Origin of the sequence: Lichenihabitans psoromatis, assembly GCF_004323635.1 — a bacterium.
Lineage (GTDB): Bacteria > Pseudomonadota > Alphaproteobacteria > Rhizobiales > Beijerinckiaceae > Lichenihabitans > Lichenihabitans psoromatis.
In genome coordinates, this window is sequence record NZ_CP036515.1 from 4,162,333 (window position 1) to 4,393,018 (window position 230,686).

Annotated in this window: 217 protein-coding genes, 1 tRNA gene, 1 pseudogene and 1 riboswitch (1 of these 220 cut by a window edge); of the genes and pseudogenes, 127 read left to right on the top strand and 92 right to left on the bottom strand. The window is 62.9% G+C overall.

Features of this window, described 5'->3' with window-relative positions:
- Window positions 1-214: 214 nt before the first annotated feature.
- Complete coding sequence (locus EY713_RS19475; protein WP_131118332.1) at window positions 215-3,928, top strand: glycoside hydrolase family 99-like domain-containing protein; 3,714 nt, start codon at window positions 215-217, stop codon at window positions 3,926-3,928.
- A gap of 31 nt (window positions 3,929-3,959) precedes the next feature.
- On the opposite strand, the gene EY713_RS19480 is transcribed toward EY713_RS19475, so the two are convergent.
- The 7 genes from EY713_RS19480 to EY713_RS19510 all read right to left on the bottom strand — a co-directional run bounded on the left by EY713_RS19480 (window position 3,960) and on the right by EY713_RS19510 (window position 9,102).
- A complete protein-coding gene (locus EY713_RS19480) occupies window positions 3,960-4,574 on the bottom strand; it encodes a ParB-like protein (protein ID WP_131118334.1) in 615 nt (204 codons plus the stop codon).
- 144 nt (window positions 4,575-4,718) lie between these two features.
- A complete protein-coding gene (locus EY713_RS19485) occupies window positions 4,719-5,045 on the bottom strand; it encodes an NIPSNAP family protein (RefSeq protein ID WP_131118336.1) in 327 nt (108 codons plus the stop codon).
- Window positions 5,046-5,166: 121 nt separating this feature from the next.
- Window positions 5,167-5,421: a hypothetical protein gene (locus EY713_RS19490; protein ID WP_131118338.1), complete on the bottom strand. Its 255-nt coding sequence runs from the start codon at window positions 5,419-5,421 to the stop codon at window positions 5,167-5,169.
- Between the two features lie 159 nt (window positions 5,422-5,580).
- Window positions 5,581-5,826, bottom strand: coding sequence for a hypothetical protein (locus EY713_RS19495; RefSeq protein WP_131118340.1), 246 nt, complete (start codon window positions 5,824-5,826; stop codon window positions 5,581-5,583).
- Window positions 5,827-5,837: 11 nt separating this feature from the next.
- The gene (locus EY713_RS19500) at window positions 5,838-6,809 is read right to left on the bottom strand and encodes an SDR family NAD(P)-dependent oxidoreductase (protein ID WP_131118342.1); all 972 of its coding nucleotides are present in this window, start codon (window positions 6,807-6,809) and stop codon (window positions 5,838-5,840) included.
- 193 nt (window positions 6,810-7,002) lie between these two features.
- Complete coding sequence (locus EY713_RS19505) at window positions 7,003-7,965, bottom strand: alginate O-acetyltransferase AlgX-related protein (protein WP_131118344.1); 963 nt, start codon at window positions 7,963-7,965, stop codon at window positions 7,003-7,005.
- 51 nt (window positions 7,966-8,016) lie between these two features.
- Window positions 8,017-9,102: a hypothetical protein gene (locus EY713_RS19510; RefSeq protein WP_131118346.1), complete on the bottom strand. Its 1,086-nt coding sequence runs from the start codon at window positions 9,100-9,102 to the stop codon at window positions 8,017-8,019.
- A 182-nt stretch (window positions 9,103-9,284) separates the two neighbouring features.
- On the opposite strand from EY713_RS19510, the gene proB reads away from it, so the two are divergent.
- From proB to EY713_RS19525, 3 genes are all read left to right on the top strand, one after another.
- Window positions 9,285-10,406 carry a glutamate 5-kinase gene (proB, locus tag EY713_RS19515; protein WP_131118348.1) on the top strand — a complete coding sequence of 374 codons (1,122 nt, stop codon included), beginning with the start codon at window positions 9,285-9,287 and terminating at the stop codon, window positions 10,404-10,406.
- 707 nt (window positions 10,407-11,113) lie between these two features.
- Window positions 11,114-12,244 (top strand): type III PLP-dependent enzyme, encoded by a 1,131-nt coding sequence (locus EY713_RS19520; protein ID WP_131118350.1) that lies wholly within the window; start codon window positions 11,114-11,116, stop codon window positions 12,242-12,244.
- A 145-nt stretch (window positions 12,245-12,389) separates the two neighbouring features.
- A complete protein-coding gene (locus EY713_RS19525) occupies window positions 12,390-12,998 on the top strand; it encodes a GNAT family N-acetyltransferase (RefSeq protein WP_131118352.1) in 609 nt (202 codons plus the stop codon).
- A gap of 30 nt (window positions 12,999-13,028) precedes the next feature.
- Here the strand turns inward: EY713_RS19525 and EY713_RS19530 are convergent, their stop codons facing one another.
- The 3 genes from EY713_RS19530 to EY713_RS19540 all read right to left on the bottom strand — a co-directional run bounded on the left by EY713_RS19530 (window position 13,029) and on the right by EY713_RS19540 (window position 16,594).
- Window positions 13,029-13,730 (bottom strand): nucleoside deaminase, encoded by a 702-nt coding sequence (locus EY713_RS19530; RefSeq protein WP_131118354.1) that lies wholly within the window; start codon window positions 13,728-13,730, stop codon window positions 13,029-13,031.
- Window positions 13,731-13,905: 175 nt separating this feature from the next.
- Entirely contained in the window at window positions 13,906-16,128 is a 2,223-nt protein-coding gene (locus tag EY713_RS19535; RefSeq protein ID WP_131118356.1) for a xanthine dehydrogenase family protein molybdopterin-binding subunit, read from the bottom strand.
- Window positions 16,129-16,138: 10 nt separating this feature from the next.
- Complete coding sequence (locus EY713_RS19540; RefSeq protein ID WP_131118358.1) at window positions 16,139-16,594, bottom strand: (2Fe-2S)-binding protein; 456 nt, start codon at window positions 16,592-16,594, stop codon at window positions 16,139-16,141.
- 403 nt (window positions 16,595-16,997) lie between these two features.
- Here EY713_RS19540 and EY713_RS19545 point away from each other — a divergent pair, with 403 nt between their 5' ends.
- A complete protein-coding gene (locus EY713_RS19545) occupies window positions 16,998-18,431 on the top strand; it encodes a homospermidine synthase (RefSeq protein WP_131118360.1) in 1,434 nt (477 codons plus the stop codon).
- A gap of 8 nt (window positions 18,432-18,439) precedes the next feature.
- Window positions 18,440-18,504, top strand: a riboswitch (Fluoride riboswitch).
- Window positions 18,505-18,563: 59 nt separating this feature from the next.
- Complete coding sequence (crcB, locus tag EY713_RS19550) at window positions 18,564-18,995, top strand: fluoride efflux transporter CrcB (RefSeq protein WP_131118362.1); 432 nt, start codon at window positions 18,564-18,566, stop codon at window positions 18,993-18,995.
- Between the two features lie 4 nt (window positions 18,996-18,999).
- Here crcB and EY713_RS19555 read toward each other — a convergent pair whose 3' ends face one another.
- Window positions 19,000-19,512, bottom strand: coding sequence for a DUF2937 family protein (locus tag EY713_RS19555; protein WP_131118364.1), 513 nt, complete (start codon window positions 19,510-19,512; stop codon window positions 19,000-19,002).
- A 49-nt stretch (window positions 19,513-19,561) separates the two neighbouring features.
- Entirely contained in the window at window positions 19,562-20,602 is a 1,041-nt protein-coding gene (locus EY713_RS19560; RefSeq protein ID WP_342635961.1) for an aldo/keto reductase, read from the bottom strand.
- 201 nt (window positions 20,603-20,803) lie between these two features.
- Between EY713_RS19560 and tkt the strand changes: the two genes are divergently transcribed.
- The 8 genes from tkt to pgl are packed head-to-tail and all read left to right on the top strand — an operon-like array spanning window position 20,804 to window position 29,900.
- Window positions 20,804-22,888, top strand: coding sequence for a transketolase (gene tkt, locus EY713_RS19565; protein ID WP_131118366.1), 2,085 nt, complete (start codon window positions 20,804-20,806; stop codon window positions 22,886-22,888).
- 34 nt (window positions 22,889-22,922) lie between these two features.
- Window positions 22,923-24,089 carry a transaldolase gene (gene tal, locus EY713_RS19570; protein ID WP_131118368.1) on the top strand — a complete coding sequence of 389 codons (1,167 nt, stop codon included), beginning with the start codon at window positions 22,923-22,925 and terminating at the stop codon, window positions 24,087-24,089.
- Window positions 24,090-24,133: 44 nt separating this feature from the next.
- A complete protein-coding gene (gene gnd / locus EY713_RS19575; RefSeq protein WP_131118370.1) occupies window positions 24,134-25,156 on the top strand; it encodes a phosphogluconate dehydrogenase (NAD(+)-dependent, decarboxylating) in 1,023 nt (340 codons plus the stop codon).
- Entirely contained in the window at window positions 25,156-26,763 is a 1,608-nt protein-coding gene (gene zwf, locus EY713_RS19580; protein ID WP_131118372.1) for a glucose-6-phosphate dehydrogenase, read from the top strand. The genes gnd and zwf overlap by 1 nt, the downstream gene beginning before the upstream one ends.
- Window positions 26,760-27,632, top strand: coding sequence for a Cof-type HAD-IIB family hydrolase (locus EY713_RS19585; protein ID WP_245572797.1), 873 nt, complete (start codon window positions 26,760-26,762; stop codon window positions 27,630-27,632). The genes zwf and EY713_RS19585 overlap by 4 nt, the downstream gene beginning before the upstream one ends.
- Window positions 27,629-28,474, top strand: a complete 846-nt coding sequence (locus tag EY713_RS19590; protein WP_165491198.1) for a Cof-type HAD-IIB family hydrolase — start codon at window positions 27,629-27,631, stop codon at window positions 28,472-28,474. Before EY713_RS19585 ends, EY713_RS19590 begins: the two co-directional genes overlap by 4 nt.
- Before the next feature lie 5 nt (window positions 28,475-28,479).
- Window positions 28,480-29,142, top strand: a complete 663-nt coding sequence (gene rpe, locus EY713_RS19595; protein ID WP_131118374.1) for a ribulose-phosphate 3-epimerase — start codon at window positions 28,480-28,482, stop codon at window positions 29,140-29,142.
- A gap of 23 nt (window positions 29,143-29,165) precedes the next feature.
- Window positions 29,166-29,900: a 6-phosphogluconolactonase gene (pgl, locus tag EY713_RS19600; protein ID WP_131118376.1), complete on the top strand. Its 735-nt coding sequence runs from the start codon at window positions 29,166-29,168 to the stop codon at window positions 29,898-29,900.
- 27 nt (window positions 29,901-29,927) lie between these two features.
- Here the strand turns inward: pgl and EY713_RS19605 are convergent, their stop codons facing one another.
- Window positions 29,928-30,671 carry an ROK family protein gene (locus tag EY713_RS19605; RefSeq protein ID WP_131118378.1) on the bottom strand — a complete coding sequence of 248 codons (744 nt, stop codon included), beginning with the start codon at window positions 30,669-30,671 and terminating at the stop codon, window positions 29,928-29,930.
- A 232-nt stretch (window positions 30,672-30,903) separates the two neighbouring features.
- Between EY713_RS19605 and EY713_RS23395 the strand changes: the two genes are divergently transcribed.
- Window positions 30,904-32,010, top strand: a complete 1,107-nt coding sequence (locus EY713_RS23395) for an energy transducer TonB (protein ID WP_131118380.1) — start codon at window positions 30,904-30,906, stop codon at window positions 32,008-32,010.
- An 18-nt stretch (window positions 32,011-32,028) separates the two neighbouring features.
- Here EY713_RS23395 and EY713_RS19615 read toward each other — a convergent pair whose 3' ends face one another.
- Together EY713_RS19615 and hutG are read right to left on the bottom strand one after the other, a co-directional pair.
- Window positions 32,029-34,944: an EAL domain-containing protein gene (locus EY713_RS19615; protein ID WP_131118382.1), complete on the bottom strand. Its 2,916-nt coding sequence runs from the start codon at window positions 34,942-34,944 to the stop codon at window positions 32,029-32,031.
- Window positions 34,945-35,049: 105 nt separating this feature from the next.
- Window positions 35,050-35,886, bottom strand: coding sequence for an N-formylglutamate deformylase (gene hutG, locus EY713_RS19620; protein ID WP_131119976.1), 837 nt, complete (start codon window positions 35,884-35,886; stop codon window positions 35,050-35,052).
- 205 nt (window positions 35,887-36,091) lie between these two features.
- Here hutG and EY713_RS19625 point away from each other — a divergent pair, with 205 nt between their 5' ends.
- The 5 genes from EY713_RS19625 to metW all read left to right on the top strand — a co-directional run bounded on the left by EY713_RS19625 (window position 36,092) and on the right by metW (window position 41,199).
- Window positions 36,092-38,137 (top strand): FUSC family protein, encoded by a 2,046-nt coding sequence (locus tag EY713_RS19625; protein WP_131118384.1) that lies wholly within the window; start codon window positions 36,092-36,094, stop codon window positions 38,135-38,137.
- Between the two features lie 24 nt (window positions 38,138-38,161).
- A complete protein-coding gene (locus tag EY713_RS19630) occupies window positions 38,162-38,380 on the top strand; it encodes a DUF1656 domain-containing protein (RefSeq protein ID WP_131118386.1) in 219 nt (72 codons plus the stop codon).
- On the top strand, window positions 38,373-39,302 hold the full coding sequence (locus EY713_RS19635; RefSeq protein WP_245572798.1) for an efflux RND transporter periplasmic adaptor subunit: 930 nt from the start codon (window positions 38,373-38,375) through the stop codon (window positions 39,300-39,302). Before EY713_RS19630 ends, EY713_RS19635 begins: the two co-directional genes overlap by 8 nt.
- 92 nt (window positions 39,303-39,394) lie before the next feature.
- Window positions 39,395-40,561 (top strand): homoserine O-acetyltransferase MetX, encoded by a 1,167-nt coding sequence (metX, locus tag EY713_RS19640; protein WP_131119981.1) that lies wholly within the window; start codon window positions 39,395-39,397, stop codon window positions 40,559-40,561.
- Entirely contained in the window at window positions 40,558-41,199 is a 642-nt protein-coding gene (gene metW, locus EY713_RS19645; RefSeq protein ID WP_425374324.1) for a methionine biosynthesis protein MetW, read from the top strand. The genes metX and metW overlap by 4 nt, the downstream gene beginning before the upstream one ends.
- Window positions 41,200-41,230: 31 nt before the next feature.
- On the opposite strand, the gene EY713_RS19650 is transcribed toward metW, so the two are convergent.
- On the bottom strand, window positions 41,231-41,857 hold the full coding sequence (locus EY713_RS19650; RefSeq protein ID WP_165491199.1) for a DUF4142 domain-containing protein: 627 nt from the start codon (window positions 41,855-41,857) through the stop codon (window positions 41,231-41,233).
- Window positions 41,858-42,132: 275 nt separating this feature from the next.
- Here EY713_RS19650 and EY713_RS19655 point away from each other — a divergent pair, with 275 nt between their 5' ends.
- Together EY713_RS19655 and EY713_RS19660 are read left to right on the top strand one after the other, a co-directional pair.
- Window positions 42,133-42,819 (top strand): LolA family protein, encoded by a 687-nt coding sequence (locus tag EY713_RS19655; RefSeq protein ID WP_131118392.1) that lies wholly within the window; start codon window positions 42,133-42,135, stop codon window positions 42,817-42,819.
- Window positions 42,820-42,941: 122 nt separating this feature from the next.
- Complete coding sequence (locus tag EY713_RS19660) at window positions 42,942-44,348, top strand: FAD-binding oxidoreductase (RefSeq protein ID WP_131118394.1); 1,407 nt, start codon at window positions 42,942-42,944, stop codon at window positions 44,346-44,348.
- Here the strand turns inward: EY713_RS19660 and EY713_RS19665 are convergent.
- The 3 genes from EY713_RS19665 to EY713_RS19675 are packed head-to-tail and all read right to left on the bottom strand — an operon-like array spanning window position 44,323 to window position 45,622.
- The gene (locus EY713_RS19665; RefSeq protein ID WP_131118396.1) at window positions 44,323-44,955 is read right to left on the bottom strand and encodes a hypothetical protein; all 633 of its coding nucleotides are present in this window, start codon (window positions 44,953-44,955) and stop codon (window positions 44,323-44,325) included. The two genes, EY713_RS19660 and EY713_RS19665, sit on opposite strands and share 26 nt — an antisense overlap.
- The gene (locus tag EY713_RS19670) at window positions 44,952-45,386 is read right to left on the bottom strand and encodes a hypothetical protein (protein WP_131118398.1); all 435 of its coding nucleotides are present in this window, start codon (window positions 45,384-45,386) and stop codon (window positions 44,952-44,954) included. The genes EY713_RS19665 and EY713_RS19670 overlap by 4 nt, the downstream gene beginning before the upstream one ends.
- On the bottom strand, window positions 45,383-45,622 hold the full coding sequence (locus tag EY713_RS19675) for a GcrA family cell cycle regulator (protein WP_131118400.1): 240 nt from the start codon (window positions 45,620-45,622) through the stop codon (window positions 45,383-45,385). The genes EY713_RS19670 and EY713_RS19675 overlap by 4 nt, the downstream gene beginning before the upstream one ends.
- A 135-nt stretch (window positions 45,623-45,757) precedes the next feature.
- On the opposite strand from EY713_RS19675, the gene EY713_RS19680 reads away from it, so the two are divergent.
- Window positions 45,758-46,330, top strand: coding sequence for a helix-turn-helix domain-containing protein (locus tag EY713_RS19680; protein WP_131118402.1), 573 nt, complete (start codon window positions 45,758-45,760; stop codon window positions 46,328-46,330).
- Window positions 46,331-46,334: 4 nt separating this feature from the next.
- On the opposite strand, the gene EY713_RS19685 is transcribed toward EY713_RS19680, so the two are convergent.
- On the bottom strand, window positions 46,335-47,042 hold the full coding sequence (locus EY713_RS19685) for an acid phosphatase (RefSeq protein WP_131118404.1): 708 nt from the start codon (window positions 47,040-47,042) through the stop codon (window positions 46,335-46,337).
- 157 nt (window positions 47,043-47,199) lie between these two features.
- Between EY713_RS19685 and EY713_RS19690 the strand changes: the two genes are divergently transcribed.
- The gene (locus tag EY713_RS19690) at window positions 47,200-48,021 is read left to right on the top strand and encodes a WecB/TagA/CpsF family glycosyltransferase (RefSeq protein ID WP_245572799.1); all 822 of its coding nucleotides are present in this window, start codon (window positions 47,200-47,202) and stop codon (window positions 48,019-48,021) included.
- Window positions 48,022-48,028: 7 nt separating this feature from the next.
- On the opposite strand, the gene EY713_RS19695 is transcribed toward EY713_RS19690, so the two are convergent.
- The gene (locus EY713_RS19695; RefSeq protein ID WP_165491200.1) at window positions 48,029-48,871 is read right to left on the bottom strand and encodes an SDR family NAD(P)-dependent oxidoreductase; all 843 of its coding nucleotides are present in this window, start codon (window positions 48,869-48,871) and stop codon (window positions 48,029-48,031) included.
- Between the two features lie 200 nt (window positions 48,872-49,071).
- Here EY713_RS19695 and folD point away from each other — a divergent pair, with 200 nt between their 5' ends.
- Both folD and EY713_RS19705 read left to right on the top strand, forming a co-directional pair.
- Window positions 49,072-49,956: a bifunctional methylenetetrahydrofolate dehydrogenase/methenyltetrahydrofolate cyclohydrolase FolD gene (folD, locus tag EY713_RS19700; RefSeq protein WP_131118409.1), complete on the top strand. Its 885-nt coding sequence runs from the start codon at window positions 49,072-49,074 to the stop codon at window positions 49,954-49,956.
- 155 nt (window positions 49,957-50,111) lie between these two features.
- The gene (locus EY713_RS19705; protein WP_227401030.1) at window positions 50,112-50,420 is read left to right on the top strand and encodes a hypothetical protein; all 309 of its coding nucleotides are present in this window, start codon (window positions 50,112-50,114) and stop codon (window positions 50,418-50,420) included.
- Between the two features lie 22 nt (window positions 50,421-50,442).
- On the opposite strand, the gene EY713_RS19710 is transcribed toward EY713_RS19705, so the two are convergent.
- The 4 genes from EY713_RS19710 to EY713_RS19725 form a co-directional block, all read right to left on the bottom strand.
- Window positions 50,443-51,189, bottom strand: a complete 747-nt coding sequence (locus tag EY713_RS19710; protein ID WP_131118411.1) for an SDR family oxidoreductase — start codon at window positions 51,187-51,189, stop codon at window positions 50,443-50,445.
- A 40-nt stretch (window positions 51,190-51,229) separates the two neighbouring features.
- A complete protein-coding gene (gene purU / locus EY713_RS19715; RefSeq protein WP_131118413.1) occupies window positions 51,230-52,084 on the bottom strand; it encodes a formyltetrahydrofolate deformylase in 855 nt (284 codons plus the stop codon).
- A gap of 135 nt (window positions 52,085-52,219) precedes the next feature.
- Window positions 52,220-53,059, bottom strand: a complete 840-nt coding sequence (locus tag EY713_RS19720) for a creatininase family protein (RefSeq protein WP_131118415.1) — start codon at window positions 53,057-53,059, stop codon at window positions 52,220-52,222.
- A 51-nt stretch (window positions 53,060-53,110) separates the two neighbouring features.
- Complete coding sequence (locus tag EY713_RS19725; protein ID WP_131118416.1) at window positions 53,111-53,494, bottom strand: RidA family protein; 384 nt, start codon at window positions 53,492-53,494, stop codon at window positions 53,111-53,113.
- Between the two features lie 193 nt (window positions 53,495-53,687).
- Between EY713_RS19725 and EY713_RS19730 the strand changes: the two genes are divergently transcribed.
- From EY713_RS19730 to hemH, 10 genes are all read left to right on the top strand, one after another.
- Complete coding sequence (locus EY713_RS19730; RefSeq protein WP_131118419.1) at window positions 53,688-54,695, top strand: ABC transporter substrate-binding protein; 1,008 nt, start codon at window positions 53,688-53,690, stop codon at window positions 54,693-54,695.
- A 24-nt stretch (window positions 54,696-54,719) separates the two neighbouring features.
- On the top strand, window positions 54,720-55,508 hold the full coding sequence (locus tag EY713_RS19735) for an ABC transporter ATP-binding protein (RefSeq protein WP_131118421.1): 789 nt from the start codon (window positions 54,720-54,722) through the stop codon (window positions 55,506-55,508).
- Window positions 55,509-55,513: 5 nt separating this feature from the next.
- A complete protein-coding gene (locus EY713_RS19740; RefSeq protein ID WP_425374374.1) occupies window positions 55,514-56,362 on the top strand; it encodes an ABC transporter permease in 849 nt (282 codons plus the stop codon).
- Window positions 56,363-56,364: 2 nt separating this feature from the next.
- The gene (locus tag EY713_RS19745) at window positions 56,365-57,717 is read left to right on the top strand and encodes a cytosine deaminase (protein ID WP_131118422.1); all 1,353 of its coding nucleotides are present in this window, start codon (window positions 56,365-56,367) and stop codon (window positions 57,715-57,717) included.
- Window positions 57,714-59,153, top strand: coding sequence for an FAD-binding oxidoreductase (locus EY713_RS19750; RefSeq protein ID WP_131118425.1), 1,440 nt, complete (start codon window positions 57,714-57,716; stop codon window positions 59,151-59,153). The genes EY713_RS19745 and EY713_RS19750 overlap by 4 nt, the downstream gene beginning before the upstream one ends.
- Window positions 59,150-59,737, top strand: a complete 588-nt coding sequence (locus EY713_RS19755; RefSeq protein ID WP_131118427.1) for an NAD(P)H-dependent oxidoreductase — start codon at window positions 59,150-59,152, stop codon at window positions 59,735-59,737. The genes EY713_RS19750 and EY713_RS19755 overlap by 4 nt, the downstream gene beginning before the upstream one ends.
- A 93-nt stretch (window positions 59,738-59,830) precedes the next feature.
- Window positions 59,831-60,646 (top strand): bifunctional hydroxymethylpyrimidine kinase/phosphomethylpyrimidine kinase, encoded by an 816-nt coding sequence (gene thiD / locus EY713_RS19760; protein WP_131118429.1) that lies wholly within the window; start codon window positions 59,831-59,833, stop codon window positions 60,644-60,646.
- Window positions 60,643-60,924, top strand: coding sequence for a metallophosphoesterase family protein (locus tag EY713_RS23250; protein ID WP_245572801.1), 282 nt, complete (start codon window positions 60,643-60,645; stop codon window positions 60,922-60,924). The genes thiD and EY713_RS23250 overlap by 4 nt, the downstream gene beginning before the upstream one ends.
- A 42-nt stretch (window positions 60,925-60,966) precedes the next feature.
- On the top strand, window positions 60,967-61,416 hold the full coding sequence (locus EY713_RS23255; protein WP_245572802.1) for a metallophosphoesterase family protein: 450 nt from the start codon (window positions 60,967-60,969) through the stop codon (window positions 61,414-61,416).
- Window positions 61,417-61,430: 14 nt separating this feature from the next.
- Window positions 61,431-62,564 (top strand): ferrochelatase, encoded by a 1,134-nt coding sequence (gene hemH / locus EY713_RS19770; protein ID WP_131118431.1) that lies wholly within the window; start codon window positions 61,431-61,433, stop codon window positions 62,562-62,564.
- Between the two features lie 9 nt (window positions 62,565-62,573).
- Here the strand turns inward: hemH and mtgA are convergent, their stop codons facing one another.
- Window positions 62,574-63,260, bottom strand: coding sequence for a monofunctional biosynthetic peptidoglycan transglycosylase (gene mtgA / locus EY713_RS19775; protein WP_245572803.1), 687 nt, complete (start codon window positions 63,258-63,260; stop codon window positions 62,574-62,576).
- A gap of 82 nt (window positions 63,261-63,342) precedes the next feature.
- On the bottom strand, window positions 63,343-64,545 hold the full coding sequence (locus tag EY713_RS19780) for a glycine C-acetyltransferase (RefSeq protein WP_131118435.1): 1,203 nt from the start codon (window positions 64,543-64,545) through the stop codon (window positions 63,343-63,345).
- Between the two features lie 238 nt (window positions 64,546-64,783).
- On the opposite strand from EY713_RS19780, the gene rsfS reads away from it, so the two are divergent.
- Together rsfS and rlmH are read left to right on the top strand one after the other, a co-directional pair.
- Window positions 64,784-65,239, top strand: a complete 456-nt coding sequence (rsfS, locus tag EY713_RS19785; RefSeq protein ID WP_342635963.1) for a ribosome silencing factor — start codon at window positions 64,784-64,786, stop codon at window positions 65,237-65,239.
- A gap of 37 nt (window positions 65,240-65,276) precedes the next feature.
- Window positions 65,277-65,759 carry a 23S rRNA (pseudouridine(1915)-N(3))-methyltransferase RlmH gene (gene rlmH, locus EY713_RS19790; RefSeq protein ID WP_131118439.1) on the top strand — a complete coding sequence of 161 codons (483 nt, stop codon included), beginning with the start codon at window positions 65,277-65,279 and terminating at the stop codon, window positions 65,757-65,759.
- 86 nt (window positions 65,760-65,845) lie between these two features.
- Here rlmH and EY713_RS19795 read toward each other — a convergent pair whose 3' ends face one another.
- The 6 genes from EY713_RS19795 to EY713_RS19820 form a co-directional block, all read right to left on the bottom strand.
- Entirely contained in the window at window positions 65,846-66,412 is a 567-nt protein-coding gene (locus EY713_RS19795; RefSeq protein WP_245572804.1) for a flavin reductase family protein, read from the bottom strand.
- Window positions 66,413-66,478: 66 nt separating this feature from the next.
- Complete coding sequence (locus EY713_RS19800; RefSeq protein WP_165491201.1) at window positions 66,479-67,456, bottom strand: LysR substrate-binding domain-containing protein; 978 nt, start codon at window positions 67,454-67,456, stop codon at window positions 66,479-66,481.
- A gap of 306 nt (window positions 67,457-67,762) precedes the next feature.
- The gene (locus EY713_RS19805) at window positions 67,763-68,200 is read right to left on the bottom strand and encodes a DUF1284 domain-containing protein (RefSeq protein ID WP_131118444.1); all 438 of its coding nucleotides are present in this window, start codon (window positions 68,198-68,200) and stop codon (window positions 67,763-67,765) included.
- A complete protein-coding gene (locus EY713_RS19810; RefSeq protein ID WP_131118446.1) occupies window positions 68,200-68,769 on the bottom strand; it encodes a biotin transporter BioY in 570 nt (189 codons plus the stop codon). Before EY713_RS19810 ends, EY713_RS19805 begins: the two co-directional genes overlap by 1 nt.
- Window positions 68,770-69,126: 357 nt before the next feature.
- Window positions 69,127-69,405, bottom strand: a complete 279-nt coding sequence (locus EY713_RS19815; RefSeq protein WP_245504155.1) for a hypothetical protein — start codon at window positions 69,403-69,405, stop codon at window positions 69,127-69,129.
- Between the two features lie 84 nt (window positions 69,406-69,489).
- Window positions 69,490-69,684, bottom strand: a complete 195-nt coding sequence (locus EY713_RS19820; RefSeq protein ID WP_131118450.1) for a hypothetical protein — start codon at window positions 69,682-69,684, stop codon at window positions 69,490-69,492.
- A gap of 182 nt (window positions 69,685-69,866) precedes the next feature.
- Here EY713_RS19820 and EY713_RS19825 point away from each other — a divergent pair, with 182 nt between their 5' ends.
- From EY713_RS19825 to EY713_RS19840, 5 genes are all read left to right on the top strand, one after another.
- Window positions 69,867-70,670 (top strand): MetQ/NlpA family ABC transporter substrate-binding protein, encoded by an 804-nt coding sequence (locus EY713_RS19825; protein ID WP_131118452.1) that lies wholly within the window; start codon window positions 69,867-69,869, stop codon window positions 70,668-70,670.
- A gap of 35 nt (window positions 70,671-70,705) precedes the next feature.
- Entirely contained in the window at window positions 70,706-71,800 is a 1,095-nt protein-coding gene (locus EY713_RS19830) for a methionine ABC transporter ATP-binding protein (RefSeq protein WP_131119991.1), read from the top strand.
- A complete protein-coding gene (locus EY713_RS19835) occupies window positions 71,781-72,434 on the top strand; it encodes a methionine ABC transporter permease (protein WP_131118454.1) in 654 nt (217 codons plus the stop codon). The genes EY713_RS19830 and EY713_RS19835 overlap by 20 nt, the downstream gene beginning before the upstream one ends.
- A 115-nt stretch (window positions 72,435-72,549) precedes the next feature.
- Window positions 72,550-72,708 carry a hypothetical protein gene (locus tag EY713_RS22885; RefSeq protein ID WP_165491202.1) on the top strand — a complete coding sequence of 53 codons (159 nt, stop codon included), beginning with the start codon at window positions 72,550-72,552 and terminating at the stop codon, window positions 72,706-72,708.
- Between the two features lie 77 nt (window positions 72,709-72,785).
- Window positions 72,786-73,001, top strand: coding sequence for an alkylphosphonate utilization protein (locus EY713_RS19840; RefSeq protein ID WP_131118456.1), 216 nt, complete (start codon window positions 72,786-72,788; stop codon window positions 72,999-73,001).
- Between the two features lie 88 nt (window positions 73,002-73,089).
- Here the strand turns inward: EY713_RS19840 and EY713_RS19845 are convergent, their stop codons facing one another.
- Window positions 73,090-73,356 (bottom strand): hypothetical protein, encoded by a 267-nt coding sequence (locus tag EY713_RS19845; RefSeq protein WP_131118458.1) that lies wholly within the window; start codon window positions 73,354-73,356, stop codon window positions 73,090-73,092.
- Between the two features lie 145 nt (window positions 73,357-73,501).
- Window positions 73,502-73,978, bottom strand: a complete 477-nt coding sequence (locus EY713_RS19850) for a monooxygenase family protein (RefSeq protein WP_131118466.1) — start codon at window positions 73,976-73,978, stop codon at window positions 73,502-73,504.
- Window positions 73,979-74,038: 60 nt separating this feature from the next.
- On the opposite strand from EY713_RS19850, the gene EY713_RS19855 reads away from it, so the two are divergent.
- A complete protein-coding gene (locus tag EY713_RS19855) occupies window positions 74,039-74,590 on the top strand; it encodes a TetR/AcrR family transcriptional regulator (protein ID WP_131118468.1) in 552 nt (183 codons plus the stop codon).
- 119 nt (window positions 74,591-74,709) lie between these two features.
- Complete coding sequence (locus EY713_RS19860) at window positions 74,710-75,204, top strand: DUF4142 domain-containing protein (protein WP_131118470.1); 495 nt, start codon at window positions 74,710-74,712, stop codon at window positions 75,202-75,204.
- On the opposite strand, the gene EY713_RS23440 is transcribed toward EY713_RS19860, so the two are convergent.
- Window positions 75,173-75,289, bottom strand: coding sequence for an aromatic-ring hydroxylase C-terminal domain-containing protein (locus EY713_RS23440; RefSeq protein ID WP_342634220.1), 117 nt, complete (start codon window positions 75,287-75,289; stop codon window positions 75,173-75,175). The two genes, EY713_RS19860 and EY713_RS23440, sit on opposite strands and share 32 nt — an antisense overlap.
- Before the next feature lie 1,120 nt (window positions 75,290-76,409).
- On the opposite strand from EY713_RS23440, the gene EY713_RS19865 reads away from it, so the two are divergent.
- Window positions 76,410-77,675 (top strand): site-specific integrase, encoded by a 1,266-nt coding sequence (locus EY713_RS19865; RefSeq protein ID WP_131118472.1) that lies wholly within the window; start codon window positions 76,410-76,412, stop codon window positions 77,673-77,675.
- Between the two features lie 134 nt (window positions 77,676-77,809).
- Here EY713_RS19865 and EY713_RS19870 read toward each other — a convergent pair whose 3' ends face one another.
- From EY713_RS19870 to EY713_RS19890, 6 genes are all read right to left on the bottom strand, one after another.
- The gene (locus EY713_RS19870; protein ID WP_165491203.1) at window positions 77,810-78,742 is read right to left on the bottom strand and encodes a restriction endonuclease; all 933 of its coding nucleotides are present in this window, start codon (window positions 78,740-78,742) and stop codon (window positions 77,810-77,812) included.
- A complete protein-coding gene (locus EY713_RS19875; protein WP_131118474.1) occupies window positions 78,739-79,845 on the bottom strand; it encodes a restriction endonuclease subunit S in 1,107 nt (368 codons plus the stop codon). Before EY713_RS19875 ends, EY713_RS19870 begins: the two co-directional genes overlap by 4 nt.
- The gene (locus EY713_RS19880; protein WP_131118476.1) at window positions 79,842-81,467 is read right to left on the bottom strand and encodes an HsdM family class I SAM-dependent methyltransferase; all 1,626 of its coding nucleotides are present in this window, start codon (window positions 81,465-81,467) and stop codon (window positions 79,842-79,844) included. The genes EY713_RS19875 and EY713_RS19880 overlap by 4 nt, the downstream gene beginning before the upstream one ends.
- Window positions 81,468-81,475: 8 nt before the next feature.
- Window positions 81,476-83,704 carry a type I restriction endonuclease subunit R gene (locus EY713_RS19885; protein ID WP_210215286.1) on the bottom strand — a complete coding sequence of 743 codons (2,229 nt, stop codon included), beginning with the start codon at window positions 83,702-83,704 and terminating at the stop codon, window positions 81,476-81,478.
- Window positions 83,705-83,800: 96 nt separating this feature from the next.
- The gene (locus EY713_RS22890) at window positions 83,801-83,971 is read right to left on the bottom strand and encodes a hypothetical protein (RefSeq protein ID WP_165491204.1); all 171 of its coding nucleotides are present in this window, start codon (window positions 83,969-83,971) and stop codon (window positions 83,801-83,803) included.
- A gap of 150 nt (window positions 83,972-84,121) precedes the next feature.
- On the bottom strand, window positions 84,122-84,397 hold the full coding sequence (locus EY713_RS19890; protein WP_131118478.1) for a hypothetical protein: 276 nt from the start codon (window positions 84,395-84,397) through the stop codon (window positions 84,122-84,124).
- A 299-nt stretch (window positions 84,398-84,696) separates the two neighbouring features.
- On the opposite strand from EY713_RS19890, the gene EY713_RS19895 reads away from it, so the two are divergent.
- Complete coding sequence (locus EY713_RS19895) at window positions 84,697-84,921, top strand: hypothetical protein (RefSeq protein ID WP_131118480.1); 225 nt, start codon at window positions 84,697-84,699, stop codon at window positions 84,919-84,921.
- Between the two features lie 494 nt (window positions 84,922-85,415).
- Window positions 85,416-86,372 (top strand): tyrosine-type recombinase/integrase, encoded by a 957-nt coding sequence (locus tag EY713_RS19900; RefSeq protein WP_210215287.1) that lies wholly within the window; start codon window positions 85,416-85,418, stop codon window positions 86,370-86,372.
- A 232-nt stretch (window positions 86,373-86,604) separates the two neighbouring features.
- Here EY713_RS19900 and EY713_RS19905 read toward each other — a convergent pair.
- Window positions 86,605-86,681, bottom strand: a tRNA-Arg gene (locus EY713_RS19905).
- Between the two features lie 189 nt (window positions 86,682-86,870).
- On the opposite strand from EY713_RS19905, the gene EY713_RS19910 reads away from it, so the two are divergent.
- Entirely contained in the window at window positions 86,871-87,116 is a 246-nt protein-coding gene (locus EY713_RS19910; RefSeq protein WP_131118482.1) for a DUF2312 domain-containing protein, read from the top strand.
- Window positions 87,117-87,199: 83 nt separating this feature from the next.
- Here the strand turns inward: EY713_RS19910 and EY713_RS19915 are convergent, their stop codons facing one another.
- From EY713_RS19915 to EY713_RS19935, 5 genes are all read right to left on the bottom strand, one after another.
- Entirely contained in the window at window positions 87,200-89,083 is a 1,884-nt protein-coding gene (locus EY713_RS19915; protein WP_245572806.1) for a peptidoglycan L,D-endopeptidase MepK, read from the bottom strand.
- 235 nt (window positions 89,084-89,318) lie between these two features.
- Complete coding sequence (locus EY713_RS19920; RefSeq protein WP_245572807.1) at window positions 89,319-91,301, bottom strand: L,D-transpeptidase family protein; 1,983 nt, start codon at window positions 91,299-91,301, stop codon at window positions 89,319-89,321.
- 188 nt (window positions 91,302-91,489) lie between these two features.
- Window positions 91,490-92,965 carry a sigma-54-dependent transcriptional regulator gene (locus EY713_RS19925; protein ID WP_131118484.1) on the bottom strand — a complete coding sequence of 492 codons (1,476 nt, stop codon included), beginning with the start codon at window positions 92,963-92,965 and terminating at the stop codon, window positions 91,490-91,492.
- A 132-nt stretch (window positions 92,966-93,097) separates the two neighbouring features.
- On the bottom strand, window positions 93,098-93,586 hold the full coding sequence (locus EY713_RS19930) for a hypothetical protein (RefSeq protein WP_131118486.1): 489 nt from the start codon (window positions 93,584-93,586) through the stop codon (window positions 93,098-93,100).
- A 233-nt stretch (window positions 93,587-93,819) separates the two neighbouring features.
- On the bottom strand, window positions 93,820-97,029 hold the full coding sequence (locus EY713_RS19935; protein ID WP_131118488.1) for an autotransporter family protein: 3,210 nt from the start codon (window positions 97,027-97,029) through the stop codon (window positions 93,820-93,822).
- Window positions 97,030-97,322: 293 nt separating this feature from the next.
- On the opposite strand from EY713_RS19935, the gene EY713_RS19940 reads away from it, so the two are divergent.
- From EY713_RS19940 to EY713_RS19975, 8 genes are all read left to right on the top strand, one after another.
- A complete protein-coding gene (locus EY713_RS19940) occupies window positions 97,323-99,194 on the top strand; it encodes a M3 family oligoendopeptidase (protein ID WP_131118490.1) in 1,872 nt (623 codons plus the stop codon).
- Between the two features lie 109 nt (window positions 99,195-99,303).
- Window positions 99,304-100,677 carry an ABC1 kinase family protein gene (locus EY713_RS19945; protein ID WP_131118492.1) on the top strand — a complete coding sequence of 458 codons (1,374 nt, stop codon included), beginning with the start codon at window positions 99,304-99,306 and terminating at the stop codon, window positions 100,675-100,677.
- A 61-nt stretch (window positions 100,678-100,738) separates the two neighbouring features.
- Entirely contained in the window at window positions 100,739-100,900 is a 162-nt protein-coding gene (locus tag EY713_RS19950; RefSeq protein ID WP_413771115.1) for a histidine kinase, read from the top strand.
- Window positions 100,897-101,892 carry a site-specific tyrosine recombinase XerD gene (locus EY713_RS19955; RefSeq protein ID WP_131118494.1) on the top strand — a complete coding sequence of 332 codons (996 nt, stop codon included), beginning with the start codon at window positions 100,897-100,899 and terminating at the stop codon, window positions 101,890-101,892. Before EY713_RS19950 ends, EY713_RS19955 begins: the two co-directional genes overlap by 4 nt.
- Window positions 101,882-102,487, top strand: coding sequence for a M15 family metallopeptidase (locus EY713_RS19960; protein ID WP_165491205.1), 606 nt, complete (start codon window positions 101,882-101,884; stop codon window positions 102,485-102,487). Before EY713_RS19955 ends, EY713_RS19960 begins: the two co-directional genes overlap by 11 nt.
- An 88-nt stretch (window positions 102,488-102,575) precedes the next feature.
- Window positions 102,576-103,589, top strand: a complete 1,014-nt coding sequence (locus tag EY713_RS19965) for a S1C family serine protease (protein WP_245572808.1) — start codon at window positions 102,576-102,578, stop codon at window positions 103,587-103,589.
- A 118-nt stretch (window positions 103,590-103,707) separates the two neighbouring features.
- Complete coding sequence (locus EY713_RS19970) at window positions 103,708-104,631, top strand: dihydrodipicolinate synthase family protein (RefSeq protein ID WP_131118498.1); 924 nt, start codon at window positions 103,708-103,710, stop codon at window positions 104,629-104,631.
- A gap of 86 nt (window positions 104,632-104,717) precedes the next feature.
- Entirely contained in the window at window positions 104,718-106,325 is a 1,608-nt protein-coding gene (locus EY713_RS19975) for an aldehyde dehydrogenase (NADP(+)) (protein WP_131118500.1), read from the top strand.
- Window positions 106,326-106,376: 51 nt separating this feature from the next.
- Here the strand turns inward: EY713_RS19975 and EY713_RS19980 are convergent, their stop codons facing one another.
- Complete coding sequence (locus EY713_RS19980) at window positions 106,377-106,901, bottom strand: metallophosphoesterase family protein (protein WP_131118502.1); 525 nt, start codon at window positions 106,899-106,901, stop codon at window positions 106,377-106,379.
- Window positions 106,902-107,095: 194 nt separating this feature from the next.
- Here EY713_RS19980 and EY713_RS19985 point away from each other — a divergent pair, with 194 nt between their 5' ends.
- Window positions 107,096-107,773 (top strand): MBL fold metallo-hydrolase, encoded by a 678-nt coding sequence (locus EY713_RS19985; protein WP_131118504.1) that lies wholly within the window; start codon window positions 107,096-107,098, stop codon window positions 107,771-107,773.
- Window positions 107,774-107,828: 55 nt separating this feature from the next.
- Entirely contained in the window at window positions 107,829-108,836 is a 1,008-nt protein-coding gene (locus EY713_RS19990; RefSeq protein ID WP_425374325.1) for a S1C family serine protease, read from the top strand.
- Window positions 108,837-108,848: 12 nt separating this feature from the next.
- Here EY713_RS19990 and EY713_RS19995 read toward each other — a convergent pair whose 3' ends face one another.
- The 8 genes from EY713_RS19995 to EY713_RS20030 all read right to left on the bottom strand — a co-directional run bounded on the left by EY713_RS19995 (window position 108,849) and on the right by EY713_RS20030 (window position 116,747).
- Window positions 108,849-109,184, bottom strand: a complete 336-nt coding sequence (locus EY713_RS19995; protein ID WP_131118508.1) for a hypothetical protein — start codon at window positions 109,182-109,184, stop codon at window positions 108,849-108,851.
- 18 nt (window positions 109,185-109,202) lie between these two features.
- Window positions 109,203-110,519, bottom strand: coding sequence for an ABC transporter ATP-binding protein (locus EY713_RS20000; protein ID WP_131118510.1), 1,317 nt, complete (start codon window positions 110,517-110,519; stop codon window positions 109,203-109,205).
- Window positions 110,520-110,579: 60 nt separating this feature from the next.
- Entirely contained in the window at window positions 110,580-112,313 is a 1,734-nt protein-coding gene (locus EY713_RS20005) for an ABC transporter permease (protein WP_131118512.1), read from the bottom strand.
- 147 nt (window positions 112,314-112,460) lie between these two features.
- Window positions 112,461-113,348, bottom strand: coding sequence for an AprI/Inh family metalloprotease inhibitor (locus EY713_RS20010; RefSeq protein ID WP_131118514.1), 888 nt, complete (start codon window positions 113,346-113,348; stop codon window positions 112,461-112,463).
- 105 nt (window positions 113,349-113,453) lie between these two features.
- Entirely contained in the window at window positions 113,454-114,419 is a 966-nt protein-coding gene (locus EY713_RS20015; protein ID WP_131118516.1) for a 2-hydroxyacid dehydrogenase, read from the bottom strand.
- A gap of 40 nt (window positions 114,420-114,459) precedes the next feature.
- Window positions 114,460-115,491, bottom strand: a complete 1,032-nt coding sequence (locus EY713_RS20020; RefSeq protein ID WP_245573038.1) for a 5-(carboxyamino)imidazole ribonucleotide synthase — start codon at window positions 115,489-115,491, stop codon at window positions 114,460-114,462.
- 56 nt (window positions 115,492-115,547) lie between these two features.
- Window positions 115,548-116,042 carry a 5-(carboxyamino)imidazole ribonucleotide mutase gene (gene purE / locus EY713_RS20025; RefSeq protein WP_131120004.1) on the bottom strand — a complete coding sequence of 165 codons (495 nt, stop codon included), beginning with the start codon at window positions 116,040-116,042 and terminating at the stop codon, window positions 115,548-115,550.
- A gap of 114 nt (window positions 116,043-116,156) precedes the next feature.
- Window positions 116,157-116,747, bottom strand: coding sequence for a TetR/AcrR family transcriptional regulator (locus EY713_RS20030; protein ID WP_131118521.1), 591 nt, complete (start codon window positions 116,745-116,747; stop codon window positions 116,157-116,159).
- A gap of 197 nt (window positions 116,748-116,944) precedes the next feature.
- On the opposite strand from EY713_RS20030, the gene EY713_RS20035 reads away from it, so the two are divergent.
- The 12 genes from EY713_RS20035 to trmB all read left to right on the top strand — a co-directional run bounded on the left by EY713_RS20035 (window position 116,945) and on the right by trmB (window position 128,449).
- Complete coding sequence (locus EY713_RS20035) at window positions 116,945-117,514, top strand: NifU family protein (RefSeq protein ID WP_131118523.1); 570 nt, start codon at window positions 116,945-116,947, stop codon at window positions 117,512-117,514.
- Window positions 117,515-117,533: 19 nt separating this feature from the next.
- The gene (gene tsaB, locus EY713_RS20040; RefSeq protein ID WP_131118525.1) at window positions 117,534-118,256 is read left to right on the top strand and encodes a tRNA (adenosine(37)-N6)-threonylcarbamoyltransferase complex dimerization subunit type 1 TsaB; all 723 of its coding nucleotides are present in this window, start codon (window positions 117,534-117,536) and stop codon (window positions 118,254-118,256) included.
- Window positions 118,257-118,260: 4 nt separating this feature from the next.
- Complete coding sequence (locus tag EY713_RS20045) at window positions 118,261-118,743, top strand: GNAT family N-acetyltransferase (protein WP_131118527.1); 483 nt, start codon at window positions 118,261-118,263, stop codon at window positions 118,741-118,743.
- A 98-nt stretch (window positions 118,744-118,841) separates the two neighbouring features.
- Window positions 118,842-119,735: a lysophospholipid acyltransferase family protein gene (locus EY713_RS20050; protein WP_131118529.1), complete on the top strand. Its 894-nt coding sequence runs from the start codon at window positions 118,842-118,844 to the stop codon at window positions 119,733-119,735.
- 207 nt (window positions 119,736-119,942) lie between these two features.
- The gene (gene miaB, locus EY713_RS20055) at window positions 119,943-121,280 is read left to right on the top strand and encodes a tRNA (N6-isopentenyl adenosine(37)-C2)-methylthiotransferase MiaB (RefSeq protein WP_245573039.1); all 1,338 of its coding nucleotides are present in this window, start codon (window positions 119,943-119,945) and stop codon (window positions 121,278-121,280) included.
- A complete protein-coding gene (locus tag EY713_RS20060) occupies window positions 121,281-122,381 on the top strand; it encodes a PhoH family protein (RefSeq protein WP_131118533.1) in 1,101 nt (366 codons plus the stop codon).
- Complete coding sequence (gene ybeY / locus EY713_RS20065; protein WP_131118535.1) at window positions 122,378-122,878, top strand: rRNA maturation RNase YbeY; 501 nt, start codon at window positions 122,378-122,380, stop codon at window positions 122,876-122,878. The genes EY713_RS20060 and ybeY overlap by 4 nt, the downstream gene beginning before the upstream one ends.
- Window positions 122,875-123,864: a hemolysin family protein gene (locus EY713_RS20070; protein ID WP_131118537.1), complete on the top strand. Its 990-nt coding sequence runs from the start codon at window positions 122,875-122,877 to the stop codon at window positions 123,862-123,864. The genes ybeY and EY713_RS20070 overlap by 4 nt, the downstream gene beginning before the upstream one ends.
- A 261-nt stretch (window positions 123,865-124,125) precedes the next feature.
- Window positions 124,126-125,790, top strand: coding sequence for an apolipoprotein N-acyltransferase (gene lnt, locus EY713_RS20075; protein ID WP_131118539.1), 1,665 nt, complete (start codon window positions 124,126-124,128; stop codon window positions 125,788-125,790).
- A 171-nt stretch (window positions 125,791-125,961) separates the two neighbouring features.
- Window positions 125,962-126,363 (top strand): helix-turn-helix domain-containing protein, encoded by a 402-nt coding sequence (locus tag EY713_RS20080; RefSeq protein ID WP_245573040.1) that lies wholly within the window; start codon window positions 125,962-125,964, stop codon window positions 126,361-126,363.
- Window positions 126,364-126,516: 153 nt separating this feature from the next.
- Entirely contained in the window at window positions 126,517-127,707 is a 1,191-nt protein-coding gene (metK, locus tag EY713_RS20085; protein WP_131118541.1) for a methionine adenosyltransferase, read from the top strand.
- 28 nt (window positions 127,708-127,735) lie between these two features.
- Window positions 127,736-128,449, top strand: coding sequence for a tRNA (guanine(46)-N(7))-methyltransferase TrmB (gene trmB, locus EY713_RS20090; protein ID WP_131118543.1), 714 nt, complete (start codon window positions 127,736-127,738; stop codon window positions 128,447-128,449).
- A 10-nt stretch (window positions 128,450-128,459) separates the two neighbouring features.
- Here trmB and EY713_RS20095 read toward each other — a convergent pair whose 3' ends face one another.
- The 4 genes from EY713_RS20095 to EY713_RS20110 all read right to left on the bottom strand — a co-directional run bounded on the left by EY713_RS20095 (window position 128,460) and on the right by EY713_RS20110 (window position 132,404).
- Entirely contained in the window at window positions 128,460-129,221 is a 762-nt protein-coding gene (locus EY713_RS20095) for a M48 family metallopeptidase (RefSeq protein ID WP_131120009.1), read from the bottom strand.
- A gap of 106 nt (window positions 129,222-129,327) precedes the next feature.
- A complete protein-coding gene (locus tag EY713_RS20100) occupies window positions 129,328-130,599 on the bottom strand; it encodes a polyhydroxyalkanoate depolymerase (protein WP_131118545.1) in 1,272 nt (423 codons plus the stop codon).
- 150 nt (window positions 130,600-130,749) lie between these two features.
- Entirely contained in the window at window positions 130,750-131,583 is an 834-nt protein-coding gene (locus EY713_RS20105; protein ID WP_245573041.1) for an ABC transporter permease, read from the bottom strand.
- A complete protein-coding gene (locus tag EY713_RS20110; RefSeq protein ID WP_131118547.1) occupies window positions 131,583-132,404 on the bottom strand; it encodes an ABC transporter ATP-binding protein in 822 nt (273 codons plus the stop codon). The genes EY713_RS20105 and EY713_RS20110 overlap by 1 nt, the downstream gene beginning before the upstream one ends.
- A gap of 56 nt (window positions 132,405-132,460) precedes the next feature.
- Here EY713_RS20110 and EY713_RS20115 point away from each other — a divergent pair, with 56 nt between their 5' ends.
- Together EY713_RS20115 and EY713_RS20120 are read left to right on the top strand one after the other, a co-directional pair.
- Window positions 132,461-133,840: an ActS/PrrB/RegB family redox-sensitive histidine kinase gene (locus EY713_RS20115; RefSeq protein ID WP_131118549.1), complete on the top strand. Its 1,380-nt coding sequence runs from the start codon at window positions 132,461-132,463 to the stop codon at window positions 133,838-133,840.
- A gap of 119 nt (window positions 133,841-133,959) precedes the next feature.
- A complete protein-coding gene (locus EY713_RS20120) occupies window positions 133,960-134,535 on the top strand; it encodes an ActR/PrrA/RegA family redox response regulator transcription factor (protein ID WP_131118551.1) in 576 nt (191 codons plus the stop codon).
- A gap of 10 nt (window positions 134,536-134,545) precedes the next feature.
- Here EY713_RS20120 and EY713_RS20125 read toward each other — a convergent pair whose 3' ends face one another.
- Window positions 134,546-135,079 carry a gamma carbonic anhydrase family protein gene (locus EY713_RS20125; RefSeq protein ID WP_131118553.1) on the bottom strand — a complete coding sequence of 178 codons (534 nt, stop codon included), beginning with the start codon at window positions 135,077-135,079 and terminating at the stop codon, window positions 134,546-134,548.
- Between the two features lie 128 nt (window positions 135,080-135,207).
- Between EY713_RS20125 and EY713_RS20130 the strand changes: the two genes are divergently transcribed.
- Together EY713_RS20130 and EY713_RS20135 are read left to right on the top strand one after the other, a co-directional pair.
- Complete coding sequence (locus EY713_RS20130) at window positions 135,208-136,215, top strand: glutathione S-transferase family protein (RefSeq protein ID WP_131118555.1); 1,008 nt, start codon at window positions 135,208-135,210, stop codon at window positions 136,213-136,215.
- 21 nt (window positions 136,216-136,236) lie between these two features.
- Window positions 136,237-137,064 carry a universal stress protein gene (locus EY713_RS20135; RefSeq protein ID WP_131118557.1) on the top strand — a complete coding sequence of 276 codons (828 nt, stop codon included), beginning with the start codon at window positions 136,237-136,239 and terminating at the stop codon, window positions 137,062-137,064.
- Window positions 137,065-137,130: 66 nt separating this feature from the next.
- Here the strand turns inward: EY713_RS20135 and secB are convergent, their stop codons facing one another.
- Together secB and EY713_RS20145 are read right to left on the bottom strand one after the other, a co-directional pair.
- Window positions 137,131-137,622 carry a protein-export chaperone SecB gene (gene secB, locus EY713_RS20140; protein WP_131118559.1) on the bottom strand — a complete coding sequence of 164 codons (492 nt, stop codon included), beginning with the start codon at window positions 137,620-137,622 and terminating at the stop codon, window positions 137,131-137,133.
- 98 nt (window positions 137,623-137,720) lie between these two features.
- On the bottom strand, window positions 137,721-138,194 hold the full coding sequence (locus tag EY713_RS20145; protein ID WP_131118561.1) for an FxsA family protein: 474 nt from the start codon (window positions 138,192-138,194) through the stop codon (window positions 137,721-137,723).
- Window positions 138,195-138,403: 209 nt separating this feature from the next.
- On the opposite strand from EY713_RS20145, the gene EY713_RS20150 reads away from it, so the two are divergent.
- From EY713_RS20150 to EY713_RS20160, 3 genes are read left to right on the top strand one after another with little or no spacing between them, the layout of a single operon-like run.
- Window positions 138,404-139,126 carry a Tim44/TimA family putative adaptor protein gene (locus EY713_RS20150; RefSeq protein ID WP_131118563.1) on the top strand — a complete coding sequence of 241 codons (723 nt, stop codon included), beginning with the start codon at window positions 138,404-138,406 and terminating at the stop codon, window positions 139,124-139,126.
- 43 nt (window positions 139,127-139,169) lie between these two features.
- A complete protein-coding gene (mltA, locus tag EY713_RS20155) occupies window positions 139,170-140,312 on the top strand; it encodes a murein transglycosylase A (protein WP_131120013.1) in 1,143 nt (380 codons plus the stop codon).
- Complete coding sequence (locus tag EY713_RS20160; protein ID WP_245504231.1) at window positions 140,309-140,905, top strand: Smr/MutS family protein; 597 nt, start codon at window positions 140,309-140,311, stop codon at window positions 140,903-140,905. Before mltA ends, EY713_RS20160 begins: the two co-directional genes overlap by 4 nt.
- Window positions 140,906-140,915: 10 nt before the next feature.
- Here EY713_RS20160 and EY713_RS20165 read toward each other — a convergent pair whose 3' ends face one another.
- The 4 genes from EY713_RS20165 to EY713_RS20180 all read right to left on the bottom strand — a co-directional run bounded on the left by EY713_RS20165 (window position 140,916) and on the right by EY713_RS20180 (window position 145,915).
- Window positions 140,916-142,088: an MFS transporter gene (locus EY713_RS20165; protein ID WP_131118567.1), complete on the bottom strand. Its 1,173-nt coding sequence runs from the start codon at window positions 142,086-142,088 to the stop codon at window positions 140,916-140,918.
- Window positions 142,085-142,864, bottom strand: a complete 780-nt coding sequence (locus tag EY713_RS20170; RefSeq protein ID WP_131118569.1) for a DeoR/GlpR family DNA-binding transcription regulator — start codon at window positions 142,862-142,864, stop codon at window positions 142,085-142,087. The genes EY713_RS20165 and EY713_RS20170 overlap by 4 nt, the downstream gene beginning before the upstream one ends.
- 190 nt (window positions 142,865-143,054) lie before the next feature.
- Window positions 143,055-144,674 (bottom strand): gamma-glutamyltransferase family protein, encoded by a 1,620-nt coding sequence (locus EY713_RS20175; RefSeq protein WP_131118571.1) that lies wholly within the window; start codon window positions 144,672-144,674, stop codon window positions 143,055-143,057.
- A gap of 65 nt (window positions 144,675-144,739) precedes the next feature.
- The gene (locus EY713_RS20180) at window positions 144,740-145,915 is read right to left on the bottom strand and encodes a DNA topoisomerase IB (protein WP_131118573.1); all 1,176 of its coding nucleotides are present in this window, start codon (window positions 145,913-145,915) and stop codon (window positions 144,740-144,742) included.
- A gap of 163 nt (window positions 145,916-146,078) precedes the next feature.
- On the opposite strand from EY713_RS20180, the gene EY713_RS20185 reads away from it, so the two are divergent.
- From EY713_RS20185 to EY713_RS20210, 6 genes are all read left to right on the top strand, one after another.
- Window positions 146,079-146,315 (top strand): hypothetical protein, encoded by a 237-nt coding sequence (locus tag EY713_RS20185; protein WP_131118575.1) that lies wholly within the window; start codon window positions 146,079-146,081, stop codon window positions 146,313-146,315.
- A 2-nt stretch (window positions 146,316-146,317) separates the two neighbouring features.
- Complete coding sequence (locus EY713_RS20190; RefSeq protein WP_131118577.1) at window positions 146,318-147,904, top strand: OpgD/OpgG family glucan biosynthesis protein; 1,587 nt, start codon at window positions 146,318-146,320, stop codon at window positions 147,902-147,904.
- A 454-nt stretch (window positions 147,905-148,358) separates the two neighbouring features.
- A complete protein-coding gene (locus tag EY713_RS20195; RefSeq protein ID WP_131118579.1) occupies window positions 148,359-149,264 on the top strand; it encodes a hypothetical protein in 906 nt (301 codons plus the stop codon).
- A gap of 219 nt (window positions 149,265-149,483) precedes the next feature.
- On the top strand, window positions 149,484-151,472 hold the full coding sequence (locus EY713_RS20200; RefSeq protein ID WP_131118580.1) for an AI-2E family transporter: 1,989 nt from the start codon (window positions 149,484-149,486) through the stop codon (window positions 151,470-151,472).
- 41 nt (window positions 151,473-151,513) lie between these two features.
- Window positions 151,514-151,957 (top strand): MaoC family dehydratase, encoded by a 444-nt coding sequence (locus tag EY713_RS20205; protein ID WP_425374375.1) that lies wholly within the window; start codon window positions 151,514-151,516, stop codon window positions 151,955-151,957.
- A gap of 2 nt (window positions 151,958-151,959) precedes the next feature.
- Window positions 151,960-152,454, top strand: a complete 495-nt coding sequence (locus tag EY713_RS20210) for a MaoC family dehydratase (RefSeq protein ID WP_131118584.1) — start codon at window positions 151,960-151,962, stop codon at window positions 152,452-152,454.
- Here the strand turns inward: EY713_RS20210 and EY713_RS20215 are convergent.
- Window positions 152,423-152,959: an adenine phosphoribosyltransferase gene (locus EY713_RS20215; protein WP_131118586.1), complete on the bottom strand. Its 537-nt coding sequence runs from the start codon at window positions 152,957-152,959 to the stop codon at window positions 152,423-152,425. The two genes, EY713_RS20210 and EY713_RS20215, sit on opposite strands and share 32 nt — an antisense overlap.
- A 46-nt stretch (window positions 152,960-153,005) precedes the next feature.
- Window positions 153,006-153,887 (bottom strand): S-methyl-5'-thioadenosine phosphorylase, encoded by an 882-nt coding sequence (locus EY713_RS20220; protein ID WP_131118588.1) that lies wholly within the window; start codon window positions 153,885-153,887, stop codon window positions 153,006-153,008.
- Window positions 153,888-154,178: 291 nt separating this feature from the next.
- Between EY713_RS20220 and dnaK the strand changes: the two genes are divergently transcribed.
- From dnaK to EY713_RS20250, 6 genes and pseudogenes are all read left to right on the top strand, one after another.
- On the top strand, window positions 154,179-156,095 hold the full coding sequence (gene dnaK / locus EY713_RS20225; RefSeq protein ID WP_131118590.1) for a molecular chaperone DnaK: 1,917 nt from the start codon (window positions 154,179-154,181) through the stop codon (window positions 156,093-156,095).
- A gap of 255 nt (window positions 156,096-156,350) precedes the next feature.
- The gene (dnaJ, locus tag EY713_RS20230; protein WP_131118592.1) at window positions 156,351-157,481 is read left to right on the top strand and encodes a molecular chaperone DnaJ; all 1,131 of its coding nucleotides are present in this window, start codon (window positions 156,351-156,353) and stop codon (window positions 157,479-157,481) included.
- 86 nt (window positions 157,482-157,567) lie between these two features.
- A pseudogene (locus tag EY713_RS20235) lies at window positions 157,568-158,188 on the top strand (class I SAM-dependent methyltransferase); the annotation flags it as partial.
- A 327-nt stretch (window positions 158,189-158,515) separates the two neighbouring features.
- Window positions 158,516-158,941, top strand: coding sequence for a putative quinol monooxygenase (locus EY713_RS20240; protein WP_131118594.1), 426 nt, complete (start codon window positions 158,516-158,518; stop codon window positions 158,939-158,941).
- Window positions 158,942-158,994: 53 nt separating this feature from the next.
- A complete protein-coding gene (gene pyrF, locus EY713_RS20245; protein ID WP_425374326.1) occupies window positions 158,995-159,708 on the top strand; it encodes an orotidine-5'-phosphate decarboxylase in 714 nt (237 codons plus the stop codon).
- Between the two features lie 44 nt (window positions 159,709-159,752).
- Window positions 159,753-160,409, top strand: a complete 657-nt coding sequence (locus tag EY713_RS20250) for a TetR/AcrR family transcriptional regulator (RefSeq protein WP_131118598.1) — start codon at window positions 159,753-159,755, stop codon at window positions 160,407-160,409.
- On the opposite strand, the gene EY713_RS20255 is transcribed toward EY713_RS20250, so the two are convergent.
- On the bottom strand, window positions 160,388-161,323 hold the full coding sequence (locus EY713_RS20255; RefSeq protein WP_131118600.1) for an AEC family transporter: 936 nt from the start codon (window positions 161,321-161,323) through the stop codon (window positions 160,388-160,390). The two genes, EY713_RS20250 and EY713_RS20255, sit on opposite strands and share 22 nt — an antisense overlap.
- Before the next feature lie 228 nt (window positions 161,324-161,551).
- Here EY713_RS20255 and EY713_RS20260 point away from each other — a divergent pair, with 228 nt between their 5' ends.
- From EY713_RS20260 to EY713_RS20270, 3 genes are all read left to right on the top strand, one after another.
- Entirely contained in the window at window positions 161,552-162,277 is a 726-nt protein-coding gene (locus EY713_RS20260; RefSeq protein ID WP_131118602.1) for a hypothetical protein, read from the top strand.
- Between the two features lie 157 nt (window positions 162,278-162,434).
- Window positions 162,435-162,938: a DUF2852 domain-containing protein gene (locus EY713_RS20265; protein ID WP_131118604.1), complete on the top strand. Its 504-nt coding sequence runs from the start codon at window positions 162,435-162,437 to the stop codon at window positions 162,936-162,938.
- A 141-nt stretch (window positions 162,939-163,079) separates the two neighbouring features.
- Window positions 163,080-164,063 carry an extensin-like domain-containing protein gene (locus EY713_RS20270; RefSeq protein ID WP_210215288.1) on the top strand — a complete coding sequence of 328 codons (984 nt, stop codon included), beginning with the start codon at window positions 163,080-163,082 and terminating at the stop codon, window positions 164,061-164,063.
- A 112-nt stretch (window positions 164,064-164,175) separates the two neighbouring features.
- Here the strand turns inward: EY713_RS20270 and EY713_RS20275 are convergent, their stop codons facing one another.
- Window positions 164,176-165,258: a PA0069 family radical SAM protein gene (locus tag EY713_RS20275; protein ID WP_131118608.1), complete on the bottom strand. Its 1,083-nt coding sequence runs from the start codon at window positions 165,256-165,258 to the stop codon at window positions 164,176-164,178.
- 258 nt (window positions 165,259-165,516) lie between these two features.
- On the opposite strand from EY713_RS20275, the gene EY713_RS20280 reads away from it, so the two are divergent.
- Entirely contained in the window at window positions 165,517-166,053 is a 537-nt protein-coding gene (locus tag EY713_RS20280; protein ID WP_131118610.1) for a hypothetical protein, read from the top strand.
- A 9-nt stretch (window positions 166,054-166,062) separates the two neighbouring features.
- On the opposite strand, the gene moaB is transcribed toward EY713_RS20280, so the two are convergent.
- The 5 genes from moaB to EY713_RS20305 form a co-directional block, all read right to left on the bottom strand.
- Window positions 166,063-166,623 (bottom strand): molybdenum cofactor biosynthesis protein B, encoded by a 561-nt coding sequence (moaB, locus tag EY713_RS20285; RefSeq protein WP_131118612.1) that lies wholly within the window; start codon window positions 166,621-166,623, stop codon window positions 166,063-166,065.
- A gap of 23 nt (window positions 166,624-166,646) precedes the next feature.
- Window positions 166,647-167,600 (bottom strand): KPN_02809 family neutral zinc metallopeptidase, encoded by a 954-nt coding sequence (gene ypfJ / locus EY713_RS20290; protein WP_131118614.1) that lies wholly within the window; start codon window positions 167,598-167,600, stop codon window positions 166,647-166,649.
- A 110-nt stretch (window positions 167,601-167,710) separates the two neighbouring features.
- Window positions 167,711-168,706, bottom strand: a complete 996-nt coding sequence (locus EY713_RS20295; RefSeq protein ID WP_131118616.1) for a magnesium transporter CorA family protein — start codon at window positions 168,704-168,706, stop codon at window positions 167,711-167,713.
- A gap of 102 nt (window positions 168,707-168,808) precedes the next feature.
- Window positions 168,809-170,596 carry a cation:proton antiporter domain-containing protein gene (locus EY713_RS20300; protein ID WP_245572811.1) on the bottom strand — a complete coding sequence of 596 codons (1,788 nt, stop codon included), beginning with the start codon at window positions 170,594-170,596 and terminating at the stop codon, window positions 168,809-168,811.
- Between the two features lie 130 nt (window positions 170,597-170,726).
- Entirely contained in the window at window positions 170,727-171,635 is a 909-nt protein-coding gene (locus EY713_RS20305) for a uracil-DNA glycosylase (protein ID WP_131118620.1), read from the bottom strand.
- An 86-nt stretch (window positions 171,636-171,721) separates the two neighbouring features.
- Here EY713_RS20305 and EY713_RS20310 point away from each other — a divergent pair, with 86 nt between their 5' ends.
- Window positions 171,722-173,416, top strand: a complete 1,695-nt coding sequence (locus EY713_RS20310; RefSeq protein WP_245572812.1) for an electron transfer flavoprotein-ubiquinone oxidoreductase — start codon at window positions 171,722-171,724, stop codon at window positions 173,414-173,416.
- A gap of 251 nt (window positions 173,417-173,667) precedes the next feature.
- On the opposite strand, the gene EY713_RS20315 is transcribed toward EY713_RS20310, so the two are convergent.
- On the bottom strand, window positions 173,668-174,954 hold the full coding sequence (locus EY713_RS20315; protein WP_131118622.1) for an MFS transporter: 1,287 nt from the start codon (window positions 174,952-174,954) through the stop codon (window positions 173,668-173,670).
- A gap of 194 nt (window positions 174,955-175,148) precedes the next feature.
- Between EY713_RS20315 and EY713_RS20320 the strand changes: the two genes are divergently transcribed.
- The 4 genes from EY713_RS20320 to EY713_RS20335 all read left to right on the top strand — a co-directional run bounded on the left by EY713_RS20320 (window position 175,149) and on the right by EY713_RS20335 (window position 183,448).
- Window positions 175,149-176,636, top strand: coding sequence for a carbohydrate porin (locus tag EY713_RS20320; protein WP_131118624.1), 1,488 nt, complete (start codon window positions 175,149-175,151; stop codon window positions 176,634-176,636).
- 137 nt (window positions 176,637-176,773) lie between these two features.
- Complete coding sequence (locus EY713_RS20325) at window positions 176,774-180,052, top strand: transglutaminase family protein (protein WP_131118626.1); 3,279 nt, start codon at window positions 176,774-176,776, stop codon at window positions 180,050-180,052.
- Window positions 180,053-180,059: 7 nt separating this feature from the next.
- Entirely contained in the window at window positions 180,060-182,570 is a 2,511-nt protein-coding gene (locus tag EY713_RS20330) for a circularly permuted type 2 ATP-grasp protein (protein ID WP_131118628.1), read from the top strand.
- On the top strand, window positions 182,567-183,448 hold the full coding sequence (locus EY713_RS20335) for a transglutaminase family protein (protein WP_131118630.1): 882 nt from the start codon (window positions 182,567-182,569) through the stop codon (window positions 183,446-183,448). The genes EY713_RS20330 and EY713_RS20335 overlap by 4 nt, the downstream gene beginning before the upstream one ends.
- Window positions 183,449-183,493: 45 nt before the next feature.
- Here EY713_RS20335 and EY713_RS20340 read toward each other — a convergent pair whose 3' ends face one another.
- Complete coding sequence (locus tag EY713_RS20340; RefSeq protein WP_131118632.1) at window positions 183,494-183,808, bottom strand: hypothetical protein; 315 nt, start codon at window positions 183,806-183,808, stop codon at window positions 183,494-183,496.
- 241 nt (window positions 183,809-184,049) lie between these two features.
- Here EY713_RS20340 and EY713_RS20345 point away from each other — a divergent pair, with 241 nt between their 5' ends.
- The 4 genes from EY713_RS20345 to EY713_RS20360 all read left to right on the top strand — a co-directional run bounded on the left by EY713_RS20345 (window position 184,050) and on the right by EY713_RS20360 (window position 187,893).
- Window positions 184,050-184,802 (top strand): FadR/GntR family transcriptional regulator, encoded by a 753-nt coding sequence (locus EY713_RS20345; RefSeq protein WP_165491206.1) that lies wholly within the window; start codon window positions 184,050-184,052, stop codon window positions 184,800-184,802.
- 100 nt (window positions 184,803-184,902) lie between these two features.
- Window positions 184,903-186,432 carry a sensor histidine kinase gene (locus tag EY713_RS20350; RefSeq protein ID WP_131118636.1) on the top strand — a complete coding sequence of 510 codons (1,530 nt, stop codon included), beginning with the start codon at window positions 184,903-184,905 and terminating at the stop codon, window positions 186,430-186,432.
- 59 nt (window positions 186,433-186,491) lie between these two features.
- Complete coding sequence (locus EY713_RS20355; RefSeq protein ID WP_245573042.1) at window positions 186,492-186,806, top strand: response regulator; 315 nt, start codon at window positions 186,492-186,494, stop codon at window positions 186,804-186,806.
- A gap of 55 nt (window positions 186,807-186,861) precedes the next feature.
- Window positions 186,862-187,893, top strand: a complete 1,032-nt coding sequence (locus EY713_RS20360) for an NAD(P)-dependent alcohol dehydrogenase (RefSeq protein WP_131118640.1) — start codon at window positions 186,862-186,864, stop codon at window positions 187,891-187,893.
- 57 nt (window positions 187,894-187,950) lie between these two features.
- Here the strand turns inward: EY713_RS20360 and EY713_RS20365 are convergent, their stop codons facing one another.
- The 4 genes from EY713_RS20365 to purL form a co-directional block, all read right to left on the bottom strand.
- Entirely contained in the window at window positions 187,951-188,928 is a 978-nt protein-coding gene (locus EY713_RS20365; RefSeq protein ID WP_131120017.1) for a ribose-phosphate pyrophosphokinase, read from the bottom strand.
- A 252-nt stretch (window positions 188,929-189,180) separates the two neighbouring features.
- Window positions 189,181-189,522: a Grx4 family monothiol glutaredoxin gene (gene grxD / locus EY713_RS20370; protein WP_131118642.1), complete on the bottom strand. Its 342-nt coding sequence runs from the start codon at window positions 189,520-189,522 to the stop codon at window positions 189,181-189,183.
- A 104-nt stretch (window positions 189,523-189,626) separates the two neighbouring features.
- Window positions 189,627-189,857, bottom strand: coding sequence for a BolA family protein (locus EY713_RS20375; protein WP_131118644.1), 231 nt, complete (start codon window positions 189,855-189,857; stop codon window positions 189,627-189,629).
- A 52-nt stretch (window positions 189,858-189,909) separates the two neighbouring features.
- Complete coding sequence (gene purL / locus EY713_RS20380; protein WP_131118646.1) at window positions 189,910-192,126, bottom strand: phosphoribosylformylglycinamidine synthase subunit PurL; 2,217 nt, start codon at window positions 192,124-192,126, stop codon at window positions 189,910-189,912.
- Window positions 192,127-192,245: 119 nt separating this feature from the next.
- Between purL and EY713_RS20385 the strand changes: the two genes are divergently transcribed.
- Complete coding sequence (locus EY713_RS20385; RefSeq protein WP_131118648.1) at window positions 192,246-193,133, top strand: methyltransferase domain-containing protein; 888 nt, start codon at window positions 192,246-192,248, stop codon at window positions 193,131-193,133.
- An 11-nt stretch (window positions 193,134-193,144) separates the two neighbouring features.
- Here EY713_RS20385 and EY713_RS20390 read toward each other — a convergent pair whose 3' ends face one another.
- The 6 genes from EY713_RS20390 to EY713_RS20415 form a co-directional block, all read right to left on the bottom strand.
- Complete coding sequence (locus EY713_RS20390) at window positions 193,145-193,411, bottom strand: hypothetical protein (protein ID WP_131118650.1); 267 nt, start codon at window positions 193,409-193,411, stop codon at window positions 193,145-193,147.
- Between the two features lie 26 nt (window positions 193,412-193,437).
- Window positions 193,438-194,025, bottom strand: a complete 588-nt coding sequence (gene grpE, locus EY713_RS20395) for a nucleotide exchange factor GrpE (RefSeq protein ID WP_131118652.1) — start codon at window positions 194,023-194,025, stop codon at window positions 193,438-193,440.
- A gap of 62 nt (window positions 194,026-194,087) precedes the next feature.
- Window positions 194,088-196,913 carry a [protein-PII] uridylyltransferase gene (locus tag EY713_RS20400; protein ID WP_170314094.1) on the bottom strand — a complete coding sequence of 942 codons (2,826 nt, stop codon included), beginning with the start codon at window positions 196,911-196,913 and terminating at the stop codon, window positions 194,088-194,090.
- A gap of 117 nt (window positions 196,914-197,030) precedes the next feature.
- Window positions 197,031-197,573, bottom strand: coding sequence for a GNAT family N-acetyltransferase (locus tag EY713_RS20405; RefSeq protein WP_245572813.1), 543 nt, complete (start codon window positions 197,571-197,573; stop codon window positions 197,031-197,033).
- A gap of 190 nt (window positions 197,574-197,763) precedes the next feature.
- Entirely contained in the window at window positions 197,764-198,570 is an 807-nt protein-coding gene (gene dapB / locus EY713_RS20410) for a 4-hydroxy-tetrahydrodipicolinate reductase (RefSeq protein WP_131120023.1), read from the bottom strand.
- A gap of 5 nt (window positions 198,571-198,575) precedes the next feature.
- The gene (locus EY713_RS20415; RefSeq protein WP_131118654.1) at window positions 198,576-198,842 is read right to left on the bottom strand and encodes a BolA family protein; all 267 of its coding nucleotides are present in this window, start codon (window positions 198,840-198,842) and stop codon (window positions 198,576-198,578) included.
- 116 nt (window positions 198,843-198,958) lie between these two features.
- Here EY713_RS20415 and EY713_RS20420 point away from each other — a divergent pair, with 116 nt between their 5' ends.
- The 6 genes from EY713_RS20420 (at window position 198,959) to EY713_RS20445 (ending at window position 207,478) form a co-directional block, all read left to right on the top strand.
- Window positions 198,959-199,582: a J domain-containing protein gene (locus tag EY713_RS20420; RefSeq protein ID WP_131118656.1), complete on the top strand. Its 624-nt coding sequence runs from the start codon at window positions 198,959-198,961 to the stop codon at window positions 199,580-199,582.
- 54 nt (window positions 199,583-199,636) lie between these two features.
- Window positions 199,637-200,623: a cobaltochelatase subunit CobS gene (cobS, locus tag EY713_RS20425; RefSeq protein WP_131120025.1), complete on the top strand. Its 987-nt coding sequence runs from the start codon at window positions 199,637-199,639 to the stop codon at window positions 200,621-200,623.
- A 58-nt stretch (window positions 200,624-200,681) separates the two neighbouring features.
- Complete coding sequence (gene cobT / locus EY713_RS20430) at window positions 200,682-202,592, top strand: cobaltochelatase subunit CobT (RefSeq protein ID WP_131118658.1); 1,911 nt, start codon at window positions 200,682-200,684, stop codon at window positions 202,590-202,592.
- Between the two features lie 74 nt (window positions 202,593-202,666).
- Window positions 202,667-204,376, top strand: coding sequence for a calcineurin-like phosphoesterase C-terminal domain-containing protein (locus tag EY713_RS20435; protein WP_131118660.1), 1,710 nt, complete (start codon window positions 202,667-202,669; stop codon window positions 204,374-204,376).
- Window positions 204,330-205,763: a coiled-coil domain-containing protein gene (locus EY713_RS20440; protein WP_131118662.1), complete on the top strand. Its 1,434-nt coding sequence runs from the start codon at window positions 204,330-204,332 to the stop codon at window positions 205,761-205,763. Before EY713_RS20435 ends, EY713_RS20440 begins: the two co-directional genes overlap by 47 nt.
- 479 nt (window positions 205,764-206,242) lie before the next feature.
- Window positions 206,243-207,478, top strand: a complete 1,236-nt coding sequence (locus tag EY713_RS20445) for a DUF2778 domain-containing protein (protein ID WP_245572814.1) — start codon at window positions 206,243-206,245, stop codon at window positions 207,476-207,478.
- Window positions 207,479-207,552: 74 nt separating this feature from the next.
- On the opposite strand, the gene pgi is transcribed toward EY713_RS20445, so the two are convergent.
- Window positions 207,553-209,130, bottom strand: coding sequence for a glucose-6-phosphate isomerase (gene pgi / locus EY713_RS20450; protein WP_245573043.1), 1,578 nt, complete (start codon window positions 209,128-209,130; stop codon window positions 207,553-207,555).
- Between the two features lie 340 nt (window positions 209,131-209,470).
- Here pgi and EY713_RS20455 point away from each other — a divergent pair, with 340 nt between their 5' ends.
- From EY713_RS20455 to EY713_RS20480, 6 genes are all read left to right on the top strand, one after another.
- Window positions 209,471-211,276 carry an ABC-F family ATP-binding cassette domain-containing protein gene (locus EY713_RS20455; RefSeq protein WP_131118666.1) on the top strand — a complete coding sequence of 602 codons (1,806 nt, stop codon included), beginning with the start codon at window positions 209,471-209,473 and terminating at the stop codon, window positions 211,274-211,276.
- Window positions 211,277-211,391: 115 nt separating this feature from the next.
- On the top strand, window positions 211,392-212,492 hold the full coding sequence (locus tag EY713_RS20460; protein ID WP_131118668.1) for a YihY/virulence factor BrkB family protein: 1,101 nt from the start codon (window positions 211,392-211,394) through the stop codon (window positions 212,490-212,492).
- A 12-nt stretch (window positions 212,493-212,504) separates the two neighbouring features.
- Complete coding sequence (locus EY713_RS20465) at window positions 212,505-213,656, top strand: M24 family metallopeptidase (protein WP_131118670.1); 1,152 nt, start codon at window positions 212,505-212,507, stop codon at window positions 213,654-213,656.
- Window positions 213,657-213,726: 70 nt separating this feature from the next.
- On the top strand, window positions 213,727-214,317 hold the full coding sequence (locus tag EY713_RS20470) for a hypothetical protein (protein ID WP_131118672.1): 591 nt from the start codon (window positions 213,727-213,729) through the stop codon (window positions 214,315-214,317).
- A gap of 79 nt (window positions 214,318-214,396) precedes the next feature.
- The gene (gene lepA / locus EY713_RS20475; protein WP_131118674.1) at window positions 214,397-216,202 is read left to right on the top strand and encodes a translation elongation factor 4; all 1,806 of its coding nucleotides are present in this window, start codon (window positions 214,397-214,399) and stop codon (window positions 216,200-216,202) included.
- Window positions 216,203-216,243: 41 nt separating this feature from the next.
- Window positions 216,244-216,798, top strand: coding sequence for a hypothetical protein (locus EY713_RS20480; protein WP_131118676.1), 555 nt, complete (start codon window positions 216,244-216,246; stop codon window positions 216,796-216,798).
- 54 nt (window positions 216,799-216,852) lie between these two features.
- On the opposite strand, the gene EY713_RS20485 is transcribed toward EY713_RS20480, so the two are convergent.
- Window positions 216,853-217,707, bottom strand: coding sequence for a shikimate dehydrogenase (locus tag EY713_RS20485; RefSeq protein ID WP_131118678.1), 855 nt, complete (start codon window positions 217,705-217,707; stop codon window positions 216,853-216,855).
- Window positions 217,708-217,832: 125 nt separating this feature from the next.
- Between EY713_RS20485 and ruvB the strand changes: the two genes are divergently transcribed.
- From ruvB to ftsH, 11 genes are all read left to right on the top strand, one after another.
- Window positions 217,833-218,888 carry a Holliday junction branch migration DNA helicase RuvB gene (gene ruvB / locus EY713_RS20490; protein WP_131195281.1) on the top strand — a complete coding sequence of 352 codons (1,056 nt, stop codon included), beginning with the start codon at window positions 217,833-217,835 and terminating at the stop codon, window positions 218,886-218,888.
- Window positions 218,885-219,331 (top strand): tol-pal system-associated acyl-CoA thioesterase, encoded by a 447-nt coding sequence (gene ybgC, locus EY713_RS20495; protein ID WP_131118682.1) that lies wholly within the window; start codon window positions 218,885-218,887, stop codon window positions 219,329-219,331. Before ruvB ends, ybgC begins: the two co-directional genes overlap by 4 nt.
- Window positions 219,332-219,489: 158 nt before the next feature.
- The gene (gene tolQ / locus EY713_RS20500) at window positions 219,490-220,212 is read left to right on the top strand and encodes a protein TolQ (protein ID WP_131118684.1); all 723 of its coding nucleotides are present in this window, start codon (window positions 219,490-219,492) and stop codon (window positions 220,210-220,212) included.
- Between the two features lie 24 nt (window positions 220,213-220,236).
- On the top strand, window positions 220,237-220,683 hold the full coding sequence (locus EY713_RS20505) for an ExbD/TolR family protein (protein ID WP_131118686.1): 447 nt from the start codon (window positions 220,237-220,239) through the stop codon (window positions 220,681-220,683).
- Window positions 220,684-221,034: 351 nt separating this feature from the next.
- Window positions 221,035-221,874: a cell envelope biogenesis protein TolA gene (locus tag EY713_RS20510; RefSeq protein ID WP_131118688.1), complete on the top strand. Its 840-nt coding sequence runs from the start codon at window positions 221,035-221,037 to the stop codon at window positions 221,872-221,874.
- Window positions 221,875-221,928: 54 nt separating this feature from the next.
- Window positions 221,929-223,245: a Tol-Pal system beta propeller repeat protein TolB gene (gene tolB, locus EY713_RS20515; RefSeq protein ID WP_170314120.1), complete on the top strand. Its 1,317-nt coding sequence runs from the start codon at window positions 221,929-221,931 to the stop codon at window positions 223,243-223,245.
- Between the two features lie 302 nt (window positions 223,246-223,547).
- Window positions 223,548-224,780, top strand: coding sequence for an SAM-dependent methyltransferase (locus EY713_RS20520; RefSeq protein ID WP_131118692.1), 1,233 nt, complete (start codon window positions 223,548-223,550; stop codon window positions 224,778-224,780).
- Between the two features lie 229 nt (window positions 224,781-225,009).
- The gene (gene pal, locus EY713_RS20525) at window positions 225,010-225,528 is read left to right on the top strand and encodes a peptidoglycan-associated lipoprotein Pal (protein WP_131118694.1); all 519 of its coding nucleotides are present in this window, start codon (window positions 225,010-225,012) and stop codon (window positions 225,526-225,528) included.
- A 169-nt stretch (window positions 225,529-225,697) separates the two neighbouring features.
- On the top strand, window positions 225,698-226,819 hold the full coding sequence (gene ybgF / locus EY713_RS20530; RefSeq protein WP_131118696.1) for a tol-pal system protein YbgF: 1,122 nt from the start codon (window positions 225,698-225,700) through the stop codon (window positions 226,817-226,819).
- A complete protein-coding gene (gene tilS, locus EY713_RS20535; protein WP_131118699.1) occupies window positions 226,812-227,909 on the top strand; it encodes a tRNA lysidine(34) synthetase TilS in 1,098 nt (365 codons plus the stop codon). The genes ybgF and tilS overlap by 8 nt, the downstream gene beginning before the upstream one ends.
- 207 nt (window positions 227,910-228,116) lie before the next feature.
- Complete coding sequence (gene ftsH, locus EY713_RS20540) at window positions 228,117-230,039, top strand: ATP-dependent zinc metalloprotease FtsH (protein WP_131118701.1); 1,923 nt, start codon at window positions 228,117-228,119, stop codon at window positions 230,037-230,039.
- Between the two features lie 90 nt (window positions 230,040-230,129).
- Here ftsH and EY713_RS20545 read toward each other — a convergent pair whose 3' ends face one another.
- Window positions 230,130-230,686, bottom strand: partial view of an SEL1-like repeat protein gene (locus EY713_RS20545; RefSeq protein WP_165491207.1) — the 3' end only. The gene runs 2,806 nt beyond the window's last position; 557 of the gene's 3,363 nt are visible here — the last part of the coding sequence; the start codon falls outside the window, past its right edge — the gene reads right to left on this strand; it ends in the stop codon at window positions 230,130-230,132.

The following is a 230,686-nucleotide window of genomic DNA, read 5'->3' on the forward strand; positions in this document are numbered from 1 at the left end:
TTTACATGAGATTGCCATCAGTGATAAATAGATCCAAGCTTAAATCGAAATAGATGTGATTTAGAATCGTCGGCGCATCTGGATCAGTAGCGATGTTGTTATACGTTGCTGCGCGACCATGCGTCAGACGATCCTCGATCATCAGTGCGATCGGCGTGATCGCCGCATCAGACCGGGCTGCGACTGGCCTAGCCAATAAGGGGTTGAACGTAGCGTGGCGACAGACGACATCGACCCGACCGATCCTCTCTCGACGATCCGAAGCAGCGGCCTGTTCGACGGCAAATTCTATTCCGACACCTATTGGGATATTGCCCAGGCCGGCATTGATCTCGCCGAGCATTTCTATCTCTGGGGTTTTCGAGAAAATCGGCGTCCCAATGTCATTTTCGACACGGCGTGGTATCGCGACCACCACCTCGCCGATCAGCCCGATCTCAATCCGCTGCAGCATTATATCGAGGTTGGGGCCAAGCAAGGCCTTCTGCCCGGTCCGCTGTTCGATGCCCAATGGTATCGCGAAACCCACAAGCTCGGGGACGCGGTCGACGCATTATCCCACTATATCCAGCACCGGATCGGCCCCTTCAGCCCGGTTGCCGAGTTCGACGCGGTCTATTACCTCAAAACCTATCCCGATATTGCGGCGGCGGGCATCGACCCGTTTCAGCACTATATCAACTATGGCTACCGCGAGAGCCGGAATCCGTCGGCGAATTTCGACACGGATTTTTACATCAAGCGCTATCTCGACGGAAAATTCGAGCAAAACCCGCTTGTCCATTATCGGCAGAACCGCGGCGCGGGCTTCCTGCCTCATGCGTCCGAGGACGACGCGACGATCCCGGCCAATGTCAAGCGCTTCACCAAGGCCGGCCCCGCTTTCGAGGAGGCGAGACCCATTGCCGGGAGCGTGCCGCGCCGGGGCAAAGTGCTGGCCTATTATCTGACCCAGTTTCATGCCTTCCCCGAAAACAACAAATGGTGGGGAACGGGCTTCACCGAATGGACCAACATCGCGCGAGGACTGCCGCGTTACCACGGCCATTTCCAGCCCCGCGTGCCACGCGACAACGGATTCTATTCGCTTGCCGACAAGGAAACGATGCGGAAGCATGTGGCTCAGGCCAAGGCTGGCGGCATCTATGGTTTCGTCTTCTACTATTATTGGTTCAACACGAAGCGTCTGATGGAAAAGCCGCTCGAGGATTTCCTCGCGACGCCCGACATCGACATGCCGTTCTGCCTGATGTGGGCCAACGAAGATTGGACCCGCCGCTGGGATGGGCTCGAGGGCGAGGTTCTTATCTCGCAGGGTTATAGCGAGGATGACGACGTCAAACTCGTCGCCGACTACACCCGACACTTTAAGGACCCGCGCTACATCCGCCTGCAGGGCCGCCCGTTGCTGATGATCTACCGTCCGAGCATCATCCCGGACACGAAGGCAGCGATCGAGCGGTGGCGGACCCTGTTCCGCCAGAATGGTGGTGAAGATCCGATCATCGTCATGAGCCAGAGCTTCGACGATTTCGATCCCCGCAAATTCGGCCTCGACGGCGCGATCGAGTTTCCGCCGCATAAGCTGACCAAGCTGACGGCGCCGATCAACAAGAGCCTCAACTATCTCGACGATACGTTCTCGGGCCGGGTCTATGCCTATGAGGACGTCATGAGCGTCTCGATGAACGAGGCGCCGTCGGACTTCCCGCTGATCAAGACGGTTGTTCCCAGTTGGGACAATGACGCGCGTCGCCAAGGCTCCGGGCTCGTGATCCACGGGTCGACGCCGACCCTTTACGAGTTCTGGCTCTCGCAGTTGATCGACGCCGCTCAACGCAAACCCTTCTTCGGTGAACCACTGGTTTGCGTGAACGCCTGGAACGAGTGGTGCGAAGGCGCCTATCTCGAACCGGACCTGCATTTCGGCTCCGCTTATCTGAATGCAACCGCGCGGGCAGCAGCCGGCGTCACGCAATTCTCCAAGCGTCCTCGACTGCTGCTGATCGGGCACGACGCTTTCCCGAGCGGTGCGCAATTGCTGATGCTGAATATCGGGCGAACACTCCGCCAGGCGTTCGGGGTCGAGGTCGAATTCATCCTGCTGCAAGGCGGCAAGCTGGAAGCCGAATACCGCCTGATTGCACCCACGACGCTCTGCCCCGATAAAGACAAGCTCGTTCAGAAACTCACCGAGTTGAAGGAGCGTGGCTTCAGTGCCGCCATCGCCAACACCAGCGTCGCGGGACATGCCGCCACCTCGGCCGTGGAGGTCGGGTTCCGCACGATCCTCCTGGTCCACGAATTACCCCGTATCCTGCGCGAGAAGGGGTTGATGCCGTCAGCGCGCTCGGGGTTGATGTCGGCCGACAAGGTCGTGTTTGCAGGCGCCTACATCCAAGACAAGCTGCTCGAAGCGCTGAATGTCCCCGTTTCAAACCGTTTCGCGATCCGGCCGCAAGGCACATACAAGACCCTGAAACGGAATGATGGATTCGGCAAAGCTCTTCGCGACGGGCTCGGCATGGCACCCGGCAGCCGGCTGATTCTCGGCATGGGTTATGGCGATCTTCGCAAGGGATTCGACCTGTTCCTCCAGGTCTGGCGCCTGCTGCAGATCTCGGATTGCGACATCCACTTCTGCTGGGTCGGGAGCATCGATCCGGGCTTGCGGGACTGGTTATCGGTCGAGATCTCCGATGCGGAGAAGACCGGCACGTTCCACATGGCCGGCTATCGCGCCGACGTTGAAGGTTTCTTTTCGGCCGCGGATGGCCTCGTGCTGACCTCACGCGAGGATCCCTTCCCAACCGTCGTGCTCGAAGCCATGAGCGTCGATATTCCTGTCTTCGCCTTTGAAGGCACAGGCGGCATTCCGGACTTCCTTCGGCAATATGGCATCGGTTACGTCGCGCCCTATGCCGACGTCACCGCCATGGCGACGAACCTTGCCGACGTGCTGAACGAGGCGCCGGATCGCGGCTTGTTGGACCGGGCACGTGAGATCGTCGCGAGCCAGTTCGACTTTGCGGATTACGTCGAGGATCTGATGCATATGGCGCTGCCGCGCCTCATGAAAGTGTCGGTCATCGTCCCAAACTTCAACTATGCCCATTGCCTGCCCGAGCGTCTGGCGACGATCTTCATGCAGACCTATCCGGTCCACGAGGTCGTCGTGCTCGACGACGCGTCTCGCGACGAGAGCGTCGCGGTCATCGAAGCCACGGCCAAAGAGCACGAGCGCGACTTCACGCTGATCCTCAACGAGCAGAATTCCGGCTCCGTCTTCAAACAGTGGCGCAAGGGCGCCGAACATGCCACCGGCGACTATCTCTGGATCGCCGAGGCCGACGATCTCTCGGACATGACTTTCCTGGCCCAGATGATCGGAGCGATGGAGAGCGACCCCTCCATCGTGATGGGCTTCAGCGACTCCAAATCGATCGATATGACCGGGGCGCCCGTCTACCCGGACTACAAGGGGTATTACGCGACGGTCGAGCCAAAAGCCCTCACGGTCGATGAGGTGTTCGAAGGCCGCGAGTTCGTCGATCGCTTTCTAGCGATCAAAAACCTCATCATGAACGTCAGTTGCGTCGTGTGGCGACGATCGGCGCTTCTGGCCGCCATGGATCGCTGCGAAAGCGACCTGAAGAACTTCCGGATGGCGGGCGATTGGCGCATCTATATCGAATGCCTCACGGCGCCCGGTGCTCGCATCGCTTATGTGGCAGAGCCGCTGAACGTCCATCGTCGCCATGCCAACAGCGTCACCCACGCCCTCGACTCCCGGAAGCATGTGAGTGAAATCGCGACGATGCACGAGAAAATCCGGGCGAAGCTGCACATCAGCAGGGCAACGCCGGGACAGACGAGCTATCTCGACGAAATCGAGCAGCAATTCTCCCGACGTCCGATCGAGGCCTGACGAAGCCGAATACATTGGCCATGTGGCCGAGCTAGGTCGAGGATTCGCCGGTCCAGCCTGGAAGATGCGACGCGGCCGTCGTATGCGCCATTGCGAGGGCCTCGGCCTGTACCTTTTTCTTGTTGTCGTGGAGCGCCTCGGCCGAGATGCGCCGACGAAAGAAATCGGCCCAGAGAAATTCGGCGAAGGGCTCGGTTGCCTTGGCATAGCCACCAGCATCTTTGACCGTGGACGCAAGACTGCGAAACGGATCGTCGACCAGGGCTGTCAGCTTCTTCGGCATGTCATCGAACGAGCATCGATGGCCATGCTGATCGTAGGGGTGCGCCAGCTTCAGGTGATCCATGATGGTCCAAAACTCGGAGCGGGCAAGCTTCGAGAAGTCGTTCGAGATTGTAACGAACGCCTTCGTCTCACCCGCCTCGATCAGCGCCATCCCAAGATGGTGGTGATCGGTGATGTAGATCCGATCTTTCGGCCCTCTGACGGCTGGAAAGCAATGGCTCGGCAGAAAATTCGCCTTCTTGTCCTCGCCATCCTTCCACGCGCGCCGTTTTTGCGCCACCTCGGCAAAACCTGCCGTCATTTGAGTGGGGCGAAGGTCGATCAGAGCGACCTCGTTCAGTTCTGGGTTGTGGAGCGCCATAAGCCACCTTCCGACCGTTGCGACGATGCGACCCGCAAGTGGGGCTCGCGGGTCTTTCAAAGCGAACGTCGAGTCTCGACGAAAGGATCGTCGCAATCGCCATCATGTCATAAAAATATAATAATTCTCGGACGAGCGGGGCGCCTATTTGACCGACGAAAAAGATGTCGGCTGCAGAAATGAATTCGCGATGTTGGCGACGAGTTGCCCGTTTGCTTCTGTCTCGGCCTTCGCGCTCAGCCACTCGGGATCGGTCCCAAACGCGGCCCACTTGGTTTCGCGCTCAGCCAGCGACTCCCAAGCGAGAAGATAGGTCAAATCGTTGATCGACGGACCCGCGACGGTTGTCCAGAAACCGGCTTGGCGTATGCCGTGTTTCTCCCAGAGTTTCAGGGTGATTGTGTCGAAGCGCTTCATGATATCCGGCAGACGCCCGGGGACGGCCGTATAGACGCGGAGTTCGTAGATCATGGCTGACCTTTGCGGTGGGAGGAACGGCATCGAAACCGATCACGGTCAGAGATGTATCCCCTCCCGCCACAACGCTCAATTAAAACGCACGGCTTTTCAGCGACCTTGCGCAGCCACAGCCTCAATATCCGGTGCCAGAGCCCGCGCGATCCAAAGCTGGATTATAGGGTTCTGGCTTCGGCAGGGTCTCGGGCGCCGCACTCTCTTGCGGAACATCGGAGACCGGCGCATTGGCCGGATGGTTTCTGGCAACGTGATGATGATGAACCACGTGACGGGTCGGCGTCATGCCCTCATAGGACGGCGTCGCATAGGCGATCGTCGCGGTTAAACCAACCATGACCAGAGCCGCAAGCGCGATGGTGTTGACTCTCATTGGTGTCTCCTTGCGTTGGACTGGCGGCCTGTGATGCCTGCCACCTTCAGCCAACACAGAGAGACATTGGGCAGACGAAAGACGCGTCAACTCTCCCGACTCACGCCCGAAATCACAACTTCGCGATCGGGCCTAGCCCAAAGAGATATCGGGAGCCGATCAACACCGTGGCTTGCCGGTCGCAGGATCCGGCGTCTGGGCCCGCAGCTCACGACCGAAAACGGTGAAAAACACGCATTTTTCGACCGGCGTCGGCACCCCGTCGATCATCTGGACGACCGTGCTCTGACGCAACAGGAAGCCGTGTCCAATGATCGCGAAGCACACGGCCAGAAAGACTACCAAACCGAGGACCATCCACAAGGCCAGCTTGTGGAGCGGGTCGATCGTCATCGGTCGCGCCATCTCGCCCTCCGTCACAAACCGTAAAAGCGTCGAAACCACGCGACGAAGATTGGTATTCCCTGCTCGATCGATGTCTTCGGTTCGAAACCGAGGTCGCGGCGCGACGTCGCGATATCCGCATAGGTCCTTTGGACATCGCCCGGTTGCATCGGGGCCAACACGATGTCGGCCTTGCGTCCGCACGAGCGTTCGATGACGTCGACGAAATGGCGTAACTGCTCGGTGCGGTGGTTGCCGAGATTGAAAACGCGATGAGGCGGCGTTCCCTCCGGTGGACGGTCCAGCGCCGCGATCACGCCTGCGACGACATCGTCGATATAGGTGAAATCGCGCTCCATGTCGCCGTTGTTGAACAGGCGGATCGGCTTGCCTTCGAGCACAGCGCGGGCGAAGAGCATCGGGGCCATATCGGGGCGGCCCCACGGTCCATAAACCGTGAAGAACCGGAGGCCCGTGGCGGGGATGCTGTAGAGATGGCTGTAGGTGAAGCTCATCAGTTCATCGGCTCGTTTCGTCGCAGCATAGAGCGATTGCGGCTCGTCACATCGATCGTCGAGCCCGAACGGCAGCGTCCGGCTGCCGCCATAAACCGAGGATGAACTGGCGTAAACGAGGTGTTTCAGTCCCGGCATGTTGCGGGCGAGTTCGAGGATCTCGAGATGCCCGACAATGTTGGCCTTGATATAGGCCCGCGGCTCTTCCAGCGAGTAGCGCACGCCGGCCTGCGCCGCCAGATGAACGATGCGGTCGAGGTCGGGATGCGCCGCGATCAGGGCGTCGAGAACCGCCTTGTCGCTGATATCGCCCTCCACGAACCGGAACTGCGCGTGCGGCAACAACAGAGCGAGCCGCGCACGCTTCAACGACACGTCGTAATAATCATTGACGCTATCGAGGCCGACGACAGTCTCGCCGCGCGCCAGCAAGGCCGTCGCCACGTGAAAACCGATGAAGCCAGCCGCGCCTGTCACCAAGATGGTCATGTCGGTCTCCCCTCCGCCAGACAAAGCCGCGTCCACCCGCGTCGATCATAAAGCACGGCCGCCCCTCGGAGCCGCGTCCCCTGCGTCGCATCGCGATGTCGCTCGCGTGTCGCTGACATATCGATTGACCAAAGGGAAGAGGCCGCACGCAAAGCAACGCTCAAGTTGACGCGCGCCGATGACGACCGTGCCGTCACGGGTTGGCCATCAACCATTTTTCGGCCTCGGCCGCTCCGAACCGCTCGATGCTGAGGTCGTCGGCCGGAACCTGTCGGACGAAACGCTCGGGCATTTCCACGAACACGTAATCCGGTCGTGTGCGGGTGATGTATGATTTATCGAGGCTGGTCGACCAGATGAAATGCACCTCTTCGAAATAAAGCGCGAAGAGATAGGACAGTAACGTGCATTCCAGTCGCGATTCCGAAAACGAGCTGCCGAACAGAATGACGTTTTTCTTTACTTCGGCCGTTGGATTGCGCCAGATCAGGTGCGAACCGACATGCAATCCAACGCGACCACCCCGCGCTTCCGAGAGCCCGACGATCGGGTTTTTGTAAACGGTGCGGATGGCGGGGTCGATTTTGCGGCGCAAGAAGACATCCGGCCCCACGTCACCGTAATCCGCCGACCAGAGATCGCCGTGATAGGTCAGGCGTCCGTCGGGCATCGCAGTGTAGCGGCCCCAGTCGAGGCTCAGCCCGACGGAGCGCATCATCTCCTGAAAGACCAGGAAGGCGCCAACCGGCGACCAGTGGCTATCGGTTTTCACATAGACGTTTTGGGCGATCTCGGCCCGCAACAGATCGCGCGGATAGAGAACAGCGTCGTCTTGGATGACGCTTTTGAAGGCCTGCCCAGGTGACGTCACCGGCTCGGCCAACTGACGGGCGAGTTCGTCATCGCCATAGATCGACAGTTTCTCCGTCGACAGCACAAAACGCCAAGGGATGTTTTGCTCCGCAAAGAAGGCCGACCGTGCCGCGACCAGAGCGATCCAGCCATCGCGATCGACGTCGGCTTGAAAGAGGCGGTCGGAATAGAGCTTCAACGTTCCGTTCGTTCCACCGGTCAGATAAATCAAACCATCCTGGCCGAGCGACACCCTTGGGACGACCCCAATATCGATCTTATAGGCGAAATTCGTCATCGACATCAGTAACTTCCATGAGCAAACGAGCGCCGAACCGTAAACCTAAGTGCCGTTTTAGTCACCCCCCGCATAGACCGAAACGAGGCACCCTCCCCCTTCGTCACACTCGTTCCAGGAGTAGACCAACACTAATCCCGAGGGACAAATCGCCGGATTCGCACGGACATATTGGGTCGCATCGCCGATCGCGGCCTTGATCTCGCCCGGGCTGCCATGCGGCACATAGTGGATCGACTGCCCACGCTTGGGCGCGTGTTCCCAGAAGGGCGTGTTGAGCTTCCGCGGGCGCGTATCCCACCCGGTCATCACGATCGGCACGATATGCGGGGCATGACGCGCCATATCGGCCCAATAGTGTTGCGCCGACGCCCGCAGATCATCGAAGCTGGGCGTATCGCTCTTCGGGGTCTGGGCGATGTAGTTGCTGATCGCATCTCCGCCGAGCTTCTGCATCACGTCGCCGGCCTGCTCGGCCGAGCCGTTCATCACGACGAGATAGGGTTTGGCAAGGCCGGCGGCCGCGCAGGCTGCCCGGAGCATATCCAAGGCCGCAGCCACCATGCCCCAATCATTCTGCCACTTCGCGAGGGTCTGCGGCTGATCGACGTTGAAATAGATGAGCGGGCGCTTCTCCGACGTGACCTGATAGTTGGTTTGAGCGAGCCACTTGACCACTTGCGGCACGTTCTTCTCGAAGGCGGCGCGGCCGCCAAGATTCGAGAATTGCCAAAGCAGGCACCAGTTCATCTTGTCCTTGATGCTGCTGGATTGGTGCAGCCGCCAGGCATTCTGCATCGGGCTGTCCTGCGGGTACCAGCAATAGGCCCAATAGGAGAGGCCCGCCGCCTTCGCCATCTGGATCTCCCGATCCATGACGTCTTGGTGATTGCCGTCGATCCGCACGTGATCGGCGTCAGTCGCCTTGCCAAAGAACGGCATGCGGCTGTGGAATTGGCTCGGCCCGAGACTGGCTTCGACCGCTTTGCCGATTTGCCCATCGGGGTCGTACCACGCATCCCAGCGAATGGCGCCGACGATCGGCAACCCGCCTGTCGCGGCACGCGCCATCGGCGCCAGAGCTGCGCCGAGGCTTCCGGCCAGAGCGGCACCGAGAACCTGTCGCCGTGTAACTTTGCTCATGACCATCTCCGGAGGCGTCGAGGTGAGTATAGCTCGTTGATTGACGTACGTAATATTCGATTGGGGCGCTTGTTCGTTGCGTCCGTCCGCCTCAATCGAGTGAATGCCGCGGCGCGAGCTGGCCTTGACAAAGCGGCGCCGGGGGCCGAAGGCGCGCATCCCTCTCGCGCGTGCTGTTCGTCATGATGCCTCTCCTGCAGAATTTCCGCCGTGTCGTCGTCAAAGTCGGCTCGTCCTTGCTGGTTGATCGCCGCGCGAGCGAGCCGAAGCGAGCGTGGCTGGACGCTTTGGCGGACGACATAGCGGCCCTGCATGGGCGTGGCGTCGATGTTCTCGTGGTCTCGTCAGGCGCCATTGCGCTTGGCCGGACGGTGCTGGGCTATCCGTCCGGCGCGTTGAAGCTGGAAGACAGCCAGGCCGCCGCCGCAGTCGGCCAGATCGCGCTCAGCCGCGTCTGGGCGGAGGTTCTCGGCGCGCGTGGCATCACGGCAGGACAGATTCTGGTGACCTTGGGGGATACCGAGGAGCGTCGCCGCTACCTCAATGCGCGGGAAACCATCGGGCGGCTACTCGAGCGGCGCGCCGTGCCGATCATCAACGAGAACGATACGGTCGCGACGAGCGAAATCCGCTACGGCGACAACGACCGCCTGGCCGCACGCGTCGCCACCATGGCCAGCGCGGACCTGCTGGTACTGCTGTCCGACATCGATGGCCTCTATACGGCGCCGCCCGCCGACGATCCGTCCGCGACGCTGATCCCGCTGGTGCCGCGGATCGATGCGGCCATCGAGGCAATGGCCGGCGGCCCGGCCTCCGATTTGTCACGCGGCGGCATGCGGACCAAGATCGAAGCCGGCAAGATCGCCACGGCGGGCGGCACCCATATGGTGATCGCTGATGGACGGATCGCGCATCCGGTCCGCCGGATCGAGCAAGGCGGGCCGTGCACGTGGTTTTTAACAACTGAAACTCCCGTCTCGGCCCGCAAGGTCTGGATTTCTGGGTCGCTCGAGCCGCGCGGTCTCCTCACGGTGGATGCAGGTGCGGCGCGGGCGCTCAAGGGGGGTGCGAGCCTGCTGCCCGCTGGCGTCACCCATGTCGAGGGCTCGTTTGCACGCGGAGACTGCGTGCGGATTCAGGATGCCGCCGGTGTGGAACTCGGGCGTGGGTTGGTGGCCTATGATGCGAGCCATGCGGTCCGTCTCGCCGGCCGCCGCTCGCAGGATATTGTCACGGTGCTGGGTGTCACCGGCCGCGCCGAGATGATTCACCGGGACGACATGATCCTCCGCGGCGAATGACGGCCCGACGCCTTCAGGGATCTTTTTGCAACCCTGCGAGAGGAAAGCAGGGCTGTTTTCATTGACGAAATCGACATTCACTTAGCTGCTGAATCCTGCTCGGATTTTGAGCCCGGATTGTCAAGAATTGTTCATGCGAATCAAAGGCATGCGTGATCCCGTCGCGGGTCGCGCTTTTTTCAAAAAAACGCTTGTGCCCAACGTCCGTTGTCCCTATCTACCGCCTTGCCCAATTTCGCACGTGCCTGTGGTCGTGTGTCGGTTGGCGGGGTTCGGACAAGAGGCCGATTAACCGTCAGAAACAACCGGCAGCCGGAGGTGAACCGGCGAACCCCGCCAAACGGGGGACGCGACTTGAAGCAACGACGGACCGGGCTTTTTCGTCTCTGCCGACCCTCCAAAGGTCGGCTACGAAGAGGCTTGTCTTTCTTGCCGGGTGTGCGGTTAGGGATTTCCCCTTTCCAATCGATGGCTATTCGGTTCGTCGCTCGGCTCGTGCCGAGCGGGACGCATAGCCAACGGCGCAGCATTTGATCGTTCGGTTGTCCGGTGCATGGGTCTATTCATGCACCTGTAGACTGTGCGATCGCGGTTGGCAGAGTAACGTTCCTGGTCGCGTCTCCATCGCGCGCCATCGATGACGCATTGCCGCCGATCCCCTCTTTTTCGTTCCGGCCGCGAGCAATCGCGCCAGATGGGATGCCGCCATGACCGACCGTATTCATCAATTTCTCCGCAATCGTCGTGAAGACGGCCCCTGCCTCGTGGTCGACCTTGACGTCGTGCGGGACAATTACGCCTGCTTTGCCAAGGCGCTGCCCGACACGCGCGTGTTCTATGCCGTGAAGGCTAACCCGGCTCCCGAAGTGCTCGACCTGCTGGCCCGGATGGGTTCCTGCTTCGACACCGCCTCGGTGGTCGAGATCGAGCAGGCGCTCGCGACCGGCGCATCGCCAGACCGGATCTCGTTCGGCAACACGATCAAGAAGGAGCGCGACATCGCGCGGGCCTACGGGCTCGGCATTCGCCTCTTTGCGGTCGATTGCGAGGTGGAGGTCGAGAAGATCGCGCGCGTCGCGCCCGGCTCGAAGGTGTTCTGCCGCATTCTCTGTGACGGCGAGGGCGCCGAGTGGCCGTTGTCGCGCAAGTTCGGATGCGTTCCGGCGATGGCGGCGCGCGTGCTCGAAACGGCGCATCGCTTGGGCCTCGTCGCGTATGGCCTGTCGTTCCACGTTGGGTCGCAGCAGCGCAATCCGGGGATGTGGGACGGCGCGTTGGCCTCAGCGTCGGGCATTTTCCGGGATTTGGCCGAACGTGGCATTACGCTCCAGATGGTCAATCTCGGCGGCGGGTTTCCGACCAAGTATCTGAAGGAGGTTCCGGCCGTGAAGGCCTACGGAGAGGCGATCTTCGCGTCGCTTCGGAAGCATTTCGGCAACCGTATTCCCGAAACCATCATCGAGCCGGGCCGTGGCATGGTCGGCAATGCGGGTGTGATCGAGGCGGAGGTCGTGCTGATCTCGAAGAAGGCCGACGGCGACACGATGCGTTGGGTCTACCTCGATATCGGCAAGTTCAACGGCTTGGCCGAAACGATGGACGAGATGATCCGGTACCCGATCCGGACGGCGTTCGACGGTGACGAAGCGGAGCCCTGCATCATCGCCGGCCCGTCCTGCGACAGCGTTGATGTACTGTACGAAAAGGATCCCTACTGGCTCCCGCTCAGTCTGGAGATCGGCTCGAAGGTTCTGATCGAGGGGACCGGCGCCTATACGACCACCTATTCGGCGGTCGGCTTTAATGGGTTTCCGCCTTTGAAGTCCTACGTGATCTGAGGTCGATGGGCCGATTTCGGCCCCGATCTCCGACCCGTTCTCAGCATCGGCGATGGCCGCACCACGCAAGGGTGCCGGCCTTCAGTAGCGGCGTGTGCATACCCACGCCCGTCCCGTTCGTACCACCACTCCCCTGGAGGGGCTCATGACCGCCCTCGTCTCTGCACGGCTGTTCTCCGGCGTCTCGTCGGCCTGGCGCACGCTGCGTCCGGTCTCGACCGTGTTGCGTCTGCGCGACGAACAGCACGACGATGTCGCGGCCCGTGAGGCCCTCCTCGATGCGAGCTTCGGCTTGTCGCGTTTCGAAAAGACCTGTGAGCGCTTGCGCGAAGGTCGGATCGCAGCGGATGGCCTGAGCTTCGTCGCAACCACTGGCGGCGCCGTGATCGGCACGCTGCGGTTCTGGCATGTGGAAGCGGGACGCTGCGAGTCGCTGATGCTGGGACCCTTGGCGGTATCGGCCGAGCATCGCTCGCTCGGCATCGGCAAGGCCCTGGTCGAGCATGGGGTGAGCCGCGCCAGAAAGCTCGGCCACCGGGCGATCATCCTCGTCGGCGATGCGCCCTATTATGCCCAATTCGGCTTTAGCCGCGACACAACGCTTGGCCTGACCCTGCCAGGCCCTGTCGAGGAGGCGCGGTTTTTAGGCCTTGAACTCGTGCCGGGCGCGCTCGCGTTGGCACGCGGGCGCGTCGTCGGCACGGGACTTCTGTTGGACGGCCGTCGCCAGGACGGGCTTCGCCTCGCGGCCTAAATCGATCGAGCCGGCAGAGCGGCGCGACGATCAGTAAGGGTGGCGATCCTGTTTGTCCTGCCAGGCCGTGTAAGCCTTGAGACCCGTGTCCCGCTCAAAGCCGGGCGTCACGGCGATGCGTCGCTTCTCCCATGGCTTCGTGAAATCCTCATATTGGAACGCATCGTCAAAGCCGATATGGCTCGTATCGGCTAACGAGGCTGCGAAATAGACGTGGTCGATGCGCGACCAGTAGATCGCGCTCATGCACATCGGGCATGGCGCGCCGTTGATGTAGATGTCACAGCCCTTCAGCATCTTGGCGCGCTCCGGCACCGGATCCGGCGAACCCGCCTCGCGCGGGATCATCTCCAGGATCGTGCCGGCCCCATAGTCGCTGCCCAGAAGCGCTTTGGGATTGAGCCGTTGCGACGCGTCCATGATAGCGGTGATCTCGGCATGGAAGACGGGACATCCGGTCAGCAGCACCCGGTTCTGTCCGCGCCCGATGATCTCGCCGTCCTTGACGATCACGGCCCCGAACGGCCCACCCCAGCCCTTTTCGACCGACTCGATCGCAAGCCGAGTAGCCTCCTGCATGAAGATGCGCTTGTCCGGCTCAGGCTTGGCATCGGCCGCCGACGCCGGCTGAAAACCCAGCGTGACGGCAGCCCCTGCTGTCGCGGCCGCAGCCGTGAAAAAAGCCCGCCGCCCGGCGTCATGGGTCGAACCGCAACCGCATTCTGTCATCATTTTCAAGCCCCCGCTTCAAGGCGAGAGGATGGTCACGAATGACTGTCTCGAACAAGCTTCAACAAAGGCCGTAGCGAATCCTGGTTAGTAATCGCCACGGCCTCTCTCGCGAAATGTCAGCATCATCGTCGCGATCCTCGGCGTCCGTCCCGACGTCGAGGAATGACGCTGCTGCTTAAGCCCCCTTCAGACGATCGAAGTCGAACGGCAGCGAACGCAGACGCTTGCCCGTCGCCGCGAATATCGCATTGGAGACCGCCGGAGCGACGGGCGGCACCCCTGGCTCGCCAACACCCGTCGGCGCTTCAGTCGACGGCATGATGTGGACCTCGATGACCGGCATATCGGAGATTCGCAGCGGCTCGTAAGTGTCGAAATTCGCCTGATCGACAATCCCCTTATCGAACGTGATCTGGTTGCGGAGCGCCGCGCCGAGGCCATATCCCGCGCCGCCTTCCATCTGAGCCTTGATCACGTCCGGGTTGATGGCGATGCCGCAATCGACCGCGATGACGATGCGGTTCACCTTCACGTCGGCACCATTGACGGTGACGTCCGCCACCATCGCCACATAGGTGTTGAAGCTCTCGTGCACAGCAACGCCCTGGCCCTGTCCGGCCGGCATGGCCTGACCAAACCCAGCCTTCTCGGCCGCGAGTTTCAGCACCGCGACATGGCGCGGATGGTCCTTCAGCAACGCCACGCGGAAATCGACCGGGTTCTTGCCGGCCGCATGGGCGAGGTCGTCCATCATGACCTCGACAGCCTGAGCGGTATGGCTATGGCCGACCGACCGCCACCAGAGCGTCGAGATCGCCGAGGGCGCGTCGTGCCAGTCGACCAAGCGGTTCGGGATCGAATAGGGCATGTCGGCGACGCCTTCGACCGCGGTCGCATCGACGCCTTCCTTGAACATCACCGGTTCGAAAGCCGTGCCGCGCATGAAGGACTGCCCGACCAGACGATGCTTCCATGCCGCAACGCCGCCGTTCGCATCAAGCGAGGCTTCGACAGCATGGTAGAACATTGGACGATAGCGGCCGCCTTTGATGTCGTCCTCACGCGTCCAGACGAGATGCACCGGTCGCTTGCCACCGGCCTTCTTCATGATGGCAGCCGCTTCGGCGAAATAATCGCCATTCGGCGTCGCACGACGCCCGAACGAGCCTCCGCCCCACACTGTATGGATGCGGACCTTGTCGGCCGTGACGCCCAAGGTCGCGGCCGCTACCGCCTGCTCGATGGTGGGAAATTGCGACCCAGCATAGAAGTCATAAGAGCCGTCCGCCGCCTGCTCGATGGTGCAGTTCAAAGGCTCCATCGGCGCGTGCGCTAGGTAAGGAAACACGAATTCAGCTTGGAGGACCTTGCCGGATGTCTTCAACGCCTGATCCGCATCACCGGCCTTCACGGCGACGGAACCGGGCGTCGCCGCCAATGTCTTGTAGTCGGCCAGCATGTCGGCGGTCGAGCGCATCTCCGCCTTGCTGTCGTCCCACTCGATCTTTAGGGCATCGCGCCCTTGCCGGGCCGCCCACGTGTTCTCGGCCAGCACCGCCACGCCTTGCGGCACGATGACGACGTCGACAACACCCTTGATGGCGCGGGCCGCCTTGTCGTCGACGCTTTTCAGCGTGCCGCCAAACCGGGTCGGGCGCTGAAGCACGGCGGTCAGCATATTGGGTCGGCGAATGTCGAGCGCGAATTTGGCCGATCCATCCGTCTTCACGACATGATCGATGCGGTGTACGGCCGTTCCGATCAGGGTGAAGTCCTTGGCGTCCTTGAGGCGGACCTCGATCGGAACCGGCTGCTGCGCGGCCTTCGCGGCGAGGTCGCCGAAGGTCGCGGACTTGCCGGACTTGTGGGTCAACACGCCTTTGGTGACCACGACCTCGGTCGCCGGAACCTTCCACTCGTCGACCGCCGCGGCGATCAGCATGGCGCGGGCCGCAGCCCCCGCCTTGCGGAGTTGCGTCCAGCTGTTGTGGACGGAGGTCGATCCGCCGGTTCCCTGGATCGGTCCGAAATCCGTATTGTTGTAAAGCTGCGCGTCAGCGGGCGCGAATTCGGCGCGCATCTGCGACCAGTCGGCATCGAGTTCCTCAGCCACGATGGTCGGCAAGCCGGTCGTGACCCCCTGCCCCATGTCGAGATGTTTGACGATGACCGTGACGGTGTTGTCAGGCGCGATCCGAACGAAGGCGTTGGGGCGCGGGGCGTCCCCGAGAGTCGGGACGAGAGCCTTGCCGCCACCGGCGGCCTCTTCGGCATAGCCGCGTCCGCTCATCATGACGAAGCCGATCACGAGCGCGCCTGCACCGGCGGCCTTGAAGACGTCGCGGCGCGAGGGGGCAATGGCCGGCGCTGCCGGCCGGTTCATGGTCTTGCTGTACATGGCTGGACCCTCAGGCGAGTTTGCTGGAAGCGTCGTGGATCGCGGCGCGAATACGGCTGTAGGTGGCGCAACGACACACGTTGCCCGACATCGCCGAGTCGATATCGCCATCGTTCGGCTTGGGCGTCTGCGACAGCAGGCCGATCGCCGACATGATTTGCCCCGACTGGCAATAGCCGCACTGCACCACGTCGAGCGTCTGCCAGGATGCTTTGACGGCATCGGCGACCTTGCCCTGCACGCCTTCGATGGTGGTGATGTCGTGACCGACCGCATCGCTGATCTGGGTCTGGCAGGAGCGGGTCGGCTGGCCGTCGATATGCACTGTGCAGGCGCCGCATTGCGCGATGCCGCAGCCAAACTTCGTGCCGGTCATGTTCAGGATGTCGCGAATAGCCCAGAGCAGTGGCATCTCGCCATCCGCATCGAGACTATGGGTCTGGCCATTGATTTTGAGGTCGATCATGGGGGTCTCCGCGATGGAGCGCCGCCCATGTGGCCCGCTCCGATCGTGTTGCTGGAAACGACGGGATGCGGCTGCCACGGTCCATCGATCGGGGTCGCCACAGATTAGGTTATGGTCACGGCCCGCCTCTCTCATCACGATAAGAGGTCGGGGGGAGAAACACGCAAAAGGCTGAGCTTCTGGTCGACCTATATTCCGTACCGATCGTTTTCGAAAGTCTCATTATAGCGTTTCCAAACTGAATGACGGCGTCGAACCGCCGCATCGACATCCCCTTGAAAAACTCTCAGCGCCTGTTCGCGTTTGCCGAAATCCCGCTTCTGGCTTGACCGTGACGGCTAGCTTGGGTCTAAGGCGATGTCGCTGGCGATCGATCGCCTGCCTTGCCTATGACGGACGCCCCATGACCGACTGGACCCAACACGCCCAATTCGATGGCCCTATCGTCCTGATCGGCTTCGGTTCGATCGGCAAAGGCGTGCTGCCTTTGCTCGAGCGGCATATCGGTTTCGACAAGGCGCAAATGACCGTGATCGCGCCGGATGATGCCGATCGCGCTTTGCTGGACGAACGCGGCATCGCGTTTCACAAGGTCGGGCTGACGATCGACAATTACATCAAAGTGCTCAAGCCGCTGCTGACGGCTGGCGGCAAGCAGGCTCTCGTCATCAATCTGTCGGTCGACGTGTCGTCGGTCGCTATGGTGCGGCTTTGCAAGGAGCTCGGCGCTCTCTACATCGATACCGTCGTCGAGCCGTGGCCGGGCTTCTACACCGACAAGCGTCTGACGGTGTCGCAGCGGTCCAACTATGCTCTGCGCGAATCCATGATGGACCTTCGTCGTGCCCATCCCGGCGGCCCCACGGCCGTCACGACCTGCGGCGCAAACCCCGGCATGGTGTCCTGGTTCGTCAAACAGGCGCTGCTCAACATCGCCGAGGCCACGGGCTTCGACGCGAGTGAACCGCAGACGCAGGAAGGCTGGGGCCAGTTAGCCCAGCAACTTGGCATCAAGGGCATCCATATCGCCGAATGCGACACCCAGCGTGCCAAGACCCCGAAGCCGCGCGGCGTCTTCGTCAACACATGGTCGGTCGAGGGCTTCGTGTCGGAGGGATTGCAGCCGGCCGAGCTCGGCTGGGGCACACACGAGAAGGCTCTGCCGCTCGAAGGTCAGCGCCACGATTTCGGACCGGATTGTGCCATCTATATGCTGCGTCCCGGCGCTGGCACGCGCGTGCGCTCCTGGACGCCGACAGCTGGTCCTCAGCACGGTTTTTTGGTCACGCATAACGAGGCCATCTCGATCGCCGACTATCTGACGGTTCATCAAGATGGCAAGGCGGTCTACCGGCCGACCTGCCATTACGCCTATCATCCGGCGGACGATGCCGTGTTGTCGCTGGATGAGATGGCCGGGCAGCAGTGGGAGCGTCAAGCAACCTGGACAATCCTCGGCGAGGCCGACATCGTCGATGGGATCGACGAACTCGGCGTGCTGCTCTACGGCCACGCGAAAAACGCCTATTGGTACGGGTCGCAGCTCTCGATCGAACAGACGCGGGAGCTTGCGCCCTACCAAAACGCGACCGGGTTGCAGGTCACATCGGCCGTGCTGGCCGGTATCGTCTGGGCGATCGAAAATCCGACAGCAGGTATCGTCGAAGCCGACGAAATGGATTTCAAGCGCTGTCTCGAGATTCAAACGCCGTATCTTGGGCCGGTGGTCGGCGCCTATACGGATTGGACGCCACTCACCCATCGCGGCGATGGACTGTTTCCCGAAGACCTCGACCGTGAGGATCCCTGGCAGTTCAGCAACGTTTTGGTCCGCTGACCGTTACAGCCGTCGATGGGGATGGGGTTCCCCCGAAACCGCTCGTGACCGAGCTGATGACTCCTACCGCAAGACACCAGCGGTAGGAGTGCGCCCAAACGGCCGCCTCCTCCCAACAATGGAGGCACCACGATGACGATCCAAACTTATCTGCTCCTGGCGCTCGGCGGCGCGCTCGGCACGCTGGCGCGCTTTACCGTGGCGACCCTCACGGCACCTTGGAGCCAGTCACTGCCCTGGGGCACGATCGCGATCAATATCGCAGGCTCATTTTTGATCGGCCTCTTCGGCACGCTGACGCTCGCGCATGGCCGCTTCCCGGTGTCAGAAAACATGCGCTTGTTCGTCATGGTCGGCGTCTGTGGTGGCTTCACGACCTTCTCGTCGTTCAGCCTGCAGACGCTCGACCTGCTTCGCAGCGGCGCGACTCTGCGGGCTTGCATCAATATCGCCGTCTCGGTGTTGCTCTGCCTCGCGGCTGTCGCGATCGGTCATACGATCGCCTCGGGACTGAATGGCGGCAGCTCGGCCATCGCCCAGAACCAAGCCGAAGAAGACGCTTGAGCCGTCAGACGCGCGTGATGCCGGTGGTCGGAGGGAATCGTCGCCGCCGGATCGGCAGAGCGACGAGATGGGTGGCGAGCCAGCCGACCACGAGGCCGATGCCGGCACTGACGAAGCCCGCCGTCGTGACGGGCAGCGCGGGTTGATAATCTGCATAGGCCTGGCGCGCGATGCCGGGATCGAAATCCTTGGCCAGCACCGCATATTGCGACAACGGCCCAGCGGTGTCGAACGACGCACGCTGCCGTTCGAGCCGTTCTTCGCGCGCGGTGGTCTCGGCGATGCTGGCGCCCCGCTCCTGCGCCAACACGTCGGAATTGCCGCGAAGCCGCGCGATCCCCTGGTCGCGGTTCAGCGATTGACTGGCGGCCTCGGCGTCGAACTGCGTCACGATCGAGCGCAACTCGTCGATCGCGCCGCCGAGCCGTTGCTTATACTGCTGCGTGAACTCCGGCAGTTGCGACGCCAACCCAGCGAATAGCAGGCCGATCGCCAGCGCAAAACGTCGAAAGATCATTCTGGTCCCTCTGCGCGGCACGCGGCAGCGCTTTGCCTGCCGTCTTCCTTCACCCGGTCGGCGCGGCGGCGTCAAGCAGACCCTCGCGCTTCAACTCGCTCCAGAGTGCGGGTGGGATCGCGATTTGAGCATCGGCCACATTGGCCTCCATTTCGCCCGGCTTGACGGCGCCCAGCACCAACGTCACCACGGCCGGATGATGCAAGGCGAAGCCAAGCGCCGCCTGACGCAGCGTGACGCCGTGCCTCTGGCAAACCGCCTCGATCCGCCCGACCCGTGTCATGATGTCGGTGGATGCCGCCGTGTAATTATAGGTGGCGCCCGGCACCGCCCCGGTGGCCAGGATGCCCGAGTTGAACACGCCGGCCAGGAGAATGCCGATCGACTTCTGTTCGGCCAGCGGCAGGAACGAGGCGAGCGCGGGTTGCTCGAGCAAAGAGTAGCGCCCGGCCAGCATCATGACGTCGAAGTCGCCGGCGCGGGCAAAGCGCTCGCAGATGTCGGCCTCGTTGACACCGACCCCGATCGCCGCGACCGTGCCCTCGCTTCTGAGACGATCCAGCGCCTTGTAGGCGCCGTCCATCGCCTCCTTGAAGCGCTGGTCGATCATATCGGCGCCCTGGGTCCACACGTCGCAATCGTGGATCATCAGAATATCGAACCGGGACAATCCGGTCCGCAGAAGCGACTGCTCGATCGAGCGCATCGTGCCGTCATAGGAATAATCGAACATGGCACGATGCGGGAAGCCCCCTGCAAACCCCGGGGACGTCACATCGGCTCTGGCGGGCGCGGGTTGCGTGAACGGATCCATGCGCCGGCCGACCTTAGTCGAGAGCAGGAACGCGTCGCGAGGCAAGTCGCGCAGCGCCGCGCCAAAGCGCGCTTCCGACAGCCCGTTGCCATAATGGGGCGACGTATCGAAGACGCGGATACCGCTCCGATAAGCCGTCAGGATCGTGTCATGCGCCGTCTGCTGGTCGAGCCGCTCGAAGAGGTCGCCCAGCGGGGCCCCGCCAAGACCGAGGGATGTGAACGCGAGGGACTTGCCCGCTCGCGTCAAGAAGGCTTTGCTATCCAAAATTTTCACTAAAAATCCTCCCCGGGTTGGCTTTCTAACGAAGCCAAGTTTAAGCTTGCCGCAGGCTGAACCGAACGGGCGGCGTCGCGTTTACGTTTCGCACTCGCCAACATCGCGCCTGTGCACGGGACTGTCATATGTCCCCCTTAAGGTTCGCAACCACGGTCCGTATCGGTCGCCGATGCGACCATTGCAAGAACGAGACGCATTATGGACGATATCGATCTTCTCAGCATCAACACGATCCGCACGCTTTCGATCGATGCCGTTCAGAAAGCGAATTCTGGACATCCGGGTGCGCCGATGGGAATGGCCCCCGTCGCCTATACGGTGTGGCAGGACTACCTTCGCTACGACCCGACGCAACCGCTCTGGCCCAACCGTGACCGGTTTATCTTGTCGGCGGGTCACGCATCGATGCTGCTCTACTCGATGCTCCACCTGACCAAAGTTCAGGCCGTCAACGAGGATTATGAGGTCGTCAACCGTCCGGCCGTCAGCATGGACGATATCAAGACATTCCGGCAGCCCGGCAGCGCCTGCCCGGGCCATCCCGAATATCACTTCACGTCGGGCGTCGAAGCGACGACCGGACCGCTCGGCCAGGGCGTCTCGATGAGCGTCGGCATGGCGATTGCCGAAAAGTGGCTCGCGACGCGCTACAACAAGCCGGACCACACGCTGATCGACTATAACATCTACGCCCTCTGCAGCGACGGCGAGATGATGGAAGGCGTCGCCAGTGAGGCGGCGTCGCTGGCCGGCCATCTGAAGCTCGACAATCTGTGCTGGCTCTATGACAGCAACGAGGTCACGCTCGACGGCCCGGCCTCCTGGACGTTCAGCGAAGATGTTGCGACCCGGTTTCTGGCCTATGGCTGGAACGTCGTGAATGTGCGCGACGCCAATTCGATCAAGGAAATCCGCGCCGGCATCGACGCGTTTCTCGAAGAGAAATCGCGCCCGACGCTCATCATCGTCGACAGTCACATCGGCTATGGCTCGCCCAACAAGCAGGACAGCAACAAGTCGCATGGCGAACCGCTTGGCGCGGAAGAAGTCCGCCTGACCAAGAAGAACTATGGCTGGCCGGAAGACGCGCAGTTCCTGGTGCCAGATGGCGTCTATGAGAATTTTGCCAACGGCATGGGCAAGCGCGGCGCCGAGCTTCGCTCCGCTTGGGACAAGACATTCGCGTCCTACAAGAGTGTCGCAGGCGATCTCGCAGGACAATTCGAGGCGATGGAACACCGCCTCACTCCCGAGGACGCCGCCAAGGCGATCCCGGTGTTTCCGGCCGACGCCAAGGGTTTGGCGACCCGCGACTCGTCCGGCAAGGTCGAGAATGCTCTGGCGCAGCATTATCCCTGGATGCTCGGCGGCTCGGCCGATCTCGACGGCTCGACCAAGACCCGGCAGATCTTCGAAGGCTCGGCGGCCTTCACGCCGATCGACCGGAGCGGACGTAACCTGCATTTCGGCGTTCGCGAACATGCGATGGGCGCGATTTGCAACGGCTTGGCATTGTCCAAGATCCGTCCCTATGCGTCGACGTTTTTGATCTTTTCGGATTATCTCCGTCCGACGCTGCGGCTCGCGGCGCTGATGGAACTGCCGACCATCTTCATCTTCACGCATGACTCGATCAGCGTCGGCGAAGATGGCCCGACCCATCAGCCGGTCGAGCAGGTCGCCAGCCTTCGTTGTATTCCGGGCATGATCACCCTGCGTCCCGGTGATGCGAACGAAGTCGCGGAAGCGTGGCGTGTCGTGCTCGGCCTGAAGCATCAGCCCGCGACCTTCATTCTCAGCCGCCAGCCTCTCCCGACCATCGATCGTGAGAAATTCGCGGCCGCATCGGGCGTCGCCAAGGGCGCCTATGTGCTGGCCGATCCGGAAGACGGCAAGCCCGAGGTGATCCTGATCGGCACCGGCAGCGAGTTGTCGCTGGCCCTGCAGGGCTACGAGACGTTGAAGGCCGAAGGCATCAAGGCTCGCGTCGTGTCGATGCCGTCCTGGGAGTTGTTCGAGATGCAGGACAAAGCCTATCAGGACAGCGTGTTCCCGGCCGAAGTGCCGGCCCGCGTCGCGATCGAGCAAGGCTCGACGATGGGGTGGGAGCGCTACACGGGTCGGCTCGGCGCGGTCATCGGCATGCACAGCTTCGGAGCGTCCGCACCGATGAAGGATTTGCTGACAAAGTTCGGCTTCACGCCCGAGAAGGTCGTCGAAATCGCCAAACAGCAGATTGCGAACCACAAACACCCGAAAGCCGTGAACGACTCGGCACAATAAACCCACGTCGATTTCGGAATAGAGGAGCAGCCCCATGAACCCCCTCGTCCAACTCGAAAGCTGCGGCCAGTCTCCTTGGCTCGACGATCTCCACCGCGACCTCGTTCGCAAGGGTGATCTGGCGACAGCAATCGGCGAGGACGGGCTCAAGGGGCTCACCTCCAACCCGTCGATCTTCGAAAAGGGGATCGGCGAAACGGACGAATACAAGGATGATCTCGCCGCCCTCCTGGATCAGGGCGTTCTCGACGACATGCGTGTCTACGAGGCTCTCGCGGCGGAGGACATCAAAGGCGCGGCGGATCTGTTCCGCCCCGTCTACGACAAGCATGATCGCAACGACGGCTTCGTGAGCTGGGAGGTTTCTCCCTATCTCGCCAACGAAACCGACAAGACGATCGAGGAAGCCAAGCGGCTATGGGGGATCATCGGGCGCGACAATCTGATGATCAAAATTCCCGGCACCCATGCGGGGCTTCCGGCTATTCGCGACGTGATCGGCGCGGGCATCAACGTCAACGTGACGCTGCTGTTCGGGATCGAGGCTTATGCGGCCGTTGCCGACGCTTATATGGGCGGCCTCGAAAAATTGGTCCGCGATGGGGGTGATCCATCGACCATCGCGAGCGTCGCGAGTTTCTTCCTGAGCCGCATCGATGTCGCGGTCGACGAAAGGCTCAAGGACCTCGGCGACACGGCGCCTGGCCTGGTCGACAAGGTGACCGACAAGGTCGGGATCGCCAGTGCCAAACTGGCCTATGCCCGTTACAAAGAGATTTACGCCACGCCGCGCTGGCAGGCGCTCGCGGCCAAGGGAGCGCGGCCGCAACGACTGCTCTGGGCCTCGACCGGAACCAAGAAGACGTCGCTGCCCGACACCTATTACATCGATAGCATCATTGGTCGCGAGACGGTCAACACCATGCCGCCGGCGACCCTGAAGGCCTTCCGCGACCATGGAACTGCGACGCCCGACACGATCGAACAGGGCATGTCTGAGGTCGCCGATACGATGGGGGCGTTGCAAACGCTCGGACTGTCGATCGATGAGATCACGGCCGATCTCGTGAAGGAAGGCGTGGTTAAATTCCACGACGCCTTCGACAAACTGCTTGGCGGTGTCGCCAAGAAACGTCGCGAACTCGCGACCCACAACGATCAAAGCGCGCCGTCCGGAGCCACCAAGAGCATCGTGGCTTAACCGATCGACCTGCCAACTTGCCGCTTCAACAGAGGGTACTTCGCATGCAATTGGGAATGATCGGACTTGGCCGCATGGGCGGCAACATCGTTCGGCGGCTGCAGCGCGAGGGCCACCAGTGCGTCGTCTATGATCGCGCTGCTCCGGCAGTCGACGCTCTCGTGGCCGATGGCTCGATTGGAGCCACCTCGGTCGAGGATCTGGTCTCGAAGCTCACCGATAGCCCGAAAGCCGTTTGGGTCATGTTGCCGGCCGGGGCGATCACCCAGGCCACCGTCGACCAACTCGCTGGGCTGCTCAAGAGCGGCGACACGATCATCGATGGCGGTAACTCCTTCTACAAGGACGACATCAAGAATTCTGAAATGCTGGCCCCGAAAGGGATCACGTTTGTCGACGTCGGCACCTCGGGCGGTGTCTGGGGTCTGGAACGCGGCTATTGCATGATGATCGGCGGCAGCAAGGATGCGGTCGATCGCCTCGACCCGATCTTCAAGACGCTGGCGCCCGGTCGCGGCGACGTCGGTCGCACGCCGGGGCGCGAGAAGCTATCCGATAATCGCGCCGAGGAAGGCTACATTCACGCTGGTCCGACGGGGGCCGGCCACTTCGTCAAAATGGTCCACAACGGCATCGAATACGGGTTGATGCAGGCCTATGGCGAGGGTTTCGACATCCTCAAGAACAAGAACTCGCCGGATCTGCCCGAAAATCAGCGCTTCGACCTGAACCTCACCGACGTTGCCGAAGTTTGGCGGCGCGGCAGCGTCGTCTCGTCATGGCTGCTCGATCTGACGGCCTTGGCGCTGACCAGCAGCCCGGATCTCGCGCATTTCTCGGGTCATGTAGCCGATAGCGGCGAAGGTCGCTGGACCATCGACGCAGCCGTCGAGGAGGCCGTTCCGGTTAACGTTTTGGCCGCCGCCCTCTTCGCCCGGTTCAGGTCGCGCGAAGAGCACACGTTTGGCGAGAAGATCCTGTCGGCCATGCGGTTCGGCTTCGGCGGTCACGTCGAGACGGGTCTGCCCAGCAGCGCCGCAGCAAGCTCCAAACCGGGAGCCAATTGATGGCGGACGCCACCGACAACACGCCGCCGGCCGCGATCAGCCCGGCGACAGTGAAGAAACCGGGTCCCTGCACGCTGGTGATCTTTGGCGCCAACGGCGATTTGACCAAGCGGCTCGTGACGCCCGCGCTCTATAATCTGGCGCTCACCGGCTTGCTGCCCGACAATTTTGCGATCCTTGGTATCGACCATAACGGCAAAGACGATGTCGAATGGCGCGGGCATCTGACGGAAGCCATGCAGAGCTTCGTCGGCGGCACCGGTGAGTTCGAGCCGGCCAAAATCGACGCGAAGGCATGGTCCTGGCTCACCGACAGAATGTTCTATCTGGTTGGTGATTTCGAAGATTCGAACACCTACACGAGCATCAAGGACAAACTCGCCGAGATCGAAACGTCGAACGGCACGGCCGGCAACGTCATCTTCTATCTGGCGATCGCCGATCGTTTCTTTGGTATTGTCGTGGATCAACTCGGCAAGGCGAAGCTCGTCGACACCGAAGAGGGCGAGCAGAACGCGTGGCGTCGTGTCGTCATCGAAAAGCCGTTCGGTCACGACCTGCAGACCTCGCGCGATCTCAACAAACGCATCCTGCAATCGCTGAACGAAGACCAAGTTTATCGGATCGATCATTTTCTCGGCAAGGAGACGGTCCAAAACATCATGACGTTCCGATTCGCAAACGGAATGTTCGAGCCGTTGTGGAATCGGGACCATATCGATCACGTTCAGATCACCGTGGCCGAGACGGTCGGGGTCGAGGGACGCGGATATTTCTACGAGGCGACAGGCGCGTTGCGCGACATGGTGCCGAACCATGTGTTCCAATTGCTATGCATGACCGCCATGGAGCCGCCGACCTCCTTCGCGGCCGATGCAATCCGATCCAAAAAGGTCGATGTGTTCGCGTCGATCAAATCGGTGCAGCCGGGCGACGCGGTTCGCGGCCAATATGACTCCGGCAGTGTGCTCGGCAAAGCCGTGCGTGCGTATCGGACCGAGCCGAACGTCAACCCCTATTCCGATGTCGAGACCTATGCGGCGCTTCGGCTCGAAATCGACAATTGGCGTTGGGCGGGCGTACCGTTCTATATCCGGACCGGTAAATACATGACCCGCCGGACCACCGAGATCGCCATCCGCTTTAAATCCGCACCGACGAGCTTGTTCGAGGATACGGATGCGAAATCGATGCATCCAAATTGGCTGGTGATCCAGATCCAGCCGGACGAAGGCATCTCGATGCAGTTCGACGTTAAACAGCCGGGCCCGGTCGTCGATCTGAAATCGGTGAAGATGAACTTCTCCTACAGCGACTGGTTTCCGCCCCAACAGAATGTCGGCTACGAAACGCTGATCTATGACGTCATGCTCGGCGATCAGACCCTGTTTCAACGGGCCGATCAGGTAGAGGAAGGCTGGCGGATCGTGCAGCCGGTGATCGACGCCTGGGCCAAGCAGAAGCCCGACGACTTCCCCAACTACATCGCCGGCACGGCAGGCCCCGCCGCGGCGGATGCTCTGCTGGCCAAAGACGGCGGTCGCAGCTGGCGCCCGGTCGCAATCGACCCGGGTCCGAAGAGCCTTGTCCCGGGGAAGGCTTCGTGAGCCGCGATCAACATCCCCGGCAGCCGATTGCCCTTGTGGTGTCGGATATCGACGGCACTTTGGTGACGAAAGCCAAGGTGGTGACACCCCGCGCCAGGGCCGCGATCGCGCAATTGAAGCAGCGCGGCATCGGGTTCAGCGTCGCCAGCGCCCGTCCGCCCGTCGGCTTGCGGAGTATTGTTCAATCCATCGGGATCGAGGTTCCGGTGGGCGCCGTGAACGGCGGTGCGATCATCCGCCCAGACCTGACGATCATCGAACGACTGATCCTGCCGATCGACGCGGTCAGGACGAGCGTGTCGATGTTGCGTCGGCAGGGTATCGATGCATGGCTGTTCACCGACGACGAGTGGTTCTGCCGCGACCCGAACGGCGCGCATGTCGACCATGAGGCAACGACCCTCGGGCTGCGGCCGACGATCGTCGAGGAGTTCGACGATGCTCACATGTCACGCACGTTGAAGATCGTGGCGGCAAGCCACGACCATCCGCTGCTCGCCGAATGCGAGGCGATCCTGCAAGCCGAGCTTGGCGGGTCGGCCCTCGCGACACGCTCGCAGAGCTATTATCTCGACATCACCAATGCGGCCGCCAACAAGGGCGCGGCGGTGCGCGGGGTGGCGCGCAATCTCGGTGTGCCGCTCGATCAGGTGTTCACGATCGGCGACGGCTACAATGATACGCCGATGTTCGACGTTTCTGGCTTCAGCGTCGCCATGGGCAATGCGACCGATGCGGTCAAGCACATGGCCAATGTCGTGACGGATACTTGCGAGAACGAGGGCTTTGCCAAAGCCATCGAACGCTACGTCCTCAACATTCCGGTCGATGCGGTGGCACCATCCTACGAGGGGAGCGTCCAATCATGACAGCCGACACCATGCCGAAGGGCAAGATCGCGGTCCTGTTGGCCGATGTGGACGGGACACTCGTGACTGAGCAGAAGGTGCTTACCGAGCGCACCATCGCGGCCGTCAAAGCGCTGAAGCAACACGGCATCGCCTTCGCGGTCACTAGCGGCCGACCCCCGCGCGGCATGGCCATGCTGATCGAGCCGCTTGCTCTTGAAACGCCCATCGCGGGTTTCAACGGCGGCGTGTTGATCAACCCCGACATGTCCGTCGTCGAAGCCAAGACGATCGCGCCAGACGTGGCCCGCGCCACGTTGAAACTCATTCTCGACCACGGGATGGACGCTTGGGTCTATACCGCGGACGATTGGTTCATTCGCGACGCCAAGGCGCCGCATGTCGAGCGCGAGACCTGGACGGTCAAATTCGAGGCCAAGGTGGTGGCGACATTCTCGGACGACGCGCTCGACCATGCGGTCAAGATCGTCGGCATCAGCGACGATCGCGATCTCGTAGCCAAAGCCGAGAAGGATGCCCAGCAGGCCTTCGGCGACAAGGTCTCGGCAGCGCGGTCGCAGCCCTACTATCTCGACGTCACCAATCCAGACGCCAATAAGGGCACGGTCGTCGGAACCTTGTCCAAGCACCTCGGCATTCCGCCCGAGCAATTCGCCACCATCGGAGACATGCCGAACGACGAGTTGATGTTCCGCAAAAGCGGCTTCAGCATTGCCATGGGCAATGCCAGCGACGACGTGAAGAGCCGAGCCAGCGCCACGACCGATTCCTACAACGACGAGGGCTTCGCCAAGGCCATCGAAAAATTCCTGCTCGGCGCAACCGACCAGGGTGGACATTGAGAGACATGAAGCAACTGCTGATCGCGCCCTCCATTCTTTCGGCAGATTTCGGCCGCCTCGGCGAGGAGGTCGCCTCGATCGATCGAGCCGGCGCGGACTGGATCCACGTCGATGTCATGGACGGGCGTTTCGTGCCCAATATCACGATGGGTCCGGTCGTGATCGAAGCGGTTCGTCGCGCTACCACAAAGCCGCTGAACGTCCATCTGATGATGGTCGAGCCCGAATTGATGCTGGAGGATTTCATCAAGGCGGGCGCCGATCACGTCATCGTTCAGGCGGAGCCAACCTCGACCATCCATCTGCACCGTCTGTTGTCCCGCATTCGGGAGAGCGGCAAGAAGGCGGGCGTCGCGCTCAACCCGGCCACGTCGCCATCAGCGATCGAATATGTGCTGCACCTCTGCGACATCGTCCTGGTCATGACCGTCAATCCCGGCTTCGGGGGTCAGCAGTTCCTCCCCGAGATCCTGCCAAAGATCAAAGCCGTCCGAGCCATGGCGGCCAGTCGCGGGCTCGATCCGCATATCGAGATCGATGGCGGCATCAACACGCAGACGATCAAGGCTGCGGTCGAGGCTGGTGCCGATGTGCTCGTCGCGGGGTCGGCCATCTTCGGACATCCCGATTACGCCAGGGCGATCGCTCTGCTTCGCGACGCGGCCTGAGCGTTCAGGCAAGGAGAGACGATATGGCTGACACAAGCCTGAGTGCGGGTGTTCTGACGACGTTCGAAAACCCGACCGTTCTGGCCGACGAGGTCGCCGGGTGGCTGCTTCGTCTCGCGCTCGAGGCCGGCGACCGGTTTGCGGTCTGCCTGTCGGGCGGATCGACGCCGAAGACGCTTTATGAGCGGCTGGCACAAGCCCCGTTCCGTGAGGAGTTCCCGTGGGCCAAGACGCATTGGTTCTTCGGCGACGAGCGCTTCGTGCCGGACGGCGACAAGGACAATAATTTCACCATGGCGTCGCATGCGTTGCTGTCGCATGTGCCTGTACCGAAGGAGAACGTCCACCGTATCGTGACGGAGGTCTCCTCGCCCGAGCAGGCCGCCTCCGCCTACGACGCGGAACTCCGCCGCTACTATGGCGCCGAGACGCTCGACGCGGATCGTCCGTTATTCGACGTCAATTTCCTTGGCCTCGGACCCGATGGGCATACCGCCTCGCTGATTCCAGGCCAGCCGATTCTTGAGGAACGATCCAAATGGGTCGCGGCGGTTTCGCAGGGACGTCCTGAAGTTCGGATCACGCTCACCTACCCGCCGCTCGAAAGCAGCCGTCACATCGCCCTTCTGGTGACCGGGAAAGCCAAGAGAGACATGTTGGCCCATGTCCGGTCTGGCGCCACCGATGTTCCGGCCGGCGGCTTGGCGACCAAGGGCCAGGTGCATTGGTTTACCGATCGCGACGCGATCGACGGCTGATGGGGCCGATAACGCTTGTCGCCCGTCTCAGGTTGGAGAGGGCGACAAGCCGTCGGCATCGTCGAAGCCGGCCCCGTCTCGCCACAGGGCAATGCCACCCGTGATCCCCGCCGCATTGTCGACGATCGTGACGTTGTCGGGCAGCGATCCGTCGATCTTCGACGCGTTTCCCCCGCCAATATAGAGGCGGTCGTAATGCACGAGATCGCTGACGATCTGGATCACTTTGTGGACCCGTCGGTTCCAGCGCTTCTTGCCGACATCGGCGAGCGCATCGCGGCCCACGTAGCTGTTATACGTATATTTCTTATGCACAGCGTGATGCGCGAATTCCATATGCGGCGCCAGAACCCCGTTCTGAAAAAACGCCGTCCCGGCCCCCGTCCCAAGCGTCAAGACCGCCTCGATGCCCTTTCCCGACACCACGCCGAGCCCCTGGATATCGGCGTCGTTCGCGAGCCGCGTGGGTTTGTGCAGCGTCTGTGCGATGCCTTGCGCCAGATTGTAATTCACCCAGTCCGGACCCTCGAAATGCGGTGCCGTCAACACATGCCCGCGCCGGACCGCGCCGGGGAAGCCGACCGAGACGCGATCAAAATCCGGTAGGCTCGCGATCAGGGCCGAAATCTCGCTCAGCAGCAACGCCGGTGTGAGATCGGTCGGCGTCTTGCGCCAAGCCTTATCGTGGATCATCGCGCCGTTCTGATCGAGAACCGAGGCCTTCAGGCCCGTTCCTCCGATATCGATCGCCAGCGTCCGAAGGTCACTCATGTCTCGGCCTCGTTCAAAGCCGGCCCGAAGGCCTGCGTCGTTAGACGCTATCGTTAGAGCACAATGGGTGACGAGGGAATGTCACGTCGCATCATCGATATGGAAAGACTTGTGTTTTGCCCGAGCGCAGCTGCTCTCAATTTGAGCGTGAGGCGGTCGATCTTCGATCGGAAGGTCGCGGCCAACGAGCCATTGTTTTCATTTCACCACAATCATCCTATGTCAGTCGTCCATGCTGACGGGTGATCTCAGAGCCATCAGAGAGGATCGCCTTGACCTCTCGATCTTTTCGGCCGCGCCGGCGCTGACCGATGCGCCGGAGCATCTGTTTGTGGCGCCGGTTCCCGAGGCGCGCACCTCGAGGCTCACGCGCCTTGTGTCGAGTACGACGATCTCGGCCATCGTTCATCTCGCCTTGGTGGTGGCGTTCGTGATTTTGTGGAGGGCCATGCTGGTGGATCTGACCTCCTCCGAACCGATATCGGTCGAGGTGGTGAAATCGATCCCGGGCGAGTCGAGCACATCTCCCAGCTTTCCGGAAGCCAAGCCGGAGCCAAAGCCAGCAGCGGTTCAGCCGGAGCCGCCCAAGCCAGCAGCCGCTCAGCCGGAACCGCCCAAGCCGGAGGCTCTTCCGCCCGTTCCTGGAACGACCCCGTCTCAAACCGCCGAACCGAGTAACACCGACGGCAAGGATGCGGTCACCTCGAAGCAAGACGTCAAGGCACCCGTGCTTGTCGCGCCGCCTCCAGAACCGACGCGCGCCGAGACCCAGACCGACAAGAACGAGCCCGCCAATCTGTCCGAGGACAAACCCAAGGATCCCGCTCCGCCGCAGCCCGTTAAGGCGCCGGATGCGCCGGCGGTGTTGACATCGCCACAGGCCGACACGTCTGTGCCGGCACCCGCCAGAAATCCAGAACCGGCGGAGCGCAAGCCTCCGGTGGCGCCAAGCCATCAGAGTTCCACCGATCAGACCGCTCGGCTAGCAGCCGCGCTGCCGATGAGCGCGATTGGCTTGCCTTCGACATTCCGCGCCATGCTGTCGTCGGCCGGCCAAGCCGAGAGTCAGGAGTATAAGGGTGTTGTGTATGGCATGTTGGGGCGCGAGCAGCAGCTCATCGAGCAAGCGCGCGCCAAAGGTCTCCGAGGTCAGGTGATCCTCGCGTTGACGGTCGGGGATACCGGCGCGGTCGACCGCCTCGCCATCATCCAGTCGAGCGGTCAGCCTGAAGTCGACGCGATGGCGTTGGATCTGGTTCGCAAGGCCGCCCCCTTCCCGGCCCCACCGCCCGGCACGACCCGATCGTTCAATCCGGCCCTGACGTTCGGCGAGCAATAGACACCGAGGGCAACTCGGCTACGACAGACCGGTCTTTCGGCTTGCGCCATCATCATCGAGCACGAAAGGCGCGGATGCGATCAGGATATCGATTTCCGTGGCAGACCGGGGCGAACTGAACAGATAACCCTGGCCCTGATCGAAGCGGAGCGTCTGCAGGTGGTCGCGCTGCTCCTCCGTCTCGATGCCCTCCGCCACGATCTTCATGCCGAGGCTGTGGGCGAGGCCGAGGATCGCCCGAATGATGACATGGCTTTCCGCGTTGAGGCCGATGTCCCGGACAAAGCTGCCGTCCATCTTCAACCGGTCGAACGAGAAGGAGCGAAGATAGCTCAACGACGAATAGCCGGTTCCGAAATCATCGAGCGCGATGCCGATGCCGGCTTCGCGCAGGCGGTAGAGCATCGCCACATTGCCGGCATTCTCGACCAGCAGCACACTTTCAGTGATTTCGAGTTCGAGCCGCTCCGGCGGCAGCCCCGAGTCCCGCAGCGCACTCACGATGGTGTCGACGAACATCGGGGCGCGGAACTGACGTGGCGAGATGTTGACCGACAGACGGATATGCGCGGGCCACGCGGCGGCGGTGGCGCAGGCCTTCCGCAAGACCCACAAACCGAGCGGCACGATCAAGCCGGTTTCCTCAGCCAGCGGAACGAACTCGGCCGGGCTTACATAGCCGCGCTCGGGATGCCGCCAACGCAGCAAGGCCTCACAGCCCGCGATCTCGCCGCTCGCGAGATTGACGAGAGGCTGATACGAGATCTCGAATTCACCGTCGACGAGGGCGCGGCGAAGATCGCGCTCGAACGCCCGACGCGCCTGAAGACGCGAGTTCATGCTGGCTTCGAAAAACCGAAACAGGCCGCGACCATCTTCCTTCGCGCGATAAAGGGCGGTGTCGGCGTTCTTCAGTAAGGTACTCGGATCCGACCCGTCACGCGGACCGAGCGCAATCCCGATACTGACGCCGATCGTCAGTCGATGCCCATCGATGTCGAACGGCATTCCCGTCAGGTCGACGACCCGCTCCGCCAGGACCACGACTTCGTCGGCGCCCGTCACCCCGGTCTGGATGATCGCGAACTCGTCGCCCGCAAGCCGTGCCACGAGATCGACCTGTCGAACGGTCGACAACAGCCGCTGGGAGACCCGCTTCAGCAAAGCATCACCGACCGCATGGCCGAGCGTGTCATTGACGGCTTTGAATTGATCGAGATCCAGGTAATGGATCGCAACGGCCGCTTGCGTCCGAGCGCTCAGCGCGAGCGCCGCCTCCAGCCTTTGCTGGAACAGGATGCGGTTCGGCAGGTCCGTCAAAGGGTCGTGATGCGCCATCCTGACCAGTTTGGCCTCGAGATCCCGCCGCGCCGTAATATCGTCCGCGAGCCCAAGCACGAAGCGAACGGCCCCGCCTTCCCGATCCGCGATCGGAACCTTCTTGGTCCGGATCAAGCGCTTTTCGCCGCTGCTTCGGGTGATGGTCTCTTCGAAGATCTGCATCACGCCGGCTCGCAAGGCCTGTTCGTCCTGGGCGATGAAACGCGTGGCTTGATTGGGGTGGAATAACTCCCAATCGCTTTTGCCGATCGCCTTGTCGCCGTCCTGACCGCTCAGTTCCATACAGGCCCGGTTGAAGAGGACGTAGCGCCCCCCATTCTGCATGTCCTTGGCATAGACACTGGTCGGAATCGCATCGACGACGCTGTTGAGGAAAGCGCGCGTGTGGCGAAGATCGGCATCGGCAACACGCTGTTGTGTGATGTCGCGGAGAACAATCAACTCGGCTGGCTTGTCATCGAACGTGAAGGCGCGGCTCGTCATTTCGACCTGGCGCAGACTTCCGTCGGCCCGCTTCAGCGACCACACCGGCATGTTTCCACCCAGCGCATCCGGATCGAGCGCGATGGCTCGAAGCACATGTCTCGCGCCGGCTGCGTCGATATCGGCCATGGTGAGGCGCATGAACTCGTGGCGCGCATAGCCGTAAAGATCCAAAGCCTGTTCGTTGACGGCGAGAATCCGATCGTCGGAGCGGTCGGCCACGATCATCGGCATGGGATTGATGTCGAATAATTGGCGCAACGATCCTTCACGCGCGCGGCTGTCGGAAATATCGGTCCACAGACCAATCATGCCGCCCGTCGAGAGGCGGCGCTCCTTGATCCTCATCCATCGTCCGTCAGCAATCTGGCAATCGATCGCGGAGGACGCCGTGCGATGCAGGGCCATCCGGGCCTCGATCCAGTCCTCGTCATAAAGGGTCGGATGCTTCACCCAGTCGCGCGCCGCCACCCGCAACATCTCGGCGAACGGGAGCCCAACCTTCAGGACCGGAACGATCGGCCCACACAATTCCTCGTAGAGCAGGTTCCACATAACGAAACGATCGTCCGCGTCGATCACGGCAACGGCGGCCGGGATCGCCTCGATCAAGGCTCGCGCGGCGTCATCTGGTGCGAAACCCGGATGTTGCTGGCGCGCGCGGCCGACAGGCGAAGGCACAGCTTCACCAAGTTGCAACGCGATGAGCTCTGCGAAGCCGGACATGAGGTCGTTGTCGGCGGTGCCCGAACGGTCGCCGCCGTGATGATCCGCGACGCCAAGCCACCAATCGCCTCCATCCGCCACGATCGGCCTCCAAGCGACGATCGCGAGCCGCTGCCCTTCGACCAGACACGACAAGGAATTCGGATCGGCATCGTCGAGGTCGAACGATACGACCGACCTCGCGGCTTCCGCGTCCCATGACGCCGCAAGGGTTGACTTGGCCCCAAGGCGTCGGATCAGAAAGCTGTAGCGCCGCGCCATCGCGGTACAAACGAGTCGCAAGACGATCGCAATGTCGGCTCGGCCCGCGATTGTCTCGATATCGGCGGGCCACGCGGTCTGCGTGTCTTTCAACTGTATCCGGGCGTGCAGATCAGGTTGCATGGGTGCTGCCTCTACGCGCTAACGTAGCAAATCCGCGTTACGGGTTCATTGATCCTATGCGCGATAAAGGACGGTAATTTGCGGAAAGAGCGACATGATCTCGGCTCAGTCCTGACGTCCAGCGATGGCGAAACCGAGCGATGTCTTAAGAACGCGCCGCAAGACGGAACGGATAGGTGCCGCGAAGCTCTCGTCGTAGGGCGGCGGCCAAGCGCCCTCGCTCACCGGCCCCGGTTCCTCGCGCAGATAACCCCGACAAGCCAATTCCATCTGGATCGCATGGACGCCTGCCCCCGGCCGACCGTAGCGACGCGTGATGAAGCCGCCCTTGAACCGGCCGTTGGTGACGCGGTCAAAGCCGGACGCGTCACAGGCAGACTCAACCGCCTGCGTGAGGGCTGCATCGCAACTTGCCCCCGAATTGGTCCCTATGTTGAAATGCGGCAGTATGCCCTCGAACAACCGTGGGACCAGCGACCGGATCGAGTGGCAATCATAGACGACGACGCGATCATGCGACCGTTTCAGCCGTGCGATCTCGTCGGCGAGCGCGGCGTGATAGGGGTCGAAATAAAGACGCTGCCGTTCTGCGGTCTCGTCCGAGCGTAAGTCCGCGCCGGATCGATAGAGAGCTTCACCGTCGAAGGTCGTCACCGGGCACAAGTCCGTCGTGGCTTGCCCGGGGTACAGGGAAACGCCGGATGGATCGCGGTTGACGTCGATGACGGTACGCGACATCGAGGTGTGGACGACCGTCGCGTCGAGGTCGGACGCGAAATCATAAAGCTTGTCGATCCACCAGTCGGCATCTTTGCGGGCCAACCAGGGAGAAACGAGCCGGGGCACGAGATTGTCAGGCAGGTCCGTTCCAGTGTGCGGAAGGCTGACGAGCAACGGCGCGGTCCCGCGCGTCACCCTGAGCCAAGCGGAATTCGAGTCCATCATCGCTCCTCGGCCCATAACAACGACCGTCCCTCTCCCGATCTGATAGCCGAGATCGCCCGCACGGGAAACATGGCAAAGATCAGCGCCGCGCATCAACCCTGTCGACGGGCGCGCGCCGAACCGGTAGACGGTCTAAGACCATTGGAGGCCGGCTCGGAGACGCTGTGACGCAAGCGGCCCGTGCCTGGCGGGAGACATAGTGATGGCCGATACGGCGGAAGCGCCGTCGCACCTCCGTCCCGAGCGCATCCGTGATGCCGTCGTGGCGACGGCCCCAGCGCTCCTGTTCGGGCTGCGGCTCGCCCTCGGGGTCTCGCTGGCGCTCTATCTCGCGTTTTTCCTGCAGCTCGACAATCCAAGCTGGGCCGGCACGTCGGCCGCCATCGTGGCTCAGCCGGTGCTGGGCGCATCGATGCGGAAGGGCGTGTTTCGGCTGGTCGGAACGATCATCGGCGCGATCGCGACGGTCGCTTTGACGGCCGTCTTTCCGCAGGACAGAATGGGGTTTCTGCTCGGCCTTGCGCTTTGGTGCGCCGCCTGCAGCTTCGTGTCGACGGTCCTCCGCAACTTTTCGGCTTATGCGGCGTTGCTCGCCGGCTACACGATGGCGATCATCGCCTCGAGTTCGATCGCCGCGCCGGATCAGGTTTTCACCCTCGCGGTCGCGCGCGCCGCCGAAATCAGCCTCGGGATCGCCTGCGGCATGGTGGTCATGTCGGTGACGGATTTTGGCCATTCGCCTCGTCGGCTTGCCGCCTCCGTCAGTGCGCTCGTGGCTGATATCGGCGCCGGCGTCGTCGATCAACTGCGCGGTCTCAGCCATCTTGACCGGCGGGATCTTCAGACGCGACGACGAGCGTTGCTGAAGCGGGTGGCGGCACTCGATCCCTTGATCGACCAGACGATCGGTGAATCGCCCGGCATCAGCCATCGACGCAGCACATTACGGGCTGGGATCACCGGTCTTTTTCTTGCGCTGTCGGCGTGGCGAACGATTTCGGTTCATATCGACAGCCTCGAACCAGAGGAAGGCCAACGGCAAGCTCATGCCCTCCTCAAGCATTTGCCGCCCGACCTCGGCACGCTTTTGCCGCAACGGGCGGAGGACCCGACGGCCGCCGAGGATCTGGTCCAACGCTTCAAGACCTGGGAAAGCGCCGCCGCGACGTTTCGGGGTGCGGATGGGGCGGTGTCGACGTCGCGGCTCGGGCTTGACCGGATCGCTTCCGTGCTCGAGGGCCTGAACCGAGCCGTCAATGTCGAGATCCTGCTGACCGACAGCCGCCGTGCCCGCCCGATCGTTGCGGTGCGTCAACGCTTGATCTCGGATGTCCTGCCACCGCTCGTCAACGCTCTCCGGGTCTTCGCTGCCTTGAGTGCGGCGTCGATGGTTTATGTCCTCACCTCGTGGTCGGCCGGACCGACCTTCATCACCTTCGTGGCCGTTACGGTTATCCTTCTATCGCCGCAGAACGAGCAAGCCTCGAGCGCCATCATCGGTTTTGCGGCCGGCAGCGTGCTCACGGCGGCGCTCGCGGCCGTCATCAAATTTGCGGTGTTGCCTAACCACGAGGGCTACGGCAGCTTCGCGGCCATCATCTTTCTCGTGCTGGTGCCGCTGGCAGCTCTCTCGACGAGACCAGCACTTGCGCCGGTCCTGATCCCGGCCACCGTCAATTTCATCCCCCTGCTCGGGCCCACGAACCTGATCAGCTACGATATGCAGAGCTTCGCCAATTCGGCACTGGCCATCATGGCCGGATGTATCGGCGGCGCTGTCGTGTTGCAGGTGATGCCACCCGTGCCACCGGCGACGCGGACACGGCGCCTCGTGGGCTTGACCCTGGCCGACCTTCGCGCCCTCGCTCGCCATCCCGGCCACCTGTCGCCGGATCGCTGGCGAAGCCGCGTCTTCGCCCGCATCGTCGCGCTGCCAGCCGACGCCGATCCGGCCGATGGATCGAGCATGCTGGGAGCGCTGACGGTCGGGCTGCAGCTCATGGACGTGCGGGAAACCTTCGCTCGATTTGAGCTCGATGTTGCGGCTGTCGAGGCGGTCGAAGCGGCGGTATCGAAGGGTGATCTTGCCGATATCCAGAGCGGCCTCGACACCCTACGTCGAGTGGTTGCCGATCGGTTCGGCGATGCCGATGACAGCGTGGCAATCTCGAGGCTCCTGGCTGCTTTTCGTGAAATCGGCGAGACCATCACGAATTACCGCGATTATTTTGGAGCCGTGATCCGATGAGTGTCTCCCCATGAGGATCGCCCGATGAGCTTCGTGGAGATCGATCTGTTCGGCGTCTATGTGGCCCCGATCGCGCCGATGATCGTGCTGGCCTATGTGATCCTCTTCGTCTTGCGCCGAATTGCCGGACATTTCGGCTGGTTCGATGCCATCTGGCATCCAGGCCTCTTCGAATTCGCGCTCTACCTCATCATCCTGTCATCCATCGTCCTCGTCGCCGCGAGCCTGCATGCCCATGTCTGATCGATCAACCACGGCGAGCACTCCCGCCACCAGCGCCAACGTCCCACCGTACCGCCTTCGCAGCGTCCCGATCATCGTGACGCTCGTTTTGGTGCTCGTCGCCTGTGGGCTCACCTACGCGATGTGGCAGGCCTATATGGGGGCTCCCTGGACCCGGGATGGCAGCGTCAGGGTCTATGTGGTGTCGCTTGCGCCTCAGGTTTCGGGGCAGGTCGTGGCTCTTCCGGTGGCCGACAACCAGTACGTCCATAAGGGCGATCCCCTGATGCAGATCGACTCGCGCGACTATGAGATCGCCGTCAAGCTCGCCGAGGCCACAGTGGCACAGGCGGCGGCCGATGCTCAGAACAAGGTGGCTGAGGCCAAGCGTCGAGCTGGTCTCTCCGACCTCGCAGCGACCCCGGAGGAACGCGAGACCTACGCGTCCAGCGCGCAAGCGGCCGAAGCGGTGCATCAACAGGCGTTGGCCAATCTCGATAAAGCGAAACTCAATCTGCAGCGCACCGACATCCGCTCGCCGGTCAATGGATGGGTCACCAACCTGCAGGTCCGACAGGGCGACTATGCGACGATCGGGACCAGAGCCGTATCGATCGTCGACGCCGATTCCTTCTGGGTCGACGGCTATTTCGAGGAGACGAAGATCGCGTCCATCAGGGACGGCGATCCGGCGAAGGTCTGGTTGCTGGGCTATAAAACCGTGATAAACGGCCATGTCGACAGTCTGGCGCGCGGCATCGTCGTGGCCAATGCGTCGCCCGGAGGCAATGGCATCGCCGACGTCAACCCGATCTTTACCTGGGTGCGCTTGGCACAGCGTGTGCCGGTGCGCGTGCACCTCGACGATGTCCCCTCCGATATTCGGCTCGTGGGCGGCATGACCGCGACCGTCGAAGTCCTCCCAAAGGCGAGGGAGCCCTGAGGCGCCGATCGCCGTTGACAGATTTAGCGGACGATCCTATGTGACGGACAACGCGTTCGTCAAAGAGAACGCGCGAGGATCGCGCCGTGGGATTGCACACCGCCAGCTTGAACGGACATCGAAGCGAGGCAGATGCGCCGACCAGCCTTGTCGTGACCTTCCCGGCGGACCGCCCTCTCATCACCGATGCGGGCGGCACGGTGTCGCCTCTAACGGTCGCCTATCAGACCTACGGGACCCTCAACGCAGACCGGTCGAATGCCATTCTGGTCTGTCATGCTCTGACGGGCGATCAGCATGTCGCAAACGTGCATCCGGTCACCGGTAAGCCCGGATGGTGGCGCGCCATGGTGGGGCCGGGTAAACCGATCGATACGGACCGGTTCTTTGTCATCTGTTCCAATGTCGTGGGGGGCTGTCTCGGCTCAACGGGCCCCGCCTCGATCAATCCAGCAACCAGCAAAGTCTTTGGGCTGGACCTCCCCGTTATTACGATCCGCGACATGGTACGGGCCCAATCGATGCTGATCGATCATCTCGGCATCGACACGCTCTTTTGCGTGGCGGGTGGCTCGATGGGCGGCATGCAGGTCCTCCAATGGGCGGCGCTCTACCCGGATCGTGTCTTCTCGGCCATGCCGATCGCCACGGGGGCGCGGCACTCCTCGCAGAATATCGCTTTCCACGAGGTCGGACGCCAAGCCATCATGGCCGACCCGGATTGGCGCGCGGGGCGCTATCTCGAAGAGGGAACGCGACCCGAAAAGGGATTGTCGGTCGCCCGTATGGCGGCCCATATCACCTATCTGTCGGATCAAGCGCTGCATGCGAAATTCGGCCGTAAGCTGCAGGATCGCGCCGCCCCCACCTTTTCGTTCGACGCCGATTTTCAGATCGAAAGCTACCTTCGCTACCAAGGACGCAGCTTCGTCGAGCGGTTCGATGCCAATTCCTACCTTTATATGACCCGTGCTATGGATTACTTCGATCTTGCAGCGGATTACGGCGGGAGCCTCGCGCAAGCCTTCAAGGGAACCCGCACCAGGTTCTGCGTCGCCTCCTTCACATCCGACTGGCTGTTTCCGACCTCCGCATCGCGCGCGATCGTCCACGCTCTGAATGCGGGGAGCGCCTCCGTGTCCTTCGTCGAGATCGAGACCGACAAAGGCCACGATGCCTTTTTGCTCGATATTCCGGATCTGCTCGCGACCTCGCATGGCTTCATCACCGCGATGGCGCGAGCACGTGGGCTGGCATGATGGATCAGCGGCCGAATAGCGTCGCCCAGGCGAAAGCCGCGGGCCGCAGCGATCTTCTGCTCGTGGCCGATATGGTGGACCATGATAGCCGCGTCCTCGACCTCGGCTGTGGCGATGGCGCTCTGCTGAGACTTCTCGCCGATACACGCAACGTCGACGCGCGCGGGTTGGAAATTTCACAACGCGGGGTCAACGATTGCGTCGCCAAGGGGCTTTCGGTCATCCAGGGCGATGCCGACACCGACCTCGCCGACTACCCGGACGACGCCTTCGATTATGTGATCCTGTCGCAGACCATCCAGGCTACACGGCACCCCAGGCTCGTTCTCGAACAGATGCTCCGCATCGGCCGGCGCGCCATCGTGTCGTTTCCGAATTTCGGCCATTGGAAGGTTCGGCTGGAAATCGGAGTGCATGGGCGGATGCCGGTCTCCGGCAACCTGCCCTTTTCGTGGTACGAAACCCCCAATATCCACTTTTGCACGATCCGCGATTTTCTCACTCTCGTGACCGAGATGGATGCCAAGGTCGAGCGCGCCATTGTGCTCGACCAGTCTGGGACGCCGATGCGGACAGGCGCGTCGTCGTGGATGTGGAACCTGCTCGGCGAGCAGGCCGTCATCATGCTCCGGCGATAATGGCCCAGCCGTTTCGGCCGGACCATTCGGGTTAGCCGATCTGTTTGCCGATATCGCTGAGCAGAACGAGGTGCTCGGTGATCTGTCCTTTGGCGAGCTTCGCCATGTTGGTGGCGTCGAGATTGTCGGCGACCTTCAGATAGGTCTCTTGTATCTCAAGCAACTCCCGGTGCCCTTCAACCTGCGCCTTGACGTAGGCGCGCTCGAACTCGACACCCGCCCTCATGTCCCGCAGTTTTTCGATCGCGGCCTTACCCTTTGCGTCGATCGCCCCCATCAGTTCGGCATCGGTCGGCGTCGCGACGTCTCCCGACGGCGGTGCGCCCGGCATCATCATGGCCTTGAGAATGCTGGCGATCGTCTCCTGTTCGGCGGTTTCAAAAGCGACGAACTGCTTCAACATGGCCTGACGAACCTTCGGGGCCGCGATACGGCACGCCAGCAGTGACAGGGAGCCGACCGCCATCGTGCGCTTCAGGTGGGTCGTCGCAGCATCCGACAAGCTTATCGGAGGCGCCATCTTCATGGCTGGAGCCGGGGCGAGCGGAGCAGTCGGCGCTGCGGCTGGCGTATCGGTGGCGGGGGCCGGGTTGGACTGCGCGAGAGCGGGGCCGGCGGCCAGTGCCGCGATCCCCACGAGAACGAGACGGCGTTCCATGGTCATCTCCCAAAGATCAGGCCATCTGCGAACGAGATGGCGCACGAAAAACCCGGTTTGCCGTGATTTGTTGCCGTTGCCGCTCGACGTCCGCCACGTCACATCCGCGCAGTGCCCTATTATCAGCCTAAGACCCACGGATTGTTTTTGGCATTTGTCGTCCGACACGGCGCGTCGGGTCTCTCTTCCCAAACAGGCGGCCGGACCATAGTCTCACAAATGCCACAGGGGGTGCCTATCGCCTCTCCCGGACCCGCTACGAAAGTTGTTCGCGCATGATGATTCGCATTGCCTCGGTGACGGTCGTTTGTTGTTTCGTCGCCGCCGCGCCCCTGCATGCGGAAAGCGGACCGTTGCAGCTCCAGCCGAGCAAAAAGGCGCCGTCGAATACGGCACCGGCGCGTCAGGTCTCGACCCTGACACCCGCAGAGGTCGTCGCAAAGGCCAACGACTATCTCAACGGCGCACAGACGATGGTCACCGATTTCGTGCAGATCGGTGCCGATGGCCGTCGCACCGATGGCAAGCTCTACGTGGCCAAACCCGGTCACATGCGGTTTGCCTATGCGGCGCCGGCGACACTCGAAATTGTCGCGGACGGCACGTCGGTCGCCGTCATCGACCGGAAGCTGCATACGCAGGATCTCTACTTCATTAGCCAAACGCCGCTGAAATTCCTGCTCAATGATCATATTGATCTGGCGCAGGACACGAAGATTTTGGACGTCACCAGCGACGCGACCGGCGCCTCCGTCGTCGTTGAGGATCGGGCAACCTTCGGCGGCACGTCGCAAATTCGTCTTAGCTTCGACCGCGATCCGTTCCGTCTCAAGCAATGGACCGTGACCGATCCGCAAGGCTACGAAACAGTGGTCTCGCTCAGTGACGTCGACCTTGCGACGCGGCCGGATCCGGCGACCTTCCGGATCAGCACCGAGCGCATGTTGAATTCCAAGAACTAAGCCCGCCGACCAGGGGTGGGACCTCGTGTGGCCTTGAGCAAAACCCGAGGCCCGCCTAAATGATTTTGGGAGGGCAGCGACCGCTGCACGGGGCAAGCGCTGGCCGAGGAAAGATCCTGATCATGCTGGCCGCCGCCGAACTCGTCGAGCAACTGGCCGCCATCGTCGGTGCGGCACATGTCGTCACCGATATCGACATCATGGCCCCTCATCTCGTTGAGCCGCGCGGTTTGTATCGCGGCTCGGCTGTTGCCGTGGTTCGACCGGGCACGACGGCCGAGGTCGCCGCAATCCTGGCGCTTTGCCACAAAACCCGGACGCCCGTTGTGCCGCAGGGCGGCAACACAGGTCTTGTCGGCGCGCAGGTCCCTTTCGAACATGGCGGCGAAGTTGTGCTGTCGTTGCGGCGGCTCGACCGGGTGCGGGAGGTCGATGCGATCTCAGGCGTCATGACGGTCGAGGCGGGTGTGACACTGGCGCGCGTGCAGAGCGTTGCCGAAGATGTCGATCGCTTGTTCCCGCTGTCGCTCGCCTCGGAAGGCTCCTGCACGATCGGAGGCAATCTTGCGACGAATGCGGGCGGCACGGCCGTGTTGCATTATGGCAATGCCCGCGATCTGGTCCTCGGCCTCGAAGTGGTGCTCGCCGATGGCCGCGTGCTGTCCGGGCTGAACAAGCTCCGCAAGGATAATACCGGCTATGATCTCAAGCACCTGTTCATGGGACAGGAAGGCACGCTGGGCATCATAACGGCCGCGAGCCTCCGGCTCTTTCCCCGCCCCCGCTCGCGGGAGACGGCCTTCATCGGCATCGCTGGTCCGGATCAGGCGCTCGCTTTGCTGGCCCTCGCGCAATCGGCCGCAACCGTCACCACCTTCGAGCTTGTTCCCCGCATCGGCATCGATCTCGTGCTGACCCATACGACGAGCCGCGATCCGCTCGCTGCTCCCCATGCCTGGTACGTGTTGCTCGAGATCAGTTCGCCCGAGCGCCGCGACCTCATCGGCACCCTCGAGGCTCTCCTCGCCGACGCGCTGGATCGCGACTTGATCGAGGATGCGGCGATCGCGGCCTCGCTCGATCAGCGGGACGATTTCTGGCGCATCCGTGAGGATCTGTCATCCGTGCAGGGCAAGGAAGGCGGCTCGATCAAACACGACGTGTCGGTCGCGGTCGCCGATATCCCATCCTTCATGGCCGAAGCCGAAGCCGCCGTTTTGGCCCGCATGCCGAATGTGAGAATCGTCGCTTTCGGTCATGTTGGGGACGGCAACCTTCATTATAACTTGTCGCAACCGAAGGGCGCTGACAAAGCCGCCTTTCTGGGCCGCTGGCATGAGATGAACGCGATCGTGCATGGCGTCGTCGCTCGCTACAACGGTTCGGTGGCGGCCGAGCATGGTGTCGGCCGCCTGAAGCGAGAGTTGCTGGAGACCGTGAAGGATCCAGTCGCCCATGCGGTGATGCGCGCGCTGAAAGCCACGCTCGACCCCCGCGGCATCCTCAATCCGGGGAAAGTTCTCGGCTGACCCCCGTTGGGCGCGGACCGCCACTGCGCCGCGTCGAGCCCTGGGTTCCCCAAAAACAACAGAGCCGATCGAGCGCTTCCCGCAACCGCTCGATGACGAGCGCCTCGGCTGTTCGGTCGTGGCTCGTGTCGGTCACCAGCCGGCGGAGGTCGGCGGCACATTTTCCCTCGATGACAAAGCCGATCAACACGGGAAGCAGCCGCGCCCCGACGATCTCGCAGGCGGCACGGTAGGCATCGCGATGTTTGAGAGCCGCTTCGGTCGGTGTCGAGGCGCCTGCTCCGCCTGTGCCGTCGACGGTCTCACGTGAAAAGTCGAAGGCTGTCAGCGCGTCGAGACGGCCGAGGTGCCAATGCCGACGGAACCGATCGCCGGCCAGCCAGAGAACCCCATTTCGGGTCTGATCGACCCGATCGAGACATTGCCGGTTTCGCAACACGTCGAACGGATCGGCGATCAACCGCACACCACGCGGATCGACCGGAGCGTCCCCCCGACCCATCGCGCGGCTCAAGCGTTCCGGCGTTGCATCCTCGAAGCCCAGCGCCACCTTGCTGATGCGCTGCGATCCTCCCAGCGACACGGACGCGCGTTTTGCTTTGCTCACGATGTGGCTCCCTTCAGGGTTTGGTCAACTTGCCCCAAAGCGCGTCTCGCCTCAGCCACGCTGCGGACGACCACATAGGGAATGTCACGATGGCGGCAGAGATGGCCGAAGGCGACATGGTCGTGCGACAGCCGTTCGGCCTGCGTCCGGATCTTCAGACAGAGGCTTCGGCCACCCGGGAAGAGCAGAAGTAAATCCGGCGTTCCCCCTACGAAAGCGGGAACGGCGCGATGGCCGGCCGGTCTTGCACGGTCTGGTTGTGTGAAGGGGCGGATCGTCAAGACATGCGGTGCTTCAGCGGCCAGGATCCGAAGCACCTCCGCCTCGATCGTCGCGGCATTGGCGGGCTGCATCGTATCGAGACCGAAGCTGCGTCGCCGTCCGGGTGAGCCTGCGCCGACGCTCGTCGAGAGGATGGGAGGCGCGGTCATCGGGGCGCTCGGGTGCGGCTCGCTGACCAGTGGGTGGCACAATAGACGCCGCGGACCCGGGTTTGACTGCAGAACCGGAAGGTGGGATCAGCGACATCGCCGATCGGCCATCGGCAGTCCCGGGGCAAGAGGACTTCGACCGCCAAAGCGGCAGGGTCCATGTAAGTGGCCCAAGACAGGGAGGAACTCGGTGGGAGGGGAGCAGGGGCGGAGGATCCTGGCTGAACGGCTGACATGTCATGTTCCCATATGAGGCAAGAAACACGACATATGTATACAACTTAAGGTTGTAAATAGCCCATATAGGGTCTGGCGCTTTTTTTCTTTGTTCCCTATACGTACACACCTCACGCGGATGAGGCGACACAATCATGGCAAACAACTTGCGCGTGCTGCGTGGTGCTCGAGGCTGGTCGCAGGAAGATGCCGCGTCGGCTCTCGGCACGACGCGCAACCAATATGGCAAGCTCGAGAATGGCACCCGGCGCCTAAGCGATAAGTGGATCGAGCGCGCGGCCGAAGCTTATGGGATCGATGCGGGAGAGATCGTCCGTGGCAAACCGATCGTGGTACCGATCGCCGGTTACGTCGGAGCGGGTGCCGAAATGATCCTTTTTGCGGAGGGTCAGGGAAACCTCGGCGAAGTTGCGGGTCCGGACGGCACCTCCGACCGCACGATCGCGGTCGAAATCAAAGGCGAAAGCCTCGGTCCCTTTTTCAACGGTTGGCTGGTTCTCTTCGATGATGTCCGATCACCCGTGACGGACGATCTGATCGGCCGGCTCTGTGTCGTCGGCCTTATGGACGGCCGTGTGCTTGTCAAACGATTGATGAAAAGCCGCGGCCCGTCGTCCCTGTTTCACCTCTATGGGCAATTCGGCGACCCGATCCTCGATATTGCGGTCAAATGGGCCGCCCCCGTCAAAACCGTCATGCCGCGATGATGGCTTACAAACCAAGGGCGGTCCTGAGTTCCGTGCGTGCCGCCTCGTAATCGACCTGGAATTGAGGTTGCTTCATCGCAAAGGCCGCAATGACCGAGCCTGCGATCCGACCCATTTCGATGTCGGACGGGAAATGCATCCCGGCCACCAGCCGGTTCTCGGCATAGGTCCAGGCGCGATCCATGATGACGGTGCGCTTCTCGGGGAGCATATCGCCAAGGGCAATTCCCATCAGCGTGCCGAGCGCGGCATGTGAAGACGGCCACGAGCCGGATGTCGAGAGCTTGACGACCGGCTTGATGAGATCACTGACCATATGCGGCCGGAGCCGAGCGAAGGCCGTCTTGGCCGGATCGACGACGGCGTTATCGGTCGCGACGAGCCGCGCGAAAAGTGTCGCCGTCTTCGGCAGGTTTTCGGCCGTGAACTTCGGCCCGATCACGTCGGCGAAGCGCCAGACCTCCTCGACAGCATCGGCCTGCGCCCGTGACACCATATCGGCGTTGCGGCTGACCTGGATGACTAATAATTCCCCAAGCTCGCCCTTGGTGTCGGCTGAATCGGCTGCCGGCGGAGAAGGCAGGATCATCAAAAGATCGACGGTATGGTTGTCAAAATAGGGCGCCGCGCTGAACGGCGCGTTGGTCTCGGCGCGCGCCGGAACGCTTGCCTGCAGCATCAAGGCCAACAACAGGGACATCAAGGCGCGCATCGCAGCTCCGTTCGCTTCCGTTTGCCGATCATCGGCAGGACGGCACTAACCATCCGCAGAAATCGACGTCATCAAGGCCTTCCGCCACGCTTCGTTTCGAGGCAAGGAGGGGTTGCACCATTCTGCGACCTTATCAGCTTACTTCGGATGTCTACGAATGGCCCTGCCGGCATCGACGCGCGAGTCCCAGGCTCAGCTCAACACCGGATCCGACGCGATCGCCGGCATCGCGATCCGCCAGCTCGGCGGCCTCCCGATTGCGGTCATGGACCGCGCCGAATCGGCCCTATTGCTTGACCGGGCCGGCGCACCCGACCGACCACTCGGCCGCCGGCCCCTCTATGTCACCTCGGCCAATGGTGAGGTCATGTCGCGTGCGGCCTCCGAACCGGCGATCCATCGCCTCTTCGAAGCCGCCGACCTCATCCACGCCGATGGTCAGGCCATGGTGGTTGCGTCCCGTTATGTCGGCGCCCCGCCTCTGCCCGAGCGCGTCGCCACGACCGACCTGTTCCACGACGTTGCCCGTCTGGCGGAACGCAGCGGCACGAGTTTCTATCTCCTTGGCGGCACCGCCGAAACCATGGCTCTCGCGGAAGCCGCCATCCGAGCCGCTTATCCGGCCCTCGTCATCGCAGGCGCGCGGAACGGCTACATCGAAGCGGCAGACGAGGATGCGGTGGCGGCCGAGATCAATCGCCTCCGGCCCGGCATCTTGTGGATCGGCATGGGAGTGCCGCGCGAGCAGTCTTTTGCGACCCGTCATCTCGACCGGCTGACCGATGTCGGTGCCATCAAGACATCCGGCGGACTTTTCGACTTTCTCTCCGGCCGACGGACGCGCGCGCCGCAATGGATGCAGACCGCCGGACTTGAATGGCTGTATCGGACGATGCTCGAGCCGCGTCGTCTCGCCGTGCGCTATCTCACCACGAACCCGCATGCGGTCTATCTGATGCTGCGCCGTTCGGGGCGATGAGCCTGCCTTAATCCGGCAGACCGGCGAGCTTCATGCTCGCAGTAAAGAGCGCGGCGGCCGCAGCATCATCCCGGGCGGGCGGACGGGCTTCGATCACGGCACAGCGATCGAAATATTCGCCGGTGATGCCCGCCACTTTGCGCGACGCCGCGAGATAGATCAACGTTTGAGCCCCCTGCTCCGGCGTGATCGCGAACGTCTTGACCGCGCGGGCCAGAAGCGCGAGCCAGCCGCCGCTGTCATCGCCGAAGCGCGTTGCGACGACGCCGGGGTGAAAGCAATTCACGGTGATGCCCGTGCCGGCCCACCGCCGCGCCAGCTCGCGCGTAAACAAGATGTTGTAGAGTTTCGATCGGCCGTAAGCGAAGGGGCCGCTATAATTTTTCAACGACTGCATGTCGGCCGGGTTGAACCGCTGACCGCGATGCGCCGCCGAGGCGGTGTTGACCACGCGCGCGCCTCCGGCCGCCTCGAGCGAGGCCTTCAGCCCGAGTGTCAAAACCAGATAGGCCATGTGGTTGGTCGCAAAGGTGCGCTCGAGACCGTCCTCCGTGATCTGACGCGCTTTGAACATGGCGCCCGCGTTGTTGGCCAGGACATGCACGATCGGCTCGGCCTCTGCGATCTCGGCGCCGACGCGCTTCATGTCGGTCAACCGCGACAGGTCGCCGAGGTGAAGTCGGTGCGTCACGTTCGGGTTGGCGGCTGTCAGTCGCGCCATCGTGCGCGCGCCGCGGGCGGCGTCTCGTGCCACGACCACCACCTTGGCGCCGCGCCGTGCCAGCGTTTCGGCCGCGACAGCACCGAGACCGGAGGTGGCACCGGTCATCACCACCGTCTTGCCAACCATCGATCCCTGGCGATCCTTCCCATTCGTGGGCGATGCGTTCATTGGGCGTGCTCCCTCGGCGCAATCGGACCGCGCTGCTCAGGTCATGCACCGCATGGAGCAAACCCTTGCGCATCGCACTCCGATGCCTGTAATCCATCGCAGTTGCAACGGCTTCGGCTCTGCGTCACGACGTCCATACCCATCAGGAGACATGCTTCATGTCGGCGCGCATCATCGACGGCACAGCTTTCGCGGCCACGCTACGCGGTAGGGTGCGGAACGGTGTAGAGGCGCTGGTGCGAAGCCATGGCGTGGTGCCCGGTCTCGCGGTTGTTCTTGTCGGCGCCGATCCGGCCAGCCAGGTCTATGTGAAGAACAAGGCGGGTCGGACGGTCGAAGCCGGCATGCGCTCCTTCGAGCATCGTTTGCAGGACACGACTACAGAAGCCGAGTTGATGACCCTGATCGCCAGCCTGAACGCCGATCCGGCGGTCCATGGTATTTTGGTGCAGCTGCCCCTGCCGAAACAAATCCGCGAGAATGCGGTCTTGACCGCGGTCGATCCCGCAAAGGACGTCGACGGCTTCCACCCGATCAATGCCGGCCTGCTCGCAACCGGCAAGCCCGGCCTCGTCCCCTGTACGCCGCTTGCCTGCGTCATGCTGGCAAAAGACGTGCTCGGGTCGCTCGAAGGGCTCGACGCCATCGTGATCGGCCGCTCGAATATCGTCGGGAAACCCGTCGCGCAATTGTTGCTGGCCGAAAGCTGCACCGTCACGATCGCACATTCGAAAACACGGGATCTTGCCGCCGTTTGCGCCCGCGCCGATCTCGTCATCGCTGCGGTCGGCCGCCCCGAGATCGTGAAGGCCGACTGGCTCAAGCCGGGCGCAACCGTGATCGACGTCGGCATCAACCGCGTTGCCGGCGCAGAACTTGGCAAGATGAAGCTCGTCGGTGATGTCGACTTCAAGGCTTGCGCCGATAAGGCCGGCGCCATCACGCCGGTTCCGGGCGGTGTCGGACCGATGACAATCGCCTGTCTGCTGGTCAATACACTCCGGGCCGCTTGCGCGATTGCCGGAGCGACCGCGACCGTCTGATGGTCGAGCCGAGATGTTTTTGGTCGCATGGCGCGATTTCGTGGCACAAAAACGGTACAAACTGGCCTTTAGCTGCGTGCTGAGCTATGAAAAGAGCCGCATGAGACGCATAGATAAGATTGGGTTCGTGCATCCAGCCCCGACGTTCGGAGCCGATGCACGGCCGCGTCGAGGAGATACCGATGGCTTCCGCACGAAACAGTTCACCCGACGCCATGGCAAAAGCCGAGGTTAAATTTCAACAGGTTGCACGCCGCAAGCTCGAAGCCGATCAGGCCATGAAGGACCAGATGATCGCGCGCGAATCCGAGACCAATAAGACCGCGCGTCTTCGTGCGTTGCGTCTGGCCAAGGAAGAGGCGGATCGCGAAGCTGCTGCCGAACTCGCGGCTAACGCGCCGCCGCCCAAAGTTCGCAAGAAGGCAGTTAAAAAGAAGGCTGTCGTGACCGAAACCGCCGAATAAGCGGGTCTTGATCTGGGCGGGCTCAGCGCCCGCCGGACACGTCGAGAATGGCGCCGCTCGTATAAGAGGCGGCATCGCTGAGTAGCCAGACGATCGCTTCGGCGACTTCGGACGGGTGGCCGGCACGCCCGAACGGGGTCGTCGCACCCAACCGCTGCGCCCGATCTGGATCTCCGCCGCTGGCATGGATGTCGGTCTCGATCAGGCCGGGCCGGATGGCATTGACCCTGACGCCCTCGCGGCCGAGTTCCTTCGATAAGCCGATCGTGAGCGTGTCGATCGCGGCCTTGGCGCCGGCATAATCCACAAACTCGTTGGGCGATCCGAGTCGCGCCGCGACCGAGGAGACGAGCACGATCGATCCGCCTCGTCCGCCGCGTCCGGTGGAAAGCCGCCGCGCCGCTTCACGAGCGCAGAGATAAGCCCCGAACGTATTGACCTCGAAGGTCCGCCGCAGCCGCTCCCCGCTCATATCCACCAAGGGCAAAGACGGAGCCGTGATGCCGGCATTGACGACCACGCCATCGAGCGGCCCGAACGCACGCTCGACCTGGTCGAACAACCGGATCACCTCGTCTTCGATCGACACGTCGGCCCGTAACGCAATGGCTTTGCCGCCGCGATCGACAATATCGGCTACGACGCCATCGGCCGCCTCCACCTGACTTTTATAATTGACGCCGACCGACCAGCCGCGCGCTCCACACAGGGTCGAGGTCGCGCGGCCGATGCCGCGACTGGCGCCCGTCACGAGAATCGTCTTGGTCATCACGTCAACTCCGGACCGCAGATGCGCCGATACAGCACGATCAATCCGGAAACACGACCGTCTTATGGCCGTTGACCAATACACGATCGGCAAGATGATACCGCACCGCACGCGCCAACACGCGCCGCTCGATATCGCGACCCTTGCGAACCAGATCCTCGGGGGTATCCGCGTGGGTGATCCGCTCGACATCCTGCTCGATGATCGGGCCTTCATCCAGTTCTGCGGTGACAAAGTGAGCCGTGGCGCCAATGAGCTTCACGCCCCGCTCGAAGGCCTGATGGTAGGGCTTGGCACCCTTGAAGCCGGGCAGGAACGAGTGATGGATATTGATGCAGCGACCGGCCAGCTTTCGGGTCAGGTCATCGGATAGAACCTGCATGTAGCGCGCCAGCACCACGAGATCCGTGTTGGTCGTCTCCACGATCCGCATCAACTCGGCTTCCTGCGCGGGCTTGTTGTCCCGGTTGACGGGCAGATGATGGAACGGCACGTCCGCGATATCGAGATGAGCGTAAGTCTCGCTCGGATAGTTCGACACGATGCCCGAGATATCCATCGGCAATTCGCCGATGCGCCAGCGATAAATCAGATCGGCGAGGCAATGATCGAAGCGCGACACCATAATGAGCACGCGCTTGCGGTGTTGCACCGGCCGGAGTGTCCATTCCATGTCGAACTTTTCGGCGATCGGCGAGAACCAGCGCGCGAGACTCTCGGCGGGTGGCGACGAAGCGAGGCGCCGGAAGACGACCCGAATGAAAAAACGATCCTGATCGTCGAACTGATGCGAGTTTCGGATGTCGCAGCCATGATCGTAGAGGAATTGCGAGACGGCCGCGACGATGCCGGGCCGATTTGCGCAAGCCAGGGTGACGACATATTCTTCAGGCATAAAATATTCCTAGCAGTCAAAGCCTTTTGGGCCTGAGTCACGCTGCCACGCAAGCCTCTTTTTTGGATAGGTGATCCTGACGTCCACCGTCCTGCTTAAAGCGACGCTTCGTGGTCCGAGGACGCATCGCGCCGCTCAAGCCGATCGTGCGGCCGACTCGCCAGACTTCAGCGGACCTTGGCGCAAACGCGCCAGATCGAACCGCTGGACATCGCGCAGCAATTCGACAAAGGCCGCAGCCCCAAAAGCAGCGCTGGCTTCGCCCTTTTCCGGCGATCCTGCCGCAGCATTGCCCATGGCGCCTGCCGGTGACACGTCCTGCGCCATCCAGCCGAACCCGATCGGCTGCGTAACGCGCAAACGGGCGAACTCGGCCTCGATCGCGATACTGTCCGGCACGAAATCGCGCAGCTTGTCATGCCGCACGAGGTCCGGCCGAAACGCCATCATGAGCGAGGTTTCGACCTCGCCGGCGTGAATGCCATGAGCGCGTTCACCGGCCGAATAGAGGTCGTCCGGATAGCCGAACCGATGCATAGAAGCCCCGACCACAAGCATCCCGAGCCGCACCCGCAGGTCGCGCGCGATGATGTCGATCGACGAAACGTTGCCGCCATGCGAATTGGCGATCACGAGCTTTCGCACACCCGCCCGGTGGATGCTCTCGCCGATCTCCGTCCAGGCCCGGATCGCCGTCTCGGGCGAAAGCGTCAAGGTTCCCGGAAATTCGATATGCTCGTCGGATTTGCCCACGGTCTGAATCGGGAGGAACAAGGCCGGCAGATCATCCGGAACGCGAGCGACAATGCGCTCGAGATAGCCCGCCATGATGAAACTATCGACGCCGACGGGCAGATGCGGCCCATGCTGCTCGACAGCAGCGACCGGTAGAACCGCGATGACCTCGCTCATGTCGGCGGCGTGAAAATCCGCCCAGGTCAGCTCTGTCCAGATCTTGGTTTGAAAGACGCTCATCGATCAGTTTGCCTAATTTTTGCTCGTTCGGAGACCATGATGGGGCCGCCCCTACTGCGCCGCGACGGCCTCGACTTCGACCAAAAACTCCGGTCGAGCGAAGCCCGAGACGATCATCAAGGTCGAGGCCGGCGGCGGACCGGACAGCAGGCTGTCGCGCGCCGCCATATAGGCCGGGAGATGCTCACGCCCGGTCACGTAGGCATTGAGCCGAACCAGGTGATCGAGCGTCATACCGGCTTCACCTAAGATCGCCTCGATGGCGCGAAAGCAGAGGATCGCCTGCTCGAAAGCGCCGGGCGGGATCGTGGCCGAGGCGTCGATGCCAAGCTGGCCCGAGCAGAACACCAGCCGCGCGCCGGGCGGGACCTCGATGCCATGGGCGTAGCGGGCGAAGGGCGGGTGAATGGTGGTCGGCGCGAGGGGGCGAAGCATGCCGATAGGCTAGCGAGTTCGGGGCGCGAAGGAAACTCTTCTGCGCCGGACAGGCGTCGCCAAAGCAGGCGTCATTGGCCTTACTCAAGATTGTGCAACAACAAGGCATAGAGCTTGCTGACCGTGCTTGCGACGGGCATCGTAGACGCGGCTGACGCTGCGTTTTGACGAAGCGAGCCGAAGGAGGTTGAGCATGGCGTGGGTAAACCGACTGGCCACATTGACCCTTGTGATCGGTGGCCTCGCGCCAACCGGTGCTTTCGCGCTCGATAAGGTGACGTTCGGCACCAACTGGTTGGCCGAGGCCGAGCACGGCGGCTTCTATCAAGCCATCGTCGATGGCACCTACGCCAAATACGGTCTCGACGTGACCTTGCTGCCGGGCGGCCCGCAGGTCGACCGTGAAATCCTTCTGCCCAGCGGCAAGCTCGACTTCTATGTCGGCGGCAACATGCTGCAGGCCTATTCGGCGGTCGAGCAACACGTGCCGATCGTGGTGGTGGCCGGCTTCTTCCAAAAGGAGCCGCAGTGCATCCTCTCGCACCCGGGTGTCGGGCTCGACACGTTCGAGTCGCTCAAGACCGCGCCGATCTTCATCGGCAAGGAAGGGCTGACGTCCTTCTATCGCTGGATGGTGTCGCAATACGGCTTCTCGGAAGATATGGTGAAGCCCTATACCTACAATACGGCGCCGTTCATCGCCGACAAAAAGTCGGCCCAGCAGGGCTATGCGACGTCGGAACCCTATGCGGTCGAAACCCAAGGCGGCTTCAAGCCGAATGTTTTCCTGCTGGCCGACAACGGGTTCAGCACGTATTCGACTACGATCGAGACGCGAAGCGACCTCGTCGAGAAGAACCCAGATCTCGTGCAGCGTTTCGTCGATGCCTCGGCGATCGGCTGGTATAATTATCTTTACGGAGATCCGGCCAAAGCCAACGAGGCGATCAAGAAAGACAATCCCGACATCACCGACAAGGAGTTGGGTTTCGCCCGCGATACGCTGAAGCGCGACGGCATCGTCGACTCGGGAGGGTCGCTGCAAGATGGCATCGGCGCAATGTCGGATGCGCGCCAAAAGGACTTCTTCGACAAGATGGTGAAGGCAGGCGTGACCAGCCCCGACATCGATTACAAGAAGTCCTACACGCTGCAATTCGTGAACAAGAAAGTCGGGCTCGATCTTCGCCCGAAGAACTAAGGTCTCGTTTTTTCCTTGAGCATCATGGCGCTCTCAACATCCTCACCCGCCGGCGGCACGGCCCCTCTCGTGTCGCTTCGCAATGTTTCGAAGACATTTGCCAACGGGACGGTCGCGCTGAGCAAGCTCGACCTCGACATCCGTGAGGGAGAGTTCGTCTCCCTCATCGGCCCGTCCGGCTGTGGAAAATCGACGGCTTTGCGGATCGTCGCCGGATTGACGGCTCCGTCATCTGGGACGATGCAGCAGACGGGTGATCAGTCGGAGATCGGCTTCGTGTTTCAGGAGCCGACGCTGATGCCTTGGGCCAGCGTCTTCGACAATGTGTGGCTGCCGCTGCGGCTGCGCGGCGTCTCGCGCAGCGCGGCCTCGCCCGCCATCACCGAGGCGCTCTCGCTCGTCGGGCTATCGGGATTCATAAACAGCTATCCGCGTGAGCTCTCAGGCGGCATGAAGATGCGGGTCTCGATTGCGCGAGCATTGGTCATCAAGCCTCGTCTGCTGCTGATGGACGAGCCCTTCGCGGCGCTGGACGAGATCACCCGGTTCCGGCTTAACAACGATCTGATCCGCCTGAAAACCGACCTCGGCACCACGGTCGTGTTCGTCACGCATTCGGTCTATGAGAGCGTCTATCTGTCGAGCCGCATCGTCGTGATGGCGTCGCGCCCCGGCCGTGCCATCGACGATATCGTGGTCGAGGCGCCTGCCGAACGCACGGAGGATTTCCGCTCGACGCCGATCTATGTCGAGACGTGTCGGGCAGCCTCGCTGTCGTTGCACAGTGCCATGGCGGCGGAGGATCATCTGTGAGCACGATCGATCCTGTGTCGGACCAGATGGACCTCGCGGAGCCGAATGCGTCACGCGCGCGCTATCGCCTCGCGCCCCATCATTTCATCGACTACGTCCTGCCATGCGTCATCTTCCTGCTGGCCCTCGCTGGATGGGAAGCGGTCGTGCGGGTGCAGAATATCCCAGCCTACATCCTGCCGGCCCCGAGCCTCATCGCCACGACGCTGGTCAAGGATTGGGGCGTGCTCTCGGTGTCGCTGCTGGTCACGCTGCGGACGACGTTTCTGGCACTCGGCCTCGCGGTGGTCGGCAGCGTCGGGCTCGCCATGATCTTCGCTCAATCGAAATGGATCGAGCGATCGTTCTTTCCGTTCGCGGTCATCCTGCAAGTCACGCCAGTCGTGGCGATCGCGCCGCTTTTATTGATCTATCTGACGCCGCAGATTGCCGTGCTGGTCTGCGCGTTCCTCGTGGCGTTCTTTCCCATCCTGTCCAATACGGCGCTGGGGCTTGCCTCCGCCGACCACAATCTGCTCGAATTGATGGAGCTCTACCGCGCCTCGCGCTGGCAGCAGCTGCTGCGGCTGCGATTGCCCTCGGCCCTGCCCTATTTTCTCGGCGGCTTGCGGATCGGCGGCGGATTGGCGTTGATCGGTGCCATCGTGGCCGAAATCGCGGCCGGTTCGGCTGGACAAGGGTCGGGGCTCGCCTTTCGCATCGTCGAGGCTGGGTTTCGCCTCAACATTCCGCGCATGTTCGCGGCTTTGGTGCTGATCTCGCTGACCGGCATCCTGATCTACGTGATGTTTACGCTGCTCAGCTATCTATTGCTGCGCCGCTGGCACGATAGCGCGCGCCAAAAGGGGCATTGAGCATGAGCGCCACATTCCGGCTGCCTGCCTCGGCCCGAACCTGGACCATCGCGGATGCTCGGGTCCCGACCGCCTTGCTGGAGCCGACGATCGGCGGAGACGTAAGCCGCACGCCCGACCTTGCCATCGCCGACCATGATGGCCTCGTCGCCGTCGACATCGCAATCGTGGACGGCCGCATCGACAGGATCTCCTCAGCTGGCGCCTTGCCGGCCACGGGACCGGTCCTGCAGCGTCCCGGCCTCGTGCTGCCCTGCTTCGTCGACGCGCATACTCATCTCGACAAGGGTCATATCTGGCCGCGCGCGCCAAATCCGGACGGCTCGTTCGAGGGCGCGCTCGCCACCGTCCCGGTCGATCGCGCCGCGCATTGGACCGCCAACGACGTCGCGACCCGCATGGAATTTTCGCTGCGGACTGCCTACGCGCATGGCACGCGAGCTATCCGCACCCATCTCGATAGCGCCCTGGGACAGACCCGGATCTCGTGGCCGGTCTTCGCCGAAACGCGGGAGCGATGGCGCGGGCGTATCGAGTTGCAGGCTTCGCCGCTGTTCGGCATCGACCTCGCGCTCGACGACGCGCATATGCGCGACATCGCCGACATGGTGGGTGAGTTCGGCCATTGCCTCGGTGCGGTCACCTACCCCGGCCCGGCGCTCCGTCCGGGGCTCGATCGTCTGTTCCGTCTCGCGGCCGACCGCGGGTTCGAACTCGATTTCCATGCCGACGAGACCAATGATCCCGCCGTCAACACATTGGCGATGATTGCCGAAACCGCGCTGGCGTTCGGCTTTCCGCACCGCATCCTCGTCGGCCATTGCTGCTCGCTGGCGTTGATGGATCCCGACACCATGCGGCGAACCATCGATCTCGTGGCCCGCGCCGGATTGTCCGTGGTGTCGCTCCCCCTCTGCAATATGTATTTGCAGGATCGTGACAAACTGGAGCGCACGCCGCGGTGGCGCGGGGTGACGGCCATCAAGGAATTGCGGGCGGCCGGTGTGCCCGTGATGATCGCGAGCGACAACACACGCGACCCGTTCTACGCCTATGGCGACCTCGACATGCTGGAAGTTTGGCGCGAAGGAACGCGCATCGCCCATCTCGATCATCCGGTCGGACCCTGGGCCGACATCATCGCGGCGACACCCGCCACGGCGCTTGGGCTCGATCGTCCCGGACGGATCAGGGTCGGCGATCCGGCCGACCTCGTCATTCTCCCGGCCCGCAGCCTGTCCGAACTCCTGGCGCGCCCCCGCCAGGACCGGATCGTCATTCGGAGCGGGCGACCGATCGACACCGCCCTGCCCGCTTACGCGCAACTCGACCATCTCGAAGGTTTGGCGCCTTGACCGCACGCTATGACATTGCCGCTCTGAAGCAGCGCCTCGGTGCGATCCGCGTCGAAGAAAACCCGGCGCTCGTGAAGCAGAAGAGCCGCGACTTTTTCTGGTACTCGCCTGTTCTCAAGCGCCAACTCGACGGCATCGTCGGCGACATCGTGGTCAGCCCACGTTCGACCGACGAGGTGGTCCAAACGCTGCGGGCCGCCCATGCGCTCGGCATCCCGGTCACGCCACGCGGCTCGGGAACCGGAAATTACGGACAGGCCATGCCGCTCTCGGGCGGCATCGTGCTCAATCTCGCGGAGATGAACCAGATCGTCTCCATCGCGCCCGGGCGCGTCGTATGCGAGCCGGGCGCCGTGATGGTCGACATCGACGTCGCCACCAAGGCTCATTCGCGGCAGGAGCTGCGAATGCATCCCTCGACCTACAACACGGCCTCGATCGGCGGCTTCATCGCGGGCGGATCGAGCGGCGTTGGCTCGATCAACTGGGGCGGCCTGCGCGATCTCGGCAATATCCTGCGTCTTCAGGTCGTGACCATGGAGGCGGAGCCTCGCATTCTCGATTTACGGGGCGAGGATCTCAACAAGGTCGCGCATGCCTATGGCACCAACGGCATCATCACCGAAGTCGAAATGCCGCTGACTCAGGCGCATGAATGGGTCGATATCATCGTCGGCTTCGACGACTTCAACGATGCGGCTCGGTTCGGCAACCTCCTTGGCGAGGAAGACGGCATCCTGACCAAGCTGATCACGCCGATCGCGGCGCCCGTGCCGCAAAGCTATTTCCTGCGCCACAAGCGATTTCTGCCGGACCGGAAAAGCGTCGTGCTGTTGATGGTGGCCGAACAGGCACTCGACGCCTTCGCGACCTTCGTGAAGCGCTTTGCCGGCGCGGAGGTGCTGTTCGACGCAAGCCGCATCGCGGCGGCTGATCGCGAGGGGCTGCCGGCCAACTACGAACTCTCCTGGAACCACACCACCTTGCGGGCGCTGCGGGTGGATCCCGCCATCACCTATCTGCAGGTGCTGTTCCCGTTCCCCCATCAACTCGAGACGATCGCCAAGGTGCATGGCCATTTCGGCGACGAAGTCATGGGCCATCTCGAATATGTGCGTTTCAACGGTAAAGTGACCTGCTTCGGCCTGTCGTTGGTCCGCTTCACGACAGAGGAACGGCTCGACGAGATCATCCGCATCCATGAAGACATGGGCGCGCCGGTCTTCAATCCGCATCGTTACACCCTGGAAGAAGGCGGTATGAAGCAGACAGACCGGGTGCAACTGGCGTTCAAACAGGAAGCCGACCCGCAGGGCTTGCTCAACCCCGGCAAGATGATCGCATGGGAAGATCCCGATTTCGACTTCGACAGCGGCAAGACCTACCTGTTTCCCAGCCTGTCGGCCGTCGGGGCTGGGTGGGACGGCGACGTATGAACGTCCTCGTCGTCTACGCCCATCCGGTCGATACGAGTTTCGTCGGCGGCCTTCACCACACGGTCGTGACGCGTCTCGAGCGGGCTGGTCATACCGTCGACGATTGCGATCTCTATGCGGAGGGGTTCGACCCTGTCATGTCGCGGCAGGACCGGATCGATTATCATGACACCGGCCTCAATCAATCGCGGATCGGGCCGCATGTCGAACGGCTACGGCGGGCGGACGCCTTGGTGCTGATCTACCCGGTTTGGAACTTCGGCTTTCCGGCCATTCTCAAAGGCTATCTCGATCGGGTCTGGGTGCCGGGTGTCGCCTTCGAGCTGGCCGAAAACGGTGACCTAAGCTTCACGCTGCGGCACATCAAAAAGCTCGCGGCCGTCTGTACGTATGGCGGCCAATGGTGGCGCGCCCGGTTGATGAGCGATCCGCCCCGACGTTGCGTGACCCGCATGATGCGCGCCCATGTGGCGCTGACCGCGTCCACCGATTATCTCGCCTGCTACGACATGAACCATACGACGGAGGCAAAGCGGGCCGCCTTCATGAGCCGTGTCGACGCCACGTTTTCGCGCTGGCGTTAGACCGAGGCGCGGCTGTCCGACCGACGCGTCTCGAGAGGGTCGGGAGCCGCTCGGATGCTACCGCGAACCCCAACCTCCAGGTACACTCGTCTGATGATCCCGAATCTTCTCTCGATCGCCGGCTCGGACCCGAGTGGCGGCGCCGGCATTCAGGCCGACCTCAAAACCTTCTCGGCGCTCGGCTGCTATGGCATGGCGGCGCTCACCGCTTTGACGGCCCAGAATACGCGGGGCGTGAGCGGCGTCCATGTCGTGCCGCCGGAGTTTGTGGCGGCCGAGATCGACGCGATCTTCGCCGACATTTCGGTCGATGCAGTGAAACTGGGGATGCTGGCCGATGGCGCGGTCGTGGCGGCCGTGACCGATCGACTGGTGCGCCACGCGGCCGGCAACATCGTGCTCGATCCTGTGCTTGTCGCGACGAGTGGTGACAGCCTCGGCAGCCCCGATGTCGTCGGTGCGATGACCCGCCTTCTGCTGCCGCTCGCCACGCTGGTAACCCCCAATCTACCCGAGGCGGCACGCCTTGCCGACGGGGCTGTGCCAACCGACGTCGCCGGAATGCGGCTGTTGGCCGAGAAGCTCGTTGCGTCGGGCGCACGCGCGGTTCTGGTCAAGGGTGGCCATCTCGATGGCGATGTCGCGGTCGACATTCTGTTTGATGGAACCACCATGCGGGAGTTTTCGGCGCCTCGCATCGACACGCCCAACACGCATGGAACCGGTTGCACCCTGTCGTCCGCTATCGCGGCCTATCTCGCGTTCGGCGACGATCTTGCGGGCGCGGTCACGAAAGCGAAGGCGTTCCTGACCGATGCCCTCCGGGCCAGCGGCGAGCTGCGGGTCGGTGGCGGCCACGGGCCGGTGCATCATTTTCATAGTCTTTGGAAGAGATCGGCCGAACCATGAGGCGTCTTGCGGTTGTTGCCGATATTCACGGCAACCTGCAGGCATTGGACGCTGTGCTGGCCGATCTCGGCAACCAATCGTGCGATCGTGTCATCAATCTTGGAGACTGCGTGTCGGGGCCGCTCTGGCCGCGAGAAACCTTGGATCGGCTGCGCGAGCTCGATTGGGCGACCGTCCGGGGCAATCACGATCGATGGGTCGGAACCTTGCCACGTGCCGAGCTGACCGACAGCGACCTCTTTGCAAGCGACGCGCTCGATGACGAGGTGCGTCGATGACTGGCGACTCTGCCGACGTGCCTCGATTGGCCGGGTGGTCTCGTGGCGTTCCATGCCTCGCCGAACGACGACAATGCCTATCTGACCGAAGAGGTCGTCAACGGCCGGCTACTGCCCGCGCCGCACCAGCGCATATCGGATCGGCTCGGCGATCTCCCCGACGTTGGTCTCGTGCTGGCGGCTCATAGTCACATCGCCACCGTGGTTCGCCTTCCGAATGGCCCGTGGATCGTCAATCCCGGCAGCGTCGGCTGCCCGGCTTACGTCGATCCGGACCACCCTGCTCACGTCTCCGAGAGCGGCAGCCCGCTGGCCCGTTATGCGATCGTCACCGTCGCGGACGATCGTGCCACGGGCCTAGCGGGTGTTGAATTTCGTGCGATCCCCTATGATCATGAAGGAGCCGCGCGCCGCGCCGAAAGCTTGGGCGAGCAGGATTGGACCTATGCCTTGCGGCACGGCTTCATCCGCGCCACGGAGGCGGCGATATAGTCGAAGGGTCTGCGATGAACATGTCTCCCACATTCACGACGGCCGAGCGTATGGCCGCCACCGGTCCGCTGCCGCCCGGCCATCCGGCCGTGAAGACTCGCAAGGTCGGCGTGCTGCTAAGCAATCTCGGAACGCCGGATGCGACCGATTATTGGTCGATGCGCCGTTATCTCTCCGAGTTCCTATCCGACCGACGTGTCATCGAGACCCCCCGGATCATCTGGTTGCTCATTTTGAACCTCATCATCCTGACGATCCGCCCCGGTCGCAAGGGCAAGGATTACGACACGATATGGAACCGGGAACTGAATGAAAGCCCGCTGAAGACAATCACGCGAGGGCAAGCCACGCAGCTTCAAGCCTCGATCGACGCGGGCCTGTTCGGCGCGAGCGGCGACAAGGTCGTGGTCGAATGGGGGATGCGTTACGGCAACCCGTCGATGAAATCCGCGATCGACAAGCTTTCGGCTGCGGGATGCGACCGCATTCTTCTGGTGCCGCTCTACCCGCAATATGCGGCAGCCACGAGCGCCACGGCCTGCGACAAGGTCTTCGAAGCTTTGATGGCGATGCGCTGGCAGCCGTCCTTGCGGGTCGCGCCGCCCTACCATGACGATCCGGTCTACATCGAGGAACTGGCGAAATCGGTGACGGAGCATCTCGCGACGCTCGATCTCGTCCCGGAGGTCATCCTCGCGTCGTTCCACGGGGTCCCGAAGCAATATCTGATGAAGGGCGATCCCTATCATTGCCAATGCGTGAAGACCGGCCGCTTGTTGCGTGAGCGGCTCGGCCTGACGCCGGAGAACTTTAAGATCACCTTTCAGTCGCGCTTCGGGCCGGCCGAGTGGTTGCAGCCCTATACGGATGAGACAATTAAGGCGCTGGCGGCGCAGGGCGTGAAGCGCATGGCGGTCCTAACGCCAGGCTTTTCTGCGGATTGCCTCGAGACGATCGAGGAAATCGGGGCCGAGAATGCCGAATATTTTCTGCATGGCGGCGGTGAGAAATTCGCTCGCATCGCGTGTCTCAACGATAGCGCCGGCGGCATGAAGGTGATCGAGGCCATTGTGCGGCGGGAGCTGATGGGTTGGGTCGAGGGCGCTACGCCGGCAACCGTCGATGTTCCGGTCGTCGCCAGCGTCTGAACCGGTCGGTCAGCGGAGGCAGCTGGTCCACTCAGCTGCGTCCCGCGTCCGCGCCGTGTTGATCTCAGCCAGATAGCGATGGTTGCGGCTCGGCTTGGCGGGATTGCGGAGAAACGGGTTCGGCAGCGCGGTTGCAAGAAGAGCGGCTTCGCGCGTCGTGAGTTGCGCGGCACTTTTGTTGAAATCGTGCCGCGCCGCCGCCTCCGCCCCAAATATCCCGTCGCCCCATTCGGCGATGTTGAGATAAACCTCCAGAATATGCTTTTTGCTCCAGAGCGCATCGACCAGGAGCGCCAACGGGATCTCCAAGCCCTTCCGAATGAACGAGCGCCCGTTCCAGAGAAACAGGTTGCGGGCGACCTGCATCGTGATGGTCGACGCACCCCGCGCGGGACCGTCGGGATCGTCCATCACGTCCTGCAACTGGTGCCAATCGACGCCGTTATGGCTGCAGAATTGCCCGTCCTCGGACATGACGACCGAGTCGATCAGCCGGGGCGAGACGTCGGCAAGCGGGATCCATTGTCGATCGACCGTCTTTCCCCTGATCCAATGATTGATCATCAGAACCGAGATCGCCGGGCGCGTGCTGTCGTAGACGAAAACCGCGACGAACAGCAGCATCACGAGAACGAGACCCGCTACGATCCAGTTCAGAATGCGGTTCAGCCTCCGAAAAACGCCGGGCTTGCCCACGCTCAGGACGCTATCGTCGAAGAGATCGCGCCCGTGGGCCCGACCAGAGCGTCTGATGACCCTGTCAGGCGTGTCGATCGGGTCAAATCACGTCGAGGTCCCGACCGGCCTCAATAAAGGACGTGATCGCGTAGTCGACGTCGGCCTCGGTCAAGGCGGCGGACATCTGGGTTCTGATCCGTGCCTTGCCTTTTGGCACCACCGGAAAGAAGAATCCGGCCACGAACACACCGCGCTCATCGAGCGCCTTGGCCATGGCCTGGGCGCGTGTGGCCTCATGCAGCATGACCGGGATGATCGGAGTTTCGCCCGGGAGCAGAGCGAAGCCGGCGGCCGCAAGCCCAGCCCGGAAGCGGTGTGTATGCGACATGAGGCGGTCGCGCAGATCGTCGGCCTCGAGACAGATTTCGATGGCCTTCAGCGACCCGGCCGCCACGGGCGGCGCAAGGCTGTTGGAAAAGAGATAGGGGCGCGAGCGTTGCCGCAACAGGTCTATCACGGGCTGATCGGCCGCAACGAAGCCGCCCATGCCGCCGCCAAGCGTCTTCCCGAACGTGCCGGTGACGATGCCGACCCGATCCACCACGCCGGCCAGCGCGGCTGCGCCCCGCCCTTGCGGGCCAAGATGTCCCGTCGCGTGGCAGTCATCCACCAGCACGATGGCGCCATAGCGTTCCGCGAGATCGCAGATCGGCTCCAACGGTGCGAGGTGCCCGTCCATTGAAAACACGCCATCGGTTACGATCAACTTGAAGCGAGCCCCGTCGCGGTCGGCCTCCTTCAATCGATCTTCGAGTTCGGTCATGTCGCTGTTAGCGAACCGATAGCGTTTGGACTTTGTGAGCCGGATGCCATCAATGATCGAGGCGTGGTTGAGCCCATCTGAAATGATTGCGTCTTGCTGGTCGAAAAGCGGTTCGAAGACGCCGCCATTGGCGTCGAAACAGGCCGCGAAGAGAATCGCGTCGGCCTTGCCGAGGTAGCTCGCGATCGCGCGCTCGAGTTCGCGATGCAGGGTCTGCGCCCCGCAGATGAAGCGGACCGACGCCATGCCGAACCCATAGTCGTCGAGGCCGCGATGCGCCGCTTCGATCACGCGCGGGTCCGAAGCGAGCCCGAGATAATTGTTGGCGCAGAGATTGATGAAGGGCCGTGTACCGCCCGGCGTCTCGACCGCGATAGAGCCGCCTTGCGGCCCTGCGATAAGACGCTCGCGCTTATAGAGACCATCCCGCTCGACGTCCGTCAGCGTCGCGGAAAGATGATCGAGGAACGCCTGTGTCATCGTGGCACCTTCCGGCTCACTCGCCTGATCGATCGCTTGGCACCGCAGTGAGCGCGACCAAGCCCCTAAAGAAACCCGTCGATCACATCTAGGCCAGGACCGCGTGCGCGAGAATAAACTGTGGCACGGGAGCCCGCCACTCGCATTTTCGGCGCGGCGCAGTTGTAATTCAGGGAACCACAGCGCATCTTGATTGGGTGACGCAATGGTGGGCCGAACGCGGCACCGAGGGTGTCGTGTGGTTCACGGATGTGAGGGACACGCACTGGCCACGAGCACCATTCTTGAAGCGGTTTCGCCGAAACCCGCGCCGTCGGGCGCTCTGCCCGATTCCGATCAGATCATTCGGGCGGTCCTGGACAGTCTTGACGACGCCAAGGCCGACGAAGTTCTCCCCCTCGATCTTCGTGGCAAGACCTCGCTTTGCGACATGATGGTGATCGCGACCGGTCGCTCCACAACGCATGTGAGTTCGATTGCGGATCGCGTAACGCGGGCCTGTAAGGATCTCGGAGTCGTGGCGCGCGTCGAGGGCCTGTCTAATTGTGATTGGGTTCTGGTCGACGCGCATGACGTGATCGTGCACATCTTCCGCGCCGAAGTCCGCCAGTTTTATAATCTCGAGAAGCTTTGGGGTGTCGATCGGCCCGACGAAAGGCAGGCCGACCGGGATGCACGTCGCGCGGGAGCCTGAGCCTCCACGGCTGCCCTAAACCGACCCGGACCGAGCCATGAAAATCGTTTTGCTTGCGGTCGGTCGCATGAAGACAGGACCCGAACGCGAACTGATGACCCGTTACATGGAGCGGGCTCAGGCCATAGGGCGGAGTGTCGGCCTGACTGCTATCGCGGTTCGTGAACTCGACGAGAGCCGAGCTCGTTCCTCGACTGAACGAAAGCGCGAGGAGGGTCGCGCGATCCTCGCGGAATGTCCATCCGAGGTCCATATCGTCGCCCTTGATGAACGTGGCGCGTCGCTCGGCAGCGAAGCTTTTGCGGGTAAGCTTGGGGTCATGCGCGATGCGGGGACTGATGCGGTTGCGATCGTGATCGGCGGAGCCGATGGATTGAGCGAAGACGTCCGCGCCCGCGCGGCGCTGTGCCTCTGTTATGGTGCCGCCACCTTCCCTCATCAGATCGTTCGCGTTCTCGCGGCCGAGCAGATTTATCGAGCATGCACGATTTTGGCTGGTCATCCCTATCATCGTGGGTGAGCAAAATGGCTGCTTCTCGACGGTCTCGGTCGATCGACCACAACGGCGCCGCGGCGTTCCTCGATGTCTTTCGCGCCGTCAGAAGGTCAGGATTGCGTCGGCAGCCCTAAGGTCCTGTATAAGCCACCATCCTGATAAATGAGCGGCTCAGTGTCTCCGCAAAGCCGAACCTGCTCCACTTCGCCGACAAAGATCGAGTGGCTGCCGTATGAAACGCGCTTGGTGAGAACACAGAAGAGATTCGCCTGAGCGTCGAGCAGATAGGGAAGCCCGCCGGAATGCGCGTCCCACGTGCCATATGCAAATCGATCCTCGCCAGCCGCTTGGCCGCTGAAGGGACCGACCATATCGTCATGATCCACACCGAGAAGATTGATACAAAACCGACCGTTAGCGATTGTCGGCCCATGGATGCTGGCGCTTTGATTGATGCAGACCAGCAGGGCTGGAGGATGAGCCGTGACGGACGTCACCGAGGTCGCGGCCATCCCGTAGCGTCGTCCGTCGAGCGCTGTTGTAATGACAGTGACGGTCGATGCTAATCGGCGCATCGCCATCTTGAAGCCGTTCAAGACATCTTGGCCTTCGGATGTTCGCGCATCGCTGTGCATTAGAGCATCCCTCTCAGGGACTAAGAAGCGGCATTCCATCATGTCCAACACGATCGCGCGGCCGATGAGACAGCACGACAACTCACAAAAGACGAAAATGATACCGGCCTAATGAACAGCGCTGGTTTCGGTCGCGAACAGCCCTGGGATATCGGTGCGGCTTGCCCCCCTCCACTCAGTATTGCTCACCATTTGCTCGAACGTCTTGGAGCAAATCTCAATCACCGCGCCGACCGCTCGGGTCAGCGGACGATCGTTGTGGTGAACCAGATAGATTGTGCGATGGAGCGGCTTCTCCCCGATTGTCCAGGTCCTCAGACCGTCCGTCCTATCCCGCGCGACGACATTCGCCGGGAGGATCGCATAACCGAGTCCGTGCTGCAGCAGCGGGCGGAAACAGGCGTAAGCATCGAGATCTAACACCACATTGAGGTCATGCCCCATTGCGAGCGCTTTCGCCTGTACAATATCGCGTAAGCCATGTCCCGTGCTCGGCATAATCAATGGAAGCTTCGACAGGTCCGCATAGGAGATATAATCCGTTTCCATAGCACAGACGCCGATCAGCGGCGTCTTCGGACCGACGAGAAGAAGATCTTCCGACAAAACTGGAATAGACCTTAAGCCACCATCCTTAACGGGCTGATACAAAAAGCCGATATCGATCCGCCCTTGCTTCAGCCATTCAAGGACAAACCCGCTCATCGCTTCTGCGATCTTGACCTTAATCTTCGGAAATTTGGTCTTGGTGTCGAGGAGAAGCGATACGCCCAAAAACGGACTAATCGACGCTGACATGCCGATTTTCACATCGCCCTGGGGCTCGGCGTCGAATTCCTGAATTTCTTGTCTGGTGGCTTGGAATTGCCGGATGATCGAGCGTGCGTCACGAAGCAGGATCTCGCCAGCCTGGGTGGGGAAAACCCCTTGCGCCTTCCGGAACAGAAGGCTCTTGCCAAAATCGGCTTCCATATTCCGAACGTGAAGACTGAGAGCTGGCTGTGCAACGTTTAAAAGCTGCGCCGCTTTTGAGAACGACCCTTGCTCAACGATCGCAACAAAATATCGGAGCTGCCGCAAATCCACCAAAACTCTCCAATCGTTTGACGCTCACCCCTCTTCCGAGCAAAACGCATACCGCTCTCTTGAGCAACACTCGATCAGGTGGCGAGGCTCGCACGATCGCGGTGGGCTAGCCTCTCCGCGCAGATGAGCCCGGGATACATTGTATAAGGCTGACTTTATGCAGCAGACTCGCCATCGATATTGCTCATCGACCGACGCATACTGCGACTCATTCCTGCGACATTTTGACTTATACGCTGTATCAACCCGACACAAGGCTAATCATTATCGAACGCATTCGTTCCAAGACGGGAGAGGTGCGGTGGGCTAGGCTGCGGACTGCCCGCTTCCCTGAAGTTTCGATTGGATGAAATTTTCGCTCGCAACATCCGTGCACAGCGCTGCCCACTCGCAGCCCGCACAAGCGCCGCGAATCGATGATGCTTGGAAACGAGAACGGAGCCGCATCAGCAGAGCGGGAGGAACAGAAAAACGAGATCCTGCCCTGGCATCGATGCCCAATTCGGCGTCCAGCGCCTCGCTTGCGGCGATGTCTCGTGACCGAACCCGCGTCAACCTACAGTGGGCATCGGGGTCGGTCAGAAGGGGCGCGCAGATGTCATCCGGACCATCGACGATCTCGATCGATTCGCCCTCGTCGATCCGCGCAACGATACCGGCCAGATTTTGCACGAAGGACGCGGAATATCCGCGTCCCACGAATGTCAGCATACACAGCAGGTGATGAGCCCGCAGCGCGATCATCAGGCCCGCTTACCGACCGCTTCATAGATGCCGGTCGCCAAGGCGGCTTTGACGATCCCACCGACGATAAAGGGCGTCGCGCCCGCCGTGATCGAGGCTTCCCAGCCGACGAATCGCGCCAGCCAGACACAACCGATCGCGATGATCAGTGCGTTCGCCGCCAGCATGACGCCCAGCGACATCGCAAGCGAACGGCGCAACAAGCCTTGCTCCGCCGCAAGGCCGACAACGCCGGCCGCGATTGCAAAACCGAGAAGATAGCCGCCGGTGGGGCCGACGAAATGAGCGATGCCGGCCGCGCCTCCCGCCAGAACCGGCAAGCCGAACGCCGCTTCGGCAAACCAGGCCACGACCGTCGCAAGAGCCAAACGCCATCCGTAGAAGGCGCCGATCATCGTGATCGCTAGGGTCTGCATCGTGATCGGCACGGGGATCATCGGGACCTGGATCCAGGACGAAGCGGCCAGCACCCCAGTCCCGACAATGACAGCCACGATCTGGGCGATCGGCGCGGCGCCGCTGCCATAAAGGGGAAGAACGGGAAACGACGAAGTTGGCGATCGGCTCATGCAGCGGGTCCTCAAGCAACGGATTGGCCGAAGCGCCTTCGTGACAAAAAGGTCTCTCCGGCTTATTTTTGACAGGCGACAGTGATCCGAACCAGCCGCAAGGCCAGCGGGAATGCACCGCAGCGCTCATCACGTTGACGAGATGGTCCTTCGTTCGTCAAGCATGCTGGCTCAGATTATGCGCCAGGCTATGCTTTTCTTCAGGCCGCCATTGGCGTCGTCGGCAAGAACATCGCGTCACCGTTTAGCCCCCACAAAACTCTCGCGGCGGGGTCTACGCCACAGACAGAGGGGTCGATCGGCATAAAAAACCCGGCTCTCTGGCGAGAGCCGGGCATCGTGCTGAGACCGAACGATTTAGCGGTAGTAGCGGCGACCATGCCTATAGTAGGTGCGGCCGTGGTGGCGGCGATATTCCGTGCGCTGAGGCACACCGAGCACACCCTTCACACCGCCGACGACACCGCCCACAGCGCCGCCAACGACACCGCCGACGGCCCCACCGACGGGACCAGCCGCGCGATTCCCGGTTGCGGCGCCTTCTTGCGCGCCGCGGCCGATCCCCTGAGCTTGCGCCGACATCGGAGCCATAGAGAAGCAGAGCAGACCGGCTGCGATCATCAATTGACGTTTCAAGCGACTAATCTCCATTTGGATGCAAAACGACGTCACACAACGCGATAACGCGAATGGTCAAGCTTTGGTTGCTACGGCTGTCGGTCAGAGCCGAGGCGACCGGCGCCGATTGCCGACCGCCATCAGGATCACGCCAACGATTGCGGTCGCGATGCCGATCGTCAGCCATCGCGGCTGTCCGCTCATGAAGCTGCCGCCAATATAATTCATCCCCTGCAACGCCCAGACGACCCCAACCAACAGCAAGACGGCTCCGACAAGCATCAGCATGATCTTCATGTTCGTTTCCTTACGCTGCGAAAAATCGGGCGCGGAGCAGCCCGCCTGTCCTGCCACCATTCGACTCTGTGGGAAAGCGACAGGAATGCCGCAAGCATTCGTCCTTTATAACGAATATTTGGGTTGATAAAGAGAACGCATCAACCTATCGTTCTGTAGTGTTTTCGAGAAGGATCGTGACGATGGTGCTCGCCTCTACCCGCCGTGCCGTGCTGGCCGCCAGCTTTGCCCTCATGGCTGGTCTTCCGCTCGCAGCGCAAGCCGGACAGACAGTGCGGGTCGGCATCATGAGCGCTGAAGACGAGGACGTCTGGGCCGTCGTCGCCAAAGAGGCCGCCAAGCAGGGTCTCACGCTGAAACTCGTCGTGTTCAACGATTACACGCAGCCGAATGAGGCGCTGGAAAGCGGCGAACTCGACGCGAATGCCTTCCAGCACAAGCCCTATCTCGACAATCAGATCAAGACGCGCGGCTACCACATCGTGCCGGTCGGCTATACGGCTGTCTGGCCCATCGGCCTCTATTCGCGCAAGGTCAAAGCCGTCGCCGATCTTCCGAAGGGCGCCGTGGTCGGCGTGCCGAACGACCCCAGCAACGAGGGCCGCGCGCTTCGCCTGCTCGAATCGCAAGGGCTCATCTCGTTGAAGCCCGATGCCGGCATTCTGGCCACCACGGCCGACATCGTGAACAACCCGAAAGGCCTGGCGATCAAGGAATTGGACGCCGGAATGTTGGGGCGCTCCATCGACGATCTCGATGCGGCCGTGGTCAATACAGATTGGGCGTTGAAGTCGGGGTTGTCCCCCGACAAGGAACGTATCAGCATCGAACCGACCGAGAACAATCCCTATCGCAATTTCATCGCCGTCAAGGCCGGGCACGAGAACGACGCTTGGGTCAAGACGCTCGTGGCGTCCTACCAGAACGACACAATCCGCGACACGTTGAAGACCGTCTATAAAGGGACGGCTTTGGCCGCCTGGTGAGCCAGATCTCCGACAAGCCCATGAACCGCATCGTGATGCAGGACCGGCTTGGACCAAAAAATGACCGCGTTGCCCCCGCGCGTCCGGCCCAGGCGGACCCGATCGTCAGTATGGTCGACGTGCGGAAGCGGTTCGGTGCGCTTGCGGCGGTCGACGGGATCACCTTGTCGGTGATGCCGGGCGAAATCCTCGGCATCATCGGTCGCAGCGGGGCCGGCAAGTCGACGCTGATCCGTTGCCTCAACGGGCTCGAGCGACCCGAGAGTGGACGCGTCGAGATCCTCGGGCAGAGCCTCGATGATCTGTCCGAGCCGGACCTTCGTCGGGTCCGTGGCCGGATCGGGATGATCTTCCAGCATTTCAACCTTCTCTCGTCGAAGACGGTCGCCGAGAATGTCGCCTTGCCGCTGAAAATTGCGGGCGTCCCGGCGACCCAGCGGCGGGCCAGAATCTCCGACATGCTGCATCTCGTCGGCCTGGACGCGAAGACGAATGCCTATCCGGCACAACTCTCCGGCGGCCAGAAGCAGCGCGTCGGCATCGCGCGCGCACTGGCCGCCAGTCCGGCGCTTCTCCTCTCCGACGAGGCGACATCAGCGCTCGATCCTGAAACCACGGCCTCTATTCTCGACCTGTTGCGCGACATCAACCGGCAACTCGGGCTGACCATCGTCCTGATCACCCATGAAATGAGCGTCATCCGCGCACTGGCCCAACGCGTGATCGTGCTCGACAAAGGGCAGATCGCCGAACAGGGGCCGACGCAACGGATCTTCACCGCGCCGGCGACGGAGCTGACGCGCCGCCTGATCGGCTCCGACCATCGACACGCCGCGCTCTCGCCGGACCGGCTTTCTCCGACATACCAGCCGGGTCATTTTGCAATGCTTCGCATGGTGCTCCAGCCGTCCGAGAGCGCCGCCCGCATTCTATCCGCCCTCGCGACGGCCTTCGGCCGAGAACCGCTGCTGCTCGACGCGACACTCGATCCTATCAACGGCCGAATTGTTCAGACCCTGACGCTCGCGGTTTTTGACGCGGACGCGCAGCGCATCACAACTCTGCGCGAAACTCTCGCCTTGCCTGCAACATCCATCGAGTTGGTCGGATATGCCCAGCATCCCCTATGATCGACTGCTGATTGCCCTTTGGGAGACCGGCATTATGACCGCCGTGTCGGGCCTCATTAGCTTTGTGATCGGCTTGCCGCTTGGCCTCGTGTTGATCGGCACGACCCCTGGTGGCCTTTGGACGAATGTGCCGCTCAACCGGGTACTCGGCGCCATCGTCAACGCATTCCGGTCGCTGCCCTTCATCATTCTCCTGGTCGCCCTCATTCCGCTGACCCGCGCGCTTGTCGGCACCTCGATCGGCACCGCCGCCGCCATTGTGCCGCTCTCGATCGCGGCAATTCCCTATTATGCGCGGGTTGCGGAAGTTTCGTTGCGCGAGGTGGATCGCGGCTTGATCGAGGCCGTCAGGGCCATGGGCGGCAGCACGCTCACGGTGGTTCGCGAGGTGCTGGTTCCCGAGGCGCTGCCCGGGCTGATCTCGGGCTTTACGGTCACGTTGGTGCTGTTGATCGGAGCATCGGCGATGGCGGGTGCGGTCGGCGCTGGGGGCCTCGGTGATTTGGCGATTCGCTATGGCTATCAACGATTCGACACGCCTGTAATGATCGCGGTCATCGTCGTGCTGATCGGCTTGGTGGCGCTGATCCAAGCGCTGGGTGACCGGCTTGCGCGGGCGCTCGACCATCGCTGAAACGCTTGCTATGAACGGCGCTGCAGCATAGATATTGCAGCGCAATAAGACCAATTCAGATCGCTTATGAGGAACGCCGGCGAGGTCATGGCCGAGACGACGCATGAGGATCGCCATGAATCCGAACAGCAGTTTCACCACCCTGTCGCAGCGCCGGCGTGCCGCTCGGATGCCGCGTCGACAATGTGTGGTCGATATCGACGCTATCGCCCATAACGACCGCATCGAGCTCACCGGCACTTATCTGCAGGCTCGGCAGACCCGGCCGGATTGACCCCATCTATGGGTTAGGCGCAACTCGCAACGCCGTCGGCACTGTCGCGGACGCAATCAACAGGATTAGCAGCGTCGATGTCGGATGTGAAGGATAGTAACGGAGCTGCGCTCACCGATGGCGACTCGGTGACCCTCATCAAGGATCTGAAGGTCAAAGGCACCTCCGTGACGCTGAAGCGCGGCACTTTGGTCAAGAACATCCGGCTCACCGACGATGTCGACGAAGTCGAATGCAATGTCGAGAAGGTCAAGGGCCTGGTCCTGAAGACACAGTTCCTGAAGAAAGCTTAATCGAACCAAAGCAGCGCCAAGGCGGCGCTGCTCATCGTCTCACGTCGACCCATCCGACGCTCCTCTGAAAACCACGAGGCGGCCGCGGTCAGGTGTCCGGGGTCGCTTTGTGCTTACGCGTCCGCTTGTGATGAGCAGGCACCGGCGGTTCCATGGGGGCCGCTTGAGCGACCGGAGGCGGCGGGGGCGCAGCTACATCGATCGGCGGGGTTTGCGGGCAAAACGCAAAGTTGATCAAGCCGCAGACGACATTGGGGCTGGACCCGAGGGTCGAGTCTTGTGCCAGCGCCGGCACGGATGCGACTGCGAACAGCCCCGCGACACCAAGACTGCCCAGGAGGCGGACCATGTTCATCGACATTCCTTTCGAGCGACCGGCGTGACCGCAGCCTACCAATAAGCCGCTGACTCGGCTGGTCAACGCGAAGTTTGGATGGCTCCCTTGCAGAACCTGCGGGGGATAACGGACGACTCCGCGTGTCGCGTTTCATAAGAATCGCTTACGCGGCCGAGGCCCGCTTAGCGGCATCGTCCTTCAACCGATCCCGGCCGGACATGAACGGGCCGACCGGATTTCGGGGCGGCGCAAAGGCCGCTAAGCCCGTTGCTTTCGGCATACCGATGTAGATCGCCTCGATGCCGCCTTTCGCGCTGTAGGCTTCGTGCCAGAAACCCGCGCCGTGCGAATCGCTCAGAAACTCGCGCCACCACACCGAATGGGGAGCGGACCGCGTGAACCGTTCGAGACAGTCGAGATCGCGCCAATATTGCCTGAAACCCACATGGTTCCAGCCATACAAACACCTTTCCTCGCCAAGCAAACCCTCGGGCGGATCACGCTCGATCTCAGCGAAGCCCTTGCCCAAACGCAGAAACGCCGGGATCGAGCGCAGCCGGTTCACTCTGAACCCCAGGAGCACCATGACAAGATCAGGATAAGCGCTGAGGTCGACGGTCTTGCGGTTTGTGCCTTGCATCGTGATGGCTCCTCTGCTTACAGTGTAAACATAGGGTGATGCGCTTACAGTGTAAACAGAGTGGACGAGAAAAACGATCTCCGCACGCGGCTTATCCGGCAAGCCATGCTGCTCTTGGATGAACAGCCGGACGAGTTGACGCTGCGCGGCGTTGCCCGGGCTGCCGGTGTCTCGGCCATGGCGCCATATCGCCATTTCGCCGACAAAGCCGCGCTGATGAACACCGTGAAGGAGAGCGGCTTCGCGTCGCTGCGGGAGGTGCTGATCGAGGCCGACCGTGCCGAGAACGACCAGGCGGCCCTCGTCGCACAGGGGCTCGCCTATATCGCTTTCGCGGTCGCGCATCCCGCCTTGTTCCGACTGATGTTCACCGACCCGAAACTCGACGCGCTCTCCGAGCCTCCCAGCGGCGACACGGCCTATGGTGTGTTGGCCGGCCGCATCGCGAAGCTTCTGCCCGATCGTGCCGCGACGGCCGTGACGGCGGCTTGGGCAATGGTGCATGGTCTTGCGACCCTCACGCTCGATGGGCGGCTATCGCGCGATTCTGGTCACGCCCGAGCGGTCCTCGATCTTTTCGTGGATGGTCTCGGCCGCGCTGGGCAACACTGAAACGACAGGCAGCTCGAGTGAGAACGGGCGGACGATCGCGGCTTTGCACGTCGGCTCGTGCTCGCCTAATCTGACGGCAGGCTGGGTGGCTGCGCAGCTTGCGGAGGAGGAACTGCAGCATGGCTTTCCGGATTGCGATCGCGGCCCTTGGGATCGCGCTGTTTGCAGCACCCGCCCGAGCGACGGACACCAAGGCCGAAATCGACTTCGTGACACGGGCATCCAACGCCAATCTCTTCGCGATCGCGGAATCACGGCTGGCTCTCGACCATGCCACCGATCCTCGGCTGACAGCTTTCGCGCGCCGCATGATCGATGAGCATGAAACGACGGAGGCGGCGCTCGGGCCGGCGGCGTCCGGTTCCGGCGTGACGGTTCCGATGACGCTCGATCCCGATCATCAGGCGCGCGTGGCGATGCTGCGTGCAACGTTCGGCGCACCCTTCGACAAAGCCTATGTGGCCGATCAGGCGGAGAACCACTCCAACGCTCTGACGCTCTATGCCGACTACATGCTGCTCGGCGAGGATGCGGGCCTGAAGGCTTTCGCGACCACGATGATCCCGGTCGCAGAGGCGCAGTTCAAAGCCGCCCAGGCGCTCTCGGCGGAGTGAACCAGCGGCGAAGCGCCTCCTTCAAACCGTCGAGGCTGTCACCCTGCCCGACCCAGGCCACACAAGCGTCGGGACGGATCAGCATCGACGGGCCTCGATCGACCGTTGTCTCCCACGACTATCGTTGCGCCTTGGACGACCCATGGCCCCGCTCCAAGCAGAAACGGACGCACCGCAGACCATTCTTTATCGATCACGTCATTCAAACAGTGCTAGGTCTCCAAGCAATTTTGACCATCCGGCCACGGCCTTCGACTGTCAAAATCCAACATGTGATTGAAACTGACGGGCCGAAGTCCAAGTACCCAAGTAGCCTCTAAGGTGAATCAGCTTTCATTCGGGAATACGGACTATGTTGAATGCAGCCGTGCCGGCCATCATGTGCGCGCTCGCAGCTTTTGGGGTCGGTTGCTATCTATTCAGGCGGGGATGAGCGTCCAGCAGGTGACGCATCGGCGTTCACCACGGGCGGTAACCTGATCGTCGTTCCACCTCGACCAGCACGCGCGTCCAAGAGCCGCGCTTGTCGGCTTCTCCGGCGCTCAAAACGGCATGTCGAGCCATATCGAGGGCGCCACGACCATGGTTGCGGATAAGCCTCTCGCATCCGCGTGACGCAGAGTGATCCAAGAGGAAGAAGAGCGAACGACGAAGCAGGGTGGCCATAGACCCTCCTTCGGATCCTTGGAAACTCAATCGCTCACCTTGCCAAGACATTCAAAGCGCGGATCGTCACATGCGGAGAAGGCAAGTCGAAAGTCTCTGTCGACGCGGAACCTCGATCTGAAACGATTACCAGATCATAACCCGGCAGAGACTCGACACAGAGAAGGCGTCGTCGTCGCGTTACGATACGCGGCATCCCCAAGGTCACATTCGCTCTATTGATCCTACGGAGGATCACGCCAGTAGAGGACCTTACGCGACACCATGTTTGGGGTCGTCGATGACAATGCGGTGAAGCCTGCTGATTGCTGGCGCACCCGACACGATTCGAACGTGTGACCTCTGCCTTCGGAGGGCAAAGGCTTCGAGCTGTTGACGGACATCCTAGATAGCCGACACCACCTCAACCCATTGAGGGTGAACGAACAACGATGTATGGTGGTTTCCGTTGATGGCCCTGACTTGCCGCAAGCGTGCTACCCCGGTGCTACCCTGGGGTTCGTGCGCGGCGAGGCGGGTGAACGGAAAGATTGCTGGCGATGGCGCAGGGTCGGATCACAAAGCGCTTGATTGACGCGCTTCAGGCGGACGGACGCGACGCTGTCACTTGGGACGGCGAACTGACGGGATTCGGCGTGCGCATGCGGCCCTCGGGTGCGAAGTCGTTCATCGTCTCCTATCGTCTCGGCGGGCGGAATGCGCCGATGCGAAAGGTGACGATAGGGGCGGTCGGCAAGATTGATGTCGAGAAGGCGCGGGCCGAGGCGAGACGCATCCTGGCGGGGGCAGAACTTGGGCAGGATCGTGCCGCAGACCTCGCACGGTCTCGCGCGGAACTCAGCATCGCAGGTTTATGCGACCTCTACCTTGCCGAGGGGTGCGAGACGAAAAAGGCCAGCACGCTTGCAACCGATCGCGGGCGCATCGAGCGACACATCAAGCCGCTGCTCGGCGGGAAACGGGTTGGCGAACTGACGCGTATTGATGTCGAGCGTTTCATGCGTGATGTCGCGAACGGCAAGACCGCCGCCGATATTCGAACGAAGAAGCACGGTCGGGCAATCGTAGAGGGTGGCAAAGGCACGGCGACCCGGACCATCGGTCTCCTTGGTGGCATTCTGACGTTTGCCGTCGTACGCGGCATGCGGGCCGACAATCCGGTGCGGGGGGTCAAGCGCTATACGGACAAAAAGGGGCAAGTCTTTCTATCGGCGGAGCAGCTCGGCAAGGTCGGCGCTGCGCTGGCCGAAGCAGAACGTCAGGGCGCCAATCCGTCGGCGGTGGCGATCATTCGGCTCCTCGCATTCACTGGGGCAAGGAAGGGTGAAATCGTTGGTCTAAGGAAAGACGAACTCGACCTCACACGCGGCTACCTCCGGCTTCACGATTCGAAAACGGGGCAGAAGGCGATCCCGATCGGCGCACCAGCAATTGAGGTTTTGACCGGATTGCCCATGCTTGAGGGTACGCCGTTCGTTTTCCCCGCATCGACAGGCGCGATGTCATTCCAGGGTGTCGAGAAGGTCTGGCGGAAGGTGCGGGTCGCGGCTGGCTTCCCCAATCTTCGGCTTCACGATCTAAGGCACAGCTACGCCTCGGCGGGCTTGGCACGCGGCGATAGCCTCTCTGTCATTGGCGCAATCCTTGGGCATGCCGACGTGAAGACGACCAGTCGCTACGCCCATCTCGCCGACGATCCAATCCGGGCGGCGGCGAACGGCATCGCCCGGTCGGTTCAGGCTGCCTTCGAAAACCAGCCTGCCGCGCGCGTGATCCCTCTTCGGAGCACAGGAAGTTCGTCTTAACTGGCGCGGCGGCCGAACGCCAACCCGCCCGCCTTTGCTGGCTGTTGGCGCTTATTGCCCCACCCGCGCACCAGCATGGCGTCGTCTCTTGTCGAATTCTACACCACGCCTTGCACGGGCTGCCGCCCGCCTGCTCACTCGAAGAAATCTTCGTCCACCTTTTTTACAGGAAGCACCTCCTCGATTCGACAGCCCACGTTGTGGCGGATCATCAGACGGGTCAGTTGCTCGCCGTCGATCAGCACGATGCGCTTGCTCAGGTAGTCGGCGGTTTCGCGGGCGCTGCTTGTGAAGCTTGAGGTGGTGACGAACAGGCCCTTCGCGGCCTTGTGACGGTCCAGGCTGCCGAAGAAGTCGCGGATCGCGCCCGGCCCGACGCTGTTGCCGGCGGCGTAGCGTTTGGCCTGGATATAGATTCGGTCAAGCCCGAGGGCGTCCTGATCGATCACACCGTCCACACCATCGTCGCCGCTACGGCCGAGGGCGCGACCGGCGTCCGCAGCCGAGCCGCCATAGCCCATAGCCAGCAGCAGGTTCACGATCAGCCGCTCGAAGAACTCCGGCGGTGCCGCGCGCACGCGGTCCAGAAGGTCCTCGGCCAGCGCCGCCTCGATCTGACGATGCGCAGCGCGCATAGTCTCGTCCGGCGTCCGGTAGGCGGCGTCGCTTGGATCGGGAATGACCTCATCGTAGGTTGACTGAGCGGATCGGTTGCTGAATTGGCGAAATTCCTCGAAGCGGCTGAGGAAGCGATTGTCGATCCGCTCGGGTTTGGTGGCGAGCACGTCGGAGCCGCGCTTGGTCAGTTGGAAATGGGCCCGCCGGGTCGCCTCCACCAGCCCCGCCTTGGCCAGGTAGGTCTTGGCCCAATGGACGCGGTTGGCGAAAATGGTCTGGCGGCCTGAGGCCAGCAGGGCGGCCCGCGCCCCCTCGCTCAGCCCCAGCTCGTCGCCGAGGCGCTGCACTACCGCGCCGATACGTTGTTCTCCGTCGGCGGCAGCCCGCAGCACCGGCAGCATGATGCTCTGATAGTCGGGGAGGGCATCGACGGGATCGGGCGCGGTCATCCGAACACCTCTGCCGACAGCCCGGCGGCCATGGCTTCCGCCTTGGAGGCAGCAACGTCTAGATGGCGCGCGAGGGAACCAAGGCGCCCGGCTTGCTCGAAGAAGGCGGTTTGCAGCGGCAAAGGGGGAACCCAGACCGGCAATTGCCCGAGCTGAGTCTTATTGATCGACGCTATCCCGGTTGTCCGCTTCGCGACCCGCAGAAAATAGCCCCGCGCAGCCTCGCTTTGCATGAAGGCGCGAGCATAGTCGGGGACAACTGACTCGCCCATTCGCACGCGGAAGACGTGGTTCTGGTGCAGGCACAGCTCGACTTCACCTTGCCATATCGCACATCTTCCGAGCTTGTCGATGTCGCCGCCCTCGGTCATGAGGAGGTCTCCGGGCAATAGTCTGCATCGGACCCGATCATCATCGGTGGCGTCGATCATCTTGATGTCGGATAGATCGAGGCGATCGGCCTGCACGTTGGCTACCCGCAGATAGGGGGTCGGCTCGGTCGGCGTGCCGTTCATTTTTCGCCCTTTGGTCAATCCTGAACCGATGTCCGCCAATTCGGCCAGCGGTTGGACCGGCCACCCCTTGGGGTTGGTGGCGGGGTCGCCGAAGGTGTCGAGGAAGAGGGCGGGGATGATGGCGCGGGCCTTGGCGCGGGCGGCGTCGGCGCGGCGCCTGATCTCCGCCGCCCGGTCCAACAGCCCCACAATCCGACGCTGCTCGTCGAGCGGTGGAAGCCTCGTCGGGACACGATAGGCGTGCTCGCGATTAAGGCCGGGAACGCCCGTTGCCGAATTCAACTCTGTAAGCCGAGCTACCAGCAGCATGTAAAAAAGATAGCGAAAGTCCACGGAAACGCCCGGCTTGGGCATTGCGTAATAGGTCGTGTCGATGGGAAATGCAGGTCCTGGTTCATACTGCACCTCACCAATGGAACCTTTTCGACCGACAACAATGACAGGCCCGGTTACAAGCGCCTCATCATGCCAGCCTGTTATCCCGTTGGAGCCATAGACAGGAACATTTCCGGGACGACGAAGCGCAGCGGGAAGTGATCGCCCATATTCGAGAGTGATCACATCACCCAAAGAAACGCGGTTGTTCAAGCCACCGGCTCCGCGAGTTCAGCCGCCAGCGCCTCGATATCGCCGAGGATCGCCGCCGTTTCATCGCGCAACTCCGCCAGCAATTCGCGGGGATCACGGTGCTCCGCCGCCTCGCGGCTTTCGGGGCGGTAGCGGGAAGCGGAGAGGTTCCAATCCTCGCGCTCGATCACGCCCGCCTCGGCAAACCACCAGTTTTCCGTCCAGGCCCGCGCGGCATCGCGGTTCTGCCAATCCGCCAGCATCTCGCCTCGGCTGTTGAACGCGGCGATCAGACCCGGCAGGTCGTCGGCCTCGATCGGCTGTTCGTGGTTGGCGTCCAGCTTGAAGCCGTCATTGCTGGCATGGAGGAACATCACCTGTTCGGTGCGCCCGCCCCTGGCGAACACCAGCACCGATGTCTTCACCCCCGAATATGGCTGGAACACCCCGCCGGGCAACGACAACACCGCCTCGACCCGGTTGTTCTGCATCAGGATGCGGCGCAGTTCCTTGTGCGCGCCGGTGGAGCCGAACAGCACGCCCTCTGGCACGACGACTCCACAACGGCCGTTGGCCGCAAGATTGTCGATCATGTATTTGACGAACAGCAGTTCGGTTGCCGTCGATGTGCCGATGCGCACGTCATCGACGATGCGATCACGGTCTAGCCGCCCGGAAAACGGCGGGTTGGCCAGCACCACGTCATGGCCATCCAGCGGCAAGCCACGCTCCGCCTTGGCCTGACGGTCGAAGCTGGTCGTCAGCACGTTGCGCTTAAGGATGCGCACATCGGGCAGGCCGCGCAGGGCCAGGTTCATGCTGGCGAGGCTGACCATCTTCGGATCGACATCGTTGCCGTAGAAGGTCGCGGCTTGCAGCTTGCGCCATTGCGCGGCGTTCAGCCGGTCGCCATAGCCGCGCTCGAAGGTCTTGCCCTCCAGTTCCGCCACGTCGCGGCCATTGGCCGAAGAATTGGCGAGGCGAATATGCTCATAGGCCGCCACAAGAAACCCGGCGGTGCCGGCGGCGGGGTCATAGACCGTCTCGCCGATCTTTGGGTCCACGAGATCGACGATGGCGCGGATGATATGCCGCGGCGTGCGGAACTGGCCAAGTTCACCGGCCTGCTTGATCTGGCGCAGTACATGCTCGAACAAGTCGCCTTTGGTGTCGGGGTCCGCCTGTTCGAGGCGCAGTTCGTTCACCAGAGTCACGATCTGGGTCAGCACGGTCGGCTCGTCGATGGACAGACGCGCCTGCGCCATGAAGCTCATGCCAAAGGCGTCGCCAATGGTGGCGAAGAACGGGAAAACTTCGTCGCGCACGAAGGTGACAAGCTGTTCACCGGACATGGCGTTGGCCCAGATCGACCAGCGCATCCGTTCGCGCGGTACTGTCTCCACGCCTTTCGTCGGCGCGTTCAACGGATTGCGGAGCGTCCAGTCACCCGCGAAGAGGGAGGTGTAGTCGCGCCCGGTGGCCTTGGCCTGGCGCAGGTTGGCGCTGTCGATACCCTCGATCATGTAGAAGAAGAACAGGAAGCTGAGCTGCTCGGCATTGGACAGCGGATCGGGATAGCCGCCGCCATAGAGATAGTCGCGGATCTTATCCACCTTGCGGCGCATGTCGGGGGTGAAGGGCATAGGGTGCCTTAGTTCAGGGGTTTGTCGGGGCGGGTCGCACCACCGCCGGGAGCGGCCTGGGATGCGATGCCGAACACGGCTTCGTTCATGCTGCTCAGGATGCGTTCGAGTTCCGCCTCGCCGCCGAAGACGGCGCGGGCGCGCTCGAAGCCGCCGTTCATTGACAGCGGCGGTGCATCGAAGCGCCAGCTATCGAACACAGTCAGTTCGGCGGCATTCGCCTTGATCTGCTCCTTTACTAGATGCAGCACGCGCAACTGGTCGGAGTTAAATACCTGACCGTTCAGCCAAGTCTCGAATACGCCGCCGAGCGCTTCCACGCGGGCCTCGTCGACATCCATGAAGGCGTGGCCGGTTTCATCGATCGTAACCCATTCGCGCGTGGTCGGGTCGATCTCGTCGTGCACGTCGAGCGTCAGTAGTCGCCTCGCGGGCCCGGCCGGGGGCCTCCCTTCGCGCACGACAACTGCGTCGCCTTCGCCGGGCGTCTCGTCGTCGCCATGGCGCAGGGTGACGCCAGTGAAGTCCCACATCGTGAAGCGGTCCTTGCCCGGCGCCAGGCGCGTGCCGCGACCGCGCATCTGCTGATAGAGGATCGAGCTATGGGTAAAGCGCGCCATCACCAGGTTGCGCACTTCCGGGCAGTCGAAGCCGGTGTCCAGCATATTCACGCTGACCAGGATATGCGGAAAATCCTCTTTCTTGAAGCGCTTGATCTTGGCCGGGCCGTCCACGCTGTCGTCCGGTCCCATGCCGGAGACGACGAAATCGGCGTAGCGCGTGGTGGGACTGGGTTTCTTGTCGGCGAACACGTCGTCGAACATGCGCGCCAGCGTCTCGGCGTGGCGTTTGGTGACGGCGAAGACGATGGTTTTGCCCCAATCGGGCGCGCGGCGAACGCCGTTCGGACCGGTGTAGCCGTTCTCCAGAACCTCTCGAAATTCACGCACCATGGCGCGGTTGCGCTCCGGGATGGTGAACTTCCGCTCCAAGGCCGATGGATCGACGATAATCGGGTCTCGGTCGGCGAACAGCCGTTCCAACTCCGCGCGGGTCGGCGCATCGAGGGCGGCCCAATCGATGTCGCTGCGCGCGACCGAGAAGCCATCCGTCGCCGCCGTGCGCGCTGTCATGGCGCGGTAAATCTCGTAGGGAACGAGATGCCCGTCCGCGATGGCCTCGGACATTCTGTAGCTATAGGTCGGGCGGTTAACCTCGAAGAACCGCAACGTGTCGCGGATCGCGGCGCGGTCTTCGTCGTCTACTTCGGGCGCATCCTGCATGACGCAAGGCGTGGCGGTCAGGCCGACTTTGATGCCGTCAAAATGGTCGAGCGCGCGCCTCCATTGGCCGTAGATGCTGCGGTGGCATTCGTCGATCACGATCAAGTCGAAATAGCCGGACGAATATTTCTCGTATTCGTTCACCAGGGTTTGCAGCGTGACAATGGTGACGCGCTTTTCGTCTTGGAAGCGACGGCCAGTACGGGGTACCCGGTAGCAGGGAAGATGCGGTAGATGCTCCGCAAAAGTGTCCTCCGCCTGGATTGCGAGCGTGTTACGATCGACAACGAACAATGCGCGCGTCGCCCAATTCGCTTCGAACAGACGCTTCAGCAATGCCGCAGCCGTGCGGGTTTTGCCGGTGCCGGTCGCCATCTCGACCAGCATCTTGCGGCGCCCGTTGATGATCTCCCGGCAGACAGCCTCGATGCACTCGCTCTGATGGAGCCGCCCGCCCCCGCCGGCAATGCGGCTGTCGATAGGCACATCGAGGGGGCTGCGGCGGATATCTCTCGCTGCCTTCCGGCGGGCGAGGTCGTCCTGACTGAATACAGTTTCGACTCTGCGGTAATGGGCGTCCTGGCCTTTGTCGCAGAACCAGATTTCCTCGCCGTTCGAGAGGAAGATGAAGGGCACGTCGAGAACATCGGCGTAACGCCGCCCCTGAGTTTCACCCCCGCTCAGACTGACGCTCGTGCTCTTGGCTTCAAGCACGGCGAGCGCACGGCCTTGGCGATCGAACAGCGCGTAGTCGGCTCTGCCACCGTCTTCGAGGAGATATTCGTAGCGGACACTGATGCCGTCGGTCGGATGCCAGTCAGTGTCTCTCAGCAGCTTGTCGATTTTGATCCGGGCAAAGGCTTCGTTCGTCACTTCCTCGTCGCCCTCTGTGGTCGCCCTAACGGTGCGTGCATGAGCGCTGCTTTCGGCGACGCAGGAACCGATATCAACCAAATGGACGGCGCCGTAACCGCCTCCAGAGCTTAGACTTTCGCTCTGGTTCGAAATCACTAAGCTCGATGCGTGAACGAATACGAATCGCTCCTCTTCTCATTGGCATGGGTCGCCTTCCGCGAACAGTCCCTGCTTGATCAGCTTGAGCGGGCTCGGGCAGTTGGGGGTCAGGCCGCCGCGATTGCCCTGCTTGTCGAGGCCAGCCGCTATGCGTTTGGCGAGGTCGAGACAGGTCCGTGTCGTCGCGACCTTCGCCCCTACATTCACCGACTCGGCGGACCTGGCGATTCAGCGGAACGGCTGAGGCGTGACCTCGCCAACGGCCGTATCCGCTTTCGTTTTACAGATGGCTCAAAGACCGAAGTCACCTATCGGGAGATGTGGGAGACGTCAGCCGTGCATTGGGCAGGAAAAAGCCTAATGCTCGTCCAGCAGCCTCGGATGTTCCAAGCAGGTCCCTGGACACACCCGCGAGCCGACATTTTCGATCACGGCCATCTCGATCTCTTCCGCTATGAATGCCATGTCGGCGATGTACGTGATCGGTTCGACCCGCACTTCACGCTGCACAACTTTCAAGGTGTATGGCGTCCCGTCCAGCACAATGATCCTGAGCCTACCGACGGAGCGCCAACCTATCCGGTGGCGATGCAGAGCACGGAGGCAAGAGCCGTCCGCGTTCTCGTCGATCACCTCTCGGGCCTCGACGAAGGGGGCCGGGCGGCGTTCCGGCGGAGCGACGCGGCCGCTCTTCTGGCCACAGGGTTTGGCCTCACCTCTCGCGGCTTCGACCGTACATGGTCGCAGGCTCGGCAGCGGGTCGGGCTTCCATCGCGGGCCACGGCCGGCCGAAAGCGCGTGGCGACCTCAAGACGCTCGATGCCAAAATCTCCACGCTCGTCACCGAAATCTCCACACTGATTTCCGGCGGTGAACTGCCTCAATTTCGGGTCATTGCCGGGCGTCGCCCGGCTTAGACCGAGGATGAGCCGATGGACACGCAACGCTTTTACCGCCGCGATGCCGCTGCTGACTACGTCAAGGGCCAGTGGGGACTACCCTGTTCCCGTGCTTGGCTCGCAAAGCTCGCTGTCGTCGGCGGCGGCCCGGTGTTCCGCAAGGCTGGCCGCTTCCCGCTCTACCTTCAGACCGACCTGGACGAGTGGGCGCGCTCGCGCATCGGCGAGCCTCGCAAGTCGACCTCGGTGCTGGCGTGAGCTGGCGGGATGGGAACGCGCTATCCGAATCCGCGCTTGGTGAAGGCGCACCGTTCCTACGACGTCACCGAACTGAGCCGGCTCTTCAAATGCCATAAGAACACGATCTTAGCTTGGCGGAAGACCGGCCTCGACTCGGTGGACGATCGCAAGCCGTTCCTTTTCGAGGGCATTGTGGTCCGGACGTTCCTGGAGAGGCGCCGCGTCAGTGCCAGGCGGCCTTGCGGGCCGCACGGCCTGTTCTGCGTGAGATGCCGTGAGGCGAAGGCGCCAGCCCTCGGCATGGTCGACTACATACCGGTCACCGAGACCACGGGCGACCTACGAGGCCTTTGTCCTACGTGCGATGGGATAATGCACCGTCGCGCGAACATGTCGCGCCTCGTCGCCAATCCCGGCTCCTTGGACATCACGTTCGCGCCAGCACCGCCAACCCTAAGAGGGAGTGCACAACCCATCCTGAACTGTGATTTGCGCCAAATTGGAGGAACCCGATGAGCACTGCACCCGCAAGGGCTCGAAATACGCGGATCAAGCGCGCCTATTTCATCTATCTCGGCGAGGCCAAACGCAACGGCGAACACACGATCGACGTTGCCGCCGCTGCGATCGCGCGTTTCGAGACGTACACGAAGGGACGGGACTTCGGCACTTTCCGGCAAGAACACGCGATCGGCTTCAAGCGCCACCTCGCCGAGCAACGCAGCGTGCGTACCTCGGAGAAGCTGACGAAAGCGACGCTCTACACGACTCTGTCCGTACTGAAGGCCTTCTTTAGGTGGCTTGCCGGTCAGCAGGGATACAGGTCCAAGCTCAGCTATTCCGACGCTGACTTTTTCCACCTCTCTGCGGCCGATACCGCTATCGCGAAGGCGACTCGCGAAGGCCGTTCGCCGACTCTGGAGCAAGTGCACCACGTGCTTGCCTGGATGCCACATGAAACCGATATCGAGAAGCGTGACCGTGCGATCGTAGCCTTTGCCATCCTCACCGGCGCGCGTGACAACGCCATCGCCTCACTGAGCATGAAACACGTCGACCTCGCGAGGGACCGCATCGAGCAGGACGCCTGCGAGGTCCGAACCAAGTTCTCGAAAACAATGACGACGGACTTTTTTCCAGTCGGTGAAGAGCCGCGGCGCATCGTGACCGAGTGGATCACGTTTCTTTGCCGCGAACGGCTTTGGGGTCCTGAGGACGCTCTTTTCCCGAAGACGAAGGTAGCTCGTGGCGAGGCGGGTGGTTTCCGCGCCATCGGCTTGGACCGCAAGGGCTGGAGCAGCGCCGCCCCAATACGCGCTATCTTCCGGCGCGCATTTGAAGCGGCGGGCTTGCCCTATCATAATCCGCATTCCCTTCGCCGAACTCTCGCGACGCTTGGCGAACGGGTTGCACGACTCCAGAAACGTTCAAGGCGTGGTCCCAAAACCTGGGGCACGACCACGTCCTAACGACGTTCACCAGCTACGGCGCGGTGGACAGACACCGGCAGGCCGACATAATGCGGGACTTAGCTCAGCCCAAGACCTCGTCCCATGGCTTGGATTTGATGACCGATCTGAAAACCGTTCTGGCCCGCCACTCGGGCTAGGCAGTTCGATCGAAACAGGACCAGTGTGCTACCCCGGTGCTACCCCGAAACTTCGAGACCACGTCCGGCAAGTTCTAAATTGTTGAAATTGCTGGCGCACCCGACACGATTCGAACGTGTGACCTCTGCCTTCGGAGGGCAGCGCTCTATCCAGCTGAGCTACGGGTGCAGGCAAATCGAGCCGCCAGCCGTTCCTAACGCATTGCGTCTGCGGCCGCAATCCCAACCCGAACACTAGGTCTCGGGCCCCTGCCCGACCTCTTCAGCTTGATCGCCAAAATTCTTGACGGACGCGCCGCTCCGTTCCATGCCTGCGGCCCGTCGCACAAAGCGCGCTCAAAGCATTTCAAGGGCCAGAATGGATCCGAATACCGCCGAAGCAAAACACCTCCTGTCGTTCATCGAACGCATCGAGCGGCTCGAGGAGGACAAGAAGCAGGTCGCGGAAGATATCAAGGATGTCTATGCCGAAGCCAAAGGCACCGGATATGACGTGAAGATCATCCGCAAGGTCGTCGCGATCCGCAAGCAGGACAAGGACAAGCGGCGCGAAGAAGAAGAGATCCTCGAGCTTTATCTCGCGGCACTCGGCATGGCCGGCTAATCGACAATTCTATTGCATATCAACCGATCGCCGGCCGACAGCCGAGCGATCGGGAGCTGCGTAGCCGCTCTCAACGAGCGTCGTCAGTCGACGTTCGAATTGCCGCTCCGGCTGAGTCCGCCCTGCTTGCCGACTGACCCGGAGAACCGGTCGGTCGGCAGTTCGGATGCGCGCGGCTGAAACGCACTCGGACGCGCCGTCGGCACCGGCACCAAGGTTTCGCTGTCGCTTCGTGCTGCTGCGCGGAGGGCCGGGACAACCGAGCCGAGCGAAGACCGCGTCGCCGTTCGGACCGTCGTGTCCGGCCGGGTCAAGCTCCTGAAGTTCGATCGATCCAGATGGGTCGACACCATCGTCGGCGGCCGAGGCACGGGGATCGGCACAGACGGAGCGGCCACGCGGCCAGACGGACCGACGCGCCAGCCCTCTGACGACGGTTGCGCCGCATAACCAAGCACCGGCGATGTCTGGCGCTGAGATCCGTTCGGACCCTGCGTGATGACATCCGGCAGGCGCGCCACGCGAACATTGCCGATCAGCGACCCGATTGAATCCTGCCGAACCGGAAGGCCAGACCGGATCGCGTCATGCGGCACGAGACTGGCCCGATCGGTCGGACGGGTCGGCGGGAGCGGTGCGCCCGGTCCAAGCGAGGCGAGTTCGACAGGGCGACGCGGCGGAAGCGGCGCGGTCGGAGCCTGGGTCGGGTCGGACGCGCCGACAGGCTGCCCCGGCGAGGGAAGATCGGCCACTGCAGCCGGCTGCGGAGCGTCAAGCCCCTGGTGCTTGGCCCGCTCCTCCGCCATCATCGCATTCGCCAAGGTCTGCTGAGCGGCCGCCGGCGGCGGTGACATCTGTGCGGCAGGCGGAGCTTGCGCGACGGATGGCGCGGGCGCTGCCGGCTGGGGAGCGGGTTGCGACGGGAAGGCGACGCGGGGCGGCTGCGAGGCAAAGAAACTATGCGTGCCGCCATCGCGTGACGAATTGCCGTAATTCCCGACCTCGACAGACCCGGTCTGCGTGCGGTCGATGGAGGCGACCCGCTGGTTCTGCCGCGATGCGCGGATCCCGGCTTGCGCATTGTCGTCGTCTTCGTCGCTCCCGCCACCGCCGAACAGCCAGGCAAAGAAGCCCTTCGATTTCAGTTGGGTCGCGGTCGGATAATCCGCCCCGTCGCCACGCGCCTCGAGTTCGGCACGGGCTTCCTCGTAATGAGCGAGTGGCTGACCATTCGACGGAATATGGACCGTCTTCCCATCCGGGAACAGCCGGGCAAGCTGGTCATAACTCATACGCGGCCAATGACGCACGCCGCCGACATCGAGATGCACGAAGGGGGTGCCGGCCGTCGGATAGAACCCGACGCCGCCGCGCTGCAGGCGCATGCCGAGTTCCCGAATGCGCGACATCGGCACGTCCATATAGTGCTGATCCATGGCGCGGCCGAGAATATGTTGGGAATGTTCGGCCACGCTGCGCGAGCGGCGACGGAGCATCGCATTGGTCTGCGGAGACCGATACGCCGACATCACCTCGATCGGCTGCTGCGATCCCGATTCGCGATACACCTCCCAGATCGTATCGAACAGCCGGGGATCCATCTTGATGGTTTCGTTGTTGCGCCAATCGCGCAGAAACCAGTTCAGCTTGTCAAGCGTCGCCTGATCATACTGGCCGTTCACCATGAAGGTCGCAGTGATCGATTCATGCGAATGGGCATGGTAGAGCGAGATCGTCCTTGTATCACCGTTGGCGATGGCGGTCTGCGTCTCGCCGGGCGATAAGGCGACCAGCGCAGCCACCGCAAAGCCGACGACCCACCGCCAATGTGCCAGCGGCATGATCATCGCGCTCACATGCGTTTGTTTCAATGCAAAGACCCGCTGGTGGAACTGAACCGCCGCGCCGAACTCAGAAAACCGGGCCTGTCGGACCGGATCACGCTCGTCGCCATCGATAGGTTTCAAACACATCGGCCACAAAGTGCCCAATGTGCAACGTGCAAGATGGAACGCGAACTCTCACGAAAAAGCGTTAATGGATCCTAACCGCGATCCGCCGTCGCTTGCTCGAACACGCGCCACGCTTCCCCTTTAGCCCCAGTTCGCGGCGAAAAAAAGCGCAATTCTTTCTGACTCGCGAGAGCCGAACGGCGGGTCCAGGCCAGCGACCGTCTTCATCATCGCGCGTGACGTTGGGGCGTTAGCCCTGCAGACCGAGGGCGGCTTTGACCCGCCCGGTGTAGCCATACACGTCGTCACGGAGCTGGAAGCCGCTCTGCGGATCGACGAAAGCCGTGAAATACATCGTATAGATCGGTAGCGGTTTCGGCAGCATGATGGTGCGCTCCTTGCCGCCAATCAGCTTCTTGACGCGGGCCTCGCTCCAGCCGTTCTCTGGCCCGAGGACCGCTTCGGCGAAGCTGAACGGCTGCTCCACCCGCACGCATCCATGGCTCAACGCCCGCATGTCGCGGCCGAAAAAGCTGCGCGCATTGGTATCGTGCAGATAGACCGCGTGATCGTTGGGGAACATGAACTTGATCCGACCCAGCGCATTTCCGTCGCCGGGCGGCTGGCGCACGAAGGTCGTGCCATTGCGCTCGATCACCTCATAGCCGTGATTCTGGAAATACATCGGATCGGCCGCCAGCTTCGGCAGCATCTCCTTCTTGATGATCGACAGCGGCACGTTCCAGTAAGGGTTCACGATGATGAACCGCATCTGCTGAGCGAAGACCGGAGTCGGCTTCGTGGGTTGGCCGACGACCACACGCGTCTTGTGCGCCACGACTCCGTCATGCATTATCGCGGCCGTGAAATCAGGGATATTGACCTCGATATGGTCGGTACCGAGGTCTCGCGGCAGCCAGCGCCACTGCTCCATGTTGGCCAGGATGGTGCTTTCCAGGCGGGACGGATCGCCGCCCGACAGAGCCGCGACGGTCTGCGGCGTCAGAATTCCGGAGGCCCGCAAGCCATTGGTCCGCTGAAAATCGGCGACAGCCGCCGCGACTTTGGTGTCGTAAACAAGCGCCGGAAGCCCAGCCTCGTCGGACGCCACATCGAGCCCGAATCGAGCGCGGATCAGCGGGACGCGGGCGTCTCGCATGCCGGCCTTCAGGGTCGGCCCGGCCGGAATGCGGGCCTCCGCGCCGGGTTGGTAACGGCGTCGAAGTTCGGCCAGCTTCAGACGGAGCGCCACATAGCCGGGGTGTGCCGGGTTGAAGTCGCGAAGCATATCGCCTGCCGCCATGGCTCCCGGGACGGTGCCGAGCACGCGCGGCACGTCGGCGACATCGGGGCGAAGATCGATGATGCCGCCGAGCTTGGCGATATCGACCCTCGACCCACTGGCCTGCCGCGCATAGGCGATGGTCGCTTCCGACAGCGCGAGTTCGGCGCGAGCCAGGGCGTCGGTGTCGGCGTGACGTGGGACCGGAACCGCGTAGCGGCGCAAATCGAGCCCGTCCTCGGAGGCGTGATCGAGCCGATCCAGAACCGATCGCGCCGCATCGCTCAGATGACCGTCGACGACCCAAAGCGGGGCATTGTCGCGGGCCGCGTAGAAGGCCACGACCGCGTCGCGAATTTTATGTCGCTCGGCCATTTGCGCCGGTTTTTCGCCCGACGGCAGATCGGTCGCGAAAGCGGTCAAAGCGTGGGCAAGCGATGCTGCATCGAGACCGATCGGCGTCGGTGCATCGACCGAAACCGGAGCCGCCGTGATCGTGGTGGGCTGGTCGAGGGGTGGAGCAACTTCGGGTGTCGCTTGCGCTGCGGCAGCAGCAGATGCGGGGGATGGCTCGATCGCAATTGCAGAAAGCGCGGCAGGTGCCGCGGTATTCGGCAAAGCCGCCAGGGTCGCAGCCGGGTTGTCATCCGGTCCGTCGAGAGGAAGCGCCGGCGGCACGGCCCTGAGATCGGAGGTGCCGGGCGAGGTGCCGCGACCGGTCTGATCCGCGATCGACCCGGTCACCTCCGCCTGCAAGTCCCCTTGCTTGAGCACGACCTCGGCAGCCGGAACCACCGGCATGGCGATGACCGGATCGGGTGTCGCCAGCGCCGCATGCGTCGGCAAACCCGAAGCATCCGCGCTCGCCGCCGAGGCCCGCATGGGCGCGGCGGTGCCGAGCAGGACGACCAGAAGCTGGATCGACGTCGCCCGCAACAAATGCGTCCGCATGCTCACTCCATCAGGACAGGGCAGCATCACGCCAAAGCTTGTCGCGACGCCGCAGTCGGGCGCCGACGCATCGGTGACCCTTAGGTTGTTGAAGAGAGTTAGCGCCGTTAAATCAATGCCCGGTTAACCCATGGGCACCTGTGCATGGCGCATTCTCGGACAGGCGTTGCGGAACCGTCACAAGGCTTTTAGGCCGCAACGTCATCGCCCTCGTTCAGCCCGAAATCTTTCATCTTCCGATAGAGCGTGGAGCGTCCGATGCCGAGTTTTCGCGCCATTTCGGACATCTGTCCGCGGTAATGCGCAAGGGCAAAACGAATTAGATCCGCTTCCATATCCTCCATCCGCCGCACGTCGCCATTCTCGTCGAGCAGGCGCAGGACATTCGGATCCCGCATCTCGACCCGCACGATCTCACGTTCGACCGCGCCCGTCGAAGAAAGTGGTGCCGGCGCGGCCGGGACCCGGACGTCGAAACCATCCACCTGGGCGGCAATCTGTGGAAATTCGAGCACCGTCAGTTCGTGGCTGTCGGCCAGAACGATCGCCCGGAAAAACGCATTCTCGAGCTGGCGCACGTTGCCGGGCCAATCATATTTGCTCAGCAGCGCAAGCGCCTCGTGGCTGATGCTGCGGACAGGTTTGCCTTCCTCGGCTGCGAAACGAGCCATGAAACGACGCGCCAGATCCGGAATGTCGACCCGCCTCGCCCGCAGCGGCGGGATCGTGATCGGAAACACGTTGAGCCGATAGAACAGGTCCTCGCGGAAGCTGCCCTGCTTGACGAGCTCGATCAGATTTTTATTCGTGGCCGAGATCAGGCGGATATCGACCTTGACCGAGCGGCGGCCGCCGACCGGATCGACCTCCCCCTCTTGCAAGGCGCGCAGCAGCTTGACCTGGGTGTCGAGCGGCAACTCGCCGATTTCGTCGAGGAACAAGGTTCCGCCATTGGCTTCGACGAATTTGCCGGCATGCTTTTCAGTGGCACCCGTGAAGGCCCCCTTCTCATGCCCGAACAGGATCGACTCGACGAGATTCTCCGGTAAGGCACCGCAATTCACCGTGACGAAGGGTTTGCCCTTGCGGTCCGACGACCCCTGGATGGCGCGCGCCATCAATTCCTTGCCGACGCCCGACTCACCCTCGATCAAGACAGGGATGCTGGATTTGGCCGCGCGCTCACCGAGCCGGATCATGCGGGCCATGTCGTCGCTGCGGGTCGTGATTTCCTTGAAGGTGAGCGAGCCGCTGGCCCGGCGCGTCATGCGACGCACCTCGTCCTCCAACGCATCAAAGCGAAGCGCATTCTTGATCGACACCGAGAGGCGCTCCGCCCCGACCGGCTTCACGACAAAATCGAGCGCCCCTGCCCGCATCGCCGAAATCACCGTCTCGATCGAGCCATGCGCCGTCTGGGCGATGGCCGGGACCGTAATCTTCGCGTCCTTCATGCGGGCCAAGACCGTGAGGCCATCGACATCTGGCATGACGAGATCCAGGATGACAAGATCGATTGGTTTGCCATCGACCGCTGCCAATCGGGCCAAAGCGGCCTCGCCGCCATCGGTGACCTCGGCCTCGTAGCCGAACCGGCGCACCATGGCTTCGAGCAGACGCCGCTGCACGGGATCGTCGTCGACAATCAGGATGTTGGAGATCATGCGCCCTCGGTCGCCGCCATACGGCGAGTTGTTACCGAATGGTGGACCGACAGGGTAAATGCGACCTTAACGGCGGCCGTTCCGCGGCTCTAAGCGTGCTATTTTGAGGCAGTTTTTTGCTTGCAGCCGCGCTTAGTGCAACAGCCGCGGACAGGAAGAGGCGCCGGCGGTCTCGGCATGATCGAGGCCGAGCCGGAGATCGAGCGCCGCGAGGGCACGGCCCAGCGATCGGCTCGATGCCACCAACGCCCGACAATCGTCGTGCCCGAGCAGATCACGCGCGGTCGTCGCCTCGTTGTCGGACTGTCCCCGTTGCGAGGCTTGAACCAAAGCCAGGACGAGGGTTTCGTCACGGCAAGGGCATCGGCATCCCGTCGGTCGCCACCCGATGTCGCGACGCGCCGTTTCGAGGATGGTCCGGACGAAGCAGTGAAATTCGCCGTAAAGCGGGCGCGCGGCATCGACACCGAGGGTTCCGGCGAGCGCGTTCCAGGCGATCTCCCAGCAACTGATATCGCGCGTTGAATAACCCGCCATCCAGCATCGGTAATTGGTGAACAGCAGGCGTTCCGCATCGGCGGCCGCGGCCTGAGGATCGGCATCGAAAGCGGAGGTGATCACGCGGCAGTCTCCATCGAGATCCAGCGGGCGGGGACCGTCCGCACAAGCATAGGGCTGCAGTATTGTCGCGATGATGCTGGGTCAATGCTCCAGAGGCAAAACAGGATTTAGTATAATTCGAAGCTGAGGCGTGTCGGCCGCGCGAAACAACTTCGTAAAACGCAAACAGCCGGATCCAAGGATCCGGCTGTCGAGGTCGTCAGGCCCGCTTGAAAGCGGGGGGCAAGCAACGATCAGAAGCTGACGCGAAGTCCGCCCTGGCCGGCGTAGGTGTTGGAGATGCCTGAGAACTCGCCGTCGAAGTTGGCGAATAAGGCGACGCCGGGACGAAGGCCGTATTCGAAGCCGGCCTTGACCTGGGCCGCATCCTCGGCCGGACGGGCACCAGCCACCAGGAAGGTTGCGTTGGGCAAGGACAAGAAGGAGTGGACGAGGTTCCGGGTGGGCGAGAACTCGTGAACATAGGCCAGGGTCAGGTAGGGACGGAGAACCGTTCCGTTGCCCATCGCATAGATGCTGTCGAAGCGAGCACCCACGAAGACCGGCAGGCTTTCGGTCGTGCGGTCACGCACGTTCAAGCCCAGCGTGCCCACGCCGGCGTTGCTGGTTTCCGAAAAGCCATCCGACTGGAGGTTGGCATATTCGACCGCCACGAACGGCGTGATCCCGGTCGTGCCATAGTCGAACCGCTTGCCGACTTCGCCGCGCAGCCGCACTTCGAAGCTGTCATAGGAGCCGTTGAGGCGTTGCGCACCGAGGCCGCCGAAGCCGCCGGCGGTGCGGTGGGTGTCGTTCGAGAAGCCGCTGAGCACGGCACTCGATTGCAGGTAGAAGGAATTGGCAAAGCCGTAGGTCGAATAAAGACCGCCGTGCACGCCTGTGACGGTGCCGTTGGTGGCGCGGTTGGGAACATTGAAGTCCGCCTCGCTGCCGCCGACCGCCGCACCGATCAGCCAGTTCGGCTGAACCCGATAGTCGACGCCGACCTGTCCGCCGTAGAAGGTATCATTCTGCCGAGCGGTGCCGAGCCGAGCCGATGCGTCGATGTTGCTCGAGCCGCCGAAGCCACCGCCCCAGACGTGCCAGGGATTCACGGGCGGAAGGACTTGAGCCTTGATGGCCGGGAACGGCGACTTGGTGATCGGGGCATAGCCCTGAGCGCCGGTCGGCAACACGCCGTAAGGCGAAGCGCCAACAACCGCGTAGGTCTCGGTCCGGCGCGCGTTCTGCTCGTCCGAGATCGACGACGCGAAAGCCGCGCTGGACTGGAAGGCAGCACCCTGGGCCGCCGCGATGCCTTCGCCGCTGACGTTGTCGAGAGCCGCCTGGCCCTGTGCCGGCGAGACCTGGTAGTTCTGGTAGATGGCGTTGACGAGCGCGCCGGCCGTCGCATTCGTGGTGGTCTGCGCCGCGTTGCTGATGGCCGACCCGACGCGCGCCTGATTTTGGGTCGCGGCCTGGTTGCCGAAATTGACGTCCGTGCGGTTGAGCGTGATCGTCACCGCATTGGCGTTGTAGCTCGCGATGGTGTTCACGTTGGTGTTGGCCGAGCCGACCGTCGCGAATTGACCGGTCACACCGCCCGTCGCCGTCACGGCGCTGAACTGGGTGAAGGGGTTCGCGTTGCCGACCACCGCGAGACGCAGGTTGCCGTTGAGGGCCGCGTTGCCGTTGACCGCGACCGTGCTGGAGCCGGTCGGGGTCACGGTCGAAACGAGGTTCGAATTGGCCGCAAGCACGAGGTTGCCGTTCACCGTCGTGGTGCCGGCCGCCGTGGCCGAGCCAGCCCCGAAGGTGCCCCCGCCATTGGCCGTAACGTTGCCCGTGATGGTCGCGCCATTGCCGTACAGCGTCCCGCCGTTTCCGATCGTCACCGGCGTGGTCAGCCGATCAGCGGCCGCCATCGTCAAGGTGCCGTTGACGTTGCTGAAATAACCGGCCGCTGTGTAGAGGTCGATACGGGTCCAGTAGCTGAGCGACGTTCCGTAGAAGGCGGCGAGAGCGTTGGTTTCGGTATTGACCAGGATCTGATTGATCGTGCTGGTCTGCAACTGACCGTTGATACCGCCGTTCGGCGCGATCGTGGCTGCGGCTGTCGTGCTGCCGCCATAAATCGGCGCGAGCAGGATCGACGCATCGGGACCACCGGCCGGCGCCGCTTCCTGCGGGGCTTGGGCAAAGGTCAGGGTCGGCAGGCCGTAGGTCAGGCGCTGCTGATAGGTCGCCTGAGTGGTCGCCGACGGAACGTAGGGGTCGTTGGCCGTATTGGCCGCGCTCGTGGCGCAGGTGGCGACTGCGGCGCCGCATTGCGTGCTGAGATAGGAAGAGAGTTCAGTCTGCGCGCCGGTGAAAAGGGTCGGCAGGTTGATGGCGGTGCCGCTCGTGGTGGTGGCGTTGTTGATGTAGAGCGGGTTGGTGAAGGCTTGCGACAGGTCGTAGCTCGCGAGGGCGCGGCTGGCGATGATGTCGAGCGGGTAATGCACGCCGAGCACGATCCGGTCGTTGGCGTAATCGGCGGCGCGCGCCAGCGAGCTTTGATAGAGCGACGGGGTCAACATCGCGAGCAGGATGCTGTCTGTGTAGGCGTAGGTGGTGTGGCCGCTGGGGAACGATGGGTTGGTGGCGAGGCCATTGAGGGCCGTGGGATCGAAAGCATTGATCCGGGTCGGCGCGACCTGCACCGGCCGCGAGCTGCCATAGACGTCCTGGCCGGGCTGCTTGTTGGTCACGCCATAAGCGAGATCGAGAACGCTATTGGTGGTGTTCGGCAAACCGTTGAAGGTCGGCAGCGTGTAGCCCGCGGGCGCCACCGCTGCGACCGGAACGTAACCCGCCGGCGTGGTGCTCGGGTTGGTGGCCGCGCCGTTGGCGAAGTAATTTTTCGCGACGCCGAGGTCGGCACTGGTGAATGTGTAAGCCGAGTTCAACAGCTTGTAGGTGTTGGCCAGCGGCCCGGTCGTCGGCGTGCTGGCCCGGATCCCCGTCTGATAATTGGCGCCGAGCACATTGCCGTAGCCACCGACATTCTGGATCGGCGCGATGGTGCCGGGCTGGCCCGGGTTGCTCTGGATGGCCTGCAGCGGAAGTCCGCCCGCGAGGTTGTCGGCGACACCAAGCGTCACGGATTGGCCATTGGCGAGTGTGATGGTGCCTGCCGTCGGAAAGGCCGCGGAGATGCTGCCCGGAAGGGACTTGTCGCTGATCGCTTGCGCGCGGATCGCGGTGGAAGCGCTATTGTTGATCGACACCGTCGTGTTGAGATTCTGCTGCAGCGTGGCCTGACCCGTCGCGGTTGAATTCAGCGACAGAAATGGAGCCAGCAGATTGAGAAGATTGGCGTTGGACGGCGAGGTGTTGACGGCCTGAGCGAATGCTCCGCCACCACTCAACCCAACCGTCGCCACGGCCAAGGCCGCAGTCGACACGGTTAACATCAGACGCATTTTGGGAATCCTTCGACCCGCTTGAAGTGAGGCGACTTACAGCCCATTAGTCTGTGACGTTGCTGTCATATACCGATTGCTGACCAACTCAGATCTGCAATGTGGCGAGGATGCCACATTTTTGCCTTATGTGTGAAAATATCCCACGGTTTGCCGAAACCGATGGGGTCTCAGGCTGAGACAAAAACGTTTTGCCATGGAAGCAGCAGAAATCGTCGCTACATACGAGCCGATAAGCACCTGCCTTTGTGCAGTCTGAACCCGACGATCAGACCAATGGATAGAAAGATTCCATGACCTTCGCGCCAGCTTCAGGACCGTTGCGCCCCTTCCGTTCCCTCCAGGCACACCGGTCCGATCCCGTCGATCAGCGCGATCTCGGCCGCCTGCCGGAGTGGAACTTGTCCGACCTTTATGCGTCGATGGATGCCCCGGCCTACAAGGCCGATCTCGACCGGGCCGCGACCGAGGCTGCGGATTTTCAGCAGACCTACAAAGGCAAACTGCAGGATTTGGCTGAAGGAGCTGAGGCTTCGGCGCTCCTCGAGCAGGCTGTGAAACGCTTCGAGGCGCTGGATGACGTCCTCGGCCGCATCATGTCATTCGCGAGCCTCGTCTACGTTGGCGATACCGCCGACCCCGTGCGCACCAAATTTTACGGCGACGCGCAAGAGCGGGTCACGACGATCTCATCCGATCTCTTGTTCTTCACGCTCGAATTAAACCGTCTCGACGATGCGCTGATCGAGACCGCAGCGGTCACGGCGCCGCTGAGCCACTACCGGCCTTGGCTCGACGACATCCGCAAGGATCGGCCGTTCCAACTCGACGACAAGATCGAGCAACTGTTTCACGAGAAGTCGGTGACGGGTCGCGGCGCGTGGAACCGGCTCTTTGACGAGACGATCACCAGCCTGCGGTTCGATGTGGACGGCGAGAAAGTGACGCTCGAACCGGTTCTCAATCTTTTGCAGGACGAACGTGCCGAAAAGCGTGAGTCAGCCGCCAAGGCCTTGTCCAAAACGCTCGGCGAAAATTCGCGTACCTTCGCGCTCATCACCAACACGCTCGCCAAGGATCTTGAGATCTCGAATCGCTGGCGTGGTTTTGCGGACGTGGCCGACTCGCGCCACCTGGCCAACCGCGTCGAACGCGAGGTCGTCGATGCGCTCTCATCGGCGGTCGAAGACGCATACCCGCGCCTGTCGCATCGATATTACAGAATGAAGGCGCGCTGGTTCGGCAAGGACAAGCTCGACTCGTGGGACCGCAATGCGCCCCTTCCCCACATGCCGGCGATCACGCATCCCTGGACCGAGGCCCGCGCCATCGTGCTCGATGCCTATCGGCAATTCTCTCCGGAGCTGTCATCGATTGCCCAGCGCTTCTTCGACGACCGCTGGATCGACGCTGCCGTGCGGCCCGGCAAGGCTCCGGGTGCCTTCGCGCATCCCACTGTTCCATCCGCGCACCCCTATGTGCTGATGAACTATCAGGGCCGGCCACGCGACGTCATGACCCTGGCGCATGAGCTCGGCCACGGCGTGCACCAGGTCCTGGCCGCCCCGAACGGCGCCTTGATGGCACCGACGCCCCTCACCTTGGCCGAAACCGCCTCGGTGTTCGGCGAGATGCTGACGTTCAAATCGCTGCTCGCCAAGGCTCCGACCCAGGAGGCGCGGTTCGCCCTGTTGTCCATGAAGGTGGAGGACATGCTGAACACGGTGGTGCGGCAGATCGCGTTCTACCAATTCGAGCGTGCGCTGCATGAGGAGCGCCGCAACGGCGAATTGACGGCCGTCCGCATCGGCGAATTGTGGATGAAGGTCCAGGCCGCGAGCCTCGGCGAGGCGATCCGGCTTGGCCCAGGCTACGAGACGTTCTGGGCCTATGTTCCCCATTTCGTCCACTCGCCGTTTTACGTCTACGCCTATGCGTTCGGGGATTGCCTCGTGAACTCGCTTTACGGCGTCTATCAAAAGGCTCCCGACGGCTTTGCCGAGCGATATCTTGCGATGTTGTCGGCCGGCGGTACCAAACATCACAGCGAGTTGTTGGCGCCGTTCGGCCTCGATGCGCGCGATCCGGCGTTCTGGCAGATCGGACTTGGCGTCATCGAGGAGATGATTGCCGAACTCGAGGCTGGCTCACCGCCTCGCGCTTGACAGCGACCCCGCGACAAATGGCCGGACGCTTCAGCCCGGCCCTGCCCTCGACTTACGGGCACACGCCCCGCATGTCACCAGCGATGCGATCCTCCGACCGGCAAGGCTCATGAACGACACGGAACAAAACCGGCTTTCGGCCCGTGCGGCGCGCTACGCGCGGGTCGGCACCAACGTAGGCGGCGTTGCGGCACGGATCGCGGGGGCGCGGCTATTCGGGAAGAGCGGCGGCGATAGTGCGAATGCGACCGCCCTGACGGCAGCCCTGGGGAGCCTTAAAGGACCGATCATGAAGGTCGCGCAGCTGTTGGCGACCATCCCCGACGCTCTGCCGCCCGAATATGCGGATGCTCTGCAGCAATTGCAGAGCGACGCGCCGCCGATGGGCGCAGCTTTTGTCAAACGCCGGATGCAAGCCGAACTCGGCCCCGGCTGGGCCGAGCGTTTCGCGGCCTTCGATCTTCGCCCCGCCGCTGCCGCTTCGCTCGGCCAGGTTCACCGCGCCACCGGTCTCGATGGCAAGGTGCTGGCCTGCAAGCTGCAATATCCTGATATGCCCTCCGCCGTCGAAGCGGATCTCTCGCAATTGCAGGTTCTGTTTTCGATCCACCGCCGCATGAGCCCCGCGGTCGACCTCCGCGAAGCCCTGAAGGAGATTGCGGCACGGCTGCGCGAGGAGCTGGATTATCGGCAAGAGGCGAAACACGCCGCTCTTTATCGCCTGATGCTGGACGGCACGCCCGAAGTCAGTGTCCCTGACGTGGTCGATAGCCTGTCGACTGATCGCCTGCTCACCATGGGCTGGCTCAACGGCGAAAAGTTGCTCGATTATAAAGATGCTGATCTCGAGACGCGTAACCGGATCGGCGGCGCGATGTTCAAGGCGTGGTGGTTCCCGTTCAGCCACTACGGCGTCATCCACGGCGACCCCCATTTCGGCAATTATACGGTGCGCTCGCAGCCGAGCCAGGACGGTCCCGTCCCGGACGGCATCAACCTGCTGGACTATGGTTGCATTCGCGTGTTTCCGCCCCGCTTCGTAGGCGGCGTGGTGGATCTCTACCAAGGGCTGCTGCATGGTGAGCGCGCTCGTGTCGTCAATGCTTATGAGACCTGGGGCTTCAAGGGTCTCAGCAACCCGCTGATCGACGTGTTGAACATTTGGGCTAAATTCATCTACGGGCCCATTCTGGACGATCGCGTCCGCACCATCGCTGATGGGGTGCAGCCGGGTCATTACGGCCGCAAGGAAGCCTTTGCGGTCCACAAGGCCCTGAAGGAACTCGGTCCCATCACGGTGCCGCGAGAGTTTGTGTTCATGGATCGAGCTGCGGTCGGGCTCGGCGGCGTGTTCCTGCATCTGCGGGCTGAAATGAATTTCTACCGTCTGTTCAACGAGCAGATCGACGGTTTTACGTTGGACGCCATGGCGAAGCGGCAGTCGGCCGCTTTGGCGGCCGTCGGCATGGTAAGAGAAAAATAAGGCTAACGCGCCACGGTCGCATTAAGCTTGCGACAGAGCCGCACCGTGTGAGGTGGCTCTGTTGGCGACCGAGGTGCTGCGATTGCCGAGCCTGTTTCGACTGCTCTTCGTCCTCGCCCTTCTGGGGGCGCTCGTCTACGGGGGGATGATTGCGCTTGTGACGTTCGTTCAGGTCACGCCCCGACCGATCGAACAGGTCATCCCACCCGCGAAGTTGAAATGACGGCGGCTCCGACGCCCATCGGCGACGCGCGGTCGATCTCAGCATCAAGCCTCGTCGACCTCTTCCTCGACATGATGGCGGCCGAGCGGGGAGCCGCCCTCAACACGATCGAGGCATACCGGCGCGACCTGACGGACTATTGCGCGTTTCTCGCGACAGAGGGCATCGCCCCGATCGAGGCCGAAACACAAGCCGCGCGTGACTATCTGGCCGAGCTCGTCGGGCGAGGCTTGAAGGCGTCGTCTGCCGCGCGTCGTCTGTCCGCCGTCAAGCAATTCCATCGCTTTCTCTTCACCGAGGGACACCGACCTGGCGATCCGACCGTGGTGGTCAGCGCCCCGAAGCGCGGCCGCGCCTTGCCGACCGTGTTGAGTGTCGCCGACGTCGACCGGCTGCTGGCCGTGGCGCGCGAGGGGCTGGACGACGAGCAGCGGCCCTGGGGGGAACGATGGCGCGCAGCCCGGATGAACTGCCTTCTGGAACTGCTGTATGGCACGGGTCTTCGCGTCTCCGAACTCGTCGCCCTACCCCGCTCGGCTGCGCGGTTGGCTGAACAAAAGATCGATTGTTTTCTCGCCGTGCGCGGCAAAGGGGGGCGCGAGCGCCTGGTTCCTCTCTCCGGCCCAGCGAAAGCTGGCATTCTTCTCTACGCGAGCATCGGCGCCTCCAAGCCGAAAGGTGCGGCCCTGAACGCGTCGCCCTGGCTCTTCCCGGCCGACAGCGACAGCGGCTACCTGACCCGACAGGCCTTCGCGCGTGACCTCAAGGCCGTGGCGGCCGCTGCGGGGCTCAGGTCGGCCGAAATCAGCCCGCATGTGCTGCGCCACGCTTTCGCGAGCCACCTTCTGCACCATGGGGCCGACCTCCGGGTCGTGCAGGAATTGCTTGGCCATGCGGATATCTCGACGACGCAGATCTACACGCATGTGCTCGACGAACGGACGTCCGCGATGGTCCGCGACTTGCACCCTCTCGGGTCAGATGACCAATGATCCTCATGCGGTCGTGCCGCCGCCGGGCTTCGTCGACCTGACCGAAACCGACGGTATCGTCGTCGATCTCCGCTATGCCTCGACGAATAATTTCGTTGGCCGCGTCATCTACGACAGCTTCGACCGGCTGATGCTGCATGAGATCGCGGCCGCCAAGCTGATCTCGGCAATCGTCGCATTGCGTCAGATCCGCCCCGATCTTCGCCTACTAGTTTTTGATGGCTTTCGCCCGAACCGAGTCCAACGCCTGTTCTGGGCCGTGGTGCGGGGAACGGCGGAGCAGCAGTTCGTGGCGGACCCGGAGATCGGTTCGGTGCACAGCTTCGGCCTCGCGGTCGATCTTTCGCTGATCGATGCAACCGGGCAAGCGCTCGACATGGGGACGGATTTCGACGATTTCACAGAGCGGGCGGAGCCACGGCGTGAAGCCGACCTGCTGGCCCAAGGCGCGTTGTCGGAGCTTCAGGTGCGTAACCGCATGCTGCTCAGGACCGTGATGGAAGCCGCAGGCTTTCTTCATCTGCCGATCGAATGGTGGCATTTCGATGCGCTCCCGGCCGACCAGGTGCGGCGGCTCTTCAGCCTCATCGAGTAGCCAGCACGGTGTCCAATGTGCCTTAAGAAGCCGCAGAAGACGAGCCGGCTTGGACACGTCTTGCCCGTTGCCCCTTCAAAGGCGCAGCATGCGATCCAATATTGCTCAAGACAAGGAGCAGAGCATGGCCGTGAGTTGGGACGAATGGGAAGTGCCGACGCAGGGGCAACCCCGCGCTGAGGATTATGCGTTCGACCTCGATCGGACCCTGTCGGCGGTGGTGGCCGTGACGGCACGGGTGCCGACCGACGCCTTCACGGCCGAAACCCTCGGCACCGAACGATCCGGCAATGGCGTTCTGATCCGCGAGGACGGGATCGTTCTGACGATCGGCTACCTCATCACGGAAGCCGAGGAAGTCTGGCTCACCACCGTCGATGGGCGCGTGGTACCGGGCCATGTGATCGGCATCGATCAGAATACCGGCTTCGGCCTGGTTCAAGCGCTGGATGCTTTGAACGTCACGGCCCTGAAGCTTGGCGACTCGACCCGTGTGATGCCGGGCGAGCGCGTTTTGGTCGGCGGCGCCGGTGGGCGCACGAAATCGGTGACCGCCAAGGTTTTGGCTCGTCAGGAATTCGCCGGCTACTGGGAATATCTTCTCGAGGACGCGTTCTTCACGGCGCCCGCCCATCCGCATTGGGGCGGAACGGCGCTGATCGGGCCGAAGGGAGACCTGCTCGGCATTGGCTCGCTGCAACTGCAGCACCAGACGCCGAACGGCAAAATCGCCCCGATGAACATGATGGTGCCGATCGAATTTCTGGAGCCGATTTTGGAGCAGATCCTCGATCAGAGCGATCGCTCGCCCTCGCGGCCATGGCTCGGCGTCTTCGTGTCGGAAGATGACGACAAGGTGCTGGTCGTCGGCCTCGCCGGCAACGGCCCGGCCAAGCGGGCCGGTCTGCGTGAGGGTGACGGCATTCTCGCTGTCGATGGCAATGCGATCGACAGCCTGTCGGGCTTTTATCGCCGCCTTTGGGCGTTGGGCGATGCCGGCGTGGACGTCCCGCTCACGCTCGAGCGGGAGGGCGATGTGTTCGACGTGCGAATTTCGTCAGGGGATCGCCGACGTTTTCTCAAGATGCCCCGTCTGCACTGACAATTGCGTTCGAATGCCGCCGATTGCCGCAAATGAGGCGATCGGCGCTCATTTTACTCGACTGGAGCGCCATAGGGGCTAATAAGCAGTCCAATCAAGCCAGGGTGGAGAATGCGACGTGGCGACTGAGGCACGGTTCCGTGGGGTTTTTCCGGTCGTCCCGACCACGTTCGACGAAAAGGGCGGCCTCGATCTACCGAGCCAGCTCCGATGCATCGACTTCATGATCGATGCCGGCTCGGACGGGCTCTGTCTTCTGGCGAATTTCTCCGAACAATTCGTGCTCAGCGACGCCGAGCGCGAGCATCTGACGACCGCGATTTTGAACCATGTGGCTGGACGTGTGCCGGTCATCGTCACGACCTCGCATTTTAGCTCGGCCATTTGCGCCGATCGCAGCAAGCGCGCTGAGGATCAGGGCGCCGCGATGGTCATGATCATGCCGCCCTATCACGGTGCAACATTCCGGGTGCCGGAACCCGGCATCTTCGAGTTCTACAAGCGCGTCTCCGATGCGATCTCGATTCCGATCATGGTGCAGGATGCGCCAGCGAGCGGGACCGTCCTCTCGGCGGCGTTCCTGGCCCGGATGGCCAAGGAGATCACCAACCTCGCCTATTTCAAGATCGAGACGCCGTTCGCGGCCGCGAAACTTCGCGACATCATCGCGCTTGGCGGCGATGCGATCGAAGGCCCTTGGGACGGCGAGGAAGCCATCACGCTGATGGCCGATCTCGATGCTGGCGCGACAGGCAGCATGACCGGTGGCGCATTTCCGGACGGGATCGGCCCGATCGTCCACGCACATCTCGCCGGTAAGCGCGAAGAGGCGATGCAGGGCTACGAGCGCTGGCTGCCGCTGATCAATTATGAAAACCGCCAATGTGGCCTTCTTGCCGCCAAGGCGTTGATGAAAGAAGGCGGCGTCATCGCATGTGACGCGCCGCGTCATCCGCTCGCTCCGATGCACGCGCAGACACGCGCCGGATTGATCGAAGTCGCACGACGCCTCGACCCGATGGTTCTGCGCTGGGGTAAATAACGGCAAGCTGCCGCACCGACATCATCGAGCCTTTGTCGAAACCGTCGTCAGGGCTTGCCAGGCACCGACAACAGAAGGATGTCGTCATGAACGACGCGAGCTCACCATTGGACGCCACGATCACGGGCGATCTACTTATCGGCGGCGAAGCCGTTGCGGGGCGCGACAACGCTTTCAACGCCGTTGACCCGAAGACCGCCAAGCCTATCGACCCGCCCTTCAAGGGCGGCACCACCGATGATGTCGCCAAGGCGTGCAGCCTCGCGGCCGATGCGTTCGACGCCTATCGCGAAACCACGCTCGAACAGCGCGCGGCGTTTCTGGAAGCCATCGCGACCCGCATCCTTGGCCTCGGTGATGCCCTGATCGATCGTGCCTGCACCGAAAGCGGCTTGCCCCGACCGCGCATCGAAGGCGAACGCGGCCGCACCGTCGGCCAGTTGCGTCTCTTCGCAAGCGTCATCCGGGAGGGAAGCTGGCTCGGTGCCCGCATCGACCGTGCCCAGCCCGAACGCAAGCCCATGCCGCGCGCCGATATCCGCCTTCGCATGATCCCGCTCGGCCCCGTCGCCGTATTCGGCGCCAGCAACTTCCCGCTCGCCTTTTCGGTCGCTGGCGGCGACACCGCATCGGCTCTTGCGGCTGGTTGCCCAGTCGTCGTCAAGGCGCATCCGGCCCATCCCGGCACCTCGGAACTCGTCGGTCGGGCGATCCAGCAGGCCGTGAAGGATTGCGGATTGCCAGCCGGTGTCTTCGCCCTCGTCGGCGGCTCAGGCAATGCCATCGGCGGTGCGCTGGTGGCTAATCCGCACATCAAGGCGGTTGGCTTCACCGGATCGCGGCGCGGCGGTCTCGCGCTGGTCGCGATCGCGGCAGCCCGGCCCGAGCCGATCCCGGTTTATGCGGAAATGAGCAGCATCAACCCGCTGTTCCTCCTCCCGGCGGCCCTCAAGGCGCGCGGCGCGACGATCGGCCGGGACTTCATCGGTTCGCTCACGATGGGCGCTGGTCAGTTCTGCACGAACCCCGGCCTGGTGGTCGCGGTCGACGGCCCGGATCTCGAAGCCTTCATGGCGTCGGCCTCGGACACGATCCAGAATGCGGCGGCTCTCACGATGCTGACCGGAGGCATCCAGAGCGCCTATAAGAGCGGCGTCGAGCAACTCGAGGGTCACGAGAACGTCAAGACCGTGGCACGCGGCCAAGCCGAAGTCGGTCCGGTTGAAGCCCGCGCAGGCTTGTTCGTCACCGATCTGACGAGCTTCCTGTCCGATGAACGGCTGCGGGACGAGGTTTTTGGATCGTCGTCGCTGGTGGTTCGCTGCCCGGATGTTGCCTCCTTGCGGGTTGCGGCCGAGGCTTTGGAAGGTCAATTGACCGCGACATTGCAAATGGACGACGGCGATCACGAGGTCGCTCGCTCGCTCCTGCCCGTGTTGGAACGCAAGGCGGGGCGTATTCTGGTGAACGGCTTCCCGACCGGTGTCGAAGTCTGTCATGCGATGGTGCACGGCGGCCCCTACCCGGCCACCTCCGATCCGCGGAGCACGTCGGTCGGCAGTCTCGCGATCGAGCGCTTCCTGCGCCCGGTCTGCTATCAGGATCTTGCCGAAGCCTTGCTGCCAGTCTCGCTGCAGAACACGAATGCGCTGGCGATTCCGCGGCGGATCGAAGGCGTCATCGGCAAAGACTGACCAATGCGCCTGTCTGCCGGCTCGAGAAGAGCCGGCAGACAGGCGCCTGCTCTATCGTTCTGAGGTTGCGGCCACGGCCCGACGACGTGTCGTCCGAATATCCTCCAGCGTCACGGGGCGAAAATCCCAGACGTCAACGCCGACGTCATATTGTTTCGGGGCCTTGCGAAGCGCGCCGTGCGAATGGCCATGGAGATTGAGCGACCCGCGCCCCATGCCGTTCCATGTTCGAAACGCGTAGTGACACAGCACCAACATCGTGCCGTCGACCGTCACTTCGGCATAGTGTTGCTGCGACGCCCAGCCAGGGATCGCCAGCGTCGCAGGCCCATCGTTATTCCCGACGATCAGATGCTTCTCGCCGTTCAGCGCTCCGAAAATCTCGGCCACGCGGTCCGGTGTCGGCCCGAGAGCGAAATCGCCGAGGTGCCACACAAGATCGTCTGCCGAAACGGCGGCATTCCAACGATCGATCAATCCGGCATCATGCAGGTTGAGGTCGAGAAACGGGCGATGATCGAAGCGCAAAGCGCGCGGATCGCCGAAATGCGTATCGCTCGTAAAGAAAACCGTCATAAAGCGCTCATCGCGAGTTGAGGATCTGAGTTCGTCCCGTCATCCAGCACAAAATGGGCCGGGATGTCGGCGGCTCAAGACGATGTGTATCGGCGTCATCAACACGTTGAGCCGCATAAGTCGATGGCGTCGGTCGATGACAAACGCGTCGACGTCGAAGCTCGCATTGAACATGAGCCAGAAGGGCCCGTGCGATGAAGATCACGTTCTATGCCCATGCAAGCTTCCGGCTCGAAACACCAACGTTCGTGATCATCACGGACCCCTACACGCCGGGACGAGGCGGCTCGGGCTTCAAGCCGATCGACGAGCCGGCCGACCTCGTGTTGATGAGTTCGGCTACCGACCGCTTCCATTCCGACCCAAGCCACATTCTCGGTGATCCGACGGTCGTGAACGCAATGGACCTGCCGCGCGGCGGCGACACGGTACGAGGCGTCCACATCAAACCATTTCCGACGAGCGAAAGCTTGACCTTCGACTTCGGACGCGATCCCGACGCCAATGCCATGTCGCTCTTCAGTCTCGGCGGTCTTCGCGTGCTGCATATGGGGGATGTCGGCAACGCAATCGATGCGGCCGATCTGCGCGACCTTGCCGGGACCGTCGATATCATGCTGGCCCTCGTGGGTGCCCATGCGACGATCGGGCTCGACGACCTCGACGCCGCGATCGCGGCTATCGCCCCGAAGATCGTCATTCCGATGCATTACTGGAGCCCCGACGGCGTCCTGGCGATCGAGCCGGTCGAGACTTTTTTGAGCCGACATCCCGCTTCGACCGTCCAGCGGATCGAAGGCTCGTCGATCACGATCGAACCCGGGAGCCTGCCGGCGACCACGCAGATCGTGGTGCTCCGCGAGTCGCGTTAACCGATAACGCCACAGGCTCTTTCAGCCGTGTCGACGGTTTCCCATATCGTCGATCATGATGACAAACATGCTCTCCGTGCTCGACACGGATCCACAGGGCGGCCACCAACCCGCCGCTCCATCGTCGCTCAGCGAGACCGCTCTGTTCGACGCTTATTCGCAAGCGGTCGTCGATGTGGTCGATCGTGTCGGCCCGAGCGTCGTCCGCATCGATGTCAAGCGTGGCGATGGCAGCGCCGGGGGCTCCGGCTCCGGCGTGATCGTGTCGCCCGATGGCTTGATCCTCACCAACAGCCATGTGGTCCAAGGATCGCGCCGCGCGGACGTCACAACACTCGACGGCCGTGTTCTAACGGCACGCGTTCTCGGCGACGATCCGGATACGGATCTGGCTCTTCTTCGGGTCGAGGCCGACATCACGCTTCCGGCCGCCCGCCTCGGCGACTCCAAGGTCCTGCGACGCGGCCAGATGGCGATTGCGATCGGCAATCCGCTGGGCTTCGACGCGACCGTCACGGCCGGCGTCGTCTCGGCGCTCGGTCGGTCGCTGCGCGCGAAATCAGGCCGGCTGATCGAAGACGTGATCCAGACCGACGCGGCGCTGAACCCTGGCAATTCCGGTGGCCCACTGGTGTCTTCGGCGGGCGAGGTGATCGGCATCAACACCGCGATCATCGCAGGGGCGCAAGGCATCTGCTTCGCGGTGGCGGCCAATACGGCATCCTTCGTACTCGGCGAGATTGTCCGTCACGGGCGCGTGCGGCGCGGCCATATCGGGATCGCAGCCGGAACTAGCGCCCTGCCCCGGCGAACGGCGTTGCGGCTGGGCCTCGATCAGACACATGGGGCCGTGATCACGGCCGTCGAGCTAAAGTCTTCGGCCGACCATGCCGGTTTACTGACCGGCGATATGGTGGTGGCTTTGGACGGTCGAACCGTGACGGGCGCCGACGATCTCGTGCGGATGCTCGACGCGGGAACGATCGACCGAACGGTGCCGCTCGATGTGTTGCGTCGCGCGGAGCCGCGTCGGTTCTGGGTCAGTCCGCGCGAGCGGGCGTAACACTTCTGACGATCAGCTGCTCAATTTGGGACCGAGCGTGATCAGCGCGACGGCCACGATGGCGAGGATGATGCCGACGCTCTCGATCGTGCCAACCCGCTCGCCGAAAAACGCGATGGCGACGACGTTGACGGCCACCAGCTGGATGACGGCGGACAGGCTGAACGCCGTCGCCATCCCCAATTCTTTGATCAGGCGCAGCATCAGCAGATTGCCGACTGTGTAGAGCGCCATGGTGAGCACCACTTTGCCCGGCGTCGACTCGAGAGCCCAGGATTTGGCCGCACTCGCGGCGGCGATAAAGATGGCGGTCGCCGAGCCGAGTTGAAGCAGCGTGAACGCGTTCATACCAATGTCCGATCGCGTTTAATGCGGGTCCTCGAGACTGAACGACTGAGCCGATTCGTCATAGGCGAAGAGTTCGCCGTAGCGGCCCCAGTTGATCGCGGTGCGAAGAGTGCGCTCCGCATATTCCTCGGACATGTAATCTTCCAGTTCCTCGCGGAAGCGAGAGGCCGGCGCATTGTGAGAGGGGCGCTCGTCGAGCACGCGCTTGATCCGGGCCGAAAGCGGCACATAGGCCAGAAGGTGGTCGCCAAATAATTTCTTACGGACATCAACCTCGGCATCTGCAAAGCGTCGTCCCGCGGCCGTGAGCTTTATGTCGCCCTCTTCGAGTTCGGCGTAGCGCATCAATTGCAGCGTTTCGGCCACCGGAAAGAGATCGTCGATTTCCATCTGCAGCGAGTCGGCCAGATGCGGCAGATCCGCCTTGCCGTTATAGGGGGCGGCCGCGACCTCTTCGAGCAGACCCGCGAGCGAGTTGGTCGAGACTTCCGGCAGGACGAGACCGATGCCGGACCCCGGAAACAAGCCATCACGCCCCGGCTGCTTCGAGGTCGAGCGCCGCGTCATCAGCGCGTAGATGTTGTCGACCAATTGCCGGAATTCGGGATCGAGACGGTCGCGTGGATGCGGCAGCGTGACCCGGATCTCCGATGCGATCCGCCCCGGATGCGACGACAGCACCAAGATGCGGTCGCACATCAACACCGCTTCCTCGATGTTATGCGTCACCATCAGGATGGTCTTGATCGGCATACGGCCTTCGGTCCAGAGCTCGACGAGGTCGCTGCGGAGCGTTTCGGCCGTCAGCACGTCGAGCGCCGAAAAGGGCTCGTCCATCAAGAGAATGTTGGGATGCGTGACAAGCGCGCGAGCGAACCCGACGCGCTGACGCATGCCGCCCGACAATTCCTTCGGGTAAGCCGATTCGAAACCGTCGAGCCCGATCAGATCGATGGCCGCGAGCGCCCGCTGACGGGCCTCCTCGGCCGGAACGCGAAGCGCCTTGAGGCCGAGTTCCACATTGGCCAAGACGGACAGCCAGGGGAACAAGGCGAAGCTCTGGAACACCATGGCGATGCCGTCGGCCGGTCCCTTCAGCACCGCGCCCTGATAGACGACTTCGCCTTGGGACGGGGTGATGAGACCGGAGACGATCCGCAGCAAGGTCGATTTCCCGCAGCCGGAGCGGCCGAGCAGGCCGACAATCTCGCCCGAGGCCAGCGATGTCGAGACACCTTCGAGAACGGGCGGCCCGTCATCGTTCTGGCTCGACCCCTTATAACGTTGGGTGACGTTGCGAACCTCGAGCAGCGGCGCGGCGGCGTTATCCAGCATGAGGCATCCTCCAAAACACGGGTGTGGCGAACAGCACCGACAAGACCATCGGCGCGGGTCTCATGACAGACGAAGCCGGCGTTCCGCAAAGCCGAACAGCGGCCGCCAGAACAGACGATTGAACAAGATGACACAGATCGACATGACCGCGACCCCGAGCACGATCTTGGGGAAGTCTCCGGCTTCGGTCGCCTGCGCGATATACGAGCCGATCCCATGCGCCGCCACTTTGTCATTCCCCCACTTCACATATTCGGCCACGATCGCGGCGTTCCACGATCCGCCCGACGCCGTGAGCGCCCCCGTTACGTAATAGGGGAAAATGCCCGGCAGGATGACGCTGCGCCACCAGGTCCAGCCGCCGATCTTGAAGTTGCGGGCAACCTCGCGAAGATCGTTCGGATAGGCCGATGCTCCGGCGATGACGTTGAAGACAATGTACCATTGCGTTCCGAAGATGATCAGAAAGCTCAGCCAGATATCGGGGTTGAGATGGAACGCCAGGATGCCGATAACGGCGATCGGGAACACCACATTGGCCGGAAAGGCTGCGAGGAATTGCGCCAGCGGCTGCACCATTTCGGCGATTCGGGGGCGTAGCCCGATCCAGACGCCGACCGGCACCCAGAACAGGGTCGCGAGCAGCAACAGCAACACCACCCGAAGCATCGTGAAGAGCGTCAGGACAATCGTCTGGCCGAGGTCACCCCACGAGAGCGTGGCGGAAACGAAATGGACCGTCTCCCAAATCGCATAGATCGCGAGCGCGCCAACGAGGCAGAACCAGACCACGTCGATCGCGCGGGACGTCCCCTTGGCTTCGACCCGCTTGGAGCGGAACACCGGCAAGGTCAGCCGTAAGCTGGTGAACCAATCGAAAGCCTTTCCGGCCGGAACCATCGCGGAGCGCAACCAGGAGGTGCGAAGCAACAGGTTGAGGACCCAGGAAGAGGACGTCTCCTCCGATGCCGAGAGCTCGACCCGGAACTTCTGCGCCCAGGTCACGATCGGACGAAAGATGACCTGATCGTAAAGCAGGATGACGACCAGCACCGCGACGACGGCGGCCAGGACGGCATCGATCCGCTTCTGATCGATCGCGACCGCGAGATAGGACCCGATGCCCGGAAGCTTGATGGTGGTGTCGCCGACCGTGATAGCCTCAGCCGCAACGACGAAGAACCAGCCACCCGACATCGACATCATCATGTTCCAGATGAGGGCCGGGATCGCAAAAGGCGTCTCCAACTGCCAGAATTTCTGCCACCCCGACAGCCGAAACCCGGTCGCGACCTCGTCGAGGTCGGGCGGGACCGTCCGAAGCGATTGGTAGAACGAGAAGGCCATATTCCAGGCTTGGCTGGTGAAGATCGCGAAGATCGCGGCACATTCGGCGCCGAGGACGCTGCCCGGGAACAGGTTGAGGAAGAACGTGACCGTGAAGGAAAGGAATCCGAGGATCGGGACCGATTGCAGCACGTCGAGCAGCGGGACAAGCACCATCTCGGCGCGACGGCTCTTCGCCGCAATAGTCGCGTAGGTGATCGTGAACAGCAGCGAGGCCGCAAGGGCCGCAAACATCCGCAAGGTCGTCCGCAGCGCGTAATAGGGCAGATAGGCATAGTCGAGGGTGATCGGCGTCGTGTTCGGAGCCGGAAGCGGCACCACCATGCCGCGACCGGCATGCACGATCAGCACGAATGCGCCGAGGATCAGCGACAGAGCGACGACGTCCCACTGGTTCGGCATGGCCCGACGGCCGAGCGACGTAAAAGGCACGAATCTAGTTGCCATCGGGGCTCTGTTTCGTGGGAGTGTTCGAAGAGGCGGCGAGCTGTGCCCTATCGCATCCGCGACACGAAGAACACTGCGATGACGAGCACATCAGCCATTGCACAACGCCTGTTGCAAAAACTCTTGCCTGCGCGTGTGGCGGACGACTTACAGTCGCTTGAGCACCAGCGGCCGACCCTTGGCCGGCGCATTGGCCCAGGTGCCGTCCTCCTGCAGGCTAAGCTCGGCCGTGTGCCCTTTTTTGGCTGTCAGCACCAACTGACCCTTGATGATCTGCCAGCCGACCGGATCGAAAATCACGATCCCTTGGTCCCGGCAGGCGGGAGCAAGCTTGGCGCGAAGCCCCGTCTTGGCGCCTTTCATCTTGTCGTCGAGCGTGACCATGCAACCGGTGTCCTTCCCCTGGCGCACAACCGCATAGCCGCCGGCCACCTCGCCGATCGACACGGCCCGGACCGGAGCCGCGAGATGTTTGGACGGAACAGGCGCAATCGACGCAGGATCGACGGCGCGCGATGACGACGTCGGGGGCGCCGCAACCACCATCGACGGGTCCGGCGGCAGGTCGGCCGGTGCGGTGCTGTCCGGTGTCACGATGCTGAGCGCCGCTTGCCGCGCCTGGTCGGTCGGCGTCAGCTTGTAGACGTCCTGCTCCGATGCGACGGCCGACAGCGACGGACCGCCAGCCGGACCGAAATCAAGCACTGGCTGACCGGCGTCGCTCAGCAGCACCACATGATCACCCGGCTGCGGAACCCAGGCCCGCACGGTCGCCAGGGTCGGGAAAGCCCGGTGGCATCCCGCCGGCATCGTAATGGCGTAACCGGTTGTGACCGCGGTTGCGGTCAGATTGACCCGGCAGCGCCGGTTGCCTTTTTCGAAGGACATGTCCCACGTTCCAGCATCCTGCATCGCCATCCCGTCTTCCGGAGCGGCGGCCTGAACCGGCGTACCGGCGCAGAGCACCGCCACGGCGATGCTGAAGGCCTTGATGGCTGCAAGCAGCGTCATCGGCCGAAAAGCTGGATTGATCATGCGGAAGATCCTTGCGGTGCCGAGGGCCGACGATCTTGAAAAAACGATACCTAGAGGCTCGTTGATCACGAGGGCAAGACCACATCGGGCAACAAACGCGAGATCTCAGCCTTTGTTCGGTGACCATGGGGTTTCGGGCACAGGCGTCAGCGGACCCTTGCCCGAGTCCCACGATAAGATGTTGTCGACGACGAGCTGCTCCATCGCCTTGCGCGTATGCTGAGACGCCGAGCCGACATGCGGCAGCAGCACCACATTCTCGAGATCCAGCAAAGCTTGCGAGACGCGGGGCTCGTCGGCGAAGACATCGAGGCCGGCAGCCAGGATCGTGTGGTTTTGCAGAGCTTCGATCAAGGCAGCCTCGTCGACCAGCGAGCCGCGCGCCACATTGATGAGGATGCCGTTCGGGCCGAGGGCCTTGAGCACCGCGGCATCGACGATGTTGCGGGTCGCGGCGCCGCCCGGTGCGATGACGACGAGAATATCGCAGGCTTCCGCCATCCCGACGAGGGTGGGATAGAAGAGATAGGGCACGCCAGCCTGCGCCGAGCGTCCCGTGTAGACGACCGGAAGTCCGAAAGCCTCGCAGCGCGTCGCGATCGCTTTCCCGATACGTCCAAGGCCGAGAATGCCAACCGTCCGCTCCCGCAGGCTGGAGGTCAGACGGAACGGCTTGTCGAGCCATTGGCCGGCCCGCACGTGGCGCTCGGCGGCCGGCAATTCACGAACGGTGTTGAGGATCAGCCCCAAGGTGGTGTCGGCCACTTCTTCGTTCAGGACGTTCGGCGTGTGGGTCACGATCACGCCGTGCTGGGCCGCCCAGGCTGTATCGACCGCATCATAACCGACGCCGAAGTTCGCCACGAGTTGGAGATTGGGCAACCGGCCCATCAGCGCGCCGTCGATGGCCCCATGGCCGACGACCGCAATCGAGCGAATGTCTTGCGCGACGGCGTTGAGGGTCGCCTCCGGATCGGCCGCTTCCCATAATTTGACGACCGGCAGTCTTGCCTCGAGTTGGCTGATTCCGGACGCCGTCAGCGGCCGAGGCATCAGAACGGAATTGGGCATCGCAAACCTCCGTGTCGTTTTTCTTAAGTGTCGCGTCGTGTCAGACGCTCTCGGGATAGACCCGCGTCACGTGACCCATCTTCCGGCCGGGCCGGGCTTCCGCCTTACCATAAAGGTGCAGGCTTGCGCCGTCATCGGACAAGACTTCGAGCCAGGCATCCGCCTCGTCGCCGATGAGGTTTGACATCAGGATCCGGCCATACCGTTGCGTCGAGCCCAGCGGCCAACCGCTGATCGCGCGAATGTGTTGTTCGAATTGCGACGTCACCGCGCCGCCCAGTGTCCAATGCCCGGAATTATGAACGCGGGGCGCGATCTCATTGACGACCAGCGTTTCGACGCCGGACTGCCCAGCAACCGGCACGACGAACAATTCCACCGCCAGCACTCCGACATAGTCGAGCGCATCCACCAGAGCGCGGGCCATGCGAATGGCCTCGGCCTCGGTCTCGGCCCCGATCGCGGCCGGCACACGCGTCGTGCTCAGAATGCCGTGCTGATGCGCGTTCTCGCACACGTCGAAGGCCCGGAACTGGCCGCTGAGCCCGCGTGCCGCCACCACCGACACTTCCCGAACGAAGGGAACCACGCCTTCCAGAATCGCCTTTTGTCCGAGGCTGCGGAACACAACGGCAAGATCCGATCCCTCCCGCACCGTCGCCTGCCCCTTCCCGTCATAACCAAAGCGGCGGGTCTTCAAGATGGAGGGACGGCCGAGTTGCGCCACGGCGCGTGCCAACCCGCCGGCATCCTCGACCGAGGCGAAAGGCGCGGTCGCAAGCCCGATCCCACGGATGAAGAGCTTTTCGACGAGCCGATCCTGCGTCGTCTCGAGCGCCTTGCGATTGGGGCGGACCGGCACTAGCGGATCGAGAATCGCGATCGTCTCGGCCGGCACGTTCTCGAATTCGTAGGTGACGACCTCGACCGCAGCCGCGAAGGCCGTCAAGGCAGCCTTGTCGGTATAATCCCCGATCGTGTGGGCGGCAGCGACCTCGAATGCCGGGCTATCGGCTTCTGGCGCGAAGATATGCGCCTTGAGACCGAGTTGCGCCGCCGCCATGGCCAGCATTCGCGCCAATTGCCCGCCGCCGAGGATGCCGATCGTTTCGCCGGGCGCCAGAACCGTCACGGCGCAGGCTCATCGCTCGGGGATTGGGCCACGGCCGCCGTCTGAGCCGCACGCCATGCGTCGAGGCGCGTCGCCAGTGCGGGATCGTTGAGCGCCAAGATCGATGCTGCTAAAACTGCGGCGTTGATGGCTCCGGCGCGGCCGATCGCCAGAGTCCCCACGGGAACGCCGGCCGGCATCTGCACGATCGACAGCAAACTATCCTGACCGGATAGGGCCTTGCTCTCGATCGGGACGCCAAGCACCGGGAGCGGCGTGAAAGCGGCTGTCATGCCGGGAAGATGCGCGGCCCCGCCCGCTCCCGCGATGATGATCTTGACGCCGTTGTCGCGCGCGCCCTTGGCAAAGGCCACCAACCTGTCGGGCGTCCGATGCGCCGACACGATCGACGCGACAAAGCCGATCTCGAGCGCATCGAGCGTCGAGGCTGTCGCGCGGAGGGTCGCCCAATCCGATTGGCTTCCCATGATCAGCGCCACGGGCGCACGCATGCGGTCCACTTGGCGCACTCCGGCTGAGAAATTCAGTCTTTCCGCTTAACCGAAGCGGCAAAGGGGAGCAAGACACGGCTCGGCCTCCCCGCCCGGGCCGAAACGAGCCGCCGGCTACCGGGTCGTCGGCGCCATCAACCGCAAGGCCATGCGGATCGACGCCGTGAGTTGCTGGCGCGTAGCGCCCGCCTTGGCCTGAACCGCCATGCCCTGAGTCACGGTGGTGATAAAGTGAGCGAGGTCCGACGGGACCACGCCGGCCGGAAGATCCCCCTCGCGCACCGCGCGGTCCAAACGGTCCTGCAACGCGAGTTCCGTAAAACGACGCCGCGCCACCAGGTCGCGCTGGATGTCGGCCCCTTCCTCCGAACAGGCCAAGGCGCCGTTGATGCCGAAACATCCGCTGGGATTACACGGGGCCGTAACGAGATCGGCATGGCCCTCGAGCAACCGTTCAACGACACGATAAGCCGTCGGCTCGTCGAGCGCCTCGGCCGCGAAGCCCAGATAGGTCCGCTCATAGAGGCCCATGGCTTTGCGAAACAGATCCGCCTTGTTGCCGAAAGCTGCGTAAAGGCTCGGCCGCGTGATGCACATCGCGCCGGTCAGATCGGTGATCGACGTGCCCTCGTAGCCATTGCGCCAAAACAGCGTCAAAGCCTTCATCAGCGCGTCATGTGTGTCGAATTCCCGTGGTCTCGCCATACTCTATCCAATCGCCACCTCAGGAATAAGTTGAATGGGACATTGCGTCGAGTGGCGAGATCGCATCGTCGGGCCCCAAACCTCGCAAGTTGATTGATTTTGAGGCGCGCCGCGGCCATATCTCGATCTGCGCCTGCCCATGGAGCAGTCGACATTTCTCAAGCTGAAGGCCGGCTTTGAACCGGCTGGAGGACCTCATGTTCATCGAAACTGAAACCACGCCCAACCCCGCCACCTTGAAGTTTCTGCCCGGCCGCACCGTGATGCCGGCCGGCACACTCGACATCCGCGACGCAAAGGCAGCGGAGCAGTCGGGACTGGCGCGCGCCTTGTTTTCGATCGACGGCGTTTCGGGTGTGTTCTATGGGGCCGATTTCGTATCGGTCACCAAGGCGAGCGGCGAGTGGCCCCACCTGAAGCCGGCGATCCTCGGCGCCATCATGGAGCATTTCACCTCCGGCGCGCCGCTGACCGACGAAGGCGTTCACGCCACTGCGATTTCGACCGAGAGCGACGAGGAATTTTTTGATCCGAACGATGTCGAAACGGTGGATACGATCAAGGAACTGATCGAGTCGCGCGTTCGCCCGGCCGTCGCCGGCGACGGTGGCGACATCACCTTCAAGGGATACCGGGACGGCATCGTCTACCTGACCATGAAGGGCGCATGCTCGGGTTGCCCGTCCTCGACCGCGACGCTGAAGCATGGCATCCAGAATTTATTGAAGCATTTCGTGCCGGCCGTTCAAGCCGTCGAGCAGATCTGATCGCAAGGCAGGACCAAGAATGACCGAAACGGCGGCTGTGGACGAAACGTCGCCGGCTTTGGTTCTCGCGATCGACACGTCATTGTCGGCCGTCTCGGCCTGCGTCTCGCATGTCGGCGAACCCGCGCCCATCGCTTTCGAAGCGATGGCCATGGCGCGAGGCCATGCGGAAGCGCTGGTGCCGTTGATCGATCGCGTCGTGTCGCAGATCGACGGCGGCTTTGCGGCACTGACGCGGGTCGCGGTCACGATCGGGCCTGGCTCGTTCACAGGCATCCGCGTCGGTGTCGCGGCCGCCCGGGCCATCGGTCTCGCCTGTAAAATCCCGGTCGTGGGCGTCTCGACGCTGTCGGCTCTCGCGGCTCCGGCGATCGCATCGGGGTTTCGGCCCACCATCGTGGCCGCCATCGACGCGCATCACGGCAATGTCTACGTGCAGAGTTTCTCGGTGGATGGGGGTACCCAACTCGGCGCCACCATCTTGTCGGTCAAGGAGGCTATTCGAGCCGTGGGCCAAGGGCCGATCCGGCTGGTCGGGTCGGGCGCCACCATGCTGGCCATCGAAGCCTGGTCGCTCGGCATCAACGCCGAAATCGACGAGAAAAGCATGACACCGGACATCGCCTTCGTGGCGCGGCTCGGCCTGCTGGCCGATCCGGTCCGCGCCCTGCCCCGCCCCTTCTACATCCGCCCGCCCGACGCCAAGCCGCAAACCAACGGCGTCATCGCCCGCGTCGAGTAGATCCGTGGCGCTCTTCGGACGTGCGACACGCCCCATCGTCACACCACTGAATGTCGGTCATGCCGCCGACTGCGCGGACCTGCACGGCGCGAGCTTCCCGCATGGGTGGTCGAGCTTCGACTTCGAACGTCTGATCGTCGCATCGTCGTCGTTCGGGGAGGTGGCTTACGATGGTCAATCGGGAAAGTTGCTCGGTTTCGTCTTGTCGCGCGGTGCGGCGGGCGAAGCCGAAATCCTCACCATCGCTGTCGCGGCGACGGCACGCCGACGCGGCATCGGGCGGGCCCTGCTCGAGCGACATCTCGGCCACCTCGGGAGCGCCGGCATCGCCGTCTTGTTTCTCGAAGTCGCAGAAAACAACCGGGCGGCGCGCGCGCTCTATACAGCATTTGGGTTCACGGAGGTCGGGAGGCGGCCGTCTTATTACACGGCGAAGCCGGGCGAGGTCGCGGGAGCGGCTCTCGTTCTGCGCCGATCGATCGGCTGATTCGGGCCGGGCCTGTCACAATGCCTTAGAGGTCGATCCCTAAGCTGATCCCCGTTGCGGCGCGAGGCGTCGCGCAGGCTTATCGGTAGGTGGCAACCATGGAGCGAATCGTCGCGGGTGTCTTCAGGCTGGCACTGCTGGTCGTCGTCCTCGTGAACGCGGTCGCAATTCTGGCTCCGCTGCAGCTGCTGGCTCAACGGTTCGGTTGGCCGATCGCCCGGCGCATCCCGGTTCTCTTCTGCCGCTCGTTGTGCTGGATCGTGAACCTGCGGCCGCATTTTGTCGGATCCCCCGCGAGTGGGCCTCGCCTGCTGGTGCCAAACCACGTCTCGTGGCTCGATATTCCGGCGATGGGTTGCTACGAGCCGGTCTGCTTCATTGCCAAGCGCGAGGTCGGCACCTGGCCGATCCTCGGGCGGCTGGCCAAGTCGCAAGGCGCGATCTTTATCGACCGGACAAGGCGGCGAGGCATCCCGGCTTCCAACCGCAGCATCGCGCTCGCGCTCCTTGAACGGCGCAGCGTCATCTTGTTCGCTGAAGGCACCACCGGCGACGGCAACCGAATCATGCGGTTTATGACCTCGCATTTCGAGGCCGCGAAAGTGGCGCTGCAACTCGACGCCTCGCTCGATGATATCGCGGTCCAGCCCGTCTCGATCGCTTACACGCGCAGCAGCGGCATGCCTCTCGGCCGCCACGGTCGGCATCGGATCGCATGGTATGGTGACATGACCCTTCTGCCCCATCTCTGGGGCATGGTGACGGGCGGCCCGATCGACTGCGACATCCAGTTCGACCGAGCCATTGCGGTCAGCCGGAGCAGCGATCGCAAGCGCGTCGGCGCTCAAGCCGAGCGCGCGGTTCGGACGATCACCGGGCTTGCCTTGTTGGGCCGCCCCGCCCGTCGCGCCGAAACCGCTGCGGCCAGTGCAGGCACGACCGATGCAACGGGCTTGCCACAAGCTGTTCTCATCGGCGTGGAAACAGCGTAGGATGAATGCCACGATGGTGGTGCATCGGAGCGCCTCTCGACATGCGGGGCGACCGGCAACCACACCCCGCGAGGCCCCTCAGAGGTAATGACCGAACCGCTTCCCGTTTCCGCCAGATCCCGGTCTGGCCCCCCGCTTCGTGCCATCGCCCCGAATGCCGCAGACGCAGGCGTCCGCAAGGTGTTCATCAAGAGCTTTGGTTGCCAGATGAACGTCTATGATGCGGGGCGCATGGCGGATGTGCTCGCGCCCGAGGGCTTTCTCGAGACGGCGACCATCGAGGAAGCGGACCTCATCATTCTCAACACCTGCCATATCCGCGAACGCGCGGCCGAGAAGGTGTTCTCCGAGCTTGGCAAGATCCGCGATCTCAAGTCCGATCGGGCCTCGCTTGGGCTTTCGACCACGCTGGCGGTCGCAGGCTGCGTCGCTCAGGCCGAAGGCGCTGAGATCCTGCGCCGGCAGCCGGCTGTCGATCTCGTGGTCGGACCGCAGAGCTATCATCGCCTGCCCGATCTCGTGTCGCGTGCCCGCGGTGGCATCAAGGTGCTCGACACCGACTTCCCAGCGGACGACAAATTCGCAGCCATGCCACAACCGGCGGAAGCGAAGACCCGAGCGCGTGGCTTGTCGTCATTCGTGACGGTGCAGGAGGGTTGCGACAAGTTCTGCACCTTCTGCGTCGTGCCCTATACGCGTGGCGCGGAATATTCCCGCAGCCCTGAGCAGGTCATGGCCGAGATCGCGGGCTTGACGGCCGCGGGCGTGCGGGAGGTCAGTCTGCTCGGCCAGAACGTCAACGCCTATCACGGTGTCGCGCAAGATGGCTCGGTTTGGTCGCTGGCGCAGCTCGTCCGCGCCATTGCGGCGATGCCGGGCATTCTCCGCATCCGCTACACCACCAGCCACCCCAACGACATGGCGGCCGACCTCGTCGAGGCGCATCGCGACATTCCGGCCTTGATGCCGTTCCTCCACCTGCCCGTGCAATCGGGGTCGGACCGTATCCTCGCGGCCATGAACCGGAAGCATACGGTCGCCGATTATCGCGCCGAGATCGCGCGGGTGCGTGCCGCACGGCCCGATATCGCGCTCTCATCCGACTTCATCGTCGGATTTCCGGGCGAGACGGACGCGGATTTCGAGGCTACGCTCGATCTCATTCGCGAGATCGGTTTTGCCTCGACCTTCTCGTTCAAATATTCGCCGCGTCCGGGAACGCCGGGTGCCGGTCTCGAGGGGCATGTCGACGAAGCGATCAAGCGCGATCGGCTGGCCCGCTTGCAGGCCGTGGTCGACCCGCAGCGCCAAGCCTTCAATGCCGCCTGCGTCGGGCGCGTGATGCCGGTGCTGTTTGAAAAGATCGGTCGCCACGCGGGCCAGATCGTCGGCAAGTCGCCCTATCTGCAGCCCGTCCAGGTCGACGCAGACCCGGCGCTGATCGGTTCCGTCCGTGATGTTGAGATCACGGCGCTCGGACCTAACTCTCTGTTCGGCACCCTCACCGAGGCCGAGCCGCCTAGCCGTGCCGCACAAGGATCCTGAATGAGAGCCCCAGAGCGACCCATTACGCCTCGCCGCCATACGCGCGATGGCCTTCCGGCTGTTGCGGCATTCGCCTCTCCACCAGCGGTTTTGCCGACGCCGGATGCGGCAGCCGAGGTGGCGATCACCTTCGAGGACAATCGCCTGACCTCGCTCGTCTTTGGGCAATATGACCAAAACATCGCCAAGCTCGAGCGCCGACTGGGCGTGGTCGCAACCGCGAACGGCAATCATGTGACGCTGCGCGGCTCGCCCGACGCCTGCGACCATGCCCGCCGTGTGCTCGAGACGCTCTACGAGCAGGTGAAGCAAGGCCGTAAGGTCAGCCTTGGCGACGTGGACGGTGCGGTCGAAGAAACAGCGTTTCAAGGTGTGCTGTTTCCGAAGGACCTCGATCCGGAACGGCCGGTCTTCGACGAGATTCGCACGCGGAAACGCGGATCGGTCAAAGCGCGGACGGCCGCTCAGGATGTCTATCTGCGTGCACTGAAGAGCAACGAACTCGTGTTCGCTGAAGGCCCTGCCGGCACCGGCAAGACATGGCTGGCGGTCGGCCATGCCATCTCGCTTCTCGAGCGCGGCGTCGTCGAGCGGCTGATCCTCTCGCGGCCTGCGATCGAAGCCGGCGAGCGGCTCGGCTTCTTGCCGGGCGACATGCGCGAGAAGATCGATCCCTATCTGCGCCCCGTCTATGATGCGCTGCACGACTTCATGGACCCGCGAATGGTCGAGCGCGGCATGCAGACCGGCATGATCGAAGTCGCGCCATTGGCTTTCATGCGCGGCCGAACTTTGACCAATTCGGTTGTGCTGCTCGATGAAGCGCAGAACACGACCAGCATGCAGATGAAGATGTTCCTGACCCGTCTCGGCGAGGGATCACGCATGATCATCAACGGCGATCCGAGCCAAACCGATCTGCCGTCCGGCCAGAAATCTGGCCTGAGCGAAGCCATTAGCCTGCTGTCCGGAGTCGAGGGCATCGCACACGTTCGCTTTCGGGAGGGGGATGTCGTGCGACATGATCTCGTCCGCCGCATCGTCGCGGCCTACGAAGCGGCCGGTCGCAAAGTCTCCGAGCAGAGTGGCGCCAATCGATGACGATCGAGATCGATATCGCGATCGATAGTCCCGGATGGTCGGTGCTGCCCGATCTCGACGCGATTGTCCGGCGAAGCATCGACGGCGCGGCTGCGGCCGTCGATCTCGACGCTCCGCAGGGCGCCGAAGTCTCCATTTTGTTCTGCGACGACGCCGCGATCCAAGTTCTCAATCGAGAGTGGCGCCAAAAGGACAAACCCACCAACGTGCTCTCGTTTCCAGCGGCCCAGCCTGAGGGGATTGACGGTCCGGAGTTGCTCGGCGACATCGCTGTTGCGCTTGAGACGACGCGACGCGAGGCCGAGCAGGATGGCAAGACACTGTCCGACCATGTGAGCCACCTGCTGGTGCACGGATTCTTGCATCTGATCGACTATGATCATGAAACAGCCGATGAAGCCGAGGCGATGGAGCAACTCGAAACACGGATTTTAGCCAATCTCGGCATCGGCGATCCCTATGCGGGAACCGAAGTCGACGAGGTGGCGCGACCATGAGCGCTCATGAACGAGAACCGGGCGAGCGCGGCGACAAACGTTCGCCCGCTCCATCAATGATCGAGCGCCTACGGTCGTTGTTCGGGCTGTCGCATGCGTCGATCCGAGACGATATCGAAGAAGCGCTGGACGACACCGATGAGGCCGGCGTCTTCTCGCAGCAAGAGCGTTCGATGCTCCGCAACGTGCTTGGCTTGCATGAATTACGGGTCGCCGACGTCATGGTGCCCCGCGCCGACATCATCGCGGTCAGCTTGACCATGACGCTCGGCGAAGTCCTGACCGTGTTCCGAACGGCCGGCCACTCGAGACTTCCAGTTCACGGCGACACGTTGGACGACGCGCGCGGCATGGTCCACATCCGCGACTTTGTCCAATATGTTGCGGTGCCGGCCGGGCTCGACGTTCCGTCTTTCGTCGATTTGGGCGAAGCCAGCATGGGCCGGACCCTCGAGGAAGCCGATATCCTGCGGCCGGTGCTGTTCGTTCCCCCCTCGATGCAGGCGCTCGATCTTCTGGTCCGCATGCAGGCCTTCCGCACCCATATGGCGCTGGTAATCGACGAATATGGCGGCACAGACGGGCTGGTCTCGATCGAGGATATTGTCGAAATGATCGTCGGCGATATCGAAGACGAGCATGACGAAAGCGAAAGTCCCAAGATCGTATTGGCGCTCGACGGCTCTCATGTGGCGGATGCCCGTGCTGGTCTCGACGAGGTGTCCGAAGCAATCGGCGTCGATTTCTCCGAAGATGCCGACGCCGAAGAGGTGGATACGCTCGGAGGTCTGATCAGCGCGCTGGCTGGCCACGTCCCCGGACGCGGCGAGATCGTACAAGCTCGGGACGGTGTGGAGTTCGAGATCCTCGATGCCGACCCTCGCCGCGTCAAACGGGTCAGAATCGTCCGGACGATGGCGGTTGTTGGCTCGACACCCCCAGCGACTGGGGCGCCACATGAGACCGCGTCCGACGAGGCCAAATAGGCGGGTGGTCCGCCGCTGACATTGGCATTGGTGACCGCCGACCGATCACAAACGATCATCCTTGTGGCTCGATGCGACGGATCATGCGGCTGCACTGTTTACATTTCAGTGCCATGCGCTACCACCCGCCTTCATGATCATGAAGTTTGACGATCGGTGGGGCGCATTCAGCCGCTCAGTGACGCAACGGTCGATCGACACGATGTCGAACCAGGTGTGCGACGGTTGCTCGTTCCGCCGCAATCGGGACTTCCGAACACGATGATTCAGCGGATCGCGCAACGCGTGGCACGATCGACGGGCTGGTCGCGTCGCTTCCTTGCGCTGTTGGCCGGTGCCACTGGCGCCTTGGCCATGGCACCCGTCGATTTCGTCCCGGCGCTGATCATCCCGATGGTCGTGGCCGTCTGGCTGCTCGACGGCTCCGTCCCCACCGGCGTCGCAGCGACATCGAGAGTCAGTCTGACCCGATCGGTCCTGAAGGCGGCCGAAACGGGCTGGTGGTGGGGCTTCGGCTATTTTGTGGCTGGTCTCTGGTGGCTCGGTTCCGCCTTCCTGGTTGAACCCGACAAATTCGCCTGGCTTTTGCCTCTCGGCGTTTTGGGGCTGCCGGCTTATTTGGCGCTTTATACCGCCGTCGGCTTCGCTCTGGCTCAATTGTTCTGGTCGACGGGGCCAGCTCGCCTCTTCACGCTCGCCTGCTGCCTGCTTGTCGCGGAATGGCTGCGCGGCACGTTGTTGACCGGATTTCCCTGGAACGAGTTCGGCATGGCGCTGGGCGACAATCTCGTCCTGGCGCAAGTCGCGAGCCTGATCGGCGTGCACGGGTTGACACTGTTGGCCGTCGTTACGGCGGCGGCCCCCGCTAGTATTGGAGACGCTGGACCCGGGACACGCCGATTCGGCCCGTCGGCGCTGGCTCTCCTCTTCGTGGCGGCAATCGCCATCTATGGCGCCCTTCGCCTCGCGGGACCGGGTGATGGCAGCGTCGCTGGCGTCCACCTTCGGGTCGTTCAACCCAATGCTGCGATCGATTCCGACTTCAGCTACGCGCATAAGGACGCGATCCTCCAGCATTATCTGACGCTGTCGCAGCGTGTCACGCCGGGTCAGCCCGATGGATTAGCCGGGGTCACGCATGTGATCTGGCCCGAATCGCCATTCCCGTTTTTGTTGTCTCGCGATCCGGCAGCACTCGTCACGATCGGCGATGTTCTCTCGGACAAGACGGTGCTGATCACGGGCGCGGCACGGGCCGAGCCGGGACCGCCGGACGGCGCCGGCGGCAAGACCGCCCTCTATTTCAACGCCGTTCAGGTTGTTGATGGCACCGGCACCGTCCTTGATAGCTACGATAAAGTACATCTCGTGCCGTTCGGGGAGTTCCTGCCTCTTCAGAGTATCCTGAACGCGATCGGGATCCAGCATTTCGTCTCGATTCCGGGCGGCTTCCAGGCCGGAACAGACCGACGGCTGCTCACTGTGCCGGGCCTTCCCCCTGTTGCGCCCATCATCTGTTACGAGGCCATCTTCTCGGGCGACGTCGTTCCTCCGGCTGCCGCCGGAGTGTCACGGCCGGGGCTTCTGCTCAATGTCACCAACGATAGCTGGTTCGGTTTCACGGCTGGTCCGTACCAGCATTTCGCGCAGGCGCGGCTCCGTGCCATCGAAGAAGGTCTGCCGCTCATCCGATCGGCGAGCACGGGCATCTCGGCCATCGTCGACGCGCACGGCCGGATTTTGGCATCTCTCCCTCTCGGCGCCGAGGATGTGATCGATGGCGCGCTTCCAACTGCCTTATCGTCGACACTTTTCGCTCGGGTCGGAAATATCGCTCCTCTGATTTTATTGTTGGGGTTTGCTGTATCGGCAGCATTATTAGGGTGGTTGACGCGACGGAAGCCGGCCCGTCATTGTCCGCTATAGGCGTTGATTTCCCTTTATTTTCTATCTAAAGAGTGGATCGCGAAAGTCCCTAATAAAGCCTCTATCCAGAGTCGTTATAGACTGTTACGGATCCGACGCGCTGACTTGGAGCGGCGATTTTTGACGAAGAGCCCAAACAACATCGATAGACACGTCGGCAGCCGCTTGAGAATGCGGCGGATGCTTGTTGGGATGAGCCAGGAGAAGCTTGGCGACGCCCTTGGTCTTACGTTTCAACAGGTTCAAAAGTACGAAAAGGGCACGAATCGCATCGGCGCGAGTCGGTTGCAGCATATCTCCGATATCCTGAACGTGAAGCCGGCCTTCTTCTTCGATGACATGCCGGGCGCGGCGTCGGGAACGGCGGGATTTGCCGAGGACGGGTCATCCGGGGTCGTGGATTTCCTGTCAAGTTCGGACGGTCTGCTTCTCAACAAAGCCTTTGCGAAGATCAAAAACGCGAAGGTCCGACGCAAGATCGTCGATCTCGTCGTGGCTCTGGCGGATCAAGACGGAGAGGCTAAAACGGCCACAGCAGCCTCCCTCCCGGATGCGTTGCCGGTCCAGGAGTGATGCGGTAAAGCACGCATCGTTCTCTTTAACGAACAAATTCTTCCTTATCGCTTGACCAAAAGAACGGTGCCTGCCAGCTTCGCGCGATATGAGGCGGCAGGAATGCGTGAACCCATGCGCGTTCGGCCTGCGTGATTTCAGGAGAGGCGATACGTGGCACGCGCAAGCTATCTTTTTACCAGTGAGTCGGTGTCCGAAGGCCATCCCGACAAAGTCTGTGACCGCATTTCGGACGAGGTCGTCGACCTGTTTTTCCGCGAAGGCGAGAAGGCCAGCCTCGATCCCTACCAGATCCGCGTGGCGTGCGAGACCCTGGCGACAACCAACCGCGTGGTGATCGCGGGAGAGGTTCGTGGTCCGGCAATCGACCCGAGCGTCATCGAACAGACCGCGCGTCAAGCCATCAAGGACATTGGCTACGAACAGGACGGTTTTCACTGGGAGAACGCCAAGGTCGAAATTCTGCTGCACGCGCAGTCGGCCGATATCGCGCAAGGCGTCGATGCTTTGGCCAATAAGGACGAAGGGGCCGGCGACCAGGGCATCATGTTCGGCTATGCCTGTCGCGAGACGCCGGAGCTGATGCCGGCTCCAATCTATTATGCCCATAAGATCCTGCAGAACCTGTCCGAAGCCCGGCGCTCCGGCGCTGAAAAGCGACTCGGCCCAGATGCGAAGAGCCAAGTGACGGTTCGGTACGAGAACGGCATTCCGGTCGGCGCGACCCAGATCGTCGTGTCGCATCAGCATGTCGACGAGAGCCTGACGTCCGAAGACATGCGGGAGTTGATCGAGCCCTTCGTCACCGAAGCGTTTCCGGCCGGATGGCTGACCAAAGACACGGTCTGGCACATCAACCCGACCGGCAAGTTCTTCATCGGCGGCCCGGATGGCGATTGCGGTCTGACCGGACGTAAGATCATCGTCGACACTTACGGCGGAGCGGCTCCGCATGGCGGCGGCGCCTTTTCGGGTAAGGATCCGACAAAAGTTGATCGCTCGGCGGCCTATGCGGCCCGCTATCTGGCCAAGAACGTCGTCAAGGCCGGCCTTGCGGACCGTTGCACGTTGCAGCTCTCCTACGCGATCGGCGTCGCCGAACCGCTTTCGATCTATGCCGACCTCCATGGAACGGGCCATGTCGATGCCGGCAAGCTCGAAGAGGTGCTGATGAGCGTCATGAAGCTGTCGCCCCGCGGCATCCGCGAACATCTGAAGCTCAACAAGCCGATCTATGCCCGCACCTCGGCCTATGGTCACTTTGGCCGCGCGCCCGATCCGCAGGGTGGCTTTTCGTGGGAAAATGTCGACATCGCCGACACGATCGCGGCTCACTTCCGCTGATCGTGTGAGCGAAGCACCATTGACGCCGATGACACCCGAAAACGAGACGGCGCCGCAAGCTCTGTCTGGTTTTCGGTCCGGCATCCTGCACGGCCGTCGCCAGGGGCGACGGCTGCGCGAGACCCAATCCAGCCTGATGGAGCACCTGCTTCCGCGCTATCTGATCGACCGCGCTGGCCCACTCGATCCAGGCGAGTTATTCGGGAATTCGGTCGACGCCGTTCGGCTCGAAATCGGTTTCGGCGGCGGCGAGCATCTGGCGTCGCAAGCGTCGCAAAATCCGACGATCGGCTATATCGGCTGCGAACCGTTCCGCAACGGCATCGCTCGTCTGCTGCAGCAACTGGACGGCGAACCATGGCCGAACCTGCGGCTCTACGATGGCGATGCGGGCGAGATCATCGATCGCCTCGACACCGCAAGCCTCGCGGGCGTCGACCTGCTCTATCCGGACCCCTGGCCAAAACGCCGACAGCGCAAGCGCCGGTTCATTTCCGCCGCCATGCTGACGCGCCTCGCCCGCGTGATGACGTCCGGCTCGGAGCTGCATTTCGCCACCGATATCGACGATTATGCCGGATGGGCAATCGAGCGGATCGACGCCTCGCCCGATTTCGTGTGGCGTCCCGTTTCGGCGGATGATTGGCTGAAACCCTGGCACTCCTGGGTCGAAACCCGCTACGAGGCCAAAGCCAAGCGCGAAGGCCGCAAACCGGCCTACCTGACGTTCGTTCGTCTTTGAGACGCCGACACTAGCCGTAAAGGTGTAGCGAAGCCCCATTTTGCTTCAGCCACGCCTCGGCGTTCGCGAGCGCCGGGGCAAGCCGTGCGGCTACCGCCCAATAGGCGGGCGAATGATCCATATGGGCTAGATGGGCGACCTCGTGGGCCGCGAGATAATCCAGCACATGCGGCGGCGCCATGATCAGGCGCCAGGAAAAGTTCAGCGAGCCTTGCGACGTGCAGGATCCCCAACGGCTTCGCGTGTCACGCAACGTGATGCGACGCGCGGTTTTGCCCAGCGTCGCGGTGTGACGAAGCACGGCCGCTTCGAGATCACGCCGTGCTTCGCGGCGTAGCAGATCCAGCACACGCTTGTGCTGCTGTTCGGGGTCACCGGACACGCAGATGAAGTTTTCGGTTCTGCCAGAGGCAGAGGTTTCTTCAATCCAAGCCGCAGCCCGAAGCGACTTTCGCGCCACGATCGACACGGGGACGCCACGGAGCGGGATCACCGACCCCGCCGCCAACGGAATTTTGCGCGGCAGGACATCGAGACGTGTGCCGACCCACTCGGCATGCCGCTCGGCGAAGCTTTTGGCGGCGCGAAGCGAACTGCCCTTCGGCATCGTCAGGACGGCATCGAGCGTGGCGGCCCGGACGCGAAGGGTGAAGCGGCGAGCACCATTCACCCGCTTGATCGGAATTCGATACCGCCGAGCACCATGCTGAATGTCGATGAAAGCGGGTTCCGGGGTCGGCGTTGCGGTCCGGTTTCGGAACAACTGAAGCATGTGACGCAGTTGCTCCGTCGATCGGATGGCCCATTGCCCGTCGATCAGCCCTGCTTTCATAATTTCCGCGATCGATGCTGCTGACAATCGAAAATCGACACAGGTCTTAAGAAAGGGTTAACGCGCCGTGTCCGGCGTCGATTGCGCGCGTGAAAGCGACGATCCGCGGCGCGATCTGGCTCCGAAAGCGCGATCCATTGAACACGCCATAATGCCCGACACCCATCTGCACGTAATGCTGCTTCATCTCGTCCGGCAGCCCGACGCAAAGATCATGCGCCGCCTGCGTTTGACCGAGGCCGGAAATGTCGTCGTTCTCACCTTCGACGGTCATCAGCGCCGTGCTGCGGATCTGCGACAGGTCGACCCGGCGGTTGCGCGACACCATCTCGCCCTTGGGCAAGGCCTGTCGGACGAAAACCGTCTCGATCGTCTGCATGTAGAACTCCGCCGTCAGATCCATAACGGACAGATATTCGTCGTAGAAGTCCCGATGCTTCTCGGCGGCATCGCCATCGCCACGCACGAGATTGTAAAACATGTCCTGGTGGGCATTGACGTGCCGGTCCATGTTCATGGCCATAAAGCCGGAGAGTTGCAGGAAACCCGGATAGACACGCCGTCCGGCACCTGGATAGGGAAACGGGACCGTCTCGAGGCAATTGGCGCGAAACCATTCCGTCCCGCGATCCTCGGCCATTTTATTGACTGCGGTCGGGCTGCGCCGCGTGTCGATCGGGCCGCCCATCAAAACCATCGAGGCCGGGGCGAGCGGATCGTTGTCGGCGCCCATCAAAGCGGCGGCGGCAATCAAGGGAACAGCAGGCTGGCAGACGCCGAGCGTATGGAGCTTCGCGCTCGATGGACCCGACAGAAATCGGCTGATCTCGATGAGCGTATCGATATAATCGTCAAGGTCGAAGCTGCCTAGCGCCAGCGGGACCATCCGGGCATCCGACCAATCGGTGATATACACGTCATAGTCTGGTAGGAATGCCTCAACCGTGCCGCGCAGCAGCGTCGCGTAGTGACCCGACATCGGGGCGACGATCAGCAGCTTGGAGCGCCGTTCAACCGCGATCTCGCCCTCACGGACGAAATTGACCACCCGGCAAAACGGTCGGTCCCACACGACGCGCTCGGTGACGGCAACCTCGCGGCCATCGATGCTGGTGCGGTCAAGGCCGAAGAGCGGCTTGCCATAGCGCCGCGTCATCCGCTCGAAAAGCTCGGCTCCAGCGGCGATATTCTTGCCATAGGCCGTATAGGAGAATGGGTTGATCGGGTTCTTGGCCCACAGAAAAGCCGCATCGGACAAAGCCCGGGCCGGCGCCATCGCGAGATGGGCGGCTTCGTACATCTGATAGGAAAGCTTCATCGAAACCTTCGGTTCGGGAGCTCGGCAACGTCATGCTTCGCTCGCATGACCGCTGCTGCTCCAAGGAGCGCGAGACAGGATCGCTTCAACGCGGGATCACAGCAGAAGTGCGGGACCGAAGCAACTTGGCGGTATGGCGACATCCCGCGGTCACTCCCCCATCTGAAGCAGTGTTCCGGCTTTGCGCGACTGCTGCAGAAGAGCCAGAAACGCCCAGAGGCCGAGCCCGAACAACACCGCGTTGATCGCGAAGGCTTCGAGCATCAGATCGGCCCGAAACACATGATCGTTCAGCAAAGCGCGAAGCCCTTCGAACACGTAGGTCGGCGGCAGAGCCCAGGCGATCGGCTGCAACCAACTCGGTAGAATCGTGACCGGATAATAGACGCAAGCGAGCGGCAGCATCAAAAACATCACGGTCCATGCCAGGTTCTCGGCCCCAAGGCCGTTCCGCAGCAGGATGCCGGAAACCAGCAGACCCACGGCCCAACTTGTCAGCATCAGGTTGATGAAAAAGACGCCGAGCGCGAGCCCGAGGCCCCACAGATTGAAACCGAAAAACAGAATGGCCATGAACGTGACCGGGATGACGCCGAGCGCCAGGCGGATGATGCTCATCACCGTCAGGGCCGCCACGAATTCCAACGGCCGAAGCGGGCTCATGAACAGGTTGCCGACATTCCGCGACCACATCTCTTCGAGGAAGGAGGCGGAAAATCCGAGTTGCCCGCGAAACAGCATATCCCACAGCAACATGGCGCCGATCAGCGTGCCTGCGCCGATCGCGATCGGCCCTGCGGCCGCTCCTCCCGCCGCGCTCGCATGCGACACATAGGTCTGAATGAAGCCCCACGTGACCATCTGGACAGTCGGCCAATACAGCAGATCGAGCACGCGCGGCCAGGACGATCGCAGGAGATAAAGGTAGCGGGTCACCATGGCGCTGGCGCGCGCCGGCGAGAACACCAGATCGTCGGCGCTCATCATGCCTCCGCATCCTCCCGAGCAGCGCGATCCGTCTCAAGGCTGGCACCCTGCCCTCTGCCCCGAGCTACATCCAGGAACACGTCTTCGAGGCTGTCGCGGCCGAACCGTGCAAGCAGGTCCGGCAGGCTTTGATTGGCCACGATCTCGCCCTTTCGCATGATGATCACGGTATCGCACAGGCGTTCGACCTCGGCCATGTTGTGAGACGCGAGCAAAATCGTAGCGCGATGCCGCTGCTGATAGGCTTCGAGCTTGGTGCGGATCCAATCCGCCGTATCAGGATCGAGCGAGGCGGTCGGCTCGTCGAGCAGCAGCACGTCGGGCGTATTGATGAGCGCCTTGGCCAGCGCCACGCGCGTTTTTTGACCGGCCGAGAGTTCTCCGGCCGCCCGATCGAGAAACTCGACCAGAGCGAGATCCTCTGCGAGTTCAGTGATCCGGGCTTTGCGATCGGGAACTGAATAGAGGCGGGCGAAGATATTCAGGTTCTCACGCACGGTCAGCCGGTGCGGCATATCCACATAGGGACTTTCGAAGTTCATCCGGTGCAAAACGCTGTAGCGGTCACGGGTCATGTCGGCGCCGAGAACCCGGATGGTCCCGGTCGTCGGCAGGATCAGCCCCATCACCATGCCGATCGTGGTGGTTTTGCCAGCGCCATTGCCGCCCAACAAAGCGGTGACGCTGCCCGGCATCACCGAGAATGAGATCTGTCGGACCGCGACCGACGACTTGTAGGTCTTGCCGACCCCATCCAGCACGATAGCTGGGGTCGTGGCGGGTTCAGAGAGAACGGTGCGAGATTGCTGCTGATTCACGATAAGGTCCAAAAGCCGGATTTATGAACGACCTTTAACCCGGAATGAGAACGACCATGCCCGACGTGAGTACCATCGATCTCGGACGACCCGCGCGTCGCTTGCGCGTCGATACGCTGGTGCGGCTTCGCTGGTTGGCGGTCGTCGGGCAGATGATTGCTTTGCTGGTGGTCCATTACGGCCTCGGCTTCCCCCTGCCGCTCGGCTGGTGCTTTCTCGTGATCGCGAGTTCGTGCGTCTTGAATGTCTGCCTGCGGGTGAAGTTCGGCGTCAGTCACAGGTTCGAGGACGAGCCGGCGATGGTTTTGCTGGCCTATGACGTCGTGCAACTCTCGCTCCTGTTGTTCCTGACGGGCGGCCTCGAAAACCCGTTCTCGATGCTGTTTCTCGCCCCGGTGATGATATCGGCAGCCTCGCTGTCTCCCTACTGGACACTGCTGCTCGGCCTCTTCACGGGCGCTGCGGCCACCATCTTGGTGTTCAAGCATCTTCCGCTGCCGTGGTTCCCGGATCAGCAACTGGAGTTGCCGTTTCTCTATTCGGCCGGCGTTTGGGTCGCGATCATATCCGGGACCGCCTTCACGGGGGTTTATGCGTCCCGTGTCGCCGAAGAGGCGCGATTGTTGTCGGACGCTCTTGCCGCGACCGAACTCGTTTTGGCGCGTGAGCAACATTTGACGCAGCTCGACGGCATCGCGGCGGCGGTGGGCCACGAACTCGGCACTCCGTTGGCAACCATCACGCTTGTCGTGAAGGAATTGATTCAGTTGGCAAAGAAGCCGGGCTTTACCTTCGATATGCAGCTGGTGGAAGACGATCTGGCTTTGTTGGATCAGCAGGTGCGGCGTTGCCGCACGATTTTGGGCAAGCTGGCCTCGCTCGACGACGAAAAATCCGGACCTCTCGAGGAAATGACGCTGCCCCACGTCATCGAGGAAGTCGCCGACCCCCAGCGCAACTTTGGCGTCGATCTCAGTGTCGCGGCGCGCGGCGACCTGCCGGAGCCCGTCTGTTTACGCAACCCTGGTATTCTGTACGGTCTTGGAAATTTGGTCGAAAATGCCATCGATTTTGCGCGAACGTCGGTCCAAATCCACATGGTCTGGACGCGCGATCGTGTTGCCGTTTCGATCGAGGACGACGGCCCGGGCTTTTCCCCCGATGTGCTTGCGCGCCTTGGCGAACCCTATGTCACGACGCGCGGACCCAGTCGTCGCGCCAAATCGGAAGAGGGCTCGGGGCTCGGTCTCGGCCTCTTTATCGCCAAGACCTTGCTCGAGCGATCCGGCGCAAGCTTGAGTATGGGAAATGCTCATGTTCCCGCGACGGGAGCGATTGTCACGATCACTTGGCCAAGAATTGCGTTCGAACGGGGCAGCGGGCCTCGAAATAAGGATAAGGTCGGCCTATCTGCTGCAATGGCACGGTTGCCGTAGAACGCTTCCAAGACCCATTCCAAACAAAGGACTTGGGGCGTGCAACAGAACGCGAGATCTTATCGCTTCGGGCTTGTATCGGCCCACGCGGTCATGGCTCGCATCAGAAAGTCGTTTTGATGAGCTTGGCCCAAGAGACGCCAATGTCGGCTTTGCCGCCACTGAGCGATGAAGACAAAACCCTCCTGATCGTCGATGACGATAAGCCTTTCCTCACCCGCCTGTCGCGCGCCATGGAAACTCGCGGCTTCAAAGTCGAAGCCGCTGATTCAGTTGCCGAAGGCTTGACCGCAATCGCGACGAAGCCGCCCGCATTTGCGGTCATCGACATGCGTCTGGGGGACGGCAACGGTCTCGATGTCATTTCGGAATTGAAAGCGCGCCGACCGGATGCACGCGGGATCATCCTGACGGGCTACGGCAACATCGTGACAGCCGTGACGGCGGTGAAACTCGGCGCTTTCGATTACATCGCCAAACCGGCCGATGCTGACGAAATCTACAGCGCGCTGATGGCGACCCGGCACGACAAGGCGGAACTCCCTGAAAACCCGATGTCGGCCGATCGTGTTCGTTGGGAGCATATTCAGCGCATCTACGAACTCTGTGGTCGTAACGTGTCGGAAACGGCCCGCCGCCTCAACATGCATCGGCGGACGCTGCAACGGATTCTCGCCAAACGCGCGCCGCGCTGAGCGCGCGACCCTAGGCGTCCAAGCGCGTGAGCCCGGCGGCAAAGCGCTTCCAAGCCGCAACATAATGGCGTGCCGAGGCTCGCAAGCCCTCGACCGCCTCGTCGTCAAGCCGACGCAACAGCTTGGCGGGCGACCCGACGATGAGCGAATTCTCCGGAAAGGCTTTCCCTTCCGTGATCAGCGCGCCCGCGCCGATCAATGAATTGGCGCCGATCACCGCCCCATTCATGATGGTTGCTCCCATTCCGACCAGCACGTTATCGCCAATCGTGCAGCCATGAACGATGGCGTGGTGTCCGATTGTACAGCCGCGGCCGATCTTCAAGGGTGATCCCAGGTCGGTGTGCAAAATGGCGCCGTCCTGGATGTTGGTTTCCGGCCCGATCTCGATCGGGTCGTTGTCGCCGCGCAGGACCGCCCCGAACCAGATCCCGACACCCTCGCCGAGCACGACCCGCCCTATCACATGCGCGTCGGGCGCGATCCAAAATCGGCCGACAGGCGGCAGAACGGGCTTGTGGTCGTCGAGGCTGTAGATCGGCACGCGATCCTCATGGGGTACGATCGGAATTCCCGATCAGTCGCATCGACCATCTCACCGTCTCGCTCCGTCGATCAAGTCTGTATCGTCTCGCATGAGCGCGGCCCAACATGCCCTGCAGGAGACGAAACATGTTGATCGATGGTCGGTGGTCGAGCGATTGGACGCCGAAGGATGCCGACGATCGGGGGGCCTTCGAGCGGAAAGCATCGACCTTCCGTAACTGGATCACGGCGAACGGCGAAGCCGGGCCCACCGGCGACGGCGGATTCGCCGCTGAACCTGGCCGTTATCATCTTTATGTGGGCCTGATCTGCCCCTGGGCCTGCCGGACTCTGATGGTCCGTAAACTGAAAAAACTGGACAGCCTCATCGACGTGTCGATCGTCAATCCGAGCCTAAGCGACCAAGGCTGGCAATTCGGCGGTTTTCCGGGCGCCACGGCGGACGCGCTCGGCAACGCCAGCTACATGCACGAAGTTTACACACGCGCCGATCCACGTTTCACCGGGCGTGCGACCGTTCCGGTGCTCTGGGACAAGCAGCGCGGCACCATCGTGAACAACGAATCCGCGGATATCGTGCGGATGCTTAACACCGCCTTCGCGGCTCTCGCACCGGCCAGTCTCGATCTTTATCCCGACGACCTGCGCGCAGAGATCGACGCTCTCAACGCGGCGATCTATCCTCGGCTCAACAATGGTGTGTACCGGGCCGGCTTCGCGACGTCGCAAGCGGCCTACGAGACGGCCTTTGCCGACGTGTTCGGGATGCTGGACGATCTCGAAAGCCGCCTGGGGAAAAGCGGCTTCCTATTCGGCGAGCGATTGACCGAAGCCGACATTCGTCTCTTCGTAACACTGATCCGGTTCGACGCCGCCTATCACGGCGCCTTCAAGTGCAATCTGCGCCGCATCGCTGATTATCCGAAGCTGCAGGCCTACACGGCCCGAATGCTCGGCATCGAGGGTCTCTCCGAAACGGTGAGCATCGCCCACATCAAAGCTGGCTATTATTCGATCAAGGCCATCAACCCGACCGGCCTTGTGCCTGTTGGGCCGATCTTGGATCTGAAACCTGTGACACTCCGTCGGAAACGTCCTGCCTCTTGTGTTTCGCGGCCAACCCGCGTGAGATGAGGACGTCAACGGAGCCCTGCAATGAAAAACGTTCTCGTGCTCGTGGAAGACCATTCCTGCATCGACTCGGTGCTGGCGACAGCCGTCCTGGTCGGCCAGACCTTCGACAGCTACCTCGAAGGCGTGCCAATCGCGCCCGACATCTCGGATATCGTCGTGGCCGACATCTCGATCGGCGCAACCGTGTTCGATGCCCGCACTCGTCAAGTGCTGACCGACCGCGCCGCCCGTCACTTCACCGCCGCGATGGATCATGCCGGTTACCCGCGTGACACCCGCAACAATGGTCCCGTCGCGGTTTGGACCAATAAGATGACCAACGACGGCATCGTTGGATGCACGTCGAGGGTCTATGATCTCGTGGTTCTGGGCAAACCCGGGTCGGCCGGCCACGACCCGCGCCAAGCCACCTTCGAATCCGTTCTGTTCGAAAGCGGACGGCCCGTGCTGATTGCCCCGCCCACCGTACCAAAACGGCTCGGCGATACGGTGTTGATCGCCTGGAACCGGAGTTCCGAAACGGCCCGCACGGTAGCGTCCGCCATGCCGTTCCTGCGTCGCGCCAAGCGCGTCGTGATTCTGACGCTCGAGGTCAGCAACGTGCCCGGCCCGTCAGGGACCTTGCTGGCGGCGGCCTTGGAGCGGGACGGGATCGAAACCGAGACCCTGAAAGCCGACGGCAAGTCAGGCAACGAGGGGCCAGGAATTTTGAGCAAAGCGGTCGAGATCGGCGCCGACCTCATCATCAAAGGCGGCTACACGCAGAGCCGGCTTCGTCAGATGATCTTTGGGGGAGCCACCAGCCACATCTTGGCCCATTCCGATATCCCGGTCTTCATGGCGCATTAGCTCGGCATGAAAAAGCCCGCTCAATCTCTTGAGCGGGCTTCGGTCTCATGAAGAGCGAAAGGCCGTTCAGCCGACCGGAATGCCCGGCTGCTGGCCGGCATTCTCGCCCGCCTTCTGGCGATAGAGGCCAGCGAAGTCGATCGGGTCGATATAAAGCGGCGGAAAGCCGCCATTGCGAACCGCATCCGCCACGATCTGGCGCGCGAAGGGGAACAGCAGACGAGGGCATTCGATCATGACGACTGGATGCACCTGATCGGCCGGAATGTTCCGCACGCGAAACACGCCCGCATAAGCAAGCTCGAACTTGAACAGCGTGTCGGCGCCCTCGCCAGCCGAACCTTCGAGGTTCAGATCGACCTCGAAATCGGTTTCGCTCAGCTGCTTGGCGTTGACGTTGACCTGGATCGAGATATTCGGACCCTTCTCCTGCGGGCCAAGCGAACGCGGCGCATTCGGGTTCTCGAACGATAAATCCTTGATATATTGGACCAGCGCGTTCAATTGCGGCTGCGTATCGGCACCTGCGCCGTTCCCGTTGCCATTGGCCTCGGCCATCAAACTTCTCCCGTGCTTAAGCGTCAGTTGACCGTTCAACCAAGCCGATCAGCGCCCGGCCGCTTAGCATGGATGATTTTGCCCAACAAGGCGGCCGCTCATTGCTGCGGACCGACAGTCTTCCAATCGTCAGGCCCAAGATCGATGACGTTGGGCGCAGCTCTGCTCGGGCGGCGTTGCGGCCCGGCCTCGATCGCGCCGCCGAACCGTTGGGCCACTGACAACCGAACGGAAGGCGCCGCCAGGGCAAAACCGACGAGGTTCGACACAAAACCAGGGAGGATCAGCAGCACGGCTCCAAAAGCACTGAGCATGCCGTCGAGCAAGGCACCGCTCGGCGCTTCGCCTCCCATCATCGATCGGCGCAGGCTGCGAGACGCATCGGCCCCGATCCGGCGCAGCATCACGATCCCGACCACCGTCGTGGCGAGTCCCAGCAGAATGGCGCCGCCCAGCCCGATCAGGTGGACCACAAAGGCAAAAGCCACGACCTCGGCGACAGCCCAGCCGAGCATGAACCATTTGAGACCGCCCGGGAGCGCCGGGAACGACAGACGTTGCGCGTAGATCACGACCCTGTACCTCGAAGCGCCACATTCACAGGCGACACATCACCGATCGCCCGAAAGCCTCGTGGCTTTGTTCCGGTAGCATTGGATGTTAGGCGAAGCTCACCACATATGCATCGGAACGCTTTTGGACGCCTACGGGTCGAAGATGAGTGTTGACCGGCGATTTTGCAACTCCGCAGGGTTGCGTGTCTTTTTACAATGGGCGGACGATGAACGGGTCCTTTGACGTTTCGACGGTGGTTTTCGCGCTTCTTGCCATCTTCGTGGTCTGGAAGCTTCGCTCGGTGCTGGGCACGCGCACCGGCAACGAACGGCCACCGACCGACCCCTTTGCTCGTCGTAACCCGGCCGATGCAGCCAATGCCGCGCCCGATCGCGGAAATGTCGTAAGCCTGCCGGGCGCAGCCGATCACGGCGTGATGTCGTCGCCCCGCGTCGACGATCCAGACCGCTGGAAGGGGTTTGCGACGGCGGGGTCACCGGTTGCGATCGGGCTCGACCAGATCGTCAAGGCCGATCCCGATTTCGCGGTCGCGCCCTTCATCGACGGTGCACGGGCCGCCTATGAGGCGATCATCCTCGCCTTTGCCAAGGGCGACCGGCAGACCTTGCAGCCACTGCTGGCCAAGGATGTCTATGACGGCTTCAACACAGCCATCACGGCACGCGAGCAACGCGGCGAAATCGTCGAGACGACATTCGTGTCCCTGGCGACCCCGAAGATCGACGATGTTCAGTTGCGCGGAAAGACGGCGCAGATTTCGGTGCAGTTCGCCGCACAATCGATTTCGATCACCAAGGGTGCTGACGGTAAAGAGATCGAAGGAAGCTCGGATACCGTGGCCGACATGCTCGACCTCTGGACCTTCGCGCGCGAGATCGGGTCGCGCGACCCGAACTGGAAGCTCGTCGCGACCGAAACGGGGCGTTGATGCGCGTCCCGGCCCGTAGGCCCATCCGGATCTAGTCGTGACGATGGCCCCGATTGGCGGAGACATTCCCTTTCCGGGAGCCGTCCGATTGCGGTTCGATGAGCTCGACGGATTTTCCGCGGACGATCATCGAGCCGCTTTCGCCTGCCTGCTCCGATCGGCGACAGCGGCCCTGGACGCATCGCCCGCGCTTCGTCCCGCGCTCGCCGTGCCGGACGATCTTCGCGCCATCCTGCAAGCCGCCGTGGCGCTCGACCGGCACCCATCGGACGATACCTGCAGGCGTTTTTTCGAGACGCATTTCGACCCGTTCAGAGTCGCGTCTGCGACGGGCAAAGATGCTTTCTTCACAGGCTATTACGAGCCGCTGCTTGAAGCATCGCTCGAGCAAAGCCCAGCATTTACGGCTCCGCTCCTCGCCCGCCCCGACGACCTCAAGACATTCGCGGCCGACGAGCCCCGCCCCGCTGCCCTCGCGGGCTATTCGGCCGCCCAAGTCGGACGCGACGGCGCGCTGAGCCGGTACCCTGACCGTGCCGCCATCGAGGCTGGCATCGCAAGCGGCACCTATCGGCCGGTGGTGTGGCTGCGCGACTGGGTCGAGGTGTTCCTGGTGCAGGTGCAAGGCTCGGCGCGCGTTTCCTTGCCGGATGGCCGTGTCCTTCGGATCACCTATGCGGGCCGCAACGGGCATCCCTATACGTCGATCGGCAAGATCATCGTCGAGGAGACCGGTCTTTCGCCGGACGCCTTGGTGCTGGACGGCCTGAAAGCCTGGCTTCGGCAGCATGGCCAGGCGGTGGGTCAGGTCGGGCGCAGCGTCATGCAGCGAAACGCATCCTATATTTTCTTCGAGACTGTGCTGGATGCCTCGGGAGACGGGCCGATCGGCGGCGCTGGTTTCGCGCTAACGCCTTTGCGGTCGATTGCGATCGACCGGACGCTTTGGTGCTATGGGCTGCCGTTCTGGGTCGATGCGACCTTGCCGTGGATGCCGAGCGGGCCCGCTGCTCGCTTCGCGCGGCTCATGATCGCGCAGGATACCGGGTCCGCCATCACGGGGCCGGCACGCGCCGACCTGTTTTTCGGCACCGGCGAGGAGGCGGGACGGCTCGCGGGCGGCATCCGGCATCATGGCACCTTCGTGGTGCTTTGGCCGAAGGGTCGTGGCGGAGCGCCGGGGTGAGCCCGCCCCGAGGCCGACGATTGCTGTCGGATGCTGAGATCGAAATCTGGCTGCGGGTTGTGCAAAGCGTTGCGCCGCGCAGCGGTGCGGTTCTGCCTCAGCGTGTCTCGGCTCCGGCGAAACCGGAGATCTCCGTCCGACCCGACGCCGCCTCAAAAACGGCCGAGAAACCCCGGCGCGCGACGGCCGGAATGCCAAGCTACTCGCCGCCAACCCAGGCCGCGAAACCGGCGGCTCCGCCTCTTGCACCTTTTGAAAAGCGCTTTCGGCAGAAGGTCACCCATGGGCGCATCGATATCGACGGCGTCATCGATCTGCACGGCATGACACAAGCCCAGGCCCATGCCGCCTTGATTGGATTTTTGCGGAGCTCGCACGGCCGCGGCGCGCGCCTCGTTCTGGTCGTGACCGGAAAGGGGCGCTCGCGCCTGCCGCTTTCGTCGCTCTTCGAGACGGAACCCGGTGTGTTGCGGCGAGCCGTCCCACACTGGCTCCGTGAGCCGGACCTTCGCTCCATCGTACTCGGCTTCGAGGAAGCTGGTGTACCGCATGGCGGCATGGGTGCGCTCTACGTGCGGCTTCGCAAGCGGTAGGGCTAGGACGTCAAGAGGACGCGGCCTTCCCGCCGCGATCGAGCCCAAGGCCGCCGACCGCGACCAGTACGGCAGCCACGACCAGAAGACCCAACGCGAGCCGCAATCCCCCCACGCTGGCCACGAAGCCGATGATTGGAGGCCCTCCCAAAAACCCGGCATAGCCGACCGTCGCCACCATGGCGACGCCGGCGGAGGGGGACGAGCCGTAACGCCCGGCTGCACTGAACACCACCGGCACGATGTTGGCGGCGCCGGCGCCAACGAGCGCGAAGCCGATCGCGGCGACCAGCGGATCCGGAAAAGCGACCGCCAGCCCCATGCCGGTCGCGGCCAGCAATCCGCCGAACAGCACCACCCTCTTCGGACCGAGCGCCGTCACGATCCCGTCGCCGACCACGCGTCCCGTCGCCATCGCGATCGAAAAAGCGGCATAGCCGGTCGCCGCGATGGCGGGCGAGGATTGTGTCACGGTCGCGAGATAGACCGCGCTCCAATCCGCCATCGCGCCTTCGATTAAAAAGCAGAACAGCACCACGGCACACAAACCCAACATGCTGCGCTCCGGCATCGCAAAGGTGATCTCGGGCTTGTCAGTGTGACGCGCGCCGGAGCCAAGCCACGGCATCGCCGCAACAGCCACGAGTGCCGCGAGCAGCAGCGGCCCGAAGATCTGCCCTGCCACCTGCCAACCGGCCCCGGCCAGAAAGCCGCCGAAGGCCGCGCCAACCAGCCCGCCAAGGCTGAATGCCGCATGGAACGAGGACATGATCGGGGACGTCCATCGCCGCTCGACATCGCTGGCATGCCCATTGACCGAAATGTCCAGAGCTCCGGTCGTGATGCCCATCAGCAGCGCCGAAATGAGCAACAGCACGTAGCTGGATGCGAAAGCCGGCAACGCGAACGCCACCACCATGGCGAGTGCGGACACGCCGGTCGAGCGGCCCGTGCCGAAGCGCGGCGCGATGATACCGGTCGCGATCGTCGATCCAACCGATCCGATCGCCAGCGCCAGCAAGGCAAAGCTGAGATCACGGTCCGACAATCCGAGCTCGGACTTAAGGCCCGGCAGGGCCGCCGCCCAGGTGCCGACCGCAAGGCCGAGCGTGAGGAACATTGCAAGCGTCGACGCGCGTTCGTTCCAAGTGGCCTCACGAACCGTGGGCATGAGGGTCGTCATGGTGTCTCCTTGGCCGGTTGCGCGACATGGATCTGCGGCCCTGCGTCGTGCGGGCGTCGCATCCGCGTCAGCGATGTTTCATGTTCGACGATCAGATGGTCGAGGTCGGTCCAGGGCAGCACCGCGAAGAGCGCGCCCGTCCCAACCTTGTCGTCCGTCACGGCAGTCGCGACCGAGCCGCTCGCCTCGATGAGCGCGCGTTTCAGCTCCGCCTCCTCGGCGCCGAACACCGACACACCTGTCTCGACTTCGACCGCACAGGCGCCGATGAAATAGAGGTCCGGTCGCAACACGAGTGCGTCGCGAAGCGCGCGCGCGCCGAGGGTGCCCCCGGTGCGCTTGTCGACGCTACCGCCGATCATGATGAGATCGATGCCGCTCGCATGCTCGAGAGCGGCCGCGATCGAGGGGGCGTTGGTGGCGATCGTGAGGCTCGCCTGGGTCGCCAACGCCCGGGCAATGCAAAGATTGGTCGAGCCTGCGTCGAGGACGATCAACTGTCCGGAAACCGCAAGCGCGGCGGCGGCGCGGCCGAGCGCCATTTTGGCATCCGCATTGACGAGCCTGCGTTCGGCAAGCGTGCCCGAGGCAGGAGAGATCGGCAGCGCCCCGCCATAGACCCTGCGGCAAAAGCCGGCAGCCGCGAGATCGCGCAGGTCGCGACGGATCGTATCTTCGGACGTGTCGTAGTCCCGCGCCAGATCGGCCGCGATGACGCGTCCGTCGCGGTCGAGCCGCATCCTGATATCGGCGATGCGTTCATGCGGCAGAATCATGCGACCTCACGTTTCATAACGTGATATTGCACGTTTTTGCACGATTGTGCATGTTTTAAATCGTCGACGATGTTGATTCGTTGCGCCGCCGGTCTTTACGCGGCCTTGCCTTACCGCGTCTTACCTCGGATCGGTGGGCTCTCGATCGTCGATCCGTTTCGTTCAGCTTGAGTCGGACATCCCGTTCTGGTCAGAAACCTGCGGAGCCGCCATCTGAGCGCGGGTCATGCGCAGCGTCGATCCGCCCGCGCGGCGTTCTGATCAGCGCGCCTGCATGGCCGAGCCGATCCGAATAAGCGCTGTCGATGACGAGGTCGTGCCCGGCGCGTTCGAGCGCCAGCAACACATCGGGATCGAAGCGGCTCTCGAGGCGGAGCGATTGGTGCGCGTCGCCCCAGGTGCGACCAAACAGAAAGCGCGGCGCATCGATCGCATCCGCAAGCCCCTGCCCGAAACCGACACGGGTGAAAACCTGTGCCTGAAACTGCGGCTGGCCGTCGCCCCCCATCGCGCCGTAGGACATGACGCGACCATCGTCGTAGAGCGCCAGCGGCGGATTGAGCGTGTGGAACGGTCGTCGCCCGGGCCGGAGCGCATTCAGCGCCTTCGGATCGAGCGAGAACGACAGACCGCGGTTCTGCATGAGCACGCCGGTGCGCGGCAACACGCATCCCGAACCATAGTCCCAATAAACCGACTGGATGTAGGAAACCGCCAGGCCATCGGCGCCGATGGCGCCTATCCAGACCGTTCCACCATCGCTGGGCGGCAGCACGGGCGAGGACGCGCGGCGCATGTCGATCCGTGCCGCGAGTTGGTCGAGATAGCCGGCTGTCAGGTAATCGTCCGGATTCTCACGCAGGTGGTCGAAATCCGTGCAGACCCGATCGCGGATCAGCAGCGCCAGCTTCGAGGCTTCGATCAGCCCATGCATATGCTCGAAACTTTCGCCCCGCTTCACGCCAAGGCGGGCGAACAGGCCGAGGATCACCAGCGCGGCCAAGCCTTGCGTGGGCGGCGGCGTATTGAAGAGGCGGGCGGCCGGCATGGCCGGGCTGTGGGGAAGACGCAGGCTGAGCGGCTTGCGCCACTTCGCTTCGTAGAGGCGCAAGTCCTCCCGCGTCACGGGCGCGCTGATCCGATCGAGGTCGAACGCCATCTCGCGCGCGATGTCACCGCGATAGAAATCGCCGAGCCCCACATGGGCCAATCGCTCCAAGGTGGCCGCAAGCGCCGGGACGCGGCGAATGTCGCCCGCCGCCGGCACTTTGCCATCGACGCAGAACGTGTCGAGAAAGCCCGGCGCATCGCGCAAGCTGGCGAGTTCCATCGGCTCGTAAAAGGCTTCCGAGCGCGAGACCGGATAACCGTCCCGGGCGAAGCGGATCGCAGGTTCGAGCAGCCGCGACAGGGGCATCTTGCCACCCCGCGAGGCCGAGAGTTCGAGAGCGGCTCGCCAGCCGTCCACCGCGCCCGGCACCGTCAAGGCCGCATCCGGCCCACGTGACGGGAGCCGGTCGTAGCCCCGGTCGTCGTAGCTCTTCAGCGTGGCTTTGGCGCCGGCATAACCGCAGGCTTCGATCGCGCGCACCATCGGCTCGGCGGTGGCGCGGCCCGGCTCTCCGATGGTCCAAAAACCATCGCCGCCAAGCCCGTTCATATGCGGATAGACAACGGCGATCACGCTGGCCATCGCGACCGTCGCCTCGATCGCATTGCCACCCTCGATCAAGACATCGCGGCCCGCATCTGCGGCAAGCTGGTGGGGGGCAGCGGTCGCCGCATGGGAAAAGACGGGAGTTTCGATCACGAGCGTGCCACGGCAAGAGGAAGCGCAGACGCTAACCCAAGTTCGAGCCGGATGACATCATCGGATCACGCGTCGCGCGCGCTCGGCTGTAGTCGGCTGCCCTTCCGATGCGGCGCGGACGCTTGTTTGGCGGCCTCCGCTGCAGCGTCGTCGATGTCCCGCTTCAGGCGCGACTCGAGCAAGGCCAACACGGCCGCTTCTTCCGGCCTCAATTTGGGAAGATCGCTCCGTAGCTCGGCTTCGATATCGTCCTTGATCTCGAGCATGAGCTCACCGCTCATATAGCAGTTGAGAATCTCTGGATGGATGTAGCATTTTCGGCAGATCGTCGGCGTGTTGCCGAGCCGCGACGAGACACGTTCGATCGCGGCGCGGATATTTTTCTTGGCTTTGGCTTCGCTGTCGATGATGCCGATTTCGTGTAGCGCCATGGCGGCCAGCACGGTTCCGGCCCAGGTGCGAAAATCCTTCGCGGTTACGTCGCGGCCGGTGATCTCGCGCAAATAGGAATTGACGTCGGATGAGCCGACGCTGTGGCGTTGTTTGTCGTCGTCGAGGAACTGGAACAGGTGGTGGCCCGGCAGATCGTGACAGGCTTTGACGATGGCGGCGACGCGCTTGTTGCGGACGTCGAGCCGCCACATCTTCCCGCTCTTGCCCTTGAACTCGAAATGCAGCCCCGCCCCGTCCACCGCGACATGTTCATCGAGGAGCGTCGTCAGGCCGTAGGACTGATTTTTGCGCGCGTAATCCTCGTTACCAACCCGGATCAGCGTCGTTTCGAGAAGATACACGATGGTGGCCAGGATCTTACGCCGGCTCAAGCCCTTCTCAGCCATATGTCGACGAACCGTGTCCCGAATATGCGGCAAGGCATCGGCGAAAGCCGTCACATGCTCGTATTTCGCGCTATCCCGGATTTCGCGGAACAGCGGATGATAGCGATATTGCTTGCGTCCCTTCGCGTCGCGACCGGTCGCCTGAATATGGCCGTCGGCCCGTTCGCTGATCCAGACATGCGTGTAGGCCGGCGGGATCGCGAGCGCCTTGATGCGATCGAGCGTGTCCGTATTCGTGATCTTGCGACCATCCGGCCCGCGATAAGAAAATCCCTTGCCGGCCTTCTGACGACGAATGCCCTGATCCTCGTCGGTCACGTACCAAAGCCCAGCACTTTCGGCCGCATCGCGCGGATCGACCACCTGCGGGTCGTCGGGATCTCGATCCTCTGCGATGGACATGCCGCGCTTCCTCAGTTCCTCAGCGGAGTGCCAATGCGAGTCGCGAGGCAAGGTTCCTGCGGCGTCCGAATGGCACAGGGCGCGATCCGCGAACCTTGCTTCAAGGGTCGCGATGCTTTAGGGCCGGTGACCTGACGTGCCCTGCCGATCATCGGAGTTTCATTTGCCTGCCGCGAAGCCGATCAACTGGGCCAACCTGACCACCATCTCCTGCGTGGCGATCCTCGTCGGCACCGAACTCGTCGGTATGTCCTGGGCCGCGGGCTGGGCGCTCGGCGGATTGTTTCAGTTGCCGCCCCTCGTGGCCCGCAGCGTCGAGATCGCCTTTGGCCTGCTCGGCTTCGTGGCGCTTTTCTACTTCATGCGGGCGGCCATCAAGGTCGAACCGATCCGGGGCTGACCATGACTGACCTATTCGATCGCCGGCAGGTGCTGACCGCCCTGTCGGTCGCAGGCGCGGCGGGTCTTCTCCCGGCAGGTTTCACACCGGCTCATGCCGCGGGAAGCCTTACGCTCGGAGCACCGGAAGTCTTTTCGTTCGAGGCCCTCAAGGCCATGGCGGTCGACCTCGCCGCGAAGCCCTATGCGGCACCGCGTCAGCCCGATCCAGAGATCGTGTCGAAGATCGATTACGAGCGCTGGGGGCAGATCACGTTCAATACGGAGTCGGCCCTCTTCGCCGATGGTCCGGGTCAGTTTCCGGTGACCTTCTTCCACATCGGCAAGTTCTTCCCGAAGTCCGTCGAAATGTATGTGGTCGACGCCGATCAGGCTCGGCCCATCGTCTACAATCAAGCCATGTTCGACATGCCGGCCAATTCTCCGGCCAAACAATTGCCGCAGGGTGTTGGATTTGCCGGCTTCCGTATTCAGGAGCCCCGCTCCGGCAAGCCTGATTGGCATAAGAACGATTGGGCGGCGTTCCTCGGCGCGGCCTATTTCCGTGCGATCGGCGAACTCTACCAATATGGCCTGTCGGCCCGCGGCGTCGCGGTCAACACCGCCGTCGCGGATCGCGACGAGGAATTTCCCGACTTCACGCGCTTCTACATCGAGACGCCGACGAGCGACGACACCATCGTGGTCAACGCGCTGCTCGACGGCCCGTCCCTGACGGGAGCCTATCGGTTCCAGATGACACGGGGCAAAGGCGTTACCATGGAGATCGAGCATACGCTCAATCTTCGCAAGGACATCGCCCGCCTTGGCATCGCTCCGTTGACGACGATGTATTGGTTCTCCGAAACCAAGAAGGACACCGCCATCGACTGGCGCCCCGAGGTCCATGACTCGGATGGCCTCGCCTTGTGGACAGGCACGGGCGAACGGATTTGGCGGCCGCTCAATAATCCCGAGCGCACGACCGCCTCCTCCTTCTCGGATCACTCGCCGCGCGGCTATGGCGCGCTGCAGCGCGACCGGGTTTTCGATCATTATCTGGATGGCGTCTTTTATGATCGCCGGCCGAGCCTTTGGGTCGAACCCGGCAGCGACTGGGGTGCGGGCGCGGTTCAGTTGATCGAGATCCCGACCGACGACGAGATCCACGATAATGTCGTCGCCACCTGGGTGCCTGCCGAACCCGCGACGGCCGGCAAGACCTATGCTTTCAAATATAAGCTGTTCTGGGTCGCGAACGAGCCGCATCCGTCGCCGCTTGCCAAATGCGTCGCCACTCGGCTCGGACGCGGCGGACAACCCGGCCTGCCCCGTCCCGCCGGCGTTCGAAAGTTCATGGTGGAATTTTTGGGTGGCCCGCTCGAAAATCTACCGTTCGGCGTCAAGCCGGAGGCCGTGCTCAACACATCGCGCGGCATGTTTACGCCCTATGTGTACACAGAGGCGGTGCCGGATGGGGTGAACGGCCACTGGCGGGCCCAATTCGATCTCGTGGTCGATGGAACGGACCCGGTGGAGATGCGCTGCTATCTCAAAATCGGCAATGACATTCTGACCGAGACCTGGGCGTTCCAATATCATCCCTTCTGATCGCACCCGGGCGAGCGTGGCGCGCCCAGTCTCTCGATCGAAGACGCGGCTCGCCGGTTGCCCGTGCGCGACCCTGCCGACTGCAGTCGCATCGCCGGCCCGAGGCGCGTTGGTGAGAAGGCCACATCCAGGCTTGTGACGGTGCCCGCAGATCCGGCGCCGCAGGCGGTATCGGCAGATATGCGCTAACCTTGTACCGCCGCGATTAGTTCTGCCCGATACTTACACAAAGAGCGTCGTTTCCGTAGCCAAATCGCGGCATTAGCTGGAACTTGAGCGGGACAGCCGACGTTGACGATCGTTCATTTCAAGGAACCGACGTCATGCGTTCAATTCTTCTTTGGTTTATTGGTATTCCGATCCCAATCATCATTCTCATCGCGCTGTTTGTTCGCTGACGAGACCGCCAGGGTGTTCGCGCCCTTCCTGATCAATACATCGTCACGAGGCTCACATGGCTTTGGCACCAAATACTGCAGCACTAGCTGCCAATAACGAATCCGGCTCATCAGCCGTCTCCTGGGCTGCCATTATCGGCGGCGCCGTCGTCGCTTCCGCGCTTTCGCTCATTCTGCTGTCGCTTGGCACCGGCGTCGGCCTTGCATCCATCTCTCCCTATGCCAACTCGGGTGCGTCAGGAACGACGCTCGGCACGTCCGCCATCATCTGGCTCATCATCGTGCAGATCGTGTCGGCCGGCATGGGCGGCTATCTGGCCGGTCGCCTCCGCACGCGTTGGACGAGCGTTCACTCCGACGAAATCTACTTTCGTGACACCGCGCATGGCTTCATGACCTGGGCTTTGGGCGCAATCGTCAGCGCGACCTTGTTAGCATCTGCGGCGTCCTCGGTTATCGGCACCGGCGCTCAGGCGACCGGCAGTATCGTCTCCGGGCTCGCGAGCGCGGTCGGGTCGGTCGGCGGTGCTGCCAGCACGCAGGCCGCCAATAACTCGGGCATCCAGTCCTATTTCACCGATATGCTGTTCCGCAGCGATAAGGCCGCGACCGATCCGAACAATCAGGCTACAGTTGCCGAAGTCGGCCGCATCATGTCGCGGAGCCTTGCAAGCGGTGAGATTGCACCGGCCGACAAGACTTACGTCGGTCAGTTGATTGCCGCCAAGACGGGCCTGAGCCAGGCCGATGCAGAAAAGCGCGTCGACGACACGATTGCTCAGGCCAAGGCTGCTGCCGCCAAAGCCGAACAGACCGCACGTGATGCCGCCGATGCGGCCCGCAAGGCTGCAGCTTACCTGTCCTTGTGGCTGTTCATCTCGATGCTGATCGGCGCGTTTTCGTCGACTATCGCCGCAACCTTTGGTGGCCGTGCTCGCGACGCTGCGGCACTGACCCGCTAAAGCTTCTGCGGTCCACGCCGGACCGCATCATGAGTGACCCGCTCCGCCCAATGGCATCAGTGGCCTTGGGTGGAGCGGATTCGTATCCGACCACCTTGCGTTGGTGAGCGAGACGCCAAAGTTTAATGTGACCGCGAGGGTGTCGCGCAGGTCGATCGGCAGAGGTCAGCTCTGGGAGAGCGCCTCCGTCGAACGCTGCTCCGGGAGGCGGACAAGACGATGGCTCAGGTAAACGCGACCCTCCCCTCGAGCGAGCGCAACAGCACGCGAACTCTCGCGACCTGCGCGGCCGTGATCGCTGCGCTTTATTTCGGCAGCGAAATCCTCGTGCCGATCGCTCTTGCGATTCTGCTTGGCTTCGTCCTCGCGCCGAGCGTGCGGAAGCTGCAGAAATTGGGTCTGGGCCGGATCCCGCCCGTGGTCGTCACGGTCATGATCGCCGTCGTGTTTCTAGGCGCTTTGGGCGCGCTGATCACGACGCAATTGCGCGACCTCGCCAACGATGTCCCTCGTTACGAGAGGACGATTGTCCGCAAAATTCAATATCTGCAAGGCATGTCGACCGGCGGCTCGATGCAGCGGATCGAGGACGCGATCGCGACGATCAGCAAAGCCGTGAATCGGCAGCCCGAGGCGCAGGTTGTCAACGGAAGCGGCAGCTCCGCCGCAGCCATACAACAGACCACAGGCGAAAGACCTGCCGCTGCGCCCATGCCGGTGGAAGTCATTGCGCCAACGCCGAGCGCCATCGACACGATCCTGCGTGTCAGCGCGCCTTTGGTGCACCCGATTGCGACAGCCGGCATCGTGTTGATCTTCGTCGTCTTCATTCTCCTGCAGCGAGAGGATCTCCGCAACCGCGCCATTCGCCTCTTTGGCGCGACCGACCTTCAGCGCACGACTGCTGCCATCGACGACGGAGCGAAGCGGCTGAGCCGGTATTTGCTCACACAATGCGCCGTCAACACGGCATCCGGCATCATCGTTGGGATCAGTCTGTGGTTGATCGGCGTCCCGAGCCCGATCCTGCTTGGCATCATCTTCGCCTGTATGCGGTTCATTCCCTATGTGGGTCCGGTCATCGGCTCTATTCTGCCCCTAGTGCTCGCATCGGCGGTCGACCCGGGATGGAGCATGGTGATCTGGACTGGGGCGATGCTGTTGGCGGTCGAAAGCGTCATCGGTCAGGTGGTCGAGCCATTCGCCTATGGACATAACACTGGCCTGTCACCGATCGCGATCATCATCGCCGCCACCTTCTGGACGGTTCTCTGGGGTCCTGTCGGTCTTTTCTTGTCAACGCCTCTCACGGTGTGCCTGGTCGTGCTCGGGCGTCACGTCGAACAGCTGGAGTTTCTCGACGTGCTGCTCGGCGATAGGCCCCCGCTCGCTCCGTCAGAGACCTTCTATCAGCGTCTGCTGGCCAACGATCCGATCGAAGCCTCCGACCAGGCGCAAAAATGCTTGAGCGAGATGTCGGTCTCCGAATATTACGACGCCGTGGCTCTGCCTGGCCTGCTTTTGGCGCAGGGCGATGTGGCGCAAAACCGGCTGGATCACGATCGGCAGGAGCAGATCAAGGCCGCGGCCCTGGACGTCGTCGAAGATCTCGAGCGCGATGCGCCGGGCGACGATCAGCCGGACGATCGGCAAAAATTCTGGTCGACCGGCAAGCCGACGGAAGCGACGGATGCCGACGTCGCGACCAAGCCGGATGATCTCGTGCCGGAGACACCGCCGCAATTTACGAAAGCCGGCAGCGTGCTGTGTGTCGGCGCGCGTGGCCCGCTCGACGACGCCGCCGCCGCCATGCTGGTGCAGGTGTTTCTCGGCCACCAGATCGGCGCCCGCTGTGAGAGCTACACCGCGCTGTCCAAAACGGAGATCGATCACCTCAACGTTGAAGGCGTTGCGTTGATCTGCCTCTCGGCCTTGGATGGCAGCAGCCCAGCCTTTTTGCGGTTCGTGCTTCGGCGTTTACGACGTCGGGCGCCGAAAGCTCACATCCTTGTTGGTGCGTGGTGGCGCATCGGCGGTCTCCGCGACACGGATGAGGAGATCGATCAGGTTGTCAAAGACCCGAAAGTGACGACGTTCGTGGATGCGATCCGCTATTGCCTGTCGCAGCCGCCTGAGGGAGTTGTCGTCGCGGTCGACCCGATCGAGACGGCCGCGACACTTCCGGCCGTGGTCCCGGCTCTCTCATGAGCGCGGGAGATCCTGAAACAGCCGCAGTGCCTGACCGTCTGATGTTTGAGGATTTCCACGAGGGTCGTGAGTTCGCGTTCGGCGATTATCTCGTCACCGAGGCGGAGATCCGGGCGTTCGCGGCGGAGTTTGATCCGCAGCCGTTTCATCTCGACGAGGCCACTGCTCTCTCGTCGCCGCTCAAAGGACTCGCGGCGTCTGGCTGGCATACGGCGTCCCTCGGCATGCGGATGATCTTCGATGGTTTTCTGCATCGCTCATCGTCACAGGGAAGCCCAGGGATCGACGAACTCAACTGGCGCGCGCCGGTGCGTGCCGGTGATCGCCTGCAGATGTCGGCGCGTGTGACGTCGGCCCGGCGATCTCGGTCGCGTCCCCAGATGGGTCTCGTCGGCTTTGCCTTCGAGATGACCAACCAGACCGGCACCTGTGTCATGACACAGGCAAACACGATCATGTTCGGCTGTCGTGACGAGGGAGCGTGACCATGTTCTTCGACGACGTGGTGGTGGGCGAGACGGTCCAATTCGGGTCCCACCTGTTCACGGCAGAGGAGATCATGGCGTTCGCAAGCCGTTACGATCCCCAGAGCTTTCACATGGATGAGGAGGCCGCGCGCACGGGTCCGTTCGGCCGTTTGGCCGCCTCGGGATGGCACACGGCCGCGATCTGGATGAAGCTCAATGTCGCGGCACGGCAAGCCGAGGTGGGCAGCGGGCCGATGCAGGTGGGACCGTCGCCGGGCTTCAAGAGCCTCAAGTGGATCGTCCCTGTCTTTGCCGGCGACACCCTATCGTTCGCATCCTGCGTGACCGGCAAGCGCGTGACCTCGAAGCCCGATTGGGGGTTGGTGTTCAGTCATTGCACCGGCCACAAAGCCGATGGCACGTTGGCGTTCAGCTTCGAGGGTTGCGTCTTATGGCGGCGACGACCCGCCGCCGACCTTGGCGTCAGTGACCTGAGAATTCCATCAGAGTCCTGACCGGAACTCCGAGGTTTCTGATCTTCTCGGCGCCGCCGAGATCGGGAAGGTCAATGACGAAGCAGGCCGCTACGACGTCTGCGCCGATCTGCTTCAGCAGCTTGACCGCACCCTCGGCCGTTCCACCGGTCGCGATCAGGTCGTCGACCAGGATGACGCGCTCGCCTGGCAAGACCGCATCTTGATGAACCTCCATCTCGTCGATGCCATATTCCAGCGAATAGGCCACACTGACGACCGTAAAGGGCAGCTTGCCCTTCTTCCGGATCGGAACGAAGCCCGCCGATAACTGATGAGCGACGGCTCCGCCAAGAATGAATCCACGCGCTTCCATTCCGGCGACCTTGTCGATCTTGGTGCCGGCCCACGGCTGCACCAACTCGTCGATCGCGCGTCGAAACGCGCGTGCGTTCCCGAGCAGGGTCGTGATGTCGCGGAACAGGATACCTGGTTTCGGATAATCCGGGATCGTCCGGATCGAAGCCTTGAGGTCGTCGGTGATCATGAAGTGACTCGCGCGTGCGCCCGGCCAGATGCGGCCAAACGCGTTGTTAGGATCGGGGGCCGAGGACACGTCCCGCGACGGCATCGAGCTTCGCAAGGACGGCAGGGTCGCGTGCCTCGGGTGCCGTGATGAAGGCGTTGTCAAGCGCCTTGTCCGAGCCGATCGGGCACTCTTCGTGCTCTTCTGGAAAATCTCGGATGAGGCGCGTGATGAGGGTGCGGGCCGACTCGGCATTTTCGCGCACGGCCCGAAGCACCGATGCGACGTCGACATGGCCGTGGTCGGAATGCCAACAGTCGAAATCCGTCACCATGGCGACCGTCGCGTAGGAGATCTCGGCTTCGCGCGCCAGCTTGGCTTCGGGCATCGCGGTCATGCCGACAACATCGTAGCCGAACGACTTATGGGTGAGCGACTCGGCCAGCGTCGAGAATTGCGGACCTTCCATGCAGAGATACGTCCCGCCCTTCTTAAACGGAATCGACTCGGCGGTCGCGGCGTCGGCGAGACGCGCCTGCAGCAAGGGTGCGACGGGATGCGCCATCGAGACATGGACGACGCAGCCGTTGCCGAAAAACGAGCTTTCGCGGCCGTGGGTCCGGTCGACGAATTGATCGACCATAACGAAGAGGCCCGGATAAAGCTCCGCCCGATAGGACCCGCAGGCCGACACTGAGATGAGATCGGTCACTCCGGCCCGCTTCAAGGCGTCGATATTGGCGCGATAGTTGATGCCGGAGGGTGACAGCCGATGGCCTTTGCCGTGACGCGGCAGAAACACGGCATCGCGTCCAGCCAAGCGACCGAACCGGAGCACGTCCGATGGTTCGCCCCAAGGCGTCGAGACACGCTCCTCGCGATAATGCTCAAGCCCGGGGAGATCGTAGACACCGGAGCCGCCGATGATACCGATTATCGCTTTGCCCATGGTGCCTCGACCGATTGCCCGATTCCGCAGCGCACCATCGCGGCAGCGCGGTGAAGACGCAAGTGCCAAAGCGCAGCGTCACTCGCGCAAAACCGTCGTTTTCGCCCCGCTTGCGCGGCAAAAAAGCCTTCCTATCTGTCGATCCGCGCTTGCGCTCCGAGAGGGCGTTCCCATCTTCCACTCACCATCGGGGACCGGTCGTCCGAGGCCCGTGACACGGAGCCCTCGTCCGCCCACAGCCGGATCGCTTCGGGATCCGGCGGTTCTGCGAAAAAGAAAGGATACTACGACATGGCAAAAGTAATCGGCATCGACCTCGGGACAACCAACTCCTGCGTCGCCGTCATGGAAGGCTCGACGCCCAAGGTCATTGAAAATGCCGAGGGCGCGCGTACCACACCATCCATCGTGGCTTTCACGGATGAGGGAGAGCGTCTCGTTGGCCAGCCGGCCAAGCGACAGGGCGTCACCAATCCCGAGCGCACCTTCTTCGCGATCAAGCGTCTGATCGGCCGGACCTTCGAAGATCCGATGACCAAGAAGGACATGGGTCTCGTCCCCTATAAGATCACCAAGGCGTCCAACGGCGACGCGTGGGTTCAGGCGGACAGCAAGCAATATTCGCCTTCTCAGATTTCAGCCTTCATCTTGCAGAAGATGAAAGAGACGGCCGAGGCCTATCTGGGCCAGACCGTGACCCAGGCGGTCATCACTGTTCCGGCTTATTTCAACGACGCTCAGCGTCAGGCCACCAAGGACGCGGGCAAGATCGCCGGCCTTGAAGTGCTTCGCATCATCAACGAGCCGACGGCCGCAGCGCTTGCTTACGGCCTCGATAAGAAGAGCACCGGCGTGATCGCGGTCTACGACCTTGGCGGCGGCACCTTCGACGTGTCGATCCTTGAGATCGGCGACGGCGTCTTCGAGGTGAAGTCCACCAACGGCGACACGTTCCTCGGCGGCGAAGACTTCGACATGCGCCTCGTGGAATATTTCGCGGATGATTTCCGTAAGGAAAACACGGTCGATCTCCGCAAGGATAAGCTGGCCCTCCAGCGCCTCAAGGAAGCTGCCGAAAAGGCCAAGATCGAGCTGTCGTCCGCAAGCCAGACGGACATCAACCTCCCCTACATCACGGCTGACGCGAGCGGCCCGAAGCATCTGACCTTGAAGCTGACCCGCTCCAAGTTCGAGAGCTTGGTCGAGGATCTGATCCAGCGCACCGTCGAGCCGTGCCGCAAGGCTCTGAAAGATGCAGGCCTTACGGCCGGTGAGATCGATGAGGTCGTTCTGGTCGGTGGCATGACCCGCATGCCGAAGGTTCAGGAGATCGTGAAGCAGTTCTTCGGGAAGGAGCCCCATAAGGGCGTCAACCCGGACGAGGTCGTGGCCATCGGCGCGGCGGTTCAGGCCGGCGTGCTCCAGGGCGACGTCAAGGACGTGCTGCTCCTCGACGTGACCCCGCTGTCGCTCGGCATCGAGACATTGGGTGGCGTGTTTACCCGCTTGATCGATCGCAACACGACGATCCCGACCAAGAAGAGCCAGGTGTTCTCGACCGCCGAGGACAGCCAGACCGCGGTGACGATCCGCGTGTTCCAAGGCGAGCGCGAGATGGCCGCCGACAACAAGGTGCTGGGCCAGTTCGATCTCGTCGGCATTCCGGCCGCGCCGCGTGGCGTGCCGCAGATCGAGGTCACGTTCGACATCGATGCCAACGGCATCGTGAATGTGACCGCGAAGGACAAGGCCACCAACAAGGAACAGCAGATCCGCATCCAGGCGTCGGGTGGTCTGTCGGACAGTGATATCGATAAGATGGTCAAGGACGCCGAGTTGCATGCGGCGGACGATAAGCTGCGTCGCGAGTTGATTGATGCCAAGAACCAGGCCGAGGCCATGATTCACTCGACCGAGAAGTCGGTCGCGGAATATGGAGACAAGGTGTCGGCCGCCGACAAGAGCGCGGTTGAAGCAGCAATCGCGGCTCTCCGTCCTGCTCTCGACGGTGAAGATGTCGAGGCGATCAAGAGCAAGACTAACGACCTGATGCAGGCTTCGATGAAGCTCGGCGAAGCGATGTACAAGGCACAGTCCGGCGAGGGCGCGGCTCCAGGGGCGGCCGAAACGTCTGCTAACGCTAACGAGGACGTCATCGACGCCGACTTCAAGGAAGTTGGCGACGACGACAAGAAGCGCCACGCCTGATCCTCGCTGATCGGTAAGGCCTTTCACCAATCAGTCCGGGGCGCGTCGCGCTCCGGATTTTTGGTTTGAGGATTGTGGGCGACGCCGTCCGTTCGAGGTTTCAGCTTGCGGCGAAAATGTGCTCATGGCACCTACGACTGTCATCGTCAGCCTGCCAGAAGCGACGCGAGGTCGGAGCATTTCCGTTCCGCACATCGCAACGGCGGATCGGTTCGTCCGCTGCAGGCCCGGCATTTAAGATGGGACATGGCTTGAATGGCCAAAGCTGATTATTACGAAATCCTCGGCGTAAGCCGGACCGTGACTGAGGTCGAGCTCAAGGGAGCCTTCCGTAAGGCCGCGATGCAATGCCATCCCGATCGCAATCCAGGCGACAAGGCGGCGGAAGCGAAATTCAAGGAACTCAACGAAGCCTATCAGTGCCTCTCAAGCGCGGATAAACGCGCAGCCTATGACCGTTATGGCCACGCCGCTTTCGAGCAAAGCGGCCAGGGCGGCGGCATGGGCGAGGGCTTCGGCTCGTCGATGTCGGATATTTTCGACGATCTCTTCGGCGACATGATGGGCCGGTCGCGCGGTGGTCGCTCCGGCGGTCGTGAGCGTGGCTCGGATCTCCGCTTCAATCTCGATATCACGTTGGAAGATGCCTTCAAGGGCAAGACCGCGACGGTCAATATTCCGACCTCGATCTCGTGTGAGGCCTGTTCGGGAAGCGGAGCAAAGCCTGGCTCGAAGCCCCGCCCCTGCGGCACCTGCGGAGGCCAGGGACGGGTTCGCGCCCAGCAGGGCTTCTTCGCGATCGAGCGGACATGCCCAACCTGCCAAGGTCGCGGCGAGATCATCGACAATCCGTGCACGAGCTGCGCCGGCTCAGGCCGCGTAACGCGGGAACGGGCGCTGTCGGTCAATATCCCGGCCGGCGTTGAGGATGGTACGCGCATCAGGCTTTCGGGCGAGGGTGAAGCCGGCCTGCGCGGCGGACCCGCAGGTGACCTCTACATCTTTCTCGCGGTCAAGCCGCATCAGTTCTTCCAGCGCGACGGCGCGGATCTCTACTGTCGCGTGCCGATTTCCATGGTTCAGGCCGCGCTCGGCGGCGAGTTTTCGGTGCCGACCGTCGATGGTCAGCAAGCCAAGGTCAAGGTGCCGGAGGGGACTCAGTCCGGAAAGCAGTTTCGCATCAAGGGTAAGGGTATGCCGATCCTACGGTCTCGCGACCTCGGCGATCTCTACATCCAGGCCATGGTCGAGACGCCGCAGAACCTCAGCAAGCGCCAACGGGAACTGCTGAACGAGTTTGAGTCGATTTCATCGACCACAACACATCCTGAATCCAATGGGTTTTTCGAGAAGATTAAAGATTTTTTCGATCAGCTCAGTCACTAATCCTCTCATGACCGGGATCGCCCGGTCGTGGTCAAGACGACGCCGAATGGCGCTTTTCACTGAAGGATCACGCGTTGCGTTCACCCTTGTTCGACGTTGATCGTCCGTCAAAGGTCAAGCCCAACGCTTATCGCGGGTTTCGTTGGAAAGACGAAGCCCGCTTCATCAAGACGTGGCTTGAGAGCCCACTCACGACGGGTGCTGTTTCGCCGTCTAGCCGCTCGCTGTCTCGGATGATGGCCCGCTACGTCGATCCCTCCATACCCGGCCCCATCATCGAACTCGGACCGGGAACGGGGCCCGTGACGGACGCTTTGATCCGCCGAGGCGTTGCGCCGGAACGTTTGGTCCTGGTCGAGTTCGAGCCTGCATTTTGCAAGCTGCTGTCACGGCGTTACCCGGGATGCCAGGTCGTGCAAGGCGATGCCTATGCGCTCGGCGCGACCCTGTCGGGCTTATTATTCGATCCTGCCGCCGCCATCGTTTCAAGTCTCCCGCTGCTCACAAGACCGGAGCGCCAACGGTACGATCTTCTCGGCGACGCTTTCGCCCTGATGCGCCCCGATGCGCCCTTCATTCAGTTCACCTATGGCCTGACGTCACCCATCCCCCGCCAACATCGGGAGAATGATCTCGGCTTCGACGCCAAGGTGTCGGCTCCTGTCTGGCTCAACCTTCCGCCGGCGCGCGTTTGGATCTATCGCCGCGCAACGGCCGGCGGAGACACGCAGGACCGTGTCGGCGTCGACCTCTTCGACAAGATCAAGGCCGGCCGCGATAAGCTGGGCGAGGAATGGCGCGAGCAACGCCAAAAACTGCGAACTGAGATTTTGGTCCGCTCCTCTGAAGCGCGGGCCGAGTTCAGGATGCGTGCCCTCAAGGTGAAAATCGGCCTCGAATTGCACAAGGCCCGGGTCATCGCGGAGCGAACCGCAAAGCCGGCGCGCCAACGCGTGAAGAGCGACCGGCTGGGCGATCGACGATCGCGATGGTAGAGACCGGATGAACCGCGGCCGCTCTCAAGGGACCGGCCCATGACCACGAGGCCGACCGTGACATTGACCCGCTTGATCGTCGGCGCGACCGCCGCACTTCTGCTTGCGTTCCCAAGTCTTTCGGGGTCGGCCCTGGCACAAACCGCCAACCCCAACGCGCCGGGTTACGTCGTGGTGGTCGACTACACAGCCGCTCCGAGCGACATGCCCGCCTTGACGACGCTCGTGCTCGGCGTGGCGCGAGCCTCTGTGCTGAACGAGCCGGGTTGCCGCCGCTTCGACGTGGAGCGACCGGCGTCCGCCCCGGATCACCTGATCTTATTCGAGGTGTTCGACGACGAAGCCGCCTTCGCGGCTCACGCGGCGACGCCGCATTTCAAGCAATTCGGGGCCGAGACGGCCAAGATCAAGGCCACATGTGTCGCCTCTCCCGGTTCGATGCTGCTGTCCTTACAACATCCGTAACGTCGAGCGGGTCGCTTGGGCCGAAAGCGATGACCAGAACGAGAGAGAGCATCATGACGACCTCCCCACGAGACCGCCTGATCGTGGCGCTGGATCTCCCGACCGTCGATCAGGCGCTCGATCTCGTCACGGTCCTTGGGGATAGCGTCGGCTTCTACAAGATCGGTCTCGAACTCGCTTATGCGGGCGGTTTGGACCTTGCCGAGCGGCTGATCGGAACCGGCCATCAGGTATTTCTGGACCTCAAGCTGCACGACATCCCCAACACAGTGGCGGGCGCAACAGCCCAGATCGCGCGCCTCGGGGCCACGTTCCTGACGATCCATGCCTTCCCACAAACTATGCGGGCCGCCCAGGATGCCAAGGGCGACGACGGCTTGCGGCTGTTGGCCGTGACGGTTCTGACCTCGTCGAATGACGCGGATCTCGCGGAAGCCGGCTATCGGTTCGGTGCGGCCGAGTTGGTGGCTCAGCGGGCCGCTCAAGCCAAAGCGATCGGCATCGACGGTCTTGTGATGTCGCCGCTGGAAGTCGCTGTGGTTCGCGCAAGCGTCGGCCCCGACATGACAATCGTGACACCGGGCATCCGGCCGAGCGGCGCCGCGAGCGGTGACCAGAAGCGGATCATGACGCCTTCGGAAGCCATCCTGGCGGGCGCCGACCATCTCGTCGTCGGTCGACCGATCACGGCCTCGCCCGATCCGCGTCAGGCGGCAGTGTCGATCGTCGCCGAGATCGCGCAATCGCTGAGCGACCGGATGTCTTGAAAAAGGGGCATCGATCTCGTCCGATACTGCTCTAGAAGCACAGAATGGATCACGGCAATCGTTTCTTTGGCGGAGAGCGCCGCGCCTACCATCATGGGCATCTGAAGGAAGCCTTGGTGGAGGCTGCTCGTCTGCTTGTGTCCGAGCGGGGACCGGGCGGCTTCACGCTGGCCGATGCGGCAAAACTCGCCGGTGTGACGGCCGCCGCGCCCTACCGCCATTTTTCCGATCGCAACGCGCTGATGGAAGAATTGACCCGGCGCGGGTTCGAGATGTTCGGCCTGAAGTTGAGCGAAGCCTGGGCCGACGGCAAGCCCGATGCCCGCTCCGCCATGAAGAGCATGGGGAACGCCTATCTGGCCTTCGCGCGGACAGAACCCGGGCTTTATGCGGCGATGTTTTCCAATGTAACGACCCTGAACGCGCCCGAAGCTGGCGCGGCCGCCACCGAAGCGCTGGACCTGCTCCGCCGTGCCGCGACTGCCCTGTTGAAGCATGGCGGGGCACCGTCGACCGACTCGCGCCCCCTAGCGTTCGAGATCTGGTCTCTCTCACACGGGGTCGCCATGTTGACGTTGGCCGGCCATTTGAACCCCGCCTTCGAGGGCGCTGACCCGTCCGCGATTTTGCATCGATCGACCGAAGCCCTCATCGAGGCCGCGCTCTGGCGGTCAAGGGGTCAGGCCGCCCACGTCAAATAGGCCGAGATGGTGAAGAGCGAGACGACGGTCGAGATGAGGATCGCCTTCGACGTGATGCCGGCCTCCCGGCCGTAGAATTCCGCCAGCATGAAAGGTCCGGTTCCGGTCGGCATGGCTGCGAGAACGACCGCCATTTTGGTCAGTGTGGGTGACAGACCGAACACCAGGGTGGCCAGAACCCAGGCGACGGCGGGCTGCAGGATCAGCTTCAGACCCACCAGGAACAGCGTCGCCGGCGTGTCGTTCTGAGCTGTTTCGGTATTTTGCGCCAGGAAGAGGCCAAGCGCCACGAGGGCGCAGGGCGATGCGGCGCCCCCGAGCAACTTCAAGAACACCTCCACACTGTCGGGCAGACTGAGGCCTGTCGCCGCCACGAGCCCGCCCAGCACGGGCGACAAGAGCAGCGGGTTCTTGACGAGAGAGCGTCCGACTTTGCTGGCAAGGTGAAGCACACGGCGTTCGGCCTGAAGGCCGATCTCGATCAGCACGATCGCGACCCCGAAGAGAATACAAACCGTGATGATGGCCGCAGCGGTGGTCGGCGCGAGGCTTGCTTTGCCGAACACGATCAAAGTCAGCGGAAACCCGATGAAGCCAGTGTTGCCATAAGCGGCATTGAGGCCGTCGATACTCACGTCGGCGAGATGCCGAGGCTTCCGCAATCGGATCGCGATCGTGATAGCGAAGACGATCGCGCACGACAGGCCGAAAACAGCGATGAAGCCGGGCTGGTAGAAAGCCGCAACGCTCGTGTGGGCCATGATGTCGAACAACAGAGCCGGGAGCGCGAGATAGACCACGAAGCGGTTCAGCTCCGTGGTCGAATGCGGCCCGAGGATGCCACTTCGCCGATAGAGATAGCCAACCAGGATCAACGCAAAGATGGGCACCAGCACGAGCACGGTCGTCAACATCGGGCATGCGCTCTTTTTATGAGAGATGGCGTCGCGTGTTGGCGCGGCAGACGCCGACCGCCCGACGACCTCACGCCTGCGCATCGAACGCCCGGTCCTACGCCAAATCGGCGCGCGATCAAGGCGACGGCGGGGATGAGCCGGACGCTTGTTATTCGGCGGATGACGAAGTCTGGAGGGAACGAGCGAGGTGCCCCTGCCGTTTTACTGATGGACAGGGAGTTCATCATGACCAATTTCGATAGCGAAACGACCACAGGCGCCCGGACCGTGACGGCATTCTTCGATACCGGCGAGCACGCCCAGATCGCGAAAAACGACCTGGTGGCAGTCGGACTATCGGCGGATGCGATCACGATCGTCGGCAGCAACGCCGATTCGTTTAACGTCGCCGACGACCATCAGCGCGGCTTCTGGGACTCGCTCACCAACTTCTTCATGCCGGACGATGAACGCCGGACCTATTCGGAGGGCCTTCGTCGGGGCGGATTCGCACTCTCGGTGCGGACGAGCGATGCGCTGTATAAGCAGGCGATCGACGTGCTCGACCGCGACGGAGCGGTCGATCTCGACGAGCGATCGATGGCGTGGGAGAGCGAAGGCTGGACCCGCTCCGAAGGCGGCGTCGACAATGTCGATGCGGCCTATAAGCCTGCGGATGCCAGCACGGCCGGCTTCGGCGGTAGCTACGCGGGCGAAGATGGACTTGCCGACATCGACGAAGCCGCTAACCCCGATGTGCGGGAGCGGATCGGGGCCGGCACGGCCAGCCAAACCACGCCAGCGGCCCATGGCGGCCCGCACACCTACGTCGATCCGGCCAGCCCGGCGAGCGACGCCGCCGCCGATGCGGCTGAAAGCCGGAGCGGAGGCACGCCCTCGGTCAGACGCGATTTGGAGAACGGGCGCACCCGGGTCCGAAGCTACATCGTCGAGGGCGACGTCAACCGCTGACCATCCACCTGAGTGAGCGACAAGGCGGTGGCGCGAGCCGCCGCCTTTTTTATTGGGCCTCACCTCAGATGGGGCTTGAAGACCACAACAAGCACGCCGATGTTAATGTGCGTAACATTAACATCGGCCCAAGACGGCCGTGATACGGAGAGTGGAAATGAGTTCGTTTTCGAGTACCGCCGATGCGGCAGGTGCAGCGGGTCTCGGCGGCCAACAGAATGGATCACAGCGCGGTTGGGGCGGGTGCGGCAGCGCCCGCATGGGCTGGAAGCCGGTCGAGATCGGAGCCGTCGTGCTCGGTTTCCTCTTTTATTGGCCGGTCGGCGTCGCCCTCATTGGTCTCAAGATCGCGCAGCGTCGCGGCTATACGGTCGATCAGGCCGTCTCCGCCTTTCGCGGCAAAATGAGCGGCTTCGGCATGTCGGGCTTTGGCACCGCTGGTGCTCAAGCCCAGTGGCGGCCGTTCAGCAGCAGCGGCAACGCGGCTTTCGATGATTGGCGGAATGCCGAATTACAGCGGCTCGAGGAAGAGCGTCGCAAACTCGATACGGCACAGCGCGAGTTTGCCGAGCACCTCAACAATCTTCGCCGCGCTAAGGATCGGGAGGAGTTCGACCGGTTCATGAACGCCCGCAACCAGCAGGGGTCGACCTCGATCTAAAACGGATCGTTAACCCCGTCGCGCGGTGGCCTCCATAGGGCCGCCGCGCTTTTTATTTTGCCTTAACGGATCGCGCGCACTTCTAACGATATGGCGCGTTGCGTATGGCCTTTTGCGGCGGCGGCCCTGCTCGCGATGGCGATGGCAGGCTGTTCCCGGTTCGATCACCCCGAGCGGCCCGCGTGGCGCAATCAGGCCGAAGAGGCTTGCCTTGCTCAACATCTCGTCGAGGCGACGCCTTATCTTCAGCCGAGTCACGCGATCGATGGTCCCAGCATTTGCGGGCTCAACCATCCCTTCCGGGTCTATGCCCTGGCTGGCGGCACCGTGAAACTCAACACGGCCTCGTTGCTCGACTGCTCGATGATTCCGGCGCTCGATGCATGGATCAAAGACGTGGTCGAGCCCGACGCCCAGGCCCGGTTCGGCGAACAAGTCGTGCAGATCAACACTATGGGCACCTATTCGTGCCGCGGCATTAACAATATGAGCGGCGCAAAACTATCCGAACATGCGTTTGCCAATGCCATGGATGTCGGCGGCTTCGTTCTCGCCAGCGGGCGAGAGATCAATGTGATGCGTGGTTGGAAAAGCGCCGACACGCAGGAGAGCGCGTTTCTCCACGATAGCCACGCCGGCGCCTGCACGTATTTCACCACCGTGCTGGGTCCCGGCGCCAATATCTTCCACTACAACCACGTGCATCTCGATCTCGCGATGCACGGGAGCACGTCGCGCGGTCCGCGTCGCTACTGCAAGCCGGTCCCCGATGCCGAGCAGGTCGAAGCGCCGCGTCGCGATAACCTCCCCGATCCCCCGCCGATCGAAGAAGAACAGGATATCGCCCGAACGCCGATGCCTGCGCCGACGTATTCAGGAGCGTCGACTGTCGCACTCGCGGCCGACCCTCCCGATGCTCGTGCCTATCGTGCGTCGGCGCCGGCCGCACGCGCCGAATCGCGCGGTGCCCCGCTGGCCTTCGCTCCCTCGCCGCGTCTCGTCTCCCGCGATCAGTTGGATGTCGACCAGGCCGGCGACGGCCTCGGCCAACCGCCGCGCCCGCCTGCTGCCATTCAGCCCGACGGAGACATCACCTCGCTGATCAAGAGCCAACCCGTCCGCTAAAGCGCTCGCCTTCTGACAGCCGACCTGTGTGGCAGCGGTCGGGCCAATGGTGGCTCGTGCGGCTCGTTAGAATGTGATCGCGATCCTCGATGCGAGGCAGACGAGTTTCCGCTCAAGGCCCGAACAGATCGAGTTGCCGCGCCTGCGGATGTGACGGCGTGAACAGATCAGCGCGTAGTTTCGAGCGGACCTTGGGGAAACCGAGGCGATCGCTCGCAATCTCGAAGCGGCGCGCGATCATGGCCGCATAAGGTCCCGTGCCGGTCATCCGCTGACCCCATTTGGCATCGTAATCCCGCCCGCCACGCATCGATTGGACGAGCGACATGACGTGCCGGAAACGGTCCGGAAAGTGGGCCAGCAGCCATTCCTTGAAGATGTCGCGCACCTCGAGCGGCAGTCGCAGCATCACATAGCCGGCCTCGCGCGCGCCGGCCGCATGGGCAAGCTCCAAGATCGTCTCGATCTCGGTATCGGTCACGGCCGGAATGATGGGCGCGACCATAACGGTCACCGGAATGCCAGCCGCGGCGAGCAAGCGGATCGCCTCGATGCGTTTGCCCGGCGTCGTGGCGCGCGGCTCCATGGTCCTGGCCAAGGTTGCGTCGAGGGTCGTCACGGACAGCGCGACCTTGACCAGACCCTTAGCCGCCATCGGAGCCAGGATGTCGATGTCGCGCGTCACCAGAGCCGATTTCGTGACGATGCCGACCGGGTGATCGCATTTCGCCAACACCTCGAGAATTGAGCGCATAACCTTATGGTCGCGCTCGATCGGCTGATACGGATCGGTGTTGGTGCCGATCGCGATGGTCCGCGGTTTATATCCGGGCGCACCGAGTTCCCGCTCCAACCGCTCCGCCGCACCCTGCTTGACGAACAGGCGCGACTCGAAATCAAGGCCGGGCGACAGGCCCATAAACGCATGTGTCGGGCGCGCGAAACAATAGACGCAGCCATGCTCGCAGCCCCGATACGGATTGATTGACCGATCAAAGGAAATGTCGGGCGATTCGTTGCGCGTAATGACGGTCTTGGGCGTCTCCATCGTGATGGTGGTCTTGAACGGCGCCAGCGTCTCAAGCGCATCCCATCCATCATCGACATCGATGCGCTGTGATCCCTCGAAGCGCCCGGATCGATTGCTCAACGCGCCGCGACCCTTGCGCCGTTTGTCGTCGGTCACCATCGACATATTGGCAGGCTCGGGGACTGCTACGTCTTTGATCCCAAGCCGAGGCAGGCGCTTCGATCGGCGTGGAGACGGCGGTGTCGTATCGCGGATCGTCAACACGCCGTCAGCCTCGCTCGGTCGCCGCCTAAGCCGTTTGAACCGACCCAGGCTGAGCAGAACAAATAAAGAACATCGGGAGTCAGGTCAATCGCGCAATCGTCGAGCCGAACAGGCGCGGAAGGCGCGACATCCGCGCCTCGATCGTGATAGGACGCCGCGATGCTCTCAGCACTCGTCCTTATGCCGTCCAACATCGGTGGCACGTCAGCCGCCCTCGGCGCGCTCGTCCGCAGCCTTGCGGCGCTCGTGCCTGCCACGGTCGAGGGCATCGTCCGTGATGTATCGATTGTGACCGATCGGGCGGACGATGGTCTTCGCCGCGTAGCCGATCACGCCGGCTGCCGGATCGTCGACGAGCCCACCTTCGAGGCGGGGTTCGCCACGGCGCTGGCCGGCGCACGATCCGACCTTCTTTTCGTGCTCCGGGCCGGTATCGGGTTCGATCGTGGCCTCATCAACGAGATCGGAATGCGGCTCGGGCCCGACCCAACAATCGCGGGTGGATTTCTGCTACGCGAGGATCACGGCGGGCTGATGTCGCGCCTGCTGCCGAATCTGGCACCCATTGCCGGGGTCATCGCCGCGCGCGCCGATCTCTCAGGCCACCCCGCGAGCTTCAAGGCATTGGTCGGCGGACTGAAGGCCACGCAGACGCTCGCGTCACGGGCGCAGTTCTGGATCGACAATCCGACCTAAGCGACGGGCTCAGACGTCGGCGCGCGCCGATGGCCGTTTGAGATGCTCATCGAGCCGGGGCATCAACTCGACGAAGTTGCAGGGTCGATAACGGTAGTCGAGTTGGTGGGCCAGAATACCGTCCCAGGCATCTTTGCAGGCGCCCGGTGAACCGGGCAAGACAAACACGAAGGTGGTGCCGATCAGCCCGGCTGTCGCCCGCGATTGCACCGTGGAGGTCCCGATCTTCGCATACGAGATGTGATGGAACACCGTCGAGAACCCGTCCATCCGTTTGCTGAACAGCGGCTCCAGGCTGTCAGGCGTCACATCTCGCCCCGTGAAGCCCGTGCCTCCGGTCGTGATCACGACGTCGATCCCAGGGTCGTCGGCGTAGGCCTGCACGACACCCACGATGGCGGCACGATCGTCCGGCACGATCGTGCGACCGCCAAGCCGATGCCCGACCCCGGTCAAGCGCTCCACCAAGACATCGCCCGATCGATCGTCATCGCTGCGGCGCGTGTCCGACACCGTCACGACCGCGATCGACAGGGGAAGGAAGGATCTTGTTTCATCGATGCCGGGCATGACTCAGATCCTCCCAGCAACCATTACTGCTTGAACGTATTACAGGCATCCACGCTGCCGGTCTTTAGCCCCGTGGTCAGCCACTGTTGCCGCTGTGCCGAGCTTCCATGCGTAAAGCTATCCGGCACGGCATAGCCGCGCGATTGCTTCTGCAAACGATCATCCCCGATGGCCGCAGCGGTAGCGATCGCCTTGTCGACATCCCCCTGCTCCAGGATATGCCACTTCTGGTCGGCATGGTTGGCCCAGACGCCGGCGAAACAATCCGCCATCAATTCGATCCGGACCGAAAGGCTGTTGGCCTCCTGCTGGCTCGCCTGCTCCTGCCGGTCGCGCACCTTGCCGAGAATTCCAAGCAGATTCTGCACATGGTGGCCGATCTCATGCGAGATCACATAGGCATAGGCGAAGTCGCCACCGCCGCCGAGCTTCTGCTTCATGTCGTTGAAGAAAGACATGTCCAAATAGACCTTCTGGTCGACAGGGCAGTAAAACGGACCCATCGCCGATTGCGCCTGCCCGCAACCCGAGCGTGTCACGCCACTGTAGAGAACGAGCTTCGGCTTGACGTATTGAACGCCCTTTTGGGCTGGCAGAACCTCGGACCAGACGTCCTCCGTCTCGCCGAGGATCGCGGCCACGAAGTCGCCCATCTGATCGGTCGGCGCCGTGCTGCGGCGTGCCTGCCCCTGAGCGGGTGCCTGGCTCTGGCTTTGGCTGAATTGCGAGCTGTCGGGACGCTGATAAGGCTGGCTCTGCGTGCTCTGACCTTGGTTCGTGGCATTCTCGACGCCGCTGATCAACACGCGCGGGTCGATGCCGGTCACGTAACCGATGATCGCCAGGATGATGATCGCGCCGATGCCGAGCCCGCCGCCGCCCATCGGGATGCCGAAGCCACCGCCTCCGCCGCCGCTATCGCCGCCGCCGCGCACGTCTTCGATATTGTCCGATCGCCGGGAATCTTCCCACCGCATGTCAAACTCCCCGTCTGCCGGTCACAACAGACCGATAGACCAGCGGTGCCGCCCCGCCAAGCTTGACTATGCGACAAAGATGCCCAGGCGCGCACCCATGCGGCGGTGAATCAGAACCACCCTTTTCGGCGCAGCCAAATCGCCGGGACGACCATGCTGATCGAAACCAACAGCAGACCCCATTGGTACCCCCAGGCCCAGTCGTATTCCGGCATATTCTTGAAGTTCATGCCATAGAGACCGACCACGAAGGTCGGGGGGATGCCGACCACGGACGCGATCGTGAGCAGGCGAAACAGCCGGTTCTGATCGATATTGATAAAGCCCAGCGTCGAATCGAGCAGGAACTGCACCTTGTCGGTCAGACGCGTCTCGTAGTCATTCAGCGATGCGATATCCTGCCGTAACGTCTTGATACGGTTCTTGACCCCGTTCGGCAGCTTGTCTTGTGCGTTGGCGGTCACGAAAGCCAGCAAGCGACCGATACCAAGCAGACTGTCCCGGATATTCGAGGTGAGGTCACCCGATCGACCCACCGTGTGCAGGATCGATTCGAGTTCGGCTTCGTATTTGATGGGCTTGATCCGCTTGGGGCTGTCGGCCGGGTTGGTGAAGATCTGGCGGGACACGCGGTCGAGTTCGGCTCCGAGCGCCTCGACCGCGTCGGCCATACGATCAACGATCGCCTCGAGCAAACCGACGAAGACATCCGTCGCCACATGAACGGTCGCGTCGCCGGGTTTGACCTTCCGGTTGATGTAATTGGTGAAAGACAAGAGTTCTTCGGTGCGGACCGTGACCAGAAGCTTGGGTGTCAGGAAAAATCCGACGGTCGTGGTTCGAACCTCACCGGCCGGATCGCGAAACAGCACCGGCGTGAAGACCTGCAGGATATCGCCCTCAAAGCGAAGCCGACTGACGGTCTGTAGATCTTCGAGGCTCTCGTCGTCGGGAAGAATGACTTTCGCAAAGCGTTCGACGAACGAGAGTTCCTCGGCCGTGGGGTCGAGGAGATCCATCCAGACGACGTTGGACGGCAGATCGGGGAGAGTTAGGTCACACGTGACCTCGTCGCGCGCGCCGACATTGTCGTAGAATTTCAGCATCGCACACCCTTTGCTCAGCGCCCGGCCGACGTGTTCCCGCGTTGTAGATCATGACGTCGTGGGATCAAGACACACGCGCGCAGGATCAACGCCTGGTTGCCTCTAACGCGGAACCGGTCGGCGGATCGACTGTCGCACGCGAGCGGTGCTTGGCTCGGTGTTCAGCAGCCGGCGAAACTCGTCGCGTTTCTCGTGGACGGAGGCGATCACCAGCCCCATCGGCACACCGACATCGACCAACACGGCTTCGGAGAGTTGCAGGCTCGCCTCGATGGTTTCGGGCACGGCGTCGGTCACGCCAAGGTCGTAGAGAGCGCGCGCATGATCGGCGTCGCGGGCGCGCGCCACGACGACGAGATCCTGGCTTTCGGCTCGTCCAATCGCCGCCACCTGCTCGACGACACGTGAGGAACTCACGGTCAGCACCAGAGCGCGTGCGGTTTCGAGCCCACAGCGACGCAGGAACTCCGGCCGGGTCGCATCGCCGAAATAGATGGGTGTCCCGGCGGCGCGCTCGCGCGCGACAAGGCTCGGGCTCTCGTCGATCGCCAGAAACGGCACGTTATGGACGGTCAGCATCTCGCTGACGAGCCGCCCAACCCGCCCAAACCCCACGATGATGACACGCGATTGTCCATCGTCCGGCGGCGGCTCGACCGGCACAGCAATGTCGGCCCTGCGGCCGAGCCGTTTGCCGAGCCGCTCCGCCACGACGGCGATGAGCGGGATCGCGATCATGGTCAATGTTACGGCCACGAGAAGATCCTGACCGATCTTCGGATCGAGGACATGGGCGGCCAACAGCGCGTTGACGATCACGAATGCAAATTCGCCGCCCGGCCCGAGCAGCAGCGCGACCTCGACGGCGACCCGTCGCGGCAGCTTGATGGCCACGCCGACACCGAGCAGCAGCATCGTCTTGACGACCAGCAGCCCGGCCGCGATCTCGACGATCCTCAAGGGATCCGCAAAAAGCCGCGTTAGATCGAGATCGGCCCCGACCGACACGAAGAACAAGCCGAGCAGAAGCCCCTTGAATGGCTCGATCGTGACTTCGATTTCGCGTCGGTATTCCGTTTCGGCCAGCAGCAAGCCCGCCAGGAAAGCCCCGATCGCCATCGACAAGCCGGCCGCCGCCGTGATGGCGCTTGTCCCGATCACGACAAAGAGCGAGGCCGCCATGAACAATTCAGTCGAGCGCGCCGAGGCGACATGGTGAAACAAGGGTCGCAGGATCAGCCGCCCGAGCGTCACGATGACGCCGATGCCGACAATGGCCGGCGCCAGCCGAAGCAGGAGCCCGAGCCCAATGCCGCCGACCTCATGGCTCGACAGCAACGACACACCGAACAGCAGCGGCGCGACCGCGAGATCCTGAAAGAGCAACACCGCGAAGGCGGTTCGCCCCGCGCCGGAATTGAGCCGCTTCCGCTCCGCCAAGACTGGCACCACGATGGCGGTCGACGACAAGGCCAGCGCGGTGCCGAGCACCAACGCGACGGGGGCCGACACGCCGAGCCCAAGGACCGCGCCGAGCGCCAAAGCGGCTCCGCAGACACAGACCTGAAGCGGCCCCAGGCCGAACACAAGCCGCCGCATGGTCGACAGCCGCTCGAACGAAAGCTCGAGACCGATCATGAACAACAGAAAGACGACGCCGAATTCGGCCACCCCGGCCACGCGCTCGAGATTGTTCAGGGCCACATGCGATAGGATCGGAAAGACCGGCACCAGTGCGCCGAGGCCGAATGGGCCAAGCGCGATGCCGCCAAGCACGAAGCCCAGCACCGGGCTGATGCGGAGGCGGTGGAAGATCGGCACAACAATGCCGGCCGTGGCAAGAAACAGCAGCACCTCACGGGTCCCGGCCGGGAAAAGCTCTGCGGTCAACACCTATCCTTCGGGCTAAGAGCGTCGGGAGACGTCGATCCATCCCGATCGCCGCCTCTGTGGTGTTCTACGAAGATTCGGCTGCGGCAAGCCACCCGCCAAAGCCGAAAAGGCGGCGTCGATCGTGCGGTTAGATCGTTGGCGGCAGTCCCAAACGATCGGCGAGCGCCCGCAAATCCCGCCACGCAAATTTTTTATTGAAAGGCGTACGGAGCAGGTAGGCCGGATGCAGCATCGGCATGGCTGGAATCATCCGGCTGCCGGATGGGTAATCGACCCATTTGCCGCGCGCGCGGGTGATCGATTCCTTTCCGGCCAGCAGGGCCTGCATGGCGGAGCCGCCGAGCAGCACCAGAAATTCGGGCTCCGCGAGTTCGATCTGCCGGGTGATGAATGGCAGGCAGGTTGCCACTTCGAGATCGGTCGGCGCACGGTTGGCGGGCGGACGCCAGGGCACCACGTTGGCGATATAGACGGCGGTTCGGTCAAGCCCGATGGTGGCGAGCATCCGGTCGAGCAATTGCCCGGCCTTGCCGACGAACGGCACGCCGCTCCGGTCCTCGTCGGCGCCGGGCGCCTCGCCGATCATCATGACGCGCGCCGCGGGATTGCCGTCCGCGAAAACGAGGCGGCTCGCGGTTCGCTTCAACCCGCAGCCGTCGAACCGATCCATGATGTCGCGTAAAGCGTCGAGGCTCGTGGCGTCCCGCGCGGCCTCTCGGGCGGACTGGATCGCCGCGTCAGCCGACAGCGACGCCGCATCGATGGGGCGTGCCGCAACGATCGCAGGCGCTTTGGTGAGCGGTGGGCGAATGCGTTGGGGGAGAGTTGGCGTGAAGCCGTCGTCGCCCAACGGGAGCGCTGGCTCCTGCTCCAGCTGGGCCGGAGCAGCCTCAGAGACCGGCACCTGCACCGCAACCGAAGCGGAGAAGCGATCATGCGGCACGTCGTCGACGACCGCATCGACGCCCATCTCGCCGTACCAGCGCAGGAGGTCGGCCAGTTGCTCGGCGGTTGCATCGAAATCCGGCGTGGTCATGCGCGCTTTTAGCATCGGCTCGCGGTTTGCGCGAACCCAAGGACTCGCTATCTAGATGGATGGCGCGAGATGAGAGGAACTCTAGAATGGCCTTGGCCGATGGCGTGCAGACCGAGACCGAACTGCCCGAACGCGAGGCCATGGATTTCGACGTCGTTGTGGTGGGCGCCGGCGTTGCGGGTCTGTCGGCCGCGATCCGTCTCAAGCAACTGTCGCCCGATCTCGCCATCGTCGTGGTCGAGAAAGGGTCGGAGGTCGGGGCGCATGTTCTGTCGGGCGCCGTCATCGATCCCTGCGGCCTCGACACATTGCTTCCCGAATGGAGGCAAGATGACGATCGGCCATTGACGACCGCCGTAACGGCGGATCAGTTCTACTATCTCGGCCCGGCCGGCGGGATGCGACTTCCCAATGCGCTGATGCCGCCGCTGATGAGCAATCACGGCAATTATATCGGCTCGCTCGGCAACGTCGCCCGCTACCTCGGCCGCAAGGCAGAAGCGCTCGGCATCGACATCTATCCCGGCTTTGCGGCTGTCGAGGTGCTGTATGGCGAGGCGGGCGAGGTCGTCGGTGTCGCCACCGGCGATATGGGGATCGGGCGCGAGGGCGAGATCACCGCGAGCTATACGCGCGGTATGGAGTTGCGGGCCAAATACCTGATGGTGGCCGAAGGCGCACGCGGCTCTCTCGCCAAGGGGCTGATCCGTCGCTTCAAGCTCGACGAGGGGCGCGACCCCCAAAAATACGGCCTCGGCCTCAAGGAGCTCTGGCAGGTCGATCCGGCCCAGCACAAGCCGGGGCTCGTGCAACATAGCTTCGGCTGGCCGCTTGCCAATGACACCGGCGGCGGCTCGTTCCTCTATCACATGGAGGATAATCTCGTCGCGGTCGGCTTCGTGGTCCACCTCAATTACAAGAACCCGACGCTGTCGCCCTTCGACGAGTTCCAGCGCTTCAAGACCCATCCGATCATCGCGCCCACCTTCGCGGGCGGAAAACGCCTATCCTACGGCGCGCGCGCCATCACCGAGGGCGGCTGGCAATCGGTGCCCAAGCTTGCTTTTCCGGGCGGAGTGCTGATCGGCTGCGCGGCCGGCTTCGTCAATGTGCCCCGCATCAAGGGCTCGCATAATGCCGTACTGTCGGGGATGCTGGCAGCCGAACACGTCGCAGCCGCTCTGGCTGAAGGCCGCAGCAACGACTCGCTGGACGGCTACGAGAATGCGTGGCGCGGGAGCGCGATCGGGCATGACCTGAAGCGCGTCCGCAACGTCAAGCCGCTGTGGTCGCGGTTCGGCACGATGGTGGGCGTGGCGCTCGGCGGCCTTGACATGTGGATGAACTCCATCTTCGGCGGCTCGCTCTTCGGCACGTTGAGCCATGGCAAGCCCGATTACGCGACCCTGAAGCCGCTCGCGGAGGTGACGCCGATCGTCTATCCGAAGCCGGATGGCGTCGTCTCGTTCGATAAGCTGTCGAGCGTCTTCCTGTCGTCGACCAACCATGAGGAGGGCCAGCCGGCCCATCTGGTGCTGACCGACCCGAGCGTCCCGATCCTCGACAACCTGCCGAAATATGGCGAGCCGGCACGGCTTTATTGCCCGGCCGGGGTTTATGAGGTCGTCTATGCGGACGAGAAGGCCCACACCGATCCGCGCTTCGTCATCAACGCGCAGAATTGCGTCCATTGCAAAACCTGCGACATCAAAGATCCGGCGCAGAACATCACATGGGTTCCACCCGAGGGCGGCGGCGGCCCGGTCTATGGCTCGATGTGACCGGCACTCCGACAGCGTGCGACCAACTGCGCATTCAGCAGGGTTGCGAAACTTGACGGAACTTTAACACAAGCCTGTCGTTGACGGCGCGAGGATGCAGGAAAGACGCTGTCAAGCGGTTTCCTGGCGTCAGACCCGGACCACAGGAGCATGTCATGACCACCACTTACATCACTGTCGGCATTGCGGCCGTGACCTGGATCGGTATTGCGGTCGCGGCATTCAGCTGAACGTTTCGCCAAGGCTCGACGTCAGTTGTGTGATGTCTCTCGCATGCTCGCAACCGCAAGCAGGCTGATCAAAGCGGCGGTCGTGACGTAATATCCGACCCACGGCAACCCACCGTAATTTAAAAGCACTTGCGCCAGAAATGGCGCCAACGACGCGCCGAGGATCCCGCCTAAATTATAGGCCACCGACGCGCCGGTGTAGCGGACGCGCACCGGGAACAGCTCCGGCAGCAGAGCGCCCATCGGCGCAAAAGTCAGCCCCATGAGGCCGAGTTCCAAGCCGAGGAACAGCAGGATCTCGCGATTACTGCCTTGGCCTAGCAAGCCGGGAAGAGCGAAGCCGGACAGCGCCGCAAGGCCGCCGGCGATGATCAGCACGGGACGGCGGCCGAAGCGGTCCGCCAAGGCGGCCGAGATCGGCGTCGCTGCAGCCATAAACAGCACTGCGATGCAGAGCAGCCCGAGAAAATCTGATCGCGGGATATGCCTGACGCTCGTGCCGTATTGGAGCGCGAACACGGTCGAGATGTAGAACAGAGCGTAGCAGACCACCATGGCGAGCGAGCCTTGGATCAGCGGCATCCAATGGTGTCGCACCACCTCGACAAGCGGCACACGGACAGGTTCCTGCTGCTTCAAGGCCGCCCTAAAGGCCGGTGTTTCGGTCATCGAGACCCGCACATAAAGTCCGATCGCGACCAGGACGGCGCTGACCAGAAACGGGATCCGCCAGCCCCCACTCAAAAACTGCTGCTCCCCGAGACCGACGAGCAGCCCCAGAAAAAGGCCATTGGCCAGCAAAAAGCCGAGCGGCGGGCCAAGCTGGGGGAACATGCCGAACCAGGCGCGCCTGCCGACCGGCGCATTTTCGATGGCGAGCAACGCCGCCCCGCCCCATTCGCCGCCAAGACCGATGCCCTGGCCGAGTCGCATCAGGCAGAGCAGCCACGCGGCAGCTGGCCCGATCTGAGCATAACCTGGCAGGAAGCCGATCAGCGTGGTCGACGCGCCCATTACCAAGAGCGAGGCCACAAGGGTGGATTTGCGGCCGATCCGGTCGCCGAAATGGCCGAACAGGATCGCACCGACCGGTCGGGCCAGGAACGCGATCCCAAACGTCAGGAATGCATTGAGGGCCTGAGATCCCGGTGCGGCTGACGGAAAGAACACCTGCCCGATCACCAAGGCGGCGGCCGTGCCGTAGATATAGAAATCGTAGAATTCGATGGTCGTGCCGACGAGGCTCGCCAGAACGATGCGGCCGAGGCTCGCTCCCTGAAGCGGGGCGTCGCGGTTCGCTGCATCCATGGCGCCTGTGTCCCCTGCCTTGCGGTCGACCTTTAAGGTCGATCCGGTCACCGAGGCGCTACAGGACCGTTGCGCGCGACGTCAAGCCGATCGACGACCTTTCGGCAAAACGTCACGAGTGTGGTCGGAACGTCACCCCAAGCCAGAGTTGGTTTGTTAGACGTTCGCGACGTGCCTGCGTGCGAGGATTGGTGATGACGGCGGACGATCGGTCGTCAATCAGAACGGCACAGGCGAGGCTTCCGCTGTTGCGCGTTCTCGCGGGCTGTCTGGCTCTTTCCCTGGCTGCTGCGGCGCCGGCCTTCGCAGAAGATCAAGCACAACCGGGCGTCCCCGCCACGGCGGGCGGGCCGTCGCCCGGACCAGAGCAGAAGAACGCGGGTGCCAGCCAGCCCGCATGGGCCGGCGATCTCTCGACACGGGCCAACCTGCTCGGCGATATCGGCGGCTTGCGGCCGGCGCTCGACCGCTATGGCGTCTCGTTCGGCCTGACCGAGACGACCGAGGTGCTCGGCAACCCGACCGGGGGCACCCGGCGCGGCGCCATCATCGAGGGGATGACCGAGATGAGCCTCGGCGCCGACCTGTCGAAATCGATCGGGCTCGACGGCGCGATCCTTAACATCAGTGCGTTTCAGATCCACGGCCGCGGCCTGTCGAGCCGCAATCTCGGCAACCTCAATATCGTCAGCTCGATCGAGGCGGATCCCGCGACGCGGCTGAACGAACTCTGGCTGCAGCAGAGCTTCTGGGGTGGCAAGCTCGACATCAAGATCGGTCAGCAAAGCGCCGATCTCGAATTCATCACCTCCGAATACGAGGATCTGTTTATCAATTCCGGCTTCGGCTGGCCGACGCTGCCGGCCTCCGATTTGCCCTCGGGCGGGCCCGCTTACCCGCTCGCCACGCCGGGCATAAGGGTCAGGGCCCAGCCGACGGACGAGATCACGGCCCTGGTCGGGCTTTATAGCGGCAGCCCCGCTGGGCTTCGACCGGGCGATCCACAAAAGAACGACCCCTCGGGCACCAACTTCGATGTCTCAAGCGGCGCTTTTGTAATCGGCGAAGTGCAATATGGCCTCAACAAGCAGAAGGATGCCACGGGTCTGCCCGGCACCTACAAGCTCGGCGCCTGGTACAATTCCAACCGTTTCGCCGATGCGTTCTATCAGAACGGAACCACCACGCAGGCGCCGGGCGTCCTCACCGGATTGCCCGGCTCCAAGCGGGGCGATTGGAGCATCTACGGAACGCTCGACCAATTGGTGTATCGTCCCTCGAAGGACAGCGACGGCGGCCTCGGCTTGACGGCGCGCGCCATGGGAGCACCGGACGACCGCAACGTCGTCGACCTGTTCGTGCAGGGCGGCGTCACCTACAAGGGCGCGTTCGGGCGGGCCAACGACACGATGGGGATTGGTGTCGAATGGGCCAGAATCGGCGCGCGGGCGCAGGCAGGCGATGAGGCGGCCGCGCTGGCCAGCGGAACCGCGTCTCCCATCCGGAGCAGCGAAACCGTTATCGAGGCGACCTATCAGGCGCAGATCGAACCCTGGTGGATCGTGCAGCCCGATTTCCAATATGTGTTCAATCCCGGAGGCGGTTTGCCAGACCCCGATCACCCCAACCGCCGCGTCGGCGATGCGGCCGTGCTCGGCATCCGGAGCGTCGTGACCTTCTAGCCGACGCTTTCTCGCTTAATTTTTCAGCACCACGCTCATTGACCGCAGCCTTGCCGCCCTCTTAGCTGGGGTGCGGTCTCGACCTCGCGAAGCGTCACTGCGATCGAGGGAGGCCCAGAACTTGCAGGTCTTTACCCATGACGATCCGCGCTGCCATCCATCATGTGTCCGACTATCTTTATGATCGCGCGATCAATCTTGGGCCGCAAACGATACGGCTCCGCCCCGCCCCTCATTGCCGCACCAAGATCCTGAACTATGCGCTGACGGTGTCGCCGGCCAATCACTTCATCAATTGGCAGCAGGACCCGAGCGGCAATTGGCTGGCGCGGGTCGTGTTCCCAGACCGCACGACACGCCTGACCGTCACGGTCGATCTCACGGCGGAACTGTCGGTCATCAACCCGTTCGATTTCTTCGTCGAGCCGAGCGCCACGCGCTACCCCTTCGTCTATTCGACCGATGTGCTGGCTGATCTTTCGGCTTATCTCAAGCCCGACCCGGTCGGGCCGGCCGTCCGTTCGTTCATGGCGAAACTGCCGACCGAAGCCGATCTCACGGTCAATTTCCTGGTCGATCTGAATATTCGCGTGCAACAGGCGGTCAGCTACCTGATCCGCCTCGAGCATGGCGTGCAGACGCCGGACGAGACACTGACCAGAGGGTCTGGCTCATGCCGCGACTCGGCGTGGCTGCTGGTGCAGGTGCTGCGCCATCTCGGGTTCGGGGCACGGTTCGTATCCGGATATCTGATCCAGTTGAAGGCTGACGTCGATCCGGCCGAGGGTCCGCTCGGCACGCGGGTGGACTTCACCGACCTCCACGCCTGGGCCGAGGTTTTTCTGCCGGGCGCGGGCTGGATCGGACTCGATGCCACCTCCGGCCTGCTCTGTGGCGAGGGCCATATTCCGCTCGCCGCGACACCGCATTTCTCGACCGCCTCGCCGATCGAGGGTCTGCTCGACCCCTGCCAGACCGAGTTCCGACACACGATGGAGGTGTCTCGCGTCGCCGAGGCACCACGCATCACGTTGCCGTTTTCGGACGCGGCCTGGGACGCCCTCGACGCCCTGGGCGAAAAAGTCGACGCCGATCTCGCGAGCCAAGACGTTCGCCTGACCATGGGCGGTGAGCCGACCTTCGTGTCGACTGAGGATTACGAGGCCGCCGAATGGAACGGCGATGCGATCGGTCCGACCAAACGCGGGCTGGCCGACACGTTGATCCGCAAGCTACGGACGCGGTTTGGGCCGGGTGGGCTGCTGCACCATGGCCAGGGCAAGTGGTACCCCGGCGAGAGTTTGCCGCGCTGGGCCTTCGGACTTTACTGGCGGCGAGACGGCAAGCCGATCTGGCGTAATCCGGACCTGCTGGCTCGCGAGAGTGTCGCGGGCAAAACCAGCGAAACGACCGGCGGTACGGCCACGATCGCCGCGGCCGAGACGGTTCTGCGCGCCCTGACGACGCGTCTCGGCCTGCCGCAGGATTGCATGCAGCCGGCCTTCGAGGATCCGGCCGTGTGGATCATGAAGGAAAGCGCCCTCCCGGAGAATGTCGACGCGCTCGACTCGAAGCTCGACAGCGCCGAAGCCCGCGCCCGGATCGCCCGCGTCTTCTCGCGCGGCTTGCGCGAACCGGCCGGCTATGTTCTGCCTCTCGCCCATCGCGGAGACGACGACGGCACCTGGATGACCGAGCGTTGGATCACCCGACGCGAGCATCTATTCCTGGTGCCGGGCGACTCGCCCGCGGGGTTTCGCCTCCCGCTCGATACGCTGCGGCACCTCCCCGAGAACCTGTTCCCCCATCCGGCGCCAAAGGATCCGCTCGAACCGCGCGCCCCCCTGCCAGACACCTTGTCGGTCACGCCCGAGAAGCAGGGCCGGGACGATGATGCACCGGTGCGGACCGCGCTGGCGATCGAGCCACGCAATGGCGTGCTGTGTATCTTCATGCCGCCGCTCGACCGGATCGAGGATTATCTCGCGCTGACGGCCGCGATCGAGGATGCTGTCGCGGCGTCCGGCGTCACGGTGCAGCTCGAGGGCTATACGCCGCCTTTCGATCCGCGCATCGAGGTTATCAAGGTCACGCCTGATCCCGGGGTCATCGAGGTCAACGTGCATCCGGCCGCCACCTGGCGCGACACGGTCGAGACCACACGCTCGCTCTATGAGGATGCGCGGACGATGCGGCTCGGCGCCGACAAGTTCCTGCTCGACGGGCGGCATACCGGCACCGGAGGCGGCAACCATGTCGTGGTCGGCGGCAGCACGCCAGCGGACTCGCCTTTTCTGCGGCGGCCGGATCTGCTCAAAAGCATGCTGATCTTCTGGCAGCGGCACCCGGCGCTGTCCTATCTATTTTCCGGTCAATATATCGGCCCGACGAGCCAAGCCCCCCGCATCGACGAAGCTCGGCACGATGCGCTCTATGAGATGGAGATCGCGCTCGCGCAGGTTCCGGCTCCGGGCGAGCCCCCGATCCCGCTGTGGACGGTCGATCGGCTGTTCCGCAACCTGCTGGTGGACGTGACCGGCAATACTCATCGGGCCGAGATCTGCATCGACAAGCTCTATTCGCCGGACAGCACCACGGGCCGCCTCGGCCTGTTGGAGTTCCGCGCCTTCGAGATGCCGCCGGATGCGCGGATGAGCCTCGCGCAACAACTGCTGCTCCGCGCCGTGATCGCGTGGCTGTGGCGCGACCCGAAAAGTGGCGCCCTGGTGCGGTGGGGCACCAACCTGCACGATCGGTTCATGCTGCCACATTTCATTTGGGCGGACCTCATCGACGTGTTGGGCGAACTCAAGACGGCGGGATACGCCTTCGATCCGGTCTGGTTCGAGGCGCAACACGAGTTCCGCTTCCCTCATTACGGCACGATCCAGCGCGACGGCGTGACGCTCGAGCTCAGACAGGCGCTCGAGCCCTGGCACGTCTTGGGCGAAGAAGGCATGGCGGGCGGGATGGCGCGCCACGTCGATACATCGGTCGAGCGGCTTCAAGTCCGGCTCACCGGAATGACGCCAGGACGCCACGTTGTCGCCTGCAATGGGCGCCGCGTGCCGCTGACGCCGACCGGAACGGCCGGTGAGGCGATCGCCGGCGTCAGGTTCAAGGCTTGGCAGCCCTGGCGCAGCATGCAGCCGGTGGTGCCGGTTCATGCGCCGCTCACGTTCGACATCATCGATACGTGGACGAGCCGGTCGATGGGTGGATGCATCTACCATGCGACGCATCCGGGTGGTCGCAATTACGCAACGTTCCCGGTCAATGCCTTCGAGGCGGAAGCCCGCCGTCTGGCCCGCTTCCAAGACTTCGGCCATACGGGCGGACCGATCGACATTCCGCCCGAGGAACGAACAGCAGAGTTTCCGCTGACACTCGACATGCGGCGCCCCGCCAGCCTATAAAGCGGGCATGATTGCCTCCGCCCGCACAGGATCAAAAAGCGTACGGAGGCTCGACGATCTGATCGAGGCTTATGAGCCTCTACCCGGAATTCCGGACGAGTTCATCGACGCGGCCGGCGAGCCGCGTCCCCATTGGCTGCCGTTTCTTCGGCATTTCAGCGGACTCGATGCGGGCGAGCGAGATCACCGTTTCGATCTCGCCAATCGGCACATGCGCGACACAGGCGTTTCCTATCGCAGCTATGGCGATATCGACGCGCGCCCCTGGCCGCTGAGCCACATTCCGCTGCTGATCGACGAGGCGGAGTGGCAGCAGATCGCCGAGGGCATCACGCAGCGGGCCGGGCTGATCGAGACCGTGCTGGCCGATGTCTATGGCAAGAACGAGTTGGTGAGCGCAGGGCGCCTGCCGGCCGCAGCTGTGACCGGCAGCGCAGATCTGCTCCGTCCCTTGCTCGGTGTGACACCCGTCGGCGGCCAACATCTCAACCTCTATGCGGCCGATATCGGACGCGGGCCGGATGGACGCTGGTGGGTGTTGGGCGACCGAACCCAGGCACCGTCTGGCGCCGGCTATGCGCTTGAGAACCGCCTTGCCATGTCGCGGGCCTTTCCGGACATTTATGGCGAACTCAATGCGGAGCGGCTCGCCTCCTTCTTCCAGACATTCCGATCCGGCTTGGCGGGACAAGCCAAGCGGGCCGATCCGCGCATCTGCCTGCTGACGCCGGGGCCGCTGAACGAGACCTATTTCGAACACGCCTATCTGGCGCGTTACCTTGGCTTTCTGCTGGTCGAAGGTGGCGACCTCACGATGCGCGGCAGCCAGATCCACGTCCGCACGATCGCAGGGCTGAAGCGAGCCGACGTCATCTGGCGCCGGATCGACGCCGATTTCGCCGACCCGCTCGAGCTGAACGGCGCATCTCGGCTGGGCGTGCCGGGTTTGGTCGATGCGGTACGGGCGGGCCAGGTGGTGGTTGGCAATGCGCTCGGCTCAGGCCTCATGGAAGCGCGAGCCCTCATGAGCTTCTTGCCGATGTTGTGCAAACATCTCACCGGCGAAGCGCTGAAGATGCCGAATATCGCGACGTGGTGGTGCGGCCAGCCACGTCAGCGCGATGAAGCGATCGAACGGCTCGACCGGCTTGCCATCATGAGCGCCTTCGGTGACGGCGTACCGGGCTTCGGCAACGAGCCGATCGTCGGGGCGACGCTCGGCCCGGCCGATAAAGCCACTCTCACGGCCGCCATCGCGGCCCGCGGTGTCGATTTCGTCGGTCAGGAAGTCGCGCGCTTGTCGACCACGCCGGTGTGGGAGAATGGCAGGCTCGTCCCGCGCCCTTTCATTCTGCGGGTTTTCGCAACCCCGACTCCGACGGGCTGGAAGGTCATGCCGGGCGGCTTCTGCCGCATTTCGAACCAACCCGACGCGCGGGCCATTTCGATGGGGACCGGCGTTCAATCAGCGGATGTCTGCATTCTGTCCGAAAAGCCGGTCGGTGCCATGAGCCTGCTGCCGACCCGCGATAAGGTCAGCATTCGGCGGCTCCTCGGCAATCTTCCAAGCCGAGCCGCCGATAATCTCTTTTGGCTCGGTCGGTATCTCGAACGGACCGAGGCGACGCTGCGAATCGCGCGTTGCCTCAGCGGCCGTGTGATCGGCGCCAGTGTCGCGGATGGTAGCGGACCGGGCGGCCAAACAGTCAGCCGTCTGATGGCACTCCTCGTGCTCTGGGGAGCCGTCGACAAGGACGATTCAGCCACCCCGACGGTGGCGTTAAATGCGGCCCTGCATAGCGCCACGCATTTCGGCTCGGCCTCGTCGCTGGCGCGAGAGGCGCAGCGGACCGCTTCGTTTATTCAGGAACGGCTTTCGGGGGATTCGACGCGGCTCATCGCATCCTTGGTGAAGCAGCTCGGCCGCAGCGATCGATCGAGCTTGAGCGAAGCGGAAGCCTTTGCGCGAGCAGACGAAGCGCTCAGCATCGTCGCGGCGGTCTCCGGTCTCGCCCAAGAAAACGTCAACCGCGTCGCCGGGTGGCGTTTTTTGGATATCGGTCGACGGATTGAGCGCGGCAACAACACCTGCCGGTTCGCCCGAACCTTTGCCGGATCCAACGGTCCCGCCGAGGATCTCGACGCTCTGCTTGACCTGATCGATTCGCAAATTACCTATCGGTCGCGTTATCTCGTCGGCGTGGCACTCGCCCCGGTGCGCGACATGGTGCTGCTCGATCCCTATAACCCCCGATCGGTGGCGTTTCAGGTCGAGCGGATGAGCGAGCATCTCGCCGCCCTGCCCTCTTTGCGGAACGACGGCATCGCCGAAGAGCCGCTTCGGCTCGTCCGCGTTCTTGAAGCCGAGATCGCGGCCGTCGATGCAGCCGATCTCGACCTTGCGAAAATCGATGATGTCGACGGCAAGCTTTATGGCCTGAGCCAAGCGATTGCGAAGCGCTATTTCCTGCAAGGCGCCCTGTCGTCCGGGCTCGACAAATATATGGGGCTGGCGTGATCTATGACGTCCGCCACGTAACGACCTACACCTACGGCTCGCCTGTGACGTTCGCGCAATGCACGTTACGGGTCCAGCCGGCGACGAGCCACGGTCAGATCGTCGAATGGAGCAGATTGTCGATCGACCCCCAGCCTGCCGCGATGACCGAACATGTCTCGTTTTTCGGCAACCGCGTCGCTTTGGTCCAGATCGACGTGCCGCACGAGGTCCTTCGGATCGAGGCGCGATCGCGCGTCGCGGTCGACCGGAACGCCGCACTCGACCTCTGGGCCGACCGAAGCTGGGAGGATATCCGCGAACTCGGCTTCGCCCGCGCCTCGATGCAGCCGACCTCCCCGGCGCATTTTCTCTATCCGAGCCCGCTCGCCGGTTTCGCGCCGTCCGTCACGGATTATGTCGGACAATCCTTCGTGCGGGGACGATGCATCACGCAAGCCGCGAGCGAGGTGATGGGGCGCATTCGGCGCGAGTTCAAATATGACCCCGACGCCACCAAAGTCTCGACGCCACTGGTGGAGGCCTTCCAGAACCGGCATGGGGTCTGCCAGGATTTTGCCCATATCATGATCGCGGGGTTGCGCGGGCTCGGCCTATCGGCCGCCTATGTCAGCGGATACATCCGCACCATACCGCCCGCCGGAAAGCCGCGTCTTGAGGGTGGCGACGCCAGCCATGCCTGGGTCGCGCTCTGGTGCGGCCCGGATCGGGGCTGGCTCGGGTTCGACCCCACCAACGACATTATGGCGGGCGACGACCATGTTGTGCTGGGGATCGGCCGTGATTACGCCGATGTCGCGCCGGTCGGAGGCATTCTCCAAGGCACGCGTGAACAGGATGTCGCCGTCGGCGTGGATGTCATCCCCCTGCTGCCATAAAAAAACGCGCCACGAGGGCGCGTTTTTATCGAATTGCATCGGGCCTCAATAGGGGCCGTAGTATCCGTGGCCGGGGTGGTAATCGTAGCCGTAGCCGCGACCATCATAATTTCCGCCGTACGAGTAAGCCGGGTAGCCGTTATAATAACGGTCGGCAGCAATTCCCGCCGTCGCGGCCCCGATGATGCCGAGAGCAGCGCCGGCGACGGCTGCTCCCCCAACATTGCCGCGATGGTAGCCATAACCGCGGTGAGGCACGCCCACGCGCTGGTGGCTATACCGATCGCGCTGGTAGGCCGACGCTTCACCCACGGTTATGAGCAGTGTGGTGCCGGCCAAAAGCGCGGCTACAATTTTCATTGAACGCGATGTGGACATCGTGATCTCCATGCCTCTGCGCTTCACTGTTGAGCGCCTCGTCGTGACAGGAAAACGTGGAGGCGGTCGATTGAGTTCCTGATCGATCAAACAACCCACCAGCACGGTCAACGAGGGATTGACGCTCTCATTTGACAAAGCGGAAGCTTCAATCGCCTAGTGGGGTGGGAGGATCGCGGATAGCCACGACGAGGATCGTGGCGGCGTGGTCGCCGGGGGTAACGTGGATCCAAGACGAACTGCAGACACCAAACGGTCCGGTCTTGTGGTCCGGCTTCCGCGTCACACGTTAACGGCCGAAGCGATCGGGCGACGCATCGTGGGTGGCTCGCTGAAGCCGGGTGCCGTCCTGCCAAATGCCGATCTTCTCGCGCGCGAGTTCAAAGTATCTCGACCGGCTTTGCGGGAAGCCATTAAATTGCTGGCCGGCAAGGGATTGTTGGAGATGGCGCCGCGCCGCGGCACCGTTGTGCGCCCGAGAGCGCAGTGGAACCGCCTCGACGACGACGTGTTGAATTGGGAACGGGGCGAGGCCCCGACCGAGAGCTTCATCCGCAATCTGTTCGAATTGCGACGCATGATCGAACCCGAGGCGGCGGCGCTTGCGGCGACACGAGCCACGCCGGAGGGCATCGAGGCAATCGGCAGGGCCTTATCGGGCATGGGAGAGGCGAATTTTACATCCGTCGACTCGATCCGCGCGGATCTCGACTTTCACAGCGCCATTCTGACCCATTCGGGCAATGATTTCCTGGCCACCTTCGCGCCGGCGATCGAAACATCGATGAAGGTGACGTTCAGCATCCAGCGCCGCCTCGCCGACGATTCGAAGCGCTTTCTCCATGAACACGCGCTGGTGTTTTACGCCATTCGAGATCGTGATCCCAACGCGTCGCGGGCCGCCTCCCTGGCGCTGCTCAGCCCAGCCGAGGGCGATGCGCTTGCAGGACTTTTCGGAACCCCGGACCGCCCCTGACCGGGAGATTGCCTAAGGCGAGGCTTCACCTCTCTCATGGTGTCGAAATCGCGCCGACCCTGCGCTATGATTGTTTCGTGCGCTGGTGAATGAGCTTTGTATGACGACAGATGCGGCCATCGACGATCTCTCGAGCTTGACCCGCCGCGTCGAGGCGCTTGCCGCCGAAAACGCCAGGCTGAGGGCGCAGCTCCAGCAAGCCGGTCTGGATCGACGTCTCGAGTCGGCGAAAGAATCAGACCCACCCGACCTTGATCCCCATGCGCGGCAGGCCTTCACGCGATTGTTGATCGACAGTATCTCGGAGGGTTTCTACGCCGTCGATGTCGAGGGCCGGACCACGTTGTGCAATCGGGCAGCGGTGCATCTGCTCGGTTTCGACAGCCAGGATGAGGTCATCGGCCATCGCCTGCACGATTTGGCGCACCATTCGCACGCCGATGGATCGCCATATCCCGCAGCAACCTGCCCGATCTCCCGGGCCGCCCGGGAGGGCATTGCCGCCCAAGTGACCGGCGAGGTGTTTTTTCGCCGGGACGGAACGAGCTTCCCGGTCGAGTATCGAGCCGAACCGATCAAACTCGATGGGGTTCTGCAAGGCGCGATCTGCACGTTCACGGATATTACGGCGCGGACGCAAAGCGATGCGGATCTTCGTGAAAGCCGCGAGCGACTTGCTCTGGCTTTGGATGCAGCCGGTATCGGCATTTGGGATTTTTCACCGGCGTCGGGTCGGCTCGAGTGGGACGACAGGGTGCGGGCGCTGTTCGGATTGTCGGCCGGACGCGCCATCACGATCGAGATGAACCTGAACGCGATCCATCCCGCCGACAAAGCGTCGGTCGATGCCGCGCTGGCCGAAGCCTTCGATCCGTCCGGCCCAGGCGATTATGACGTTCAATTCCGGGCGATCGGTATCGAGGATGGCGTCGAACGCTGGATGGCCGCGAAGGGACGGGTGACCTTCGTCGATCAAACCGTGCATCGGTTTCTTGGCGCCGTTCGCGACATCAGCGATGAAAAACGGGCCGAGATGCACATGCGCCTGATGGTCAACGAATTGAACCATCGGGTGAAAAATTCGCTCGCCATGGTGCAGGGCGTCGCTGCCCAGACGTTCCGCGGCACGACCGATATAGACGCGGCACGAACGGCCTTTACCGAGCGCTTGGTGGCCCTGGCGAAAGCCCATGATGTCCTGACGGCGGGCAAGTGGGAAAGCGCGACGCTGATGTCTGTCGTGGCCCTGACGGTCAAGAGCCATGCGGGGGATGATCAGAACCGCTTCGACGTATCTGGTCCGGATATCGCCTTATCGCCCAAAACCGTGCTGGCCATGTCGCTCGCGCTTCACGAACTGGCCACCAATGCGGTGAAATACGGGTCGCTGTCGAACGACACCGGGCGGGTGACGATCCGGTGGAGCGCACCGGCGACCGGCGGGGACAAACGCTTGTTGTTTCGATGGGAGGAGCGCGGTGGACCGCCTGTCGCTCCGCCACAGCGACGTGGATTTGGTTCTAAATTGATCGAACGCGGGTTAGCTGCGGAACTTCAAGGAGATGTGAGAATTGAATTCAGCCAGGGCGGCATCGTCTGCACCATATCGGCGCCTTTCCCTTCCGCTTAAATGGACCATCCATTGTGACGCATCCGACCCGCTATCGTGTCTTCCTGGTGGAGGACGAGATGACGATCGCTTTGATGATCGAAGGAATGCTGGAGGATTTGGGCTTTGAGGTCGCCGGCATGGTGATGCGGTTGGAGCCCGCTTTGGAGCTCGCCCAAACCATCACGGCGGATGTCGCTATTCTGGATATCAACCTCGACGGAAAGCAGTCATTCCCGATCGCCGATATCTTGCGTGAGCGGGGCATTCCGTTCTTCTTCGCGACAGGCTACGGCTCGAAGGGCCTGAACGACAATTACGAAGGGACGTTCACGTTGAAAAAGCCCTTTCTCACGGCCGAACTCGAGAAGGCGGTAGAAAGAGCGGTCGGCTAAGCTTAGACACGTCGACCAGCACAACGATTCTTGAAGAACGCTCGGGAGGAACGACATGAAGGCTCTGGTACTCGAGCGAATTCACGAACTCTCGTTGCGCGAGATCGACCTTCCCAGCGTGGTCGGCGCCAAAGACGTCAAAATCAAAGTCGATACGGTCGGGGTCTGCGGCAGCGACGTTCACTATTACACGCATGGACGCATCGGCCCGTTCGTCGTCAACGAACCGATGGTGCTGGGTCACGAAGCTGCCGGAACCATCGTCGAGGTTGGCACTGAGGTGACGAGCTTGAAGGTCGGTGACCGCGTCTGCATGGAGCCGGGCATCCCCGATCTCAATTCACGCGCGTCGAAGCTCGGGCTCTATAACGTCGACCCGAGCGTCGTGTTTTGGGCGACCCCGCCTGTCCATGGTTGCCTGACCCCGTTCGTGGTTCACCCCGCCGCCTTCACGTTCAAACTTCCCGATAATGTGAGCTTCGGTGAAGGTGCGATGGTCGAGCCGTTCGCGGTGGGTCTGCAGGCGGCCGTGAAAGCCAAGATCCTCCCCGGCGACTTGGCTGTCGTGATCGGCGCAGGGCCGATTGGCATCATGGTGGCGCTTGCGGCTCTGGCGGGAGGATGCAGCCGCGTCATTATCGCTGATCTACAGCCCGCAAAACTCGCCATCGCGGGACGCTATGCGGGGGTGACACCCGTCAACATCAAGGAACGTGCGCTGGCCGATGTCGTCAACGAGGCGACCGCAGGCTGGGGTGCCGACGTCGTCTTCGAGGCGAGCGGCAGCGTCCGCGCCTACGAGGGAATCTTCGGGCTGGCACGGCCGGGCGGCTGTCTCGTTCTCGTCGGCATGCCGGTCGCGCCGGTTGCCATCGACGTGACGACGGCGGCCGCGAAAGAATTGCGGATCGAGACCGTGTTTCGCTACGCCAATGTCTTCGATCGCGCCCTCGCGATGATCGCCTCGGGCAAAGTCGACCTCAAGCCTCTGATTACCCACACCTACAACTTCGAGGATAGTGTCGCGGCCTTCGACCGTGCCGCTGAGGGCCGACCGGACGACGTCAAGCTGCAGATCAAATTGTAATCGCAAAGCCGGGTCGGACAGCCAGATGGGTCTGTCCGATCGCGGACGATGCTGGCCTCAGGTGCCTTTGAAGACGCTGGCGACCGTGTTGTTCTCGAACAGGCTGGAAACGCTTGCCTCCTGAGCGACCCGGCCGATGGCCTCCCCAATCAGAGGCGCGATCGACATGACCCGGATATTGCGGGCATTGCGGACCGCCTCGGTCGGGCGGATCGTATCGGTAATGACGAGTTCCTTGAGGCGGGATGCTCCGACACGGGCCACCGCGCCGCCGGACAACACGCCATGCGTGCAATAGGCATAGACCTCGCTGGCACCCTGATCGAGCAAAGCATCGGCGGCATTGCAGAGCGTGCCGCCCGAATCGACGATGTCGTCGAGCAGGATGCAGCACTTCCCCGTGACGTCGCCGATGATGTTCATGACCTCGGATTCGCCAGCACGCTCGCGGCGCTTGTCGACGATGGCGAGCGGCGCGTCGATACGCTTGGCCAACGCGCGCGCGCGGACCACGCCACCAACATCCGGCGACACCACCATCAGATTATCCGACTTCAACCGCTCGTTGATGTCACGCACCATCACGGGTGCCGCAAACAGATTATCGGTGGGGATATCGAAGAAGCCCTGAATCTGCCCCGCGTGGAGATCAACCGTCAAAACACGGTCGCAGCCCGCATGGGTGATCAGGTTGGCGACCAGCTTGGCCGAAATCGGCGTGCGCGGACCGGCTTTCCGGTCCTGCCGCGCATAGCCGAAATAGGGCAGAACGGCGGTGATCCGACGGGCGGAGGCGCGGCGGAGCGCATCCGTCATGATCAACACTTCCATCAGATGGTCGTTCGCCGGAAAGGCCGTAGATTGGATGATGAACGTATCCTCGCCGCGGACGTTTTCGAGGATCTCGACGAAGATTTCCATGTCGGCGAAGCGGCGAACATGGCACCGCGTCAGCGGCACATCGAGATAGGCCGCGATGGCCTCCGTGAGCGGCGGGTTCGAATTCCCCGCTAGGATCTTGATCGTGCCCGCCATCATCCGTCTCCGGCCAAGATCCCAACCGGCGCGTCGTGCGCCTTGCGGGCTGAATAGCAATCTTGCCGGTACGGAACAACCGTCGCACGGTTGTCATCCATAAGATTCGGTCGAAATCGGGTCGCTGTGCTCGGCTTGCGTCGGTCTCCCGTCGCAGGCGGAAAAGCGAAGATAAACGAAAACGGCCGCCAACGAGTGTGGCGGCCGGGACGACGGGAACGGACGACAGGATCGACCGGCGGACGGATCGGCTCAGTTCGGCGCGGCTTGCTTCACCGGAAGACCAGCCTGCTCGAAATGTGTCTGCAACTCGCCCGCCTGAAACATCTCGCGAACGATATCGCAGCCGCCGAGAAACTCACCCTTGACGTAGAGCTGGGGCACCGTCGGCCAGTTCGAATAATCCTTGATGCCCTGGCGCATTTCAGCCGTCTCAAGGACGTTTACGCTGGCATAGGGCGTGCCGAGATAATCGAGGATCTGCACGACCTGGGCCGAAAACCCGCATTGCGGGAACTGCGGCGTCCCCTTCATGAACAGGACCACGTCGCTGGATTTGACCTTGGCTTCGATTTGCTCGTGTGCGGTGGACATCGCTTTTTCCTCGAAAAGATGTGGAGCCTCGACCCCTCAGATGGGAGCAATATAGGTCAGCGCAAGCCGCTACGCCACCGACCCGCTTTGACCGATCGTGTCGCTTATTCGGCCGACGTCTGCAGCGCCAGGGCGTGAAGCACGCCGCCCATCTGGCCTTGCAGCGCGTCATAAACGATCTTGTGCTGCTGCACCCGGGTCTTACCCTTGAACGAGGGGGATACGACCGTGGCGGCATAATGATCACCGTCACCCGCGAGATCGCGAATCTCGACGCTCGCATCCGGCAAGGCGGCTTTGATGAGCCGTTCGATTTCGTTTGCTTCCATAGCCATGACGCGTCTCGCTTGGGTTCGATCGAAGGACGGGCCTGATTTGCGGCGGCGCCTACAAGGTGCCGTCCATCAAGGCCGGAAAGAAACGCTCGTGCGCCGTGACGAGCGCCGTGAGCAGAATGGGGGTCTGGCCCGGCAAGGTCAACGCGTCGCCGCCTGTGATACCGATGCGGCGAAGCGGAACGCCAGCCTGATTGGCCGCCGCCAGGAGACGGTCGACCTGGGCTCCGGGCACCGCGAGAAGATAGCGGCCCTGATCTTCTCCGAACAATGCGCCATGGGTCGGGCCCGCCCCGAGGCTTCCGGTCTCGAGGGTCGCACCGATCCCGCCGCGCATCGCCATTTCGGCGACCGCGACCGCAAGACCACCGTCCGACAGATCGTGGACACTCCTGACCCCGCCTGCGATGCAGTCGCGCACGAAATCCCCGTTGCGACGCTCGACCGACAAATCGACCGGCGGCGGCGCGCCCTCCGCCCGACCACAAACGTCACGCAGATAGATCGATTGCCCAAGCCAATCCTGCCCATCGCCGACCAGCAGCAGAACGTCGCCGGCCCGCTCGATCCGGGCTTGCGCCACTTGCGCCACGTCGCTGACGAGTCCCACTCCGCCGATCGTCGGCGTCGGCAGAATGCCCTGCCCCATCGTCTCGTTGTAGAGTGAAACGTTGCCCGACACGATCGGGAAATCGAGCGCGCGCGCGGCTTCGCCGATCCCGAGGATGCAATCGACGAGTTCGCCCATCGCATCTTCTTTTTCGGGATTGCCAAAATTGAGGTTGTCGGTCAGCGCCAGAGGACGCGCACCAACTGCCGTCAGATTGCGCCAGGCTTCGGCCACCGCCTGTTTGCCGCCCTCCAGAGGATCCGCCTTGCAGTAGCGCGGCGTCACATCCGCCGTCAGGGCCAGGCCCTTCGGCCCGTCCTCGACCCGGACGACAGCCGCATCCCCGCCCACGATTGGACCCGCGACGGTATTGCCGCCGATCAGCCGATCATATTGCTCGTAGACCCAGCGCTTCGAGCAGAGATCCGGCGAACCGACCAGCCGCAGCAGCGCGTCCGTGTCCGACATCGGCGGCGACACGCTGGCGGCATCGAGCCGAGGCAGCTTCGGAGCATGGGTGTGCGGCCGATCATAGAGCGGGGCTTCGTCGCCGAGCTCCTTGATGGGGAGATCCGCCTTGATCTCGCCGCCGTGCCTGATGACGAAACGGAGCGTGTCAGTGGTCTTCCCGATCACCGCAAAGTCGAGGCCCCATTTGATGAAAACGGCTTCGGCTTCCTTCGCCTTCTCGGGATGCAGCACCATCAGCATCCGCTCCTGGCTTTCGGACAGCAGCATCTCATAAGCCGTCATGCCACTCTCGCGGCACGGAACCTGGTCGAGGTCGAGTTCGATGCCGAGATCACCCTTGGCGCCCATTTCGACGGCCGACGAGGTGAGGCCAGCGGCGCCCATGTCCTGGATGGCGTTGACGGCTCCGGTCCGCATCAGTTCGAGGCACGCCTCCAGCAGCAGCTTTTCGGCAAAGGGATCGCCGACCTGCACGGTCGGGCGCTTCTCATGCGCGTCGGCCTCGAAGGCGGCCGATGCCATCGAGGCTCCGCCGATGCCGTCGCGACCCGTCTTCGAGCCAAGATAGACGATTGGATTTCCGACACCCTTGGCCTTGGCGTAGAAAATCTCGTCGGCCCGGGCGATGCCGACCGCCATGGCATTGACCAGAATATTGCCGTTGTAGCTCGGGTCGAACGCCACCGAGCCACCGACGTTCGGCACGCCGAAGGAATTGCCGTACCCTCCCACACCCGCGACGACGCCCGCCACAAGATGCCGGGTTTTCGGGTGATCGGGTGCGCCGAAGCGCAGCACGTCGAGACAGGCGACCGGCCGGGCCCCCATCGTAAACACGTCGCGGAGGATGCCGCCGACCCCGGTCGCAGCGCCTTGGTAGGGCTCAATGAACGAGGGATGGTTGTGGCTCTCCATCTTGAACACGCAGGCGAGCCCATCGCCGATGTCGATGACGCCGGCATTCTCGCCCGGCCCTTGGATGACATGCGGCCCCTTGGTGGGCAGCCCACGCAAATGGCGGCGCGATGACTTGTACGAGCAATGCTCGTTCCACATCGCCGATACGATGCCGAGTTCGGTAAATGTGGGGGTGCGGCCGATCAGGGCGACGAAGCGCTCATATTCATCGGGCTTCAGGCCATGCGCGGCGACGAGTTCGGGCGTGATCGAAGGTTCGGAACGGAGCAATGCGACACCCTTGCGGAACAGGCAATTCCAAGCTTGGTTCGATAAGCCGCGTCGCCCGTGAAGGCAAGAAAAGCCGGCTGCCCTTTCAACCGACGTCGCCTCGCGCCATAACGTCCGAGATGGCACAGACCCCCTTCTCGGCCCCCACGATCTTCGATCGACCGCTTCTGCGACATCGCCTCGCGCGGTCGCGTTCCGGCGGCGGGGACTTCCTGCTCGACCGCGCAGCCGAGGATGCTGTCGACCGGCTGGCTCCGGTGCAGCGGCAATTTCGCGATATTCTCGACCTTGGGACGGGCTCCCCGGCGCTGGCCGACCGACTTGCTGGCGCCCTGCCCGAGGCCCGTCTCGTGCGTTCGGCGCGGATCGCCGAAGCCGCCGATCCACGCTGGCTCACGGTCGTCGGCGACGAAGAACTGCTGCCGTTCGGGCCGGAGCGGTTCGATCTCATCATGTCGGTGCTGGCCTTGCATGCCGTCAACGACCTGCCCGGCGCTCTGGTGCAGATCCGCCGTGCGCTGAAGCCCGACGGTCTCGTCATCGCCTGCCTGATGGGGGGCCAAAGCCTAACCGAACTCCGAGCCGCGCTGACGCAAGCCGAAATCGAACTCACCGGCGGGGCCAGTCCACGCGTCGCGCCTTTTTCCGATCTTCGTGATCTTGGCAGCCTCATGCAGCGCGCCGCGCTGGCGCTGCCGGTCACCGATAGCGAACCGCTGACGGTGCGCTACAGCTCGATGTTCGGCTTGCTGGACGATCTTCGGGCCATGGGGGCCACCAACGCCATGGTCGAGCGAAGCCGGAAGCCGATGTCACGGTCTCTCCTGCTGCGGGCTGCCGCCATCTATGCGGAGCGGTTCAGCGACCCGGACGGCCGCGTTCGGGCGACGTTCGAGCTCGTCTGGCTATCAGGATGGGCGCCGCATGAAAGCCAGCAAAAACCGCTGAAACCCGGTTCGGCCAAGATGCGGCTCGCCGATGCGCTGAACGCCAAACCGATGGAATGAGGCACGCGGGCTCAGCGCCGCCCGCGATGCTCCGGCTTCACGTAGAACTCAGCCAGCGCCTCTTGCCGGAGCGGCTCGCCGGTTGTCTCGCGGACGAAATCCGCAATGCCGGCATCGTCCCAGCCGGCGGCACGCAAATGCTCGATCTCGTCCGAGATCATCGCAACGAAATGTGCCACATCGACGTGTTTCGGAGGCAACCCGAGCGCCACCCGCATCGCCGTGCTCACGGTCGCGATCTGATCGACCGTGAACAGAAGGTCGTCGGGCTCGCTCATGATTCGCTCCGATGTGATCGATGGGGTCAGTTGACCTTGGGGCCGCCGCGCGACACGCCGACCTTAGCGGCCCGCAACACGCGGTCGCCGATCGTATACCCGGTCTCGACGACCTGCTTCACGGTTCCGGACGGCATGCTCTCATCCGGCACCTCGAACAGAACCTCGTGTAGATTCGGGTCGAACTTCTTGCCTTCCGGCTCGATCGGCCGAACGTTAAAGCGGGCAAGCCGGGACAGCAGATCACGCTCGGTCAGTTCGACGCCTTCGACCAGGGTCTTGACCGCTTCCGACCCCGCGCGAGCCTCCGCCGGCAGGCTAGCGATAGCGCGGTGAAGATTATCGGCGACCGCCAGCATCTCGCGGGCGAAATTCGAGACGCCGTAAAGCTTGCTGTCCGCCACCTCCTTATCGGTGCGGCGACGCACATTTTCCATCTCGGCCATGGTCCGCAAAACCTTGTCCTTCAGGGTCGCGTTTTCGGCCGTCAGGTTTTCGAGGACGACGAACGGATCGGGCTCCCCTGCGGCACCCTGGGTCTGCGCGCGCTCATCATGTTGAGCAGCGGCGTCATCGACGGGGTCGATCGGATCGGCATTCGGATCAATCATCATTCACTCTATTTCACGTTCACTCGTCCGCGCATATCAGATGCGGCCCTGTAAAAATCAAGATTCTATGTGGATGGGCCGACCACCTCGGGCGCAGGCCGGGGCTGAACGGCGCGCTCCGGCGCACCGAAGATGCCCGATAACGTTCGGCGGATCAGCGTCTGCCGATTGGCGTCGAGGATCTTGGCGCCGGTGAGGTCGGTCACGTAGAAGGTGTCGACCGCCTTTTCGCCAAAGGTCGCCACATGCGCCGAGGCAATGTTCAAGTTCAGCCGCGCGATCGAGATGGTGAGATCGTAGAGCAGCGCCGGGCGGTCGATGCCGCTCACCTGAAGCACGGTATGCCGATTCGAGGCCTGATTGTCGACGATGACCTCGGGTTCGATCGGAAAGGTCGTATCGCGGCCCTTGGGCGGGCCGGCCTTCGCCGCGATCGCGTCGGACAAGCGAATTTCGCCACGCAGGGTCCGCGAAATCGCATTTGCGATACGGCCGGCGCGCCGCTCCTCGTCGGCATCCTGCTCGAACGCGCGCGACACCGAAAACGTGTCGAGCGCCAAGCCGTCAGTCGTCGTGAAGATCTGGGCATCGACGATATTGGCGCCGGCGGTCGCACAGGCCCCGGCGATGATCGAGAGAAGGCGCGGATGATCTGTCGTCACCAACGTCAATTCGGTGATGGCGCGGAACGCGTCGGTCTCGATCTTGATCACCAAAGGCGCGGATTGGCCCGCGACCGAGCGCAGCAATTCGGCATGGCGGACCTTGCTGGGCAGATCCACCCGCAGCCAATAGGGCGGATAATGCCGACCCACATAGGCGTTTAATTCCTCTTCCGACCACGTCGGCAACGCTGCCCGCAACTCGCTATGGGACGTTGCCAGGCGCTCGCCCCAGGCGATCGGCTGCGACTGGCCGACGATCAACCGCTCGGTCTCGTAATAGAGGGTCCGGAGCAATTGACCCTTCCAGCCGTTCCAGACCCCGGGCCCAACCGCCCGAATGTCGCAGATCGTCAGGATCAAAAGGCATTTCAACTGTTCGGTCGTCTGCACGATCTCGGCGAATGTCTCGATCGTGCGTCGGTCCGCGAGGTCGCGGCTCTGGGCCGTATTGGACATCACGAGGTGGTGCGCGATCAGCCACGCGACGAGGTCAGTCTCGGTTTCGCTGAGGCCGAACCGCGGCCCGATCGTGCGAGCAAGCTCGGCGCCCGCCGTCGAATGATCCTGCTCGCGGCCTTTGGCGACATCGTGCAGGAACACCGCGACATAGAGGGCGCGCCGAGCCGCGACGGTCGGCATCAGCTCATTGGCGAGCGGGTGGTCCTCCTTGGTGCGGCCGCCGTCGATCTCCGACAGGTTGCCGACAGCCCGCAACAGGTGCTCGTCCACCGTATAATGATGGTACATGTTGAACTGCATCATCGCGACGACACGGCCGAATTCCGGGATGAAGCGGCGAAGGACGCCCGCCTCGTTCATCCGGCGCAGCACGATCTCGGGCGAATTGCGCGATGTCAAAATATCCATGAAGAGCCGGTTGGCTTCCGGGTCGTGCCGGACTTTGGCGTCGATCCGGCGAAGCGACAGCGTCACGAGGCGCGTGGCGTCAGGATGGATCGGCAAAGCGTAATGGTCGGAGGCCCAGAACAGCCGGATCAAATTCACAGGATCCCGCTCGAACGCATCTTTATGCGCGACCGTGATGCGATCGACCTCGATCGCGAAGGTATCGCTGCCGGGGATCGTACGGATCTTTCGCAGCAGCGTCCCCATCAGGCGGTTGAGCGTCGCGGGAGGCTTGGCTTCCTTCTCCTCCATCGCCGCGCAGACGATGGCGGTGAGATCGCCGACGTCCTTGGCGATCAGAAAATAGTGTTTCATGAAGCGTTCGACGGCCGACAAGCCGTTGTGTGAGCCGTAGCCGAGCCGCTCGGCGATGACGCGTTGATAATCGAAGCTGAGGCGCTCCTCGGCTCGCCCGGCCAGCAGATGCAGGTGACAGCGCACCCGCCACAGAAACTCCTCGCAGCGCCGAAAGAGCTTGAACTCATGCCGAGTGAAGAGGCCGGCCGCGACCAGATCCTCGCTGTCGGAGACGCGGTAGACGTAATGGGCGATCCAGAACAAGGTGTTGAGGTCGCGCAGGCCGCCTTTGCCTTCCTTCACGTTGGGCTCGACGACGTAACGCGACACACCGGCGCGGTTGATCCGCACCTCGCGTTCGGCAAGTTTGGCGGCGACGAATTCGCGGGCGGTCTTTTGAACGACCTCCTTGTCGAACCGAGTTTGCAGGTCGGCGAACAATGCTTTGTCGCCCTCGATCCAGCGCGCCTCGATCAACGAGGTGCGAATCGTCATGTCGGCCTTCGCCTGCCGGATGCACTCATCCACCGACCGGGTTGCGTGCCCCACCTTTTGGCGCAAGTCCCACAAGACGTAGAGGATGGCCTCGACGACGCTCTCGCCCCAGGCGGTCTGCTTGTAGGGAAGCAGAAACAGCAGATCGATGTCCGAACCCGGCGCCAGTGTCCCCCGGCCGTAGCCGCCGACCGCGACGACACACAGGCGCTCCGCATCCGTCGGCTTGTCGAGTGGGTAGACGTGGCGCAGCACATAGGCGTGGATCGCCTGGATGATCTCGTCCTGCAGAGCCGCGAGACGGCGCGCGCAGTGAAGACCGCCGCCCTCTTCGAGGAACCTCTCCGTGATCGCGGCCCGCCCACTCGTCAGGGCGGTCCGGAAGAGTTCCACGACCGACTTTCGGATGCCCTCGCGCGGCGCCTCGGCGTCGGCATAAAGCGCCGCGATCGCACCCTCGAGCGCGACGCGATCGAGCGCCAGCGAATCACGGGCGGCGGATGACGGACGGAGCGAGACCATTGACATGGCGACATCCTAACGCGGGATCATGCGGATGGGTATGGTGCCGCTAACGCTTGCGATGCGCGCAAGGTCGCAAAATCGATGACCGTGACGTGGCCCGGGGTTAACCGGAAAGCACCCTCACATCGCCGAAAGTGCCTCCTGCGCCGGGAGATTTTTCCAGAAGAAGACGGCATCGGACGGAATGCCGTTCGGGTGCAGCGCATAGCCGGGGATGACACCAACCCGCTGATACCCGAGGCCAGCATAAAGCCGCTCGGCTAAACTTCCCGACGTCGTATCGAGACACATCAGCGTCTTGCCGCGCGCCGCCGCCTCGCGCTCCGCCCGCAACACAAGAGCCCGACCAAGGCCGCGCCATCTTGCCGATCGGTGCACCAGCAAACGCGACAATTCGGCCCGATGAGGCTGATTCTGCGGCGTTGCGAGAATGACCTGGACGGTCCCGCGTAACGCCTCCCCGATATAGCCGCCAAGAACCAGGCGGTGGCCAGCGAGGACGTCGTCGGCTGTTTCACGATAGACGGCCTCCGCCTCATGCGAGCTCAAGCCCTCCATGAAGGAGACAGATGCTCCGCCCTCCACGCAATCGAGCAGAATGGTCCCGAGATCGCCCGCGCCCCTCTCGATCGCCTCAGCATCGAGTACTTCGATCCGAATCAAGACGACGCTCGTTCGACATGACCAGCGCCAAAGTATCCGCTACGCATGAAGCCTCCCGCCACGCCGCCTTGGCGCAGGATGTCCCGACCACCGCCTGAAACCGCGTCAGACCGTAGGACGTCTTAGCGCACGCAGCGTCACGGGAAAAGAACAAAGAAGCAACATGCGGCCTTGAGCCGGGGCATGATGCTCAGAGATCACCCAGCCCGAGAACGTCCGCCATCGAGTAGAGACCCGGCTTCCGGCCCCGCCCCCAAAGGGCCGCCCGAAGGGCGCCGCGGGCGAAGATGCCACGGTCCTGGGCGAGATGGGCCAGTTCGATGCGCTCGCCATCCCCCGCAAAGATCACATTATGGTCACCCACGACCGAGCCGCCGCGCAGCGCTGCGAAACCGATGTCGCCAACCTTGCGGGCGCCGGTCTGCCCATCGCGAACCCGGACCGATCGCTCCGCAAGATCGATGGAGCGACCCGCTGCTGCGGCTTCGCCGAGCAGCAGAGCCGTGCCGGATGGCGCGTCGACCTTCATCCGATGATGCATCTCCACGATTTCGATATCGAAGTCTTCGCCGAGTGTCTTTGCCACGCGCTTGACCACGGCCGCCAGGAGATTGACCCCAAGGCTCATGTTGCCCGAGCGGATGATCGGCGCGTGCCAAGCCGCGGCCGAAATCCGCTTCAGGTCTGCATCATCCAAACCAGTCGTTCCGATGACATGGACGATTCGGGCCTGTGCGGCTAGCGCCGCAAATGCGACCGTCGCGGCCGGCCGGCTGAAGTCGACCACACCATCGGCTTCCACGAAGGCAGCCAACGGATCGTCTGTGACCGGGATGCCGACCGCGCCGATACCGGCCAGCAGCCCGGCATCCTGCCCCAAGGCGGACGAGCCTTCGGGCGCCAACGCGGCCACAAGCGTCACACCCGGGGTCGTGTGGATCGCTTGGACCAGCATGCGGCCCATCCGTCCGGCAACGCCGGTCACGACCAAGCGCATGTCGCTCACGGCTCGGTTCCTCGAATGTCGAGCGCGAGCGCATGAACCGGTCCGCGCAACTCGGCTTCGAGCAGTGCGTTCACCATGCGGTGCCGTTCGACGCGGCTCTTGCCGTTGAACGCTTCGGCTGCCACGACGACCCGGAAGTGCGTCTCGCCCCCTTCACGCGATCCCGAGTGACCGGCGTGAAGATGGGATTCATCCACCACATCCAGGATGGTGGGGCGCAGTGCGGCTTGAAGCCTCGTCGTGATGGTGTCTTTGACCGTCATGGCATCTCCTTTACGGAAAGGTGGAGGGGCGGATCGGCTGTCAAGCATCTTTTCGGACGACTTTTCTGGCCACGCCGCTTTGTTATGCGGCTCAACTCACCCATAATGACTTCGATATGAACCTCAACTCGCGTCTCTTCGATAGCATCAGGGTCAAACGATCATCCAAGGAGGAGGTCGCGCCAGCCCAGGTTCGCTGTTCTCATCCGGGCTGCACCAAGCTCGGGGAATTTCGTGCGCCTATGGGTCGGGATCGCGAGGGCCAGTTCTTCACCTTCTGCCTCGAACATGTGCGCGAGTACAACGCCACGTATAATTACTTCAATGGCATGAGCGACGATGCAGTGGCGAAATACCAAAAGGACGCGCTGGTCGGCCATCGTCCGACCTGGAACATGGGCGTCAATCGAAACGGCAAGGGCCATCGCGAGGATCGCGACCAGACCGAGGACGATCCGCTTGGCATGTTTCACGGCCGCCCTGGCGTCGGCGCCGCTCCTGTTCCGCGCCGTCCGCGTTACAGCGAGGCGACCCTGAAGGCGCTGGCCATGATGGATCTCGACGACACGGCCGATAGCGAGGCTGTAAAATCCCGCTACAAGGATCTGGTCAAAAGATTGCATCCGGATGCTAACGGTGGCGATCGGTCCAGCGAAGACAAATTGCGCGAAATCATTCGAGCTTATAAATTCCTGAAAACAGTCAAACTGGCTGCGACAGCGGCTAAATCCCCCCTGTAGCGATAGACGCGGAGTGTCCCCGTCAACCGATGGGTTGGCGGGCACGGAGGCATGATGGACAGAGTTGAGCAGCAGACCGGCGGAGTGCCGGATACGACGGTTTCGGTCAGAGAGGTCTTCGGCTTCGACTCCGGTATGCAGGTCCCGGCCTATTCCGTAATTGACGAACATGTGCCGGAGACAGACCCGGACTACATCTTCGACAAGGATACGACGCTGGCGATTCTGGCGGGCTTCGCGCGCAATCGCCGCGTGATGATCACGGGCTATCACGGCACCGGCAAATCGACCCATATCGAGCAGGTCGCGGCACGGCTCAAATGGCCGTGTGTCCGCATCAATCTCGACAGCCATGTCTCGCGCGTCGACCTCGTTGGCAAGGACGCGATCGTTTTGCAGGACGGCAAGCAGGTCACCGAGTTTCGCGACGGCATGCTGCCCTGGGCGTTGCAGCATAATGTCGCGCTGTGCTTTGACGAGTATGACGCTGGCCGTCCGGACGTGATGTTCGTCATCCAGCGCGTGCTCGAGTTGTCTGGCCGCCTGACGCTTCTCGATCAGAAGCGCGTCATCAAGCCTCACCCGGCGTTCCGCCTCTTCGCCACGGCCAACACGGTCGGACTCGGCGATACGTCCGGCCTGTATCACGGCACGCAGCAGATCAATCAGGGCCAGATGGATCGTTGGTCGATCGTCGCGACGCTTAACTACCTGCCGCATGACCGAGAGGTCGACATCGTGCAGGCCAAGTCGCCGCACTATAAGACGAAGGAGGGTCGCGACATCATCAATCGCATGGTCCGCGTCGCCGACCTGACCCGGAACGCCTTCACGGCCGGCGATCTATCGACCGTCATGAGCCCGCGGACAGTCATTACCTGGGCCGAGAATGCCGACATCTTTAACGATATCGGATTCGCGTTCCGGCTCACGTTCCTCAACAAATGCGACGAACTCGAACGCTCGCTGGTGGCCGAGTTCTACCAGCGCAGCTTCGGTAAGGAACTGCCCGAGAGCACCGTCAATGTGGCGCTGACCTGAGGGTCGCGCCCGGCGCGGTCGCCTGACCGCGCTCGACCCAGCAAGGAGTGGTGTCTCGATGAGCACCCCGACCAATCGAAAGACTGTCGGCCCCGCCGAGGCCCCGCAGGAACCGTTCAAGCGAGCGGTTGCTGCCTGTATGCGCGCCATGGCGCGCACGCCCGCGCTCGAAGTTACTTACGCGGCCGACAAGCCTGGCGTCATCGGGCATGGCGACAGCGCCAAGGCGCGCTTGCCCGAGCCGCCGCGCAAGCTGTCGCCCCGTGATGCCGCGATCGTGCGGGGCCATTCCGACTCGATGGCGCTGAAGCTGGCCTGTCACGATGTCGGGGTGCATCGGAAGCTTGCGCCCGACGCGCAAGCCGCGCGTGCCGTGTTCGATGCCGTCGAACAGGTCCGCGTCGAGGCGATCGGGTCGCGCCGCATGGAAGGTGTCGCTGCCAACCTGACCGCGATGCTGGAAGACCGTTATCATCGCGGCAATTATGCCGAAGTGAGTGACCGCGCGGATGCGCCGCTGGAAGACGCCGTCGCGCTCATCGCGCGTGAGCGTCTCACCGGGTTGAAGCCGCCCGCCGCGGGTCAAAAAATCGTCGATCTCTGGCGGCCCTGGATCGAGAACCGCGCCGGTGCCGAGCTCGATCAGTTGGGCACCTCGATCGAAGACCAGCGCGCTTTCGGGCGCGCCGTGCATAAGCTGCTCGCCTCGCTCGATATGGCTGATCCTTCGGCCTCGGACCGCGACGAGGACAACCAAGACGAGTCCGACGACACTCAAGCCGATAATCCGGAAAACCAGGACGGCGAGGGTGAGGAGAGCGACAGCGGCGAGACCATGGAGATGGATGCTGCCGATGCGGCGGCCGACGACATGGAAGACGGCGCCATGGACAGTGCCGATGCGCCGCTCGGCGAGACGCCTGAAGATTCCGACGACGGCGATTCGGACGAGGCCGCCGAAAGCCGGCAGCCACCGACAGGGCCGTTCGAGACCCGAGGTCCCGACTACAAGGCCTATACGCAAAAATATGACGAGACCGTACAGGCGGAAGACCTTTGCGAGCCCGAAGAACTCGCCCGCTTGCGGAGCTATCTCGACAAGCAGTTGAGCAACATGTCGAGCGTCGTGTCACGCCTCGCCAATCGGCTGCAACGTCGCTTGATGGCGCAACAGAACCGCTCGTGGGAGTTCGATCTCGAGGAAGGGATGCTCGACCCAGCTCGGCTCGTGCGCGTCGTCATCGATCCGCAACAGCCGTTGTCGTTCAAGCGCGAGAAGGACACCGATTTCCGCGACACCGTCGTGACGCTGCTGATGGATAATTCCGGTTCGATGCGCGGGCGCCCCATCACGGTGGCGGCAAGCTGCGCCGACATCCTGGCCCGGACTCTGGAGCGCTGCGGCGTCAAGGTCGAAATCCTTGGCTTTACGACCCGCGCCTGGAAGGGCGGACAGGCGCGCGAAACATGGTTGCAGGCCGGCAAGCCCGCGAGTCCGGGCCGCCTCAACGATTTGCGTCACATCATCTACAAGTCGGCCGATGCGCCTTGGCGCCGCGCTCGCAAGAACCTTGGGCTGATGATGCGCGAGGGGCTCCTCAAGGAGAATATCGACGGCGAGGCGCTCGATTGGGCCCATAAGCGCCTGCTTGGCCGTCCCGAGCAACGTCGCATCCTGATGATGATCTCGGATGGCGCCCCCGTCGATGATTCCACCCTGTCGGTCAATCCAGGCAATTATCTCGAACGGCACCTGCGCGCCGTGATCGAGGAAATCGAAATGCGCTCGCCAGTGGAATTGATCGCCATCGGCATCGGCCATGACGTGACGCGCTATTACCGACGCGCCGTCACGATTGTGGATGCCGAGGAGCTTGGCGGCGCCATGACCGAGAAGCTGGCCGAGTTGTTCAACGACAAACCTGGCAACAGCTCGCCCGGCCGAACGGGATCGCGCCGCGCCGCCTAATCAAGCCGCCCGTCACGGGTCGGTCATCCCGCCAGCCTATCGTCTCGGCCTAATCGTCGGACCAGGAGGCAGGTTTGGATCACGATCAAGAGAGCGGGTTATCCCGTCGCGATCTTCTGAAATCGGCAGCGCTCGGCGGGGTCGGTCTTGCGCTCGCCAGCGGCGACGCGCGAGCGGCAGCGACGGCGCAGGCCGATGGATCGAGCGCGACCGTTCGGGGCATCGTGTTCGAGGACACCGGGAGCACGGGCATCCGCCAAGCGGATAGCCGCGGCGTGGCCGGCGTGCTGGTGTCGAACGGACGCGAGGTCGTCAAAACGGATGCGGACGGGAGTTACACGCTGCCGCTTCGCGACGAGACCATCATCTTCGTGATCAAACCTGCCGGCTTCACGACGCCGGTCGAAGCCGACACGATGCTGCACCGGTTCTACCGCATCAACCAGCCGTCCGGCAGCCCAGCCGCGCTCAATCTGACGTTCGAGGGGATCGAACCGACTCCGCCGTTGCCCGTGTCGCTGGATTTTCCGCTCACGCGGCAGGACGAACCCGCTCAGTTCGAGGTCGTGTTGTTCACCGACCCGCAGCCGCAAACGCCGGCGGAAGTCGACTTCATCCGCGAAGACGTGGTCAATGCACTGCACGGCACGCCAGCCAAGTTCGGCATGACGCTCGGCGACATGATGTTCGACGATCTGTCGCTCTACGGTCGCTACAACGGCATTATCGCGACGCTTGGCCTGCCCTGGTATAATATCGGTGGCAACCACGACCTTAATTTCGAGGCGCCCAACCGACATTATTCGCGCGAGACGTTCAAACGCACGTTCGGGCCGCCCTATTACGCCTTCGCCTATGCGGATGCGGTCTTCATCATGCTGGATAACGTCGATTACCTCGGCACCGACCCGAAGCGCCCCGGCGGCGCGGGCAAATACGAGGGGCGCATCGATCCGGCCCAGATGGATTTCGTGCGCAACCTGCTGGCCGAAGTGCCGACCGACAAACTGCTGGTCGTGACGTTGCACATCCCGCTCCGCACCTATATCGACCCCGAAGATCCAGCCCAGAACCTGACCAACCGGGCGGAGTTCCTCAAGCTGTTCGAGGGGCGGCCGCATAGCGTGAGCTTCTCGGGCCACACCCACACGACCGAGCATCATTACCTCGATGCCGCCGACGGATGGACCGGCCCGCAGCCTCACCATCATCATGTGCTCACGGCGGTTTCGGGCTCCTGGTGGAGCGGCCCCTACGACCATCGCGGCGTCGCGGTGGCGGATAGCCGCGACGGAACGCCAAATGGCTTCCACATCCTCTCGATCGACGGCACCTCCTACACGACCCGCTACGTGCCCCTGAAGGAGCCGAACGGCCGCCAGATCCGCTTGTCGGTGCTCAGCCACCTGCATAGCGAGATGCGCCGCGACTATCGGCCGGGCGCTTTGATCGAGCCGCCGATCGCGCTGGCGGCGGTCCCGTCCACGACCCTTGTGGCCAACGTGTTCGATGGTGGACCGAAGACCACCGTGACGATGCGGATCGGGACCGCCGAGCCGATTTCGATGGTTCGGAAAGCCATCCCGGATCCCTTCGTGGAAGACGTTTTCGCCCGCAACGAGGCCGTCAAGAAAGCCTGGGTGAAAGCCGAAGTGTCGTCGCATATGTGGACCGTCCGCCTGCCGCCGACACTTGGCCCCGGGGTCCATCCCGTTCGCGTCGCGGCCACCGATCAATATGGCAGGGTGCACCACGCCACGCTGGCGCTCGAGATCGCCACCTGACACAACGCCGTCACGATCAGCGGAGAGTCGCACTCAGGCGCGATCCGGTCTTATAGTGACCGGGACGCGACACGAACGGGGAACGCGAATTATGGATTTCGATCTGGCTGCCGAGTTGAGACGCCCGATCTCCATCGTATTGGTGCTCGTTGCGCTCCTCGGCTGGATTGTTGCGATCTGGAGCTTTGTCAATGCAGGGTCGGACGCGTCCCAGGCGGCGGATCAGATCACGTCGCTTCGGCGCCAAAACGAGCAGGTCTCGAACGATCTGAAGGCGGAGCGCGCCGCCTCCGGCACCCTGGCCGATATCGAAGGCAAGCGTCTCGCGGCCCAAAGCAGCGTCGCTGTCGCCCAAAACGCAACGGCAGCCGCCTCGAAATCACGTGATGAAGCGCAGGCCCAGCTGAAAAGCACGCAGGACAACTTGCTGCAATTGAGCGCGCAACAGAGCGGGCTCGAGCAGACGCTGGCGCAGAGCAATGCCGACCTCGAGAAAGCCCACGCCGACCTCGAAGCCACGATGCGGAGTGATGCTCAAGTCAAGCTTGAGGCCGCGCAAGCCGAGACTGATTTGACGGCGTCTAAGAGCACGATGGCGACGCTCGATGAAAACCGGGTGGCGGCCCAAAAGGCGGTCGCCGACGCGGCGGCGGAGCGGGATCGGCTCAATCGCGAGATCGAGCCGGCGCGTCGCCAATTGGCTGATTTGACCCGTCAGGTCGCAGAAGCACAGAGCGCGCTCGATACGGCGAAGTCCGCGATTCCGCCGCTTGACGCTCAGCGCGCAAGCATTGAAAAGTCCATCACCGATGCTGCCGCGGCGCGCGACAAGGTGCAGGCCGAAACGGCATCGACGCAAGCTCTGCTGGCTCAGTCGCAGACGGATCTCTCGGCAATCCGCAAAGCCATTCCGGCCGCCCAGACGGATCGACAGGCCATCGACAAGGCCGTGTCCGATGCGACGGCCCAACGCGATACCCTGAAGGGCGTGATCGACGGACTGCAGCAGAAACTGACGGACGCGAGAGCCCGTTTGTCACAGACTGAGGCGCAGATGACCGCGCGGCAAGCCGCGCTGGCGGCTGTCGAGGCCGACCAGACGCGGGTCGCCAAGACGGTTGCGGATGCAGGTGCTCAACGCGACAGGCTGGCCAGCGAGGTGGCCGGGGCACAGACAAGTCTCACGGATCTCCAAGGCCGGATCGCCACGCTGGAGGCCGACGTCAAACGGCGCAACGATGAGCTTGCGGGATTGAAAACGTCGATCGAGCAGGCCCGTGCGACGCTGAAGACAATTCAGGACGAGATCGACCAAGCCAAGGCGGCAGCCGCACCAGCGCCGGCCCCGTCCTCGGGTTCGGCGCCGGATGCCGCAAAGGTTCCGTGACGGCAACGCGGCGTTAAGCCGACGCAGGCGCTGGCCTGGCCTGATCGCCTTGGGCCGGAGCTCTGGCGCATGATGGTGTTTTCCGGCCCGAGCGAGCCGCAGAACACGCCCCTCGGACGATGCTGCCTGTGGGACTATCGACCCGCCATCGAGGCGCCATCAACTCGGTCCTGCGCGCGGTTTCTTGAGACGGTGCGGCAGGACAGGCCGGTAAGCGCCTCACCTCGCGACGCGATCGTCGCTGGCGCTCCGCCCGCCCGTTGCAGCAACCCCTTCGCGTGATGCACGGCCCAGCCGAATAAATTCCATCAATCATCGTCCAGCTTTTAAGCGCGAGTTAACCAAACTCGGCCCCAATGTGCGTGCAGGGACATTGGATGGATCTTCCGTCCGACATCCGCTGCGACGCGCGCGGCTCCGGTACCACCCCCATGGGCGGTGACGAGACGCGCCGTGGAACCAGTCCAAGAGCGAGACGGATGACACACGCGGCCGTACACTCCGACGACGTCACGCCTTTTGTGAGCGGTCGCTTGCGTCGTCGGCATTCGCTTCTGCCGATCCTGTGTGGTGCTCTCGCGCTCGTATCCGGCGTGGCGGCGACCGGCGTCTTGATCGTGGCCATCCCGGCTCTGCCGCCCATCCATATTGCTGCGTCGACGCTCTCGATCGCGGTGCCCCGACCTATCACGAACGCGTCGCGCCCCGCAGCCGTCGAAACGGCCGCGATGCCTCCCGCTCCAGTTGCGCCCAGCCCGGCCGCGCATGATTATGCCGCGCTGCTCGACCCCTCCGCTTTGGCAGGTGCGTCGCCCAGCTCATTCGGGCAAAATCTGCCACTCGGCTCCACATTCGCGGCGCTCGTGCCGACCGCGGCGCTCCTGCCACCCGCGGCGCTCGTGCCGACCGGGTCGCCCGATCAAACATCGGCATCGGCATCGACCGCATCCCTCCCGCCCTCAGCCGATGGCGTCGGAGAACCTGAACAGACCGCGGTCTTGACGCTTCCCCCCTCGCCCACGCCGCCGCTGGTCGAAAGCCAAGCCCAGCCGATGGTGGCGGCGGCCGATCCCGTTCCACTGCCGGTTCCGCGTCCGTCGGAGTTGAGCGGCCATGATCGGCAAGCTCCCTACCGGACCCAGCCGCGTCAAATGGCGTCCCTCCAGCCGCATGCGAGCGCCGCACCCACCTCGACGCCCGATAATCGCTCCTTCCTCGAAAAGCTCTTCGATGCACCGGCGCCATCGTCAGGGCCGGCCCTCGGCTATGCGGCGTCGGAAGACGGTCTTTTCGGCAACCCACGGCGGCTCGCGGCCAACCCCACGATGGCGACCGACCGGGGAGTCGCGATCTATGATATTTCGGCCCACACGGTTTACATGCCCGACGGAAGCCAACTCGAGGCTCACTCGGGGCTCGGCGACCGGCTCGACAATCCGCGCCATGTCAGTGAGCGGATGCGCGGCCCGACGCCGCCGCAATCCTACGAGCTTCGCGAACGCGAAAGCCTGTTCCACGGTGTCCGCGCCTTGCGGCTGAACCCTGTCGGCGGCGGGGGAACCTTCGGCCGAACGGGGCTCCTGGCCCATACCTATATGCTCGGGCCGAATGGCGACTCGAACGGCTGCGTGTCGTTCAAAAACTATAACGCCTTCCTACAAGCCTATTTGAGCGGCCAAGTCAGGCGGCTGGTCGTCGTCGCCCGGTCGAGCTGAGGCTTGCCAGACTGCGACCCCGGACCGCGTCGACGGCCGTCCGGGGTTGGTTCGGTCCTATCGGTCGCCTGAGATCAGCCGACCTTGGGATGGCTGAGAAGATCGCGACGATGCGTCACGAGCCCGACGGTCGAGGGATCGAGCCCTTCGGTCGAGGCCGTGGCATCGGCCACGATCGGGCCGAGCTTGGACGCGAGTTCCTTGCCGAGCTCGACACCCCATTGATCGAAGGGGTTGGTGTCCCAAATCGCCGCCATCGTGAACACCCGATGCTCGTAGAGCGCGATCAACCGACCCAGCATGGCCGGGTCGAGCTTGCGATAAAGGAAGGTTGAGGACGGCCGATTGCCCGAGAACACCTTGTGGGGTGCGAGCTTTTCGACCGCAGCGGAGTCCATGCCGCTCTTGGCAAGTTGCGCTTTCACCTCGTCGATCGATCGGCCCTGCATCAAAGCCTGGCTTTGGGCGAAGCAATTGCTGAGCAGGATGTCGTGGTGATGCCGATCCGCATGGGTCGGCTCGGCAGCCGCCAGGAAGTCGATCGGCACGATCTCTGTGCCCTGATGGAGCAATTGGAAGAAGGCATGCTGACCATTGGTGCCGGGCTCGCCCCACACGACCGGGCCGGTCTGGTCCTGCACCGGCGTGCCGTCGAGATGCACCGACTTGCCGTTGCTCTCCATGTCGAGTTGCTGGAGATAGGCCGGAAACCGCCCGAGCCGCTGATCGTAGGGAATGACGGCCTGGGTCGAGAAGCCGAGCACGTTGCGATACCAGACGCCGATCAGACCCATGAGGGCCGGGATGTTCTGCTCCAGCGGCGCCTCGCGGAAATGCGTATCGACCTCGAAGCCGCCGCGCAGGAAGTCCTCGAATTGGGTCGGGCCGATCAGGATCACCAGCGCGAGACCGATGCTCGACCACATGGAGTAGCGTCCACCGACCCAATCCCAAAAGCCGAACACGCGCTCGGGCTTGATGCCGAATTTTTCCACAAGGTCGAGCTTGGTCGACACCGCCGCAAAATGATGCTCGACGGCCGCTTCGCCGAGCCCGTCCGCGATCCACTTCCGGGCCGTCTGGGCGTTGGTCATGGTCTCGAGGGTCGTGAACGTCTTCGATGACACGATGAACAGGGTCGTGGCGGGATCGAGATGCTGGATCGTATCGCCGATATCGGCGCCGTCGACGTTGGACACGAAGTGACAGGCGATCCGCGGCGTGCCGTAAGGCGCAAGAGCGCGCGCCGCCATGGCTGGCCCGAGGTCCGATCCGCCGATCCCGATATTGACCACGTCGGTGATCGGGCGCCCGGTCGCGCCCGGCATCGAACCATCACGGATCCCAGCCGCGAAAGCCGCGACCTTCTCGCGTTCGGCGATGACGTCCGGCATCACATCCTTGCCATCGACGATGACGGGCTGGCCCGAGAAGTTACGAAGGGCCGTATGCAAAGCCGGGCGGTGTTCGGTCGTGTTGTAGATCTCGCCCTTGAACATGCGCTCGCGCTTGCCCTCGAGATCTGCGCCGCGCGCCAGGGTGAACAGGGCCTGCAGAATGGCGTCATCGACGCGATGCTTCGAATAGTCGAACAGGAGATCGCCGAGGATGACGTGAAAGCGATCGAAGCGCTTCGGATCGGCCGCGAACATTTCACCGAGCGTCGCGGTCGGGTGGGTCGAGTGGACCTGTTTGAGGGCCGCGAGTCCGGCTCCGTTTTGATCTGTGGTCAAGGCAATCTCCTTCGAGGTTTCACGCAGCTAGCCAGCGGTCCATGACACCCATACGTCCGACCCATTGCGAAATCACGGGCGGAGGTCGATCGGGCGCAACTTTCGATGAACGGACGTTCCGCGCCTTGCCTCTTTGTGCGCCGCAGCAAAAACGTGGCGAGGCGATTGCGCGGCACCATATTAGCAGTTGGCGCGCGGCCCAGGCTGTGCCACCCGTTGCGCGCAGCTTTTGCACGTTTGTTGGAATTCCGCGACCCTCATGGCTCCTCCGCTTCTTACGCTTCAAAATATTCGATTGACCCTCGGCGGCAAGCCGCTTCTCGATGGGGCCGAATTTTCGGTCTCGCGCGGCGAACGCTTGTGTCTCGTCGGGCGCAATGGCTCCGGCAAGTCGACGTTCCTCAAGATCGCGGCGGGCTCGGGCGAGGCCGACAGCGGCACGCGGTTCATGCAGCCGGACGCCAGTCTGCGCTACCTGCCGCAAGAGCCGGACCTGTCGGGCTTCGATACCGTGTTGGCCTATGTCGAAGCCGGTCTGGGACCGCTCGACGACCCGTATCGCGCCATCACGCTGCTGAACGACCTTGGCCTGACCGGCAACGAGGACCCGCGTCATCTCTCGGGCGGCGAGGGCCGTCGCGCGGCATTGGCGCGTGTGCTGGCGCCCGAGCCTGACATCTTGCTGCTCGACGAGCCGACCAACCATCTCGACCTGCCGGCGATCGAGTGGCTCGAATCGGAACTGGCGAGCTTGCGCTCGGCATTGGTTCTGGTGAGCCATGATCGTCGCTTTCTCACGCGCCTGTCGCGCGCCACGTTGTGGCTCGATCGGGGCAAGACGCGGCGGATCGACCGGGGCTTCGGCGATTTCGAGGCTTGGCGCGATCAGGTGCTGGAAGAAGAAGAGCGCGACCGGCACAAGCTCGATCGCAAGATCGCCATGGAAGAGGATTGGGTCCGCTACGGCGTCACGGGCCGGCGTAAGCGCAACGTGCGGCGCATGGGTGCGCTGGCGGATCTTCGCAGCGAGAGACGCGACGAGCGCCGCACCGTCGGCGAGGTCAAGATCTCGGTGTCCGAGGCGAAGACCTCCGGCAAGCTTGTGATCGAAGCCGAAGAGGTATCGAAGGCCTTCGACGAGCGTGTGATCGTGCAGGATTTCTCGACCCGTGTGTTGCGGAACGACAGGCTTGGCGTCGTCGGCGCGAACGGCGCCGGCAAGTCGACGTTGCTGAAACTGATGACCGGGCTGCTCGAGCCCGATAGCGGCTGGGTGAAGATCGGGGCCAACGTCGCGCTCGCGACCCTCGACCAGGGTCGCACCAGCTTGTTGCCGACCACAACCTTGGCCGATGCGCTGACCGGCGGCGGGAGCGACAACGTCATCATCAATGGGCAGCCGAAACATGTGATCGGCTACATGAAAGACTTTCTGTTTGGTCCCGAACAGGCCCGGACCCCGGTCGGTCGCCTGTCGGGCGGTGAGCGCGGGCGATTGACCCTGGCGCGCGCTTTGGCTCTGCCCTCAAACCTTCTGGTGCTCGACGAACCGACCAACGATCTCGATCTCGAAACGCTCGATCTCCTGCAGGAAATGCTGGCCGATTACCCCGGCACCGTCATCGTCGTGAGCCATGATCGCGACTTTCTCGATCGCGTCGCGACCTCGGTCATGGTGTCAGAGGGCGAAGGTCGCTGGACCGAATATGCCGGCGGCTACTCCGACATGGTCGCCCAGCGCGGCGCGTCGCTGAGCGGCAAGCCGGTGGCGTCCAGCAAAGTCGATGGCAATGGCAAAGCCAAGACTGGAACCATCGCCGGTCCGAAGCGCAAGATGAGCTTCAAGGACAAACATGCCTTGGAGACCCTGCCGGGCCGCATGGAGGAGATGCGGCGCGCGGCCACGAAGATGAAGAATGTCCTTGCCGACCCGAAGCTTTACAGCCGCGATCCAGCGAGTTTCGCCAAAGCATCTGCGGCGCTGGCCAAGGCCGACAGCGATCTTGAAAAGGCCGAGACCCAGTGGATTGAACTCGAAATGCTCCGCGAGGCGAGCGAGGCGTGATGGAGCCACCAGCCCTTCGCTGCGGCATGTTTTCCGGCTAGGATTTGGCCGGTAGGATCACGGAACGTTTTCGGCCGGCGTGCCATTTTCAGCTCGAAGCGAAGAGGTCGAGACGATGTCGGATGTGGTGAAGACGAAGAAGTCGGGCCAGATCTCGGGATTGATCCTCGCGATCGCGGCCGGCATCGCCCTCGGTAAGATGGCGGGGCCGGTCGGTCGGCCGAAGCCGGTGGCCGGTCCTGAGCCGGAGATCGATCCGGTGGCCATGCCACAACTGGGGTCTGATACCCCGCTGGTTCCGACGGTCGTCTCGCATGCGGCGGTCGTCAACCCCAATCCGGTCGCGATCTCGCATCGTCCGGGTCTCGTCGGTGTCATGTGGTCGGTCGTGGACCGGATCGGCCGCGACAACGTCTCGATGGTCGCGGCAGGGGTCGCTTTCTATACGCTTCTCGCCATTTTCCCGGCTTTGGCAGCCATTGTATCGCTCTATGGCTTGTTTGGGGATCCGGCCGAGGTGTCCCGCCAAATCGCGCCATTTTCGGAAATTCTGCCCCGCGAGGCACTGACGCTGATCAACGACGGCCTCACATCCTTCGTGGCCAAGAAGTCCTCGCAGTTCAATATCGCGCTCGTGACGGGCGTGCTGCTGGCCCTGTGGAGCGCGCGCGCGGGTATGGCGTCCGTCATGACCGGGCTCAACATCGCCTATGAGGAGACGGAGCGGCGCTCGCTCGTCGTGCAGAACCTCGTCGCACTCGGCATGACGTTCGCCGCCATCCTGATCGCGATCGCGATCGTCTTTGCGATCGGGATCATCCCTGCGGCTCTCGCGCTGCTGCATGTGCCGACGCAATTGGCGACCACGATCGCGCTCGCCCGCTGGCCGCTGCTGGCCGTTATCATCCTGCTCGGCTTCGCGGTGCTCTACCGTTTCGCGCCATGCCGGCAGAAAGCGAAATGGGAATGGATCACCTGGGGCTCTGCCACCGCCACGGCCTTATGGCTCGGAGGCTCCTGGCTCTTCTCCTTCTATGTCGGGCATTTCGGCAGCTATGACGCGACCTATGGATCGCTCGGCGCCGTCGTCGTGCTGCTGCTTTGGTTCTGGGTCGCGGCGCTGGTGTTTCTCCTCGGCGCGGAGGTCGATGCCGAACTTCACGCGCGGGCGCGGGCAACGGGTTCACCGACCAAGGGCCTTCCGACAAGCCGATAGGATTCTCCATCGATGGCGGTTCATTTTAGTCTGGACGAAATGGCCGACCGGATGCGGCGCCTGCAAGCCGTCATGGCCGAGCGGCAGCTCGATGGCATGCTGCTGTTCGCGCAGGAGAGTATGTTCTGGCTGACCAGTTACGATACGTTCGGGTTCTGCTTCTTTCAGTGTCTTTACGTCGGGCAGGATGGCCGGACCGCCTTGCTGACCCGCTCGGCCGATCTCCGGCAGGCGCAGCATACGTCGATCATCAATGCCATCCGGATCTGGGTCGATGCGGCCGAGGCCAATCCTGCGCATGATCTCAGGGCCATGTTGGCCGACCTCGGCGTCGGGGGTCACCGTCTCGGCGTCGAGTACGATTCCTACGGCTTGACCTATGCGAATGGACAGCGGGTCGCATCCGCTCTCGAGAAATTCGTGACCCTCGTCGACGCGTCGTCGATCGTTCCGCGTCTGCGGGTTACAAAATCGGACGCTGAACTCGCCTTCGTGCGGGAAGCGGCCGGTTTGTCGGATGCGGCCGATCGCGCTGCCATCGACGCAACCCGCGCCGGCGCGGACGAGGGCGACATCCTGGCGGCACAGCAGAGTGCCATCTTCGCGGGCGGCGGTGATTACCCGGCCAACGAATTCATCATCGGGTCGGGCCGCGACGCGCTTCTGTGCCGTTACAAGTCCGGACGCCGACGGCTCGACGCGAACGACCAGATCACGCTGGAATTTGCCGGTGTTTTCCGCCACTACCATGCCGCTATCATGCGGACCCACGTGATCGGACGCGCTCGGGTGCAGCATGTCGCCTATCACGCGGCCGCTCGGGAAGCTCTGGCGGCCTGCGAGACCGAGCTTCGACCGGGTCGCACGGCGGGTGACGTCTATGCGGCGCATGCCCGTGTGTTCGACCAGCATGGATTGTCGCACCATCGGTTGAACGCCTGCGGTTATTCGCTCGGCGCCAAATTCACCCCGTCGTGGATGGACCCGCCGATGTTCTTCGCCAACAACGATTGGGTGCTGGCCCCGAACCAGGTGGTGTTCCTCCACATGATCCTGATGGATTCCGAGACCGACACCGCCATGTGCCTCGGCCGAACCTCGATCGTGACGTTAACCGGCCCACAGGTCATCAACGCCGCCAATCTGGACCTCGTGACGAAATAGCTTTAACTCGAGCTTAGGAAAGCTGTGCTGGGGCCGACGAGGCGACCGGCGCGGAGGCTTGGGAGCGGGCATGTATCGACGATCTCACCTGCGGCAAGGTCAGGTCCTTGGCCTCGGATTGGCCGGCTTGACGATCGCGATGGCCCTGGGTGGTTGCGAGGCGGTACCGGATGCGCGCGTCGGGCGCGGAGACATTCGCAACGCCATTGCGCGCGGCCAGTTGACGAGCCCGCGCGCCGCGACGGTGGCGCTGGTGAGCCTCGATGGCGCACCTGATCAGGTTGCGGCTCGTTTCCGTCAGAGCCTGTTTGGCGAGGCCGCCTCGCGCGAAATCACAGTCACGGACGAAGCCTCGGCGCATTATCTGGTCCGAGGCTATCTGTCGGCCTATCCGGGCGAGACCGGCGGCACCACGCTATCCTATGTCTACGACGTTTTCGAAGCCGGCCGGAAGCAACGGGAACAGCGGATCGAAGATACGATCGACCTGCCGGTCGCCGCCGCCGATCCCTGGAGCGTGGTGAGCGACAGCGTCGTCACGACACTCGCGGGCCGCAGCGCCGACGACCTTGCGGTGGCCCTGTCCGGCACCCCGGAGGCCCAGGCGCAGGGTGGAAAAGTCGCTAGTGTCGCACCGTCGGGACAGCCGCCCCTCAACTAAGAAGAGACATCCGACTTTTCAGGCGTAAACCAAGACGCTTCGCCTTGGTTTTACCCGGCGCGACTGCTATTGCGGCCGGATGACGTCGCATACCTTTGCCAACATCCGCAATTTTTCCATCGTGGCCCATATCGACCACGGCAAGTCCACGCTCGCCGACCGTTTGATCCAAACGACCGGCACCGTCGCGTTGCGTGACATGAGCGAGCAGATGCTCGACAGCATGGATATCGAGCGGGAACGCGGCATCACGATCAAGGCCCAGACCGTGCGCCTCGAGTACAAGGCGGAGGATGGGCAGACCTACATCCTCAACCTGATGGATACGCCCGGCCACGTCGATTTCGCCTACGAAGTCTCGCGTTCCCTCGCGGCCTGCGAAGGCTCGTTGCTGGTGGTCGACGCGAGCCAGGGCGTCGAGGCGCAGACGCTCGCCAACGTCTATCAGGCACTCGATGCCGGACACGAGATCGTGCCGATCCTCAACAAGATCGATCTGCCGGCCGCCGAGCCCGAGCGCATCAAGGAGCAGATCGAGGATGTCATCGGGCTCGATGCGTCCGACGCCGTGATGATCTCGGCCAAGACGGGGCTGAATATCGAGGGCGTGCTGGAGGCGATCGTCAAGCGCCTGCCGCCACCCAAAGGAGACGAGACCGCGCCCCTGAAAGCGCTGCTGGTCGACAGCTGGTACGACGCCTATCTCGGCGTCGTGGTGCTGGTCCGCGTCATCGACGGCACGATGAAAAAGGGCTCCAAGATCCGCACGATGGCGACCAATGCTCACTACGAGGTCGATCGCATCGGTGTCTTCACGCCCAAGATGAAGGATGTTTCGGTCCTCGGTCCGGGCGAGATCGGCTTCATCACCGCGCAGATCAAGGAAGTGGCCGACACCCGCGTCGGCGATACGATTACCGATGAGCGCAAGCCGACCGCCGAGGCCCTGCCCGGCTTCAAGCCGGCGCAACCGGTCGTGTTCTGCGGCCTGTTTCCGGTCGATGCCGCCGATTTCGAGGATTTGCGCGCCGCAATGGGGCGCCTGCGCCTCAACGACGCAAGCTTCTCCTACGAGATGGAAAGCTCCGCCGCGCTCGGCTTCGGGTTCCGTTGCGGCTTTCTCGGACTGCTGCATCTCGAAATCATCCAGGAGCGGCTCGAGCGCGAGTTCAATCTCGATCTCATCGCCACAGCGCCCTCGGTCATCTACGAGATCGCGATGCGCGACGGCACGCAGATCGACCTGCATAATCCGGCCGATATGCCGGACGTGATGCAGATCTTGGAAATCCGTGAACCGTGGATCAGGGCGACGCTGCTCACGCCGGACGATTACCTCGGCAGCATCTTAAAGCTTTGTCAGGATCGGCGCGGCATACAGGTCGACCTCAACTATGTCGGCAAACGCGCGATGGTGACCTACGATCTGCCGCTGAACGAAGTCGTGTTCGACTTCTACGATCGGCTGAAGTCGATCTCGAAGGGCTATGCCAGCTTCGACTACAACATCACCGACTATAAGCCGGGCGACCTCGTCAAAATGTCGATCCTGGTCAATGCCGAGCCGGTCGACGCGCTGTCGATGCTGGTGCATCGCGACCGTGCCGAAATGCGGGGCCGCGCCATGGTGGACAAGCTGAAGGATCTCATTCCGCAGCATATGTTCCAGATCCCCGTGCAGGCCGCGATCGGCGGCAAGATCATCGCGCGCGAAACCATCCGGGCGCTCCGGAAGGACGTGACGGCGAAGTGCTACGGCGGTGACGTGACCCGCAAGCGCAAGCTGCTCGAGAAGCAGAAAGCCGGTAAGAAGAAGATGCGACAGTTCGGCAAGGTCGAAATTCCGCAGGAGGCCTTCATCGCCGCCCTGAAGATGGACAGCTGATTTCAAGACACGTGACGGTCGGACGCCCCTGGAGTTTATGCATGAAGGCCCTCTGTGTTCTCGCTTTGGTGTGCGCCGCGGCCCTCCCGCTTCCGGCATTTGCCAAGGTCAAGGTGCCGCCGTTCGGCTGTGCCTCCTTCATGGAGGATTTCACCAAGGCGGCGCAGCCCAACAAAGTGACGTTTGAACGCCCGCTGAACATCACGCGCGGCTTTTTCGGTGACGATGAGGGCGTCGAAGTCCGGGTTCTCGCGACGGGCGAGAATGTCGAAGGCACGCTGAAATGCCACGGCGATGAGTTTCGGCGCTTCGAGGTTCGCGTGGCGGCCCCGGTCGATGAGAAGCTTGAGACCACGCTGAAGGCTTATGAGCAAGCCGCTCTGATCGCGGCTTTTCGGTGGGACCGCCCCAAGGCCGAGATGATCGTGAATGCGATGAGCAGCGACGCGGCCGAATATCTCAAGGCCTCGGTTCAGCGGGGCGACACCTACCTGTCCGGTAAGGTCGAGTATCATCAGGGCGATACGCTCGATCTTGGCCTGATCTGGACCGACACGGACCACACCTTCATCATCGCGAGCCAAACATCCGATTAGAGCACGTTCGCCTTGGCGAAATTCGCTCCGCCAAACCGCGCTCACGACCGTGGATTACAGCCTTGGTGCGTTGACATCGGCTTCGATCAAAGCACGTAGCGCGTCCGTGACGACCGGGGTTTGCCCAAACCAGTGCGCGAAGCCCGGCACGGCCTGATGCAGCAACATGCCGAGCCCACCGACGGTGCGATGGCCCCTGGCCTTGGCGGCCGCGAGGAGATCGGTTTCGAGCGGCACATAGACAATGTCGCACACGAGCGCGTCGCGGTTCAATGCCGCGAGGTCGAGGTGGAGCTGTGGCTTCCCAACCATCCCGAGGGTCGTCGTATTGACCAGCAGATCGGCCGAGCCGAGTTGCTGCCTCACCTGACCCCACCCATGGGCGGAGACGCGCGGGCCGAAGTGAAGCGCGAGATCCTCGGCGGTGCCGATCGTGCGGTTCAACACGCTCACGGAAAGACCTCGTTGCAGCAGGCCGTAGACCACGGCCCGCGCCGCGCCGCCTGCACCGAGCACGACCGCGTGGCCGCCGCCGCCGCTGCCGCTGCCATCCCAACCCGGCGCGCCAACATCGAGATTGGCCAAAAACCCGAACGCATCCGTATTGCCGCCCTGTAAGCGGCCGTTCTCGAACCACAGCGTATTGACGGCGCCGATCGCCCGCGCGGCGGCATCGATGTCGTCGACAAGCGCCATCACGGCACTCTTATGCGGCACCGTGACGTTGCCGCCGACAAATCCCGCCGCCGCCAGGCCCTCGATGAAGGCTTGCAGATCGGACGGCGCGACGTCGATCTTCTCATAACGTCCGGGCAGCTTAAGCGCATCGAGCCAGAACCCGTGAACCAGCGGCGAGCGCGAGTGAGCGATCGGGTGGCCGATGACGAAAGCGCGGGGGGACAGCGGCATGATGCTCGATCGCAACGAGGATGACCGCGGCCCGGCCCGGCATAGCGGTTCGCCTAGCACGACGTCTCTATGCTATTCGAGAACAAATCACCGCCAAAGCGCCCGCGACAGCCCGGACCCCCTCAGTGTCAGACCAGCCCCGACGCCTGCTCACCCCGGACCTTCGCGATGACGACCACGAGGCGTCGCTGCGGCCGCAGGTGCTGGAGGATTTCACCGGCCAGGAGGCGCTTCGTAAGAACCTCAAGGTGTTCGTCGAAGCCGCCAAGACCCGAGGCGAAGCGCTCGATCACGTGCTGTTCGTCGGGCCGCCCGGCCTTGGCAAGACAACGCTGGCTCAAATCGTGGCGCGCGAACTCGGCGTCAACTTTCGCTCGACCTCTGGTCCCGTCATCGCCAAGGCGGGTGACTTGGCGGCGCAATTGACCGCGCTCGAAGACCGCGATGTTCTGTTCATCGACGAAATTCATCGGCTCAATCCGGCCGTGGAGGAGATCCTCTATCCGGCCATGGAAGATTTCCAGCTCGATCTCATCATCGGCCAAGGTCCTGCGGCCCGGTCGGTGAAGATCGATCTCGCCAAATTCACGCTCGTGGGCGCGACCACGCGGGCCGGCTTGCTGACGACGCCTCTGCGCGATCGCTTCGGCATCCCGCTACGGCTGAATTTCTATAATGTAACCGAACTCGAAAGCATCGTGCGGCGCGGGGCGCGGGTGTTGGGGATCGGCATGGCGCCTGATGGCGCCAATGAGATTGCGCGGCGGGCGCGCGGCACGCCCCGGATCGCGGGACGTTTGCTCCGTCGGGTGCGCGATTTTGCCGTTGTCGACGACGAACCGATCATCACCCGCAAGGTCGCCGACCGCGCCCTGAAACTGCTGGACGTCGACGACGTCGGCCTCGACCAGATGGATCGACGTTACCTCGACGCCGTTTCAATCTCGTTCGGGGGCGGCCCGGTCGGCATCGAGACGATCGCGGCCGCCCTGTCGGAGCCTCGCGACGCGATCGAAGACATCATCGAGCCGTTCCTGATCCAGCTTGGTTTTCTGCATCGGACGCCGCGCGGCCGCATGCTGACCCCGCATGCGTTTCGTCACCTGGGGCTCGCGGTCCCCTCGCAAGCGCCTGTCGCCAACCAGATCGGGCTGTTCGATCTCGGAGACGATGTCGGATGAGCGGTGCCGCTTTCGAGGCGCATCGATGGAGCGTGCGTGTTTATTACGAGGACACGGATTTCTCCGGCGTCGTCTACCACGCCAATTATCTGCGGTTTCTCGAGCGGGGCCGCACCGAGTTCCTGCGCCATCTCGGCATCAACCAGGCCGACCTCCGCGCCTCACCAGAGAGCGGTCCGATGGCCTTTGCGGTGCGGCATATAACGCTCGATTTTCGCGCCGCCGCCCGGATGGACGATATCTTGATGGTCGACACCACCATCGAGGCGCTCGGCGGCGCTTCCGTCACGATGGGCCAGTCGATCCAGCGCGGCGAGGACGTCCTTGTCACGGCCGACATCCGCATCGGCTTGGTTCAAGACGGTCGAGCGCGGCGCTTTCCCCCCGCTTTGATGGCGAGATTGCGGCCCGATGGGAAACATTTGTCGCCTTCGATCGCATAAACCTTTCAGTAACGGCTCCTTAACGATAATCAGGGATTAACTCGTCGCGTGGATTCGCCGAGGAGCCGTCCTGTTCAAGCCCCAGAATTGACCGATTTTGGCGACAGGACACACGACCATCCTTCTAGAGACGCGTCGACCGCAAGGACTTAGAGCCGATGAACCCTGCCGATGTCGCAGCCCCGGTCGCCGATATTTCGATCTTCGGAATGTTTTGGAACGCCCATCTGGTCGTGAAAGTGGTGATGCTCGGCCTGTTGTTCGCCTCCGTTTGGTGTTGGGCGATCATCATCAACAAGACGATCCTGTTCTCCAAGACCCGCAAGGCCATCGACCGATTTGAGACAGTGTTCTGGTCCGGGCAGTCTTTGGAAGAACTTTATACGACCCTGTCGCAACGCGAGACGATCGGCATGGCGTCGCTGTTCGTGGCTGCCATGCGCGAGTGGAAGCGCTCGTTCCAGAACGTCGGCTCGTCCTTCATGGGGCTGCATGCACGGCTCGAGAAGGTGCTTGACGTGTCGATTGCTCGAGAAGTCGAGAAGCTCGAACATAACCTCATCGTGCTGGCGACCGTGGCGTCGACCGCCCCGTTCGTCGGGCTGTTCGGCACGGTCTGGGGTATCATGACCTCGTTCCGCTCGATCGCAGCCTCGAAAAACACCTCGCTCGCAGTCATCGCACCGGGTCTCGCCGAAGCGCTGTTGGCGACAGCCATCGGCCTCTTCGCGGCCATTCCGGCGCTGATCTTCTTCAACAACCTGCAAGGCATCGTGGCAAAGTTCCAGGCCCGGATGGAAAGCTTCGCCGACGAGTTCTCGTCGATCCTGTCGCGGCAGATCGATCAGCATGTCGGTGGCGAACGCGATCGCGCAGCCTGATCCCCTCTAGTCGGAGAGCATCCCATGGGCATGTCCGTATCGGCGGGTGGCAAAGGCGGACGGCGTCGGCGGGGCGTGCCGCGCTATGGCGCGATGGCCGAGATCAACATGACGCCGTTCATCGACGTCATCCTGGTGCTGCTCATCATCTTCATGGTGTCGGCTCCCCTGCTGGCGAGCGGCGTGCCGATCGACCTGCCGCAGACCAAGGCGGCACAGCTCAACGTCGACCAGAAGCCGCTCAGCGTCGCGGTCGATCCCAAGGGCGACATCTATATTCTCGATCAGCCGGTTACGGTCGACGAGCTTCCGGCCAAGCTGCAGGCGCTGGCCAAGGCGGGCTATGACGAGCGCATCTACGTGCGTGGTGCCAAGACCGTGAATTACGGTCGCATCGCCGAAGTCATGTCGATCATCACGGCCTCTGGTTATAAAAAGGTCGCGCTCGTCACGGACCAAGACACGAAGTGAGATCGTCGTGTCGGTGAAGCGTCGCTTTTCAGAGCCCGGATTCGTCGTCTCCGTGGTCGTCCACGTGGCGGCCTTGGGCGCGGCGCTCGTGTCGTTTTCCTCGGCGCCGGTCTTCGATGACGTTCAGGAGACCGTTCCGGTCGAGATGGTGACCGACGCGCAATTCAACCAGATCATGAAGGGCGAGAAGACCGCCAAGGAGGTTCGTCCCGAGGCTGTCGCGAAAGCCGAAGCGGTCGCCCCGGTCGAGGACACCAAGCCAAACCCGCCGACGCCCGACCAATCGAAAGACGTTCCTTCACCGCCGCCTCCCCCGCCGCCACCGCCCCTCCCCCGGCGCCTCTGCCGCCGGTGCGCGAGGCTGCCCTGCCGCCCGATACCTCGCCTCCGATGCCGCCCGTGCCGGATACGCCGCCGCCGCCGACCCCCGACACACCGCAAGCCGATACGTCGCCGCCGCTCCCACCCGTGCGCGATGTGGAGGCCGAGCCGGTCGCGCCGAAGCCGGAGCCAAAACCGAAGCCCCCCGTCCCCAAGCCGATTCCGAAGCCGGATCCGGTTCCGCTGCCGCCACATCCGGTTGTGGCCAAGCTGCACGACAAGACGCCGCCGCCGAAGCCGCGGCCGGTCGACCGGCCGAAAGTCGATCAGGTCGCCAAGCTGATGGAGGATCAGCCGACCGACCTGACCCCGCCGGCGAAGAACACGGCGCGGACCAGCAAGCCGGTGCATGAGACGAGCGACACGAGCAAGTTCGACCCGACCGACATTTCCCGGCTGCTGAGCCGGGAGGCGCCGGCGCAACGCGCGTCGCGCGGGCCCGATACAAGCCGCGTCGCCTCGCTCGGATCGCCCACCGCCAATGCGCCAAAGATGTCGCCATCGATGTGGGCCGGTCTCGATGGACTGCTCGAGGATCAATATCGCCAATGCTGGAGCTATCTAGGCCTCAGCACCGGCCAGAAATACATTCCGCAGGTTCGCGTGGTCTATGGCCCGTCGGGATCGCTCGAGGCCGAGCCCGTTCTGATCAATCCGCCCTCCGACCCTTCTCTGCAGAGCCTCGCCGACAGTGCCCTGCGGGCGGTGCGGCGCTGCAATCCGCTGAAGATTCCGGAGCAATATGCCCCCTACTACGATCTTTGGAAGGGCCGCGTGTTGCGGTTCGACCCCGAAGAGATGGCCGGCTGAGCCGGATCCGATCACGTGCCGAGTTTTGACACCATCCAGAAGGATCGCCCTATGATGAGGCTCCGCCTCGACCATGTCCGAGCCATCCTGGCGCTCGTCGCCGGATTATTGGCTTTCTCACTGGCCCCGGCGTCGGCTGAGGAACGTTTCCTCGACATCCGCCCCGGCGGACAGTTCAAGCCGGTCACGATCGCGATCACAAAATTTGCGAGCGATGATGCCGACGGCAGCAAGATCACCGGCATCATCACCAACAACTTCAAACGGTCGGTCTTTCTCTCACCGACCGACCCGAGCGCCTTTCCCGAGCAAGCTCCGAACCCCGAGGCGCCCCAGATGGCGGCTTGGCAGCATAGCGGCGCACAGTTCGTCGTCACCGGACGCACGCATCGCGAGGGAGATGGGCGCATCAAGACCGAGTTCCGCCTGTGGGACTCGTCCAATGGGCAGCAGGTCGCCGGCCAGCAATATGTGACCGATGCCACCAACTCGCGCCGTGTGGCCCATATCGTGTCGGATGCGATCTTCACCCGCATCACCGGCGAGAAGGGCTTCTTCGATTCGCGCGTCGTCTTCGTGGACGAGACAGGCTCGGCGGAACATCGCCGCAAGCGCCTTGCCATCATGGACCAGGACGGCGGCAACGTGAAATATCTGACCAAGGGCGACGATCTCGTGGTGACGCCACGCTTCTCGCCGAATTCGCAGGAGGTGACCTACATGTCCTTCGGCGACTCCGATCCGAAGGTCTATCTCCTCAACATCGAGACCGGCCAGCGCGAGGTCGTGGGTAACTTCCCCGGCATGACGTTCAGCCCCCGCTTCTCGCCCGATGGCGGCAAGGTCATCATGTCGCTATCGGAAGGGTCCTCTTCCAATCTATACACGATGGATATCGCCTCGCACACGACCACCCGCCTGACCAATACGGCAGCGATCGATACGTCGCCGTCCTATTCGCCCGACGGGTCGCAGATCGTGTTCGAGTCCGATCGTGGTGGCAGCCAGCAGATCTATATCATGGCTGCGTCGGGAGGCACCGCGAAGCGACTGTCGTTCGGCGATGGCCATTATTCGACGCCGGTCTGGTCCCCCAAGGGCGATTACATCGCCTTCACGCGCCAGAAAGGCGGCAGCTTCGGGATCGGCGTGATGAAGCCGGATGGGTCGGGCGAGCGCATCTTGACTGAAGGCTTCCACAACGAAGGCCCGACATGGGCGCCGAACGGGCTCTATCTGATGTTCTTTCGCGATCCGGGCGGTCAGTCTGGATCCAAGATCTTCATGACGGATATTTTCGGTCGGGGTGAGTTCCCGGTGGCGACTGGCTCGTTCGCGTCCGATCCGTCTTGGGGTCCCCTGCTGAACTAACCGAAACAAAGCGACATCGCCTCGTTCAGAGTGCCGGTCGATGCCTCGACCGGCACTTTTTTATTGTCGCTACGCTGCGAGACGGCACAGTCGCGGTCACGTCATGCGCCATGACGCTCCAGCCCGAGAGCACGACCACGGAGCAGAAACGTTTCAAAAAATTGCCACAAAGGCGAAAATGCTTTGGACATTTTGTCCGTTTGGGTTTGAATTCTCGTCATGACCTTTGTGTACGTGCCGGGTCGACGTCGTCCACCCGAGCAGCACGGAGATGACAGGACCGAAAGAGCGGCAATCCCAACATGCTCAAATCAAAGCTGAATTCGATCTTCCGCCAGGGCCGGTTGACGGTCATTCTCGACGGTGGAAAGCAATATACCTTCGGCGACGGCCAACCGGGCCACGATCCAGTCGTGGTTCGCCTTAGGGGACATCTCACTCCCCTCAAGATCGCCGCCGATCCGGATCGCTTCCTCGGCGAGGCCTATATGGACGGCGATCTCATCATGGAGCAGGGCAGTATTTACGATCTGCTCGATCTCGCCGGCACCAATCTCGCCGGCCTGCCACAGCATTATCCAGGTATAATCCGACGCGCGGGCTACAAAGCTTTGGCGGCCGTTCAGCAATACAACAATCAGCGTCGTTCGCGTCGCAACGTCGCCCACCATTACGATCTCTCGACCGATCTCTACCGGTTGTTCCTAGATCAGGATCTCCAATATTCCTGTGCTTACTTCGCCGATCCAACCGTCACGTTGGACGACGCGCAGACGGCCAAAAAGCGGCATATCATTGCCAAACTGCTGCTGAAGCCGGGACAGCGCGTGCTCGATATCGGCTGCGGCTGGGGCGGGATGGCGATCAGCATCGCGCAACAGGAGAATGTTCACGTCCTGGGCGTGACGCTCTCGACGGAGCAATTGAAGGTCGCCCGGCAAAGAGTGGAGGCCCTCGGATTGCAGGACCGGGTCACCTTCGAATTGCGGGACTATCGCACACTCGAGGGCACGTTCGATCGGATCGTGTCGGTCGGTATGTTCGAGCATGTCGGCACCCCGCAATATAAGACATACTTCAACACCGTCTCCCGATTGCTTGCGCCGAATGGTGTTGCGCTCATTCATTCGATCGGCCGCAACCACGGCATCGCCAAGCCGAATGCCTGGATCAATAAATACATCTTCCCAGGGGGCTACATCCCATCTCTCTCGGAGGTGATCCCGCCACTCGAGACGAGCGGCCTCTGGCTCACCGACCTCGAAGTGCTACGCCTGCATTATGCCGAGACGCTGAAACATTGGCGCGAGCGGTTTCTGCAGCGCAAGGGAGAGCTCGGCAGCCTTTACGACGAGCGATTCTGCCGGATGTGGGAGTTTTATCTGGCGGCCAGCGAAATGTCGTTTCGGCACGGCGGCTTCATGGTGTTTCAGGCGCAATTGTCGAACAGCGTCGACGCCGTGCCATTGACGCGCGACTACATGGTCGACACCGCAGACCGTGCGCCTCTCCCCCTGGTGCAAGCGGCGGAGTGATCTCGCGCGCCGGTTGTTGCTTTTAGACCACAGGAGCGCAACTCCTGTGGTGTGTCTCTCTTGTTGAGGGTTGATGCCGCATTGCGGCCATCAAGGGCTTCTTAACCAAGGCTGGTCGTAAGGACACGTACCCCGGTCTCTTACCTTCCATCAAGGTTGATAAAAACCTTCGCTTAACCAAGGCGTGGCTACTTGATTGCAACGTCGGGCGACCGCAACAGGAGTCTCCATGCCCCAGATCTTTTCGAGCCGTAACTTTAAACTGGCGATTGTGCTGATGGCCGGCCTCGCCGTCACGGCCTGCGCCAAAAACAATGCCGATGAGGCCGCGCTCGGCGGTTTTGGTGGAGCTGGCGGCGCCGGTGGTGCGGCCGTGCCGGGCAGCGCACAGGATTTCGCCGTCAACGTCGGCGACCGCATCTTCTTTGAGACCGATCAGACGGATCTCACCCCGACCGCGACCGCCACGCTCGACAAGCAGGCGCGCTGGCTCGCCCAATATCCGCGCTATGCCTTCACGGTCGAGGGTCATGCCGACGAACGCGGCACACGCGAATATAATTTCGCACTCGGCGCTCGCCGTGCCGAAGCCGCAAAGGACTATCTTGCGTCGCGCGGCATTGCCGCAGCCCGAATTAAGACGATCAGCTACGGCAAAGAGCGTCCCGTGGCGGTCTGTAACGACATTTCATGCTGGTCGCAGAACCGCCGCGCCGTGACGGTGCTGAAGACAGGCGGTCAATCCTAATAGCCAAACGCCCGCGGTCGGATACACACCGACCGCGGGCTTCTCGTGAGGCCCATGTTGGTTCGGCTTCTCCGACGCACGTTCATTGCGGCTTGATCCTCCGCCACAATTCATCGAAAAGCCGAAGTGCCGTGTTGTGTGGCGTCGTCATGTCGATGGGTCCGCCGTTATGAAAACTTTCAAGTTCCGCCCGATGCTGGCGATGGTCACCGGCCTCACGGTCCTGGTGGCAGGCGGCGCGCGCTGGCCGGTCCATGCGGCCGAGACGATCCTCCTGGCTCAAGCACAGGACGACGTTGCGGCTCCGGATGAGAATGGCGACCAGGGGGCCCTGGTGGTTCGACTGGGACGGCTCGAAAACCAGATTCGAACCCTGACCGGCCAAATCGAACAGCTTCAATATCAGAATAAGAAGCTCGCCGATGACATGCGGAAGATGCAGGGCGACGTCGATTTCCGCTTCCAGGACCTACAGCGGACCGGCGGCGCGCCGGCCGGTGCAGCCGTTCGGCCGCTGCCGCAGAAACGGGGCGACGCGACAGAGTTGGGCGCGACCACGCCCGTCGTCGCTGCCCTTGACGCGCCTGCAGCCTCGTCCAACGGAGCGACGCCCGCCCCGCGTGCGGCGCGCGCGACCGGCGACGTCTTCGACCCGGACGCCAACCCAACCGCGCCGGGTGCTCCGAAGCCCCTCGGCACCACGCAGCCGAGCGCACCGATTTCGGCGCGTGCATCCGCCGATCCCCGCCCGCCGCTCGACCTGATGCAGCGCCCCGGCAGTGGGACGGAGCAGACCGCGAGCGACACGCCTCGCAACGACACGCCCTCGATCATCGCGGCGCCCCCCGCCGCACGCGCTTTGCCCGACCCGAATGCTGTGGCCAGCCTGACGCCAGGCGGGACACGCGAAGAGTTCGACAACGATCTCGGGCTCTATAAGCAAGGTCAATTTGACGGTGCCGCCACGGGATTTCAGGGGTTCGTCACCAAATACCCGAAGGACAGGCTGGTGCCCGATGCAGTCTATCTCGCGGGCGAAAGCTACTCGCGACTGGGTCGTCATCGGGAAGCCGCAGAACAATTTTTGAAGCTCTCGACCGATTATGGCAAGTCGGCGCGTGCGCCTGACGCTCTGCTGCGCCTCGGCATGTCGCTGAACGCTCTCGGTGCCAAGGATCAGGCCTGCGCGACATATCTAGAAGTCACCCGCAAATATCCGACGGCTTCCGCAGAGGTCCGGGCGGGAGTCGATCGCGAATTGAAGCGGTCGCGCTGCCGCACCGATGGCTGAGACGAGCGTCGCGGCAACCCTGCCCTACACGGCGGACGATCTTTCCGCTTCGCTCCCTTCGCTTCTGGGTCCCTCGATCGCGCCTGTGGTCGTGGCAGTGTCCGGCGGTCCTGATTCGATCGCGCTCATGCACCTTATGGCGACACTGGATCGTCCCCTCACGGTCGCGACAGTTGACCACGGCTTGCGGGCCGCCTCGCGTGACGATGCCGATTTCGTGGTTGCGCAGGCGCAGCGCATCGGCCTTGCGGCGCAGATCCTAACCTGGACCGGACCGAAGCCGACACAGGCCGTCCAGGGAAAGGCAAGAGAAGCCCGCTATCGCTTGCTCACCAGCTTCTGTCGCGAGACGGGCGCGACATCGCTCCTAACCGCACATACGCTCGACGATCAGGCCGAAACCTTGTTGTTTCGCATGACGCGGGGCACCGGCGTCTCGGGCCTCGCGGGCATGAGCGGCCATTCGTTTCGAGACGGGGTCTCGCATCTGCGCCCTCTCCTCCGTGTGCCGAAGGCCCGCCTGGTTGCTGCCTGCGCGATCAACGGATGGGATTATCGTCGCGATCCCTCAAATGAGGATCCCCGCTTCGCACGCACGCGCATGCGACAGATGCTCCCGGCGCTCGCCGCCGAGGGTCTCGACGCCAGTCGGTTCGGCCTCTTGGCGGAACGCGCTGCGCGGGCCGAGACGGCCTTGCGTCAGGCCGCCGAGCGGCTTCGCTTACTGGCCGAATTGCCGGCCGCGCCCGGACTGCTGCGCTTTGACATGGGCCTGCTCGATCGCGAACCCGAAGAGTTCACGATCCGGGTTCTCGGGGAAGCCGCGACCACGGTCGGCGGCTCATCCATGCTACGGCTCGACCGGCTCGAACATCTCGCGGCAGAGATCCGACTGGCGTTCCGCGCCGGATCAACGCTCCGTCGGAGCCTCGGCGGAGCGACGTTGACGCTTGCGAAGAGCGGACGACTTACAATCGAGGTGGAGGCGCCGCGACGTCGCGGACGCGCCGCGCGGCACAGGCCAGTCGATCCCGATTCAACGCAAACGGAACCATTCGCCGCAGAAGCCAGGCCGTTCCCTTGGCAATGAGCGCGTCGACGCCTACATTGCACTAGACACGATGCCGACTGCGGTCTCGAGGCGCCGATTGTGCCTCGAACATCTAAAACCGCGCGAAACACCAAATCGAAGCATGATCTCGCCGGAATGGTCCACCAGACTATCCGGTTCTAGGGTCAGGCCTACGCGACACGACTATCTCCCCTTGAAGGGGTCAACGCTTTTCACGGGTCCGAGATGAATCCGAACTTCCGGAACTTCGCCCTTTGGGTGATCATATTCCTGCTTGTGGTCGCTTTGGTGCTGTTGTTCCAAAATCCAGGCCAGCGCTCGCAGACGCAAGACATTACCTTCAGCCAGTTGCTGAGCGAGGTCGATAGCGGTCGCGTGCGTGAGGTTACGATCGCGGGCGCCGAGATCACGGGTCATTTCAATGACAATCGTGCTTTCTCGACCTATGCACCGAACGATCCGAGCTTGGTGCAAAATCTCTACAAGAAGAATGTGCAGATCACCGCGAAGCCGCCGTCGGACGGTAATTCTTGGCTGGTGACGCTTTTGGTCAATGGGCTGCCTCTGCTCGCCTTCATCGGAATTTGGATCTTCATGTCCCGGCAAATGCAGGGGGCGGGCGGCAAAGCCATGGGGTTTGGTAAGTCGAAGGCCAAACTACTGACCGAGGCCCATGGTCGTGTCACGTTTGAGGACGTGGCTGGCGTCGATGAGGCCAAGGACGACCTCCAGGAGATCGTCGAATTCCTGCGCGACCCGCAGAAGTTCCAGCGACTCGGCGGCCGTATCCCGCGTGGCGTCCTTCTGGTCGGACCGCCCGGCACTGGTAAGACGCTGCTGGCTCGTGCCATCGCCGGCGAGGCCAGCGTTCCGTTCTTCACCATCTCGGGTTCAGACTTCGTCGAAATGTTTGTCGGTGTCGGCGCGAGCCGCGTGCGCGACATGTTCGAGCAGGCGAAGAAGAATGCGCCTTGCATCATCTTCATCGACGAAATCGATGCGGTCGGTCGCCATCGCGGCGCCGGTCTTGGCGGCGGCAATGACGAGCGGGAGCAGACCCTCAACCAGTTGCTGGTCGAAATGGACGGCTTCGAGGCTAATGAAGGCATCATCCTGATCGCGGCGACGAACCGTCCGGATGTTCTCGACCCTGCGTTGCTGCGCCCAGGCCGCTTCGATCGCCAGATCGTGGTCCCGAATCCCGATGTGGTCGGCCGCGAGCGTATCTTGAAGGTGCATGTTCGGAAGGTGCCGCTGTCGCCGGACGTCGATCTCAAGACCGTCGCGCGTGGGACACCCGGCTTCTCCGGCGCCGACTTGATGAACCTCGTCAACGAAGCAGCTTTGATGGCGGCTCGCCGCAGCAAGCGAATCGTCACGATGTCGGAGTTCGAGGACGCGAAGGACAAGATCATGATGGGCGCCGAGCGCCGCACCTTAGTCATGACCGAGCAGGAAAAGATGCTGACGGCCTATCACGAAGGTGGTCATGCGATCGTGGCTCTCAGCGTGTCGGCGACCGATCCCGTTCACAAGGCGACGATCATTCCGCGTGGCCGTGCACTCGGCATGGTCATGCAATTGCCGGAGCGCGATAAGCTGTCGATGAGCTTCGAGCAGATGACCTCGCGCCTCGCCGTGTTGATGGGCGGACGCGTCGCTGAGGAATTGATCTTCGGCAAGGACAAGGTCACGTCCGGCGCTCAGTCGGACATTGAGCAGGCCACCAAACTGGCGCGCGCGATGGTTACGCGCTGGGGGTTCTCCGACGAACTCGGCACGGTCATGTACGGCGAAAACCAGGAAGAGGTGTTCCTCGGTTATTCGATGGGCAAGCAGAACAATATTTCCGAATCGACATCCCAGAAGATCGACTCGGAAGTGCGGCGGCTCGTCGAGAATGGCTTGGCCGAAGCAACCGAGATTTTGACCCGTCGCAAGGGGGATCTCGAATCGCTCGCGAGAGGTCTGCTCGAATATGAGACCTTGTCGGGTGACGAGATCATCGGCCTGCTGAAAGGTCGCTTGCCGGTGCGCGAAACCGGTGACGACCCGACCCCGCCGCGTGCCTCGCCGGTGCCGAACATCGGCAAGGGACGTCCGAAGTCGGGTCCTGAAACCGGCCTCGAGCCGCAACCTCAGGCTTGATTTTAGTCAGCGACGAAAACCCGGCTCACGCCGGGTTTTTTTTGCTTTGATGAACCCGAGCCGGCGAGGAGGTAACCTCCGGCTCGAATGCTAGAGGCGACTGATCCGTGGGGCGAGAGTGCCGCTCCGGCTGCTCGCGCCTGGCTGCGTCGAACCCGATGCGTTCGGGGCCGGAGCATGTGCTGCGGGCACATTCGAGGTCGTCGGCACCGGTCCTTGCGGCTGGACCGCATCCCATCCGGCAGCCGGTGGCGGCACCTCATTGGCGGCGGCGATCGGCGGCGTCGGTCGAAAATTCTCCGCAGCCGCCTTAGCGGCCGCGAGCGTCTTGGCATCGAGCTTGGCTGCGACATCGTCCCGCTTGCGGGCCGCGTCGTCGTCACCCTGTGCGGCAGCGATCGCGAACCACGTATAGGATTGCGCCAAGCTTTGTTCGATGCCGAGCCCTCGCGCGTAAAGAATTGCAAGGTTGAATTGACTGTCGCGCACGCCCATCTGACTGGCCTTGCCGAACCACGTCGCCGCCTTCGGATAATCCGGCTTGCCGCCGGCGCCTTCAGCCGACATGACCGCCAGATTATGCATTGCTCGGATGTTCCCCTGCTCGGCCGCCTGCTGATACCAGCGTGACGAAATGGCCGGGTCGC

Bases quoted from the DNA above. Each gene is read 5' to 3' on its own strand.
- EY713_RS19995 (WP_131118508.1), bottom strand. From the start codon at position 109,184: ATGAACGCGTTCACGCTGCTTCAACTCGGCTCGGCGACCGCCATCTTT.
- EY713_RS19865 (WP_131118472.1), top strand. From the start codon at position 76,410: ATGGCGCAGGGTCGGATCACAAAGCGCTTGATTGACGCGCTTCAGGCG.
- tal (WP_131118368.1), top strand. From the start codon at position 22,923: ATGAACCCCCTCGTCCAACTCGAAAGCTGCGGCCAGTCTCCTTGGCTC.
- secB (WP_131118559.1), bottom strand. From the start codon at position 137,622: ATGGCCGAGGCCAATGGCAACGGGAACGGCGCAGGTGCCGATACGCAG.
- metW (WP_425374324.1), top strand. From the start codon at position 40,558: ATGATGGATCAGCGGCCGAATAGCGTCGCCCAGGCGAAAGCCGCGGGC.
- EY713_RS20115 (WP_131118549.1), top strand. From the start codon at position 132,461: ATGCCCGACGTGAGTACCATCGATCTCGGACGACCCGCGCGTCGCTTG.
- EY713_RS20080 (WP_245573040.1), top strand. From the start codon at position 125,962: ATGCGGCGGATGCTTGTTGGGATGAGCCAGGAGAAGCTTGGCGACGCC.
- EY713_RS19980 (WP_131118502.1), bottom strand. From the start codon at position 106,901: ATGACGGTTTTCTTTACGAGCGATACGCATTTCGGCGATCCGCGCGCT.
- ybgF (WP_131118696.1), top strand. From the start codon at position 225,698: ATGAAAACTTTCAAGTTCCGCCCGATGCTGGCGATGGTCACCGGCCTC.
- EY713_RS19850 (WP_131118466.1), bottom strand. From the start codon at position 73,978: ATGCAAGGCACAAACCGCAAGACCGTCGACCTCAGCGCTTATCCTGAT.
- EY713_RS20220 (WP_131118588.1), bottom strand. From the start codon at position 153,887: ATGGGCAAAGCGATAATCGGTATCATCGGCGGCTCCGGTGTCTACGAT.
- EY713_RS20105 (WP_245573041.1), bottom strand. From the start codon at position 131,583: ATGAGCGCCGACGATCTGGTGTTCTCGCCGGCGCGCGCCAGCGCCATG.
- folD (WP_131118409.1), top strand. From the start codon at position 49,072: ATGTCGGCGCGCATCATCGACGGCACAGCTTTCGCGGCCACGCTACGC.
- EY713_RS20275 (WP_131118608.1), bottom strand. From the start codon at position 165,258: ATGTCGATGGTGACCGACGACAAACGGCGCAAGGGTCGCGGCGCGTTG.
- EY713_RS19480 (WP_131118334.1), bottom strand. From the start codon at position 4,574: ATGGCGCTCCACAACCCAGAACTGAACGAGGTCGCTCTGATCGACCTT.
- rpe (WP_131118374.1), top strand. From the start codon at position 28,480: ATGAAGCAACTGCTGATCGCGCCCTCCATTCTTTCGGCAGATTTCGGC.
- EY713_RS20170 (WP_131118569.1), bottom strand. From the start codon at position 142,864: ATGATTCTGCCGCATGAACGCATCGCCGATATCAGGATGCGGCTCGAC.
- EY713_RS19835 (WP_131118454.1), top strand. From the start codon at position 71,781: ATGCCCAGCATCCCCTATGATCGACTGCTGATTGCCCTTTGGGAGACC.
- EY713_RS19530 (WP_131118354.1), bottom strand. From the start codon at position 13,730: ATGATGACAGAATGCGGTTGCGGTTCGACCCATGACGCCGGGCGGCGG.
- EY713_RS19830 (WP_131119991.1), top strand. From the start codon at position 70,706: ATGCAGGACCGGCTTGGACCAAAAAATGACCGCGTTGCCCCCGCGCGT.
- EY713_RS20420 (WP_131118656.1), top strand. From the start codon at position 198,959: ATGAACCTCAACTCGCGTCTCTTCGATAGCATCAGGGTCAAACGATCA.
- EY713_RS20260 (WP_131118602.1), top strand. From the start codon at position 161,552: ATGACCAATTTCGATAGCGAAACGACCACAGGCGCCCGGACCGTGACG.
- EY713_RS20465 (WP_131118670.1), top strand. From the start codon at position 212,505: ATGGCGGTTCATTTTAGTCTGGACGAAATGGCCGACCGGATGCGGCGC.
- EY713_RS20310 (WP_245572812.1), top strand. From the start codon at position 171,722: ATGGCCTTGGCCGATGGCGTGCAGACCGAGACCGAACTGCCCGAACGC.
- EY713_RS19630 (WP_131118386.1), top strand. From the start codon at position 38,162: ATGAGCTTCGTGGAGATCGATCTGTTCGGCGTCTATGTGGCCCCGATC.
- ybeY (WP_131118535.1), top strand. From the start codon at position 122,378: ATGACGATCGAGATCGATATCGCGATCGATAGTCCCGGATGGTCGGTG.
- EY713_RS20365 (WP_131120017.1), bottom strand. From the start codon at position 188,928: ATGGCGGGCACGATCAAGATCCTAGCGGGGAATTCGAACCCGCCGCTC.
- EY713_RS20250 (WP_131118598.1), top strand. From the start codon at position 159,753: ATGGATCACGGCAATCGTTTCTTTGGCGGAGAGCGCCGCGCCTACCAT.
- EY713_RS20190 (WP_131118577.1), top strand. From the start codon at position 146,318: ATGACTGACCTATTCGATCGCCGGCAGGTGCTGACCGCCCTGTCGGTC.
- EY713_RS19810 (WP_131118446.1), bottom strand. From the start codon at position 68,769: ATGAGCCGATCGCCAACTTCGTCGTTTCCCGTTCTTCCCCTTTATGGC.
- EY713_RS19650 (WP_165491199.1), bottom strand. From the start codon at position 41,857: ATGGAACGCCGTCTCGTTCTCGTGGGGATCGCGGCACTGGCCGCCGGC.
- EY713_RS19990 (WP_425374325.1), top strand. From the start codon at position 107,829: ATGATGACAAACATGCTCTCCGTGCTCGACACGGATCCACAGGGCGGC.
- EY713_RS20020 (WP_245573038.1), bottom strand. From the start codon at position 115,491: ATGCTGGCCATGGCGGCGGCGCAACTCGGTCTCAAGGCGCATATCTTC.
- tilS (WP_131118699.1), top strand. From the start codon at position 226,812: ATGGCTGAGACGAGCGTCGCGGCAACCCTGCCCTACACGGCGGACGAT.
- EY713_RS19625 (WP_131118384.1), top strand. From the start codon at position 36,092: ATGGCCGATACGGCGGAAGCGCCGTCGCACCTCCGTCCCGAGCGCATC.
- pgi (WP_245573043.1), bottom strand. From the start codon at position 209,130: ATGTTCGCGGCCGATCCGAAGCGCTTCGATCGCTTTCACGTCATCCTC.
- grpE (WP_131118652.1), bottom strand. From the start codon at position 194,025: ATGATGATTGATCCGAATGCCGATCCGATCGACCCCGTCGATGACGCC.
- EY713_RS19820 (WP_131118450.1), bottom strand. From the start codon at position 69,684: ATGAAGATCATGCTGATGCTTGTCGGAGCCGTCTTGCTGTTGGTTGGG.
- EY713_RS19485 (WP_131118336.1), bottom strand. From the start codon at position 5,045: ATGATCTACGAACTCCGCGTCTATACGGCCGTCCCCGGGCGTCTGCCG.
- tkt (WP_131118366.1), top strand. From the start codon at position 20,804: ATGGACGATATCGATCTTCTCAGCATCAACACGATCCGCACGCTTTCG.
- EY713_RS20120 (WP_131118551.1), top strand. From the start codon at position 133,960: ATGAGCTTGGCCCAAGAGACGCCAATGTCGGCTTTGCCGCCACTGAGC.
- pal (WP_131118694.1), top strand. From the start codon at position 225,010: ATGCCCCAGATCTTTTCGAGCCGTAACTTTAAACTGGCGATTGTGCTG.
- EY713_RS20255 (WP_131118600.1), bottom strand. From the start codon at position 161,323: ATGTTGACGACCGTGCTCGTGCTGGTGCCCATCTTTGCGTTGATCCTG.
- EY713_RS20195 (WP_131118579.1), top strand. From the start codon at position 148,359: ATGGCTTTGGCACCAAATACTGCAGCACTAGCTGCCAATAACGAATCC.
- EY713_RS23395 (WP_131118380.1), top strand. From the start codon at position 30,904: ATGCTGACGGGTGATCTCAGAGCCATCAGAGAGGATCGCCTTGACCTC.
- EY713_RS19955 (WP_131118494.1), top strand. From the start codon at position 100,897: ATGACGGCGGCTCCGACGCCCATCGGCGACGCGCGGTCGATCTCAGCA.
- EY713_RS19490 (WP_131118338.1), bottom strand. From the start codon at position 5,421: ATGAGAGTCAACACCATCGCGCTTGCGGCTCTGGTCATGGTTGGTTTA.
- proB (WP_131118348.1), top strand. From the start codon at position 9,285: ATGATGCCTCTCCTGCAGAATTTCCGCCGTGTCGTCGTCAAAGTCGGC.
- trmB (WP_131118543.1), top strand. From the start codon at position 127,736: ATGACACCCGAAAACGAGACGGCGCCGCAAGCTCTGTCTGGTTTTCGG.
- EY713_RS20505 (WP_131118686.1), top strand. From the start codon at position 220,237: ATGGGCATGTCCGTATCGGCGGGTGGCAAAGGCGGACGGCGTCGGCGG.
- EY713_RS19500 (WP_131118342.1), bottom strand. From the start codon at position 6,809: ATGACCATCTTGGTGACAGGCGCGGCTGGCTTCATCGGTTTTCACGTG.
- EY713_RS19845 (WP_131118458.1), bottom strand. From the start codon at position 73,356: ATGAACATGGTCCGCCTCCTGGGCAGTCTTGGTGTCGCGGGGCTGTTC.
- EY713_RS19555 (WP_131118364.1), bottom strand. From the start codon at position 19,512: ATGATCTTTCGACGTTTTGCGCTGGCGATCGGCCTGCTATTCGCTGGG.
- dnaK (WP_131118590.1), top strand. From the start codon at position 154,179: ATGGCAAAAGTAATCGGCATCGACCTCGGGACAACCAACTCCTGCGTC.
- tolQ (WP_131118684.1), top strand. From the start codon at position 219,490: ATGAACCCTGCCGATGTCGCAGCCCCGGTCGCCGATATTTCGATCTTC.
- EY713_RS19495 (WP_131118340.1), bottom strand. From the start codon at position 5,826: ATGGCGCGACCGATGACGATCGACCCGCTCCACAAGCTGGCCTTGTGG.
- EY713_RS19540 (WP_131118358.1), bottom strand. From the start codon at position 16,594: ATGATCGACCTCAAAATCAATGGCCAGACCCATAGTCTCGATGCGGAT.
- EY713_RS19690 (WP_245572799.1), top strand. From the start codon at position 47,200: ATGGCCCTGCCGGCATCGACGCGCGAGTCCCAGGCTCAGCTCAACACC.
- EY713_RS19895 (WP_131118480.1), top strand. From the start codon at position 84,697: ATGGACACGCAACGCTTTTACCGCCGCGATGCCGCTGCTGACTACGTC.
- EY713_RS19680 (WP_131118402.1), top strand. From the start codon at position 45,758: ATGGCAAACAACTTGCGCGTGCTGCGTGGTGCTCGAGGCTGGTCGCAG.
- cobS (WP_131120025.1), top strand. From the start codon at position 199,637: ATGGACAGAGTTGAGCAGCAGACCGGCGGAGTGCCGGATACGACGGTT.
- EY713_RS19745 (WP_131118422.1), top strand. From the start codon at position 56,365: ATGAGCGCCACATTCCGGCTGCCTGCCTCGGCCCGAACCTGGACCATC.
- EY713_RS19605 (WP_131118378.1), bottom strand. From the start codon at position 30,671: ATGAGTGACCTTCGGACGCTGGCGATCGATATCGGAGGAACGGGCCTG.
- mltA (WP_131120013.1), top strand. From the start codon at position 139,170: ATGGCCCCGATTGGCGGAGACATTCCCTTTCCGGGAGCCGTCCGATTG.
- EY713_RS19525 (WP_131118352.1), top strand. From the start codon at position 12,390: ATGACCGCCCTCGTCTCTGCACGGCTGTTCTCCGGCGTCTCGTCGGCC.
- EY713_RS19545 (WP_131118360.1), top strand. From the start codon at position 16,998: ATGACCGACTGGACCCAACACGCCCAATTCGATGGCCCTATCGTCCTG.
- lepA (WP_131118674.1), top strand. From the start codon at position 214,397: ATGACGTCGCATACCTTTGCCAACATCCGCAATTTTTCCATCGTGGCC.
- EY713_RS19590 (WP_165491198.1), top strand. From the start codon at position 27,629: ATGACAGCCGACACCATGCCGAAGGGCAAGATCGCGGTCCTGTTGGCC.
- EY713_RS19880 (WP_131118476.1), bottom strand. From the start codon at position 81,467: ATGCCCTTCACCCCCGACATGCGCCGCAAGGTGGATAAGATCCGCGAC.
- EY713_RS19670 (WP_131118398.1), bottom strand. From the start codon at position 45,386: ATGACCGCGCCTCCCATCCTCTCGACGAGCGTCGGCGCAGGCTCACCC.
- EY713_RS19840 (WP_131118456.1), top strand. From the start codon at position 72,786: ATGTCGGATGTGAAGGATAGTAACGGAGCTGCGCTCACCGATGGCGAC.
- gnd (WP_131118370.1), top strand. From the start codon at position 24,134: ATGCAATTGGGAATGATCGGACTTGGCCGCATGGGCGGCAACATCGTT.
- EY713_RS20150 (WP_131118563.1), top strand. From the start codon at position 138,404: ATGAACGGGTCCTTTGACGTTTCGACGGTGGTTTTCGCGCTTCTTGCC.
- EY713_RS19825 (WP_131118452.1), top strand. From the start codon at position 69,867: ATGGTGCTCGCCTCTACCCGCCGTGCCGTGCTGGCCGCCAGCTTTGCC.
- EY713_RS20390 (WP_131118650.1), bottom strand. From the start codon at position 193,411: ATGAGCGAGCCCGACGACCTTCTGTTCACGGTCGATCAGATCGCGACC.
- miaB (WP_245573039.1), top strand. From the start codon at position 119,943: ATGAACGTCTATGATGCGGGGCGCATGGCGGATGTGCTCGCGCCCGAG.
- EY713_RS20215 (WP_131118586.1), bottom strand. From the start codon at position 152,959: ATGATCACCGACGACCTCAAGGCTTCGATCCGGACGATCCCGGATTAT.
- EY713_RS20005 (WP_131118512.1), bottom strand. From the start codon at position 112,313: ATGGCAACTAGATTCGTGCCTTTTACGTCGCTCGGCCGTCGGGCCATG.
- purE (WP_131120004.1), bottom strand. From the start codon at position 116,042: ATGCGTGCGCCCGTGGCGCTGATCATGGGAAGCCAATCGGATTGGGCG.
- EY713_RS20350 (WP_131118636.1), top strand. From the start codon at position 184,903: ATGACGACAGATGCGGCCATCGACGATCTCTCGAGCTTGACCCGCCGC.
- EY713_RS20270 (WP_210215288.1), top strand. From the start codon at position 163,080: ATGGCAGGCTGTTCCCGGTTCGATCACCCCGAGCGGCCCGCGTGGCGC.
- EY713_RS20030 (WP_131118521.1), bottom strand. From the start codon at position 116,747: ATGGCGAGACCACGGGAATTCGACACACATGACGCGCTGATGAAGGCT.
- EY713_RS20415 (WP_131118654.1), bottom strand. From the start codon at position 198,842: ATGACGGTCAAAGACACCATCACGACGAGGCTTCAAGCCGCACTGCGC.
- pyrF (WP_425374326.1), top strand. From the start codon at position 158,995: ATGACGACCTCCCCACGAGACCGCCTGATCGTGGCGCTGGATCTCCCG.
- EY713_RS20325 (WP_131118626.1), top strand. From the start codon at position 176,774: ATGACGATCCGCGCTGCCATCCATCATGTGTCCGACTATCTTTATGAT.
- EY713_RS20200 (WP_131118580.1), top strand. From the start codon at position 149,484: ATGGCTCAGGTAAACGCGACCCTCCCCTCGAGCGAGCGCAACAGCACG.
- EY713_RS20455 (WP_131118666.1), top strand. From the start codon at position 209,471: ATGGCTCCTCCGCTTCTTACGCTTCAAAATATTCGATTGACCCTCGGC.
- EY713_RS20280 (WP_131118610.1), top strand. From the start codon at position 165,517: ATGCTCTCAGCACTCGTCCTTATGCCGTCCAACATCGGTGGCACGTCA.
- EY713_RS19975 (WP_131118500.1), top strand. From the start codon at position 104,718: ATGAACGACGCGAGCTCACCATTGGACGCCACGATCACGGGCGATCTA.
- EY713_RS19725 (WP_131118416.1), bottom strand. From the start codon at position 53,494: ATGCTTCGCCCCCTCGCGCCGACCACCATTCACCCGCCCTTCGCCCGC.
- EY713_RS23250 (WP_245572801.1), top strand. From the start codon at position 60,643: ATGAGGCGTCTTGCGGTTGTTGCCGATATTCACGGCAACCTGCAGGCA.
- EY713_RS19960 (WP_165491205.1), top strand. From the start codon at position 101,882: ATGACCAATGATCCTCATGCGGTCGTGCCGCCGCCGGGCTTCGTCGAC.
- moaB (WP_131118612.1), bottom strand. From the start codon at position 166,623: ATGCCCGGCATCGATGAAACAAGATCCTTCCTTCCCCTGTCGATCGCG.
- EY713_RS19695 (WP_165491200.1), bottom strand. From the start codon at position 48,871: ATGGTTGGCAAGACGGTGGTGATGACCGGTGCCACCTCCGGTCTCGGT.
- EY713_RS19965 (WP_245572808.1), top strand. From the start codon at position 102,576: ATGCGATCCAATATTGCTCAAGACAAGGAGCAGAGCATGGCCGTGAGT.
- EY713_RS20095 (WP_131120009.1), bottom strand. From the start codon at position 129,221: ATGCTTCAGTTGTTCCGAAACCGGACCGCAACGCCGACCCCGGAACCC.
- EY713_RS20135 (WP_131118557.1), top strand. From the start codon at position 136,237: ATGAAAAACGTTCTCGTGCTCGTGGAAGACCATTCCTGCATCGACTCG.
- EY713_RS20130 (WP_131118555.1), top strand. From the start codon at position 135,208: ATGTTGATCGATGGTCGGTGGTCGAGCGATTGGACGCCGAAGGATGCC.
- EY713_RS19985 (WP_131118504.1), top strand. From the start codon at position 107,096: ATGAAGATCACGTTCTATGCCCATGCAAGCTTCCGGCTCGAAACACCA.
- EY713_RS19935 (WP_131118488.1), bottom strand. From the start codon at position 97,029: ATGCGTCTGATGTTAACCGTGTCGACTGCGGCCTTGGCCGTGGCGACG.
- EY713_RS19940 (WP_131118490.1), top strand. From the start codon at position 97,323: ATGACCTTCGCGCCAGCTTCAGGACCGTTGCGCCCCTTCCGTTCCCTC.
- EY713_RS20060 (WP_131118533.1), top strand. From the start codon at position 121,281: ATGAGAGCCCCAGAGCGACCCATTACGCCTCGCCGCCATACGCGCGAT.
- EY713_RS20295 (WP_131118616.1), bottom strand. From the start codon at position 168,706: ATGCTGAAATTCTACGACAATGTCGGCGCGCGCGACGAGGTCACGTGT.
- EY713_RS19615 (WP_131118382.1), bottom strand. From the start codon at position 34,944: ATGCAACCTGATCTGCACGCCCGGATACAGTTGAAAGACACGCAGACC.
- EY713_RS19920 (WP_245572807.1), bottom strand. From the start codon at position 91,301: ATGCGGACGCATTTGTTGCGGGCGACGTCGATCCAGCTTCTGGTCGTC.
- EY713_RS20205 (WP_425374375.1), top strand. From the start codon at position 151,514: ATGTTTGAGGATTTCCACGAGGGTCGTGAGTTCGCGTTCGGCGATTAT.
- EY713_RS20305 (WP_131118620.1), bottom strand. From the start codon at position 171,635: ATGACCACGCCGGATTTCGATGCAACCGCCGAGCAACTGGCCGACCTC.
- EY713_RS20440 (WP_131118662.1), top strand. From the start codon at position 204,330: ATGGCAGGGTGCACCACGCCACGCTGGCGCTCGAGATCGCCACCTGAC.
- EY713_RS20165 (WP_131118567.1), bottom strand. From the start codon at position 142,088: ATGACGACCCTCATGCCCACGGTTCGTGAGGCCACTTGGAACGAACGC.
- EY713_RS19795 (WP_245572804.1), bottom strand. From the start codon at position 66,412: ATGATGGAATGCCGCTTCTTAGTCCCTGAGAGGGATGCTCTAATGCAC.
- EY713_RS20035 (WP_131118523.1), top strand. From the start codon at position 116,945: ATGTTCATCGAAACTGAAACCACGCCCAACCCCGCCACCTTGAAGTTT.
- ybgC (WP_131118682.1), top strand. From the start codon at position 218,885: ATGAGCGGTGCCGCTTTCGAGGCGCATCGATGGAGCGTGCGTGTTTAT.
- EY713_RS20015 (WP_131118516.1), bottom strand. From the start codon at position 114,419: ATGCCCAATTCCGTTCTGATGCCTCGGCCGCTGACGGCGTCCGGAATC.
- EY713_RS19505 (WP_131118344.1), bottom strand. From the start codon at position 7,965: ATGTCGATGACGAATTTCGCCTATAAGATCGATATTGGGGTCGTCCCA.
- EY713_RS20070 (WP_131118537.1), top strand. From the start codon at position 122,875: ATGAGCGCTCATGAACGAGAACCGGGCGAGCGCGGCGACAAACGTTCG.
- EY713_RS19510 (WP_131118346.1), bottom strand. From the start codon at position 9,102: ATGAGCAAAGTTACACGGCGACAGGTTCTCGGTGCCGCTCTGGCCGGA.
- EY713_RS19735 (WP_131118421.1), top strand. From the start codon at position 54,720: ATGGCGCTCTCAACATCCTCACCCGCCGGCGGCACGGCCCCTCTCGTG.
- EY713_RS19945 (WP_131118492.1), top strand. From the start codon at position 99,304: ATGAACGACACGGAACAAAACCGGCTTTCGGCCCGTGCGGCGCGCTAC.
- EY713_RS20460 (WP_131118668.1), top strand. From the start codon at position 211,392: ATGTCGGATGTGGTGAAGACGAAGAAGTCGGGCCAGATCTCGGGATTG.
- EY713_RS19710 (WP_131118411.1), bottom strand. From the start codon at position 51,189: ATGACCAAGACGATTCTCGTGACGGGCGCCAGTCGCGGCATCGGCCGC.
- cobT (WP_131118658.1), top strand. From the start codon at position 200,682: ATGAGCACCCCGACCAATCGAAAGACTGTCGGCCCCGCCGAGGCCCCG.
- EY713_RS19780 (WP_131118435.1), bottom strand. From the start codon at position 64,545: ATGACACAGGCGTTCCTCGATCATCTTTCCGCGACGCTGACGGACGTC.
- EY713_RS19900 (WP_210215287.1), top strand. From the start codon at position 85,416: ATGAGCACTGCACCCGCAAGGGCTCGAAATACGCGGATCAAGCGCGCC.
- EY713_RS20360 (WP_131118640.1), top strand. From the start codon at position 186,862: ATGAAGGCTCTGGTACTCGAGCGAATTCACGAACTCTCGTTGCGCGAG.
- EY713_RS20470 (WP_131118672.1), top strand. From the start codon at position 213,727: ATGTATCGACGATCTCACCTGCGGCAAGGTCAGGTCCTTGGCCTCGGA.
- thiD (WP_131118429.1), top strand. From the start codon at position 59,831: ATGATCCCGAATCTTCTCTCGATCGCCGGCTCGGACCCGAGTGGCGGC.
- EY713_RS20480 (WP_131118676.1), top strand. From the start codon at position 216,244: ATGAAGGCCCTCTGTGTTCTCGCTTTGGTGTGCGCCGCGGCCCTCCCG.
- EY713_RS19720 (WP_131118415.1), bottom strand. From the start codon at position 53,059: ATGAGCGTCTTTCAAACCAAGATCTGGACAGAGCTGACCTGGGCGGAT.
- EY713_RS19805 (WP_131118444.1), bottom strand. From the start codon at position 68,200: ATGATCGCGCTGCGGGCTCATCACCTGCTGTGTATGCTGACATTCGTG.
- EY713_RS20520 (WP_131118692.1), top strand. From the start codon at position 223,548: ATGCTCAAATCAAAGCTGAATTCGATCTTCCGCCAGGGCCGGTTGACG.
- crcB (WP_131118362.1), top strand. From the start codon at position 18,564: ATGACGATCCAAACTTATCTGCTCCTGGCGCTCGGCGGCGCGCTCGGC.
- pgl (WP_131118376.1), top strand. From the start codon at position 29,166: ATGGCTGACACAAGCCTGAGTGCGGGTGTTCTGACGACGTTCGAAAAC.
- EY713_RS19635 (WP_245572798.1), top strand. From the start codon at position 38,373: ATGTCTGATCGATCAACCACGGCGAGCACTCCCGCCACCAGCGCCAAC.
- lnt (WP_131118539.1), top strand. From the start codon at position 124,126: ATGATTCAGCGGATCGCGCAACGCGTGGCACGATCGACGGGCTGGTCG.
- EY713_RS20315 (WP_131118622.1), bottom strand. From the start codon at position 174,954: ATGGATGCAGCGAACCGCGACGCCCCGCTTCAGGGAGCGAGCCTCGGC.
- EY713_RS19660 (WP_131118394.1), top strand. From the start codon at position 42,942: ATGCTGGCCGCCGCCGAACTCGTCGAGCAACTGGCCGCCATCGTCGGT.
- EY713_RS20485 (WP_131118678.1), bottom strand. From the start codon at position 217,707: ATGCCGCTGTCCCCCCGCGCTTTCGTCATCGGCCACCCGATCGCTCAC.
- purU (WP_131118413.1), bottom strand. From the start codon at position 52,084: ATGCCTGAAGAATATGTCGTCACCCTGGCTTGCGCAAATCGGCCCGGC.
- hemH (WP_131118431.1), top strand. From the start codon at position 61,431: ATGAACATGTCTCCCACATTCACGACGGCCGAGCGTATGGCCGCCACC.
- EY713_RS20010 (WP_131118514.1), bottom strand. From the start codon at position 113,348: ATGATCAATCCAGCTTTTCGGCCGATGACGCTGCTTGCAGCCATCAAG.
- EY713_RS20240 (WP_131118594.1), top strand. From the start codon at position 158,516: ATGACCACGAGGCCGACCGTGACATTGACCCGCTTGATCGTCGGCGCG.
- grxD (WP_131118642.1), bottom strand. From the start codon at position 189,522: ATGTCCACCGCACACGAGCAAATCGAAGCCAAGGTCAAATCCAGCGAC.
- EY713_RS19685 (WP_131118404.1), bottom strand. From the start codon at position 47,042: ATGCGCGCCTTGATGTCCCTGTTGTTGGCCTTGATGCTGCAGGCAAGC.
- EY713_RS20180 (WP_131118573.1), bottom strand. From the start codon at position 145,915: ATGTCCATCGCAGAGGATCGAGATCCCGACGACCCGCAGGTGGTCGAT.
- tsaB (WP_131118525.1), top strand. From the start codon at position 117,534: ATGACCGAAACGGCGGCTGTGGACGAAACGTCGCCGGCTTTGGTTCTC.
- EY713_RS20400 (WP_170314094.1), bottom strand. From the start codon at position 196,913: ATGTCAATGGTCTCGCTCCGTCCGTCATCCGCCGCCCGTGATTCGCTG.
- EY713_RS20330 (WP_131118628.1), top strand. From the start codon at position 180,060: ATGATTGCCTCCGCCCGCACAGGATCAAAAAGCGTACGGAGGCTCGAC.
- EY713_RS20385 (WP_131118648.1), top strand. From the start codon at position 192,246: ATGGCACAGACCCCCTTCTCGGCCCCCACGATCTTCGATCGACCGCTT.
- EY713_RS22885 (WP_165491202.1), top strand. From the start codon at position 72,550: ATGAATCCGAACAGCAGTTTCACCACCCTGTCGCAGCGCCGGCGTGCC.
- EY713_RS20210 (WP_131118584.1), top strand. From the start codon at position 151,960: ATGTTCTTCGACGACGTGGTGGTGGGCGAGACGGTCCAATTCGGGTCC.
- EY713_RS20355 (WP_245573042.1), top strand. From the start codon at position 186,492: ATGACGATCGCTTTGATGATCGAAGGAATGCTGGAGGATTTGGGCTTT.
- EY713_RS19755 (WP_131118427.1), top strand. From the start codon at position 59,150: ATGAACGTCCTCGTCGTCTACGCCCATCCGGTCGATACGAGTTTCGTC.
- EY713_RS20320 (WP_131118624.1), top strand. From the start codon at position 175,149: ATGACGGCGGACGATCGGTCGTCAATCAGAACGGCACAGGCGAGGCTT.
- EY713_RS19655 (WP_131118392.1), top strand. From the start codon at position 42,133: ATGATGATTCGCATTGCCTCGGTGACGGTCGTTTGTTGTTTCGTCGCC.
- dnaJ (WP_131118592.1), top strand. From the start codon at position 156,351: ATGGCCAAAGCTGATTATTACGAAATCCTCGGCGTAAGCCGGACCGTG.
- EY713_RS19925 (WP_131118484.1), bottom strand. From the start codon at position 92,965: ATGATCTCCAACATCCTGATTGTCGACGACGATCCCGTGCAGCGGCGT.
- EY713_RS19860 (WP_131118470.1), top strand. From the start codon at position 74,710: ATGGCTTTCCGGATTGCGATCGCGGCCCTTGGGATCGCGCTGTTTGCA.
- ypfJ (WP_131118614.1), bottom strand. From the start codon at position 167,600: ATGCGGTGGGAAGATTCCCGGCGATCGGACAATATCGAAGACGTGCGC.
- EY713_RS19705 (WP_227401030.1), top strand. From the start codon at position 50,112: ATGCACGGCCGCGTCGAGGAGATACCGATGGCTTCCGCACGAAACAGT.
- EY713_RS20340 (WP_131118632.1), bottom strand. From the start codon at position 183,808: ATGAAAATTGTAGCCGCGCTTTTGGCCGGCACCACACTGCTCATAACC.
- EY713_RS19910 (WP_131118482.1), top strand. From the start codon at position 86,871: ATGGATCCGAATACCGCCGAAGCAAAACACCTCCTGTCGTTCATCGAA.
- EY713_RS20100 (WP_131118545.1), bottom strand. From the start codon at position 130,599: ATGAAGCTTTCCTATCAGATGTACGAAGCCGCCCATCTCGCGATGGCG.
- EY713_RS19675 (WP_131118400.1), bottom strand. From the start codon at position 45,622: ATGTCAGCCGTTCAGCCAGGATCCTCCGCCCCTGCTCCCCTCCCACCG.
- EY713_RS20375 (WP_131118644.1), bottom strand. From the start codon at position 189,857: ATGGCTATGGAAGCAAACGAAATCGAACGGCTCATCAAAGCCGCCTTG.
- rlmH (WP_131118439.1), top strand. From the start codon at position 65,277: ATGAAAATCGTTTTGCTTGCGGTCGGTCGCATGAAGACAGGACCCGAA.
- zwf (WP_131118372.1), top strand. From the start codon at position 25,156: ATGGCGGACGCCACCGACAACACGCCGCCGGCCGCGATCAGCCCGGCG.
- EY713_RS20000 (WP_131118510.1), bottom strand. From the start codon at position 110,519: ATGCTGGATAACGCCGCCGCGCCGCTGCTCGAGGTTCGCAACGTCACC.
- hutG (WP_131119976.1), bottom strand. From the start codon at position 35,886: ATGGACTCGAATTCCGCTTGGCTCAGGGTGACGCGCGGGACCGCGCCG.
- EY713_RS20265 (WP_131118604.1), top strand. From the start codon at position 162,435: ATGAGTTCGTTTTCGAGTACCGCCGATGCGGCAGGTGCAGCGGGTCTC.
- EY713_RS20445 (WP_245572814.1), top strand. From the start codon at position 206,243: ATGACACACGCGGCCGTACACTCCGACGACGTCACGCCTTTTGTGAGC.
- EY713_RS19730 (WP_131118419.1), top strand. From the start codon at position 53,688: ATGGCGTGGGTAAACCGACTGGCCACATTGACCCTTGTGATCGGTGGC.
- EY713_RS19870 (WP_165491203.1), bottom strand. From the start codon at position 78,742: ATGACCGCGCCCGATCCCGTCGATGCCCTCCCCGACTATCAGAGCATC.
- tolB (WP_170314120.1), top strand. From the start codon at position 221,929: ATGAGGCTCCGCCTCGACCATGTCCGAGCCATCCTGGCGCTCGTCGCC.
- EY713_RS19520 (WP_131118350.1), top strand. From the start codon at position 11,114: ATGACCGACCGTATTCATCAATTTCTCCGCAATCGTCGTGAAGACGGC.
- EY713_RS23440 (WP_342634220.1), bottom strand. From the start codon at position 75,289: ATGCTGATCCGTCCCGACGCTTGTGTGGCCTGGGTCGGGCAGGGTGAC.
- dapB (WP_131120023.1), bottom strand. From the start codon at position 198,570: ATGCGCTTGGTCGTGACCGGCGTTGCCGGACGGATGGGCCGCATGCTG.
- ftsH (WP_131118701.1), top strand. From the start codon at position 228,117: ATGAATCCGAACTTCCGGAACTTCGCCCTTTGGGTGATCATATTCCTG.
- EY713_RS20050 (WP_131118529.1), top strand. From the start codon at position 118,842: ATGGAGCGAATCGTCGCGGGTGTCTTCAGGCTGGCACTGCTGGTCGTC.
- EY713_RS19535 (WP_131118356.1), bottom strand. From the start codon at position 16,128: ATGTACAGCAAGACCATGAACCGGCCGGCAGCGCCGGCCATTGCCCCC.